Annotated in this window: 205 protein-coding genes and 5 pseudogenes (2 of these 210 only partly in view); 134 read left to right on the top strand and 76 right to left on the bottom strand. The window is 55.7% G+C overall.

Going from position 1 to position 230,686, the window contains the following annotated elements; translation table 11 throughout:
- The 3 genes from xylG to xylA form a co-directional block, all read right to left on the bottom strand.
- Positions 1–176 carry the 5' portion of a D-xylose ABC transporter ATP-binding protein gene (gene xylG, locus HU754_RS14645; RefSeq protein WP_186622303.1) on the bottom strand. The gene continues 1,381 nt to the left of window position 1, outside the view, so the window shows 176 of its 1,557 coding nt (coding positions 1–176); the start codon lies at positions 174–176; its stop codon lies off the left edge, out of view.
- Between the two features lie 164 nt (positions 177–340).
- A complete protein-coding gene (xylF, locus tag HU754_RS14650) occupies positions 341–1,342 on the bottom strand; it encodes a D-xylose ABC transporter substrate-binding protein (protein ID WP_102899781.1) in 1,002 nt (333 codons plus the stop codon).
- A gap of 148 nt (positions 1,343–1,490) precedes the next feature.
- Positions 1,491–2,807 carry a xylose isomerase gene (gene xylA, locus HU754_RS14655; protein WP_186622305.1) on the bottom strand — a complete coding sequence of 439 codons (1,317 nt, stop codon included), beginning with the start codon at positions 2,805–2,807 and terminating at the stop codon, positions 1,491–1,493.
- Positions 2,808–2,982: 175 nt separating this feature from the next.
- On the opposite strand from xylA, the gene HU754_RS14660 reads away from it, so the two are divergent.
- Positions 2,983–4,164, top strand: a complete 1,182-nt coding sequence (locus HU754_RS14660; RefSeq protein ID WP_116256155.1) for a XylR family transcriptional regulator — start codon at positions 2,983–2,985, stop codon at positions 4,162–4,164.
- Between the two features lie 57 nt (positions 4,165–4,221).
- Positions 4,222–4,878, top strand: a complete 657-nt coding sequence (locus tag HU754_RS14665; protein ID WP_186622307.1) for a dTMP kinase — start codon at positions 4,222–4,224, stop codon at positions 4,876–4,878.
- A 236-nt stretch (positions 4,879–5,114) separates the two neighbouring features.
- Here the strand turns inward: HU754_RS14665 and HU754_RS14670 are convergent, their stop codons facing one another.
- The 3 genes from HU754_RS14670 to HU754_RS14680 all read right to left on the bottom strand — a co-directional run bounded on the left by HU754_RS14670 (position 5,115) and on the right by HU754_RS14680 (position 9,175).
- On the bottom strand, positions 5,115–6,437 hold the full coding sequence (locus HU754_RS14670; RefSeq protein ID WP_186622309.1) for a chloride channel protein: 1,323 nt from the start codon (positions 6,435–6,437) through the stop codon (positions 5,115–5,117).
- Between the two features lie 135 nt (positions 6,438–6,572).
- Positions 6,573–8,027, bottom strand: a complete 1,455-nt coding sequence (locus HU754_RS14675) for a TrkH family potassium uptake protein (protein ID WP_186622311.1) — start codon at positions 8,025–8,027, stop codon at positions 6,573–6,575.
- A 221-nt stretch (positions 8,028–8,248) separates the two neighbouring features.
- Positions 8,249–9,175 carry an alpha/beta hydrolase gene (locus HU754_RS14680; RefSeq protein WP_186622313.1) on the bottom strand — a complete coding sequence of 309 codons (927 nt, stop codon included), beginning with the start codon at positions 9,173–9,175 and terminating at the stop codon, positions 8,249–8,251.
- 121 nt (positions 9,176–9,296) lie between these two features.
- Here HU754_RS14680 and HU754_RS14685 point away from each other — a divergent pair, with 121 nt between their 5' ends.
- Together HU754_RS14685 and HU754_RS14690 are read left to right on the top strand one after the other, a co-directional pair.
- A complete protein-coding gene (locus HU754_RS14685) occupies positions 9,297–10,235 on the top strand; it encodes a LysR family transcriptional regulator (protein ID WP_116256157.1) in 939 nt (312 codons plus the stop codon).
- Between the two features lie 43 nt (positions 10,236–10,278).
- Positions 10,279–11,055 carry an SDR family NAD(P)-dependent oxidoreductase gene (locus HU754_RS14690; protein WP_186622457.1) on the top strand — a complete coding sequence of 259 codons (777 nt, stop codon included), beginning with the start codon at positions 10,279–10,281 and terminating at the stop codon, positions 11,053–11,055.
- A 55-nt stretch (positions 11,056–11,110) separates the two neighbouring features.
- Here HU754_RS14690 and HU754_RS14695 read toward each other — a convergent pair whose 3' ends face one another.
- Positions 11,111–12,169, bottom strand: coding sequence for an ArsO family NAD(P)H-dependent flavin-containing monooxygenase (locus HU754_RS14695; RefSeq protein ID WP_186622315.1), 1,059 nt, complete (start codon positions 12,167–12,169; stop codon positions 11,111–11,113).
- Positions 12,170–12,458: 289 nt separating this feature from the next.
- On the opposite strand from HU754_RS14695, the gene HU754_RS14700 reads away from it, so the two are divergent.
- From HU754_RS14700 to HU754_RS14720, 5 genes are all read left to right on the top strand, one after another.
- Positions 12,459–13,013, top strand: coding sequence for a hypothetical protein (locus tag HU754_RS14700; protein ID WP_186622317.1), 555 nt, complete (start codon positions 12,459–12,461; stop codon positions 13,011–13,013).
- Between the two features lie 179 nt (positions 13,014–13,192).
- Positions 13,193–14,839 carry an ATP-dependent nuclease gene (locus HU754_RS14705; protein WP_186622319.1) on the top strand — a complete coding sequence of 549 codons (1,647 nt, stop codon included), beginning with the start codon at positions 13,193–13,195 and terminating at the stop codon, positions 14,837–14,839.
- Positions 14,840–16,217: 1,378 nt separating this feature from the next.
- Entirely contained in the window at positions 16,218–18,440 is a 2,223-nt protein-coding gene (locus tag HU754_RS14710) for an AAA family ATPase (protein ID WP_186622320.1), read from the top strand.
- Positions 18,437–19,270: an HNH endonuclease family protein gene (locus HU754_RS14715; RefSeq protein WP_186622322.1), complete on the top strand. Its 834-nt coding sequence runs from the start codon at positions 18,437–18,439 to the stop codon at positions 19,268–19,270. The genes HU754_RS14710 and HU754_RS14715 overlap by 4 nt, the downstream gene beginning before the upstream one ends.
- 1,536 nt (positions 19,271–20,806) lie before the next feature.
- The gene (locus HU754_RS14720) at positions 20,807–21,739 is read left to right on the top strand and encodes a TIGR03571 family LLM class oxidoreductase (protein WP_186622324.1); all 933 of its coding nucleotides are present in this window, start codon (positions 20,807–20,809) and stop codon (positions 21,737–21,739) included.
- Positions 21,740–21,754: 15 nt separating this feature from the next.
- Here HU754_RS14720 and HU754_RS14725 read toward each other — a convergent pair.
- The 3 genes and pseudogenes from HU754_RS14725 to HU754_RS14735 all read right to left on the bottom strand — a co-directional run.
- Positions 21,755–21,856: pseudogene (locus HU754_RS14725) on the bottom strand (methyl-accepting chemotaxis protein); the annotation flags it as partial.
- 459 nt (positions 21,857–22,315) lie between these two features.
- Positions 22,316–22,979, bottom strand: a pseudogene (locus HU754_RS14730) (DNA-binding protein); the annotation flags it as partial.
- 108 nt (positions 22,980–23,087) lie between these two features.
- Positions 23,088–23,816, bottom strand: coding sequence for an XRE family transcriptional regulator (locus HU754_RS14735; RefSeq protein WP_225919903.1), 729 nt, complete (start codon positions 23,814–23,816; stop codon positions 23,088–23,090).
- A gap of 374 nt (positions 23,817–24,190) precedes the next feature.
- Here HU754_RS14735 and HU754_RS14740 point away from each other — a divergent pair, with 374 nt between their 5' ends.
- The 22 genes from HU754_RS14740 to HU754_RS14845 all read left to right on the top strand — a co-directional run bounded on the left by HU754_RS14740 (position 24,191) and on the right by HU754_RS14845 (position 43,361).
- Positions 24,191–24,445, top strand: coding sequence for a hypothetical protein (locus tag HU754_RS14740; protein ID WP_186622328.1), 255 nt, complete (start codon positions 24,191–24,193; stop codon positions 24,443–24,445).
- A 53-nt stretch (positions 24,446–24,498) separates the two neighbouring features.
- Complete coding sequence (locus HU754_RS14745) at positions 24,499–25,452, top strand: LysR family transcriptional regulator (protein ID WP_367617430.1); 954 nt, start codon at positions 24,499–24,501, stop codon at positions 25,450–25,452.
- Between the two features lie 217 nt (positions 25,453–25,669).
- Positions 25,670–26,365: a hypothetical protein gene (locus HU754_RS14750; protein WP_186622332.1), complete on the top strand. Its 696-nt coding sequence runs from the start codon at positions 25,670–25,672 to the stop codon at positions 26,363–26,365.
- 110 nt (positions 26,366–26,475) lie between these two features.
- The gene (locus tag HU754_RS14755) at positions 26,476–26,691 is read left to right on the top strand and encodes an AlpA family transcriptional regulator (protein ID WP_110718414.1); all 216 of its coding nucleotides are present in this window, start codon (positions 26,476–26,478) and stop codon (positions 26,689–26,691) included.
- A gap of 8 nt (positions 26,692–26,699) precedes the next feature.
- The gene (locus HU754_RS14760; protein WP_186622334.1) at positions 26,700–28,265 is read left to right on the top strand and encodes a ParB family protein; all 1,566 of its coding nucleotides are present in this window, start codon (positions 26,700–26,702) and stop codon (positions 28,263–28,265) included.
- On the top strand, positions 28,262–28,822 hold the full coding sequence (locus tag HU754_RS14765) for a DUF2857 domain-containing protein (RefSeq protein ID WP_110718416.1): 561 nt from the start codon (positions 28,262–28,264) through the stop codon (positions 28,820–28,822). Before HU754_RS14760 ends, HU754_RS14765 begins: the two co-directional genes overlap by 4 nt.
- A gap of 4 nt (positions 28,823–28,826) precedes the next feature.
- On the top strand, positions 28,827–29,972 hold the full coding sequence (locus HU754_RS14770) for an STY4528 family pathogenicity island replication protein (protein ID WP_186622336.1): 1,146 nt from the start codon (positions 28,827–28,829) through the stop codon (positions 29,970–29,972).
- Positions 29,973–30,102: 130 nt separating this feature from the next.
- Complete coding sequence (locus tag HU754_RS14775) at positions 30,103–30,894, top strand: PFL_4669 family integrating conjugative element protein (RefSeq protein ID WP_186622338.1); 792 nt, start codon at positions 30,103–30,105, stop codon at positions 30,892–30,894.
- A complete protein-coding gene (locus HU754_RS14780; RefSeq protein WP_186622340.1) occupies positions 30,894–31,409 on the top strand; it encodes a DUF3158 family protein in 516 nt (171 codons plus the stop codon). Before HU754_RS14775 ends, HU754_RS14780 begins: the two co-directional genes overlap by 1 nt.
- Positions 31,406–31,804 carry a single-stranded DNA-binding protein gene (locus HU754_RS14785; protein WP_186622348.1) on the top strand — a complete coding sequence of 133 codons (399 nt, stop codon included), beginning with the start codon at positions 31,406–31,408 and terminating at the stop codon, positions 31,802–31,804. Before HU754_RS14780 ends, HU754_RS14785 begins: the two co-directional genes overlap by 4 nt.
- Before the next feature lie 270 nt (positions 31,805–32,074).
- Positions 32,075–34,087 carry a DNA topoisomerase III gene (locus tag HU754_RS14790; protein WP_186622350.1) on the top strand — a complete coding sequence of 671 codons (2,013 nt, stop codon included), beginning with the start codon at positions 32,075–32,077 and terminating at the stop codon, positions 34,085–34,087.
- Between the two features lie 458 nt (positions 34,088–34,545).
- Positions 34,546–35,781: a DNA (cytosine-5-)-methyltransferase gene (gene dcm, locus HU754_RS14795; protein WP_186622352.1), complete on the top strand. Its 1,236-nt coding sequence runs from the start codon at positions 34,546–34,548 to the stop codon at positions 35,779–35,781.
- A gap of 228 nt (positions 35,782–36,009) precedes the next feature.
- Positions 36,010–36,417, top strand: a complete 408-nt coding sequence (locus HU754_RS14800; RefSeq protein ID WP_186622354.1) for a hypothetical protein — start codon at positions 36,010–36,012, stop codon at positions 36,415–36,417.
- Positions 36,418–36,522: 105 nt separating this feature from the next.
- Positions 36,523–37,008, top strand: coding sequence for an STY4534 family ICE replication protein (locus tag HU754_RS14805; RefSeq protein WP_186622356.1), 486 nt, complete (start codon positions 36,523–36,525; stop codon positions 37,006–37,008).
- Between the two features lie 130 nt (positions 37,009–37,138).
- On the top strand, positions 37,139–37,441 hold the full coding sequence (locus HU754_RS14810; protein WP_110718424.1) for a hypothetical protein: 303 nt from the start codon (positions 37,139–37,141) through the stop codon (positions 37,439–37,441).
- A gap of 165 nt (positions 37,442–37,606) precedes the next feature.
- Complete coding sequence (gene pilL2 / locus HU754_RS14815; protein WP_186622358.1) at positions 37,607–38,134, top strand: PFGI-1 class ICE element type IV pilus protein PilL2; 528 nt, start codon at positions 37,607–37,609, stop codon at positions 38,132–38,134.
- Positions 38,131–38,769, top strand: a complete 639-nt coding sequence (locus tag HU754_RS14820) for a hypothetical protein (protein ID WP_186622360.1) — start codon at positions 38,131–38,133, stop codon at positions 38,767–38,769. The genes pilL2 and HU754_RS14820 overlap by 4 nt, the downstream gene beginning before the upstream one ends.
- An 8-nt stretch (positions 38,770–38,777) precedes the next feature.
- The gene (locus tag HU754_RS14825) at positions 38,778–39,497 is read left to right on the top strand and encodes a TIGR03759 family integrating conjugative element protein (RefSeq protein ID WP_186622362.1); all 720 of its coding nucleotides are present in this window, start codon (positions 38,778–38,780) and stop codon (positions 39,495–39,497) included.
- A gap of 38 nt (positions 39,498–39,535) precedes the next feature.
- Positions 39,536–40,057 (top strand): transglycosylase SLT domain-containing protein, encoded by a 522-nt coding sequence (locus HU754_RS14830; RefSeq protein ID WP_225919904.1) that lies wholly within the window; start codon positions 39,536–39,538, stop codon positions 40,055–40,057.
- A gap of 17 nt (positions 40,058–40,074) precedes the next feature.
- Entirely contained in the window at positions 40,075–40,482 is a 408-nt protein-coding gene (locus tag HU754_RS14835; RefSeq protein ID WP_437182469.1) for an integrating conjugative element protein, read from the top strand.
- A 2-nt stretch (positions 40,483–40,484) separates the two neighbouring features.
- The gene (traD, locus tag HU754_RS14840) at positions 40,485–42,608 is read left to right on the top strand and encodes a type IV conjugative transfer system coupling protein TraD (protein WP_186622374.1); all 2,124 of its coding nucleotides are present in this window, start codon (positions 40,485–40,487) and stop codon (positions 42,606–42,608) included.
- Between the two features lie 3 nt (positions 42,609–42,611).
- Positions 42,612–43,361 carry a TIGR03747 family integrating conjugative element membrane protein gene (locus tag HU754_RS14845; protein WP_186622376.1) on the top strand — a complete coding sequence of 250 codons (750 nt, stop codon included), beginning with the start codon at positions 42,612–42,614 and terminating at the stop codon, positions 43,359–43,361.
- Between the two features lie 29 nt (positions 43,362–43,390).
- On the opposite strand, the gene HU754_RS14850 is transcribed toward HU754_RS14845, so the two are convergent.
- Positions 43,391–44,149 carry a hypothetical protein gene (locus HU754_RS14850; protein WP_110718432.1) on the bottom strand — a complete coding sequence of 253 codons (759 nt, stop codon included), beginning with the start codon at positions 44,147–44,149 and terminating at the stop codon, positions 43,391–43,393.
- Between the two features lie 161 nt (positions 44,150–44,310).
- On the opposite strand from HU754_RS14850, the gene HU754_RS14855 reads away from it, so the two are divergent.
- The 9 genes and pseudogenes from HU754_RS14855 (at position 44,311) to HU754_RS14895 (ending at position 51,907) form a co-directional block, all read left to right on the top strand.
- The gene (locus HU754_RS14855; RefSeq protein ID WP_186622378.1) at positions 44,311–44,649 is read left to right on the top strand and encodes an integrative conjugative element protein, RAQPRD family; all 339 of its coding nucleotides are present in this window, start codon (positions 44,311–44,313) and stop codon (positions 44,647–44,649) included.
- A pseudogene (locus HU754_RS14860) lies at positions 44,646–44,875 on the top strand (TIGR03758 family integrating conjugative element protein). Before HU754_RS14855 ends, HU754_RS14860 begins: the two are co-directional and overlap by 4 nt.
- A 19-nt stretch (positions 44,876–44,894) precedes the next feature.
- A complete protein-coding gene (locus HU754_RS14865; RefSeq protein WP_110718435.1) occupies positions 44,895–45,254 on the top strand; it encodes a TIGR03745 family integrating conjugative element membrane protein in 360 nt (119 codons plus the stop codon).
- A gap of 12 nt (positions 45,255–45,266) precedes the next feature.
- Positions 45,267–45,665 (top strand): TIGR03750 family conjugal transfer protein, encoded by a 399-nt coding sequence (locus tag HU754_RS14870; protein ID WP_186622380.1) that lies wholly within the window; start codon positions 45,267–45,269, stop codon positions 45,663–45,665.
- Complete coding sequence (locus HU754_RS14875) at positions 45,662–46,345, top strand: PFL_4703 family integrating conjugative element protein (RefSeq protein ID WP_110718437.1); 684 nt, start codon at positions 45,662–45,664, stop codon at positions 46,343–46,345. The genes HU754_RS14870 and HU754_RS14875 overlap by 4 nt, the downstream gene beginning before the upstream one ends.
- On the top strand, positions 46,342–47,229 hold the full coding sequence (locus tag HU754_RS14880) for a TIGR03749 family integrating conjugative element protein (RefSeq protein ID WP_186622381.1): 888 nt from the start codon (positions 46,342–46,344) through the stop codon (positions 47,227–47,229). Before HU754_RS14875 ends, HU754_RS14880 begins: the two co-directional genes overlap by 4 nt.
- Positions 47,219–48,646, top strand: coding sequence for a TIGR03752 family integrating conjugative element protein (locus HU754_RS14885; protein WP_186622383.1), 1,428 nt, complete (start codon positions 47,219–47,221; stop codon positions 48,644–48,646). The genes HU754_RS14880 and HU754_RS14885 overlap by 11 nt, the downstream gene beginning before the upstream one ends.
- Positions 48,624–49,049 (top strand): TIGR03751 family conjugal transfer lipoprotein, encoded by a 426-nt coding sequence (locus HU754_RS14890; protein ID WP_186622385.1) that lies wholly within the window; start codon positions 48,624–48,626, stop codon positions 49,047–49,049. Before HU754_RS14885 ends, HU754_RS14890 begins: the two co-directional genes overlap by 23 nt.
- The gene (locus HU754_RS14895; protein WP_186622387.1) at positions 49,049–51,907 is read left to right on the top strand and encodes a conjugative transfer ATPase; all 2,859 of its coding nucleotides are present in this window, start codon (positions 49,049–49,051) and stop codon (positions 51,905–51,907) included. Before HU754_RS14890 ends, HU754_RS14895 begins: the two co-directional genes overlap by 1 nt.
- A gap of 130 nt (positions 51,908–52,037) precedes the next feature.
- On the opposite strand, the gene HU754_RS14900 is transcribed toward HU754_RS14895, so the two are convergent.
- Positions 52,038–53,105 (bottom strand): hypothetical protein, encoded by a 1,068-nt coding sequence (locus HU754_RS14900; RefSeq protein WP_186622389.1) that lies wholly within the window; start codon positions 53,103–53,105, stop codon positions 52,038–52,040.
- Between the two features lie 172 nt (positions 53,106–53,277).
- Here HU754_RS14900 and HU754_RS14905 point away from each other — a divergent pair, with 172 nt between their 5' ends.
- The 7 genes from HU754_RS14905 (at position 53,278) to HU754_RS14935 (ending at position 60,407) form a co-directional block, all read left to right on the top strand.
- The gene (locus HU754_RS14905; RefSeq protein WP_186622391.1) at positions 53,278–54,705 is read left to right on the top strand and encodes a tyrosinase family protein; all 1,428 of its coding nucleotides are present in this window, start codon (positions 53,278–53,280) and stop codon (positions 54,703–54,705) included.
- A gap of 1 nt (position 54,706) precedes the next feature.
- Positions 54,707–55,171 carry a hypothetical protein gene (locus tag HU754_RS14910; RefSeq protein WP_186622393.1) on the top strand — a complete coding sequence of 155 codons (465 nt, stop codon included), beginning with the start codon at positions 54,707–54,709 and terminating at the stop codon, positions 55,169–55,171.
- A gap of 373 nt (positions 55,172–55,544) precedes the next feature.
- Positions 55,545–56,039 carry a RadC family protein gene (gene radC, locus HU754_RS14915; RefSeq protein ID WP_186622395.1) on the top strand — a complete coding sequence of 165 codons (495 nt, stop codon included), beginning with the start codon at positions 55,545–55,547 and terminating at the stop codon, positions 56,037–56,039.
- Positions 56,040–56,192: 153 nt separating this feature from the next.
- Positions 56,193–57,146 (top strand): TIGR03756 family integrating conjugative element protein, encoded by a 954-nt coding sequence (locus HU754_RS14920; protein WP_186622397.1) that lies wholly within the window; start codon positions 56,193–56,195, stop codon positions 57,144–57,146.
- Positions 57,143–58,555 carry an integrating conjugative element protein gene (locus HU754_RS14925; RefSeq protein ID WP_202894552.1) on the top strand — a complete coding sequence of 471 codons (1,413 nt, stop codon included), beginning with the start codon at positions 57,143–57,145 and terminating at the stop codon, positions 58,553–58,555. The genes HU754_RS14920 and HU754_RS14925 overlap by 4 nt, the downstream gene beginning before the upstream one ends.
- On the top strand, positions 58,552–58,884 hold the full coding sequence (locus HU754_RS14930; protein ID WP_186622398.1) for a hypothetical protein: 333 nt from the start codon (positions 58,552–58,554) through the stop codon (positions 58,882–58,884). Before HU754_RS14925 ends, HU754_RS14930 begins: the two co-directional genes overlap by 4 nt.
- 17 nt (positions 58,885–58,901) lie before the next feature.
- On the top strand, positions 58,902–60,407 hold the full coding sequence (locus tag HU754_RS14935) for a conjugal transfer protein TraG N-terminal domain-containing protein (protein ID WP_186622401.1): 1,506 nt from the start codon (positions 58,902–58,904) through the stop codon (positions 60,405–60,407).
- Between the two features lie 20 nt (positions 60,408–60,427).
- Here the strand turns inward: HU754_RS14935 and HU754_RS14940 are convergent, their stop codons facing one another.
- Entirely contained in the window at positions 60,428–60,790 is a 363-nt protein-coding gene (locus tag HU754_RS14940) for a DUF3742 family protein (protein ID WP_150774180.1), read from the bottom strand.
- A gap of 199 nt (positions 60,791–60,989) precedes the next feature.
- Between HU754_RS14940 and mobH the strand changes: the two genes are divergently transcribed.
- The 13 genes from mobH (at position 60,990) to HU754_RS15005 (ending at position 75,753) form a co-directional block, all read left to right on the top strand.
- Entirely contained in the window at positions 60,990–62,831 is a 1,842-nt protein-coding gene (gene mobH, locus HU754_RS14945; protein WP_186622409.1) for a MobH family relaxase, read from the top strand.
- Between the two features lie 252 nt (positions 62,832–63,083).
- Positions 63,084–63,335 (top strand): hypothetical protein, encoded by a 252-nt coding sequence (locus HU754_RS14950; RefSeq protein ID WP_186622411.1) that lies wholly within the window; start codon positions 63,084–63,086, stop codon positions 63,333–63,335.
- A gap of 227 nt (positions 63,336–63,562) precedes the next feature.
- Positions 63,563–63,760, top strand: a complete 198-nt coding sequence (locus tag HU754_RS14955) for a hypothetical protein (RefSeq protein WP_186622413.1) — start codon at positions 63,563–63,565, stop codon at positions 63,758–63,760.
- An 84-nt stretch (positions 63,761–63,844) separates the two neighbouring features.
- Positions 63,845–65,038 (top strand): DUF262 domain-containing protein, encoded by a 1,194-nt coding sequence (locus tag HU754_RS14960; RefSeq protein ID WP_186622415.1) that lies wholly within the window; start codon positions 63,845–63,847, stop codon positions 65,036–65,038.
- Positions 65,038–66,645, top strand: a complete 1,608-nt coding sequence (locus tag HU754_RS14965; RefSeq protein WP_186622417.1) for an ATP-dependent nuclease — start codon at positions 65,038–65,040, stop codon at positions 66,643–66,645. Before HU754_RS14960 ends, HU754_RS14965 begins: the two co-directional genes overlap by 1 nt.
- A 228-nt stretch (positions 66,646–66,873) precedes the next feature.
- On the top strand, positions 66,874–67,956 hold the full coding sequence (dndB, locus tag HU754_RS14970) for a DNA sulfur modification protein DndB (RefSeq protein WP_186622424.1): 1,083 nt from the start codon (positions 66,874–66,876) through the stop codon (positions 67,954–67,956).
- On the top strand, positions 67,953–69,479 hold the full coding sequence (gene dndC, locus HU754_RS14975) for a DNA phosphorothioation system sulfurtransferase DndC (RefSeq protein WP_186622432.1): 1,527 nt from the start codon (positions 67,953–67,955) through the stop codon (positions 69,477–69,479). Before dndB ends, dndC begins: the two co-directional genes overlap by 4 nt.
- Complete coding sequence (dndD, locus tag HU754_RS14980) at positions 69,476–71,488, top strand: DNA sulfur modification protein DndD (protein ID WP_186622439.1); 2,013 nt, start codon at positions 69,476–69,478, stop codon at positions 71,486–71,488. The genes dndC and dndD overlap by 4 nt, the downstream gene beginning before the upstream one ends.
- A complete protein-coding gene (locus HU754_RS14985; RefSeq protein ID WP_186622447.1) occupies positions 71,485–71,850 on the top strand; it encodes a DndE family protein in 366 nt (121 codons plus the stop codon). Before dndD ends, HU754_RS14985 begins: the two co-directional genes overlap by 4 nt.
- Before the next feature lie 322 nt (positions 71,851–72,172).
- Positions 72,173–73,228: a hypothetical protein gene (locus HU754_RS14990; RefSeq protein ID WP_186623134.1), complete on the top strand. Its 1,056-nt coding sequence runs from the start codon at positions 72,173–72,175 to the stop codon at positions 73,226–73,228.
- A gap of 11 nt (positions 73,229–73,239) precedes the next feature.
- Entirely contained in the window at positions 73,240–73,836 is a 597-nt protein-coding gene (locus tag HU754_RS14995) for a class I SAM-dependent DNA methyltransferase (RefSeq protein WP_186623136.1), read from the top strand.
- Positions 73,837–74,023: 187 nt separating this feature from the next.
- Positions 74,024–74,770, top strand: coding sequence for a hypothetical protein (locus tag HU754_RS15000; protein ID WP_186623138.1), 747 nt, complete (start codon positions 74,024–74,026; stop codon positions 74,768–74,770).
- Between the two features lie 374 nt (positions 74,771–75,144).
- Positions 75,145–75,753 carry a hypothetical protein gene (locus HU754_RS15005; RefSeq protein ID WP_225919905.1) on the top strand — a complete coding sequence of 203 codons (609 nt, stop codon included), beginning with the start codon at positions 75,145–75,147 and terminating at the stop codon, positions 75,751–75,753.
- Between the two features lie 39 nt (positions 75,754–75,792).
- Here HU754_RS15005 and tnpC read toward each other — a convergent pair.
- From tnpC to HU754_RS15080, 15 genes and pseudogenes are all read right to left on the bottom strand, one after another.
- Positions 75,793–77,319, bottom strand: a pseudogene (gene tnpC / locus HU754_RS15010) (IS66 family transposase).
- Between the two features lie 62 nt (positions 77,320–77,381).
- The gene (gene tnpB, locus HU754_RS29445) at positions 77,382–77,717 is read right to left on the bottom strand and encodes an IS66 family insertion sequence element accessory protein TnpB (protein WP_186623140.1); all 336 of its coding nucleotides are present in this window, start codon (positions 77,715–77,717) and stop codon (positions 77,382–77,384) included.
- Positions 77,714–78,031 (bottom strand): IS66-like element accessory protein TnpA, encoded by a 318-nt coding sequence (gene tnpA / locus HU754_RS15020; RefSeq protein WP_186623142.1) that lies wholly within the window; start codon positions 78,029–78,031, stop codon positions 77,714–77,716. The genes tnpB and tnpA overlap by 4 nt, the downstream gene beginning before the upstream one ends.
- 401 nt (positions 78,032–78,432) lie before the next feature.
- Entirely contained in the window at positions 78,433–79,230 is a 798-nt protein-coding gene (locus HU754_RS15025) for a hypothetical protein (protein WP_186623144.1), read from the bottom strand.
- A 211-nt stretch (positions 79,231–79,441) separates the two neighbouring features.
- Complete coding sequence (locus HU754_RS15030; protein WP_186623146.1) at positions 79,442–80,638, bottom strand: DGQHR domain-containing protein; 1,197 nt, start codon at positions 80,636–80,638, stop codon at positions 79,442–79,444.
- Positions 80,635–81,174 carry a hypothetical protein gene (locus HU754_RS15035; RefSeq protein ID WP_186623148.1) on the bottom strand — a complete coding sequence of 180 codons (540 nt, stop codon included), beginning with the start codon at positions 81,172–81,174 and terminating at the stop codon, positions 80,635–80,637. Before HU754_RS15035 ends, HU754_RS15030 begins: the two co-directional genes overlap by 4 nt.
- Entirely contained in the window at positions 81,175–84,531 is a 3,357-nt protein-coding gene (locus tag HU754_RS15040; protein WP_186623150.1) for a DEAD/DEAH box helicase, read from the bottom strand.
- A gap of 4 nt (positions 84,532–84,535) precedes the next feature.
- Positions 84,536–84,979, bottom strand: a complete 444-nt coding sequence (locus HU754_RS15045) for a hypothetical protein (RefSeq protein WP_186623153.1) — start codon at positions 84,977–84,979, stop codon at positions 84,536–84,538.
- Positions 84,976–85,512: a hypothetical protein gene (locus HU754_RS15050; RefSeq protein WP_186623155.1), complete on the bottom strand. Its 537-nt coding sequence runs from the start codon at positions 85,510–85,512 to the stop codon at positions 84,976–84,978. Before HU754_RS15050 ends, HU754_RS15045 begins: the two co-directional genes overlap by 4 nt.
- Positions 85,509–86,579 (bottom strand): hypothetical protein, encoded by a 1,071-nt coding sequence (locus HU754_RS15055; protein ID WP_186623164.1) that lies wholly within the window; start codon positions 86,577–86,579, stop codon positions 85,509–85,511. Before HU754_RS15055 ends, HU754_RS15050 begins: the two co-directional genes overlap by 4 nt.
- Before the next feature lie 230 nt (positions 86,580–86,809).
- On the bottom strand, positions 86,810–87,925 hold the full coding sequence (locus HU754_RS15060) for an HNH endonuclease (RefSeq protein ID WP_186623166.1): 1,116 nt from the start codon (positions 87,923–87,925) through the stop codon (positions 86,810–86,812).
- Between the two features lie 108 nt (positions 87,926–88,033).
- On the bottom strand, positions 88,034–89,206 hold the full coding sequence (locus tag HU754_RS15065) for a PDDEXK-like family protein (RefSeq protein WP_186623168.1): 1,173 nt from the start codon (positions 89,204–89,206) through the stop codon (positions 88,034–88,036).
- Positions 89,207–89,435: 229 nt separating this feature from the next.
- Positions 89,436–90,401, bottom strand: coding sequence for an HNH endonuclease (locus HU754_RS15070; protein ID WP_186623170.1), 966 nt, complete (start codon positions 90,399–90,401; stop codon positions 89,436–89,438).
- A gap of 387 nt (positions 90,402–90,788) precedes the next feature.
- Complete coding sequence (locus HU754_RS15075; protein WP_186623172.1) at positions 90,789–92,144, bottom strand: hypothetical protein; 1,356 nt, start codon at positions 92,142–92,144, stop codon at positions 90,789–90,791.
- A 348-nt stretch (positions 92,145–92,492) separates the two neighbouring features.
- The gene (locus HU754_RS15080; protein ID WP_186623174.1) at positions 92,493–92,858 is read right to left on the bottom strand and encodes a histone-like nucleoid-structuring protein, MvaT/MvaU family; all 366 of its coding nucleotides are present in this window, start codon (positions 92,856–92,858) and stop codon (positions 92,493–92,495) included.
- 395 nt (positions 92,859–93,253) lie between these two features.
- On the opposite strand from HU754_RS15080, the gene HU754_RS15085 reads away from it, so the two are divergent.
- The 3 genes from HU754_RS15085 (at position 93,254) to HU754_RS15095 (ending at position 95,614) form a co-directional block, all read left to right on the top strand.
- Positions 93,254–93,430, top strand: coding sequence for a DUF3606 domain-containing protein (locus tag HU754_RS15085; RefSeq protein ID WP_186623176.1), 177 nt, complete (start codon positions 93,254–93,256; stop codon positions 93,428–93,430).
- 84 nt (positions 93,431–93,514) lie between these two features.
- Entirely contained in the window at positions 93,515–93,730 is a 216-nt protein-coding gene (locus HU754_RS15090; protein WP_186623177.1) for a hypothetical protein, read from the top strand.
- A gap of 312 nt (positions 93,731–94,042) precedes the next feature.
- A complete protein-coding gene (locus tag HU754_RS15095) occupies positions 94,043–95,614 on the top strand; it encodes a hypothetical protein (protein ID WP_186623178.1) in 1,572 nt (523 codons plus the stop codon).
- Between the two features lie 99 nt (positions 95,615–95,713).
- Here HU754_RS15095 and HU754_RS15100 read toward each other — a convergent pair whose 3' ends face one another.
- Positions 95,714–96,574: a DNA/RNA non-specific endonuclease gene (locus HU754_RS15100; protein ID WP_186623179.1), complete on the bottom strand. Its 861-nt coding sequence runs from the start codon at positions 96,572–96,574 to the stop codon at positions 95,714–95,716.
- Positions 96,575–96,652: 78 nt separating this feature from the next.
- Here HU754_RS15100 and HU754_RS15105 point away from each other — a divergent pair, with 78 nt between their 5' ends.
- Complete coding sequence (locus HU754_RS15105; RefSeq protein ID WP_186623180.1) at positions 96,653–98,692, top strand: patatin-like phospholipase family protein; 2,040 nt, start codon at positions 96,653–96,655, stop codon at positions 98,690–98,692.
- Positions 98,693–98,833: 141 nt separating this feature from the next.
- Here HU754_RS15105 and HU754_RS15110 read toward each other — a convergent pair whose 3' ends face one another.
- The 8 genes from HU754_RS15110 to HU754_RS15145 all read right to left on the bottom strand — a co-directional run bounded on the left by HU754_RS15110 (position 98,834) and on the right by HU754_RS15145 (position 113,338).
- Complete coding sequence (locus HU754_RS15110; RefSeq protein ID WP_186623330.1) at positions 98,834–99,088, bottom strand: Imm32 family immunity protein; 255 nt, start codon at positions 99,086–99,088, stop codon at positions 98,834–98,836.
- Positions 99,085–103,638, bottom strand: coding sequence for an RHS repeat-associated core domain-containing protein (locus HU754_RS15115; protein ID WP_186623181.1), 4,554 nt, complete (start codon positions 103,636–103,638; stop codon positions 99,085–99,087). The genes HU754_RS15110 and HU754_RS15115 overlap by 4 nt, the downstream gene beginning before the upstream one ends.
- 118 nt (positions 103,639–103,756) lie before the next feature.
- Entirely contained in the window at positions 103,757–104,020 is a 264-nt protein-coding gene (locus tag HU754_RS15120) for a PAAR domain-containing protein (RefSeq protein ID WP_130902052.1), read from the bottom strand.
- 85 nt (positions 104,021–104,105) lie between these two features.
- Positions 104,106–104,519: an immunity protein Imm33 domain-containing protein gene (locus tag HU754_RS15125; RefSeq protein ID WP_367617431.1), complete on the bottom strand. Its 414-nt coding sequence runs from the start codon at positions 104,517–104,519 to the stop codon at positions 104,106–104,108.
- Between the two features lie 115 nt (positions 104,520–104,634).
- Positions 104,635–105,117, bottom strand: coding sequence for a DUF4265 domain-containing protein (locus tag HU754_RS15130; protein ID WP_110718478.1), 483 nt, complete (start codon positions 105,115–105,117; stop codon positions 104,635–104,637).
- The gene (locus HU754_RS15135) at positions 105,107–109,792 is read right to left on the bottom strand and encodes an RHS repeat-associated core domain-containing protein (RefSeq protein WP_186623182.1); all 4,686 of its coding nucleotides are present in this window, start codon (positions 109,790–109,792) and stop codon (positions 105,107–105,109) included. The genes HU754_RS15130 and HU754_RS15135 overlap by 11 nt, the downstream gene beginning before the upstream one ends.
- Positions 109,789–112,695, bottom strand: coding sequence for a type VI secretion system Vgr family protein (locus tag HU754_RS15140; protein WP_186623183.1), 2,907 nt, complete (start codon positions 112,693–112,695; stop codon positions 109,789–109,791). The genes HU754_RS15135 and HU754_RS15140 overlap by 4 nt, the downstream gene beginning before the upstream one ends.
- 127 nt (positions 112,696–112,822) lie before the next feature.
- The gene (locus HU754_RS15145) at positions 112,823–113,338 is read right to left on the bottom strand and encodes an Hcp family type VI secretion system effector (protein WP_007919523.1); all 516 of its coding nucleotides are present in this window, start codon (positions 113,336–113,338) and stop codon (positions 112,823–112,825) included.
- A gap of 461 nt (positions 113,339–113,799) precedes the next feature.
- On the opposite strand from HU754_RS15145, the gene HU754_RS15150 reads away from it, so the two are divergent.
- Both HU754_RS15150 and umuC read left to right on the top strand, forming a co-directional pair.
- Positions 113,800–114,225, top strand: coding sequence for a LexA family protein (locus HU754_RS15150; protein WP_110718481.1), 426 nt, complete (start codon positions 113,800–113,802; stop codon positions 114,223–114,225).
- Positions 114,218–115,495: a translesion error-prone DNA polymerase V subunit UmuC gene (gene umuC, locus HU754_RS15155; RefSeq protein ID WP_186623187.1), complete on the top strand. Its 1,278-nt coding sequence runs from the start codon at positions 114,218–114,220 to the stop codon at positions 115,493–115,495. Before HU754_RS15150 ends, umuC begins: the two co-directional genes overlap by 8 nt.
- 80 nt (positions 115,496–115,575) lie before the next feature.
- On the opposite strand, the gene HU754_RS15160 is transcribed toward umuC, so the two are convergent.
- Positions 115,576–116,232 (bottom strand): hypothetical protein, encoded by a 657-nt coding sequence (locus HU754_RS15160; protein ID WP_186623188.1) that lies wholly within the window; start codon positions 116,230–116,232, stop codon positions 115,576–115,578.
- A gap of 361 nt (positions 116,233–116,593) precedes the next feature.
- Here HU754_RS15160 and HU754_RS15165 point away from each other — a divergent pair, with 361 nt between their 5' ends.
- Positions 116,594–116,779 (top strand): hypothetical protein, encoded by a 186-nt coding sequence (locus HU754_RS15165; protein WP_225919906.1) that lies wholly within the window; start codon positions 116,594–116,596, stop codon positions 116,777–116,779.
- A 139-nt stretch (positions 116,780–116,918) separates the two neighbouring features.
- Here the strand turns inward: HU754_RS15165 and HU754_RS15170 are convergent, their stop codons facing one another.
- Positions 116,919–117,716, bottom strand: a complete 798-nt coding sequence (locus HU754_RS15170) for a LysR family transcriptional regulator (protein ID WP_225919907.1) — start codon at positions 117,714–117,716, stop codon at positions 116,919–116,921.
- Between HU754_RS15170 and HU754_RS15175 the strand changes: the two genes are divergently transcribed.
- Entirely contained in the window at positions 117,715–118,107 is a 393-nt protein-coding gene (locus tag HU754_RS15175; RefSeq protein ID WP_186623189.1) for a tautomerase family protein, read from the top strand. The genes HU754_RS15170 and HU754_RS15175 overlap by 2 nt on opposite strands.
- A 147-nt stretch (positions 118,108–118,254) precedes the next feature.
- On the opposite strand, the gene HU754_RS15180 is transcribed toward HU754_RS15175, so the two are convergent.
- Together HU754_RS15180 and HU754_RS15185 are read right to left on the bottom strand one after the other, a co-directional pair.
- Complete coding sequence (locus HU754_RS15180) at positions 118,255–119,154, bottom strand: DMT family transporter (protein WP_186623190.1); 900 nt, start codon at positions 119,152–119,154, stop codon at positions 118,255–118,257.
- 128 nt (positions 119,155–119,282) lie between these two features.
- The gene (locus HU754_RS15185; RefSeq protein WP_186623192.1) at positions 119,283–120,362 is read right to left on the bottom strand and encodes an SDR family oxidoreductase; all 1,080 of its coding nucleotides are present in this window, start codon (positions 120,360–120,362) and stop codon (positions 119,283–119,285) included.
- Between the two features lie 74 nt (positions 120,363–120,436).
- Here HU754_RS15185 and HU754_RS15190 point away from each other — a divergent pair, with 74 nt between their 5' ends.
- From HU754_RS15190 to HU754_RS15205, 4 genes and pseudogenes are all read left to right on the top strand, one after another.
- The gene (locus tag HU754_RS15190) at positions 120,437–120,841 is read left to right on the top strand and encodes a MerR family transcriptional regulator (RefSeq protein WP_186623194.1); all 405 of its coding nucleotides are present in this window, start codon (positions 120,437–120,439) and stop codon (positions 120,839–120,841) included.
- Positions 120,825–121,016 (top strand): annotated as a pseudogene (locus tag HU754_RS15195) (alpha/beta hydrolase family protein); the annotation flags it as partial. The gene HU754_RS15190 and the pseudogene HU754_RS15195, both read left to right, overlap by 17 nt.
- Positions 121,017–121,085: 69 nt before the next feature.
- A complete protein-coding gene (locus HU754_RS15200) occupies positions 121,086–122,435 on the top strand; it encodes a metal-dependent hydrolase family protein (protein ID WP_186623196.1) in 1,350 nt (449 codons plus the stop codon).
- 11 nt (positions 122,436–122,446) lie between these two features.
- Positions 122,447–122,893, top strand: a complete 447-nt coding sequence (locus HU754_RS15205) for a GlcG/HbpS family heme-binding protein (RefSeq protein WP_186623198.1) — start codon at positions 122,447–122,449, stop codon at positions 122,891–122,893.
- Here HU754_RS15205 and HU754_RS15210 read toward each other — a convergent pair.
- Entirely contained in the window at positions 122,878–123,813 is a 936-nt protein-coding gene (locus HU754_RS15210) for a LysR family transcriptional regulator (protein WP_186623200.1), read from the bottom strand. The two genes, HU754_RS15205 and HU754_RS15210, sit on opposite strands and share 16 nt — an antisense overlap.
- A 420-nt stretch (positions 123,814–124,233) precedes the next feature.
- Between HU754_RS15210 and HU754_RS15215 the strand changes: the two genes are divergently transcribed.
- Positions 124,234–124,548: a DUF6966 domain-containing protein gene (locus HU754_RS15215; RefSeq protein ID WP_042705006.1), complete on the top strand. Its 315-nt coding sequence runs from the start codon at positions 124,234–124,236 to the stop codon at positions 124,546–124,548.
- A gap of 547 nt (positions 124,549–125,095) precedes the next feature.
- Here HU754_RS15215 and HU754_RS15220 read toward each other — a convergent pair.
- The 5 genes from HU754_RS15220 to HU754_RS15240 all read right to left on the bottom strand — a co-directional run bounded on the left by HU754_RS15220 (position 125,096) and on the right by HU754_RS15240 (position 129,564).
- The gene (locus HU754_RS15220) at positions 125,096–125,611 is read right to left on the bottom strand and encodes a GrpB family protein (protein WP_186623202.1); all 516 of its coding nucleotides are present in this window, start codon (positions 125,609–125,611) and stop codon (positions 125,096–125,098) included.
- A gap of 280 nt (positions 125,612–125,891) precedes the next feature.
- Positions 125,892–126,329, bottom strand: a complete 438-nt coding sequence (locus HU754_RS15225) for a GNAT family N-acetyltransferase (protein WP_202894555.1) — start codon at positions 126,327–126,329, stop codon at positions 125,892–125,894.
- A gap of 305 nt (positions 126,330–126,634) precedes the next feature.
- A complete protein-coding gene (locus tag HU754_RS15230; protein WP_186623203.1) occupies positions 126,635–127,039 on the bottom strand; it encodes an acyl-CoA thioesterase in 405 nt (134 codons plus the stop codon).
- A 116-nt stretch (positions 127,040–127,155) separates the two neighbouring features.
- On the bottom strand, positions 127,156–127,905 hold the full coding sequence (locus HU754_RS15235) for a hydroxypyruvate isomerase family protein (protein WP_186623206.1): 750 nt from the start codon (positions 127,903–127,905) through the stop codon (positions 127,156–127,158).
- Positions 127,906–127,998: 93 nt separating this feature from the next.
- On the bottom strand, positions 127,999–129,564 hold the full coding sequence (locus HU754_RS15240; RefSeq protein ID WP_186623207.1) for a carbohydrate porin: 1,566 nt from the start codon (positions 129,562–129,564) through the stop codon (positions 127,999–128,001).
- Between the two features lie 168 nt (positions 129,565–129,732).
- On the opposite strand from HU754_RS15240, the gene HU754_RS15245 reads away from it, so the two are divergent.
- The 6 genes from HU754_RS15245 (at position 129,733) to HU754_RS15270 (ending at position 136,570) form a co-directional block, all read left to right on the top strand.
- Positions 129,733–131,007 carry an ABC transporter substrate-binding protein gene (locus tag HU754_RS15245; RefSeq protein WP_186623209.1) on the top strand — a complete coding sequence of 425 codons (1,275 nt, stop codon included), beginning with the start codon at positions 129,733–129,735 and terminating at the stop codon, positions 131,005–131,007.
- A 21-nt stretch (positions 131,008–131,028) separates the two neighbouring features.
- Positions 131,029–131,991, top strand: a complete 963-nt coding sequence (locus HU754_RS15250) for a carbohydrate ABC transporter permease (protein ID WP_186623212.1) — start codon at positions 131,029–131,031, stop codon at positions 131,989–131,991.
- Positions 131,988–132,830: a carbohydrate ABC transporter permease gene (locus tag HU754_RS15255; protein ID WP_186623213.1), complete on the top strand. Its 843-nt coding sequence runs from the start codon at positions 131,988–131,990 to the stop codon at positions 132,828–132,830. Before HU754_RS15250 ends, HU754_RS15255 begins: the two co-directional genes overlap by 4 nt.
- Before the next feature lie 27 nt (positions 132,831–132,857).
- Positions 132,858–134,003 carry an ABC transporter ATP-binding protein gene (locus HU754_RS15260; RefSeq protein ID WP_186623214.1) on the top strand — a complete coding sequence of 382 codons (1,146 nt, stop codon included), beginning with the start codon at positions 132,858–132,860 and terminating at the stop codon, positions 134,001–134,003.
- Positions 134,004–134,032: 29 nt separating this feature from the next.
- Complete coding sequence (locus HU754_RS15265) at positions 134,033–135,502, top strand: glycoside hydrolase family 32 protein (RefSeq protein ID WP_437182470.1); 1,470 nt, start codon at positions 134,033–134,035, stop codon at positions 135,500–135,502.
- 75 nt (positions 135,503–135,577) lie between these two features.
- A complete protein-coding gene (locus tag HU754_RS15270) occupies positions 135,578–136,570 on the top strand; it encodes a LacI family DNA-binding transcriptional regulator (protein ID WP_016986705.1) in 993 nt (330 codons plus the stop codon).
- A gap of 47 nt (positions 136,571–136,617) precedes the next feature.
- Here HU754_RS15270 and HU754_RS15275 read toward each other — a convergent pair whose 3' ends face one another.
- The 4 genes from HU754_RS15275 to HU754_RS15290 form a co-directional block, all read right to left on the bottom strand.
- A complete protein-coding gene (locus tag HU754_RS15275) occupies positions 136,618–139,017 on the bottom strand; it encodes a TonB-dependent receptor (protein ID WP_186623216.1) in 2,400 nt (799 codons plus the stop codon).
- A gap of 66 nt (positions 139,018–139,083) precedes the next feature.
- Positions 139,084–140,034: a FecR domain-containing protein gene (locus tag HU754_RS15280; protein WP_186623217.1), complete on the bottom strand. Its 951-nt coding sequence runs from the start codon at positions 140,032–140,034 to the stop codon at positions 139,084–139,086.
- Complete coding sequence (locus tag HU754_RS15285) at positions 140,031–140,540, bottom strand: sigma-70 family RNA polymerase sigma factor (protein ID WP_116256183.1); 510 nt, start codon at positions 140,538–140,540, stop codon at positions 140,031–140,033. The genes HU754_RS15280 and HU754_RS15285 overlap by 4 nt, the downstream gene beginning before the upstream one ends.
- A gap of 90 nt (positions 140,541–140,630) precedes the next feature.
- Positions 140,631–141,530, bottom strand: coding sequence for a helix-turn-helix domain-containing protein (locus tag HU754_RS15290; protein WP_186623218.1), 900 nt, complete (start codon positions 141,528–141,530; stop codon positions 140,631–140,633).
- 162 nt (positions 141,531–141,692) lie between these two features.
- Here HU754_RS15290 and HU754_RS15295 point away from each other — a divergent pair, with 162 nt between their 5' ends.
- The 5 genes from HU754_RS15295 (at position 141,693) to HU754_RS15315 (ending at position 148,178) form a co-directional block, all read left to right on the top strand.
- The gene (locus tag HU754_RS15295; RefSeq protein WP_016984752.1) at positions 141,693–143,051 is read left to right on the top strand and encodes a glutamine synthetase family protein; all 1,359 of its coding nucleotides are present in this window, start codon (positions 141,693–141,695) and stop codon (positions 143,049–143,051) included.
- A gap of 276 nt (positions 143,052–143,327) precedes the next feature.
- Positions 143,328–144,416, top strand: a complete 1,089-nt coding sequence (locus tag HU754_RS15300; protein WP_186623219.1) for a polyamine ABC transporter substrate-binding protein — start codon at positions 143,328–143,330, stop codon at positions 144,414–144,416.
- Positions 144,413–145,714 (top strand): NAD(P)/FAD-dependent oxidoreductase, encoded by a 1,302-nt coding sequence (locus HU754_RS15305; RefSeq protein WP_186623221.1) that lies wholly within the window; start codon positions 144,413–144,415, stop codon positions 145,712–145,714. Before HU754_RS15300 ends, HU754_RS15305 begins: the two co-directional genes overlap by 4 nt.
- A gap of 239 nt (positions 145,715–145,953) precedes the next feature.
- Positions 145,954–147,609 (top strand): PqiB family protein, encoded by a 1,656-nt coding sequence (locus tag HU754_RS15310; protein WP_093432672.1) that lies wholly within the window; start codon positions 145,954–145,956, stop codon positions 147,607–147,609.
- Positions 147,610–147,626: 17 nt separating this feature from the next.
- The gene (locus HU754_RS15315; protein WP_099759120.1) at positions 147,627–148,178 is read left to right on the top strand and encodes a PqiC family protein; all 552 of its coding nucleotides are present in this window, start codon (positions 147,627–147,629) and stop codon (positions 148,176–148,178) included.
- Here the strand turns inward: HU754_RS15315 and HU754_RS15320 are convergent.
- A complete protein-coding gene (locus HU754_RS15320; protein WP_099759119.1) occupies positions 148,136–149,440 on the bottom strand; it encodes a sensor histidine kinase in 1,305 nt (434 codons plus the stop codon). The two genes, HU754_RS15315 and HU754_RS15320, sit on opposite strands and share 43 nt — an antisense overlap.
- A gap of 393 nt (positions 149,441–149,833) precedes the next feature.
- Between HU754_RS15320 and pmrG the strand changes: the two genes are divergently transcribed.
- The 6 genes from pmrG (at position 149,834) to HU754_RS15350 (ending at position 157,604) form a co-directional block, all read left to right on the top strand.
- Positions 149,834–150,433 (top strand): lipopolysaccharide core heptose(II)-phosphate phosphatase PmrG, encoded by a 600-nt coding sequence (gene pmrG / locus HU754_RS15325; protein WP_186623223.1) that lies wholly within the window; start codon positions 149,834–149,836, stop codon positions 150,431–150,433.
- A gap of 63 nt (positions 150,434–150,496) precedes the next feature.
- On the top strand, positions 150,497–152,212 hold the full coding sequence (gene arnT, locus HU754_RS15330; RefSeq protein ID WP_186623225.1) for a lipid IV(A) 4-amino-4-deoxy-L-arabinosyltransferase: 1,716 nt from the start codon (positions 150,497–150,499) through the stop codon (positions 152,210–152,212).
- Positions 152,209–153,726, top strand: coding sequence for an ArnT family glycosyltransferase (locus HU754_RS15335; RefSeq protein ID WP_186623227.1), 1,518 nt, complete (start codon positions 152,209–152,211; stop codon positions 153,724–153,726). Before arnT (HU754_RS15330) ends, HU754_RS15335 begins: the two co-directional genes overlap by 4 nt.
- Positions 153,727–153,936: 210 nt before the next feature.
- On the top strand, positions 153,937–154,950 hold the full coding sequence (locus tag HU754_RS15340; RefSeq protein WP_016983392.1) for an iron ABC transporter substrate-binding protein: 1,014 nt from the start codon (positions 153,937–153,939) through the stop codon (positions 154,948–154,950).
- Positions 154,951–156,549 carry an ABC transporter permease gene (locus HU754_RS15345; protein ID WP_186623229.1) on the top strand — a complete coding sequence of 533 codons (1,599 nt, stop codon included), beginning with the start codon at positions 154,951–154,953 and terminating at the stop codon, positions 156,547–156,549.
- Positions 156,546–157,604 (top strand): ABC transporter ATP-binding protein, encoded by a 1,059-nt coding sequence (locus HU754_RS15350; RefSeq protein WP_093432691.1) that lies wholly within the window; start codon positions 156,546–156,548, stop codon positions 157,602–157,604. Before HU754_RS15345 ends, HU754_RS15350 begins: the two co-directional genes overlap by 4 nt.
- Here the strand turns inward: HU754_RS15350 and HU754_RS15355 are convergent, their stop codons facing one another.
- Positions 157,605–158,495, bottom strand: coding sequence for a site-specific integrase (locus tag HU754_RS15355; RefSeq protein WP_049802099.1), 891 nt, complete (start codon positions 158,493–158,495; stop codon positions 157,605–157,607).
- Between the two features lie 432 nt (positions 158,496–158,927).
- Between HU754_RS15355 and arnB the strand changes: the two genes are divergently transcribed.
- The 14 genes from arnB (at position 158,928) to HU754_RS15425 (ending at position 174,546) form a co-directional block, all read left to right on the top strand.
- Positions 158,928–160,076, top strand: a complete 1,149-nt coding sequence (gene arnB / locus HU754_RS15360) for a UDP-4-amino-4-deoxy-L-arabinose aminotransferase (RefSeq protein WP_186623232.1) — start codon at positions 158,928–158,930, stop codon at positions 160,074–160,076.
- A complete protein-coding gene (gene arnC / locus HU754_RS15365; protein ID WP_186623235.1) occupies positions 160,073–161,098 on the top strand; it encodes an undecaprenyl-phosphate 4-deoxy-4-formamido-L-arabinose transferase in 1,026 nt (341 codons plus the stop codon). The genes arnB and arnC overlap by 4 nt, the downstream gene beginning before the upstream one ends.
- The gene (gene arnA, locus HU754_RS15370) at positions 161,095–163,086 is read left to right on the top strand and encodes a bifunctional UDP-4-amino-4-deoxy-L-arabinose formyltransferase/UDP-glucuronic acid oxidase ArnA (protein ID WP_186623237.1); all 1,992 of its coding nucleotides are present in this window, start codon (positions 161,095–161,097) and stop codon (positions 163,084–163,086) included. Before arnC ends, arnA begins: the two co-directional genes overlap by 4 nt.
- Entirely contained in the window at positions 163,086–163,970 is an 885-nt protein-coding gene (arnD, locus tag HU754_RS15375; protein ID WP_099759110.1) for a 4-deoxy-4-formamido-L-arabinose-phosphoundecaprenol deformylase, read from the top strand. The genes arnA and arnD overlap by 1 nt, the downstream gene beginning before the upstream one ends.
- A complete protein-coding gene (gene arnT / locus HU754_RS15380; protein WP_186623239.1) occupies positions 163,967–165,619 on the top strand; it encodes a lipid IV(A) 4-amino-4-deoxy-L-arabinosyltransferase in 1,653 nt (550 codons plus the stop codon). The genes arnD and arnT (HU754_RS15380) overlap by 4 nt, the downstream gene beginning before the upstream one ends.
- Positions 165,616–165,960, top strand: coding sequence for a 4-amino-4-deoxy-L-arabinose-phosphoundecaprenol flippase subunit ArnE (arnE, locus tag HU754_RS15385; RefSeq protein ID WP_186623241.1), 345 nt, complete (start codon positions 165,616–165,618; stop codon positions 165,958–165,960). Before arnT (HU754_RS15380) ends, arnE begins: the two co-directional genes overlap by 4 nt.
- Positions 165,957–166,361, top strand: a complete 405-nt coding sequence (gene arnF, locus HU754_RS15390) for a 4-amino-4-deoxy-L-arabinose-phosphoundecaprenol flippase subunit ArnF (protein WP_016986767.1) — start codon at positions 165,957–165,959, stop codon at positions 166,359–166,361. Before arnE ends, arnF begins: the two co-directional genes overlap by 4 nt.
- Entirely contained in the window at positions 166,358–167,737 is a 1,380-nt protein-coding gene (locus tag HU754_RS15395; protein ID WP_034153972.1) for a UDP-glucose dehydrogenase family protein, read from the top strand. Before arnF ends, HU754_RS15395 begins: the two co-directional genes overlap by 4 nt.
- Entirely contained in the window at positions 167,710–169,329 is a 1,620-nt protein-coding gene (locus tag HU754_RS15400; protein WP_186623243.1) for an ArnT family glycosyltransferase, read from the top strand. The genes HU754_RS15395 and HU754_RS15400 overlap by 28 nt, the downstream gene beginning before the upstream one ends.
- 36 nt (positions 169,330–169,365) lie before the next feature.
- Positions 169,366–169,884 (top strand): GNAT family N-acetyltransferase, encoded by a 519-nt coding sequence (locus HU754_RS15405; RefSeq protein WP_186623245.1) that lies wholly within the window; start codon positions 169,366–169,368, stop codon positions 169,882–169,884.
- 197 nt (positions 169,885–170,081) lie between these two features.
- The gene (locus HU754_RS15410) at positions 170,082–171,248 is read left to right on the top strand and encodes an MFS transporter (protein WP_186623246.1); all 1,167 of its coding nucleotides are present in this window, start codon (positions 170,082–170,084) and stop codon (positions 171,246–171,248) included.
- A 169-nt stretch (positions 171,249–171,417) separates the two neighbouring features.
- Positions 171,418–172,104 carry an HPP family protein gene (locus HU754_RS15415; RefSeq protein WP_186623247.1) on the top strand — a complete coding sequence of 229 codons (687 nt, stop codon included), beginning with the start codon at positions 171,418–171,420 and terminating at the stop codon, positions 172,102–172,104.
- A 180-nt stretch (positions 172,105–172,284) separates the two neighbouring features.
- Positions 172,285–173,391 carry an enoyl-CoA hydratase/isomerase family protein gene (locus HU754_RS15420; protein ID WP_186623248.1) on the top strand — a complete coding sequence of 369 codons (1,107 nt, stop codon included), beginning with the start codon at positions 172,285–172,287 and terminating at the stop codon, positions 173,389–173,391.
- A 3-nt stretch (positions 173,392–173,394) separates the two neighbouring features.
- The gene (locus HU754_RS15425; RefSeq protein WP_093432721.1) at positions 173,395–174,546 is read left to right on the top strand and encodes an acyl-CoA dehydrogenase family protein; all 1,152 of its coding nucleotides are present in this window, start codon (positions 173,395–173,397) and stop codon (positions 174,544–174,546) included.
- Between the two features lie 320 nt (positions 174,547–174,866).
- On the opposite strand, the gene HU754_RS15430 is transcribed toward HU754_RS15425, so the two are convergent.
- The 6 genes from HU754_RS15430 to HU754_RS15455 form a co-directional block, all read right to left on the bottom strand.
- Positions 174,867–175,640 (bottom strand): enoyl-CoA hydratase, encoded by a 774-nt coding sequence (locus HU754_RS15430; protein WP_093432724.1) that lies wholly within the window; start codon positions 175,638–175,640, stop codon positions 174,867–174,869.
- A gap of 16 nt (positions 175,641–175,656) precedes the next feature.
- On the bottom strand, positions 175,657–176,784 hold the full coding sequence (locus HU754_RS15435) for an acyl-CoA dehydrogenase (RefSeq protein ID WP_186623252.1): 1,128 nt from the start codon (positions 176,782–176,784) through the stop codon (positions 175,657–175,659).
- Between the two features lie 142 nt (positions 176,785–176,926).
- Positions 176,927–178,120 carry an acetyl-CoA C-acyltransferase gene (locus HU754_RS15440; RefSeq protein ID WP_186623254.1) on the bottom strand — a complete coding sequence of 398 codons (1,194 nt, stop codon included), beginning with the start codon at positions 178,118–178,120 and terminating at the stop codon, positions 176,927–176,929.
- A 12-nt stretch (positions 178,121–178,132) separates the two neighbouring features.
- Positions 178,133–178,894, bottom strand: a complete 762-nt coding sequence (locus tag HU754_RS15445; RefSeq protein ID WP_186623257.1) for an SDR family NAD(P)-dependent oxidoreductase — start codon at positions 178,892–178,894, stop codon at positions 178,133–178,135.
- A 16-nt stretch (positions 178,895–178,910) separates the two neighbouring features.
- The gene (locus tag HU754_RS15450; protein ID WP_186623266.1) at positions 178,911–180,575 is read right to left on the bottom strand and encodes an AMP-binding protein; all 1,665 of its coding nucleotides are present in this window, start codon (positions 180,573–180,575) and stop codon (positions 178,911–178,913) included.
- Between the two features lie 226 nt (positions 180,576–180,801).
- Positions 180,802–181,818, bottom strand: a complete 1,017-nt coding sequence (locus tag HU754_RS15455; RefSeq protein WP_186623268.1) for an AraC family transcriptional regulator — start codon at positions 181,816–181,818, stop codon at positions 180,802–180,804.
- 291 nt (positions 181,819–182,109) lie between these two features.
- On the opposite strand from HU754_RS15455, the gene efeU reads away from it, so the two are divergent.
- Genes efeU through efeO (HU754_RS15475) form a run of 4 tightly spaced genes read left to right on the top strand, consistent with a single transcriptional unit; the run spans position 182,110 to position 186,333 of the window.
- Positions 182,110–182,955 carry an iron uptake transporter permease EfeU gene (gene efeU / locus HU754_RS15460; protein WP_186623270.1) on the top strand — a complete coding sequence of 282 codons (846 nt, stop codon included), beginning with the start codon at positions 182,110–182,112 and terminating at the stop codon, positions 182,953–182,955.
- Between the two features lie 8 nt (positions 182,956–182,963).
- A complete protein-coding gene (efeO, locus tag HU754_RS15465) occupies positions 182,964–184,163 on the top strand; it encodes an iron uptake system protein EfeO (protein ID WP_186623272.1) in 1,200 nt (399 codons plus the stop codon).
- 18 nt (positions 184,164–184,181) lie between these two features.
- A complete protein-coding gene (gene efeB, locus HU754_RS15470) occupies positions 184,182–185,480 on the top strand; it encodes an iron uptake transporter deferrochelatase/peroxidase subunit (protein ID WP_186623274.1) in 1,299 nt (432 codons plus the stop codon).
- A 28-nt stretch (positions 185,481–185,508) separates the two neighbouring features.
- Complete coding sequence (gene efeO / locus HU754_RS15475; RefSeq protein WP_186623277.1) at positions 185,509–186,333, top strand: iron uptake system protein EfeO; 825 nt, start codon at positions 185,509–185,511, stop codon at positions 186,331–186,333.
- Between the two features lie 123 nt (positions 186,334–186,456).
- On the opposite strand, the gene pssA is transcribed toward efeO (HU754_RS15475), so the two are convergent.
- Positions 186,457–187,800 (bottom strand): CDP-diacylglycerol--serine O-phosphatidyltransferase, encoded by a 1,344-nt coding sequence (gene pssA, locus HU754_RS15480; RefSeq protein ID WP_186623279.1) that lies wholly within the window; start codon positions 187,798–187,800, stop codon positions 186,457–186,459.
- Positions 187,801–188,016: 216 nt separating this feature from the next.
- Between pssA and HU754_RS15485 the strand changes: the two genes are divergently transcribed.
- Together HU754_RS15485 and HU754_RS15490 are read left to right on the top strand one after the other, a co-directional pair.
- Positions 188,017–188,580, top strand: a complete 564-nt coding sequence (locus tag HU754_RS15485; RefSeq protein WP_007914737.1) for a TetR/AcrR family transcriptional regulator — start codon at positions 188,017–188,019, stop codon at positions 188,578–188,580.
- A gap of 54 nt (positions 188,581–188,634) precedes the next feature.
- Entirely contained in the window at positions 188,635–189,114 is a 480-nt protein-coding gene (locus HU754_RS15490) for a nuclear transport factor 2 family protein (RefSeq protein WP_186615028.1), read from the top strand.
- 134 nt (positions 189,115–189,248) lie between these two features.
- Here the strand turns inward: HU754_RS15490 and HU754_RS15495 are convergent, their stop codons facing one another.
- Positions 189,249–189,473 carry a hypothetical protein gene (locus tag HU754_RS15495; RefSeq protein WP_186623280.1) on the bottom strand — a complete coding sequence of 75 codons (225 nt, stop codon included), beginning with the start codon at positions 189,471–189,473 and terminating at the stop codon, positions 189,249–189,251.
- Positions 189,474–189,721: 248 nt separating this feature from the next.
- Here HU754_RS15495 and HU754_RS15500 point away from each other — a divergent pair, with 248 nt between their 5' ends.
- Positions 189,722–190,501, top strand: coding sequence for a TSUP family transporter (locus HU754_RS15500; RefSeq protein ID WP_093432755.1), 780 nt, complete (start codon positions 189,722–189,724; stop codon positions 190,499–190,501).
- Here the strand turns inward: HU754_RS15500 and nudC are convergent.
- The 4 genes from nudC to HU754_RS15520 all read right to left on the bottom strand — a co-directional run bounded on the left by nudC (position 190,469) and on the right by HU754_RS15520 (position 194,829).
- Entirely contained in the window at positions 190,469–191,299 is an 831-nt protein-coding gene (nudC, locus tag HU754_RS15505) for an NAD(+) diphosphatase (RefSeq protein WP_186623281.1), read from the bottom strand. The genes HU754_RS15500 and nudC overlap by 33 nt on opposite strands.
- 6 nt (positions 191,300–191,305) lie before the next feature.
- Positions 191,306–192,118 (bottom strand): crotonase/enoyl-CoA hydratase family protein, encoded by an 813-nt coding sequence (locus tag HU754_RS15510; protein WP_186623282.1) that lies wholly within the window; start codon positions 192,116–192,118, stop codon positions 191,306–191,308.
- A 205-nt stretch (positions 192,119–192,323) separates the two neighbouring features.
- On the bottom strand, positions 192,324–193,247 hold the full coding sequence (locus HU754_RS15515; protein WP_186623283.1) for a magnesium transporter CorA family protein: 924 nt from the start codon (positions 193,245–193,247) through the stop codon (positions 192,324–192,326).
- Between the two features lie 7 nt (positions 193,248–193,254).
- Positions 193,255–194,829, bottom strand: coding sequence for a RimK family ATP-grasp domain-containing protein (locus HU754_RS15520; RefSeq protein WP_225919908.1), 1,575 nt, complete (start codon positions 194,827–194,829; stop codon positions 193,255–193,257).
- A gap of 92 nt (positions 194,830–194,921) precedes the next feature.
- Here HU754_RS15520 and HU754_RS15525 point away from each other — a divergent pair, with 92 nt between their 5' ends.
- Positions 194,922–196,022 (top strand): peptidase C39 family protein, encoded by a 1,101-nt coding sequence (locus HU754_RS15525; protein WP_186623284.1) that lies wholly within the window; start codon positions 194,922–194,924, stop codon positions 196,020–196,022.
- 105 nt (positions 196,023–196,127) lie between these two features.
- On the opposite strand, the gene HU754_RS15530 is transcribed toward HU754_RS15525, so the two are convergent.
- Both HU754_RS15530 and HU754_RS15535 read right to left on the bottom strand, forming a co-directional pair.
- Positions 196,128–197,282, bottom strand: a complete 1,155-nt coding sequence (locus HU754_RS15530) for a PQQ-dependent sugar dehydrogenase (RefSeq protein ID WP_186623285.1) — start codon at positions 197,280–197,282, stop codon at positions 196,128–196,130.
- Positions 197,283–197,334: 52 nt separating this feature from the next.
- A complete protein-coding gene (locus tag HU754_RS15535) occupies positions 197,335–197,655 on the bottom strand; it encodes a hypothetical protein (protein WP_186623287.1) in 321 nt (106 codons plus the stop codon).
- Between the two features lie 189 nt (positions 197,656–197,844).
- Between HU754_RS15535 and ku the strand changes: the two genes are divergently transcribed.
- The gene (gene ku, locus HU754_RS15540; RefSeq protein WP_116256212.1) at positions 197,845–198,711 is read left to right on the top strand and encodes a non-homologous end joining protein Ku; all 867 of its coding nucleotides are present in this window, start codon (positions 197,845–197,847) and stop codon (positions 198,709–198,711) included.
- 116 nt (positions 198,712–198,827) lie between these two features.
- Here the strand turns inward: ku and lpxO are convergent, their stop codons facing one another.
- The gene (gene lpxO / locus HU754_RS15545) at positions 198,828–199,727 is read right to left on the bottom strand and encodes a lipid A hydroxylase LpxO (protein WP_186623294.1); all 900 of its coding nucleotides are present in this window, start codon (positions 199,725–199,727) and stop codon (positions 198,828–198,830) included.
- A gap of 378 nt (positions 199,728–200,105) precedes the next feature.
- Between lpxO and HU754_RS15550 the strand changes: the two genes are divergently transcribed.
- Together HU754_RS15550 and HU754_RS15555 are read left to right on the top strand one after the other, a co-directional pair.
- Positions 200,106–201,692 carry an ABC-F family ATPase gene (locus HU754_RS15550; protein ID WP_007914779.1) on the top strand — a complete coding sequence of 529 codons (1,587 nt, stop codon included), beginning with the start codon at positions 200,106–200,108 and terminating at the stop codon, positions 201,690–201,692.
- 261 nt (positions 201,693–201,953) lie between these two features.
- Positions 201,954–203,141, top strand: coding sequence for an MFS transporter (locus HU754_RS15555; protein WP_186623295.1), 1,188 nt, complete (start codon positions 201,954–201,956; stop codon positions 203,139–203,141).
- A 123-nt stretch (positions 203,142–203,264) separates the two neighbouring features.
- Here HU754_RS15555 and HU754_RS15560 read toward each other — a convergent pair whose 3' ends face one another.
- Positions 203,265–204,302, bottom strand: coding sequence for an alpha/beta hydrolase family protein (locus HU754_RS15560; protein ID WP_186623296.1), 1,038 nt, complete (start codon positions 204,300–204,302; stop codon positions 203,265–203,267).
- Between the two features lie 236 nt (positions 204,303–204,538).
- Positions 204,539–205,150, bottom strand: coding sequence for an FMN-dependent NADH-azoreductase (locus tag HU754_RS15565; protein ID WP_095048870.1), 612 nt, complete (start codon positions 205,148–205,150; stop codon positions 204,539–204,541).
- A gap of 128 nt (positions 205,151–205,278) precedes the next feature.
- On the opposite strand from HU754_RS15565, the gene HU754_RS15570 reads away from it, so the two are divergent.
- A complete protein-coding gene (locus tag HU754_RS15570; protein WP_093432790.1) occupies positions 205,279–206,187 on the top strand; it encodes a LysR substrate-binding domain-containing protein in 909 nt (302 codons plus the stop codon).
- Entirely contained in the window at positions 206,184–206,543 is a 360-nt protein-coding gene (locus tag HU754_RS15575) for an MmcQ/YjbR family DNA-binding protein (protein WP_186623297.1), read from the top strand. Before HU754_RS15570 ends, HU754_RS15575 begins: the two co-directional genes overlap by 4 nt.
- Positions 206,544–206,660: 117 nt before the next feature.
- On the opposite strand, the gene HU754_RS15580 is transcribed toward HU754_RS15575, so the two are convergent.
- Together HU754_RS15580 and HU754_RS15585 are read right to left on the bottom strand one after the other, a co-directional pair.
- Positions 206,661–207,092, bottom strand: coding sequence for a DUF1294 domain-containing protein (locus HU754_RS15580; protein ID WP_186623301.1), 432 nt, complete (start codon positions 207,090–207,092; stop codon positions 206,661–206,663).
- Positions 207,089–207,919 carry an undecaprenyl-diphosphate phosphatase gene (locus HU754_RS15585; RefSeq protein WP_186623302.1) on the bottom strand — a complete coding sequence of 277 codons (831 nt, stop codon included), beginning with the start codon at positions 207,917–207,919 and terminating at the stop codon, positions 207,089–207,091. The genes HU754_RS15580 and HU754_RS15585 overlap by 4 nt, the downstream gene beginning before the upstream one ends.
- A 305-nt stretch (positions 207,920–208,224) precedes the next feature.
- On the opposite strand from HU754_RS15585, the gene HU754_RS15590 reads away from it, so the two are divergent.
- The 9 genes from HU754_RS15590 (at position 208,225) to fapF (ending at position 216,459) form a co-directional block, all read left to right on the top strand.
- Positions 208,225–209,859, top strand: coding sequence for a methyl-accepting chemotaxis protein (locus HU754_RS15590; RefSeq protein WP_095048866.1), 1,635 nt, complete (start codon positions 208,225–208,227; stop codon positions 209,857–209,859).
- A 167-nt stretch (positions 209,860–210,026) separates the two neighbouring features.
- On the top strand, positions 210,027–210,590 hold the full coding sequence (pnuC, locus tag HU754_RS15595; RefSeq protein WP_099759084.1) for a nicotinamide riboside transporter PnuC: 564 nt from the start codon (positions 210,027–210,029) through the stop codon (positions 210,588–210,590).
- On the top strand, positions 210,587–211,111 hold the full coding sequence (locus HU754_RS15600) for an AAA family ATPase (RefSeq protein ID WP_186623303.1): 525 nt from the start codon (positions 210,587–210,589) through the stop codon (positions 211,109–211,111). The genes pnuC and HU754_RS15600 overlap by 4 nt, the downstream gene beginning before the upstream one ends.
- Before the next feature lie 357 nt (positions 211,112–211,468).
- Positions 211,469–211,918 (top strand): functional amyloid chaperone FapA, encoded by a 450-nt coding sequence (gene fapA / locus HU754_RS15605; protein ID WP_186623304.1) that lies wholly within the window; start codon positions 211,469–211,471, stop codon positions 211,916–211,918.
- A gap of 1 nt (position 211,919) precedes the next feature.
- Positions 211,920–212,495: a fibril amyloid subunit FapB gene (fapB, locus tag HU754_RS15610; RefSeq protein WP_186623305.1), complete on the top strand. Its 576-nt coding sequence runs from the start codon at positions 211,920–211,922 to the stop codon at positions 212,493–212,495.
- 71 nt (positions 212,496–212,566) lie between these two features.
- Positions 212,567–213,571, top strand: coding sequence for an amyloid-like fimbrin subunit FapC (gene fapC / locus HU754_RS15615; RefSeq protein WP_186623306.1), 1,005 nt, complete (start codon positions 212,567–212,569; stop codon positions 213,569–213,571).
- Between the two features lie 63 nt (positions 213,572–213,634).
- The gene (gene fapD / locus HU754_RS15620; RefSeq protein WP_093432815.1) at positions 213,635–214,315 is read left to right on the top strand and encodes a fibril amyloid maturation endopeptidase FapD; all 681 of its coding nucleotides are present in this window, start codon (positions 213,635–213,637) and stop codon (positions 214,313–214,315) included.
- A 44-nt stretch (positions 214,316–214,359) separates the two neighbouring features.
- Positions 214,360–215,106 (top strand): fibril amyloid subunit FapE, encoded by a 747-nt coding sequence (fapE, locus tag HU754_RS15625; RefSeq protein ID WP_093432818.1) that lies wholly within the window; start codon positions 214,360–214,362, stop codon positions 215,104–215,106.
- Between the two features lie 45 nt (positions 215,107–215,151).
- On the top strand, positions 215,152–216,459 hold the full coding sequence (gene fapF, locus HU754_RS15630) for a fibril amyloid transporter FapF (RefSeq protein WP_093432820.1): 1,308 nt from the start codon (positions 215,152–215,154) through the stop codon (positions 216,457–216,459).
- A gap of 99 nt (positions 216,460–216,558) precedes the next feature.
- Here the strand turns inward: fapF and HU754_RS15635 are convergent, their stop codons facing one another.
- Positions 216,559–217,884, bottom strand: a complete 1,326-nt coding sequence (locus tag HU754_RS15635) for a sigma-54 dependent transcriptional regulator (RefSeq protein WP_186623310.1) — start codon at positions 217,882–217,884, stop codon at positions 216,559–216,561.
- Between the two features lie 354 nt (positions 217,885–218,238).
- On the opposite strand from HU754_RS15635, the gene HU754_RS15640 reads away from it, so the two are divergent.
- The 3 genes from HU754_RS15640 to nhaB all read left to right on the top strand — a co-directional run bounded on the left by HU754_RS15640 (position 218,239) and on the right by nhaB (position 221,663).
- On the top strand, positions 218,239–218,505 hold the full coding sequence (locus tag HU754_RS15640) for a hypothetical protein (RefSeq protein ID WP_095048857.1): 267 nt from the start codon (positions 218,239–218,241) through the stop codon (positions 218,503–218,505).
- Positions 218,506–218,785: 280 nt separating this feature from the next.
- Complete coding sequence (locus tag HU754_RS15645) at positions 218,786–220,087, top strand: NHL repeat-containing protein (RefSeq protein ID WP_186623311.1); 1,302 nt, start codon at positions 218,786–218,788, stop codon at positions 220,085–220,087.
- A gap of 73 nt (positions 220,088–220,160) precedes the next feature.
- Entirely contained in the window at positions 220,161–221,663 is a 1,503-nt protein-coding gene (gene nhaB, locus HU754_RS15650) for a sodium/proton antiporter NhaB (protein ID WP_186623314.1), read from the top strand.
- Between the two features lie 124 nt (positions 221,664–221,787).
- Here nhaB and HU754_RS15655 read toward each other — a convergent pair whose 3' ends face one another.
- From HU754_RS15655 to gnd, 3 genes are read right to left on the bottom strand one after another with little or no spacing between them, the layout of a single operon-like run.
- Positions 221,788–222,609, bottom strand: coding sequence for an HAD family hydrolase (locus HU754_RS15655; protein WP_186623316.1), 822 nt, complete (start codon positions 222,607–222,609; stop codon positions 221,788–221,790).
- Positions 222,606–224,129 (bottom strand): glucose-6-phosphate dehydrogenase, encoded by a 1,524-nt coding sequence (gene zwf, locus HU754_RS15660; RefSeq protein ID WP_186623318.1) that lies wholly within the window; start codon positions 224,127–224,129, stop codon positions 222,606–222,608. Before zwf ends, HU754_RS15655 begins: the two co-directional genes overlap by 4 nt.
- Positions 224,126–225,106, bottom strand: a complete 981-nt coding sequence (gene gnd, locus HU754_RS15665) for a phosphogluconate dehydrogenase (NAD(+)-dependent, decarboxylating) (protein WP_186623320.1) — start codon at positions 225,104–225,106, stop codon at positions 224,126–224,128. The genes zwf and gnd overlap by 4 nt, the downstream gene beginning before the upstream one ends.
- A gap of 273 nt (positions 225,107–225,379) precedes the next feature.
- On the opposite strand from gnd, the gene HU754_RS15670 reads away from it, so the two are divergent.
- The 5 genes from HU754_RS15670 to HU754_RS29460 form a co-directional block, all read left to right on the top strand.
- A complete protein-coding gene (locus HU754_RS15670; RefSeq protein WP_007914840.1) occupies positions 225,380–225,562 on the top strand; it encodes a DUF6026 family protein in 183 nt (60 codons plus the stop codon).
- Between the two features lie 209 nt (positions 225,563–225,771).
- Positions 225,772–227,520, top strand: a complete 1,749-nt coding sequence (locus HU754_RS15675) for a phosphoethanolamine transferase CptA (RefSeq protein ID WP_186623322.1) — start codon at positions 225,772–225,774, stop codon at positions 227,518–227,520.
- A gap of 233 nt (positions 227,521–227,753) precedes the next feature.
- Positions 227,754–228,614 carry a hypothetical protein gene (locus HU754_RS29450; RefSeq protein WP_225919909.1) on the top strand — a complete coding sequence of 287 codons (861 nt, stop codon included), beginning with the start codon at positions 227,754–227,756 and terminating at the stop codon, positions 228,612–228,614.
- Between the two features lie 11 nt (positions 228,615–228,625).
- Positions 228,626–228,991, top strand: a complete 366-nt coding sequence (locus HU754_RS29455; protein ID WP_225919910.1) for a hypothetical protein — start codon at positions 228,626–228,628, stop codon at positions 228,989–228,991.
- 122 nt (positions 228,992–229,113) lie between these two features.
- A protein-coding gene (locus tag HU754_RS29460; protein ID WP_225919911.1) for an RCC1 domain-containing protein crosses the window boundary here: on the top strand, positions 229,114–230,686 show its 5' portion. Its footprint extends 620 nt past the window's final position; 1,573 of the gene's 2,193 nt are visible here — the first part of the coding sequence; its start codon is at positions 229,114–229,116; its stop codon lies beyond the right edge, outside the window.

A 230,686-nucleotide genomic window follows, 5' to 3' on the forward strand; every position in this document is an offset into this window, starting at 1 on the left:
GTGCCGTGCGGGTAGACCGCCGAAAGGATCTTCATCAGCGTCGACTTGCCGGCGCCATTCTCGCCGCACAGGCCAACGCACTCGCCGGGCCTGACCTTGATGTCGATGCCGTTCAGCGCTTTGACACCGCCGAAGGTTTTGACGATGCCGTTCATTTGCAGCAGATAGTCGGACATGGAGAGGGCTCGTATATCAAAGACTCACACACCACGAAATCTGTGGGAGCGAGCCTGCTCGCGAAAGCGTCAGTTCAGACAATGCTTCGTTGACTGACACACCGCATTCGCGAGCAGGCTCGCTCCCACAAGGGTTTTCGTATAACCGGGGATTTGTGATGGGGTCACTTCCCGGCAATCTGCGCCTTGGTGTAGAAGCCGTCCTGTTCGAGCAGGTCGATGTTGTCCTTGGTCAGCGGGGTTGGCGTGAGCAGGATGGTGTCGACTTTTTTGCTGCCGTTGTCGTACTGCGAGCTGAAGGCGGGTTTTTCGTTGCGCGCCAGTTGTACCGAGAGCTTGGCGGCTTCGCTGGCGATGAGTTTCAGCGGCTTGTAGACGGTCATGGTTTGCGTGCCGGCGATCACACGTTTGACAGCAGCAAGGTCGGCGTCCTGCCCGGAAATCGGCACCTTGCCGGCCAGTTGCTGCGCCGCCAGTGCCTGAATGGCGCCACCGGCCGTGGCGTCGTTGGAAGCGACGATACCGTCGATTTTGTTGTCGTTGCGGGTCAGGGCGTTTTCAACAATGCTCAGCGCCTCGGTCGGGTTCCATTCCTTCACCCACTGTTGGCCGACGATCTTGATATCGCCCTTGTCGATGGCCGGTTGCAGCACTTTCATCTGGCCTTCGCGGAGGATTTTGGCGTTGTTGTCGGTGGGCGCACCACCGAGCAAAAAGTAATTGCCCTTGGGCGCCGCTTTCAGTACACCGCTGGCCTGCATCTCGCCGACTTTTTCGTTATCGAAGGAAATGTACGCGTCGACATCGGCGTTGAGAATCAGCCGATCATAGGACACGACTTTGATTCCGGCTTTCTTCGCTTCGGCCACCGCGTTGGTCAGCACCGTGGCGTTGAACGGAACGATGACGATGACATCGACACCCCGGGAAATCAGGTTTTCGATCTGGGATATCTGTTTTTGCTCGTTGGCATCGGCCGACTGTACGAAGACCTTGGCGTCCATTTTTTCCGCTGCCGCGACGAAGTAATCACGGTCACGCGACCAGCGTTCCAGGCGCAGGTCATCAATGGAGAAACCGATTTTCGGGTGGGCAGCATCAGCCATCACCGGCAGTGACAGCAGCGCCAGGGCAGTGGCCAATAGCGTGCGTTTTACGTTCTTCATATGGGGCGTCCTTTTATTGTTGTTGGAAAGACACGGCCTGACGATGAGTATCGGGCTGGTAAAACTGTAGAGAATCCGCAGACGCCGCAGGCACAGAATTGTCGTGCAATTGTCACAGCGTCGAAGCGCCGGCAGATTCCCGTAGCAATCAGCGATAGAGGTAGCGGTTGACGATGTTCTCGAGCATTTCCTGGCGGCCGCTGACGGCTTGCGGGTTCAACTCGTTGGTGAACGCGAGCTCGGCCAACGACTCAAGGTTGAAGTCACCCGTCAACACCGCCTGCCCGAACGGCTGCTGCCAACCGGCGTAGCGTTGGTCCTTGAGCCGTTGCAGCGCGTCGTTCTGCACCATGGCCGCTGCGCGCTCTAGCGACAGGGCGAGAACGTCCATGGCGCCGACGTGGCCATGGAACAGATCGATCTGATCGAGGCTCTGGCGGCGCACCTTGGAGTCGAAGTTGAAACCGCCATTCTTGAACCCGCCGGCCTTGAGGATTTCATAGGTGGCCAAGGTCATTTCTTCGACGCTGTTGGGGAATTGGTCGGTGTCCCAGCCGTTTTGCGGATCGCCACGGTTGGCGTCGATGCTGCCGAAAATCCCCAAGGAAACGGCCGTCGCAATTTCGTGATGGAAGCTATGCCCGGCCAGGGTCGCGTGGTTGGCTTCGATGTTGACCTTGATTTCGTGTTCCAGCCCGAACTGCTGAAGAAAGCCGAACACGGTGGCGCTGTCGTAATCGTATTGGTGCTTGGTCGGCTCCTGCGGCTTGGGTTCGATCAGCAGGTCGCCGGTGAAACCGATCTTGTGCTTGTGCTCGACCACCATGCGCATAAAGCGGCCCAGCTGTTCGCGTTCACGCTTCAAGTCCGTGTTGAGCAAGGTTTCATAGCCTTCGCGACCGCCCCATAACACGTAGTTGGCGCCTTTCAGGCGATGGGTCGCGTTCATGGCGCTGAACACCTGGGCAGCGGCGCAGGCGAACACTTCCGGATCGGGGTTGCTCGCGGCGCCGGCAGCGAAACGCGGGTTGCTGAAGCAATTGGCGGTGCCCCACAACAGCTTGATCCCGCTTTGTTCCTGATGTCGCTCGAGGTGATCAACCATCTGTGCGAAATGGTTGCGGTACTCCTTCAGGGACTGGCCTTCCGGGGCGACGTCCGTGTCATGGAAGCAGTAATAGTCGATACCCAGTTTGGAGAAGAATTCGAAGGCCGCGGCTGCTTTGCCGATCGCCAATTCCATGGGATCGCCGGCGTGTTGCCAAGGGCGCTTGAACGTCCCCGCACCGAACACATCGGAACCCGGCCAGACGAACGTGTGCCAGTAACAGGCGGCCATGCGCAGGTGTTCACGCATGGGTTTGCCGAGGATGAGTTTGTCGGCGTCGTAGTGACGAAAGGAGAGGGGGGAATCGCTATCTGGACCTTCGAAGCGAATCGGCTCGACATCAGGGAAATACTGCATGGACCTTGTCCTTGTTGTTCTTGGCGGTGTCTCGATACTAGCAACGGCCCCGGCCCTGCTGATTATGAAAAACATCAACACGGAGTGCGATTTTGCGTATTGAGCTTCTTCGACCAGGCGCCTAGTCTGTGTCAATCGCCTCTGTGACAAGGGGCTCGGGACAAGCATAAAAACAATGAAAACCGTACCGCCTGTTCACCGCATCGCTCTGTTGTTCAACGGCAGCAAGATCTACGACCGTGGCATCATCAGCGGCATCGGCAACTACCTGAGCAGCACTCGGGCCTCCTGGGACCTGTTTCTGGAAGAGGATTTTCTCTGTCGTTTGAAAGGCATCGAGCGCTGGCAGGGTGACGGGATCATCGCCGACTTCGACGATCCGTTGATTGGCGAGGCGTTGGCCGACATTCAGTTGCCGGTGGTGGCAGTAGGGGGCTCGTACGAGGATAAGCGCGCCTATCCGAAAGCGATTCCCTACGTCGCCACCGATAACAACGCACTGATAACGCTGGCCTACACGCACTTGATCGAGGCGGGACTGCAGCGTTTCGCCTGTTTCAGCCTGCCTGAAGCGCAAGCCAATCGCTGGGCGCAAGAGCGCGAAAAAGCCTTCCGCAAATTGATGAAACGCGATGGTCTGCACGGCGAAATCTATCGCGGCATGGGCACCAGCGCACCGCTGTGGGACAGCGCCGTCGAACAACTGATCGCCTGGTTGCAAAGCCTGCCCAAACCCATCGGCATCATCGCCGTCAGCGACGCCCGCGCGCGCCAGTTGCTGCAAGCCTGCCTGACCGCAGGCATTGCCGTGCCGGAGCAAGTGGCGTTGATCGGCATCGACAACGACCCACTGACCCGCAGCCTGACCCGCGTGCCGCTGAGCTCAGTCATCCAGGGCACCGAAACCATGGGCCGTACCGCCGCGCAATTACTCCATCAGATGCTCCATGGCATGCCGTCCACCGGTACACAAATCCTGATTCCTCCCGATGCGGTCAACGTGCAGGTGTCGAGCTTGCATCAGCCTTTGGGCAATCCCTACGTCATGCAGGCGCTGCTGTTCATCCGCCAATACGCTTGCCAAGGCATCAAAACGGCGCAGGTGGCGGCGTATGTCGGTGTGTCGCGCTCATCACTCGAAGCGCATTTCCGCGTCGAACGAGGCTGCAGCGTGCATGACGAGATCCTGCGTTTCAAACTGGCAGCGGCCACCAGCGGATTGAAAAATACTGACTCGGTGATTGCCGACGTTGCGCGCAGTTGCGGGTTTAAATCTGCGCAGTATCTGCACACGGTGTTTCGCCGGGAGTTTGGCTGTACGCCGCGGGAGTATCAGCAAGGGGCAGGGATGCGCTGATGGAATACCGGAAATGAGGTTAGAGTGGGCATCAATGTCTTGATTGTTGCGTGAACAATGAATCGTCCGCTGTTCGTTTCTCTGGATGGGCCCAAAGGTACCGGCAAAACCACACTGTTGGAGGCCGTTACGCAAGTACTGAGGGCGGGCAACCAGAAAGTCATCCGGCTTTGCGAGAAAAAAAGCGATCCGTTCAGGGGTGAAACCATGGCCTTGGTCAACACGCTGGCGAGAAATCCTTGCCGGGATCTGGAGTGGGCTGTGTGTCAGCGCCTTGCGGATAGCCGTCGCTGGATCTCCCAGAACGTTCTGACGAAGCAGCCGCTGGACAGCATCATCTTGATCGATCGCTGGTATCCCTCGGATGCCGCGTTTCGCCAAACCATCCCGTTTGCCGAGATTCTTCAATTGAATATCGAGCGAGACGTGCAGGTGCCAGATCTGCATGTCGGCGTCGTCACCGATCCGGATGTTTCGTGGGCGAGGGCGGCGACACGCTCGCGGGGACTGGGCGGCACCGTGATTCAGAAGTACGCCGCACATGTGGCGTGTACGGAAATGTTCGAGCAAGCGGTCAAGGATCACGGTTGGATGTTGTGCCGTAATGAAGGAACGGTTGAGGAGGCGACGATGCTGGTGGTTTCTCGGATCTATGAGGTGCTTGGGTTGAACGTCGAAGTGGATGCCAGGCTTGGCGCTCAGGGTATCGCGTAGACCTAGAACAGTTTTTTCGCCGTGTCGCTGGCAACCACCACGTGCGATTCACAGGAAGGCCAGAGGCTGTAGTTGATAGCTTGGTCGCAAACTACTCTCGGCATTACGAATAAACTTCTGCGCCGCCCGGTGCTCAATTGACGTAGTCATTGAAGGATTGCACATGATCGCTCGTTGGCGCTGCAACATGAAAAGGATCAACTGACCTCACTGGCTAGCAGAATCACACGGTAGGCTTATTGAGTTGGATTCTTCGGTTTAGTGGCAGCTTCTGCATTCTCGAGAAAGCCTCGCGCCAATTGCTGGTACAACTCAGGGCCCATTCTTGAACTGACAGCCTTGGCAATCAGGGCTACCGCCATGAGACTGATCACCATACTGTGGCTATCAATCATCTCCATCACAATGATTGCGGAGGTGATTGGCGACTGAGTAACGGCCGCCAGAAAACCAACCATGCAGAGTGCAATAGTGGGCTGCGCGGCCAGATGGAATAGCTCTGCGGTATTGGCGCCTACTGCGGCCCCTACAGCGAGCGAGGGAGCGAAAATGCCTCCGGGAATACCAGAGAAGTAGGTCACTACGGTCGCCAGGAAGCGAGTAATGGGAGCGTGCCATGGCAGGACTACATCAGATGCGATGACCTGAGAGGTAATGCCGTATCCACTACCAAACGACATTCCGCCACTCAGCCAACCCAATAGAGCGACGACCAATCCACAAATGCCGGCAAACCATACTGGGTGCAGGCGCCGCCATTGCCAGATGATGAACTGCGGATGCCGCTGTGGCCATAACAACATTCGACTAAATAAACCACCCAATAGCCCGCAACCAATCCCTATGACCAATGCCGGGACGACTATGTCGAGGTTGATGTCCTGAATGCCGAAATGACCGAAATAGTTGTAGTTTCCCTGTAAGGCAATGGCAACCATCCCAGACAGGATGATGGTGCTGAGCAGAACACCGCTGGTACGGGTTTCCAACTTGCGTCCCAGTTCTTCTACCGCGAATGCGATCCCGGCCAAGGGCGTATTGAATGCAGCCGCAATACCCGCAGCACCTCCCGCCAGAATGAGATCCTCGCTGCGCACGATTCGCGCATTGGGCAGGAAGCGGTGAAAGAAGTGCATGATGGATGCGGCAACCTGGACTGAGGGGCCTTCGCGTCCCGCCGAAAAGCCGCCCGTCAGCGCCAGAGTTCCGAGGCTTATTTTGGCGAAAGCAATGCGCAATGAAACCAGTCTGTTAATGGGCTTACCTTGACGCGCAAGTCGTGTTGCTGCAATTACCTGCGGAATTCCGCTGCCTTGGGCGCCGACGAAAAAGCGTGTTGTCAGCCAGACTACGAGCATGCCGATCAGTGGGGTGTAAACAAGAGGAAGCCACGCTCGCTCTGCGGTCTGTTGAGCAAACTGCGCCAGGGCTATGTCCGCGAGCCTTGCAAACGCCACCACCAGCAAGCCGGCTATGGTTGCCGCAATCCATAATGTGACTCTAGTACGCCAGCGCATGGAGGCGAAGCCTCGGCGTAACAGCATTATCGGTTTGATCACCCGAAGGGCTCCCCTTGAAGTCGCCATATTGACCGCAAGACTAACCAAATAAGCAGCTTGTTCCAAACAGCTTTGGCAGCGCCACAAGACAGGCTCTTTTGGCGCTTACAGGTATTCATCTATCCAGTGATAGGACTAATACCTCCAAAAAACCGGTGTAACGAGTACCAGCACGGTAAGTATCTCCAGCCGTCCCAGCAGCATGCCAATGGTCAGCAACCATTTTGCTGCGTCAGGTAATGATGAGAAGTTACCAGCGGGCCCAATGATTGTGCCCAAGCCTGGTCCCACGTTGCACACCGCCGTAGCAGCTCCGCTCAACGCTGTCGTCCAATCCAGTCCGATCAGGGCGAGTCCCAGAGCGATCACTGCAATGGTGATGGTGAAGAAAAATGAGAAGGTCAAAAGCGAACGCAAGATCTCTTCATCAATCGGATGGCCGTTGTATTTTTTCTGAATCACCGCACGAGGATGGATCAACTGCTTCAGGCTACTCACTAATAGAGCACCGGCAACCTGGAAACGGAAAATTTTAAGGCCACCAGCTGTTGAGCCTGAACACCCGCCGACGAAGGTCAGATAGAAAAAAAGCAAGACTGCGAAGCTGCCCCACAAGGTGTAATCACCTACAGCAATTCCGGTGGTCGTGACAACCGAGGTCACATTGACCGCCACGATACGAAACGCATCCCACCATCCGTAGTCGCTGTGGAAACACAGCCATGTCCCCACCGCTAGCCAAATCACAATCAGGAAACCAATAAACCCGCGTACCTGGTGATCCTTGAGCAGCGCACGCCGATTGCCGCGCAATGTCGCGACATAGAGGGTAAACGGCAGGCTACCCAGAATCATGATGACCACCGCGATCCAGTGAATCGCTGGCTGCGTCCAATGCCCAAGCGAGGCGTCAGAAGTAGAGAACCCGCCAGTCGAGATCAACGACATGGCATGGTTGACCGCTTCAAACGGCGTCATGCCGGCGATCCAGAGAGCTGCTGCCCCGGCGCCAGTGAGCCCAAAATAGAGAAAGAGAATGGACTTGGCTGCCACATGAGAGCGAGGTGTTACTTTCTCTGACCAGTCTGAGGACTCTGTCTGGAAAAGACGCATACCGCCCACTCGCAGCAGTGGAAGGATCGCCACAGCCATGCCGATGAAGCCGATACCACCCAACCAGTGCAGCATTGAGCGCCAGATCAACAATCCAGGTGAAGCGGTATCCAAACCACTCAAGACAGTTGAACCCGTGGTTGTAATGCCGGACATCGTTTCAAAAAAAGCGTCGGTGTAACTGATCTGACTGATGAACACCATCGGCAACGCCGCGAAGGTACATACCGCCACCCAACTGCAAGTCGTTAGTAGATACATATCTCTTGGACGAAGCTGGGCGTTGTCTGGACGACCTCGCGCTATCAACAGGAGGCCAGTGATGAAGGTAATCAAGCTCGACCAGAGGAAGGCCGACAGGTCATCGCTGCGCTCATAGGCAACCAGTGTGATCATGGGAATAGCCATGCTCACAGCCAGCGTTATTAGAAAAATACCCAGAATGAAACCGATGAGCCGTAGTGCTGCAAGTGACATGAAAGGAACCTACTGATTTAGCGCCGTGCAGTATTGGACGACGAACCCTTCAGCCCCGTAAATTTTGCGTAAAATTTTTCCCTCAACCCATTAGAAATGGCACCCCATTATGGGGGAGGAACTAGCTTGCTCAGGTTTTTTGAATAGCCTGATGAAGCTTTTATAGAAACAGGGTGAGCAAAACCGCGACTACCACACAGCTATCGCGGTTGTTCTGCGTTTTAACGGTTAGCGTCGGCCAAGCCAGCCTCGATGAAGCGAACGGAACTCTCCATAGCCTGCTGACCTTCTGGCAGCATGGTGGCGTAGAAGTGCCAGGCGTGGAACATCGCCGGCCATACTTCCAGGTTCACGCGAACTCGGTTATCAGCCAGGTGAGTTGCAAGGCGCATTGCATCGCTCAACATCAGCTCGTTCTCGCCGATCTGCACCAAGATTGGTGGAAGACCGGTGACGTCCGCGAACACAGGTGAGGCCAGAGGATGACTGGCCAATGTGTCGCCCAGGAATGCTCTGGCGAGGATGTCCAGGACAGGCTTGGAGTTCAGAGGATCCAGACCTTCACGGTCGCTCATGGAAGCACCGGTGTGTTCAAGGTTCGCCCATGGTGAGATGGAGGAGCCAACCGCAGGTAATGGAAGCCCCTTCGATTTCGCCGCAACCATGACGCTGACAACCATCGCGCCGCCAGCCGACTCGCCAGAGAACGCAATTTTGTAAGCCGGAATTTTCTGCTCAAGCAACCATTCGTAAGCGCGCAATGTGTCGTCAATAGAGGCTGGAAACTTGTGCTCAGGAGCGAGGCGGTAGTCCGGCATGTACACACGAGCACCGAGCATCTTCGCGTAGTTGCCGCCGATGCCGTGGTAGCCGTCTGGACGACCTACAATGTAGGCGCCGCCGTGGATGTACATCACGACCGCGTCGGTTTTGATCTCGTCCGGGGTAACCAGTGTGCCGGGTACGCCACCCATGTCGACTGCTTCGAATTTAACGCCAGCTGGCGCTGGATTTTGCGCGAGCATTTTTGCGTAAGAGTCGCGGATGTCGCTCATTTTTGTGGTGGTATCGATTCCCTTAAGAACGGGTACCAGATCGCTAAGGCTATTGGCCCAGGTTTGGACGGCTGCTTGGACTTTAGTGTTCATAATCACCTCAATTGATCGTTGGGAGTGGATTAGCTAATTGAGATACTATGCTTACTATTGGGGAACAGGGTTCCCCATAACAGGTGCCAAGCCGCCCGAACGTTGAGACCACCGAGGCCGTATGGAACTCCATAACCTGAATGATATTGCCGCGTTTGTGAGCTCGGTAAACGCTGGAAGCTTCACTGCGGCGGCAAAACAGCTTGGCCTTACGCGCTCTGCAGTGGGGAAGTCGATAGTCAGGCTCGAGGCTCGTTTACAGGTACGTTTACTGAATCGCACTACGCGCAGTTTAAGCATGACCGATGACGGCCAGGTTCTGTATGAGCGCTGTGTGGGCGTTCTTCAGGATCTGGACGACGTGGAGGATGCCCTTGCGTTTCGTCGTTCGACACCCAGTGGGCGACTGCGGATGAGTCTGCCGGTTGCGTTGGGCAGACTTCATGTCCTTCAACATATTGAGTGCTGTCTTAAGGATTGGCCCTCCCTGAGCGTGGATATCACCTTTTCTGACAGGCTGGTCGATCTGATCGATGAGGGATTTGATTTGGCCATGCGCATCGGGCCACCGAAGGAAGATTCTCGGTTGTTAACGCGCACTGTGGCCTACCAACAAATGATTACCTGCGCTTCACCCAAATATTTGGATCAGCATGCCGAGCCTAAAACGCCGGAGGATTTATCCGAGCACCAGTGCCTGCATTTCGTGAGTGGTGGGAGATTGCTTCCCTGGAATTTTCGCGTGAATGGTAGCGCTGTGTCCGTTACTCATGGTGGAAGGCTACAGATGGACAGTGCTGAGTCATTACACCAGTCAGCTGTCGCTGGCCTGGGTATCGCGACTCTTCCTTCCTACGTGGTGAACGACGATTTGAGGAGCGGCAAGCTTGTTCAATTGCTCGCTGGGTATGCAGAGGCCGCAGAGCCTATTCGGGTGATCTACCCTAGCAAGCGGCACCTCTCTCCAAAAATTCGACTCTTCATCGATAAGCTCGTGGAGGCTTGGTCACCATGCCCACCATGGGAGCATCACCTAGGGGAAGGCACTCACTCAGGTTGATCAGTGAGCGAGGTGCGTAATTGCAATTACAGAGGCAACGATGATGAATTCAACCTGGACAGATCAAGTGGCACTTGTGAGTGGAGCGGGCAGTGAGCTTGGAATCGGTATGGCCATTGCCCATCGTCTCGGCGCTCAAGGGGCCAAGTTGATCGTCACGGCAAGCAGCGCACGCATCAATGAGCGGGTTGCGGAGTTACGTGCCGCCGGCTTCGAAGCAGTGGGTCGACCGGTCGACTTGACTCAGGAAACTCAGGTGAGTGAATTCGTCGCTTGGGCTGAGGCCGTCTGGGGCCGCATCGATATTCTTGTAAATAATGCCGGTATGGCGATGCAAGGGAGTCCAGAACAGTTCTCCGAGTTCACGAGTACGAGCCTCGAAAGCTGGAATCTTTCCATCGCTAGAAATCTGACAACTGCGTTTCTGTTAACCCAAGGGGTGTTGCCTGGGATGCGAGCGAGAGGCTATGGCCGCATAGTGAACATCAGCTCAACTACCGGCACGCGGGCCAGTAATCCAGGGGAGGCTGCTTACAGTGCTGCAAAGGCGGGAATGGTAGGAATGAACATGAGTCTAGCCCTTGAGGTGGCTCATCAAGGTATCACGGTGAACTCAGTTGCCCCTGGCTGGATAGCTACAGGGTCGAGCACGCCTGATGAAGTCAAAGCTGCATGTTCTACGCCTCTCGGGAGAGCGGGGCGCCCAGACGAAGTGGCCGCAGCCGTTGTATTCCTGGCTTCACCTGAAGCGAGTTACATCACCGGTGAACTGCTCGTGGTGGATGGAGGCAATTGCCTGGTTGAGAACAAAGCGGGTTAAGACATTTTAATTCCTGAGAGGGACCTCAACGTTGCCTGAACTGCGCTGCGCCGACTCACTGCTCCAGCAAAAACCGCTCAATTTCCTCAACGGTACTGCGCGCCGTTCGGGTCACGCCGATCAGTGTCGCGGAAGCGGCACCAGTCCAGTCGCCATAACCCACCAACCACAAACGCGGTTCCTGAATCGAATGCGTACCTTTGACGGCCACGCGCCCGTCGGCGGAACACACGCCCAGTGATTCCAGATAGCCGAGGGCAGGGCGGAAGCCGGTGCACCAGATCACCGCGTCGACCGGCGTTTGCGAGCCATCAGCCCAAGTCACGCCGGTCTCGGTGAAGCGCAGGAACGGCCGAACCGCGTGCAACACGCCGCGCTCCCGTGCCTCAACGACTGGCGGCACCATCACGATATCGCCCAGGCCGCCAACGGGCTGTTCAATGACGATGCCGGCCAGTTGCGCTTTCCAGCGCTCGGTGGCTCGCTCGAAGAGCACGCGTCCATCAACGTCATCGGCAAGAAACTCTGGCGGCTGCGGAGTGACCCAAGTGGCATCGGCCACTTGCGAGACTTCAGCGAGGATCTGCGCACCGGAGTTGCCACCGCCCACCACCAGGACTTTTTTCCCCGCAAACGGCTTGGCGTTAACGTAATGGGCCGAATGCAATTGCTGACCCGTAAAGGTTTCGCTGCCTGGGTAATGCGGCAGGTAGGGATGACGCCAAGTGCCGGTCGCACTGACCACGGTACGGGCCAGCCAATTGCGACCCTGGGCTTTTACGTTGAGGTGATTGCCCCGACGTTCAATAGCGTTGACCCAGTAGGGCCGTTCGACAGGAAATTGGTAGCGTTGCTCATACTGGCGCAGGTAATCGAGTACGTTGTCGCGACTTGGGTAGCCGTCCGTGACGGTAGGCATCATCCAACCGGCGATGGAGCTCCAGGTCGACGGTGAAAACAGTCGCAGGGAATCCCAGCCATGCCGCCAGGCACCACCCGGTGCCGCTTCGGCATCTATAATCACAAAGGAACGCCCGGTACGGCGCAGGAAGTAAGCGACGGCGAGTGCAGACTGGCCACCGCCAATAATCGCAACATCCACTTCGGCAGGCATGGGGAATCCTTGGGTCAGCGAAAGTCAGGTCAAGTTAATCCATTTGAAGTGGACGTTTGTTGATGTTGCTCAATCGGCGGCGTTGTAATGTATATGATTTAACATAATATACATTATGCGAATCGCCATATAGAGGACTGGGGGCTCTGGAGGCCAGTTTTGAAGCCAGCCCGTGGCTGCGGCCACTGCGCAACAGTCCTGCCAAGCATTGCTTGGCGTTGATTCTCTTGCATGCTTGAATGCCGGCCTTTAGCAACGCTGTTGCTTCACTCATCACCGGAGAAACGGAATGTGGCTCTGTACAGACTGGAAAATTGACTGGAATGCAATCAGCGCCGTGGCTACTGCCATAGCCGCAATTATCGCACTGTTCGTTTGGCTATATGACAAACACCAAAGAAGTCGCGAGCGCAATGCCAGCGCTAGACTTCTAGCGCAGATCATGACGACACCTGTCGGAGCTGCACATGTCCAGATTTCTAAATTCAAGAGCGATCTCTTTCCAACTGGCAGTGAGCCCTTGATCGGCAGTTTGCTGCAGGACAAAAATGCGCGAAAGCAGCTGGTCGAAAAGGCATCAGCAATTACGATTGAGCTTCCATCCCAGTTTTTGGACAAAGCTGACTTCTTCAGTGAGGCTGTCAACAGCAGCCTGGCAAATGCATTTTCTGAAGTAAATCGTTTAAAACAGTTTGTCGGCTTATTCGGTGACTTGGCAGATAACGAGCGGCAAGACTTGATTGACCTCCACTTAGCGACGGTTCTCAACCAAATCAAAACGGCTGAGACAGCCGCTGAAGCTGCTTTTCAGGCTCTTTTGGTGGTTGGGCGAACCAGCCGGTAAACTGAACTCCCCTCCTTCGTTATGCATTAAGATTATAACTAAACTAAACATCTATTTAGTTGAGTTATATATTGATTAACCGCACGGGCAATTATTAAGCATCAAGGGATGATCCATTAAGTGGTTGCCCTCCTCCAAACGGCGTTCACGACACCCACACAGCCTGTAGGCCCTCATTCATGAAGCTTCAAAGTATTAGTTATCGCGGTATTCGTGCGCTCAATGCTAGCATCAATCCTTACAAAGCCGATATCCCAAAAGATACCGTTAATTTCGTGATTCCTTTTGCCGAGTTTGAAGTTGGTGATGTGAATGTGTTTATTGGCGAAAACGGTTCTGGAAAATCCTCGGTCATCGATATGATCCGGGCTTCCGCCTTTCCCGAGATACTCGCCACCCTTGTTAGGGAAAATCCTATCGGATATTGCCCGCCCGCCTATTGCCTGAGCTTTAAAAATGGCCATCGTGCCATTTATAGTTTTCCGTTTGCCCCATTCGATTTGAATCTGCCTGTCGATTTTGCTGGCTGTGAGACCTATTTTGTTCGAGGGTCGTTAATTGAGCAAACCGCACAGGATTTGCACAAGTATGATCCCGCCAAGCACAAGAAACTCCCTCCTCCTTTTCTACGCGAGGACCAACTGCACTATCGACACTGTGGGCAAGTTACACCGGTTATCGATACGCATTGCGTAGAAGAGCTCAATCGAGCCCGGGCCGACTTGGCGGGGCTAGCAGACCGAAGCAAAGATTTCAACGATCCCGGACTGCGTTATGTGGATGAAAACTCCTTGATCGACTGTGGTGACGGTACGGTAAAGGTATGCTTGGGTGACGACAGCGATGTCTTCAATCGCATCCCTGTGCAGTGTTTCCCTTCGGGATGGCAATCTTACGCCGCAACGGCCGCTTGGTTGGTTACGCGCCCTAAGGACTCCATCTGCCTGATCGAAGAGCCAGAAGTTCATCTCCACCCCAAACTGCAACGCCTGCTTTTACGTCGTCTGTTGGCCATTGCCGAGCAAAACGTGCTTCAACTATTTATTAGCACGCATTCCGCAGCGCTCATCAATAGCCTTGGCGCCAACGCTGATCGTAAGGTTGGCGTGAAATTATTCCAAACTACAAATGGTTTCGTTGATCCGGCACTTGATTTGGCACCTACGCTCGACGCCTTGGGCTATAAGGCCTCGGACATTCTGCAGAGCAACTGTGTAATTTGGGTTGAAGGTCCTTCCGACCGGATTTACCTTAATTATTGGATCAAAGGGCACAATGTTGACCTGTTCGAAGGTGTCCACTACACGATCATGTTCTACGGCGGGCGGCTTTTCAGCCACGTTTCTGGGGCTGAAGCTTCCGAGGAAACGCTAGATGACGGAGAAGCGGTCGACGACTTCATTTCGCTCAGATGCATAAACCGGCATTCAGCTATTGTGTTTGACAGTGACAAGGCAAGCTCCAACTCGCCTCTTTCGGAGACAAAGCTCCGATTGCAGAAAGAGTTCGGGAGCCAAGCATGGGTTACCCAGGGACGAGAAATAGAAAATTATCTGGACGAAGGGTTACTGTTCAATAGCATCAAAGCGGCCCACAAGCACGCAACGAACATACTTCAGACCGGTCAGTGGGCGAATCTGCTGAAGTATGAGATAGCCCCTGAACCGAATCAGGCCCGCCAGAAACCACGCACTGCCACCAAAGTAAAAGTTGCTCGGGATTACGTTAAAACCAATCCAAAGGTGGATTTTACTCCACTAGACTTACGTAAGCGCATCACCCACCTCTGTGATTTTATTGTACGGTCCAATCATTACGACCTATGAAAAACCGGCATGGGGAGCTGATCCAAAGGGCACTGCAATCAGTGCCCTGCCCTCACCTACCGATTAACAGTCAATACTGTTATTTCTGAGATTCAAGCGGACAGCGCGAGATTTCAGTCATAAGCGATTTGGGCAACTGTTGCCGCGTCAGTCCATGCAACCATGCCCGCTCTCCCCTTTTGAATGGCATCATAATGCTTTATCCGCACCTCAGCGTAAATCGAAGAGGTAGGGATCGCTCTTCCAGTTTTCGCTTACGCAGAGTGCCATTGGATAGCCAATGGCTCTGCTGTTTCGAGAAGCTGAGTGCGTATTTCGGCATGCACTCCGGCTTTGCTCCATTTAACAAGCAAAGGCGCCGTTAATTCGCCAATGCACCAATGCGCTGGCTGTATTCTCGTCCAATCAATATTGCTCCGCCTCTTAACGAAGTAGTGGAGAATGCCATTTCTCGTCTGTCCAACCCACCTTGGGCAAAGATCCTACCTCGGCCGTTGACGGACTCCAGCGCAAAGACAAACTCGGCATCTGCATTCACAGGGAGATTGGCGTTATGCGTTGCGAGAATAATCTGGCGACTGGATTTTGCCTGCCGTAGCAACGGGACTAGGACCTTTTAGATGAAGCTGAGGCCTGGCCACATGCTGATTGGATAACGAAGCACACTGGCGCCGCTACAGCGTTACGCGAGCGCAGCAGAGAAAAGCTCATGGGATTGCTAGAGGAGCTGGTGACGGGGTCTGAACTGCTCTTTGGACAGAGCGCTCAGAGAAATGAGGTGATCCGCGATCTTGATGCTGCCCACTCGGCACGCTTGCAGGTTTCGGGGTTGCAGTGCCCGTTGTTATCGCTACGCAGCACCGGGCGTCGTCCGCCAAAGGATCGTATTGGCCGAGTTGCCTGCTCATCTGGTACAGGGGCGGGGCACCAGCACTGCCGAGTACGGCCATCGGACGAGTATTGCGACCAGAAGCGTTTTTTCCCACGCGCCCCACACCGCAAGTCGATGTGGCATCACGGTCGGCCAATGGTCGGAGGTGAAAACTACGGGAAAGCGGTACAAGCGCCGCTCGCCGTCGTCCCGCGCTTCGCCGTAGGTGTCGAGGATTTGCCGCGCTAGTAAAGGATTGGCAAAGTCCTGGGCGCGTACGGTAACTCACGACAGATAATCCCGCCTGTGAGTTCATGGTGGTGTCTTGCATGACGCTCTAACCGTTCTGCGTGATGCTTGCATCGAATCTGCGCTGGCCCCCCTCAAGCGCTTCTTTTAGTGGCAAAATGACACAATTAACGAGCCACTTTTCTCGCACAACGGCGCGGGCACAACACAAACTCCGCCAAATTTTGTGTTGTGCCCCCAAGATCAAGGAAGAAAAAAATGATCCGATTAAAGCGGGGTCCCGTCCCGGATATCCTAAATTCCGAACGCGCTAACATGCTGCGAAAGGAAGCTGCCGATTTTTTCTCTCAACCGCGAGAACAACGGAGGCAGAAACGCTTTGAGTTTCAGAAGTATGCAGCGCAGTTAAACAGTGACATACGAAAGGCGCTGGCCGAATGTTTCCCTAGCAAGTGCGCCTACTGTGAGACCCCGGTCGAGAAACCTGAAATAGAGTTGTTTCGCCCCCGGCAGAGTGCCAGCAATCTGGACGGTTCTGTAGACGACGACTGCTATTGGTGGCTCGCGCATGACTGGTCGAACTACCTGCTCGCCTGCTCTCCCTGCAACACCTTAAAAGGGGCGCGCTTCCCCGTCGAAGGACTGCGTGCTGGGCCATATCCGACCAGCCTAGGCTTGACTGAAGAAGAAAGGCTGCTGCTCGATCCTTGCGAAGATGAGCCGTCTTCGTTACTGCTTTTTCTAGAGGATGGTCGTGTCACAAGTGACGACTTTCAGGGCTCGGCGACGATCGATGTACTCGGGCTCAATCGGGAGGCGTTGGTGCACGCACGTCGTCGTGATCTAGTAAACCTGAAACGGATTTTATCGGTACAAAAGATAGCCTTCGATTCGCCCTATTTGGTGGATGACCTACTGAGCGCAATGATTACGGATGACAGTCCGTATGCCGCCATGCGCAGACAGTTCGTAGCTACCTGGGCCGCTGAGGAGGCCCCTGCTGGTCCGCAAACGAGCAAGCTACTGCAACAACTGCAGCACCACCGCGGCGCAGTGACTGGGAGTCTTGTTGCAAGTCTGGATGACTTGAAGCTAGCGGCAGAACGTCTCACTAATACAACTGTGGGGATGGAGTCTTTTTCTGTATTGGAAGAGCGAATATCGAATGACTTCTACCGTAAAAGCCGTTTTATCGAACACTTCCAGTTGACCAATATCCGGTCATGCGAAAACGTAAGCCTACAGACCTCACTGGGAGCAGGAGGATCTGGGAAGTGGTTAGTGTTGCTGGGCGAAAATGGCACAGGCAAGAGCACAACCCTTCAAGCCCTTGCTTGCGCACTGGCGGGACAGGATGCCGTTGACGATCTCGATATCAAAGCGTCTGACCTGCTACGCAGCGGCTGCGAAACCGGTACAGTCAGCGTGCAATTGTCTAGCTTCTCCAGACCCATCGTCATGACGCTTAACGCAGCAAATAACAGCATCACTATTGATCCGCCTGAGCCCAAAGTCATGGTCCTGGCATATGGCGCAACTCGGTTATTAACACCGCATAAAAACAAGGCCCTGCCTCGCGCATCCGTTCACATTGCCAACCTCTTCAACCCGCTCGAACGTCTAAGTAACGGTCGCCCTTGGCTTTACGACACGGATGATCAAGAATTCGACCGGATAGCACGTGCATTGTCCGCCCTACTACCTCGTCCGGATGGCGCTCAGTTCTTTCGTTACAATAACGAAATCGTTGTAAAGTCCGCCGGAGTGATCGATACCCTGGAGGCACTTAGCAGCGGCTACCAGGCTGTACTTGCGTTGGCATTAGACATCATGAGCGTGCTGCGACGGGGCTGGCAAGATGCGGCCTCCGCTGAAGGGATAGTGTTGATCGATGAGATTGATGCCCATCTCCATCCGCGGTGGAAGATGCGCATTATTCAGCGCCTGCGTGAGGTCTTCCCTCGCCTGCAATTCATCGCCACAAGCCACGAGCCACTGACACTACGGGGTATAGAACGAGATGAAGTAGCGGTGTTGAAACGGACACTGAGTGGCGCAGTGAAGGTCATAACCGCAGAAACCGACGATCTGCCGTCACCTCGAAATATGACAGTGGGTCAATTGCTGACCTCTGACTTCTTTGGCCTGAACTCGGCCGAAGACCTCGAAATCGATACCCTGTTTGAGGAGTACTATCGACTGCTTGCCTCAAGGGAGCGAACTGTCGCAGATGAATTGCGTCTTGAGGAACTCCGTGAAGAGCTTGAATCAGGCCGCCAGTTAGGTTTGACTGAACGTGAACGCTTGGTTTTCGAAGCAGCCGATGCATACATTGCTGAACGAATGGCCAGGCGGCAGGCGTTACCGGAACAAATAAAGTTGGGAGCCCAACATCGTCTGCAACAGATATGGGCAACCCTGGACGAGCCTGACACGGTCCCCCCCCCACAACTGGGAACTGACAGGAAGTCACCCTTATGATCAGGGTAGAACGGGCGGAATGCCCACCTAGTTTGAATGGTCCTGATTCAAAAGGTAGCCGAGAGCGAGCAGCCGCACTTGTCGCGCAAGCGGCAGGTAGAAAAACAAAGTTCAAAGCGTATAGAGAGTCTGATGTCGTTCTCACTCTACGCGAGATGTTCAATAAGAAATGCGCTTACTGCGAGTTCAACTATGCAGCAGGCTCCCCCGAGGATATTGAGCATTTTCGTCCCAAAGGTGCCGTAGTCATCAACGGCCAACTTACCAAGCCAGGGTATTATTGGTTAGCCGCAGAGTGGAGCAATCTGTTGCCATCCTGCATCGATTGTAATCGCAAACGCTCCAAGGAGTTTGTGGTACCCAATCAAGCGTCCTCGGGAAAAGCCAACCTATTTCCCGTAGTGGACGAAGCACACCGATGGCGTAGCCATACCGCTCCCAACGTGAACGAGCAACCGTTGTTACTCAACCCCTGTGATGACTATCCCGACCAACACCTCGAGTTTCTAAATGACGGTTTGGTACGGGCAGTAGCCGATACCGCTGGAAATCCCAGCCCCAAAGGCGAAACCTCGATAGAGGTCTTCGGTCTGTTACGCCATGACCTTGTCGAACAGCGGGCCGCCAAGCAACTCATGATCAGAGCAGCCATCGAACGCGCCCTTGAGGCCGCCGAGATAGCCGAGGATACGGACGACATCACACGTAGAGAGAAATGGCTAAACCTTTCTGCAAATCTTCTAATGGACGCTCGGGCTCACTTAGACCCGCGACAACCGTATAGGGCAGCAAGCGAGGCGATTTTCCGCGAATATGGCATTCCGCTCTAGCCTAACTTGATCGCTCAAAAAATTGCCCAAACTGAATTGGTAAAGCAATGAGCACAACGATCAGCTACGCCCGGTGAGCGCGGCCTCGTTGCTGGGCCGAGGATGGGATGTAGGCGCATACCACTACGTCGCGTGCCCACGCTCGGCCTTCGCGTTTACAACAAGCACCGGATCAAACCAGCCAACGACGGACGCGGCCTTAACAACAGCGCCGGCACCGCACTGTTGTCACGAATGCCCAGAAGCAGCCCCACTTGCGACTCGTCCGCCCCGCCCCTATACAGCAATCCTGCCACAGTACGCCGAGCATCCCGGCCGCTCAGCGCCGGCGATCCTCTGCCTATGAAAAGGGGGAGTCAATTTCAATCGACATGGCTCGGGATCCACACAACATGGAAATGTTCACGCGGTATGCGCAGCAATACGGTGGGAATAGCGCGTCAGCACGCGTGATGATAACCCTCATTGAGTAGCTCGCTACCTGGGTGTGAGGGCAAACGCTAGCGCCTAGATTAACAGACATTTTCAACGTGCTAACGAGCTTCGCTCTCCCCATACCCACTAGGGGTGAAATGCCCCGCCCAAACGATTTTCTCTCTGATAAAGTCAAATTCACGGATTTCGATTTTGGCTCAACATCCAGCGACCTGAGCTTTGAGGATTTCAAAGAAAATGCGCCATCGAGTAAAAGCTCATATGGAACAAGGCTTATTGGATATCGGCCCGGACAATTCGTTGCTCATTTGTCTCGAATGCCTTGGGGATCCCATGCTCAAGTAGTTTAAGTCGCTGCCAACTTCCGAAGTCACCTGTGCAGCCTGCAGATGCTCAACGCGCAGAGCAGTCCGTCCGCTTCTTATTGCCCGCTTCATTCGCAGGCATCTTCCGACACATTTCAGCATCGATGATGGGCTCTACGATGGCTACGAGATGACCTTGTCCGAAATCGTTGGCAAAGCAATCCGATGCGACTACAAACCCGTCTGTGACGCTATTGCGCTCGAATTCAGTGATCCTGACTCAGATGAGGACGACTTTTACTGGCATGGCATGGGCAAGTGTATTGCCACCAGCACAGCCCATTAGATGACGAGGAGCATGATCGCTGGTGGCTGGTGGCTGGTGGCTGGTGGGTGGTGGGTGGTGGGTGATTGGGAGAGAGTTGCGTACGAGTTAACTTATGAACGACGTTTTTTCAATGAAAGGGCAAGCAAGCTATTCGAGGCCCTTCTCCACGAGGCGCTAACTGCAAAGAATCCCGAGTGTTTGGAAGCGCCAGCGGTTATCAAAATCCTACCCACCGGAACGGAGCTTTATCGAGCGCGACGCCGCTCGATGAGTGGCGTTTTTCTGTCCCGTCACTCTGATCACCAGCGATCGCTGGGGGCTACCAGCATAAGGAAAAACGGCTCTCAATTGTGCTTTTTCTCAAGACTGTTGTGCGCGTTGACGCATTTTTCTCCCGGGTGGAGCCGCAGATACTGACGGTATTCACACAGTGCGTTGCCTTGTTTCACACGAGGCGCAGGAGATTTGATGAACTCACATTTTCAACGATTGCTTGGCCCGGAAAACTTCTCCATCGGCCTGGAACTGCCACTGGACAATGACTGGTCCACAACTGGCCAACGCGTACGTATAGCGGAGAATCGTCCCTTCGGCGTCCCTGACCTCAAGCAACATGCGCAACTGGCGCGATTGGCCGACAGCGGCGGCTTTCGAGCACTCTGGGTGCGTGATGTACCGATGTACGACCCGCATTTCGGAGATGCAGCGCAAGTATTCGAGACTTTCTCCTACCTCGGTTATCTGGCTGGTATCACCAATAACATCATGCTCGGCACCGCGGCGGTCGTGTTGCCGCTTCGACAACCGTGGCTGACCCTTAAGGCTGCCAACAGCATCGACGAACTGAGCGATGGCCGTCTGCTACTGGGAGTGGCCAGTGGCGACCGCCCGATGGAGTATCCGCTGTTCGGCGTCGATTACGACCAGCGAGGAGCACACTTTCGTAGCGCTGTTGAACTGCTCAAGAGCCAGGGCAGCGGACGCTTGCCTGAAGGCGCCCAACTCCTGCCGCAGCGCGAAGAACACGGTCTCCTGCTCGTCGCCGGTCTTGGCCAGCAATCACCTGTGTGGATAGGACAACACATGGACGGCTGGCTCGCTTACCCCGGAACAGAACAGGAACATCGCCGGCGTGTCGGGCTGTGGCGAGAAGTCGGCGGTGACAAGCCTTACATCACGTTCCTGCACCTGCATCTTGAAGCCGATCCTCATTCACCAATGAAACCCGTGCGCTTCGGCGGACGAGGCGGAAGGATGGCGCTCATTGACGAACTGGAAGCACTGCGTGAAGCGGGTGTGCAACATGTCGGCCTGCATCTGCGTCACAACACACGCCCGGTTGCTGAGGTGATTGAAGAAATTGCCGAGTACGTGTTGCCCAGGTTTCACGGCACCGAGTAAACCGAGACCAGGCAGCTCACTCACACGTGCCGCCTCGATGGCGGCATTGAGTGCGAGCAGGTTAGTCTGCTCGGAAACACTCTTGATGAGTCCTACCGCTTTCGAGATGGCCTGACTTTAGCTTACCACCGCACTTATAGAAACCATTGAGTCGTTCAGTTCCCAGATCAGGTTATTGATTCCTGGCATTGCCCGGCCAACCTGCATCCGATACCCAATATGCAAGTCTAAAACGACAACTTTACGGCGCCGCTGTTGGGCGTTTTTGGACGAGGGTACTCCTGTTTATTCTTGGTCAAGCTGCTCTTGAAATCATCATTAGTTAGTTGGAAGTCTAGGGTGATGATGCTTGGGAAACAGTGGCATAAACGGCAGCCTGACTGTCCATAGTGACCGGCGATGTTTGCCGTCGTTATCCGATACGAAACGAACCTTGGGCGGAAGCTCACTGATGAGCATTCAGCAACGGCGGAAGCAGACTCAAGCTTGGCGGGAGCTACGTAGGCTGAGAGCTTGCGGACTAACAAACAATAGAACGGACGTCCACACCACGAAGACAGGCAAGATTGCTCACTACAGCGTACGCGCTACAGTTTTGCCCTCCTCTAGGCCGCGATCAATCTCGCGGTGTGTCCGATCTTCAACCCCGCGCAGACAGCTTTGCTAAGTGGCTCGCTCCTGCTCGTTTTTGAGTCGCAACGCTTGGAGATCCTACTGAAGTATCTGTTTCTGCTGCTAAATCACATAGAGTTCGTGCAATAGGCCGTCACGCTGCTGCAAATCCTCGATTTGCGCCTGCCGTTGTACCAGCAGCAGCTCCATGTCAGCCAAGCGAGATTCGGCCGCCTGACGCCCTGCTTTGGCATCGGTCATCTGTTGGCGAAGCTAAGCCAAATCCTGACGTGCCTAATCCTCGATCTCGGCGACACGCTCGCGCTCTGCGATCAGCACCTTGCGTTGCTCCACCAACGCTCGTTCGGCAACATCCTGCGTCAAGTGAATCGCCTGCTGCCATACCGCGACGAACGCGTGCGACACCTCACCAAGTAATGCCGGCAATCGTGTTTCGCCATTTAGACGTTCGGCCAAACGTGACCATCATTGATCGATCAGCCCACCGACTCGCTCCGGGCTCCCACGCCCCAGCTCCAGCCGGACGAGCTTCACCGTCGGCCGATCACCGCGAGCCAACACCGCGTCTGCGCGACGAAGACATCGTTTCCGGCCCTCCTACTGCCACGGTTCACCTGGGCGTATATTAGGTCTATTAATTGAGTGTTTTCAGATGCAATTTTCGACCACTTCATATGTGGTTTTCCTAAAATACTTTTTATCTTGCCTAGAAATTCTAGAAAACTCGAAATACCCCCTCAATGAGTTGAGCTACAGACAAGCAGCTTCTCAACTCAGAGTTTAGATCCGGATCATCAATCTTATACTCACGAATACTCCGAAATGTCTCTGAATAGCATATCTCCTTACCCAGTAAGGTCCATATAACCTGCGAGCATACAGGGGCACGGCGATCGCACGGCGTAACGCTCATTTTCATTCCATTGAGACGTTCATTTTTTCTCTTGAGATTTGGAATCAAAATGGTCAGATTGATTTCACTCGACGCCATTGATTCATAGTCGACTAAAAACAGCCGATCACCCAGATAGTAAACAACCCCTTCGTATCGATAGTGTGCTATGTCGCCCATGGACGCGTAGCTAGGCGATGATCGCTCCTCCCGGGTATAGACAAAATGGCCCTCGGCTTCGTGAATTTTCACGAGCGTGCAAAGAATACTTCCGGGGTTAGAAACCGAATGGCTGTACTCATGGTAGTAACCCACCATGTTCTGTAATCGTTGCGAAGAACACTCTCTCAAGTGTTCGACAGCTCGTTGGGGCGCAGTAAGTGCCGTCAAGGATATCTTTCGCTGCCTGTCGCTGATCAGTAGCGTGAACTGATCAGCGGGCAGTGCGATTTCGTAGCCATCAACGCCAAAGAAATCACAAATTCGCTTGAGGTTGAACGAGGTAGGAAAGCTGGCTCCGTTCAAGTATTTATTGAACTGTCCACGATGCATTCCCAGTTTTCGACACACTTCTGAAATTGATCGGTAATGACTGCAAAGATGTTTGAGGTTCAGAGAAAAATTATGACGCATTCCATCAGCACTAAGTCGCGATATCGCTGGATGACGCCAAAGTAGCAGCAAGTCGCGACGATTTCGACTAACTCGCGCAATTGAACTGAGTTAGACAATGACCAAATATTACGCCTGAAAAAATGGCATGAGCCACTTTCCACCTGCTCGCGAATGGGTACTACATCCTTCACAGAAAAGTACTACGCAGGAGAGAGCCCCTTCCCCCTTTCCAATCAGGCGTCAACCAGAAGAAATTTGACTGACAAACCACCTGAACGGATTTCAAGTAAACACCTTGGAGCTGCTGAAACATGGATCGTTACCGTCCCTTGAAAACAAACGCTACGACTGCGTCGGTACTTCTGATAGACACCAACGCGCAGACATCCCAATTGTTGGAAAATGCGTTGTTACGTATACGCACTGGAACAGGACTTCTGGAACTCCTCGCTTCAGCGTCCATTCAATGCTCCACCGATAAAGATTTATCCCGCCTGCTACTGTCCGCTTATCTGCCCCTCCAGGATGGATTGGATTTGCTTGAGCATTTTCAATCTCAAACGTAAAAGCCCCCTCACACCGTCGACAAACAAGTCATCAGATACGCCTCTGCGCCGCCGTGTCCCCACATCGGTGCAGTTTGGTAAAGGAACCTCTATTGGAACTTCGACATTTGCGCGGCTTTATAGCCTTAGCGGAAGAGCTTCATTTCGCCCGAGCAGCTGAGCGTCTACACATTGAACAGTCGCCGCTCTCCAGAACCATTAAGGAGCTTGAGTTGGAGTTCGGCGCTCAACTTTTTGACAGAAGCTCGCGTGGTACTCGTCTCACGTGGCCAGGAGAAGTATTAGTCAACGACGTACGGAGGATCTTTCAGGCTGTCGAGCAAGCACGGAGCAATGTTCAGGCAGCGGTCGCTGGCTATCGGGGAACTGTAAGAGTCGCACTCTCTGATGGGGTCCTACCTCAGCGATTGTCAGCGATTCTTGCTCGATGCAGAGAGCAAGAGCCCGACGTGGAGATTCGTCTTTATGAAGTCTCCCTATCTCAACAGCTGAGGGGACTGCGTGAAAACTGCTTTGACGTCGGATTTGCAAGATCCTGCGCAGTTGGTCGTGGGCTGATTGCGACTCCCGTGTGGCGTACACCGTTGACCGTCGCCATGCCTGCCCGTCATCCACTTCTGGCGTTAAAACATGTGCCAATGCTCGAGGTTTTACGTTATCCACTCGTTCTTTTTGATCCCAAAACCCATACCGGGCTGTCCGAGCAGATTGAGCAACTGCTGCGAGATACGCAGGCCATCGTTTCTGTAGTTGAACGGGTATCGAGTCCGGAAGTCATGCTTTCGCTAGTCGCTGCTGGCTACGGGATCGGACTGGCGTGCGAAGCTCAGATGGCGCTTTGTCAGAGCAAGGAAATTATTACTCGGCCGCTAGCAGGAGAACCTCCTTTGTTGACGAGCTACCTACTGCACGGTGAAGCCATTCTGAGTGAACACCTTCAACGCTTCGTTAACAGAGTCACCGAGTGCGACATTGCGAGTGATGGCCTGAAGCGCGGCGCGGCGTGATTATTTACGTCTGATTTCAGACCGGTTGGGTACCAACTGTAAGTATTTCAGGGGCTCGGGGGCACGTGGCTGCACGGCTGCCAGGCTATATCACCCAGACCTAAGATGTCTGAGCTTTTCCACTGTCAATACGAGTATCCGCCATGACGCATTGAGTCTTTCCTGGTTGGGCCGTCGAGGTTTCCATAGACGAGCATTACAAGCCATGGAATGACTCATGAACCCACACTTTCAACGATATAACAGCAAGGTTTATTACAGCCCTCTAGAGGCTGCCATCCGTTGGAGCGGATTGCTTGAGCAAGAGGCAGAAATTCTCAGCAAGACAACATCACGGCTCAGCCTGATTGAGGATCAGGTTCAGGACTGGCCCACGTTGAACCTTAATGTGGAGCGTCTGTTTGATGCGATGAGACATCAGGAACTGCCGTTTGGAAAGTCCGGCATCACTCTCTGTGATTCTACGTTACTGATGAACTCCGAATTGACCATCAGACACATTGATCTTAAGCGGTGGATGGCAGCAGCGTATCCGGCTCATAAACCTTCGTTCTTGTTCGATGAAACAGAACGTCAACTGCCTACCTGCCTCGCTTGCCAGATGTGCCAGAGCCTCTTTAGGCAATGCCAATCCGCTGATTTCATACCCGAGGACAGAAAACAGTCTTCTATCGGTGATAAGCCAGCACGGTTGGCCGGCAGGGCCGAGACCACTTACCTCAACATTATTGGAGCGTTGTTAACGCTGCTGCTAGGCCATTCACCAGGTGGAAATCGTTACTCGGCTTTTAACACGCTCGAGTCGGTCATCCAGGCTTTGATCGCCCACCATAGCGGTCGTCCAGGAATTACCGAACGCACCCTATGGGCAAAATTTGCAGAAGCTAAACGCCAACTGAACGCGGAGCCATGACGGGTTAATTGCAGAAACGGTGACTGCAATTGCAGTGACTCACTGGACCTTAGTCCGTTGAATGCCGGTCAGCGTTGACCAGCGCTACCTAGCCATTAGGAGTACCCATCATGCCCTTGCAAACTGAAGCATCCGCTCAACGCGAGCGGCGCATTTTGCGCCGCTCGGATGTAGAGCAGAAGACTGGATTAAAACGCGCTTTTATTTACAACCTTATGAGCCAGGGAAAATTCCCCAAATCTGTGCGAATAGGTGTTCGTGCGGTTGGCTGGGATGCAACGGAGGTGGATCAGTGGATTGCCGATCGTTTGAAAGATCGTGACTAAGGAGAGTCATGAACGTGACATCGAACCCAGCCCTTCATAGCAACAACTTTAATCACGCCGTCGAAGGGGAGCTAAGAAGCGCTTCCCCTGAAATGGGTGATCCGCTCATCGATACCCCAATGATCGTTACGCTCGACCAACTGAAACCCTATGACCTGAATCCCAGGGTTACACGTAACCCCAAATACGAGGAAATAAAGGCATCGATTCGTCAGCGAGGACTAGATGCACCACCCTCCATCACTCGCCGTCCTGGTGAAGATCACTATCGAATCCGCAACGGCGGCAACACCCGCCTCGCCATCCTGCGCGAACTTTGGTCGGAGACCAAAAAAGACCAGTTCTTCCATTTGGCCTGCATGTTTCGCCCTTGGCCTAAGCGTGGCGAGATAGTCGCGCTCACCGGCCACTTGGCAGAAAACGAATTACGTGGAGGACTCACGTTCATTGAGCGAGCGCTGGGCGTGGAAAAAGCCAGGGAACTGTACGAGTTGGAGTGCGGCGGTCCCCTGTCCCAATCCGAACTTTCAAAGCGACTGACCACAGATGGGTATCCAGTGCATCAGTCACACATCAGTCGAATGCGCGATGCAGTTCAATACCTATTGCCGGCGATCCCCAACCTTCTATATGGCGGGCTTGGACGGCACCAGGTTGAACGACTGGCTGTTATGCGCCGATCGCTTGTAAATATCTGGCAGGAATACACGAAAGGTAAAACCCTTGAGGTCGACTTCCCTTCGCTATTCCATGACGCGTTGGCGACCTTTGATGTTCATCCCTCCGACTTCAGCGCGGTACGAGTGCAAGATGAAATGGTGGGCCAGATGGCTCAGCACCTGGGAGTCGATTACGACTCGTTGTTCCTGTTCTTGGAGACGGGCGAAAAACGTGAAATGGCGTTAAGCGCACCACATCAATACACAGCGCCCTCGCAGGGTTTGAGAGATGCTCCCACTCCCATGGTGAGGCAGGATGTACGGGAAGTTATGACCCCGAGCCTGAGTACTGACTCTCAGGGTAAAAAGTCCCCTGCCCGCGTCGAGACGACTGAACCCGATCGACTTCAATCCATTCAGGCGTTGGTTGCCAAACATGCTGGAGATCAGCCAGCGCTGTCATCAGATGTGCTTCCTTTCACTCAAGGTAGCCTTTTTCCGATTTCAGATATTTGGAACATAGAACCAGGTTTGGACGAGCCGCAGCGGCTGCGGATACACATCAGCCAGTTCGCCCGTGAAATCTGCCAAGACGTTGCGAACGTAGATCTCATCACCGAAGTTGATGAAGGAATCGGATTTCACTGCAGTCTCGAAGACTCGCCCGATCATTTGTCGTCCTCCAGTTTAATTAGTTTGCTGGAAACGCTGACCACAGGCACTGCAAGTGCATCGTCGACGATGGAAATTGGCGCTCTGTTGTTAGGTTCCACTCAATCAACTCAGGATTCGAGTCGTTTGAGTGATGCGAGCCTGGTGAAACTGTTTCGGCTGATTCGATTGGCACGGCGGCTGATTGACCTCAAAGCCGAGGGGCATTCGAACCCGGTGATATCGCAAAAGGAGTCACTGTGACCACACCTCATCCAATCAATCAAGCTGTGATTGCACAAGCGCTGCATGATTTGCGCAATGGACAGCTAAGACGTTGCAAGACGATGGGTTTCGCGGATGAAGATCTAGCGGCGCTAAAAGAGCCGGCGTTACTCAGCGTCCTGCTTAATGCACGCGTGCCTTGGTGCACCGTTCAGATCAACCGAAACGTTTTGCAGCGAATTCTGAACCAGATGGACGATGTCACCATAGAAATTACGAGGGTGGATCGAATGCTGCGCTTGGGGGCAAGCACCGAGATGGTGAGCAAGTTCTACGGGCTGACTCACCAAGAGGTAGCCTTGCGCCGCGACGTTCTGGGTCTTCCCAAGCGCAGAGGCAGACATCCAGTACTCAGTGAGGAGCAAGACACGTTGCTGTGGAAGCGCTGGCACCCACAGCTCAAGTCTCGCAACGTCGATTCAGGTAACGAAGCTGCAATGCTGGAGTTGACACTCGATCTAGCTGAAGAGCTTTGTCTCCCCGCCTCCGTCATCTGGGCCACGCTCAACAGCTGGATCGATCAAGGGTTGGTCTAATGCCGTGAAAACTCCAAGCCCCGTTTCGCTCTCCACGGTACTTGATAACGCCTTGAAACGGCTGGGAGGCCAAGACGCGCACGGAAACGGGGATGCCTTTCTTTTCAGTGGCAACCGTCACGAAACTGTACCGAGATCTTTGTTGCTCGACATTCGTTTGACTCCACTTGAGCGTAATGCTTGGCAGGTCTTTCGTTTGCTGCTCAATGAAGATGGTGTAACGGCCTTCCCGACCTACGAGCAATTACGCAATTACTTGGCTTCAGTGCCTTGCGGTGCTCAGGCATCTCACGAGACTGTGGCCAAAACCCTGACGATGCTGCGCCTCACACGATGGCTAAGTCTTGCTCGCCGGCGCCGAGACGCGCGTACCGGTCGCGTTCTCGGCAACCTGTATGTCCTTCATGATCGGCCGCTGTCTCCCTTTGAGGCCATGCAGATCGACCCGGAATACATGTCTCTTGTTAGCCACACACTCAAACATGCCAACAAAGGCATACAGCGTGTCGGCTTAGCCGTCCTTGAGGAGATTAGCCGGGATCCCAGTGTTCAAACGCAATTGCTGCCTAGCCACTTGCAGGTTTTAACACTTCGTCTGCAGGACCAGTCAACCAATAATCAGCAATCAAAAGCAGTTTCCGAAGAGCCTGTTTTTTCTTCTCTTCGGAAGGCAAAAGCCCAGGCTTCGGAATCCGAATCAGGACTCAAATGCCCAGAAACCCACTCTCTACGGCATCCGAAGTCAGCTCGTACTTTAAATACAAAAGCGTTAAAAACACTACGTACTGACGAGGGGCTTCACGAAGTTTGCGAGCTGAGTTTGCCCACGCGGTTCAACGCTCTGACGCCCAGCCAGCAGGCCGGAGCGAGGGTCGCGTTACTTCAACTGGGACCAGACGTCAGGCAGACCGTGTTGAATGAATGGGCCACGCGCTGCCGAGATAACCATGTGCGTAATCCCGCCGGCTACCTGTTCGGAATTATCCAGAAAGCCTTGCAGGGGCACTTCACCGTTTGGGCCGCCAAGGAGCCAGTCAGTGAGTCTTCACCAAACCCGTCGCGTTCAAAGCCACAGCGTCCGGCTGAACGCGATCCGTCAGTCGCTCATGCGCACCTCGACGAATTGAAAGGAATGTTGCGCTTACGTTGACGTTGTTGGCAGCTATCCCCAGGGGATAACGATCAGGAAATCAGGCTTGCTGCACCTGCGCTTTGTTCGCTGACAGGGTTGTGTGGCGGCTCAAAGCTGCGCACTCATTCTCCAATCATGAGTGCTTCCTATGGCGGCCGAACTTCAATTGAATCTGGGTACATTACGCAGCAGCATGCAGCTAACGCTGCACACCCATCATGCATCGCGTATATGGCATGGTCGGGACGCCTCTGAAGGGCGCGCAACGATCATTGGCCTTAACGGTTTCATTTCTGTCATGAACAAAATGAAGCGCAATGCAGAACTGGACGATCCCTACGCTGATGCATGGATGCTGAAAATCGAAGACAAGTTGTGTGACACCAAACGATGTCTAAGCGAGCTGCGCGATCAGGTTGATCAAGCATTGTCGGAGATACCCAGTGCCATGAGTCTGGGCGAAAATCTTAACGTTCAGCCGGTCATTCTGCCGCTGTTCGTCAATGCTCAGCTCGGGTTCATGGCCGTGTATCTACTGGCGGATTATGACGATCTGGCCCGGCGCTTGATACTTGCACACCACACTGCGTTGATTGACCGGCGGACCCTTGAGCGTTGGCTTAATGATGGTGCTCACGCCCTTCGCAGTCTTTTCAGTCTGGCCCAGCAGTACAAACCCTCTGGATTAAAGCGTCACGACTACGCGTCGAATTCCCCCGCTGCACTTCGAGCCAGAGAGCGATTCGGTGACATCCCGCCAGATGTGCTTGATGGCTCACGTCGCTCTCGTTTCGCCCCAACTCTTGCACATCGCCCCACCCCGCGTGATGACTCACACAGAGACAACAGCATCATTGACGTCCCAATTGATCATGCCGAGTCTGACCCCGGCAACGGTTCGCCCTCCGAGAGCTCACAGGCTGCAGAGGATGAACGCTGATGGGACTTCATTATTTCAAACCGTTGGAGTCTCACGATTTTGAGCAGTTAGAGCATGTCGCCTACCTAAAAGGCCTTTTCCAACCTTTTAAAGGTAAGGGAGGCTTGGATGAGTGGGCCAGCCAATGCCTGACACTGCGTGATGGATTAATTGATCTGGCGCAGACGCGAATTCTGACGCAGGCGCGTCACTACCCTTTCAACCTGTTACCCGCGCAGTTAACCCCGCATATCACGGGTGCCGGGACGACATTCTTGCGTTGGCGCAATCCAGAGCGCACGACGATGGGCGTTGCATTGTGGCAGCGATGTATTGAAAGCGCGGAAACGCCCAACCTGTTGATGGACGATCTGTTAGCGCTCGAGCAGCAACGGATCGTATTGAACATGCAAGTTAGCCTGAGCCATGCACTGGCCAAACATGCATCGGAATGCGCCAGGAAGATGGCACAAGCCGAATTGATCCACCAACGCTGTATTTCGCAACGCATCATTCCCTCGGAGACACCCACATGAGTACTCATTTTTTTGGCGAGGGCAACATCGGTTCGCCGCCAGAATTTCGTAAGTTCAACAATAGAAATGACGAGCCACGGCGCTTACTGCGCCTTAATGTCTATTTTGATAATCCGGTGCCTATTAAAGACGGCTTCGAGGATCGCGGAGGTTTTTGGGCGCCTGTCGAGATATGGCACCGGGATGCCGAACGCTGGAGTGGGCTGTATCAGAAAGGAATGAGGGTGATGGTCGAGGGGCGCTCAGTAAAGGAAGAATGGGCAGATGCTGATGAGAATCAGCGGGTGACTTTCAAGATCGAGGCGCGGCGGGTGGGAATACTGCCCTACCGACTCGAAACCGTAACGTTGAGTGGCAAACAGAGTTCAACCGATCGGGATGACCAAACGCATTAGAGTGATGCCAAGAGCGGCTGGCCCAGAGGTTAGCCGCTCTCTTGCGTCATCTTCCGCCACACTCACAAGTCCACTGGCGTCCATACTGAACCGACCGCCGAACATGACGAATTTGCGGTAGCGATGCCTGCTGAGCGCTAGACGCGCTTAACGCTGAAATCAAACAGCGGACGTTGAATGAGCCACCGTTGAAATCGCTTTTATGCTCGTAAACTAATCACTCCGAGCGTGAACTTCGCATGTCCTTTAACGGCGAATTCAGGTCATGAGATGCGACTCTATCTGTGTGAAAAACCTTCCCAAGGCAAAGACATTGCGCGTGTTCTTGGTGCCAGCCAACGAGGCACAGGCTGCTACAAGGGCGCGAACATCGGGGTGACGTGGTGTATTGGCCATTTAGTTGAAGCTGCCCCACCTGAAGCTTACGACCAACGCTACAAGATCTGGTCGTTAGATCACTTGCCGATCATCCCGGAGAAATGGCGCGTCGAGGTGAAGGCGGAAACGGCCACCCAGTACACAATTGTCAAAGCGTTGTTGGCTGAGTCAACCGAACTGGTGATTGCCACGGATGCCGATCGTGAAGGTGAAATGATCGCCCGCGAAGTGCTTGACCTGTGCAGTTATCGTGGCTCAATCCAGCGTTTGTGGCTATCGGCGCTTAATGAAGCTTCGATTCGCAAAGCGCTTGGTTGCTTACGGCCCGCCAGTGAAACCGAACGACTCTATCACTCTGCCCTCGCTCGCTCTCGGGCTGATTGGTTGATCGGCATGAACATGACTCGTCTGTTCACCGCGCTTGGCCGTCAAAGCGGTCACAGTGGGGTGTTGTCCGTCGGCCGTGTGCAGACACCCACACTGCGCCTCGTCGTAGACCGTGACAGAGAAATCCTGCGCTTTGTGCCAGCACCTTACTGGACGGTCGAAGTCGAACTGTTGTTCCTTGGGCAGATTTTTTCAGCCCTGTGGAGCGTGCCTGAAAACGCGTCTGATCAAGCGGGTCGTTGCAATCGTCAAGCCATTGCTCAGAATGCTCTGCGCGACCTTCAACAGGCTCATCAAGCGCAAGTTGTTAGCGTGGAGACGCAGCGCATCCGCGAAGCACCTCCATTGCCCTTCAACCTGAGCACGCTGCAGGAAGTCTGTTCGAAACAACTGGGTTTCGATGTTCAGCAGACGCTGAATATTGCCCAGTCACTCTACGAAACACACAAAGCTACAACCTATCCTCGTACTAACACAGGCTATCTGCCTGAAAACATGTTGGCTGAAGCACCAACCGTTCTGAACGCACTGGTAACCAGCGATCCTGGCTTGCTGACTTCGGTAAACAACGCTGACCCTCAGCAACGCTCACGCGCCTGGAACGACGATTTCGTCACTTCCCACCACGGCATTATCCCAACATTAGAACCGTTTAGATTGGTAAACCTGAACGAAGCTGAGCGTGCAGTCTATGAACTGATTCGTGGTCATTATCTGGCTCAGTTCCTTCCCCATCATGAATATGACCGGACCTGCGTGAAGCTCACGTGTGCCGGAAGCATGTTGCAAACCAGTGGTAAAAGTATCGCGCTCGTGGGATGGCACAGCGTTTTCAGTACGCATAGATCCACTGTCGAGGATGAGACGTCAACACGCACTCAAGATCTGCCTGCATTGACCATTGAAGACCATTGCGATGTGCGAGAAGTGAAACTCAAATCCCTCAAAACAAAGCCACCCAAGGCCTACACCCAGGGTGAGCTGATCAAGTCCATGAAGGATGTTGCGAAAAGGGTGACTGATCCGCGTTTGAAACAGACGCTCAAGAACACCTCAGGCATCGGTACGGAAGCGACGAGAGCGAACATCATCAGTGGACTGCTGAACCGCGGTTACTTGTACAAGAAAGGTCGGTCGGTACACGCCTCTGAGTCAGCGTTTTCGATTATCGATGCCGTCCCGGCCGCTATCGCTGATCCGGCAACCACCGCGATCTGGGAGCAAGCATTCGACGCGATCGAAAGTGGCCAAATGACCCTTGAATGTTTTATCGCCAAACAATGCAAATGGATTAGCCAGCTAGTCGAACATTATCGGACGACGACGCTGGCCATGCATACTCCGGGAGGCCCCAATTGCCCGCTGTGCGGTGCATCAATGCGGCGACGAACAGGCAAGCACGGTGCTTTCTGGTCCTGTACTCGCTACCCCGAATGCCTGGGTGTATTGCCTGTGGAAGCCAAGATGGCAACTGCCAATCATCATCGAAAGCGCCGTCGCTCGCCCCCTAAAGGTTAATGAGCGGCTCAGCCCAAGCATCTGTCTCCTTCTGCAACAGCAGATGCGCCCGACTCACGAGGACCGGGACGAAGGATCAATGTTTCAACGCTGCGCATCAGTGCGGTTTCAATGATCAAAAAAACCACGTTGAAGGGTCCCCTGATTACCTTTTGGGTCATGACGAGACCCTTCAGGGTGGACGTAATCGGTGCCGGCGCCCGCCGGCCAAATAACGGGTTCCTTTTGTACGCGGATGTGTGCCCCACGATGCCGACCCACGCCACGATGCGGGTCGGGTGTGATGACTGCAACGGTGTCTGGCAATGACACGTGCCAGTTGCTGGCGCAGCCCATGGTGGCTCCTTGGTTCAAGCCGAGAGCTTAGTCTCGGCGCCTCTGTCCCCTCCCCCAATCACGCGCTTCTTTCAGCACTTCAGATGCGGTCGTTTGCGTGTGCCCCAGAGAAGGACACCCCCATGGAACACCCTGTAAATCTCTACCAATACGCCAGTGTCTGTAGCGGCATTGAGGCAGTAAGTGTGGCTTGGCAGACGCTGGGTATGACGCCAGCCTGGTTCTCGGAAATCGAACCATTCCCCTGTGCGGTGCTGGCGCACCATTACCCCCGAGTTACCAATTACGGCGACATGACACTCCTGGCCGATCAAGTGCTTGAAGAGGCTGTACCGTCACCTCCGATTCTCGTTGGCGGGACCCCTTGCCAGGATTTCAGTGTCGCAGGCTTCCGTGCCGGCCTCACAGCACCGCGCGGAGCGCTGAGCCTCAACTTTGTGGAGCTGGCCAATGCCATCGATCACGTCAGAACCCTGCGTAATGAACCCCAAGCCGTCATCGTTTGGGAGAACGTCCCCGGCGTCCTCAGCGACAAAAGAAACGCCTTCGGATGCCTTCTTGCAGCATTGGCTGGCGAAGACAGCGAACTTCATCCCCCAAGGAAGGCATGGTCGCACGCGGGTATTGTGTTTGGTCCCCAAAGAACAATCGCTTGGCGCGTCCTGGATGCCCAATATTTCGGCGTTCCCCAACGACGCCGTCGTGTCTTTCTTGTCGCAAGTGCTAGAACAGGGTTCGATCCCGCCGCGGTACTTTTTGAGTCCGAAAGCCCGCGCCGGGATATTGCGCCGGACCGCACGACGCAAACGCATACTGCCTCTTCTTCTGGAGCAGGCACTCAAGCAGTGAACGGCCAGGTACGCACTCGTGCTTTTACCAACTCCTACGGCATGTCGAGTGGTCAAGGAGGTGCTGAAGCGAACTTGGAGTGCTGCCCTACCCTGACCTGTAATCATGATGTGGCCATTGTCGTCTGCACGGAAACGCAGACTACAGACTCAGCCCCCCACGCAGATGGCCAACCTGAACGCTTGCGGTCTGAGGATGCCTCCCTCAAGGCGCGGATCAGTCACAAAGCCCGCCGATTGCTTCCGCACGAGTGCGAGCAGTTGCAAGGCTTACCCAAGGACTACACGCGTATTCCTCGACGTCATTATGCGAGCCGGAAAATCAGCCGTGCTCGCCCCATTGATCTATGGGAGCAGACAGAAAACGGTTGGATGCTGATGGCCGCTGACGGGCCTCGTTACAACGCTATCGGCAACACGATGGCGGTGCCGTGCTTGGTATGGATCGGCAAGAGATTGCGCCTGGAAATATCAAAATCCGGAGGTGTTTCTGAAGGTATTGATCGCTGACATGAGAGTGTCGGCAAACCATTCTTTGGGCACGCAACGCTGATCTCCGATCAGTGACTGCCCAGGCAGCCAAGGTCTTTAAGGCTGCGTCGTGAAGGGTTCACGCTGACCACGCCCCGTCCGCTCAGCATCGTTTTGCGGACACATGCCTTGAATGGCATGGGTGCCTGTCACTCATCGTGCGTGTTCTTTCGGACAGCACTCAATTAAATCTTCAGGAGTCATCCAATGAAAAGCTCTGCTGCCTCACAACTTGCTCGAAAGCCGTTGCAACGGCCCGTCGATAAACCCTCTTCTGAGGTCTGCAATCCTGCAGTCGCATTCTTTTTCGCTTGGAAAAAAGGCGTTGAACTCGCGGGCTCTCGTTACTTCGGTGATGGCAGCCAAGAGGGATTCCAAAAAGCCAATTGCAGGTGGGATCTTCGTCCCATCATCCGTGTGATCAAAAGCAGTTTTGAAGTTCTGACTGAGCAAGAAAGAGTTTTCCTAGCTGCACTAGTCAGCTTCTTTGACACTGAGGAAGGCAGCGATCTGCTCAAACAGTCCGGAATCAAGGGTTTATCCGATCTTGGGCTTTTAAATATTGAACAGAGAGATGTCATCGCCGGGCTGATCATGCACAACCATGATTGGTAACACCGTAAGCACTCTCAAGATTCATTAATCCACTCACCCACTTGGGGGCCAACGCTCCTTTGGGAGGTCAGCCTCCAACTGCTTTCTCAAGCCTGGAGGCATGTCATGAGCACCGCATTTTCCAACGAAACTTACTTCGACCTTCACATCAACGGCCTTGGGTATCTCAATCGCATCCGCGAAGTGAAGCCCAGGAAAGGCGACGCGTTCCTAGCTTGCGACATCGTCGCGCTCAACGGTCCGACCGACAATCCGGAATACCGCCGATTTGACGTGAGAGTGACCGGCGCGGAGGCGCAATGCCTGGTCCGTCGTTGTGTCAAAGCCGTGGAGTTAGAGCAGAAGGTTTTGGTTGGTTTTCGCCTCGGTGATCCGTGGGTGGACACATTCACCTACACCAAAGGCATCAATGTCGGGCAACCGGGTTTAAGTCTTAAAGCGCGACTGCTTCTTCTGAACTGGATAAAGATCGATGGGGTTTTAGTGCACAAGCGCGAGCCGAATATCAAAGACGAGGAGAAACCCAGTGTTTTAACGCCGCCGGTTGACTTGCAACCTGAGGCTATAGGTGAGTCTCCCGTCATCCACTGACTTTAGATCCGAGATCGGGTTTTGGTTTTTCCCAACGTCGTCGTAAGACGGTCGTTCAATTTTCTTCCCTTATGGGCCATGACGCCCTTAAGGGAAATGTCATGGCCCGATTTTGAATAGGCAGCAGACCATGATTGTTATCCAATTTGATGAGGCATTGACACCTATGTCCGAGCATGGCGCGTTGGTTATCACGCAAGGCGTCGACGCACTCATGAGAGCGCAGCGATTAGAGCCTTTCCAGTTTTTTGGCCGGCACATACAGGGCGATTGGGGTGACATCTGCGATGAAGATCGTGGGTTGAACGAAGAAGCGCTGATGTCGGGCAACCGATTGATGTCGGTGTACAACATCAATGATGAGTTGAAAATCTGGATCATTACGGAGGCTGATCGCAGCGTTACTACCATTCTTCTTCCTGAAGAGTACTGAGGTCTGTGGTCAGGTCGCAGTAAGCACTTCAAACACTATTCGCAACGGCCTCCTAAGAGGCCGTTTCTTTTGATCAAAATACGGAGTTACGGGATACCAGTTAGGTCGCTGCACCTTACCTGCAGGGTTGAGATCTTGTGAGGGTCACCTTCAGGAATCCTTTCCATGCCAGTCATCAATCATTATTTCTTACCCTGCTTGCTGCTGGGAGGTCTTTCACTCGCCGCATGCCATACCCCAGAGATGCGCGTCACCAATCAACCTGTCAAACCCGCGTTGAATTCGACTCCAGCAAGCATCATCCCCGTGCAACGGTACGGACGCTACACGTTGGTCGAGATGCAGCCGGACCTGGCCAAGCAAAACCTCCTGCTGCAAGTCATCGACGTCGACATTCCCGGTGCTTGGAATAGCACTGTCGCAGATGCAATGAAATATGTGCTGATTCGGTCCGGATACAGACTCTGCGCAAGCACGCCAGAGAACGCCGCAATGTTCGCGCTTCCCCTCCCCGCGGCTCACATAAAACTCGGCCCCATCGTCCTACGCGACGCTCTCCAAGTCCTTGCGGGATCTGCATGGTCAATGCAAGTCGATGAGCAACTGAGGCAGATCTGTTTCGTTTCCGCCTCCAATGGTGTCGCTCGCGATATCCCGCTTCAGAAAACCGCAATTCTGGAGATCAGTCGATGATCTACGCCATCCCTGCGGGGTCGTACATACGCGGCCGTCTGACTCGCTGGAGCAGCCCCCTTCTATTCTCCATCACGTTCTGCTCGCTCCTTTCACATCAATTTGCACTTTCCGGGCTAACCCAAAATCAGGTCATGGACTCGAAAGACCTTCAGCACATCGATGAGCGTGTGTTGGTGCTGGAGAAGTCAGCAGTCGTCGCATCGTCAGAACAGTCAGGCGTCAGCTACTCAGACCTCAACGCATTGAACGACAGCTTTAACGAGCGAATCACGGAACTCGCAACGGCGATGACAGCTGTAGCGAGCCAAGCCGACCTACAAGCTCTGGAGCAACAAGTTCAGAAGATAGAAAAAAACCGAGTGCAAGTACTTACCGCACCTGCTTCGACCAAACCCCATAAACCCCGCTCAAAGCCAAGAATAGTGGTCGAGTTTCCCCTCCAGATACTGGGCCAGGAAATTAGAGGTGGTGAGCACTTTTTATCGGTTGGCGCGATTGGCGCAGAGTCTTTGGATCAATGCCAGTTGATACGCGTTGGCGAGACCTATCTGGGCTGGAAGCTGGACGGTGTTGAAGGTCAAAGCGCGGTATTTACTGCCAACGGTGTAATTCACCGTCTGAAAATTCGATAGGAGTGGCCATGTCACGTCTCAGGTTTCTCCCCTCGTTGATGATGCCCATGTGTTTCGTTGTTCATGCACTCGACTCAGCTTCCCACGTCTCTATCGAAACCCGCTCTAAACCTTTGTCTGATGCAGTCATCACTGACCAAAAAAAGAGGTTGGCTGAGCAATGGGGATTGGAAGAGGAAGAATTAGAGCGTTATAGAACGCTCATGCAAGGGCCACTGGGTACTTACTCCCCTAACCTGGATCCTTTGAGCGCTTTAGGGATCGAGGCACGTACAGAAGCTGAACGACACCGCTATGCGTTACTTCAAGTCGACGCTGAGGCAGCCCGTGTCGAAAAGCTGCTCGTATATCAACGGGCCTATGACCAGGCTTGGAAAGAAAGACACCCCAAGCTTGAGCTGGTCTCACTACCGCCCTTGAGCAGCCCCCTCTTGACCAAGCCCACTGAACGGAAGGCCGTGTTTGTTCGTTACGACTGCCCTGAATGCGTGGCCAAGGTTAGGCAGCTACAAGGTTCAGGGGGCATGTTTGACCTCTACATTGTCGACAGTCAGCACGATGACAGGCGCATTCGTCAGTGGGCTCAGAACGCAGGCATCGCACCGGACAAAGTGCGCAGTGGGATCATCACCATCAATCATGACAACGGCCGATGGGGATCAATTGCAGTCCAGGGAGACCTGCCGGCAGTCGTGCACAGGGTAAACGGCACATGGATACGACAGTGAACGTGCATTACAAGCTATTGTGCCTCTGGAGTTGCGTCATGCCTTTGAGCTCAGCCTCGCTGTGTGTTGCGCAAACCCTCACCGTTCCACCGCCGGCCTACAGCATCGCCGCGCGCCGAAGTGGTGTTCCTTCAAACGTACTGTTTGCGGTGGCGCTACAGGAAAGCGGTATGACCTTGCGGGGCAAGCGTCTACCTTGGCCCTGGACACTGAACCTTGCAGGCAACGCTCAATATTTCGCAACCCATGCGGATGCCTGCCGGGCATTGCGAGCTGGCCTCATGCGTTTGCCAGCATTTCGAATAGATGTAGGTCTGACTCAAATCAATCTGGGCCATCAACGACGGTTCTATCAGGATCCGTGCGAGGTGTTATCGCCGAATAAAAATCTGACGATAGCCGCAACCATCTTGCGCGAGCAGTATCGCGTGGACGAAGACTGGCTGATGGCTGCAGGACGTTACCACCGCCCCGCCGGTGGCCGACCTGCAGCTCGCTATCGACGCAGCGTCGCTAGACACCTCAATGATTTGGCTTTGACAGAGGGTGGCCGACCATGAAAATCAGGTGTCGATGGATGCTATTGGCATGGGTTACCTGCTGCAACGTCAGTGTGGCTGACACTGTCATTCCCAGATTTGCGGATGTCCGTTACAGCGAAGAGGAGTTTCTGCCGGTTCGTTCGACGGCTCTTTCTCCTGGTCCGGTGCAACGACGATCACTGAGTGCTTCAGGCTTACCCGCTTTCTTCTTGGTGGGTGATGATCATCTGTCGCGGTCATGGTTAAAGCGGCGCCTTTCAACGCTTGCCAACCTCAACGCGGTCGGTCTGGTTGTTAACGTCGAATCTCATGCGGCGCTGAAGGGGCTGCGCGACATTGCGCCAGGTGTGACGCTCTCCCCTGTCTCGGCTGATGATTTGGCCCAGCGTTTGAATCTCCAACATTATCCCGTCTTGATCACCGCTGATCGTATTGAGCAATAACGATGGCGCAACATCATGCGGTCGAAACACTGCTGCGGCCGGCGGTGGAACTGTACAGCGCGACTGCTTGCAGTTCGGCTGCCGTGTTGTGTCTTGTAGCACCCTGGTCTCTTGCGTTGACTCCCTCCTTCGGCGTGGGCGGTGCATGCTGCTGCGCAACGCTTGCCGCAATCCGTTTGAAGCAGGCCAGTGTGGTCCTGCGTTATCGACGGCAGATGAGGCGACTACCACGCTACGTGATGACCAGCCGGGAGATCCCGGTGAGTCATGAGCGCCTGTTTATCGGGAAGGGGTTTCGTTGGGATCAACGCCATACCCATCGATTAATGCAGACCTATCGTCCAGAGTTCCGACGCTACGTTGAATCCTCAATGCTCTATCAACAGGCGCGACGACTTGAAGCGCGGCTGGAATTTGCACCCTACCCGCTGAACCAGTTGCGGCAGTTCACACGCTGGGATCATTGGTTAAACCCGGCCAGACCGCTGCCCCCCGTTGGCGGTTTACCAAGACTCCACGCTGTTGAGCCGAACGAGGTCGATGTCACTCTCCCATTGGGTGAAAGAGTCGGCCATTCTCTGGTGCTAGGCACTACCCGAGTAGGAAAGACTCGCCTCGCAGAATTGTTTATCACCCAAGATATTCGCCGCGATGAAATCTGCATCGTTTTCGATCCCAAGGGAGACGCGGATCTCCTAAAGCGCATGTACGTCGAGGCCAAGCGTGCGGGGCGTGAGGGTGAGTTTTACGTGTTTCATTTGGGCCAACCCTCAATTTCTGCACGTTATAACGCGATCGGTCGTTTCGGGCGTATTACAGAGGTGGCATCTCGTATCGCAGGACAGCTGTCTGGTGAAGGAAACTCGGCCGCGTTTAGGGAGTTTGCCTGGCGGTTCGTCAATATCATTGCCCGAGCCTTGGTTGAGCTGGGCCAACGTCCTGACTACCTTTTGATCCAGCGTCATGTAATCAATATCGATGCGCTGTTCATTGAGTACGCGGCTTATTTCTTTGCTCAACATGATCGCAAGGCGTGGGATGTCATTGTTCAACTGGAAGCCAAGATCAATGAGAAGAACACACCACGGCACATGATGGGACGAGAAAAACGGGTGGTGGCAATCGAGCAGTATCTGCAACACGCAAGATTGTACGACCCGGTTCTGGATGGATTACGTTCCGCGGTGCGCTACGACAGAACGTACTTCGACAAGATTGTCGCTTCTCTTCTGCCCCTCCTGGAGAAGCTGACCACCGGTGACATCGCGCAGCTTTTGGCGCCTGATTACATGGATCTTGAAGATCCAAGACCCATCTTTGATTGGATGCAAGTGATCCGAAAACGAGCGATCGTTTATGTGGGACTGGATGCACTGTCGGACTCTGAGGTGGCATCCGCGGTGGGCAACTCCATGTTTGCTGATCTGGTGTCTGTAGCAGGCCATATCTATAAATTTGGGGTCGAGGATGGGTTACCAGGTGAGGCGGAAAACCAAAAAATACCCATCAATGTCCATGCTGATGAATTCAATGAGCTGATGGGTGATGAGTTCATACCGATGATAAATAAAGGCGGTGGCGCCGGCATCCAGGTCACGGCTTACACACAGACATTGAGTGACATTGAAGCGCGTATTGGTAATCGGGCGAAGGCTGGCCAGGTTATTGGTAACTTCAACAACCTGTTCATGCTGCGGGTTCGTGAAACGGCCACAGCTGAATTGCTGACGAAGCAACTGCCCAACGTTGATGTGTACGCGACGTCAGTGATGAGTGCTGCAACGGACAGCTCGGATCCTCATGGCAACACCGCTTTCACGTCAAACACCCAAGACCGAATCACAACGACCAGCGTTCCGATGATTGAACCGGCTCATGTGGTGGCATTACCCAAAGGCCAAGCCTTCGCCCTCATCGAGGGAGGTCAACTTTGGAAGGTGCGCATGCCCCTGCCCGCTCCAGACCCTGACGAGGTAATGCCAAAAGATCTGCAAGCCATGGCTGGATACATGCGCAAACGCTACGTGCCGGCGGAAGACTGGTGGTGTGCGGTTTCAGATCAGGATCAGAACGCACCACTACCGCCAGATTTACTTGATGACGAAGACCTCAGAGAGCGTGCTTAATACATGAGCGATCTGGCCTCGACGGCGCAACGTCAGCAGCAAAGACAACAAGGAGTGCTGATCACCCTGCTGACATTACCTTTTCGGTTTGTAGCAGTGCTACTCGGGTCGTTGCTATTGAGCATCCTCATAGAGTGCATCGGAATGTATACCCTCTGGCCTGAGGAAGGCTGGCGTCATTCCCAGCAGATGTTCGAATTTGAGCTGGGACAGCTATCCAATAATTTCAAACGCAGTGCATTGGTTCAGGAACCGGAACGAATGGCAAAGGAGCTGATCCAGACTGTCCATCACGCGATCATTGCGAAGACAGGTTTCGAAGGAGCGGTTCATAACACGTCACGCAAGGTGCACAGTTTCAGAACAGAGGAGGCTCGCAAGGCGCGTGTTTACCTGAGGACCTTCTACACCCATTTAGAAAGCAATCTAATCGCCGCCGCCTATACCGTTCTGGTCTTCATCACTCGATTGGTGGTGCTGTTTCTTTCTCTGCCACTGTTTGTTATTGCGGCCTTTCTTGGCTTGATAGACGGGCTTGTTTCCAGGGATATCAGGCGCTTTGGCGCGGGCAGAGAATCGAGCTACCTCTACCATCGCGCCAAGACCTGTGTGATGCCCTTAGCAACGTTACCGTGGGTCATCTACCTGACCATCCCTCTAAGTGTGGAGGCCTCATTCATACTGGTGCCCAGTGCAGCGTGCCTTGCAATAGCGCTCGGTATCACCGTCAGCAGCTTCAAAAAATATCTTTGAGCCCAGCAATTCAGATCGAGGCTGTTGAATTACTTCGCGCCGTTTCGAGCCCACCAGTAGTAGGCCGCCATTTCCACATCTGCCGGGGTCCAGCTTTTCTTTTGATTGGCAACAGGACAGTGGAAATGATTCTTACGATTCAAAAAATTGGCGATGTCGCTCAGCAAGGGAAGATAAGCGTTTACGTACTCATCCAAATTAGTGAGAAGCCGAGAGTTGGAGTACGTGGCCAAGCGGCTCGTTCTCCGTGACTTATTTGGCCACTCCCGAATAAACGCGGTACCGCGGCCCGTCACTGCCAGTGAGTTAAAAAAATAGGAGGCATGGCGATCGACAGCGGCACCCTCCTTGGGTCTGACAAACCTATAAATCTTGGAAGCGATGACCAAACTGATACCAGGCAATCGGCTCAATGCATTCAGAGCTGCATGACTGCCACCTGGCACTAAACAGAGTTGAATCGCGGCAAGCATCTCCAGTTGCTCTGATGCAGATGCATTCAGAATTCGCCTGTGAGAAGGCTTGTAGTTCCCTGCCCACGATGAAACCTCAGCAATTATCTGTTGTGCAGATGAAGTCGTGAGGCCCTTTAGCAAGCGTTTAACCGTAGCTTCCAGATCCGTAATTTTCTGCTGACTCTTTACCCTCCCGGTATTGAAGGGCCAGTCATAGCTTTCTCGCGCGGTGGTCAGCAACGTCACCAGCGATGGGCTAGGCAATACGGAGCCTGATGCGTAGGTGAGACTGATGCCGGCTGGGAAACTTGGGGCATCATTTGGCATTGCCATTGAGTCGTCCTTTCTCTAAAAACCGAATGCAGGCATTTTGCCATGCTTTGAAAAAGCCTTAAATGCCTATCCGGACTTTCTCAAGTTCCGATTGTTAGCTGCCCCACGTTTTTCCCCCTAGCAATATCGAGCCGTCTGACAGGATCAAACGAGCTCTCCACATGATCAACCGCTTTCGTAAAAACTTCCTTCCGCGCATCGCTCTGCTGTTTATGGCCGCGGAATCGACTGCATCGTCAGCCAATTCATTCGTCGACGAACATACCCTTCTGGCAACGCTGCTACGCGAACTAAACACCATTGACCTTCTGACGACTTCACCTGTTGCAGTGCCCGATCAAGAATCCCGGCGCTTCCATTTCGATTACGTCCGACTACGCGCTGACATTCATCGTGTCAGTTCCGGCATCCAGCAATACCTGGCTCCCAAGCGCGCGACACCTCGCGATGACATTGCGCTGCATGGCGACTACAGCAATGAACCGGTATTGGACCAATGAATGCTGCGCAGAACGCAGCATTTCAAGCAAACGGCGGTCTCTCCCCTTCGGTCACCTCCTCAGTACTGGTCGCCATCGTGTTCGCAACGTTCTTGCTCTGGGCGCCTGGGCGATTCGTACCGCTTATTCGGGTTGGGCTGAACACCGGCTAAATCAAAGACAGTTTTTGGGCGTCGTTATCCGATTCACCGCGATGTACCTGGCTTTGACGCTTTTCCTCCTTTAATCCTCCAAAGGAACTCCCAATGCGTAGGCAATTCCCCTCGTCAAAACGAACAGCAGGAACGCTCGTCCTCTATGCCACAACACTGCCCTTATTTGCTCAAGCCAAGGGCAAGTTACCAACGATGGAGGATCCATCTCGCGGTGCCGGCAATGGCATCATGCAAACGATGCAGAACTACGGCTACGACATCATCATGCTTGTGGCGCTGCTGGTCGTCGCCTCGATGTTTATCGGTGTCTGCTATCACGCTTACACACGCTATTCCGAAATCCATACCGGCCGCTCCACTTGGGGGCAATTTGGTCTCAGTGTTGCCGTGGGCGCAATCATGCTTGTCGTGGGCATCTGGTTGCTGACCAAAGCCACCGGCATTTTGTGAGGGAGACACCCCATGGACTCCCTACAACACACAACATCTGACGGTACCGTCGCTTTTCTTCCCCATCGACTGAACCGGCAGCCAATCGTCGTTCGCGGACTCACCGCAAACGAACTCTGGATATGTACAGCAATGGCTGCGGCATCAGGACTGTTACTGGGCATACCCGGTGCGTGGGCTGTCAGCAGCATTGCGGTGATACCCACCACCATTGTGGTTTCCATTGCATCGGGCTTGTTCATTGGTGGTGGTCTGTTGCGTCGTCAAAAACGCGGCCGACCTGAGACATGGCTTTACAGGCAGCTTCAATGGTGGCTGGCAAACCACTCTCCTCGCTTTGCTGCCCTGATGGGTACGAGTGAACTCATTACACGAACTGGTTTCTGGGCAACTCGACGGGGTGGCGCATGAGCCGATTCAAGAATGAGGTATTGCACCTGCAATCGCATGTGAAGACTTTACGAATGGGGGCTGCAGCCCTGCTTGCTATGGCCATCGGCATGGGCGCTGGCTGGTGGAATGCACCACGAGATCTCACTATCCATGTACCTCCCGACCTGCGCTCTGGCAGTACGCGTCAATGGTGGGAGGTTCCACCCGAATCCGTCTATGCCTTCACTTTCTACATCTTTCAGCAGCTCAATCGTTGGCCCACTGATGGTGAGGAAGATTACACCCGCAACCTCCAATCTCTCACCGCATACATTACTCCACAGTGCCGCGCGTTCTTCGAGAAAGACTATGACCAACGACGTCGCTCGGGAGAACTCCGAAATCGCGTCCGTGGCATCTACGAGATACCTGGCCGAGGCTACGGTGATGACCCACAGGCTCGGGTCAAGGTGGTCTCCGATCGAGATTGGCTGGTCACGCTCGACATTAATGCCGACGAGTATCACGGCGCTGAGCAAATCAAGCGTGCACTGGTCCGCTACCCCATCAAGGTCGTACGTCTAGACGTTGATCCTGAACTCAATCCATTTGGTCTTGCATTGGACTGCTACGACGGCGCACCGCAACGCATCGTCCTGCCTGCTGGCCCTGCCTCAGGCTCTCGAAAATCAGAGCGATCGCTGGGAGATACGCCATGAAGCCTTTGCAGATAGCGGCCTGCCTTGGCCTCACACTGCCTTTCGTCATTACCTCAAGCCAGGCCGTCGAAGTGATGCGCTGGGAGCGACTTCCACTGGCCATCCCCCTGGTTGTTGGCCAAGAACGCGTGGTGTTTATCGACCGCAATGTTCGTGTCGGCGTACCGGGCCACTTAGGTGATCGGCTAAGGATTCAAAGCGCTGCCGGTGCGGTGTATCTGAGGGCTAACGAACCGATTGATCCAGTGCGGCTGCAACTTCAAGACGCAATGACGGGAGAATTGGTTTTGATCGATGTCGTGGCTGAAAACCCCGCGCCCGATCAGGCGCGTCTGGAGGATGTCAGAATCATCGAAGAACCCGTCCGAAGGCAGCGATCAGTACCCGATGCGCTTGAGCAATCCTTACTCAGTAAAGAACATTCGAAATTAACGCCAGTCCCCGTGTTACTCACACGCTACGCCGCTCAAAACCTATACGCACCACTGAGAACCGTCGAGCCTTTGCCAGGCGTGCGCCGAGTCAATCTGGCGGGTGATCTCTCGCTAGACCTGTTGATGCCGAGCTTACCCATCAAAGCCAAGGCTCTGGCAGCGTGGCGCATGGAGGAGTATTGGCTGACGGCCGTCCGATTAAGTAACCAAACCGATGCACTCGTCGAGTTGGACCCACGGTTGCTGTTGGGCGATTTTTCAACCGCGACGTTCCAACATCAACAGCTGGGTCCTAAGGGTACGTCATTGGATACCTCCGTGGTTTACCTAACCACGCGTGGGCAAGGCCTGGCGCAATCAATTCTCCCAACCATCAGTCCTGTCGACGCGGCGCTTAATGTGCCCCCTGCCAATCCCGACTTCACCCGGGAGAGAAACCATGAAGAGTAATGGTTTACTCAAGTGGCTGATGATTCCGATCGTTCTGCTTGTGGTGCTCGTGCTTATAAAACTACTGCCTGCCAAGCCCACTCCTTCTGAAACTGCCAACGGCGAGAGCCGACTCACACCTGACGAAATGAAGGCACTGGGTCTGGAAGGCGACACGCCGAGCGACACGGTGGCCACTTTGGTGGCTCAGGTCAGACTGTTGCGGGCAGAGGTGAAAAACACTCAGGGGGTAAATCAACAGAACTCATCCTCCGAGTCACTGCATCAGTTTGAAGATAAGCTGGAAGCGCGTATTCAGCAGGCATTGGAGCAAGAGCGGCTGCGCGTTCAGGAGGATCGGCAGGCTTCTGACTCAACGACTGAAACCCAAGGCCTTCTGCAGGATATCCAGCACCGCCTCGATAGCCTGAGTCAGAGGGACAACGTTATAGATATCCCGGTGGGGTTCGGTCTAGAACAAGGGGATGGTCAAGGCTTTAGAAATGGTGTGCGATGGATTGAGCCTGAAGACGCCAAACCGAAAGACCCTTCGGCATCTAACGAGCAAGACATGAGCTTTCCAGCTCGTTTTGGCCCAGCACAAAAGACGCTGGAAAATGTGGCCGACACATCTACCTCAAACTCCTCGCGGCCCCTTGAAGGTCACTCGCTCAAACCAACCTATACCATCCCGCCCAACGCCACGTTGATGGGCTCGGTTGCCATGACGGCACTCATAGGCCGAGTCCCTATCGATGGGACTGTGAACGATCCCTACCCATTCAAAGTGCTCATTGGTGCTGACAACCTGATCGCCAATGGGATTGATCTGCCTGAGGTCGCCGGCGCAGTAGTCAGTGGCACTGCCTCAGGTGACTGGACTCTGTCCTGCGTCAGAGGACAGATCCGCTCAATCACCTTCGTGTTCTCAGACGGCACCATCCGTACATTGCCGAGTGACAGTGCCAAAGAATCGCAGGGCAACAGACAGAGCTCATCGGGCAGCGAGGCTTCCCAAGAAGGTTTGGGCTGGATCAGCGACAGTCATGGCATCCCTTGTGTGGCTGGAAAACGGCGTAGTAACGCGCAGCAGTATTTGGGCTCCCAAGCCCTCATCACAGCCGCCGGCGTAGGTGTCGCGTCAATGATCAAGTCAGATGGCAACAGCACGGTTTATGCCGGCAACAATGCAGGCTCAATGGGGACTGTCGGTATATCCGGAAGCGAGGCCATGAACCGAATGCTCGCCAGTGGTGTGCAGGACATTTCGCAGTGGGTCAGCAAACTTTACGGCCAAGCGTTCGCGGCAGTCTACGTCGAGCCCGGAGCTCAAGTGGCCGTGCATATAGAAGCCCCTCTCACCCTCGACTACGACGCTGACGGACGCAAAGTCGATCACACCCTCGGAGGTCGTCATGCTACGACGGATCTGGACTGAATCAATGGCCGCAGTATTGCTTGCGACGGTCATCGTTGGCTGCACGACCAACACAGAGGAACTGCTGACTCACGACGGCCACACGATGATCGACGTGTGGAACCGACAAACCAACGGTTCGCAGAGCGGCCGAGTAGCCCAGCAACTGCTGGATGCTCGACAGGCGTTGAGGCGGCCCTTGATTGAACCGCTTGTTCCTTCGACATCCCAGCCTTACACACGAACAGCGCAAAACGAAATCTACCGTCAATTTCATCGATTGCCCAATCCGGACCTGGTGATGTACGTCTTCCCTCACCGGGCTGGGACAGAAGCTGTGCCGGTGCCTGGTTACAGCACGGTCTTTCCACTGCATCAACGTGTGCAATACGCCATGCCGGGCGAACGACTGGAGGATTACTGATGCCGTGGTTCAAGCAAGGCAATAACGAGAACACAGCGCAAGACTCCCCTGAGCCCAATTCCTGGTACCGATACATCAACAAACTGGCAGAAAACGGTGTGCATTCACTTGGATTGCGGCAGAGCAAACCTGTTACCGAGGCCGACGACTACGCTTTCTACGCCACGACGCCCTCCTTTGTAGACCGATTACCCTGGGTGGAATATTTGCCGCAGCATCGATGTATGCTGCTGGAAGATGGCGTATCAGTTGCTGCGTTTTTCGAAGTGATACCGCTGGGTACTGAAGGCCGTGAAAGCGCTTGGCTGAACCAGGCCAGGGACACGTTGGAAAACGTGCTTCAGGACAGTTTCGACGAGTTGGACAACAACCCTTGGGTCGTACAGCTCTACGCCCAGGATGAGACAAACTGGGATAGCTACATGTCGACGCTGCGGCAGTATCTTCAGCCGCGTGCACAGGACACGGCCTTCAGTGAGTTTTACTTGCGCTTCTTCGCCCATCATCTGAACGCGATCGCCAAACCAGGCGGCCTTTTTGATGACACGGCTCTCACCCGCCTGCCATGGCGTGGTCAGAATCGACGCGTCCGCATGGTTGTTTACCGCCGTGCACCCGATACCCCTTCACTCAAACGAGGTCAGACAGCCGAACAGGCATTGGACGTTGTGTGTGAACGGCTAACGGGAGGGCTAACCAGTACAGGTATTAAAACCCAACGCATGGAGGCCGCCGATATCCACAGTTGGCTACTGCGCTGGTTCAACCCCAATCCTACGATACTCGGCAGCACCGCTGAGGCTCGTGATCGCTTCTATCATCTCAGCGCTTACCCGAAAGAAACCGAAGCGGGCGAAATCGAGTTAGCCAGCGGAACTGACTTCGCTCAACGCCTGTTCTTCAGTCAACCACGCTCCGACACAGAACAAGGCGTCTGGTACTTAGACGGCATGCCTCATCGCGTCATGTTGATGGATCGCCTGCGTAATGTGCCTCACACCGGTCACTTGACTGGCGAGACTCGCAAAGGAGACGCCATCAACACCTACTTCGACCAGATGCCCGAAGACACCCTCATGTGTCTGACGCTGATTGCTACCCCCCAAGACGTGCTGGAAGCGCATCTCAATCACTTGAGCAAAAAGTCGGTGGGGGAAACCTTAGATTCGGAACAAACACGCCATGACGTGAACCAGGCGCGCTCGATCATTGGGAGCTCTCACAAGCTGTATCGCGGCTCCTTGGCCTTCTACCTGCGCGGAAAAGACATACAAGAGCTTGATGCTCGCGGCATGCAATTGGCCAACGTCATGCTCAACGCAGGCTTGCAGCCGGTGCGAGAAAATGACGAAGTTGCACCGCTGAACAGTTACCTGCGTTGGTTGCCGTGTGTTTTTGATCCGGCCAAAGACAAGCGTCAGTGGTACAGCCAACTGATGTTTGCTCAACATGCTGCCAATCTCGCTCCGGTTTGGGGGCGAAGTCAGGGCACTGGCCATCCCGGTATTACGTTCTTCAACCGCGGCGGTGCCCCCCTGTCCTTCGATCCGCTAAACCGGCTGGACCGACAGATGAATGCTCACCTGTTTCTGTTCGGCCCAACCGGATCGGGCAAATCAGCCACCCTGAACAACATCCTCAACCAGATCACAGCTACCTACCGACCTCGTCTGTTCATCGTCGAAGCAGGTAACTCCTTCGGGCTATTCGCACAGTTTGCGAAACGATTGGGGCTGACGGTTCACCACGTGAAGCTATCACCGGGTGCAGGCGTTAGCCTGGCGCCCTTTGCGGATGCGCGTCGCCTTGTCGAAACACCTGATGAGATCGAAACGCTGGATGCTGACCAGCTCGATGACACCGCGACTGCCTTTGAAGGTGACGAGCAGCGCGATGTCTTGGGTGAGCTGGAAATTACCGCACGTTTGATGATCACCGGTGGTGAAGACAAGGAAGAAGCTCGGTTGACCCGAGCTGATCGGAGTCTGATTCGGCAGAGCATTTTAGATGCTGCGCAGCGCTGCGCCCGTCAAGACCGTGCGGTACTGACGCAAGACGTGCGGGACGCATTGCGCGACCGCGGTGTTGATCCTGCCTTGCAAGAGGGACGACGCATTCGAGTTTTGGAAATGGCTGAGGCAATGGATTTGTTTTGCCAAGGTCTGGACGGCGAACTCTTCAATCGCCCCGGAACACCGTGGCCTGAGGCAGATATCACCATTGTCGATTTGGCCACCTTCGCTCGCGAAGGCTACAACGCACAGCTCTCGATCGCTTACCTGTCTCTGCTCAATACCGTGAACAACATCGCAGAGCGCGATCAATTTCTGGGGCGACCGATCATCAATGTCACCGATGAAGGCCACATTATCACCAAGAATCCCCTCCTCGCGCCTTATGTGGTCAAGATCACGAAAATGTGGCGAAAGCTCGGGGCCTGGTTCTGGTTGGCGACGCAAAACCTCGATGACTTGCCCAAGGCTGCAGAGCCAATGTTGAACATGATCGAGTGGTGGATCTGCTTGAGCATGCCACCCGATGAAGTGGAGAAGATCGCCAGGTTTCGAGAGCTGAGCCCCGCGCAGAAAACCTTGATGATGTCCGCACGCAAGGAGGCGGGAAAATACTGCGAAGGTGTCGTGCTGTCGAAATCCATGGAAGCACTATTTCGCGCCGTTCCTCCAAGCCTCTACCTTGCCATGGCAATGACCGAGCCGGAGGAGAAAGCCGCACGATTCAATCTCATGCAGGAGTGTGGTATCAGCGAGCTGGATGCGGCGATCAGGGTGGCGGAAAATATAGATCGTTCACGAGGTATTGAACCGTTGAGCTTTGGTGATTCAATGGAACGAGCTTAAGTTCGAATGGAGTAAACCTTACTCCGGAATCTTAAATCGTCCACCAACGAAAGACAGGTCTTGGACTCAGATGAACGTTCAAACAAGGCAATACCGAGCCAAAGGCTCGGTATTGAGCTCAAACAGTTGACTAAATTTCCGGGCCGAACGTTAGACTAAGTACATTCCCACGCGTATTTGTAACGCCACCACCGACATCCGCAGTGCCTACCGTGTGGGTGAAGTCCCAATGTAGACCAGCCTCAGCCGTATAGACCACTTTGTATGTGATATTCACTGTGAAACGCTTGGGCCTTAGGGGTGTGATAAATTCAGCGTTCATGTCCTCGTACTTCGCCAGGGTCGCATCTAGCACGGTCTGTACATACTTCACAATCTCGTCGGCCGAGCGCTGAATTAAGGCATCATCCTTATTGATCCTGTCCAAGACTTTATAGGTGTCTGCTCCCGATGGTATGTTTGTTGCTGGAATGTTTTTCACTTTTTTATCAATGGCTTCCTGATTACTTTGTGCTTCGTCCCGCAGGCTCCAAGTCTCCAATGATGTGGGATTGGTATATGCAGTTCGCGTAGGGCGCTGTACTAGCTCGAGATTAAGTGTCTGTCCCTGTTGAGATGTGCGACTTCCGCCAACGTTTACGACCACTAATTTTATTTCACCGTTACCCGCATACTCTTTAATGTAGTCAACTTGCAACTCAGCCTTCGTCAATGAGATGCCTGAAATATTGTCGGCGGCCGCACACGTAACGCTCTGCACCTTACTCTTCTTACTGCATATGGAGTTATCCTCGAACTCATCGCACCAAAGTTTGAATGTCACTGAATCTAAAATATTACGGTTTCGTGAGTCCACCAAATTAAGACCGCACAAGGTTTTATCTGACGCTATAATTCGCCTGCAAATATCGTCCCGAACTGCGCTGTTAGCTCGGGCAGCAGACTGGCATAGCGCATAGGAAGCTTCACTGCGCGTTTTGCAGGCATTCTGAGCGGATTGTTTTGCATTGATGCAACTTTTCTTAAAGTGCTCGTCTTCCTTGGCGAATTCATCCCATTGCTTCAAAGCCAAAATCTTGTTCACCGCGGCATTGGTGGTGCTTACCACGGTGCTCAATGGCACGTTACTTTTAAGTGTTTCATTAGAGCAACACCCACTGAGCGTGAGCACAAAAACCACATAAATGAGCTTTTTCATTTTGCCCTCCCCGGACTGGCATTAAAGATGCCTGACGCACTTTGATATAGCAGTGGACCTTAAGGCTTGCAAATTCATTTTTATTTACTACTGTTAGTTCTGATATCAGGGCCCACACCCGGCTGAAGTCGATAGGAACCTCCACTACCTCGCCTTCCGTGATGGGTAAATCATGAACACCAATCGCAGACAGTTTATCCAAGCATCTACCGCCATCCTCGCTATGGGGGTAACAGATGCGACACTACTCTTGACCGGTGTCACCCCAGCAAAAGCTGATACGCCTAGCCCTGTTAAAGCCAGGCGAGACATCAATGGCAATTTCCCTGGCTCTAATGATTTGGTTTTATATACCACCGCGGTTCAACGTATGAAGGCACTGGATCAGACCGACCCTAAAAATCCCTTGAGCTGGAAAAACCAGGCGCGGATACATCAGGATTATTGTCCACACAGTAATTGGTGGTTTTTACCTTGGCATCGAGCTTATCTTTTTTATTTCGAATCGATCTGTCAGGCCATGCTCGGAGATCCTGACTTTCGTTTGCCCTACTGGAATTGGACGCGGGATCGATCGATACCTGCCGCCTTCTGGAATAAAAAAAGCGCTCTTTACCACAGCAGCAGAGATCTAAGTCCAAACGATGAAGTGGACGGAGATGTCACCGGAAACACCGTGATAGAGAAAATACTGAAAAACAATGTCGATGCTTTGCTCTTCAGTGGAGCAACCAGCAGTGACAATCAACGTGAGAGTTCATTCGCTGGAACCCTAGAGTCCACACCGCATAACGGCATACATCAGTTCATCGGTGGCGACATGGGAACGTACCTTTCCCCTCAAGACCCAATTTTCTGGTTGCATCATGCCAATGTCGACAGACTATGGCGTAGCTGGAGTGAGCTTCACGAAAATCGCGCGCTCAGCGACAAATTATGGAAGGACCACAAGTTAAGCCAGTTTTATGACGCTAAAGGAAATGTGGTGAAGCCACTCGCCCAAAGCACATTAGACGCTGCGGCATACAATGCTGAATATGATCAGCTAGAAGTCCTTGCCTCCAATAGTCCACGCCAACCCATGCGTGCATTTGCATTTCCTAGGAAAGCAATGGTCGCGCTCAGTGCACGCGTCAGCAATGTGAGCGATACGTTGAAAGTGGGCTCAATTGATCTGGCACCAGATGGTCAGCTTCGCAACTCAATCTCTAAAGCAACTGCGCCTTTGCTTGCGCTTGAAGAAAAACCGATCGATTCGGTTGTACTCATGAAAGTCGAAGGAATTCAGGTCAAAAACAAAACAACACGGCTACGTATTTTTATCAACTGCGATAACCCCTCCCCCGACACACCGATCGGTAGCCCCTCCTACGTGGCAACCATCAACTTTTTTGGCGGGGATCATGGGCATCATAAAAAGGAGGGGTTTAGCTTCATGTATGACTGCACGGCAACGTTTGCCAATCTGAAGAGGACTGGCCTTTATAACGGTGCTGACGATATAAAGGTTTCTTTCGTGCCTGTTGACACAAAGAAAGGAGTTGAACCTGCCCCCTTGATCGATGTCAAACCAGAACAGATCACCTTCATTGGGTTATGACATGTTTTCGCATTCGATCGCCCGTCTTTATCTGTTGCCTCTGGCGCTTTTTGGATCTGCCGCGGCGGATTGCGGCGAGCCTTCGAAACAGCCAACTACGTTACTCGTACCGAGTGATGGCGTCGAAACCACCATTATCGCAACTCAGCCCGAGCTTAAATGCCAAGACAGTAGCGATTGCAGCACGGTGCTAGTCATTGACGTAAAAAAATTCCCCGAGTCAGTCAAAGGTCTGGTGATTGAGACCTCCTCCGTACAGGAGGGGGTCAATATTTCCGAGAAGCATTTCAAGGATCACGACGGGTCGGGTAGCTTTCTTGTACCGCTGGATAAGGTAGATCTGAAGCGTGGCTACGATTTGAAAATAAAGCCGATTCCTCGATCAAAGGATGACATGGCGGTTCAAACGTTCACCATCGACAAGATCGGGCTTGAAACTCTCCCAGCACACCCCGTTGAGAAGTGAGCTTTTGGGCGCCCACCAAATAAGTCATCCTTGGTGAGAGGCCATGTTTTGCGCAGCGCCCGCAACCCATGAGAATTACGGTGAGAATAGGTTTCTCATAGTTGGCTGAAATAGAACGTATCGCGCCCAATAATATTCCTTGTCAGATCGACTGCTGTACTCAGCAGCCAGCCCAGGTAACCACGATCTCAAAGGTTACGACGCAGTTTTACTGCGCTGATCTATTCGATTCCCCGGCATCCCCAGACAAACAGTCCGCAGTGACTGAAGTCGGGCGCCCACCTGATTTTCCCAGCTCGGGTTCGAGCCTTTTACTAATCCCTTGGGGTCCTTCCCCACAGGGCGGGACGCCAGTTTTCATTGAGGAATTCTGATGCTCTCGATTAATTCTCAACGCCGTGAATCCGTTAACCAAGACTGCCCGCGCTACAGAGAAGACCAGTTGATTCAGGAAGCTATTTCAATTCTTGAGCAGCGAATCTTCAACGCAGATCCTTGCATCGATAATCCCAAGGTCATCAAAGACTACCTGCGACTAAAGCTTACCAATGAGGCAAGGGAAATCTTTTCGTGTGTTTTTCTGAACTCCAAGCATCAGGTCATTGCTTACGAACCGCTTTTTTTCGGCACAATCAATACGGTGTCAGCACACCCTCGAATCATCCTGCAGCGTGCACTCGAGCTCCATAGTGCAGCAGTGATCATTGCCCACAATCATCCTTCGGGAAATTTGGACCCAAGCGAACCTGACCGTTCGCTCACTTCTTTTTTGCGTGATCTCCTTTCAAAAATTGATGTGCGATTACTGGACCACATCATCATTGGTAAAGGTGACCCTTACTCGTTTGCAGAAGCCGGCTTTATTTGAGTTTTTGCCAATATCTCTTTAAGAAGCGCCCTCTCGGGCGCTTTTTTTCGTGATCCAGCCGATCAATACGGAGCACGCCCATATCCGATAGCAAGGGGCAACGTCACCGCGGTACTGGTTCACTGCGCACCTCGTCTCGCGCAGGATCGAAACATGAAACTTCGATATTCAAAGGGCTTGCGATTAATTACTGTCGCAACCGCCATGGTTACACCGCTCGCTGCCTCAGCCATTAATACCGCTGAAATCGTAGCCTCTAGCCTTTCACCTGACTGCATGGCTTACCGAGTTGTGGGTGTGTGCTATTGGCTGTTCTGCACGAATTTTGGTTGCAAGGTCAAGGAGTCCGCCAAGGTCCGGCACTACGTGCCAGACGCAGTTGTTTCGAGCTACGCCAATACAGGTGAAAACCCATGGTCGGAACTGCGAATGTTGAGCTCGAGCAACTCAACGGCTCGCGGTGGTGGTGATGGCAGCGCTGGCGTCGCGTTTGAAAACGATCTCGCCAAATACAAGAACGCTGATGTCATTGGCCATCCCGGCGGTGCAGTCTTCAGTCAATTTGCCGGGCAATCCGGCTACGCCTGCTCGGGCGCTGGGCAATTACTCATGCCCTACTTCCTCAGCACACTCGACAGCCTAGCTTGGCGTCGCAACATCCCAGAGCTCGTCTTTCCAGAAGCCTTGACGCCGGGCATGCGTGAAATCGGCAGCCGATCTAAAGGTAACCTGTGGGGCGCGATCTATCCGCGGGGAGGATTCCTGCACGGCGTTGATGACCACAAGTGTGCCGCGGTGGTCGCGCAACGCGCCGCAGACATCGTCACTCGTCGGGGCCAGATTCATGTTTATCAGCCTCTACTGGCGAAGGCTAAAGCTGGTTACTGGCCAGCAGGTGCAGTGAAGGAAAACGACCCGCAGACCGGAAAATGGCAAGAGCTGACACCCACTCAATCCAAGACCTGCACGACGTTTCCGAATAACGGACCTCACGTGCAATCACCTCGTGGTGATTACGCCTGGGCACTGTGGCGCCCGTACACCTGCTGCAAACGTAAAGGCCAAACCTTCCTGGGCAGCACAGATTTCTCCGGTGGTGGCCAATGATGCATTCGCATAAACCCGCTGCGAAAAAACATAGAGCAATCCTCGCTTATGGACTGCTAAGCGTCCTGCTTGTCTCGCACACCCAACTCCAAGCCGCCCAGACGCAAGTGAATAAAGATGGCATTCATCACAACGGCACCGTCATCGGCGATGACGTGCTCTACAGCATTGGCGGAGGCAGGGCCGTGTCCATGGGCGGCGCTGCCAGCATGGACAGCATCAGCGTTGGTGCCGGCTGGGACACCAACCTGATCTGCGGAGACATGAGCCTCAATACAACGCTGCAGAACCAGCTCAATGGCGCCACTCAAGGCTTCAAATCGATCATGAGCAACGTGATCAAGAACGCAACCAGCGCAGTCGCCTCCCTCCCCGCCCTAATCATCCAGCGCGCCGATCCCGGCCTGTACAACCTGCTTACCAACGGCATCCTGCAAGCACGGCTCGACTTCGATCGCTCCAAATCAACGTGCAAGTCGATTGCTGATCGTATGGCCGACATTGCCGGTGGGCAGATGAGTTGGGGGCAATTGGCGGAAGGCGTGGCGCTCTCGAAAGCTGTTGGGAGCAAAGACGCTGTGGCAGCCATTGAGCAGGCAGAAACACGTCGAGGTAACCATGGCGTTCCGTGGGTGGGCGGTAACGCAGCCGGCGGTTCCGGACAAGCCCCGATTAGGGTTGTGTCAGACGTCACCCGGTCGGGATATAACCTGCTCAATGGTAGAGATGTGAATGACCGTTCCGCTATACCCAAAAATAGCTGCGGCAATCGCCTGAGCTGCCAGACCTGGTCCTCTCCCCAAGAAGCCGAGGCGTGGGCAACAAAGGTCCTGGGTGAACGCGAACACCAAACGTGCGATCGCTGCACCAAGACTCAAACCAAGCCGGGTGTTGGACTCACGCCTCTCATTCAGGAAGAGTTTGATACCAAGTTGCAGGCACTGGCTGCATTGATTAAAGGCACCAAGCCAACCACCACGGAACATCTACTGGCAGCCAGCAGCCAATCCCTGACCGTCACGCGCGGTGTCATTGAGGCACTGCGAGATGAACCCGATCAAGATTTGCTGGCTCAGCGCTTGGCTTCTGAAGTGGCGCTGTCAAGCGTCCTCGAAAAAGCACTGCTGCTGCAACGTACCCTGCTCACGGGACGCAAAGAACCCAACGTGGCATCCAATGAGTTGGCTCAGCAAGCCATCAACACCGAGAGCGACGTCCTGTCTCAGGAAATCAACAACCTCAAAACCGAACTCGAACTGCGCCGCACCCTCGCTGGTAACTCCCCGATGATGCTGATCCAGCGTCAAAACGATCGAGCGGCTGGTTCGCTCGGCGTCTATCAAGGTGACCCGGTACGTAATCGTCTTGACCTCATCCAACAAGCCACACCTGAGGGCCAACCACGATGAAGCAGCCCCCTAAAGCCAGAACCGTGCTGGCGCACCTGCTTTTCTGGGGCGTGCTACTCAGCCTCCTAGCGATCGTTCTCACACTGGCCGCCTTCGAAGGATCAAGCAACATTCAAGAGTGGAATACCTGGAGGCAATCAAATCAGTCAGCCCTACTGATCTGGCGCGTGCCCCTGTACGCCGTCACGGTTTATGGCTGGTACCGCATGCGACTCAGCTTGATCAAAAGGGGCTTCACCCGTCACCAGCATAAGCGCCTTCTGTACGCCGAAGTAGCAGCTATCGCAGCACTGGCGCTGCTTGAACTGCTGAACTTCCGGCCGGACTGACGAACAAGGACGACCCCATGACGCTCTATACAAACGACTACCTTGAGTTCTACTTGACGCTAGTTGGCTGGATCATCAATAACGGCATTTGGGAAATGCTGGTCGCTAGTGGTGTTTTCGCTCTGCCGTTTCTGGCGATCATCATCCAGGAATGGCTCAGAGCTCGTACTGAAGGCGCGGATGAGGGCAACAAGGGCGTGCTGTCGTCACTGCGAATCGAAAACCGAGTCTGGGTTGCAATCATCGTCATCATGTTCGCCGGAATTCCCTTCATTGACGTGGACCTCAACACCATCGAGTTCAACACTACGCGCTCCACTCAGTGCCAGATCAACGTGGCCAACCCACAAGACACTCGCTGGTCCAACACCTTCACAACGCTCAACAACCAAAGCGCAAAGGTGCCAGTGTGGTGGTTTTTCATGCACTCACTGTCCAAAGCGCTCACCGGTGGCGCCACTGCTGCAATACCCTGTGGTACTGATCTGCGACAGATCCGAATGGACATCGATGCGGCAAGAATTGACGACCCTATCCTGGCTCAGGAAGTCGCCGAGTTCAGCCACGACTGCTACGGCCCTGCTCGAGCCAAACTGTTTATGAACCGCCCAACCTTAAACGACACGCTGTTGGACGATATTAACTGGATTGGCTCAAGGTACCTGCTTGACACCGCTGGTTTCTATGACACCTATCATTCCAAGACACCGCGCAGCAGTTGGCCCTATAACCCACGGCGAGATGCTGGTCTGACTCAAGTACCTGGAGGTGGTGGCTACCCCACCTGCAAGCAATGGTGGTCAGAAGCTCACCAAGGATTGCGTGCCCGGGTACTCAAGCAAGTGGACCCAGCCCTACTGTTTCGCATTACCAAATGGACACGCTTCCTCAACATACAGCAAGCGGAAGACGCCGTTGTCCGCTCCGTCGTATCCCCACGTCAGCAAACACTCAACCAAGGTCAAGTCTACACAAGCTACGGCGGCCAGATCGACATGACCGCATCCAACATCACGGCACGCGTAGCCTCAAACCTCGGAATGACAGCAGGCTCAATGGCGTACTTCCCCGCAATGGATGTTGTTCGGCAAGCCCTGCCGATGGTGCTGTCATTCTTAAAAATGGCGCTGACAATCTGCATCCCACTGATCCTGGTCGTCGGCACCTACGACCTCAAATCCCTAGTCACCATCAGCTGCGTGCAGTTCGCCCTATTTTTCGTCGACTTCTGGTTCCAACTCGCCCGCTGGCTAGACAGCACCATCCTCGACACCCTCTACGGGTGGCATTCCCCACACAGCAATTTCAACATCCTCCTCGGAGCAAACAACTCATTCGGGGACATGCTTTTGAATTACGTTATGGGAACACTTTTTATCGTGCTCCCGGGCCTGTGGGTTGCGAGCTTATCGTGGGCTGGCGTTCGTGCAGGTGGCGTCTTACAGGGTCTAAGTGACAGTACTAAACAAGCAGGAGATGCCGGTGCGAAAGGTGGGCATATGGGGATGAAGCTTTTGAAATAAAGCTTCACAGGCAAAGTGCTTCAATCGTCTTCGAAGCGGGGATCATCCGTGTCGTTGTAGTTGATCGGGTCATAGAAAACGCCGCTTCTGTGATCTTCTTTTCCAAAGACCGACGTCTCATCTTGCCCCGTTTCACGCTCTAAAATCCGCCTCACCATAAAACTTAACCCAATGACCAATGCCGCCCCGAATAACAGAGACAAAGCTACAAAAATTAGCCCCAGATAGGCTCCCCATTTAAGGCAAGTCGTAACAGCCTCAGGAACCCCTTGGCCCGTGAGCCACAAAGTAATGCGTTTTTCGAATCCACAGTATTTCCGCCAGTGACTGCCGAGCCACTCTCCAAAACGTGATGATCTCGTAGGCTGGTCGTTCATTGTCATTTCTCTGACTCTCCATCCTTGAAGTTCTTCGGTCCACAAAAGGATCTAGATGCACCCTTACCGACAGGCGGAACGCCTGTCGCTACCTAAAAAGGTAAATGGAAAAAGGGATCAAACCAAGGGAATGGAGCCGAAGGGGAAAGGCCCTACCCAAGAAACAGAAAAGGCCTTCCTACAAACCCTTCTGATAGGATCAATCATGTTTTCACTGTTCCATCGCAAGGCCAGATCTACACCTGGCCGGCCTGCTCCAATGGAGTCAACATCGCCGGCGGGGTTGACCTCACCCCAATCTGCCAAATCGCTCTTGGGCACACCCCGCAGACAAAAACTACTGGAGCAGATTTGGCAGCGCACTGCAGTCTCACGCCCTCAATTTGAAAAGCTCTACCTCGGCCCCATCAACCGATTCGCTGAGCTCGTCCAGTTGCTACCCGCGTCCGAAAGTCATCATCACGCTTACCCTGGTGGAATGCTTGACCATGGCCTGGAAGTCGTCACCTACGCCCTTAAGCTGCGACAAACCCACCTACTCCCCTCCGGTGCCCAACCAGAAGTGCAGATAGCACAAGCCGAGGCCTGGACCGCCGCCCTCGCCTATGCCTCGCTCAGCCATGACTTGGGTAAAATCGCAGTTGATGTGCACGTTGAATACGCAGATGGCAGCATCTGGCATCCATGGCACGGCCCGCTCGAATCGCCTTACCGCCTGAGATATCGAAAAGACCGACAATACCGACTCCATGGCGCAGCATCCGGCTTGCTGATCCCTCGACTACTGAACAGAGAAATTCTCGACTGGCTCTCAAGCTTCCCTGAGCTATGGACCTCTTTGATATTCAGTTGGGCAGGCCAAAGCGAGCACGCTGGTGAACTTGGTACGCTCATCACACAAGCAGACCAAGCTTCTGTAGCTCAGGCACTTGGTGGCGATCCAGCCAAAGCAATGTCAGCCCCCAAACACGCACTGCAACGCAAGCTGCTCGAAGGGCTGCGCTACCTGCTCAATAGCGAGCTAAAGCTCAATCAACCTCAAGCCTCAGACGGCTGGCTTACCCAAGAGGCACTTTGGCTGGTAAGTAAAACCGTCTCAGACAAACTTCGCGCTCACCTGCTCTCCCAAGGCGTTGACGGAATCCCAGAAAGAAATATCGCCGTCTTCAACGTACTGCAGGAACACGGGATAGCCCTACCCGGTGCCGACGGTAAAGCCATCTGGAAAGCAACAGTCACAAGCGAATTAGGCTGGTCCCATAGCTTCACCTTCCTAAAGCTATCGCCGGCATTGATCTGGGAAGCGATTGAGCGCCCAAACGCTTACACAGGCACTGTCATCCCCGATACGCCTGATGTGTCACTCGCAACATCAAGCACACCCAGACCTCCATCAAACTCGATTCCACCCGCCCCGCCATCGAAAGGCGCATCGGGTTTTGGCTCTCCAAATCCGCAGTCATTGATGGAGCTACAGCACACCGCGCCTGACTCGCTCGAAATGCTGATTGATTTATTTGGAGGACCTCCAACCCTACCGGAAGACATTGAGACCTTTCCGTTTGACGACGAATATAGCTCCATTGAGCTTCCGACAACCAAAGCGGAGCCTGCAGAGCTTTCAGGAGAACACTTCATGGAGTGGTTCACACAAGGCGTCTTGTCTCATCGCATCATCATGAATGACACCAAAGCGCTGGTTCACACCGTCGAAGACACGATCTTTCTCGTCACGCCTGGAGTCTTTCATCGCTACGGGCAGGAGCACCCACACCTTGCCCGTATCGCAAAGAAAGAAAACCAATATGACTGGCAATGGATTCAGAAACGTTTTGAAGAAATGAAGCTGCACCGCAAGCAACCAAACGGACTGAACATCTGGACATGCGAGGTAAGCGGCGGGCGCAGAACACGGCGCCTTCACGGCTACTTACTCAAATCCCCCGGTGGAATGATGAATGACTTGGCCCTCAACAATCCCTACCTGAAGCTGGTCGAGCCAGCGCAGAAAAAGGCACCCAGGCCATCATTAGGAAATACTCGGTAACCGGATTGTGGATTGACACCAAACGCCCAGAGAAGCAATTTAGGGCTGTGTCATGCTGACGTGTTCAGCTACATGCCAGCCGCCAGGATCTTCTAGGCGGTGCTGCGAATATTCGCAGGATCCACCCAATGACCGTATCGCTTCCGGAAGCACGGTCAGTCGACCACGTGTCGAAGGAAGTACGATTTTCCCACCCACGACGGGCCTACCCCGTCGTGGGGATAGGCCTTTTTAGTTTTTCTGGAGGCCTTAATGAAAATGGACCTGGCTCTGTATCAGGCACTGATCGCAATCAATGTGCCTGAGCCGAAAGCCGAAGCTGTCATTCAAGCACTGGAGTCGGACATGCTTACTCTTCTCGCTACCAAAAGTGATCTTGCGAATCTTGAATTGCGTCTTATCGCAGAAGTGGCCAAAGCTGATGTGCGGCTTACCATTCGAATGGGTGTCATGCTCTCAGCAACGATTGGAATTCTTGTAGCGGCAATGAAATTCATTCACTAATCCCGCAATCCTGAACAGACAAAAAACCACCCTTCTTTTGAAAGGTGGTTTTTTTTTGGGCACTCCAAAGCATTGTCAAAATTTCTCGGCTCAGCCTAATTTTCACTTCAAGTTTGAGAGTTTTTCTAAGCTGCGTTGCGGTTTTCATAAGCTTCCCACGCCACCTAGGGCAGTGCTTGAGGCGGTCCGACAGCTAGATAATGCGAAATTCGATATGATGAGCTAAAATGCCATCATGGCTTTCACGTGGCAATCAAGGTCAGAGTACAGCTCAATTACCTCTTAGCCTAACAATCAAGAAACTCGGCTCATCGGCCTTTGGCGATGACAAATCAGGACAGGGACGTCATGTTAAAAAAGAAGTGTATTTCTCCCCTTCAGATTTTGCTCAAGCAAAGCTTCAAGCAAGGCAAGCTTATATTTAATATAAGTGACACTTGCCCATCCCTCTCGAATTAACTCCGCCAAGTTAAAGGCAGTACCTTGAATAGCAATCACAAGGAGAACGAATGAACGTTACACCTCGAGATGAAAAAATTAAAAGCGTATTTGACGACATTATTGCCGACAATATTGATTTAAGACCTGACTTCCAGAGGGGCGAGGTATGGGACTCAAATAAAAAGAAATTATTAATCGACTCTATTTTTAGGGGATGGCAAGTCCCTCCAATTCATCTAGTTCGCATTGATGGGCATAAAGCTGAAGTTTTGGATGGTCAACAACGCCTAACTGCCATTCGAGATTTTATGCAAAATAAATTCGCCATAGATGGAGCTATCGAGCCGCTAGATGACGATATCGTTGAATTGGGGGGATTGAAGTACTCATCTTTACCCGAAGACAAAAAGATCGAGTTCCAAAGATATCTTTTGAAAATATACGAGATCACTCACTACAATCACGGCGAACCGGGAGAGCTGTTCCACCGCCTAAATCAGTCGGTAAAGCTCACGTCAGCCGAACAAAGAAATGCATTTTTTGGAAGCATAAGAGATCAGGTTTCTTCGTTGGTTTCATATATGGCAAAAAAGGGAATTGATAAAACGGTTCTAGGGTTCTCTAACTCGCGCATGGCGTATAACGACCTTCTAACAAGGGTTTGTTTTATTCTAGAGAACTCGGGACTCAGAACGCCAATTAGCGACCGCTCCCTAACTGCCAGGTTCAGAAATAAAGACGGATTTTCTCAAGAGATCATCAATGCAGTTAAAGGCGCTATAGATTTTCTAGTGCAAGTGAAAGAAAATCTGATTTCAAGTGAGGACGACATAAATCTAACCAAAGCCTCTTCTTTTAACTGGCTATATGTTTTAGCAAGCGAGTTAATTGATGGCGGGGACTTAGGTGACGAGCGCTTTTTTAAGGGCTTTATTTATCTAGAGCTTGCAAAAAACAAAGTCAAGAATAACTTGCAGATCGACAAGGATCTAGCTAAGTATTTTGGGTTTGATCGTGGAGCATTGCGTGAGCTTCTGCTCCTATACATTGAGCGCTCGTCATCCCGTGTAACCTCTACCAGCTCCATACTAATACGCGACTTAGTAATAAATATCAGCCTAGCCTTGTCCGGTTACAACAACCGATCATTATACACCGCGGAAGATGAGGTTATTGAAAGCATAATCGAGTCAATCAGAAATAGCAGCGATGATATTAAAACATTAATCGAGGATGCAGCAGTGAAATGGAGATCTGAATAATGAGGTTAGCCGCTATTGACGATGCATGGCGCGATGTATTAAAAGTTGATAAGTACCCATGCAGACTCACTGATGTTAGGGTTCGAGGGGTCGCTGGATTTAAAAGCGAAGTCGATTTGAACTTCAAGTCTGCAATAACTGCCATATGCGGAAAAAATGGAGTAGGAAAGACAACTCTTATAAAGTTTCTATACTCTGCATTCATAGATGGAAATGTCAGTGCTGCACACAGCAAATTTGCGGGCACTACATTTGATGCAACCATTTACAAAAATCATAGACTGGTCGCCCCTGAAGCTTCAGCCCTGGGCGGGTTCAGCGCTTATTACCTAGAGCCCTCGAGAGAGTGCACTCGAATTATAGAATACTTGAGGGGTACTGATAATGTGGAGGAGCTTCTTGAGGGCGTGGATGATAATCGCTCATTCAACGAACAGAAATTCAAGTCAATAATTGAGAATGTAGTTGGAAAAAGCTATCAATCAATAATTTTTTATGAAATTGCTGATGCAATGCCGCATGAGTATGGATTTCCATTTCCATACTTCGAAGTTACGCTACCCAATGGATCAAGCTATACAAATTCAGACATGGGAATGGGCGAGCTTGCATGCCTATATGTAACGTGGTTTATTTATCACTATATAGAGCCTCAAAGTTTGCTATTCGTTGAGGAGCCCGAAAACTTTATTTCTGCATATAGCCAGTTACGCTTAATGGATTTAATCGCGGAGCGCTCGTTCTCGCAAAAGCTTTGGGTCATTCTTTCAACTCATTCGGAGCACATCCTCTCTAAAGTTGGAATTGAAAACATCAGAATCCTGTCACAATACTGCTTAGAGAGTCGCTCAGCAATATCCAACCCAAAACATGTAAGAAAATATCTCTCCGCACTAGGATTATCTAGTAATATCTTGGGAATCTATATTGTAGAAGACGAGCTAGCTAGATTCTTTCTTGAATATATTTTGGACAAGTCCGACCCTGACATGCTAACGGACTTCCCTATAATTCAAATGCGTTGCGATTCTAATATCGAGAAAATTGTAAAACATTTTGAACCAACTCCCAACCCCCCATTTGAAATTCTTGCGGTATTAGATGCAGATCAGTCAGCGGAAATAAAGCCCCTATCCGGAAAGCATATTTATGTTACCGCCCTTCCGTCGGCACGAAAATTAACCCCGGAACTTGAGCTATGGTCAGTCTTAGACCTGAATATAGATGAAATTGCGCAATTGTTAGATATTGGAGCAGAACGGTTAAGGGATGCAGTTGAGGACGTTCGTCATGGCGATCATCATGATAGGTATGCGAAAATTTCAAACGCATGCCGGAAAAGTAAACGCGATCTCGTAGATGCCATATTAAGAAAGTGGTATCAACTTCCAGAAAACCAAGCACTCGCAACAAAATTCTATCTCGCAATAAAGCTTAGGAAAGAAAAGCTAGCAGTACAGCGCCTCGTGGAATCTATGGAAATGAAAGTTGTTGCATCTGGCTTCACAGATCACTTGGAGACCTCTCAGTGTACTGTCAATTGCAATCACTCAAGGCCATACATCGAGGCAAAAATTGGCTTTGATGGCTTAGACTTTTTTGCATGACCTTTTCTGACTCGGCACTCCTTAATTCTGAGGAGTGCCGATCTACGTGCCCTACGGCTCGCCACTCATACTTTTTGAAGCCTTTTATACTGCAGCGATCCTTCCTCGCCTAACCGTGTGACGGGTTAGCATTTCGGTGGCGCACGATGCACGACTAAGCAGTTAGTGTTGCGTGTACGTTAAAAATATGCAAAATGACGTACCAACAGAGAAAAAACATGCAATCTCATGAATACCTACGTCCACTCCTTCCCTTGTGTCAGGGGCATCCAAGCTGGTAGGCCGTGCTATATAGCTATGTGCCCCATGCGTCTTGTGCCTAAGATCTTCATTTTCAACGAGGATAATGTGCCAGCTGATTTGCGCGCGCAGCGTACATTAAACCTTGCTAGAGTCCCTGAGATCTCTGCATATTTGCTTGACAATCGCGATGACTACACTCTGTCCGCCATCACCGCTTCTGTTGATGGAGTTGTCCAATTCAATCCAGCTTCTGACACAGGCCTAGAGCAAAGCATCGGTACCCTCACCATCCCGATGGAAGCCCAGATACTCATCAACGACGGTCAGCATCGCCGCGCAGCGATTGAGCAAGCAATTCGTGAAAATCCAGAGCTAGGCTACGATAGTATTCCCGTATTGTTCTTCATTGATGAGGGCCTCAATCGTAGCCAGCAAATGTTCGCTGACCTCAACAAGCATGCCGTAAGGCCGAGCAGCTCCATCAGCACGCTTTACGATCATCGGGACCTGATTTCCGATCTAGCCCGTTATCTGGCCAAAAACGTAGATGTTTTCTCAAGGATGACAGAGCTAGAGAAATCGAGTCTCTCCCCTCGCAGCTCCAAGCTCTTTACCCTCAGCGCCATAAAAAACGCATCCCGAGTCTTATTGAAAAAAGGGAAAGGCGATCTCATCGCACAGAATGAACGGGAGCTCGCAAAATCGTTTTGGGAAGAGGTGTCCTTGCAGATGCCCGACTGGATCAGAGCGAAAAATAAAGAGCTGTCGACGTCCGAATTACGGGACAATTACATTCATGCCCACGGCGTGATGCTCCAAGCAATGGGACTTGTGGGAGCTGAACTGATTATCCGCAAGGAGGCCGAGTGGAAAGCAACCCTTAGCCAACTCCGCCAAATCGATTGGTCAAGGGCCAACCCTGAATGGGAAGGTCGCGCGATGGTCCACGGCCGGATCTCAAAAGCCACAACGAACGTGGCGCTCACCGCTAGTCTTATCAAGAAAAAACTTGGCGTCCCGCTGTCCACGGCCGAACGAGAGTTAGAAAACAGGTTTCCTCAACAATGAGCAATGATCAATTCCTCTACCCATCGCACGATGATTTCGTTCAAGAAGCGATCATTTCTGGGAGACCGCTCGCGGACGCTGTCCGCGAGCTTCAAAGCATATACAAGGCCGATAATCGCCCCTGGGTAGTGGGGTTCAGCGGCGGAAAGGACTCAACAGTCATCCTTTCGCTCACCTACTACGCCTTAAAGATGTTGCCACCTGAGGAGCGTCACAAGCATGTGTACGTAGTCTCTTCCGATACTCGAGTGGAAACACCTGTTGTAGTCGACATGATCCGCCAAGTGCTTGACTCGGTGAACGCTCAAGCAGTTGAAGATCAGATTCCGATGACAGCCCACTCTGTCACTCCCGAAGTGGGCGAGACCTTCTGGGCCAACCTTCTAGGCAAGGGCTACCCCGCTCCAACCAAGGCATTCCGTTGGTGCACAGAGCGGATGAAGATCGACCCAGTGAGCGAGTTCATCAAAGACAAGGTGGCACGTTTCGGTGAGGTCGTGGTGGTACTTGGCTCGAGACGGGAGGAAAGCTCCACGCGCGCCCAGGTAATCACTCGTCATAAGATCGATGGCTCAGCATTGGGTCGGCATACCACGCTGCCGAACGCATATACCTACATGCCAATTGAGCTGTGGCACGCCGATGATGTGTGGGAATACCTCATGAGTGCTGCCAGGCCTTGGGGCGGCTCCAATCGAGTATTGTTTGAGCTTTACAAGGACTCCAACGCTGGCGAGTGTCCACTGGTGATCGACACCAATACCCCATCCTGCGGTAACTCCCGCTTCGGATGCTGGACGTGCACTGTGGTGACTCATGACAAGGCGATCGAAGGTCTCGTAAACAGTGGTGAAGATTGGATGCTGCCGTTGCTCCAGTTCCGCAATCAGTTGCATGCCAGCTCACTTCCTGAGAACAAAACTGAGTACCGCAACTACAAACGCCGTACAGGGAAAGTCACCTTCGCAAGAGGGGCAATCGACGACGACACAAATGCAGCAACCAAGCACGTTCCTGGCCCGTATTGGATGAAATATCGCAAAGAGTGGCTCAAGCTGCTTTTAGAAATTGAAAAAGGCATCCGTGAGACCGATCGTGATATTGAGCTGATTGGCCGGGATGAGCTGCAGGTGATCCGCCAACAATGGCTGAAAGATCCGAATGAGCCAGACTGGATTGATTCGCTCCCAAAAATTTATGCCGAGGTCTATCCCGCGGATACGGTGGAGTGGATCAAGAATGACGCCGGCGCGTTCACTGAGCCTGATGCCGCCATTCTCAATGCACTGGAAGCGGAACATGGCGTGCCCGCTGTATTGATCATGAAGCTAATTGATACAGAGCTGTCGTTCTCCGGTCTATCACGCCGTAAAGGAATTCTCGAGGAATTGCAGAAGATCCTGGAGCAGGATTGGGGTGGACTTGATGAGGCTATGGAGCGGCGCGCCATTCCTAAATCTAACGACACATATAAAACCGCTTTCGAATCCCTGAAAGCTGAAATAGATGGCTTGCTACAATGATTATTGATTCCCTTTCAGTACTAGATTTCCGAGTTTTTAGCGGAGCCCACCACTTTGATCTAGTCCCCAAGATCAAAAGAGGGAAAAACGCTCCTATCGTTTTGTTTGGCGGCCTAAACGGCGGCGGCAAGACGACGATTCTTAGCGCACTGAAACTTGCCTTGTATGGCAAAGGCGTCCTCGGGTCTGGCGCTACGATTACGGACTATCACCAATATCTTCGTGATTGCATTCATAGAGCACACAATAGCATTGCCAAACCTACACGAGCGTCTGTCGATCTAACATTCCGCTATGCGCAATACGGAGTTATTTCGAGCTATCAATTGACTCGAGATTGGTTTGTTGATAATGGTGGTAAGATCAAGGAAGGTCTTATGATTTCAAAGGACGGTCAGCTTCTGATCGAGCTCTCCTATGAACAAGCACAGGCTTTTCTCAACGAGTTGATCCCAATTGGTGTTTCCGAGTTGTTCTTCTTCGATGGCGAAAAAATCGCGAGCCTCGCAGAAGAAACATCCGGAGACGCCTTGCGAGACTCTATCAACAAGCTTCTAGGCTTGGATCTGATCGACAGACTGCATTCGGATCTATCGGTGATTATCAGAGGACGCTCAGTAAAAAAAGCTTCTGAAGATCGTAAGCAGAAGATAGCTACGGCAGAGCGCACATACGAGGATCTAAAACAGCAACTCGCAGAGACACGCGAAAAGCTTGTCCTTATGCGCGTCAGCACCGTAGAGGCTAATAAGAATTTAGCCAATATCGAGGCGAAGATTAATGCGCGCGGTGGTGCTTGGAGCGCTACAAAAGAGCAAGAAACAGCAAGTCTTGACTCATTGATTAGTGAGAAAAAGGCGATAGAACATACTTTGCATGAGATGCTGAGCGGCTTATTGCCCTTTGCTATTACTCGTAAACTCAACGAAAAACTTCTTGCGCAATTGGACTCTGAGCAGCGCACGGAAAAAGCGCAGGTACTTTCTGAGTATCTGGAACGTCAGCAAAGCAATTTTCTGGCTGAGCTTGAATCGACGCTAAAAATTAGCAAGGAGCAGCGCCCTGCCCTTCAAGATATTTTCCTTAGGACATTCGGCTCAGAACTCGGTAGTAGCGATCGAAACCAACCGCCAGTACATGAACTCTCTGATACTCAGAGATCCAGTATTGCTCATCGGCTGATGAACGATGTGAGCTCACTCCAGCAACGCGCATCTGCCCTGGTTATGACGCTTCAGGACACGGATACAGGGATCGAATCTGCGAAAGAAAATATCGGTAGAGCCCCAGAGGAAAAAGTGCTGATGCCCCTATTTAATGAGCAAGGGCAGCTACAAGGGCGGTTGTTCGTTCTGGGAGAACAAACTTCCGTGCTTGCTGAAGAAGCAAAGACAATTCTTAATCAATTGTCGTCCGCAGCGCGTCATTTAGATGACCTCTATACAGAGATTGCCGAGTCGCAAGAAGAAGAGAGACTGTCAGAGCTCGCTCAAAGTGCCAGAGATGTTCTAAAAGAATTTTCTACTCGCGCGCGGATCGAAAAGTTGAAGGAACTTGAATCACAGTTTTACATATCTTTCAATGGTCTCGCTCGTAAAGAAGATCGAAATCTGAGCATTCAAATAAATCCAACTTCCTTCGAGGTTGTCCTTATTGATGATGAGGGTTTAACACTTCGTAAGGATGAGCTGTCAGCGGGTGAAAAACAGATTTTTGCAATTTCTATTCTGGAGGCCTTAGCCCGCACTTCTGGGCGAAGCCTGCCAGTCGTCATTGATACACCGCTTGGCCGACTCGACTCTATTCATCGCAAAAAACTCGTGGAAAATTACTTCCCCAAAACTAGCCATCAAGTGATTATCCTGTCGACAGATACTGAAATTGATTATGCATTCTACGAAGGTTTACAAGGAAGCATTTCTCACTCTTATCACCTGGTATACAATCCAGAAACTCGTTCCACTCAAGCAGAGGAAGGCTATTTCTGGCGGTGGGCACAACACGCATGAACGTATTTCCGCACAAATTTAAAATCTCAGCTTCTTCGACTGCGAAACTGAAGTATCTAAAATCAAAAACGGGCCTTACACCTAACATCTTGAGTCGATACGCCATTGCCCTCGCCCTTGCGGATGACAGTGGCTTAGGCAATGCCAGCGTATCGGACCTAGATGGTCAGGAGTTCAATGCTCCTACTTTGTTTGGAGAGCACCTGGATATCTATGAGGCGCTGCTCCGACAATTTACACATCAAAACAATCTGGATTGGGATCCCGTCAGGCACGTAGCGTCGCTGATTGAAGTGGGCCTGCATAAAATTGGACATGTTCGATCAATAAAGGATGTGGCGCGCCTTATTGCAGATGACTAAAAAAATGCCATTTTAACCAGTTAAAACTAATCCAAACTCGAGTTTTTTGAGTTTGGATTAATAAATCTCTAGCATAATAGTTACGAAACACTCCGCCAGCAGGACGTTGGATCACTTGCTAGGACACATATTAAATTATCCCCTCCCATAGAAATAAGCATCCATCTCCGCCCGCCCGCCCGCCCGCCCGTTTATCATGTATGATAATTCTCTAGTTTCATATAAAGCCGCATCATTACGGAATGCTCGAGCATCTATCTTCAGTAGCCAAATTTTTTTAGTCATGGCTTAATATCTGCTCGTGCAAATTGAGCCGGTCACCATGAAATTTTACTGTCGGATATTCTTTTCTCTCTCGATCATGAGCACCCCATTGCTAGCTGACGAGCTTTCGCCTTCGGTTAATAGCCCTCCTGGTGCCCAGTCAGCAGAATCAAAACCGTTACCTACTGCGATTCAGTTAACTGAATCAAAGCCCTTGAGCACTCAGTTTCAAAACGCTGAGTCACAGCAACCATCTGCATCACCTCAGCCGCTTGAAGCCCCTTCTTCAACTGAAGAATTTAAAGCTAAAGAGATCTCTATCCAACCTCAGCACATCCTTGTGGATAAATTGGATTCGATTTCACGTACAAATGACGAAATAATAAAAAGAATTGAGACGCTAAAACAAACCACATTTGAAAAATTGTATCCGGCAATATTTGGTTTTCTAGGCATTTTGATTGGCGGCGGTATCAATTTTTTTCTTCACAGAAGTCAACTCTCTCATAATCTTAAGGAGCGCAAGGAAAAGTTCTCATTTGAAGTAAAACAAAAAATCTTTGAATATAGAAGCAAACAAAATAACGATTTTTATGGCCCACTATTAGTTCTTTTAGCCCAAAGCAAAGAGCTTAGCTCCCAGTTACATGATCAGCTTCAGAAATTTGACGGCTCTCGCTATAAGTACAGAACAAATATAATGGAGCCCCGACCAAAGAAAGCACTCCATATTTTTACAGCAGGCACTGCCACCCCCTTTAGATTAATAGAAGACCTACCTTACTTAGGCAAACATATAAGAGCTTCACTCCCCCAGGTCTTGGTAATCATTGAGGTAGGTGAGCAGCTCTCTGCGCTAATTGAGCGCTCATCCGGCCTTGCAAACCCCAAAAATTTAGAGTTAAGTGGATGTCTCGGTACTTACTTGGCCCACTTGCGTGCTTTAAAGGATGCTTATGCCCAGGCAAAAAAAACGAGACAATCTGAGCCCACTAGATTGTATACCGCCGTATTCCCTCGCCAAATCTACGATTTAGCAAAGAAGGACTATGACGAGATAAATGCCCAGATCGAAGTATGGGAAAATCAAGCTAATCCTATTGAGAAGGGATAATTTTGAACTCCATGAAAGCAGACCCTCAAACCATAGAGTACTATGACAGCTTCGCAAAACCCTATGATTTAAAAACATTTCAGCTTGAACTTACAGATCAGTGGAATAGCTTCGCAAGCATGTTAAATGTTGGTGCAAAAATTCTTGATGTCGGCTGTGGTACAGGGCGGGATATCAAACATTTTCAGAACCTAGGTTTTTTAGTTGATGGCATTGAGCCTTCAAGGAAAATGGCCGCAATCGCCAGATCCAAAACTAACGCCACCATCTTCAATATGGCGGCTGAAGACATAAACTTCATCGATAGCTACGATGGAATTTGGGCATGCGCTTCTTTAGTGCATATCCAAAAGGCGTTATTCGTTAACACTTTGAAAGCAATTCTCAAGGCTCTAAAATCGGGAGGTTACCTATACATTTCGCTCAAGGAAGGTGAAGGTCAAACTCGACTTAATGACGGAAGGTTGTTTAGTTATTTTACTAAGTCAGATCTTCATGAAATCGTCTCGACCTTGACAAATTCCAGTATCATCAAATCATGGACAACGTCAGATTCAGCAGGTCGCGGGGATATTAGTTGGATAAATATGATCATACAGAAGAGCTAATAGCTCTATTACGTTATTGAATCACGCCACCGAGAGTATTCGTACTCTTGGCGGCTTCTATTGCTGCAGCTAAAATGATGGTATTCTTATTTCGCCATCGGAAAAACATCAACTATGATTCTATAGTTTGCATTTGACAAATCATTAGTTACAACTAAGGCGTTATGAACACAAGGGTGAATTGAGCATGAACACTAAGGAAGTAAAACCGGCAGTGCGATTTTATCTTTTAGGCCAATGGCCAGGTGCAGATATCGAAATCACAAAGGAATTGATAAATATTGTTTTTGATATAGTAGAGGAATTATTTGGCAAAAAACTTTGTAGCCCAGTATCGATTACCAATTACCCAGATGCCACAAACCCTCTTGCCTGTTATGATATGAAGGATGGATGCTATCAAGTGCATCTCTGCGCACAGTCTGGTCTGAGTTGGTGCCAGATCGTTTATCAGCTCGCACATGAATTATGCCATCTCCACAGCAACTACGCTGACTCGAAAGGTCACAAACACAAATGGTTTGAAGAAAGTTTGTGCGAGATGTGCTCGATTGTAGTTTTGATTGAGCTGAGTGAGCAGTGGAATAAAGCGAGTATGTCTAGATACAACTATGCCGCTAGCATAAAAGAATATGTTGAATCTCTTAGCTCGCTGAGCGGTTATATGCCTGAAAGTCGAGATACATTTACTTCGTGGCTCGCTAGCAACATTGAAGAACTTGAAAGGAACTCTGAAAATCGCGAACTTAATGGCGTAGTGGCTAGCTATCTTTTCTATAATAGATTCAGCACCCAGTCAACGGGTTGGGCGTGTGTAGGCATGCTGAATCAATGGAACTGCCATGAGGATTTAAATTTTACAGAGTACAAAGACTCTTGGCGGAGATGCTGTGCTGATTCCGCGGAGGTGAATCAGATCGTAAATTTATTATGATCCGATTGAGATGTGTAATGACCTAAAGGATGTATCCAGCAGTCACCTCTGCGGGAAGATAGTAAGCGTCCGGCCAACGCACCTTGCATTGCTTAACGGAGTAACCATCCAGCGAAAGCATCGATGTGCGCTGAGAAAGGTCTGTGATGCGTGCTGACACGGTCAACTGTGGAGTAGCTGAACTTCTCAGGGTAAGGTACGGGCTTCACGCTCGGGCTATTAAGGATTCCCAAGCATGAGCAAGGATCACCTCACAAGGAATAGTCAGTGTACCCACCCGCGTTTCCCATGACCCAATTACTCCTATTTTCCACAACGTGTATCTAGTCCATGGCAGCATCAGGATCGGCCCTGGAATGCGCATGAACCGAAACATGGTAATTATCAAAAGTGGCGATGAGCTGACCCTCATCACCCCGGTGCGTCTGTGCGACGCCGCGCTTAGTCAGTTGGAAGAGTTAGGTAACGTTCGCCATGTCCTGCGTCTCGGTGATTTTCATGGTCTAGACGACCGGTTTTACGTTGACCGATATCACGCAGAGTTTTGGTGCCAAGCTAGACCTGAGACCTACAAACTGCCTATTGGCAGCCATGTGATCAGCGCCGGAACGACACCTCCGATGCCTGACGCAGAGTTCTTTGTATATGAAGCGGCCAAGTACCCTGAGGCGTGCCTTTTGCTGAGGAACCTGAAACTGCTCATCGCTACGGATAGCGTCCAGTATTGGGCAGAGTGGAGTTACACGACTTTCCTTACTAGATGCGAGCTTCAAGTGATGGGGTTCAAGCTGACGTTACTGATTGGCGGCCCATGGCTGAAACGCGTCACGCCGAAAGGAGGCAGCCTTGTTGCCGACTTCGAGAGGCTTCTGAGGCTAGACTTCGACCATGTTGTAGGTGCTCACGGCCAGCTCCTGCATGACACGGCCAAGCCGATGCTTGAAGCAGCGATTGCTAAGGCTTTGCCAGAAAGCAAACGATAATCCTCTTTCGATAAGCGTTCGTCAGCCGTTCGACGCGACTCACGCCAGCCTCCACCGATGCGGCAGCAAATGCTCGATCTCACTCGCCCGCTGCGTCGGCAGGCGCGTGAGAACGTCCTTCAAATAAGCATACGGATCATGCCCATTCAGTCGCGCAGACTGAATCAAACTCATGATCGCCGCCGACCGTTTTCCGCTGCGTAACGATCCAGCAAACAACCAGTTCGAGCGTCCAAGCGCGCACGGCCGGATCTGATTCTCTACCTGGTTGTTGTCTATGGGTACAGCCCCGTCGTCCAGGTAGCGCGTCAGCGCTACCCAGCGTTTAAGGCTGTAATCCAAGGCCTTGGCCGTTGCCGAGCCGTTGGGCACAAGATCACGTTGAGCCAGAATCCACTCATGCAAAGCTTTGATGATCGGTGCTGCCTTTTCCTGGCGTATCCACCAACGATCCTCATCACTCATGTCTCGCGCCTGGCGTTTAACTTCGTACAAGCCGCCAATCGAGTACAGCGCCTGTTCGGCCAGCTGACTTTTGTTTGCCCCATGCAGATCAAAAAACTTGCGGCGGGCGTGAGCCATGCAGCCAATTTCGGTCATGCCTTTCTCGAAACCGGCCTTGTAGCCAGCGAAGTCGTCGCACACCAGCTTACCGTTCCAGGAACCGAGGAAGTTACGCGCATGCTCACCGGCACGGCTTGGGCTGAAGTCATAAACCACGGCCTTGAGTGCCGAAAACGGTGTGGTGCTGTAGGCCCAAACATACGCTCGGTGGGTTTTCTTTTCTCCTTGCGCAAGCATCTGAACCGGCGTCTCATCGGCGTGGATGACGCCCTCGGCCAGCACTGCTTCGCGCAGAGCATCGACCAAGGGTTGGAGTTGGACACCGGTTTGTCCAACCCACTGCGCCAGCGTCGAGCGGGCGATCATCAGGCCAGCGCGGCCAAAGATTTTCTCCTGCCGATACAGCGGCAAGTGGTCGGCGAACTTCGCCACCATCACATGCGCCAGTAGGCCTGCGGTCGGGATGCCCTTGTCGATTACCTGGGCCGGTACTGGTGCCTGAATCAGTGTTTCGCACTCGCGGCAGATCCACTTTCCACGTATGTGCTGCTCGACTGTGAACACGCCCGGCGTGTAATCGAGCTTCTCGCTGACGTCTTCGCCGACGCGCTGAAGCTGGCAGCCACATGCGCACTGGGTGTTCTCGGGTTCGTGACGGATCACAGTGCGTGGAAACTGCGGCGGCAAAGGCGAGCGCTTGGGTTGCTGGCGCGGTTCGGCCGGCGCCGCCGGCGGGTTGACCGCTTTCAACTCGGCTTCGATGGCCGCGATATCAGTGTCGAGCAGGTCGTCCAGCAAGCTGCCTTGGTCAGGGTTCAGTTGCTCGCTGCGCTTGGTGAATTTATGCCGTTTGAGCACTGCGATTTCGTGAGTGAGCTGTTCGTTTACGGTCTAGATCCGATGGATCTTCTTGCCCATCGTGTCGACCTGCGCCAGCAACTGCGCAGCGAGTGCGCGCAGTTGATCGGGGGGCATTTGATCGAGGTTGGGCGAAGAAGTCATGCCTTGGATTTTACCAAAGCAGATCGCATGCGGCAGCACGCTGAGGCGTTAATAACAGCCTTTTAAAGGATTGTGATTGCACCGCCCGCTCCAACGCGTTGCCAAGGCAGTCCGAGTATCAAAGCCTGAAGTTGCTCGGTATCCAGCTCCATTTCGCAGCCCTGTCGGATGCCTGGCCAGTGGAACTTGCCCTGGTTCAAACGGCGAGCGGCCAGCCAGACGCCAATCCCGTCATGCACCAGCACTTTCATGCGAGTGGCGCGGCGATTGGCAAACAAATAGGCGCAATGCGGCTTCGCCGCACAGAACACCGCGATCACCCTGGCCAGCGCTGTTTCAGTGCCGGCGCGCATATCCATGGGCTCGGTGGCGAGCCAGATGGCGTCGATGCGGATCATTGCGTGAGTCCACGGACAAAAAGGGCACAGCCTTCAGGGTCGGAAGTGGGCCACTTCACTATTATTGATTGTTCGCCAAGGGGCAGCTCGATAGTCGCCGACGCTTCCTCTGGCCGTTTGGGGGCGGCTCTCAAAGGAACAAAAGCCGGTAAAGCCACTGGCGGCTGTTCTCGGTAAAGCGGCAGCCATTTGCGGATCACGTTGGCGTTGATGCCGTGGCTGATGGCGACGCTGGATAGCGTTGCGCCCGGTTGCAGGCATTCCTGAACAACCTGGGCCTTGAAGGGTTTCGGATAAGAGCTTCGTTGGCGCATGGAAATCCTGACGTTAAGGGCTATCGCGTCCGCTTAAAAATACGCGGACACCATCGTCCTTAAAGCTGGAGTTCGGAAGGTGTGTTCCCAGGACGCTTACAGCTTTACAACGGCTTTTTTGATTTCACTAAAAAATGCCAGAGAAAAAACTCTTAGGTTTGATTATTGCACATGCAATGACAGAACTAAAAGCGCCAAGTATATAGAAGCCAACCGGATATGCCCGCCATCTTCAATTCGACTTAATACTAAATTAATCAGTAGTGTAATTTGCGGTTCGCAACAAGATACAAATCAACTTAAGCACCAACATCACTATGGCGAGCCCTCTTAGATCTAACGTCGCTAGAGTTTCTCTTTGATACCCTTATCGAAATTACGCGCATTAGAATAAAGACTTGTTAGTCTAACGCCAAATCCAATTGCATTCTGCCCTTCAGAATGTCCAGCCCTTGACTATATTGGACGTGTGTAAACGCTAGCTGAATATCGAACTCTTCAAAATCCCAGCTCACTGTTGGAATCAAGACTCTATAGTGCACGGCAATTAACATTTGAATTGTATACAAAACCAATCTACTACAAAGCTCTACGATTTCGTTATCAATATGAGCTTCGTCCTCTTGCATAGTAGTTGGCAGCCCCAGTGAACCGTGAACCAATCTATTGCGCAGCTTATAAGCTATAAGTAAACCTTGTCCCGCTAGAGATATATGCTCGCCGAAATTATTGCTTTTAACGAACTCGCCATATTGAGAGCTGGAAAGCATTAGGGCTTTTAGTTTATTCAGGCAGCATATATATGAGGAAAAGCCGACACTCAAAAACGAGTGATACTTTAGAAAATAACAAGCGTTATTGATTTTTCCTGCAGGCTTGGTCAAAAGTTTTCGAGGTATAGCTACATCAATGATGGATTCAACCGCTGACCATATAAAATTAAATCTACATAAAGATGCTACAAGTTTATTTTCCAAGATTTCTTGGTGATGAGAAAATTCATCTGCTGACTCACAATAACCTAACGTAGTATCAAATCGAGCGCGACTATAGTTGACACTCTCGATTCCAGAGGCGACTCCCAACATTGATATCCCCGCCAACCACTCTTCATCGCATCCATACTCCATACCGTAGACGAACAGCTCAACGACAGCCGCACAATGCTCATCGATCAATTTTAATTCAAAGTCAGTCATACCTCACCTCAAAATAATTTTCATTGACCACAAGCCTGGACGAGGACAGAACTCGGCAATCACAGTCAAACGACCTTATAAGGGAACTCTCCTTGCATTTAATGATATAAATCACACAGCTCCGCCTCAAGAAATACAGAATGCAGACAAAAAATGTAATACACACATCATTCAACTCATGTTTGAAAGCGTTTCTTGGCACTCGATACAATTAGTTCTTAATCGCGTAAGTCACTAGCTCCATTATCAGATACCTCCGCGTGTCTGCTTTGATCACCATAATAGTTTTCTTCGACGAATCCCATATCACATCCCTTAAGAAACCCGACTCTAGCCAAAGATCTACCTCATGTGTTTTCTCTATGAATTTGAAGCAGGCATCTTCGAAGCTTAACGACTTGTTTAGCTTTGCGTATTTACACATTGCCTGCAGATAGATTTTAAGACCAGCAGGTCTAAAAAGAAAATGCCCCCCACTCTCTTTATTTCGATGCAAGACTATAACCTGTTCGCGCGAAGCATCGCTTTTAGCCTCATCAAACGCCACCAAACATGGAATAGTTGAAAACATGTAAGAAAAAATACTTTCAACCAGATCAAAATACCTCGCTCTTTCTTCCTCCCCTCCTCTGTAATTATCAATCTCTTTCGGTGACAAGCCACAACCCTCTTTTATTATAACTTTGACCAGGTCATACAAATTCCCTATCGTTGTAAGATTTTTGTTGTCTGCATATCCTATGTTATTTGTCGCTTGATACTTCAGCTTGTCACCTTCGAAAAACTTAGACTCTTCAACTAAGTAACGAGTGGCGCAGGCGCATATATCATCTTCGTCAAGCGAAATTATGGCATCCTTATTTACAGGCTTAGCCCTTTTGTTTAATGTTGTAAATAAACGCCTCGTTCTTTTCAGTCCTGCAGCATTATTAAAATGAGCCAGAAAAATCACTGAAATTTGTTGCCTGCCTATGTCTTCGTCCTTTTCTAACGCATATTGTATGCCTGCCAAACGATGCTGCCCATCTAGTGCGAATATTTTCTCTTCCCGACTTAGACTCAAATAACCCATGCTCTCCAAAGCATAATCTGGCGCCTCAAAATCCTCGATGCCGAGAGTATTACTTGCGATCTTATCAAACTGATGCCATCGAGGTTCACCCTCGTAAACAGCAACAACCAAAGAATTGAAAAAAGCCTCCTCGTCGTTAAGAAGATAATCGCCAATTTCTTTTTTTCTCTCTTTCTTTAACTGACGCTGAATCAGCTGCGATAAATTTTTATTTTTATGAAGATCATCAGCAAATGAAATTAGATCTTTTATATCAGAAAGTCGCATCAAGCATGTATAGGTTACCCAATTACCGATAGCACCTCGAAGACATGGCAAAAGCAGTCGTTGAGTCATAGTATATTTGCTCCTTTTAACAAGCTGGCCAGCTCCGGTGAAAAGTCACCTCGATTATATGGCGGCACCAGTATATCAAGTAATGTCCGTTCAATTTCAGCAGTGCCCATGGAGTCATCTATGATTGCATAGTGATAGACTAAATGACCTTGCCATTGCCGAAGCATTTCATGAATTCTCGGCCTATCGTTTTTCCTCTCCGTAACAATATAGTCATAGTAACGCCGCCATAGTGTGTTTTCAGAACTAATATCACCCGCTTTTCCAACGTACAATATATGGCTATTTGTCGGCAACTTGCTGTCGCTAAGAGCGACTGCAAACGCGTATACGCCTCTAAATCTAGGAACGTTCGATCTCGACTCTGCACTGAACGGTACCGATTTCCAATTTAAATCTGGCAAAGTTTTTCTTCGCTCCAAAAATGGAGGATACATGATGTGCTGACACGAATATTTTGAAAGCGCTGCCTGCAATTGTTGTTCAGGCGTCATTGCCGTTAAGCTTGGGCTAGCCAAATCTAGTAAAGTACCCATTTACACTTCCTTAACTTTCCCAACCTTCATACCATGGACGTATAATCCGACATCCGCATAAGCTACAGGAACATTCCAAGCATGCTGCATTAACCTCGGAAACAAGTTCTCTTCAGCACCTTTCTTTGAACTCCAACGTCGAAGAAAGTCACGATGACCAAAAAACAGAAGGTGAAGCTTCGCTCTAGAACAAGCCACATTGAGCCGTTTCCGGTCGAGGATAAAGTTAAGATTCCCTTCTGTGCGAACAGTGGAATAACAAACGATGTCCGCCTCACTCCCCTGAAACGCATCCACGGTATCAACAGCTATCGACAATTCACCAAGCTTCCCTTCCACCCATCCAATCTTGCGCAAGCTCGCACGCACACATTCTTTCTGCGCTCCATACGGCGTAATGACAGCCACCGAAATAGGCCTCGTTGTACTCTCTGCAAGATTAGCCAAAAACTGAGTTATCTCCTTCGCCTCCTCCCGATTTTCCTTGCTTTGCGAACCTTTCGGCTGAGATTGACGCCCTTTCACGTCAACCCAGTAGATAGATTTTTCAAGTACGTATCGCTCCTCGAAATACGCGTTATCTCGGCCATTGTGAAGCACGCGTTTACCTTCACGCATGTAGAAGAGTTCTGCCACCAAATCTCCGATCGCCGGAGCCATTCGATACTGCAAACTCAACGTCTCGCGGCACTGTGGCGGAAGGCGCTCAAACATCAATTCAAAGAAGCTGGTATCCAAGAAATTTTCACGTAAGAACCCAAGTTCTTCTACGGCTTCATCCTCTCGGAGCAACGGAGCAATGCTTGGTGGAAGCTGGTAGTGATCGCCTACAAGAATCACCTTGTTCGATCGCAAGATGGGAATGAGGATTTCCGGGATGGTGGCTCTGCCCGCCTCATCAATGATTGCTACGTCGAACTGGAGTTGATCTATACCTCCCTTGTTCGTAGCCAAGCCCACACAGGTGGCACCGACCAGGTTGCGGTCGGCCAAGAGCGTAATAAAAAATTCGTCCTGGTTGGCGCGCGACTGTGAGGCTTGCTTGATCGAGGAAAGCCACATGTGGCACAACGCGGCTTCATTATCCGGTAGGCTGACTGCGCCGGCGATTGCGAGATCTTCGAGATCTGTAAGGTATTCACTGAATTGACTGTCGAATCCTAGCGGTTTGATGACGCTACTCATCTTCTCAGGATTACCTATCCGAATAGTGCGAATCGCGTGATCGAAGCCATGGGCATGTTCGGCGAGAAACTTCTCCAGGGCGTTGTCCACCGCAGAGTTTTGTTGCGATACCACGAGAATTCGAAGATCAGAGCGCTGACGGTAAAGCTGATACAAAATCTCAACAATAGCCGTTGTCTTACCAGCGCCAGGTGGCCCCTGAATCAACGCGATATTTCGCTCACTCAGCGCTAACTCCACTACTCGTTTCTGACTCTCATCCAGAGGCCCGGACCACGCTATGTCCCTACTCCGTTCTGCCGGTTCGGCGAGATAATGCTCTGGCGCAAGCAAGATGCTCTTGAGCGCTGGATTAACCAGTTGATCGTTGAAAAAGTCTTCTAACGCTTGCGCCTGACGCTTGAGTGCTGCACTGGGTACAGTGACAACCAAACGCAGCATTGCATTTGGCTCTTCTGGCAACGAGAAAGCGCTCTCGATGCTAATACTGCTCTTAGTGCAGATGTACAAAGGACGCCGGCGGCGATCGCGGGAGACAGCAGGCACAAACTCACAACGGTCTGCATCCCATAGCAAGAGTCGGACACAGTGGTCAGGATTGAGGAAGTTTTTGTCTGACAGTACCTCGCGAAGCTTCTCGGCTAAGCCTTCGAAAGCCTCGTGATCTGACGGAGGGAGACTGTCTCGTTGGAGTACAAGCACATCGTCTTCCTGAACAAGGAGCATGCTTGCTGAAAAATCCAGTGCCGAAACTTCTTCCTGGCTGCGTTGATACGCGATGACCTGCTCCCAGCGCTGGTAGAAACGACTGTGAGCCAAGCGCTCAGGTGAGTCTTTCATATCCATTGCAGTTTGAGAGCAGAAGCGAAGGAACTCTTCTACACCGCTTCGCCAACCAACCTGCGACATCGCCGCAAGCTTCTGATTTAGAAGCGTGAACCGGAATGGGGTATCGAGGCCAATCTGCAGAGTCCCCGTCTGAATAACCTGATGGACTTCGAGCAAGCTAAAATTGGTCGTTGGCGCACACTCCACCCTCACTGAAGCTTTGCCCAGAGAAATCATTCCCGTCGCGCTAGAGTAGCCGAGAAGTGTCCAAGGCTCGTCCTCTTCGAAAAACTGTTGGTCGGTCACACCCTCTAGATACTTCTCATCTACGGTCAAATAAAGCTGCTGATAGGACTGAACACCACGAGCGCGATAGTTGAACTCGCTGACCTCTATATGGGTGCGTCCTTGCTCAAATGGATTACGTAGCAGACACAGATCGTACTGCGTCGGATGCACCAAGATCTTCTGGCCAGAGAGCAGTCGCACGCCAGGATGCTTTAGCTGGCTCACAGGAAGCGTGGCGCGGATCAGACCATCAAACAACGTCCCGATCATCGATTGCTTTTGCTTTCGTTCAACAATGAAAGGTACGGGTTCACCGGTAATGATGTGGTTATAGTAGAGCGCACCTCGGGCGACACAGCCATAGAAGGATCCATTGTCCCACTTGGTAGCAGACTTGATCAGTACGGGTATCTCATCATTAAACGGCAGTGCTAACGCCTTTTGAGACACGTCGTCAGTACCGAACGAAATTCGATGCCCGAAGCGCGGGAGTGGCCTACTAATTTCTTCCATCGCCACCAATACGAGCTTTCCTGGGTAAAGCCATTCCAGAGGAAGAAGCTTGTCTGCCGGGTCAAGCGCTAGCAGCAGCGCGTAATGTTCACCCACAAGCAAGGCGTCGACTTCATTCTCCGCGAATGTCAGATAGCGCTCGTACTCTTTCATGCGTACTACAGCATCTTCGACACGTGCGTACTCTCGACGAAGTGCTGACTTACGGTAGGGGCTGGAGGTCTTATCAGAAATTTCCCGGGCAACCATTTGCTCGAGCTTACTCAGCTCCTCTGGAATGCCAACTATCGCCTCGCGGTTTTCCCGGATCACTCTACGTAAAAGTTGAACGTGCTCAAGAACCATCTCCCGATATTCTTCCCACGCCCTTTGCTCTTGACGTGCCTGAGCGGCAGCAGCCCGGCGTCGAATCTCGTCCGTACGGGCGTGTTCCTGCGCATGTTTTCGCTCTTCTTCCTCAGTCATGCTGTTAGCTAGCCAACTGAAGACTTTAGCAACCGCAAAAATCGCAACGCCAATACCGACAAAGAGTGGAGCTGCCATAAACTTACTCCTGTCCGCCACCTAGCAACATGGCAGCGTCCTCTGCCGTGATTTTTCCAGACTCGAGCTGCTTGAGTACCCGGTCCTCTCTATCTGCCTTAGTCTCGAGCGTGGTCATTGCTATGTCGTACTGCTGATCGGCCTCTCGGCTCTGGTTTGAAAGCTCTTGCATTCTTGCCCAATGATCGCGCTTGTGTTGATCATCCTCGAGCTCGGCTTCTTTCAGCTGCTGCTCCCCAAGCAGAATTTGTCGCTGCCCTTCAATCACGGTCCGTTTGGTAACTTCTTCTTCTTTCTTGTAATCAACAAACGACTTGAATGCATCAATCGATGTGTTGGCCATCTGCATCGCTTGATTCACATTGAATCCACCTCCACCTCCTCCTTTTTTAGGAGCGGATTTGCCAGGAGTGGGTTTGGGGGGCGAAGGTTTGCGAGGAGCTTTCATGCGTTCTCTCCGGTTGGGGTGAGCAGTAATGCCAACGTCGCGTCAATGCACTGATCAAGGCATACCTGTAGGCCGATCAACTGCTGGAAATTACCTAGGTCCTGTCGTTCCTTTTGAAGCAGCACATGCACTCGTTTCAAGGAATCGAGTTGCTGGCGAACTTTCTTGAGGGTCAACGATTTTTGTTGATTGGAGTGCTTCAACATCTGAGCGATCTGTTCTTTACGACCAGAGCGTTCGCGCTGCAGCTGTTGGAGTTGCTTTTCCCCAATGCGCAGGTCTTGTGCGAGCGTTGCCTCAAGTGTTTTGTTGAATTCCCTCAGCTGTGCTGTGACCTCACGAGCCGCGCAGAAACGCAGGTAGCTGGCTGTCGCCTCGAGGACGGCGATTGCAGCGTCAACCCACACGGCCGTGGGATTCAGCTTCCCCAGTCCTCTTGCGCCTTGCGTGAGCAAAATGGTTCCGTAACGGCGAACCTGGGCGTCATCCACCATTTGCTCAGCCATATTGGCGAACACATCAACGACCTTCATTGATCATCCTCAATCGGATACACGCCATCTAAATTCAGGCTTTCTTGAATCATTGCCCAGTTGAAGCCTAGGTGCTGCCAACGCTCCTCTAGGGCATGGTGACGATTGAAAACCGATGAGACGTTTTCCTCAGCCAACGCCAGCTCTTGGAAGAGGTGCTCGATGACTCGGTCTTTGGTCGCTCGCTCGACGACTGGCCACACCCAGGAAGCTTTGGGATCATCAGTAAGCTCAAGCTCTCCTACAGACTCATCATCGTGATCAACAAACGTGGTGAACCTGCAATGGTTAGCGGGGAGCAAACTGCTCAGATGCTCAGGCGCGCCTTCGGGCATATTGAATCGAGTCGAAAGGCAAACGACTGGGCTAGCAAACATGAAATCGTTGGGTCTCGCATGACGCAAAGAGTCAGTTCTGAGTTCAACTTCAATAGCACGGACGTTGTGTGATATTTCCGCTGCCACCCATACGGACAGAGCCCAGTCTGACCTGACAAATTTCTGGTCTCGAAAACATTCGTTGAAACTCTCGAAAGCGACCGGCAGATACTGCTCGGGAACATCCCAGATTCGGTTTTTCTGCCGCTCACAATCCTCCCCCCAGTCACTGCTCGGCCATAAACGTGGCTTACCTTCCCCACGATGCCATGGCCGAATCACAAACTCAGTTTCGTCATTCAGCTCTGACGTCTCCAGCGTGTGTACTCCGCAAAACGAGTGGCGCCTGTAGTCTCCGTCGAGCCACAGGTATTTTGTTTGCGCATGCAGCAACCGCTTAGCCTTGAGAAGAGGCTTGGCGCGAGCTGTCAGATTGAAATTCTCCACCAACCCAAGCCCTTCGAGTCGGCGAATAATAGGATGCAGTTGCTGGGGATTGAGGGCTGTCCGTTCTAAAACCCACTCGATACCCCTGTCAGGCATCACATCGAGCGCTTCCAAAATCAAATGCGAAAAACCACCCAACTGGTCAAGTAGGCGGTGCTTGAGTGTTAGCTCATAAAGCCGAACTGGGACATGCACACGTAGACTGCCTTCAATGGCGCACGTGTATTGGCTATGGATCGTCAATCGTCGTACCTGACTATGCTCATGAGAACAATGACATTTTGACATCATGTTAACGCCGGTTGGCGTTCTTTGCAGCCCCAACTGCGATCAAATTTTCGCTGCCAGTCAGATTAGCTGCAGATCACTGGAGTTCTCGATTACGATTCAGTCGCGTGAAGCGCTTCGCTAAATCGGGCAAATTCGAGACCCCATCTCCGCGTTCAGCCCGTCACGAGCAACGACGTTAATCACTAGGTGATCCAGCTTCTGCTATCTTGAAAGACTTCTTCCTCATGGTATTTCAGGTAAGGCACAAGTTCCTTCGGGACAAAACGTAGCGCCTTCGGCAGGCCTAGAGCCTCCCTGTGTTTTCCATCAAGACGTTTTGAAACGTGCATTTGGCCCAAGCTATCGAATGTGATCAGCCCCTTATCAAACAAAGCGTCTAAATTCGCAGACAATAGAAGGCCGTTGTGGCGGTCAAGGCGTTGTTTGGCAGTAGAGTCGATCCAAGGTTTCACATGTGAAGCACGAAGAACCTCCCTGCACGCCAACCCCGTTACAGAGCAAGCGCCGCCCCAAATCTGCATCAGGTCCTCACGAAACCTACCCTGTCCGCGTCGGGCATTAACTCGAGTAAGCACCTCTGTGATGGGTTCACTTCCCTCGTTGATGTCCTCGGCCGGCAATGGCTCGGAAGGAGCACATTGAATGGCGTCAATCAGGCGATCCCATTTTTCATGTCGCTGGGCTGCAGGTATGGCGTCCAGAATTCGCCCTACCGTCGGAAGATCCAGATCGGTGTAGGTACTGTACATTCCAAGCAACCTCTCCTTTCCCGTGATCATCCTGGGATCCAGAGTAATTGGCTTTTCAAACCACCAGAAATAATCCTCTGGGCAGATCCAGTTTGGAATCCAGTGCAGGTCCCTCTCCCAAGCTTTCAGGAATTTCTTCTGGTTACCAGCGAACCGCTTTCGGACATTTTCAACATTCCAGGCGTCCTCCCAAAGCTCACCCAGCGATAACTCGCGAACAATTTCTTCACGCTGAGCAAGATGATGGTCATCGAACAGACCGACTGCATTCCCTGCGATGCCAACTAACTGTTGAACGCGGTCATGCGACGTCGTCAAAAACACGAATGTCTGCCCCGCGTTTTGGTCAACTGGTGCCGCGCCCAGCCCCTCTGTATGAAACACTCTAAAACGATTCTTTCCACGCGAAAGGACCATTTTTGAAGAGTTATTCCACTCCTCATGGCCGTATCCGTTTGCTTCAGGGAAGCCACTTGTTCCAAGGACCCCGGAAGGCGCAAGGTACTGGTTAGTGTTCCAAAAGATGGGTTTCTGAATGAACAGCGCCATGTTCTTGCTCGTCCTTTGCCAATTGATAAAAGTGGGGCGTTTGATTCGATCTTAAGGTGTTTCGCAACGCATCCGAACCGGAGAAAATGTTTTAGCTTGTTACTGCCTTTAATAGCCACTGATTTTTAGGCTGTTCAACACACCATTTATTTCCACTACGCAGTCATTTACGCGCGTCAGCACCTCATCAATATGAGCGTCTGTCACACGATCTCCCTCTTCCAATACGCACCGCTGCTTCTTGATGAAGAAGCGAGTGGATGCAAAGTACAGGCCTTCCCAATCATGAACGGCATAAGCGGGTTGAGTGAATGAGGGCAGCCGTGATATCAGATGCTCAAGATCATCTGCGCGAAAGAATGGAAACACCCCAAACCAAGTGTGCTTGTAGACCTTTACCCATACGCCTTCAGGCCAACTGCGTAGCCGTATATCCAAATCGTATTTTTGCTTGTCTGGATTAGATGCGAACTTGACTACCATTTCGCTCTTAAACGGTTCAAATAGGCAATCAGTGGCAAGGCGCTCACGCAAGCGAGCAAATAGCTCAGTCAGCTTACGAGTTTTGCAGTATTGATAGTGATCCACCAGATGCGCATAAGCGTCTTCGCTTTCTTGGAACACATTCCAGCAAAGTTCATTCAGCTCAGAGTTTCCTGACATTGTCTTTTCCACATGGGAGGTGAATTGATCTATAAAGTACGACGCCGTTGCTGTGGCATGAATTTGTTGCTGACGAAGGAGCCGGGCTAACTGACCATAGGATTGGTTATAAACCGGTACACTGGATTCTGGATCTTGAGTTGGAGACCCCCTGCCCTTCGGCGTCAGGTAGACAAGAGCCTTATACGCATAGTGTGGGTACAGATCAGATAACGTTTTTTGATAGCGTGCGACTTGGTTTTTTCGATCCGCAGCCCAAATCTTATTTTCAATCGCGATGACAAGACGTAGATCCGGGTAGTCGAGCAAAATATCGATGTGGGCTAACTCCCTGGCAATGTTTGCCCTGGCGCCTCTAGCCCTATCAAGAACCTCCAATGTAAGCGCCTTTCCGCTGCATGGCATATGGGCAAGAGAATACACATAGGCATCTCTAAATAATGAACCCATGCCATGGGTCTCTTCCTCGCATAGTAATGCCGCAAGAATGTTAGAATGAACCAGCTCCTTGGAGCTCACGCCCATCACTTTGAACATATCGAAGGTCTTCGTGTAACGGCCAAGCGAAATAAAAGCGGCACCCGTGTGAAGGGCTGCCAATTGAGCGGAGGCTTCCATACTTAATGTCCTATTGAGCAATCGAAACGGGCGCTGTCCTCAACATTAACGCAAGATCAACACTTTACGCCGTCACTGTGAGGATTATAGTGATCCAAGGTTGCGATCTTCGCAGGATTGCAGCGCACCTTGTCACCTTGATCTTCGGCTCTAGAAGCCATAGTGAGAACATGCTAATACGTCAGAGAATTTCCCGGCCAGAAATAAATTTTTTAGTTTCACTCGAGTATCAGATGCTTAGGCCAGCAAGCTTCTGTATAAATAGAGTCTTCAGTACCTCACGTTCAATACCATAATGGGCTTCTCTATGGTGCTCAGGGCATAAGGCAATGACATTTTCAGGAGTATCTGCGCCCACTTCACTCAGCGACACAACATGATGAGTTTCGAGATAGATATCACCGTTAGTTTTGCGAAAACCAATCCGCCCACAGTACTCACAACACCCCTTAGAGCGCGCCAGTACGCTTTGCCTGACTTTTGCATTTCGCACCCAGACAAATTTGGAAAGCGCCTCGCGATCGGGATGCTCATTTCCAGTAAATTGATCAGCTACACCTACACCGTATGAGTCGATTGTGATCTCCGGAAATGCTTGGGCGTCGGCCAATGATCCTGCTGCGCCCACAACGTCTATTGCCTTAGGCTCGCTGGCTTCGCTTGAAGGTTTAGCGCCACGACGCAGTAGGAATGACCCCGTTTCCATTTCGTACATCACGAGATGCCATGGCTCTGGATCCAACAATCTATAGTCAGCAGATGCACGTTCATCATCTTGCCGAACAGGACTTTTGCTTTTGATCAATGCCACTCGGATCGTACATCCTTTCCAATGAGCTATTTTGATAACTTCATCCATCTGCAGCGCTCTAGAAGCCCAGATTTTCAATCGCTGCCTGAGCGATGGGGTGCGCTGATCATTGGCTCTTTCATCATATGTACTGTACTCAGCCCTTAAATTTCCGATGTATTGGATACCACTGTTCAAAAAATCCAACTCGTCATACCAGAGACAAAGAAGTACACGATCGTTCCCCTCAAACGCCCATCGATAGCAGTATGTTGGATTCTGTGCCGGTGACCTGCTAGAGGAATTGTTATGCCAATCGCCTACGTCTATTCCTGCCTCAGACACAGCATTGTAGACACGCATCTTTGATGTCGGCTTAAGCTGTTCGCGTAGAGTTTCGAGCATGACGTCCCCGTTGAAATGTCAGTCATAGTGGATCGGATTAATGACATGCCGCGAACCGTCGGTTACGGGAAGACATTGACCGAGATCGAAACCTACCTTTGGCAGAGCGACAGTCAGAAGCATGGCACTAAATTTACAACGACGCTTTGGCGCTGTGAATCCTATCTCGTATTGATACCCCATGAGACGTGGTTACTTTCTTCGGGAGATGCCTCATTCATGAGGTAACAACCGCAGTTTCGTCCTAAAAGCGCTCAACAGACACGTCAGGATCAGGTTTGCCATTTCGGCACTACCCTTCCCGGCAGATATTGAACAATTTTTGCGTCTACCGTCACTGAAGTTTCTTTCCCTTACCCGACGATTAGTGTTCTTTCCTAAGAATGTTCATTCCTGTTTTTTGGGGTGACGGTTAGGATCAACAGGGAGATTTTCGACACCTCGATCAAGCAACTCAGCCAGAACCATTTCCCGTGTATTCCCCTGCTGAGCCAGCACGATCAACGAATTCGCTGCTTCTCGCGCCAGCTTGCGCGCCACAACACGTTGTTCCGTCGAAATCACTCGATCATCTGCACGCCCATGGATATAGGTGCATCTCAACTCGTATAACGCCAAGTACTGTTTCGCTGACATGGGCTGCCCCGTTGCGGCGCTAAGCCTTGCAGCAACTCGACGCGTTGCCGATTCCTTGTGTAGATCTGTTTTCAACCGTAACTTATGTTTGTGATCGCTCTCTGCTCCAAACGCTGCCTCAATCAGGATGAGATGCGCCATCACTTCATCAATACCATCGGAAAGAAAGGCGCGCACCATGAAGTGCTCAACCGGGGTTGAGAAGAGGTCTGACCTCTGGGCATCCTTAAAATCAGTCCACTTCGATAGACTTAGAGCTTCGAGTATATCGGCTCCTTCTGCAAAGCTCTGAAGGCGCAGTGGACGCTCACTTTCGTCCCACTCATCATGTCCAATCTGAATGAAATGGGGCTCCCACGAAAGTCTTTCCGGGTTTGGAGGCGGGCTCGGGAAGGAGCACAAATCATCGTCGAGGGTATAAATCCAAGGGAGTCTGAAGCCTCGCCAATCCACCTCTTTCATCTGAGCCCATTCCTCCCACGGGGCTAAAAGAAGGAAAAACAGCGCTTGCTCGACCACCGCGGGGAAACGGCCGCCGTAAGGGGTAATTTCACCTAGATCCTTATCGATGCGAAAGTCCAAAAACGAAAAGCCTCTGCTCTGCGAAGCTTGCCCAATCGACACCTCTTCTTCCACGACCAACCAATGAAATTCCGAAAGGCGTGCCGAATCCAGTTGATCGCTTGGGAAGAAACGGGTCAACCGCGGCTTTTGGAATATTGTCTCCAACTCTACAGAAGTAAAACATCTCACTCGGGCATTTCCGAACTGAAGCTCAGGAATATCATCAGCCAAATCAAGTGGGCAGAGATATCTGCGCTTGATCGTGGTTCGCTCAAACTCGCGTGATAACAGTACTGCCATCTCCTGAAAGTCTGGCAGCGGGTTGTCAGGAGCGAAGGTGTTGCAGCATGGTAGGCCGAGCGACTTCAACGCATGGCCGATAGAGGTTTCCACTAGGAAGTTAGCTTTCCCATTAGGAAGGCGCTGTATTAACAGCGCCTTCAGCGCAAGAAACTCTGAGCTGGACCGAAAATTATTTGGCTTGGGAGGCGGAATTTTCCATAGGGTCTTCAATGCGGCGGCGAGTGAATTCTCATGGTTCATGAAGTTCTGGTGACCTAAATTAACGAACGTTTCAAGGGATAAAACTGGCCTAAAGGCTTTGGTTTCCGCTACGTAATGATATGGACTTACTACGTTCGGCCAACTCTTTGCTCCTGACTATTGGGAAATTGCAGAAACTCCCGTTCTGATATCTACGCCCTGGGATGTGGATACATCGACGATTGCTATCCCGAACTCATAGCGCAGAGGTTAGCACCTCTCCCCCGCTCGTCGTTTTTTGCGCATAACGGCTAGAGTATGGGGTCGGACGTGCTGTTAGGATGCAACTCGTAAGCCCAGAGAGCAGAAAGAAGAGCCCATCAGGGCTCTTTATTGTTCAGCCTCTCATCAGTTGCCGAGCCATGACTCCACTGTGTCAGAGCCATACTGCTCCTTCCAAGCCTTCAGCCCACGATGATTACCGCCTTTTGTTTCGATAGTCTCTCCGTTGTGCGGATTTTTATAGACCTTGACCTGGCGCGCCTTACGACTGCCCTTTTTGGCGGGAGCTGTTGAAGCGCGGCTGCCCGTTTGGGGATCCAAAATGTTGATGACGTCCTTGAGGCTGAAGCCGTACTTGGCCAGCAAATCACGAATCTTCGTTTCGAACTCAATTTCCTTCTTTAGCCCGGCATCCCCCTTCAGTGCCTCCAGTGCCTGCAACTGTTCAGCGAGATGTTTTTCGAGCTGGCGAAATTCTGCGAGTCTGGACATGGAAACCTCGTGGGTGGGTAGAGATCACAACTAAATTGAAATCAAATCTAACAGATTGGTTCCCATCAAACGTAGCTCGATATTCAAATCGCTCTACTTATCTGCCTGAGCCCCACAAGCGTTAAGTTCTTCTACGGTGATCTCTCCAGCCCCCCTTTCTCGTCTAACACTAAACAAATAACCCTAGTAAGCAGGTGCGCGGTAACCGGTTCGCCATCCATAGATCGTCAGCAGTCTCACCAGAGCACTCGCATCAATCCTTCAGCATCTTTATCAGAGCGGGCCACCCGTTGTGGCCGGCCGCTCCTACCGTCCCCATATCGCGACTCCAAATCTCAGTTATGACCTATGCTCAAGCCTTCTGAGAACCCCCAATTACAACCAAGGAGATCGACATGGCTGATGATCTGCACAACCGCGGGCCGCAAGACGGAAAACGAGTGAACACTTCCGAAGAATGGGAGTTGAAGTATTGGTCCAAGGAGTTCGGTGTCACCGTTGACCAGCTCAAGGCCGCAGTTAAAGCAGTTGGCCCGATGGCCGATGATGTACGCAAAAAACTCGGGGAATAACGCTTGAAAGTGCCCTACGTCACGGTAGGGCTTTTTCTCGATGTGAACATGGCCTAACCGCCTTCAATCCGGACGGAGTCAAATATGCCGAATTCAGACTTGATGGCACCGCTCCTCTCCAAGATCCACGAAAACCAACTCGCACTGGAGGCAGCCATCATGGAGTTGTCGAATTGGGTTGAGCAGCAAGGTTCATCAGACACTGCGGAGAATGTCCGAGAAGCCCTCGCAGCGATCGACCGAAATGAAGACTTCATCAAGATGACGTTGGCGCTGATCGATACATCCATCGAACAATGAAGGCTGTGGGAGCCTCCCAATCGCCTTCAGAAAAGTTCGTCGCCAATTTTCCTAGATCATCATCCGAATCCAGTGGATAGCATTCAACTGCCCTACCTACTCATTCGGAGAATCACATGTCCAAAAAAAGCACGCCAGCCGATTCAGTACGCCAGCAGCGTAACGATAGATCTGACGCTCTGAACAACAACCGCGGAACTTCGGGTACAAACCCGACGAATGCCCATGTTCACGGTAACCGTGGCAAGCAGTTGAACCCTAACCAACGCTAGGACCGCGTCCCGGTCTAGAGCGGGTGATTGAGGATTCAATATGAGCTCAAAAGTTTGTTTCGCAAGTCAGGGAGAATTGATCAGGCTCGCTTTCGATGCGTTTGGCGTGCTTCCTCGCAAGGAGGCGGATCGTGATGAATTCGATGAAACAGCCAAAAAAAACATTCAGAAGCAGCTGGAGCGACTTGCCAAAGAGGAAGGTCACCTGGCTTCGAACTTTGGCGAAGCTGTCCGACTGCTCGGCGGCATGCTAATGGGTTACCTACCCAGTACACGGATGGTGCAAGCCATAGGTGATCCGCTGTCTGCCCTGCATTACGGCTACAACCAAATCGTCCGTACTGAGGGCACATTTCTGAGCAAAGCTCAGACCCTTCGATACTTTATCTCGATCAAGGCAGTCCCACTGCTAGTGATCTCGCTGAACCAGAGCCTGCTGCGGCACAAAATCGCGGACTTTCAACTGGAAACGCCCGAGGACGAATTCTGGTATCTACCGTCGATAACCAGCGCCGGCGAGATGACGATGCCTTTGGCTAAAGTCATGCGCTGGGCTTACGCTCGCTGTGGCATTTCGCAGACGCAGTTTCATTATCCTGGAAAGAACGCAGCCTCCGATGATTACGCGCTTCAGCACAACCTTGATAATGCCATCAACTGGATCAGAAACCCCTCGCCTCCGGCCCTTCCAGCACTGATAAAGAACTTCACAAACTCCTTCAAGGCGCTCGCTGAGTGCGGGCGAGAGATTCCTCCTCCCGTTCAAGCGAGCGTTCTGACAAGCCTGGTGTTGGCCAGGGTAACGAGCTACATCGCAGAGCTGATTTCCCAAGCGTACGACGTTAAGTATCTGGAGGATGTTTGCAATCAATTCCGAGACTACTCGCGATGGATAGCGGAGGACGTCAACGAATTCAAAACCGAGATACAACCGGTGATGCAAAGACAAGCGTCGCCTGAGATGGCTTGGGTGACATGGCAACATGCGTGTAGTGATTTCTGGGGCTTTTTCGATGCAAAAGTTGATCACGTAGCAGATACGCTGCAGCAGATTGAAAGCGCAAATGTTGGCACCCCAATCCCGGATGAAATCATCGCTGCACTGACCATCGAATACGGTCGGTTTGCAGTATGCACCCGCATGGACCTCTATGAGCGCACGCTACTATTGAGCCCGCCTGAGGGGTTTTTCGACATGCTAAACCAGGGCTTCACCCTCAAGCATGACCCATGCACTCACTGGTCGACCATCGACGAATACGCTGAGCGCATTAACTCGCTTGGCCTTGAAGACCACCTATGCTGGATGGCACCTTGGCTACGGGCGGTCTACCACTACCGCCAAGGTGAATTCGTAGCAGCCCTAGACCACTATCAGGTCGCGTTTGAGTATGCCAAATACCGTGCCGGCAAGTATCAGTACGACCTGGTAAATCAATTCATCGAAGTGGCCGCCAAGAACGACAGTCGACGCAGATTCAAGAAAGGGATTGAGTGGGCACAGTATCTAGACATCAAGGTTCGATGGCTGCGCAACGACGAGCCAACGGAAGAAAAACTGAACTACGTTTATGGCATGTTGAAAATAGCTCGATACGATCACCAGCTATAAAGAACCCATTGCCGGCCAGCCAGTAATACTGCTGGTTGGCTCGGCCCGGAGCAGTGTGGATCGAAGATCCACACCTATCCTTTATCAGTTCGTGACTCTCTACCTGGCGGAAGTCTGCTGAGAGACTTCACAACCTATTCTTGATGGCAGAAGCCCTCTCTTCACCTTCAAATCCGCCTGTACATCTGAAGGCAATCGGCTCCACAGATTCAATCCGGAACGCCTCTCGACCTCCGTAACGGTGGCCTGGTAATCACAAAAATTGGCCGCGCGTGGAGTACTCTGGTCCATGATGAAGGCGGCGTAGAGACCGGTAGCAGGCGTACGACCAATGAAGATGACCTTCCAGTAACCACTTGGGATTGTGTGTCCCTTCGTGGTGCCAGGCAGCGAACCAATCGCTCGTTCATAAAGCGGGCCGGTAGCCACATAAACCGCATCAACATCTGCGGCTTTGCTGAGATTGCGTTCCTGGTCCTCAAGCCGAGCCCACGCGCCCTGATTGAGATCCGCCTTCTGCGGAGTGATGTTCGTCAGGTAATTGAGCGCCTGCCAATCAGACGTCCCGCCCAAGGACGCCAAGTTCGCCTGATGCCCGCGATCGATCTTCAAAGCAGCGCTGGCCCCGTTATAGTCGCTGGGGGTGAGTGTTTCACTTGAGGGTACGTCTGGATCGGTCTTCCAATTACGAGGTCTCCCACTGGCGGGTGTTGTTTTCGTAATCTTGTAAGCCACCCAGTTCGCGAACTTGGTGGTTCCGTTGTTGTTCAGGGTATAGGCCTGACGATACAAGGTCATCTCGCTACCGCCCGTTGGACACCCCACCAAGCAGTTGTCAGTCGCATCACCCGACGACGGCTTAAGTCGCTCAGATGTAGTGGCAGTATCTAGCATCCGCGGTGCTGTGCAGGCACCTATCAACGGGATGAGGAGCAGTGAGAGCAGTCTTACTTTTAGCATTCCTTGCACTTGGTTGGCCTTTCAAAAGGCGGCAAGTCTAAGGTCGTTCTTACGTACGACAAAGCGTCATTTCCGAATATGTTTTTCAAGAAATGGCCGGGGATTTGTCCCCCACCAATCCATCCTGATCAAGCCAACGTGTATGTGACTACTCGCAGCTATACTTCAACTGCTGCACCACCCGATCGCGGCACTTACCCAGGATCTGAGATCATGACAAGGACTGTGGCCACTTTCGCCGGGCATTTTCTAGTGCTTGGCCTCGTCGGTGTACTTGCTAACTGCAGCTCCATTCCCGAGAAGTGGGACGAAGGTCGAAAGGGACAAGCTCCAGGCGTCAAACCTCTGCGTCCGCTGGCGCAGATCACGGCAAAAACATTAAGTGCTGACTACGCGACCGAACCTCAGTCCGGCGCCCCAATCGCCGTGGGACTTTCCCTCTCTGGAGGTGGAACGCGCGCAGCGATGTTTGCGCATGGCGTTCTCCAGGGATTGAATGACAGCGGTGTTCTCGCCCAACTCGACGCCATGTCCACCGTTTCGGGAGGAAGCTATACCGCGCTCTGGTATTACACCCAACGTTTAGAGGCGCGAAGAGCAGGCACGTCATACAGCGACATGTTCAACGATTGCGTCCCTCTGTGGTGGCAGGAGCCACCCACCGCTGGCGAAGACAGCTTCGAAACTAAGCAGAAAATACGAAAAGCATTGGAGCTCGCAGGCCAGGGCACCGATGGATTCAAGTCCATGGAGCAATGCACGCAGAATAGGCACTTTCGGGAAGGCGATCCATACAGACGCCAGGTTCACCTCTCGCGTTGGCCGGACGTATTCAGATATTCAGAGACTATTCCTACTGGCAATGCTCAAGGCGCCCCGTGGTGGGAAACGATCCGCCTAGCGATCACCAGTGTAGGCGAAGTCTTCTTCTCACCTCTCATCAAAACCGGGGACGTCCCTTCTGCCTACCAGTACGGTATCGAACGAGCTTGGGCGCTAAACCCCAACCCCCGAACCAGCCCTTATCAGGACTTCAGCTACACGAACGATACCGGCAAACCGCAAACATCAGGCTGGCATCTGGACCCCACCAAAGCCACATGGCAGCAACTGAGGGTACTGTACGAGGACAAATCAACAGGCAAGATTCCCCTGTGGATTTTGAATGCCAGTAATGCCCCACGAGGCGCCGGCACTGACCAAAGTCGGATCTTCGAAATCACACCCTTTGGTCAAGGTTCAGAGCTCACCGGATACCTGCGCGGTGGGGTGCCCAGCATTGCTGATCTCGGCACTTCAGTTCGCGCCTCGGCCGCAGCGCTGGATGCACAAGGCGCTGGTGAGAAGTACGCGCAATCCCTCTCCCCGCGCAACTTCATGTTTCCCTTAGCCGAATGGGGCGAGACGGTAAAGAACCCGTTTCAAGATTCGCCGAAACGCTTCCACCTCAGCGATGGTGGTCACTCAGAGAACCTGGGGGTCTACAGCTTGCTGCGTCGGGGAGCACGCGACGTGATCGTGGTAGATGCTGCTGCCGATGTTGAAGGACGCATGGCGGATCTCTGCGCTCTGCGCAGCATGCTGGCGAAAGAAAAAGTCACCTTGAAGTTCTCAAGTGAACTGACGCAACTCGACACAGTGTGCGAGGGTGCGATTGGCAATCCACACTCAAAATTACTGGGGTACAACACATCTGCCTGGTTGAATCCCGTGGTGCCCGGACAAGTCATCTGGCCGCCGGAGAGCGGCCTACCACCGAGCCGCATTTGGCTGATTAAACTGGGTTGGGACCAGCAGGCAGTAAGACGTGCATTCAATGACAAAAAATGCGAAACACTTGAATATCCGGTCAGTTGTATCGTGACTGCTTACTATGGCCACAACACCAATACGATACGGCCGAAGGATCAGTATCTGTTTTTCCCTCAACTGACCACTCCAGGGGCAGGTTTCAGCAGCAGTTCCTATATGTTTTGGGCGTACCGTGAGTTGGGAAGAACCGCGGCATCTGCCTTGAAACTGCAGCCCGATGGCACGCTAGCTTTGCAGCCGCGAATCACACTCAAGCCCCAACGAGCGGATTGTGTTCGTCCAGATTTGCGTCCTGAACCTTGTTGAGGAGGGAAGGCTTCTGGCCTCCCACCTCTGGGATGCAGATTGTAAACGTGTGCCATAACTCGACTTACAATCACCAAATTTTGTATAGAGCAGAAACACTTTTCTTCCACCCTATACTTTATTTAAAAGCCACTCCAAGCATTAAATGATCTTCACGACTTTGCCATTCAACGCTATAAAATCAACGTTATTTTCATAATCGAAATCATCAATAACATCTTGAAGATGCATGTGCTCCAACCCGTTATCTGACATTTCTTCTGATGCCCTGATCAAGAATCTACCTATTTCCATCAAAGTTTCAGGGTCAGCCAAGATAGATACTTCATCCAGTTTTATTTCTTGGTCACTATTCACAGCAGTGCCGTGAACTGTAAATTTGGCAAGCTTTTTCATAGATTGAATCCTTGTTCTCGAAGATAATCTTTTTCTTTCCGCGTAAGCTCCGAAACGCTCCCCCTGGTTCCATGGCTCTGTGATCCGTCCTTGTTGACCACTACTTCAGCACGCCTCGCTTTGCACTGACAATGAGCGTGTACTTGCTGGTTGGTATTTTCCACATGAGGAGGGTCTATGCGGATGCGACCATTTCCGACCTGCTCCCAACGACCAGACTTAGCAAGCCCAAACGGGTCGATCCATCCAGTCGGGTTCGGAGCATATTCGTAGAGATGTATCCCTCCTGCGTAGCCAATGGGATCTTGGCAGATAAAGCGACCTATCGTAGGGTCATAGTAGCGATGTCTGTTGTAGTGCAGCCCCGTCTCATGATCATGGTACTGCCCTTGGAATCGGATAGGGTTAGCAATACCCTGCTGCTTCGCCCATTGCGACCGCTCCTCCCGTATCTCACCCCAAGCCTTGTACTGAGCACTCCACACCACATCACCGTTCTGATCGGTCAACTCCTGAGGCGTGCCCAAGTGATCGCATTGATACCAAGTCAACACATCAATAGGGGGCGACACTGCGGAATGATTCCAGAGCGGATCATCCTCCAGGCTGTAATCCTCGTCGTATTCAGGCAGCCCCAACAGATTAATGGAATGATTCGTCATCGCCTGAGCGACAGGAATGAACGTTCCGGGCTCAAACACGTAGTGAATGGTGCGCCCCGCCTCCCCATCTTGCTGAGCAGCACGACTTTCCCAAGCCAGGTTATCGCCATCCCAACCGTACAGCGTAAAGCCGCAGCCATGGTCCCGCTGCAAACGTGCGTGTTCTGCACTATTCCAGAGTGAGCCGGCTGCCGGCCGCTGCTTGTAGTGGACCTTCGAGTTCTTCAATAGACGCCGCCCAAGGGCGTCGTAGGCAAACTCCACCGAAAGCCTGGCGTCCTCGAAATGCACCAGTCGATCGAACAGATCCCAACGCATCTGGCTGTAAGCACCATCGCGCCAACGCTTGATCTGGTTACCACGCTCATCGTATTCGTAGTGAGTCCCTGCATACTCGCGCAGCAGGTTATCGACCAACTTGCTGCGCGGGGGAGTCAACTCCAAAGGCCGCCGACTCTCTGCCGCCTTCTCATCGAGCAGGTTACCCGCCGGGTCAAAGTCGAAGGTTTCAACACCCAAACGATTCACTGCGCTTAGCAGCCTGTTCACCGGATCATAGCGGTAGGACAACTGGCCACGGCGCGTATCGTTGATTTCGTTTAGCTGGCCTGCGGCGTCATAGGCGTACTCCCGCTTAAGCAAAACCGACTTGTCATCACTACGCCCCAACAGTTGTTCTTGCAGGCGCCCGGCCGGGTCCCACTTCTGCGTCTGCACAAGACGATTGCCTTGATGCCGAGCCACTTCGCGATGCATGTCGTCACGCTCATAGCCCAGCAACTCATGCTCGTTCAGGCGCAACGCCAAGAGATGACCACTGCCGTAGGTCAACCAACTGACCCGATGACCGTCAGGACGAATCGTGGCCACGCGTTGGTTAAGCACGTCGTATTCATGCTGCCACACAGCAACCAGTGGTTTCTCCAAACCAAGGTAATGCTGATGCTCGCGCACCATATTGCCGGCAAGGTCATGGAACCACTGCACTCGGCTATCTGCGTTACTGGCAAGAATCATGTTGCCCCTGCCGTCATAGGCGTAACGCTCCGCTTGAGACTCATCGCCAAGCGAAGCAAGACGCTCCGTTACACGGCCCATCTCGTCGTACGCTACCGTCACAATGCGGTCACCGGTAGCGACCTTTGAAAGGCGTCCAGAAGCGATGTCGTACTGGTAGCGAGTCAGGCGCCCGTCAAAGCCTGTTTCTGTCAACAAGCGTCCTACTGGGTCGTAGAGAAATTGCGCCGAGCGCTCGTTCTGGTTCTCCAGCGCTTGCAAACGTCCCAGCCGATCCCACCGATACCGCAAAGTCTGTTCCGCAGCATCCACTCGTTCTTCAACGAAGCCCGCCGCCGTGTAGCTCCAGGTCGTACAGCGATCCAACCCATCGACATGAGCCAGAAGCCTACCCTCAGCATCGCGCTCAAAACGCTCCTCTGTTTTGTCCGGGTGCCTGATAAGCGCTACCTGCCCAGCCTTGTATTCGTACTCGGTGCTCTGCCCTGCTGCATCCGTTGCACAGATCATCAAGCCGCGATCGTCATATTCCCACGCACTGGTCTTGCCCGAGCAATCCACATATTTGAGTAATTGACCCGCGTCGTTGTATTCGAGGGTCTTCTCATTGCCATTGGCATCCTTGATGGCAATCGGCAAACCTTTTTTGTCATAGACGTATTCAGTCTTGTTGCCGAGCGGATCGACCGTTTCAACGAGGTTGCCAGCATCGTCATAGGCGCGCAGCCAGAGCCCGCCTTCTGCGTCCATGATTTTGATCAATTGGTCATGGTCGTCATAGGCAAAGTGCACCACGCTATTGTCAGCGCGAATATGCTCAAGCCGATTGCCGCGCTCGTCGTAGCTATAGCGATCAGTGGCCCCATCCGGATGCACATGCCGGACTACGTTTTTCGCCTCATCTCGGAACAACCACTCCGACAAGCCATCGGCGTGTCGAATCCGATACGTGTAGCCCAGGCTGTCGTAGTAGTGCCACGTTTCGTTGCCGTGAGCATCCGTGACGTACGTCAGACGAATGTTCTCGTCCCATTCCAAACGGGTGTCGAAACTGCCGTCATCAGCCCATTCGCGCACAGCTTTGGCATCAGCGCCTGTGCCATCCCATTGCAGATTCATGCCGCGCCCAGTCCGGTCGCTGTAGCGAGTAATCAGGTGATACTCATACTGATACGACCAAGCCGCACCGTTCTCATCCTGGGCGAGAACCAGGTCGCTCTGTGCATCGTATTCATAGGCACATAGCTGACGCTGTGGGACGCCATCACAGATCTCCCACAGCCCAATCAACCTGCCATAGCCATCAACCATGGTGCCGATGTGTCGGTGAACCTTGGTGATGTCATGTTCCTGATAGGTGATCAGGTCCGACAAGACCGGCACATCGCCGTGGCGATGCTCATGATGCAACATGATTCCGGCGCCATTGCGTAACTCGACACTGACCAGCATGTAACTGCGCCCATGACGGCTGTAGGTTTCCTTGCGCTCGAAACCACGGCATAGGAGTAACCGACCCTCGCTAACGTGCAGCAGGGTAATGTTCTCTATCGCGTCGTAATGGAATTGGCCGATCTTGGGTAGCGGATAGGTATGACTTCGACCGTCTGCATCGTGGAACACCAGGCCTTCGTCCTGCTCATCGATGCGCGTCGTAAGCGATGTGATCCAGCGCGCTCCCAAGATGCCCGAATCATAGGCGCCAAGGTCTGAGCAGTACGTGCGTGTCCAATCAATGGGAAATGCGCCGGGCAGGCTGAAATCCGAGTGATCAAACGTCTCTGTACCCATGGCAAAGTTGATGCGCTTACAGGTCGCAGGACACACTTCGTTTTTCTCGTCATTAGGGCGCGACTTCGGCTTTGATTCACCACGGCTGACTTCAACCTTGCCGTCGCTAGCAACACGTCGGGACTGACTGGTCATGCCTGGCTTGACGTTGCCGCCCTGCCCGTGCGCATTGCGCATACGCCACGCTGCAACGGCGCTGGCCAGCACTACCAACAGCGCGCCAATCGAGCTTTGAACGGCCGGGTCACTCAGCTTGTTCAACTGCGTGCGCAACTCAGGTCCCATTGCGCGCAGCGACTTCGTATGAACAAGAACTTTCTTCTTCGCTTGCTCTGGCAGGAGATGCTCGGCCGCACTGTTGGCAACACCTTTGCCGGCCGCTGTGTAAACGTTCGCCGCGGCGCCAAAAATGTTGCTGATTGCGCTCATCGGATCATGGAGCAACTGGCTGCTGGCAGCGCTTGCCATCTGCTGTGCGGCTTTCAAATTACCTTTGGCGTCGAGTTGTCCGTTTACAACTCTCTCTAAGCCGACGGCAATTTCGTTGAGGATTTTCGCGCCTAGTTCTCCTGCATCATTGAGCAACTCTTTGAGTTTGGCTTGTGCCTGCTTAACGAAATCATCGATCACGCCCACGATGTCAGCGTTCAGATGACCAACCACCACGTTGATCAACGCATCACCCAAGACCAGCTTTCCGACCTTGGCGACTTCCTGTCGAACAAGGAACAGCGTCGGTCGCAAGCTCATGCGCGCGGCGGCCATGTTCGGCGGCATGGGCAAAACACCGATCAGGTTGATCCCCAAGCTGACCCAATTGAGAGGGTCTTGTCTCGGACTGTTGGAAAGCGTTACGACATCATTCAGCGCATCGACCAATGCCATGATGTTGCCGACAACAGGTAGAGCCCCTGCCACCGTTTTAATGCGCTCCAAGGTGACAAGATCACCACTGATCTCTCGCAACCAGGCATCGAATTGAGCCGCACTGCGCCCGACGTCTTCGACCATGATCAAATTCAGGGGAACAACGGCGACTTGGGGTTCACGTTTGGTTGCGACAGCGGTATTGGTCGTCATGGGAGCGTCTTCAGCGAGCAGGCTTGGAAATTCGGAATGTCACGAGGCCTATCGCCTTTGAGGAGCCGACAGAAAGTCGCCTCTCGTTAGCAATTGAGCCCGGGTCTAGTTAGATGGATCAGCTGATCACTGCGCCCTTCGGACCGCTCGCAATGAGCGCAGCTCCGCAAGCGGTTTTCATGCCGTCCAGAGCGATGGGCGTGCCATCAACGGTGTAGGTGCTGCTGCCTTCAGCAATAGGGAAAACCCCCTTGCAAAGTGGACAGCTCACCTTGTGACCGACACCTGCAATGGGCTTGCCGTTGAGGTCGGTTCGAGAGAATGCTTCGAGCACTTTGCCACCGTGAGTGGTGGAGTCGCCCAAGCGGATTACATCTTTCATGGTGTCACTCCTTTGACTAAATCTTGGTTACATGTCGGCCGTCGAACAATGAAATCAGGTTGGCCATCGCTGAACCTCTTAACACTTACTCGGCTTTCCAAACATCTTCATACCCTGAGTCATCGATGATGAATTTGGCCCCGACCGGTAGGCATAAATAATTCAACACTTGGGGCAACGTTTCGATGACATGGCTGATGTGAACCGGTTTATAGAAGTCGTCTGCTTCCAAGTATTCACCGCAATGTATGAACCAGCTGACATTGGATCCCTCGGGTATCTGCACTCGAGTGCCGTAGATCGGTGATTGACCTACTGACTCTGTGGCCAAGGCCACGATCGGTTCAGGCATCTGCGCAGGCATACCGAACTTATCGCAGACCTCTTTCTGAGAGGCGCTGGGAAAAATCGCATCAACCTTCGGCATTTTGACCCACGATTTCTCACTCATGACTTGAATATCCGAGATAGCACACCATGCCCAACGCTGATCGACCATGCACCTACCGACTTCACACATTGGTTCGCGAGTTCATGGTCGATCGAGTACCGTTGACTGAAAGCTCACCTTCCCAAGCGTTGATCACAGCCGACCAAAACTCCCCTCAAACCAGTCAGCTCTGCAGCCACCAATTCAGAAGCGTTTCATCATCTTCGTCATCAATATTTTTATAGATATTGGCGTAATACCATTCGAGTCCTGTTTTCTTGCGAAACCGATCAAAAAACTCATTGATGTTGTCCATGCCGTTGCTTGAAGGCACAGCCAACGAGAGATTGCCTTCGAAAACGCCATCAAGCGTTCCACCCAACTCACGGCCAACATCAGTTTCGAGTTGTGCAATGACCTCCTCGGGAATGTAGTCAGCGTAGATATGAATACAAAAATTCCCTCCGCGCTTCAGGACTTCGGCGTGGGTGTTTTTGTTCTTGATCGAGATGACGTCACCTCGAGCCAAATTCAACGCAAGACCAGGTGAAGACAGCAGCTCATAAGTATCCGACCCCATCGCAATAGCAGGGAGTTCCTCGAATACAGGGCTATCGTCATTTGACACAAACACCTGAATCAGAACAGGCAATTCTTTATCGTCCATATGGCGCTCCACAACTTCCACGTTCGACACACGACATGCCTTCTTTCACATAACCGCTATTTCCCGCACTCAGGTTACACGATGCGCCCTCAAGATCTACGTTGACATCAGCCAGGTTGCCGCCATTTGAGGTGGCCACATTTTTATGCCCCAAGTGCATGTCATCAGGATTATTAGAGGTATGCCCACACCGCCAGCACTTGTAAACGCCCACCGGCTTACTTTTATCGATGAGTTTTTTGCGACATGCCGCCTGCCCTTTTCGACTGCCTCCGCCGACTTTACTCGCAGCAATATCTTGAGGCGAGGCTCCAGCGCCGTCTTTCAGCGCGCGCTTAGATGGCGGTTTCTTCACCAATCCTAAAGGGTCTACCCATTGGGTTGGGTTGGGCGCGTATTGATGAAGGTTTATGCCCCCCATCAGACCTATCGGGTCCTTTGAAATGAAGCGACCTACCTGGGGGTCGTAGTACCTGTATCGGTTGTAGTGCAAGCCTGTTTCGTGATCGTGGTACTGACCTTGGAAACGAATTGGATTGCTCAGCCCCTGCTGTACTGCTGAGGCTGATGTATGTTCTTTAACCTGGCCCCAAGCCTTGTACTGGGCGCTCCAGGCGACCTGACCATCCTGATCGGTTAGCTCTAACGGTGTGCCTAAATGGTCACACTGATACCAGGCCAAGACATCAACCGGCTGTGCTTTAGGGACGTGACTCCAAAGCGGATCATCTTCGAGACTCTCGCCACCGACATATTCAGGCTGATTTAACAGATCAATCGAGGCGTGCCTGATCGCTTGAGCCACCGGAACAAACGTGCCGGGTTCATAAACGTAATGGACTGTGCGCCCAGTCCCCCCATCGCCTGGCGCAGGACTGCTTTCCCAAGAGAGATTATCTCCGTCCCACCCGTACAAAGTCAGGCCACAGCCAAGCAAACGCTGAACACGCCCCTGCTCATTTTTATTCCAGTGGGAACCTGCTTCAGGACGATTTGTATAATGGGCGGTTGAATGCTTATACAGCCGGCGACCCAAGGCGTCGTAGGCATATTTGACCGAGAGACGATCATCCTCGAAATGAACCAACCTATCGAACAGGTCCCATTGCAATCGACTGCGTTTACCATTGTGCCAACGCAGCGTCTGATTGCCACGATCGTCGTACTCGTAATGGGTGCCGACATATTCACGTAGAAGATTGTCTACCAACCGGCTACGTATTGGGGCCTGATCAAGAGGCCGGCGTACTTCTGTCACCTTTTCATCGAGCAGGTTACTGGCAGGATCGAAAGCGAATTTTTCAACCCCGAGCCGGCTTGCTGCACTGATCAGCCGTCCTACCGGATCGTAACGATAGGTCAGCGGTCCGCGACGCGTGTCGTTTAGCTCGGTCAACTGGCCGACCGCATCGTATTTGTATTCGCGCTTCAGCAAAGTGGAGTTGTCATCACTTCGGCTTAGCAATTGCTCCTGCAGGCGACCTACCGGGTCCCACTTTTGAGTCTGGCGCAGCCGATTGCCTTGATGACGAACGACCTCACGATGTAAATCATCTCGTTCATAACCGACCAATTCGTGATCATCCAGTTTTAACGCAAGCAAATGCCCACTGCCGTACGTCAACCAGCTCACCCGGTGACCATCCGGGCGGGTCGTAGCGACACACTGGTTGAGGGGGTCGTACTCATGCCTCCAGATTGCTACGAGCGGTGCATCCAGACTCTGATAATGCTGATGCTCTTTGATCAGATTACCGGCCAAATCATAGAACCACAGCAATCGGCTTTGGTCATTCGTGGCCAAAACCATGTTGCCGTTACCGTCATACGCAAAGGATTCACTCTGAGACATATTGCCCAAGCTCGCATGGCGTTCGACAAGCCGTCCCATGGGGTCAAACGACATCGAAATGACGCGCTCACCGCTGATGGCTCTCGCCAAACGTCCGCTTTCAGAATCGTACTGATAGCGCGTAACAACGCCATCGAATCCTTTTTCCTCAAGCAACCTTCCGACGGGATCATAGTGAAATTGGGTGCGCTGCTCGTTTTCGTTTTCCAGCGCGATAAGATGGCCTAGACGATCCCAACGGTAACGAAGCGTTTGCTCGCAGGCGTCTACGCGCTCTGCAACCAACCCGGCAGCGTTATAGCTCCATGTCGTGCAGCGATCCAGACCGTCAATATGAGCAAGCAGACGCCCTTCGGCATCACGCTCGAATCGCTCCTCGGTTTTATCTGGATGCGTAATCAAGGCGATATGTCCAGCCTTGTACTCATACTCGGTGCTTTGTCCTGCTGCATCGGTAAAACACATCATCTGACCGCGATCGTTGTATTCCCATTCGCTGGTCTTGCCAGAGCAATCGGTATATTTCAGAAGCTGACCAGCATCGTTGTACTCAAGCGCTTTCTCGTTGCCGATTGCATCCTTGATAGCGATCAACTGACCTGCTTTGTCGTAGGCATACTCCGTCTTGTTTCCAAGAGGATCGCCCGACTCCACCAAATTGCCGGCATCATCGTAAGCTCGCTGCCACTGCCCGCCTTCTGCATCACTAACCTTGATCAGTTGATTAAGATCATCGTAGGCGTAGTGAGCGACACTGCCGTCGGGACTGATGTGTTCGAGCAAATTACCGCGCTCGTCATAGCTGTATCGATCGGAGGTACCGTCTGTATGAACGTGACGAATGATGTTTTTCGCGTCATCGCGAAAGAACCACTCTGAACGTTCATCGGCATACCGAATCCGGTAGGTGTAACCCTTGATGTCGTAGTAATGCCAAGTCTCATTGCCATGGGCATCAGTGACGTATGTCAGACGGATGTTTTCGTCCCATTCCAGGCGAGTATCGAAGCTGCCGTCATCCGCCCACTCGCGCACAGCCTTGGCGTGCGACGTGTGGCCATCCCACTCCAGATTCAAACCTCGGCCGGTGCGATCGGTATATCGAGTCAATAAGTGATGCTGATACTGATAACTCCAGGCAGCACCGTTTTCATCCTGTGCCTGGATCAGATCGCCGTGGATGTTGTATTGGTAATTACACAATTGCCGTACGGGCGCGCCGTCACGGATCTCCCAAAGACCGGCCAACCGTCCTTGATCATCAAGCAGGGTTCCAACGTGCAAGTGGACCTGCGTGATATCCCCTTGATAGGTGATCAGGTCAGACAATACCAAGGCATCCCCGTGCCGATGCTCGTAGTGCAGCATCAGCCCCGCACCACTGCGCATTTTGACATCCGTCAGCCAGAAGGAACGACCACGACGGACATAGGTTTCTTTGCGCTCAAAACCGAAGCAAACGAGCAGTTGATCCTCACCGGATCGAACCAGCGTGAGATTTTCAACGGCGTCATAGTGAAAGAGGCCTACCTTGGGCAAAGGGAAATCGATGCCACGACCGTCGGCTCCAAAAAAAACCAGCCCATCGCCCTTGCAGTCGAATCGGGTGGTGAACTCTGTCACCCACCGAGCGCCCAGTTCGCCCTTGTCAAAAGCATCGAACCGGGAGCTGTAGGTACGTACCCATTCAATAGGAAATGGACCTGGCAGGCTGAAATCGGTATGGCTTAGCGACTCGGAGCCCAACGCAAAGCTAATACTGTTGCAAGTACCCGCGCATGCACCATTTTTCTGGCCATTGGCGTTGGCATTCGCAGGAGCCTGACGGCTGCTGGCTTCGAGCCGCCCTTCACCTGCTTTGTTCTGCGCCTTACTGGTGGCGTTGGGTTTAACGCTAGCGCTCTGTCCATGCCCACGACGCTTGCGCCACGTCACCACAGCACCACTGAGCATTTGCAACAACCAACCGATGGAGTGGCGCGTTCCCGGGTCACCCAACTTACTCAGTTGGGTTTTGATCTCCGGCCCCATGGCTCTCAATGTGCCGGTGTGCGTCATCACCAGTTTTTTAGCCTGGTCCGGCAGAAGATTCCTCGCCGCGCTGTTGGCAACTCCTTTACCTACGGCTTTGTAGGCACTGAATGCAGCCCCAAAGATATTGCTGATCGCCGCCTTGGGGTCGCTGAGGAGCTGATTGCCCGCCGCCGTGATCTTCTGTCCCGCCGCGCGCGCATCGCCTTTTGAATCGAGCTTGCCATTTACAACGGCCTCGAGACCCTTTGCGATTTCGGTGACTGCACTCTCGCCGAGTTTTCCAGCATCGGCGAGAATGCCTGAGAGCTTGCCTTGAGCCTGTTTCACGAAGTCATCGATCGTGCCGACAATGGTGGCGTTCAAGTGCCCGACCAGCACTTCGATCATTGAATCGCCCAACAGCATCTTGGCGCTATTACGCAATTCCTGACGTACCAAAAACAAGGTCGGACGCAAACTCATTCGAGCAGCAGCCATGGTAGGAGGGGCTGGCAAAACACCGATCAGGTTGATCCCCAGGCTGACCCAATCAAGCAACTCCCGCTGCTTGCTTTTGGTAAGCGTGACGATGTCGCCAAGCGCGTCGACTAGCGCCATGATGTTGCCTACAACCGGCAATGATCCGGCGACCCCTTTGATTCGATCGAGCGTGACCACATCACCGCTGATGGATCGCAACCAGGCATCAAAGCGAGCAGCACCACGACCTACGTCCTGCACGTCCAGCGTGTTGAGCGGAACGACGGCTACCTGCGGCTCGCGCTTCTTGGCAACGGCAGCTTCAGTCATGACAGCACCTCTCCATTCAACAGGCCAGGTGCTTTGAGCGAAGGTTTCGGCAAGGATGGGGCCGGCAGGCTTGGCAGCTTGCCCGCCTTGCTTGCTGCACCAAGGATGCTCGATGCACTAGGCATTGCCGCACTCGCCAGTTTTGGCAGGCCAGCCACTCCGCCCTGTACAGCACCTTTGACCTGTTGCGCCGTTTGCATTGCACCTTGTGCCGTCTGAACAGCACTCATCCCTGTCTGAGCCATATCCTTGCCCTTCTCCAGCACATCCCAACTCTTGCTCGGCAACACTTGAGCAACCATTGCTTGCACTTGGCTTGGAGCTTCGTCCGCACCCGGCGGATTCAACGGCCACTCCGGCTTGCCGATGTAACTGCCATCGCTCCAGGTGTCCGCCGGATCCTTGCCAAACAGCACGCGCGCAGGCCCGGGTGCGGCGCCGGCGACACTGGCGAAACCCTTGCCGTCTAGCTTGCCTTTGATGCTTTTGCCCAGCGCATCGATGACTTCGTAATCGCCCTCTTTGATGCCCTGACGCCCGGCGTACTGGTTGAACAATTCCAGATTGCCCTTGCCCGGTTTCGGCGGTTCCGGGAATACCCCGGCCAAAGATTTCGCCCCGGTGTAGGCGAAGTTCGCCGCGTGCGCGGTGTATGGGCCGCTGGTGGCGTGGGTGATGCCGCCGGCGTTGTAGGTGGTGGCGCTGCCACCACCCTGAATCACCAGTTCGGTTTTTGCGGTGATGGTGATGCGGTCGGCGTTGGCGGTGATATTGAGTTTGGCCAGCAGGTTGATGCTGTCCTTCAGGGCGCGCACGTCGATATCACCGGAGGCCGCGACCAGACGCCAGCCCATACTCTGCACGAACAGGCGCATGCCGCGACTGGCACTGGCCAGCAGGCGTTTGCCGATCGACAGGCTGGTGTGGCCGGTGCTGCTCAGCGCCAAATGTTCGCCGGTGGCGATGTGGCTGGAGCGCGGCGTGGTCAGGGCGATGCCGGCCGGGCTGGCGAGGACCAGATGCGGCTCGGTGAACTCGGGGAATTCGTTGGCGGTGAGGTTCGCTGGACCGCTGCCGAGTACGCCTTGATGCTGAGCGTGCAGCGCTTTGGCGACGTCGTCCTGATCGCCGGCCTCTTGGGCCTGCAACTCTTTGGCTTGAACGGCGAATCCATCTTGCTGATCGCTCGCAGTGGCGAGGCGTTCAGCGGTTTCCGGCAGATCCTTATGGTGTTTGGATTCGTTCGGCCGCGGCTCGGTGGTGATGAGCAGACCGGCACCGGCACGCACGGCACCGTGGCGGTCGGTTCTTAGCTCAAAACCTTCACCGCGCGGCTGACCACCGCTCGGGCGCGGATGGGTCAGATAGCCGAGGTTGATCGCACTCGCGCCATGATCACTGCGCAGCGCAATGCTGATCTCGCTGGTGGTGTCGTCGATGCGCAGTTCGTTGGCGCGGCTGCCCTTGTATTCCTTGCTCTTGACCGTCGCCAGCGTCTTGAAATCCGGCAGTTTGTACGGCGGCAGATTGGCGCCGTGGTACAGGCAACCGGTGATCAGCGGCTGATCGGGATCGCCCTCAAGGAAGGTGATCAACACCTCCATGCCGACCCGAGGAATGTTGATCGAACCAAAGGTTTCCGCGGCCCAGCTCGACGCCACGCGCATCCAGCAACTGGTCATGTCGTCGTGCTTGCCTTCGCGGTCCCAGAAGAACTGCACCTTCACCCGGCCGTACTGGTCGCAGTAGATCTCTTCACCTTCAGGGCCGCAGACCACCGCGCTCTGGGTGCCGAGGACTTTCGGTTTCGGGTGGTCGAGCGGCGGACGGTACGGCACATCCCACGGGATCGCGCTGAAGCGGTTGCGATAGCCCTGGTGGAAATCGTCCTTGTTGTCGGTGGTGTCGCTGGTCACCGACTCTTCGAGCACCTGCGGTTGTTTGCCCTCGTGGAAGATTTCGGTGAGCAGCCACAAGTCATTCCAGGTCGGATTGGCGTGGTCGGTCAGGGCGAGGAAATGCCCGCTGACCAGAATCGGCTGATCGCTGTTGCCCTCGGCCAGACGGTAGTCACTGCGATGACGTTCCAGTGCGCGATTGGCCAGGTGTTTGCCGCGCTCGCGGTCAACGAAACGGCCGGGGTAATCGTAGTCTTCGAGGTCCGGTTGCGCGCTGCTTTTGGCGTCGCTTTCCAGCTCGATCTTCGGTTTGACGAAGTCGTAATCGCGGCGCGTGGTGCGGCTGGTGCGGGTGGCCAGACGCAGGCCGAAACGCTTGACCACCGGTTTGTCGGCGACCAGCCCGGAATCCTGCTGATAGGCCACTGGCGCGAGTTTCGGGAACACCGTCTGGTCATCGCCGAAGGTCAGCTTGTGGCCGCTGGACGTGTGCTGGAAGTGGTAGTGAATGCCCTCCTCCTCGCACAGGCGCTGGATGAAATCCAGGTCCGATTCGTCGTACTGCACGCAGTAAATGCGCTCGGGATAAATCGCGCTGAGCTGGAAGTGGTAATCGCTGGCAAGGATGCCGTGTTCTTCCAGCACCTGGCTGATGATCTGCTGCACGGTCATCTGCTGGAAGATGCGCTGATTGACCCGATGCGCGAGGTACGCCAGTTGCGGGCGCAGCGAGATTTTGTAGCGGGTCAGGCGTTTGCCCGCCTCGCCCTGGGCGATGCTGTAGACCAGCCCGTGAATCCCGCTGCCGCTCGGCGACAGCTGAAGAAACGCCAGTTTGTGCAGCACGCTTTCGAGGTTGATCGAGGCCTTTTCACTGACCAGTTCCAGCTCGAATTCGAACGGCGTGTTGAGGGCCTCACGACCGGTGAACGACAGCACCTGGAAATCGCTGTCGATGCCATCGACGGTCAGATTGAAATGAGGCTGGTTGGCCGGTGAGAACATTCCCTTGTCCCTCGCGCAGTGCTGCGACGCGCAATAGCCCGCTAAAGGGCAATTGTCGAAAATTCTTTAGAAGTGAGTCCGCCCCGACCGGCCATGCCGGCTGGGGCGGTACAACCATCAGCCGTAATTAAACGACTGGAGCACGCCAGTCATCGGAACCCGAAGTACCGGATACTTCGTGGGTCCAGGTGATTTTACGGTAGGTGAACTGCACTTCTTCCAGGTGGGTGAAGTGCGAGTTGCCTGGATCCTGGCAGTTGTGCATTTTGTTGTTGATGGCGACGATGATCGCGTCTTCCAGTTTGGTGGTGTAGTAGTGCTCTTGGGTGCCTTGAGCAGAAGTACGGAACCACTGGATAACGATTTCGCTCATGCGCTCGCCGGAGGTCAGAGCAGCTTGCAGCAGTGGCGAAGCCTTGTCGTAGACCTTGGTGATCACAACTGGCTTGTGAACGCGCTGACCGGTTGGCTGACCGGATTGTGGGTCACGCGGGATGATCACGTCGTGGCTGAAAGCCTGAACCATAACCTGGTCTTCGTGGCCTTCCTGGTAGGTGTTGCCTACGGAGTCAGCGGTGAAAGCGCCTGCAGTGATCAGGCCTTGTTTTTCGCCGGTAACCGACATGTACGCTGGTGTTGCCATGGGGATGCTCTCCTTGCTCAAAATGACGTACCCGGCGGGCACCATTGCCCACCAGAGTGGCTATGAGCCATCAAAATACGTGCCAACTTCAATTTAAGCCTTATAAAACAAGGCTTTCAGTGAATCGACCTCGATCTTTTAGCCATCGAGCTAAGGAAAATTTGAAAGAAGTGCGCAACTTCTTGCGCAGTGGTGTGCAAGAAGTTGCGCACTCGGCTGTAGCCCTTTAAATACATGGGTTTCAAAGGATTTAACAGTCGAAAATCGAGCAGGCACTGCGCAACTTCTTGCGCACTCCAAAAAATGGAAGATTTCAAAACCCAATCACCCAAGTGTTGGCGATAATGCGGATCCCCGCTCACCATCGCTCTTCCGGCTGTCAGATTTTTCCTGGTTCAAATTGACCAAAATGCCTCAAACCCGTTAACTGTATATTCGTACAGTATCGGAAGTCGTGCGTCATGAGCTTTTCAGTCCTAGGCCCCATCGCCGTGGGCGGTCGAAAACTGCCCCTTTGTCTCTCGAGTGTTCCTGCGGGATTTCCTTCGCCCGCAGCAGATCACATCGAAGCCCACATCTCGTTGGACGAGGTCCTGAACATCCGCGCACCGCATGTTTATCTTGTCTCTATTTCTGGAGACAGCATGCAGGGTGCAGGTATTTTTGAGGGCGACCTCGCGATTGTGGATCGCTCTATTGAACCTGTTCACGGGAATATCGTGGTTGCCCTGTTGAACAACGATCCCGTGTGCAAACGACTGTGTCTGCGCGGCAAGGAAATCATCTTGCTGTCTGAAAACCCGAAATTCCCCCCACGCTACGTCCTTGAAAGCGATGAGTTGACCATTTGGGGAGTCATTACCGGCAGCGTACGCAGCCATGTCTAACACCCCGCCTGTATTTGCCCTCATCGACTGCAACAGCTTTTACGCTAGCTGTGAGCGTGTATTCCGTCCGGATTTGGCGAAAGTACCGATCGTGGTTTTGTCCAACAACGATGGTTGCGTGATCGCTCGATCGGCCGACGCTAAGCCTTTTGTGAAAATGGGTGAGCCGTACTTTCAAATCAAAGCGAAGCTTAGTCAGCACGGTATTGTCCCCTTCTCGTCCAACTATGCGCTCTATGGCGATATGAGCGAACGGGTCATGACCGTTATTGAGTCTTTGGTGCCCGCTGTGGAGGTTTACAGCATTGATGAAGCGTTCGCAGACCTCACCGGCATTACGAATCTTGATGGACTCGGCCGTCAGATCCGTAGCCAAGTTCTGCGCTCAACCGGTATTCCCGTTGGCGTCGGTATCGCCCACACGAAAACCCTGTCCAAGCTGGCTAATCACACGGCCAAACGATTGCAGGCACAAACGGGTGGCGTCGTGAACATTTGTGATTCCACCAAGCGGGATTGGGTACTGCGCAATACCGATGTATCGGAAGTATGGGGTGTCGGTCGACGAATGAAGCTTCACCTGGATGCGATGGGCATCAAAACCGCCATGGATCTCGCCAAAGCCGATCCTTGGACGTTGCGCAAAAACTTCAGCGTAGTGATTGAGAAAACTGCCCGTGAATTGGCGGGTACACCCTGCTTGGAACTCGATGAACCGGATCCACCTAAACAGGAGATTTGCTGCAGTCGAATGTTCGGACAACGACTGAAAGAGCTTCCACCGATTAAGGAAGCCGTCGCCACCTACACGCAAAGAGCTGCAGAAAAACTGAGGGTTCAGCAGTCACTGTGCAAAAAAATTCGAGTCAGCATTCGCACAGGCATGTTCAATCCAGAGGAGGCCAAATACGCAAATGGGGTTGTGGTGGATTTGCCCTACCCCACAGACGATGTGAGATTGTTGACGAAAGCGGCTGTTGACGCACTTGATCATCTGTTCCGCCCTGGCTTCAACTACAGCAAGGCTGAGGTCCTCTTGCTCAACCTCTGTCAGCCGGGTGAGTACACCGATGACCTTTTCGCTGTATCTCAACATGCGGACGCTACCAAGGTCATGAACGTCCTTGATCAGATCAATCAACGCTGGGGCAGAGGAACACTTCGAACGGCAAGCGTTCCAGCCAATCCGGCCTGGGCAATGCGTAGGGAAATGATGAGTCAGAGCTACACAACCCGACTCGATCAGTTATGGAGAGTCTCTTGTCACTAGAGTAAAGGCATGTATGGCTTTGCATCTACGAATTCGTCTCTTGTGCATTTGAGCTTTTAATTCAAACAGCAAAAAATAACCTACTCATGGATTGGCGAGCCGATGGTCAGTGCAGCCAACGTCCGGCACACCGGGTTCCAGATTGTTAAACATCGGCCATGTTGATGCAGTGACCCTCGGCAAAAAAAACCTGTCCATGTCGTACTGAACCCGAATGCGGTGTCATTCGACGCAGGAAGCTCAAATGCGTCGGTCCAGTTCAATACAACAATACCGCTCTGATCTCTGATTCCCAGTCCATCTAACCAATCTGAGAATAGCGACTGAATTTCAGCCCTCTCGATCCTTTGCTTCCCCAAGTACAGAGAGTTACAAAAATCTTCGTAGAGCGACGGCCTTGCATCGGACAGGGACTCAGTCTGCTGGAAACTAAAAATCGCATCCGAACTCAGGGCATGACCAGACGCGCGCACAACATTCCAAAGCATGGTGGGTTCTGAGTAATTTGCTGGTGGTAAAGCTTCGAAGACCTTTCTGTGCCACTTACGCTGATCATCTATGATCCGGTCATAGAGTTCAGAAAGGATCCGTCGATGCAATGTCTCATCCACTGAGACATGGCTAGCGACGTCCATGACCAAAAACTCAACCGAACAGCCTAAATCATCCAGCCGCGTGCGTAGCGCTTCATACCCCTTCGAATCTTTGATCCCTGAAGTGCTCAAGTGATCCTTCAATCCCATCTCCTACCCTACGAGTCCCAGTCCGAATGCTTTGCTGTCGTGAATCCAACAAATGCGACAGCTACGCTAGCAAAGACATGGCCGAAAAAAAGTAGGAAGAGTCAGCGAATTGGGTAGGAGTGCACGTAACTTCGTATTGGCCAGCCCAAGCGACGCAGTGTTGGGAGCACAATGACAGAATCTTCGTCATCAACAGCCACTTGGTTCCGTTTCTCGGCGACAAGCTCATAATCCATGTCGGGATTAAGAATACTTTTAGGAGTTCTGCGGGGCAGCAGAAAGCCGATACGACTAATCGGCTTATCTGAGTGGCATGCTCGGCAATCTACCTGAATGAATTTGATGGAGTCGACAAATGATCGAGCGACCTCATCATAAGTTGCGCAAGGCGTTTGGTGATTTACTCCAGGGAGCCGTCTGCAAATTCGCCGCTAACGTATTAGACCCCATATCGGTGATATTTGAAGTTGCCATCCAGAGAGGTTCCTTCGCCTCGCTTCAAGTATTAGGGGTACCCGATATCGCGCTACTGACGCTGTGAGGTCAGCGTGAGTGTGGACATGAGAACTCCCCTGCTTGATTTTTGCTTGGCGGTAAGGGAAGCAATCGGCCAAAAGCAGCCTCTTCACTGTGCCCCCATTGCGTCCAAAACCGGCGTTTTCACTTCAGGGATTTGTTACTCATCCCCCAAATTTGCTGGCAAGCATTTCCCGGAAAGCACCGACCAAATCAGACTCGCCAGTACGCGCAGGCAACAGGCTGAATTCAACGTCGGGCAAAACCGGTAACGGGAAGGCTGGCCGGCATATCTCTGCGCCCACCGGCACAGCCGAGGCATTCAGGCAAGCGACGCCCAGCCCCGCCATCAGTGCTGATTGAAGCCCTGCTACTCCGGACGCGGAATGAGCAATCACATAAGGCACCTTATGTGCGTCCAGTGTCTCTCGGGTAAAACGTTGGAGACTGCACCCCTGCGGTAGCACCAATAGCGGCAACGCGCCATCTTCTTCGGTCCTCGGCTCAGACCCCATGGCTGATACCCAATGCAATGCTTCCCGACGTACCGGGATGCCCTCGGGAAGGCTGCGGCCATCAAGTATGCGCATTGAAAGGCCGATATCGAAGTCACCTGCATCTGCACCGCTTTCTATCTGCATACTCTTTCGCACCGACACATGCAGTCGAAGGCGTGGATATCTCAGGCGCAGTTGCTTCAACAACTCCGCAATCGAAACGGGCAAGAAGTAGTCGGTGATCGCCAATCTCAATTCGCCGGCAAACGTCACTCCGCGTACGTCTTCAAGAGCGCGATCACTCATGGCCAACAGTTCTCGTGCATGCACCATCAATCGCTCCCCCGCGGGCGTAGGCCGGACACCTTTTTTGCCCCGCTCCAACAGCGTTACACCGGCGAATGCTTCCAGCTTGCGCAATTGTTCGCTCAACGCATTCATTGCCCCGAAAAAGGAGTTCAACATGCCCGGTATTACACTCAAGATTTCTGGCGATCCGAACCTTGAACTGGTCCGTAACATCGTCCCCAAACTCACCGCCTTGACCTGTGAAGTGCTGGAAAAGCGACCGGAACAGACACTGGTAATGGTGCAGTTCCTGCCTCATGAACTTTGGTTCATCAATAACCTTTCACTGGCCGAACAAGGACGCAACTCGTTCCGTCTGGAGGTCACCATCACGGATGAAAGCAATACCAAGGCCCAGAAAGCGCGCTATCAACATGAGGCTTTCGAGTTGCTGGCCAAAGAAATAGGAAATGTACACCCGCACTCAAACATACATGTGATCGACTGCCGCGCCAGCGCCTACGGCTATGGCGGTTTGAGCCAGGAGTACAAGCTCCACCACCCTTGAGAGTCCGCCCGCCACGTTGGTGTTGTTAGACTTCACATAGGTATCGAACCAGCGTGGCGACTTCAGTGGGATGACCGCTATGGATCGGAAGCGGTCGTCATGAGCGTCGGCTCTTATTGGGCCGCACGTATAAGGATCCGAAATAACTCACTCGGTCGAAGGGACGGAAGCTTTGCTGCCCAAGCGTATGAGTTCATTGGAGAAACACAGGCCGACTATGATCAGCACCGCTCCCGCATAGAGGCTTTCGCGCGGTATTTCATTGAGCGCCACAAACGCCAGCAGCGCGGCGAACAGTGGCTCGGTCAATTCCAGCGCCTGCACTTGGGATGGCTTGAGGTACTCGATGGCCTTGGTCGTGCAGAAGAAGCCCAGGATTGTCGGCAGCGTGGCCAACGCCAGCAGCGCGGCGATCGCCATCGGCGACAACTTGCCTATTACAAAACCATCGGCGGCAGCCGGCATCAGCAAGTACAGGCTGCCAAAGAACAGCAATTGCCGGGTGAAGTGCAGTCCCCCCGACACCCCCATACGCTTCATGGCCACCGAAAAGGCGCCATAGCCGGAACCGGCCACGGCGGCAAGCGCAGCACCTTGCAATGTAAAGCCCTGCTGCAAGTCGCCGCCGAAGATCACCGAGATTCCGGCGATAGCCAGTGTCGCGCCAACAGTAGCGTTCGCGGTGATCGCATCCTTTAGAAAAATGCGCCCCAGAATGATCGAGGAAATTGACGCGCTGGCCATCAGCACCACCACCACACCTGCCGCAGCGTAGTGTCGATAGGCGGACGTTTCGAAATGAAACAGCACAAAGATGCCAAGAAACGCGCAGACAGCTGCCTGCGTCCATCTGGTCGACGCCGCCGGGCGCTTGAGGAAAAACAACAGGATCGAGAGAAGCACGCAACCCAGTAAGGTCTTGATGACAGCAACACTGGTAGAGGTGAAACCATTACTCATGAGTATTTTGCTGAGTACACCGATCGTTGCGTTCAGTGCCGCAGCGGAGAGTGCAAATATGACGCCTTTCCTGAAAGTCGATTGCATGGATGACGATCCCTGTCGCTGAATGGTCGTTCGATTGAAAGCCGCCCTGTATCGACGGCGCAAAGTTTGAGCACACGAGCAGCCGACTAATCCCGATAGAGTGCTATTCGCCTTCGTGTCGCCAAAGGTCAGAGGGCCTGGCCCTTGGCTATGCAGTGCGAGTTGACGAACATGGCAGTGTGCTGCAGAGACTGACGTATATCCGGTTTGGCTATTCCGTGCCTGTTGGCAAATTGCTCAACCGCCGCCGTATTAAAACGAGTGGTCTGGATAAAATCCAGGGCTTCGGGTTTTGAATTCAAGAACCTCGCTACGGGAGGAATACTCAGTAGCAGCTTCAGTAATCGAAGTGAAATGTGATGCTTGGGAGACTTTAATCCCAAAGGTCGTGCAACCTGTTTCAGGAGTTCTCGCAGGTTTGGCGTCTGGTCATCAAGCGCCAGCAGTTCCTGACCCACCATGGCAGGATCAAACGCACAAACTGCCACCAGTTCAGCCAGGTAATCCACGGTGACCAGTGGCAGCCAGTGCCTGGCGGTGCCGGGCACCGCAGCCAACTTGCCCTGCACAAGGTTGCGTATCAGCTCCACCAGCGGCTGACCGTCAAGGATATGCCCTGTGCGGCTGTGGCCACAGACCGTCGCAGGATGGACAACAGTAAATTCCCCGCCCCTGGCTGCCATGACCTCCAGGGTCGCAAAATGCGCCTCCAGCTTGCTTCCTTCGTAACCACCGACACGCCGGTAGACGGCAGGCCAATTCGTCCGTTGCGGATAACGAGCGTCAATTCCGATGCGTTGTAGGTGTTCATGATTTTTCAGCATGTAGCCGCCGATCATCACTAAACGGCTTTTTTGCTCAGCCGCCAACAGCGCCACGCGCTTTGCCCCTTCGACGTTCACCGCACGAGAGTGCTCCACTGAAAGCCCCCATGCGAAGTGCGCGCCCAAGTGAAACATGACGCTGGCGCGCCTCAGCACTTCTCGGTCAGCAACGCTCAGCCCGAGGTTGTTTTGTTCCAGATCGCCAGCGACGGCGAATACCCGGGTTGCGCACCCGCCCAAATTATCGACTTGCTCGCGCAAGGCCGCCAGTCGCTCCGGGCGACGCATCAACACCCGAATGGTGTGACCTTTCGCACTCAGGTTCGCCACTAAATGTTGACCGATGAAACCAGTCCCGCCTGTGACAAAGCACTCCACGCTCATTTCCATGTTCCTTGTTGAAGGTGAGAAATCAAGCGTAAAGTATCGACCCCACTCTACAGTCAAGCGGTGTTTCCATGAAAATCGGCGAACTCGAAGCGCGCAGCGGCGCCAGCCGCCATACGTTGCGTTACTACGAGCAAATCGGCCTGATCTCACCGCTGCGGCAAACCAACAACTATCGCGTTTACAACGAGCAAACTCTGCAGGATCTGGACTTTATCCAGCGCGCGCAAAGCATGGGGTTTTCTCTGGGGGAAATAGGCGAGATTCTGGATGCGCAGCGCAACAAGCTGATCGATTGTGCTGAAGGTGCGGAGCTGATTGAAAAGAAGATGGCAGACATCAAACAGAAAATCGCCAACCTCCAAAGCATTTATCGCTATCTGGATGAAGAGCGTGCAACCCTGGAAGCCAGTGCCGCCAAGCAACTTGAGCTTCAGCGACTGAGCAACTCTGCCAATCGCACGATTCGACAGTGAACACTGGGCCAGTCGCGTGGTGGATTGGCTGGAAACCCGAAGCGACGTTGATGCCAAACGTATCGGGCTCGAAGGTGTCTCGTTGGGCGGCTATTACTGCCCGCGAGCGGTTGCATTCGAACCACGCTTCGCCTGCGGCGTGGTATGGGGCGCCAACCACGACTGGCGTGATGTGCATCTGCTGGTCGTCCCCTCGCCTGCTCTCTAGCCTCTCTTTGCAGAACAATCACAGAGCGAAGACGCCATGACTGCCCTGCACCTGAAATGCCAGACACTGTTCGACGGCGCTGGAATGGAGACCCGCCAACAACAGACATTGATCGTCGAAAACGGCCTGCTCAGTTACGTCGGGCCTACCGCGTTGGCACCCGCTCCCAAGCCAGGCGATACGCAGGTGGATGCAGGGGATAATTTCGTCATGCCGGGGCTGGTGGATGTGCACACGCATCTGGCCTTCGGTAACGCGCAGAGCGAAGAGGACATTGATCTGTGGACCAGCGACGAATTTCGCGCGCTGCGCGGGATGTTCTTCGCGCAACACGTGCTGGCCGCCGGCATCACCAGCATGGTCTGCCCCGGCGACAGCGGCCAGCTCAGCATCGCCGTGCGCAATGCGGTGACCGCTGGTTTGTTCGAAGGGCCGAGGATCGCAGCCAGCAGCCGCGTCATCACCAACCGCCAGAGTCTGAATGACTGGTTCCCGAGTCGGGTCGGCGCTCCGGAGTACTTCACCGCGCAGTTGGTCACCAGCCGTAGCGACGCCCTCGCGGAGATCCGCAAGCAGGCCAAGGATGGCGTTGACCTGATCAAGATCGCCATGGACGGCACGCACCGCCGCCCCAACGGCGAAATCATTGCGGCCTTCACTGCCGACGAAACCTTCGAAATGGTTGAGGAAGCGCATCGTCTGGGCTGCAAGGTCGCCACCCATGCCTACGGTCGCGAAGCCGTGATGTACGCGGCGCGCGCGGGCGTTGATCTGGTCTTTCATGCCTTTTACATGGACGACGCGTGCATCGAAGCGCTGCTTGAGGCCGGCAGCATCCTTGCCCCGACCATGACGTTCCCGCAGAACACCGTGGATTTCTGCCAGCCCCATGATCCGGCGATCAGCACCGGCTATGCCGGTTATTGTGCTCGCACACTGGACGTCGGCTCGGCGGTACTCAAACGCGCCAAAGCGGCGGGTGTTCCGTTCGCCTGCGGCAGTGACAGCGGTTTTGCGGTGACGCCCTATGGCGAATGGCATGCACGCGAATTGGAGCTGCTGGTGACCCGGCTTGGATTCACCCCGGCCGAAGCGCTGTACGCCGCGACCGCTGTTGGTGCGCGCTGCATGCCGCGCGGTGAAACCCTCGGCTCGCTGCAAGTGGGCAAGCAGGCCGACTTCCTCGTGCTCGATGGTTCACCGCTGAACGACATTCGCATCCTTCAGGATCGTTCGCGCCTGAAGGCCGTTTACAAGGCCGGCCAACCGGTACGCATGGATCGCAGCCCATACAACCCCAAGCAAGTGTCCGATTTCAACTCGCTGAAATGGACCGATCTTTACACCCGCGACCGCGTGGCCCAACTGGGCAAGTGGGCCGTATGAGGACAGAGGCCATGCAACGACTTGATCTACTGACTGCGACGAACATGGCCAGCGATGCCATCCGCATCGCTCGGGAAACCGGGATCAAACCGCTTGGCGTTGCCGTACTGGATGCCGCCGCCCATCCCTTGGCGGTTCTGCGCGACGAACACGCCACTTTCCTGCGCACGCAAATCGCCACCGGCAAGGCGCGTGGCTGCCTGGGCATGGGTTTTGGCGGACGTGAGCTGGCGCGGCGCGCGCAGGCCATGCCAGCGTTTTTCGATGCGATCAACAGTTTGACTGGCGGCGAGGTGATTCCGGTGGCGGGTGGTGTGTTGATCCGGAATGCCGAGGGCATGGTGCTCGGGGCCATCGGCATCAGCGGCGATACCTCGGACAACGACGAACGCTGCGCATTGCTGGCCATCGCCAAGGCCGGATTGGTCGCCGACAACGGCGATCAGACAGAGGGCTGATCGAGCAACGCGGCCTGTTCCAGAAGCAGGCCGCGAAACCACTGCATGACCGGGTCATGTTCTTGATAGGGATGCCATTGCAAGACTTGAACGGCCTCTGGGAAAGCCAGCGGCGCCGGGTGGACGCGCAACGGATAACGCTCAGCGAAGCGTTGCGCCTGCCGTTGAAACACCGTGGCAATGCGCGCGGTACCGACAATGAATTGCGGCATCAGCACAAAGCTTTCCACGGTTACCGCCACTTGCCGCTCTATTCCGAGTTCATGCAGGTGCATGGCGTCCATCGCCAGGTTGTGCCCGTCGGCAAACTCGCGCACCACATGCGCCGCAGCGCAATAGTCGGCCATGCTCAGTTGCTCGGCAAACTGTGGCTGTTGCGCGCAGACGATACAACAGAGCTGGTCAGTCATGAGCGGCACATGGGGATAGGCCGGATTCAGCCGTCGTTGCGGCACGATCACGCAATCACTGCGCCGATAATCCAGCGCTTCGCTGACGACATCACCGTCGCGCGGGACAGGCATGTCGCGCAGGCTCAAGCGAATACCCGGAGCGATACGCGCCAAAACACGGCTGACAGCCGGAAGCAGCACGTCGGCGACGTAATCGGAGGCTACGAGGGTGATGTGCCGGTCACAGTTCGCCGGATCAAAACTTAGTGGCGCGTCGACGACTTCCCGTGTCAGCGCCAACGCTGCACGCACTTTTGGCAGCAACTCCAGGCCCAGCGCCGTGGGTTCCAGGCGGCGCCCCACTTGCAACAGTAACGGGTCGTTGAAATGTTCACGCAAGCGGCCCAATGCCGAGCTGGCAGCTGACTGCCCCAGGCACAAACGCTCGGCCGCTCTGCTGACGCTGCATTCGCTCAACAAGGCGTCGAGCGCAACCAACAGATTAAGGTCGAGGCGTCGATATCGCATGTGGGTTCCGCTGAAGGTGATGGTGACGTTTTTGCCACTGTTTACGGGCAGGATCAAAAACGAATCATGACCTTAGCGAGCTGTGTATCAATGCGCCAATCGCGTGTTTGGTTGGGAGGTATCGTTTACGGAGATACCAAGCGCCACTGCGCGTAATTAGTTACTCATGGGAAGCCACTAATAGAAGGGCCAACGCGCACCATTGAGGATCTGGCAGGTAAGCAAAAGCGCTGCGATCACTTTTGATCGAGAGTAACTTATAGGTTGCTCGAAAATTGGTGCTCGTGGACGGCAATCGGCGAAAAGCGGCCCTTGGACAACCTGATTGCGAAACAGTAGCTTATGTAGCGAGACTGACGAAAAATACTCGGCGGTGGGGTTCCTTCCCATACCGTGATTCACCTTGGACGATGTCAAGAAATGGGACCTAAAACCGAAGAGCTGATCTGCGTTCTTGATCAGCTTGCAGCAATGCTTGAGAGCGATGGAGATACTCACTGGAGCCTGTGGATGCGTAAGGCAAGAGCACGCTTGATGGATTCTGATTACTCCGGAATTGAGTACCTACAGTCAGCCTATGGTGGAATGGGCTCATTCAATGATCTCATTCTTGGTCAAAGTGATGAGAATGGCGTCCTTTGCTGGAAGCCGGGTCATGTTGAGCTAAACGAAAGATTCGATGAATTGCGCAATGAAGCCGCGAAGCTTGTCGAGCTCATAAAGCGAACTACATAAAGGGGCGCAGTTATCAAACTACGGTATTCAAAGGGGTTAGGCTTGCCACCGACGCATCTCACTTTGATCAGCTCCGTCGACTCCGTTTCCGGCAGCCTGGTGTTTGCCTACACAGAAGTCGGGGATTACAGAGTGCATTACACATCACGTGCCGAGTTGTTGAGCATGCTCAACAGCCTTTTGCATCAGCGCGTGCCCATTGCTGTCGGAGGCATGCTCCCGGGACCTGCCGACGAAGTCGACATGTTAATAGCGAACGAAGTACTTGAAGGCCCCTACATAGAACTGTCCTGGTCCGGCCCCCAGCAATGGACTCTGCGCGAAATCGACTCCACCACTGCTGAATGGCAACCAGTACCTGACACTCGAAGTATGGCCAATATGTCATTCGATCCGAAGTCCCTGAAATGCTCTGGCTGAACTGGCTAAGAAATTAATACAAGTTCACGCGGTTCTTCGTATCTAGCACCAATCACCTACGGTCGCGACCAGCAGCAATCGGCCAAAAGCGGACACTTGATTCCGGGGTCGCTCAGCGACCCATCGGTCATTCAGGAATGGATATACCGGCATGAAGTAGCGCCGCGATAATAAACGGAGACTTTTTCTCCAGATACTCAGCCATCCCACCAATATTGCTCGACTCCAACTGAAACTTCAGCGCTTCATACTGCTGGCGGATCGAGGCATCGCGCCTAAGCAAATCTCTGAACCCAAGCATCTGGGTGATCGTAAGGTGGCCACGGGTACAAGCGTGGAGCTTGTGCGTGCGAATCCCATCCACATTACGCCGATAGAAATGATGCCCTTCCGATAGATCACTTCCTCGTACATATCCCAAACCCATCAACACCTCGTCCCGCGCCGAGGCATTGCGATGATCGAGAACCTCGATGAGCACATCGATCTCGGGCTTCGCTGCGAGCCCTGGAACAGAGGTGCTTCCAACGTGGTGTATGGCAATCAGTTCATTGCCAAAGGCCGAAGCGATGAGTGGTGTGTCTGCCAGAAAGCGGGCGGGCCAAGTGGGATTGTAGGGAGTGATCTTGCTGGTCAATGCCATATCCGTTCCTTGGCGACTAATATCTAAAGCACCGAATTTTCCGTCAAAAAATACGCATCCGCCAGCGACTGATAACGAAACCTCGGCATTACGGCGATTTAGCAGATCGAATTAGAATCTGGCCGAGGTGGGTAGCTGTCCTGTCCAGCGTCTGCTTCTGGCCGATTGCTGCCTTTCGTGAGAGGCTGAAATCGACTCAATGCAGACGCTGACCAGAATTTGGCTAAGGGGCGGGCTTTAGCCCGGCCCAGTGAGCAAAGCCACCAGTTAGAATCAGTTGCTATGCATGTTTTACTAGCCGTTTCTTTAAATGATACAGGTTAGTTCCGATTGGGCGATCCTCAAGAACACCATAAATCTCATACCCATGCCGCTCATAGAACTGTTTCGCATCAACGGTTTTTAAGAATGCAACTACTGCCCCATTGTCGGCACCAATCGCTTCTGCTTTCTCCAAAAGCATAGATCCTACTTTTTTACCGCGATGAGATTCCTTTACCCAAAAGGTGTCAATCTCTAAGCCATCCCAGTAACAATTACAACTTATTGCACCGATGTAGTCGCCCACTTCATCGTGTGCAACCACCATAAATATTTTATCTTCTGATTCTGGTGGTAGATTTGGATATTGAATTCGAAGATATTCTGAAAACCTATTATTCAGAACTCCTTTATCCTTTTCTGTTGGAGAACCCAATACATCAATCCTGATTTCCACTTTATTGCTCCTTAAATTCAATCTTTAAGTGCCGAACCGCTTTTTGCATACATTCCATGTTCATGCGTAATCCCTTGAGCAATCAAAAATCGCGTCTGTAAACGCGACATCAAGAAGGGGGGAAGCGAAATAATACTTTGCACATTACTGACGTATTAGCTGCGTGTCGATGGTCCGCTTTTGGCCGATTACTGCCAGTCACCAACGCTGCAATTGCCCCATAACTGCCGGTGAGGAACGGTAGATTTTGGCCACAACCGGACACTCGACAGCCCCCGATCGTTTGTTGAGATCCGTCTGATCGTCTATGAAAGAAGCGCTCGCAACGGAGCTGGAATGGGAACGACTTCTTTACTTTCCGGTGAGACACATACGTGTGTGACATTCGCGGTAAATGCCAGCACGCCTTCGCCTATAAACCCCTCCACCAAAAAAGTAAAAGAGTGCTCGCCCAACCTCGCCACGCCAACTTTAATAGTCATTTCGTCATCCCAGGTCACCGGAGCCAGCAACTCGATCGACATCGCACGCACCGGCGGCAATATATTAAAACTCATCACCGCTCTAAGCCCCGGCCCCCCTACCCATCTGTCGAGTGCTACACCAATGGCCTCTACAGCAAAATATGAGAATCGCGGGGTGTAAACCACCCCTGCCGGATCACAATCTCCGAACAAAATAGTTCGACTTACAAAAACCGCATCAGGCATAAATCCCCCTACTCGCCAGCGTCAGTCCGATATCGATGAGTTCTTCTCGCTCGGCCATCAAGGGCTTCTGCCTTTGATGGCGGCGATTTTGCCCATATCAGCGACTCGCCTGGAACCTAAGCACTCAGCTGCTTGATCCAGTCAAGACTCGCAACGGTAGATCCAGAAGGACGGTATTCACATCCGATCCATCCCGCGTAGCCGCGCTGCTCCAGCGCCGCGAACAACGCTGCAAAGTCGATATTCCCCGTTCCCGGCTCGTGACGACCCGGGCAATCGGCAATTTGCACATGCACGGTTCTGTCATAAAACCGCGCCAGCACATCGGCTGCGTCTCCGGTCAAAAGCTGGGCATGGTAAAGATCAAGAATCAGCCCGACACTCGGGAAGGTCTCCAGTACCTGTTGCGCCTTGCTGAAGTCGGACATGTAATAGCCCGGCATCGCCTGCGCACTGATCACTTCAATAAGCGGCCGCAGCCCCTGGTCTTCCAGGTACTTGACCGCATATTCCAGGTTGCCCGCGTAGGTTCGCTCAGCGTCATTCTGCGTAGTAACGCCCGACATGATGTGGACATCCGCACACGCCAAGGTCTTTGCGTAGCGGGCGGCCTGGAGCAACCCGTCACGAAACTCCTCTCCCCTGCCCTGTAACGCGGCGATGCCTTTGGTCACGCCGGCCGGGGCGGCGAACTGAATCAACGGCAAACTGTATTGGGCTAGATGGTCGGCAAGCAGACTGGCGTCGAATTCATACGGTGACGGGAACTCAACTGCCCGGAAACCGGCGGCTGCGGCGGCTTCGATGCGCTGCAGAAAAGGCAATTCATTGAATTGGAAACCGAGATGAGCATTGAACTTGAGCATTGGGTAATCATCCATCCTGGGAAGAAACGACATCATTAGCCTGGAGCATCCTTTGCCGCTCCAGCACTGCACTATCGCAAGTGCGTTCAACGATTAAAACCAGGTTTCCATCTGGATACCGTATTGCCACACCCCTCCCGCCTGGAAGTCGGACATGCCAAAGGAGTCGTTAGTACTGAACCGGTCCAGATCCGAAGACCAGTTCATGTAGCTGGCGAACACTCGCAACTCCGGACGCGTGAGTAGATCGCCGACGTCGAGTTTGAATGTCGGGGCGACCGTGAACTTCCAGAAGTTACCATCGACCGCATTACGTTGTAGATAGCCCTTGGGGTCGAGGTTCATGGTTTGCCAGCTCATTTCGTAGGCCATTTCGAAGTTGCTGTTGATTTTGTTGGCCAATCGCACGTTGAGGGTCAGCCAGCGGTAGTCGTCACCTTTAACGTATCTATCCTTGCTCTGTTCGGCCAGCAAGCTGGGCCCGATGCGCCAGTCAGAGGTCAGCGGCGTCTCACCGTAAAGCGCCAGACGCAGCGCGCGGGCGTCGTCGATCAGTTCACCGTCCGAGCCAACGTTCTTGACCTCTGCCCCCAGGCCTTGTCCATAGAGCAGCGCCGTTTTGAAGAACCCTTCTCTGCCGAAAAAGGTTTTTTGGTGATTGGCCAGCATGCTGTGCAAACCGCTATCCGCAGGCGTCAAACCGGCCTTGTTGGTGTGGGTGCCGAAATCGTTTTTCTTGGCGCCGATGGCGTTGTACATCCACTGCCACTGGCCATCCTCGAAGAACTGGTTGGAGGTCAGGATGTAGCTTTCCACATCGGCATTGATACCGCCCTGACTGAAATCCCCGTAGCTACGCCCAATCAACGAGTAATTCGAGCGCCAATGCTTGTTGATCTGCACATCGTAAATTCCACCGCCGGTGCCGGCCAGGTAAACGACGTCGGAGTCCAGCCAGTGGATATCGAAATTATCTCTATCGAACCGCTTGCCCGCCCACAGCGTAGCGTTCTCGAAGACTGAATTGCCTTTGAATGCAGCGACATGGTCGAGCGTGGCGAACACCTGGCGTACGTTGAGTTTGCTTTCGTCGGCCGTCCAGTCATTGGAGCTTTCCACACCGTCGGCGATGGAGACGGTGAATTTGGAACGGGTACCGTTTTGCGCATAGACCTCTTTCGACAGGTCGATACGCATGTAGGTGTCGTCCTCGTTACCGAGTCGCCCGACTGCCCCGCCCACCGAACCGGCCGGCGTTGTATAAGGGCCGCCACGCCCGCCACCCAGCCCCTCGTCGACCAGCAACCCGGAGCGCGCATAGCCGTTGAAGCTGAACCCATCGGTGAGGTTCGCGGTACTGCCCTCCTTCTCCAGGCTTTGCTGACGGGCTTCGAGTTTTGCCAGTCGGGTGTCCAGAGCAGGTGCCGAAATGGCTGTTGCGTTAGAGGCGACGGGTTGCAAGGGCGGCGCCGCGCGTTTGACCTGCTGCAATTCCCGGGCAAGTGCCTGGGTCTGCTGTTCGGCCGTGGCTGCACGCTTTTCCGCTGCGCTGGCACGCGCTTCAAGTGCGGCCATGCGCTCTTCCAGTGTCGCGGCCTGAGCGGTCGCTGCGGATGTGCCGAGCACACCTGCCAGTAGCCAGTTTGTTGCTTTGTACATATGAAATCCCTGTTTTGTTTTTATTGTTGGTTGACGCAAACGGCCGTTTTTTACGTGCGTTGCGAGTTGTCGCAATCGACGAAAAAAAGGATGCCTCATCGCAAATACGCTGCTACATTTGGCGATGTTAACGTTAACTTTTCTAAAAACAAAAATAAAGGACGCTCGATGAAACACCTGAAATCGCTCCTGCCCGTTGCATTGATCACCCTGTCTGCCGCACTGCCATCCGTGTCGAACGCAACCGATCTGACGATCTCTTGCGGTGCCGTGGGTGCGGAGTTGCAACTGTGCAAAGAGGCCGTCGAGACATGGTCGAAACAGACCGGCAACAACGTCGAGGTGGTCTCCACGCCTAACTCGGCAACCGAGAGGTTGTCGTTCTACCAGCAGATCCTCAGTGCGCAGTCCACCGACATCGACATTATTCAAATCGACATGGTGTGGCCGGGGATGCTGGCCAAACATCTGCTGGATCTGCGGGAGGTGCTTCCCGCGAACGCGACCCAAGACTACTTCCAGGCCCAGGTCGATAACGCCACGGTCAACGGCCGCCTGGTGACGATGCCGTGGTTCACCGACTCGGGGCTGCTGTATTACCGCAAGGACTTGCTTGAGAAATACAACAAACAGGTTCCTCAAACGTGGGAGGAAATGACCGCTACCGCCAGGGATGTGCAACAGGCTGAACGCAACGCCGGGAACGCCAATGCCTGGGGTTACATCTTTCAGGGACGTGCCTACGAGGGGCTGACGTGCAATGCGCTGGAGTGGATCAGCAGCCAACCGCAAGGCGGCCTGATCAATCAACGCGGCGACATCGTGGTCAACAGTCAGGCCTCGAGAGCGGCGTTAACGCTGGCGAAAAGTTGGGTCGGCGACATCTCCCCGCGTGGCGTGCTCAATTACACCGAGGAAGAAGGACGTGGCGTATTCCAGTCCGGCAATGCGCTATTCATGCGTAACTGGCCTTATGTCTGGGCCCTGGTGCAAAGCCAGGACAGTGCCGTAAAGGACAAGGTCGGCGTCGCTCCCCTGCCCCGCGGCGGCGAGACCGGCGAGCATGCCTCCACCCTCGGTGGCTGGGGCCTGGCGGTATCGCGTTACAGCGCTCATCCCAAACTTGCCGCAGAACTGGTGAGCTACCTGACGAGTGCCCAAGAGCAAAAACATCGCGCCCTGACAGGCGGCTATAACCCGGTGATCGAGTCGCTGTATCAAGATCCCGAGTTGCTCGCGGCCATGCCTTATTACGCTCAGCTGCACAGCATTCTCAACGCTGGGGTCATGCGCCCCGCCGCCATCACCGCCGATCGTTATCCACGGGTTTCCAATGCCTTCTTCGATCGGGTGCATGGCGTGCTGGCGGGCGAGTTGCCCGTGGATCAGGCACTGGCCGAACTGGAAAGTGAACTCACGCGTATCAAACGCCGGAACTGGTAAGCCACAAGGAAGGAAATCACCATGTCTGTCTCTACGACCCATGCCCCCTTTGACGAGCTTCTGCTCACGAGGGAAACGCCTGTACAACGGCGCCGGGTGCGCGCTGCCTGGCTGTTCCTGACGCCAATGCTGGTCTGCCTGGCCCTGGTGGCTGCGTGGCCGCTGCTGCGCACATTCTGGTTCAGCCTGACCGACGCCAGCCTGGCAGACACCGGTGGCGCAACCTTCATAGGCTTGAGCAATTATCTGTTGTTCAGCGATTCCGGCTGGTCGGGCATCCTCGTCGATCCGCAGTGGTGGAATGCGGTGCGCAACACGTTGTATTTCACGGTGGTCTCGGTGGGACTGGAGGTCGTGCTGGGGTTGTTGGTGGCGTTGCTGCTGAACATCAAGTTCACCGGCCGTTCTCTGGTGCGGGCGTTGATTCTGATTCCGTGGGCGATTCCGACGATTGTCTCGGCGAAGATCTGGTCATGGATGCTCAACGACCAGTTCGGCATCATCAATCATCTGATGCTCAGCCTCGGCCTGATTGATGCTCCCCTGGCCTGGACGGCAGATGCCGACCTGTCGATGTGGGCGGTGATCATCGTTGATGTCTGGAAGACCGTGCCCTTCGTCACGCTGCTGATGCTGGCGGCCTTGCAGATGTTGCCGAGCGATTGCTACGAAGCGGCCAGGGTCGATGGCATTCATCCGGTGAAGGTGTTCTGGCGTGTCACCCTGCCACTGTTGATGCCTGCACTGCTGGTGGCGGCGATCTTCCGCATCCTCGATTCCCTGCGGGTATTCGACGTCATCTATGTGCTGACCTCGAATTCGTCGAGCACCATGAGCATGTCAGTGTATGCCCGCCAGCACCTGGTGGAGTTTCAGGACGTCGGTTACGGCAGCGCGGCGTCGACGCTGTTGTTTCTCGTGGTCGCGGTGATCGCCATGCTTTATCTCTACCTCGGACGCCGTCAACTGGAGGTCCGCGCATGAGCTCGCGCCTACTGAAAAAAGCGCTGTTGCGCCTCGGATTCTGGTGCCTGATCGGGGTGTTGTTGCTGTATGCGGTTTTCCCGTTCTACTACGCCATCGTGACATCGCTGAAGCCCTCCAGCGCCTTGTTCGAGGTGAGCTACTGGATCGAAAATCCTGACTTCTCCAATTACGCGGCGGTCCTCCACCAGGCCTCATTCCTGCGAGCAATCGGTAATTCGCTGGTGGTTGCGCTGTGCGTGGTGACACTGGCGCTGTTCCTCAGCCTGACCGCTGCCTATGCCTTGGGCCGGGTCAAATTCCGTGGGCGTGGCACGGTGTTGATGATGGTCCTTGGCGTGTCGATGTTTCCCCAGGTCGCGGTGCTGTCGGGACTGTTCGAAGTGATCCGCGCCCTGGGCCTGTACAACACGTCGTGGGCGTTGATCCTCAGCTACACGATTTTCACCCTGCCCTTCACCGTCTGGGTACTGACCACCTTTATGGGCCAACTGCCCCATGAACTGGAGGAAGCGGCAATCATGGATGGTGCTTCGCCCTGGGTGACGCTGACCCGCGTGCTGTTGCCGCTGCTCTGGCCCGCCCTGGTCACCACGGGCTTGCTGGCCTTCATCGCCGCGTGGAACGAGTTCCTGTTTGCCCTGACGTTCACCCTCACCGACAGCCAACGCACGGTGCCGGTGGCCATCGCCTTGATTTCCGGCGGCAGCCCCCATGAGTTGCCTTGGGGCTTGTTGATGGCCGCCTCGGTGCTGGTCACCGTCCCACTGGTGATTCTGGTGCTGATCTTCCAGCGCCGAATCGTTTCCGGCCTCACTGCCGGCGCGTTAAAGGGTTGATGCCCAATAAAGACAAGGAACCGCATCGTGATGAAATTGAAACTGGACAACGTCAACAAACAATTGGGCGGCGCGCGGATTCTTCGCGACATCAACCTGGAGATCGCTGCGGGTGAATTCGTGGTGTTCGTCGGTCCTTCGGGCTGCGGAAAGTCGACGCTGCTGCGGCTGATCGCCGGACTGGATTCGATCTGCGCCGGCGACCTGCTGATCGACGGGCGCCGGGTCAACGACCTCGAACCGCGCGAACGTGGCGTCGGCATGGTGTTTCAGTCCTATGCGCTGTACCCGCACATGAGCGTCTACGACAACATCAGTTTTGGCCTCAAACTGGCCAAGACTGAAAAGAGCAGCCTGCGCGAGCGGGTGCTGAAAACTGCACAAATCCTGCAATTGGACAAACTGCTGCAACGCAAGCCAAAAGAGCTGTCTGGAGGGCAGCGTCAGCGTGTAGCCATGGGCAGAGCCATGGCGCGGGAACCGGACATTTTGTTGTTCGATGAGCCGCTGTCCAACCTGGATGCATCCTTGCGGGTGCAGATGCGCAACGAAATTGCGCGGCTGCATGCGCGACTGCGCTCAACCATGATCTACGTCACCCACGATCAGGTCGAAGCGATGACCCTGGCCGACAAAATTGTTGTGCTCAATGGCGGTCACGTCGAGCAGGTCGGCTCACCGCGCGAACTCTACGAGCGCCCGGCCAGCCGCTTTGTCGCCGGTTTTCTCGGTTCGCCGAGAATGAATTTCCTGCCGACCCGCCTGCGTGCGCCGGGCGAAACCAGCCTGGTTGATACTCCGGTTTTGGGGATGACCACCCTGCCCTTCGACAGCTCGAACCTGGCGGCAGATGCCTCGCTGAGCCTGGGCGTTCGCCCGGAACACCTGTCACTCAAAGCGGCGCCGGGAAGCGCTGGCATCGTCGTGACCGGGGTCGAATACCTGGGCAGTGAAACCTATGTGCACCTGGATACCGGGCAGGACGAGCCATTGATCTGTCGTTGTGAAGTCAACGCCGGATGGCAGGCAGGCGATCGGGTTGAACTGCAACTGGACATCGACAAGATCCACCTGTTCGATGCCGACGGCACGGCATTGAAGCGCCACCCGCACGCAATTGAATCCGTATCGGATGACCTCTCTCTACGCTCAATCCGAGCACACGCCCTATGACCTTGTCTTTGAATACCCCGAGCGACCCCATGTCTTCGACCCTTGACCTTGCGCAGCGCGCACTGGCTGACAGCCAGTCCCGCGTCATTGAGGATTATCGACCCGGTTATCATATTGCCCCGCCGGCAGGCTGGATGAACGACCCGAACGGGGTCGTGTACTTCCGTGGCGAGTATCACGTTTTCTATCAGCATCATCCCTTCGACGCGAAATGGGGGCCGATGTATTGGGGCCACGCCAAGAGTGCCGATCTGGTGCACTGGCAGCACCTGCCCATTGCGCTGGCACCCGGCGATGAGTGCGACCGCGACGGCTGTTTTTCCGGTAGCGCGGTGGTCTGTGGCGATACTCTGGCCCTGATCTATACCGGGCACACCTGGCTGGGCGAAGTGGGTGACGAGCGCTTGATCCGTCAAGTGCAGTGCCTGGCAACCAGTACCGATGGCATCCGCTTCGTCAAACACGGCGCAGTGATCGACAGCGCGCCGCAAGACGCCATCATGCATTTCCGCGACCCCAAGGTCTGGCAGGAAGATGGCTATTGGTACCTGATTGCCGGCGCACGTCTGGGCGACAGACCGCTACTGCCGCTGTACCGCTCCACGGATCTGCACGTCTGGGAATTCCTCGACTATGTGTCCGAAGGCAGCGAGGGCGATGGCTATATGTGGGAATGCCCGGACCTGTTTCGCCTGAATGGACGCGATGTGCTGCTGTACTCACCACAAGGCATGCAAGCCGACGGTTATGACCGGCTCAACAAATACCAGACCGGTTATCGAGTGGGCGAGCTCGATAACCAGTGGCAGTTCACGGGCGGGCCTTTTATCGAGCTGGATAACGGCCACGATTTCTATGCAGCGCAAACGCTGTTGGCCGCCGATGGTCGGCGCCTCGTATGGGCATGGCTGGACATGTGGGAAAGCCCGATGCCGAGCCAGGCCCATCACTGGTGCGGGATGCTCGGATTGCCCCGCGAACTTGAACTGCGCGCCGATCGCCTTCGCGTGTATCCGGCACGCGAGCTCAGCGCGCTGCGAATGGCGCCATTGCCGGGTACGCCGTGGTGGGAAGCGTCGGGAGCCCGCTGGGTGCCGGAGGTAAACGGCGACATGCTGGAAATCCATGTGCATCTGGATCTGCTCGGCTGCACTGACGGCCACTTGGGAGTCGCCCTCCGTTGCAGCGACGATGGCCGCGAAGAAACCCTTCTCTACTATGATCCGTCACTGCAGCGCTTGGTGCTTGATCGCAGCCGCTCGGGTGCGCAAGTCACCGGCCAGCGCAGCGTGGCGATAGACCCGACACAAGAGCGCTTGGAACTGCGCGTGTTTCTTGATCGCTCATCCATCGAGGTATTCGACGAAAACGGCCGCTTCAGCCTCAGCAGTCGCCTCTATCCGCGTTCCGACAGTCTGGGCGTGAAGCTGGTGGCCAGCGGGAGTGGCGGGCGCGTCTCGATTGCCAAGGCATGGCCTCTGGGTTCGGGATGGTCATGAGCGGCGTCATTCGGGTCGCGAGAAGCCCGGGCCCTGTGTCATGATTCTGCGTCAACCTGACCGGCCGCACTTCGCATGACTTCAGTGAAAGACGTTGCACAGCTGGCCGGCGTGTCCCTGATGACGGTGTCTCGAGCGCTCAATAGTCCGGAAAAACTGAGCCCCGAAACCCTTCTACGGGTGCGTCGAGCCATTGATGAACTGCAATTCGTACCCAGCCTGTCAGCGCGCAAGATGCGCGGTGACAACCTCCAGTCGCGAACCATCGGTGTGTTCGCGCTGGACACTGCGACCACGCCCTTCGCGGTCGAGCTGCTGCTGTCCATTGAGCAGACCGCGCAACAGGCCGGCTGGAATGTCTTTATCCTCAACCTGCTAAGCAACCCGCCCACCGACCAGAACATCGATCTGATGCTGTCGCACCGTCCGGATGGCTTGATCTTCAGCGCCATGGGGTTTCGCCAGGTCAGCATTCCCGAGCGCTTGAAGAGCAAACCTCTGGTGCTCGCCAATTGTCTGGCAGATGACAGCAGCCTCGTCAGCTATGTACCCGACGACGAAATGGGCCAGTATCGCGCCGTACACCACGCGTTGAGCCTCGGCTACAAGCGTCCTTTGTGTATCAATCTGCCGAAACAGAGTCTGGCATGGGGGCTGCGACAAAAAGGCCTGCAGCGTGCCTGTCAGGCATTCGGACTGGCGCCGGACACGCTCCTGCAATACGACCTTTCCGATCATGATGCCTATGGTGAAACAGCCGCTATCCTCGACCGGCATGTCATTGATGGTCGCCCCCAATTCGATATTTTGATCTGTGGCAACGACCGCATTGCCTTTTGTGCCTATCAGTTGTTGTTGGGGCGTGGCCTGAAAATTCCCGACGATGTCGCCGTCCTCGGCTACGACAACATGATCGGCATTGCCGAGTTATTCATCCCTCCGTTGACCACCGTGCAACTGCCGTACTACGACATTGGGCGCCAGGCTGCACGGCATCTGATCGAGACCCTGGAGCTTTCGGGAACCCAGCGAGTTGACTGTCCATTGGTGGTCAGGACATCACTGTAAAAGTGGGTCAGCTCGCTGATATCACGCTTTTGATTTTCCGAGTGGAATCAGAAATCCACCGTCGCTGAAAGCAGATAAGTTCTCGGTGTCGACAACGTCAACCCCGGTTCACTGTCATCCGAAGCGCCTGCTGAACTCCAGTAGCGTTTATCCAGCACGTTCTCGACATTGGCGCGCAGGCTGATGGTTTTTTCATCGACTTTGAAGGCGTACCGCGTACCCACGTCGAAGCGCTCCCAGAAGTCGATTTCCTTGTTGTTCGACTGATCCAGATACTGCGAGCTGGAATAAATGCCGCGCCCGCTCAACGTCAGGCCCTGCACCGTCGGCACGTCCCACTCGGCGCCGAGATTGACGTTGTATTTCGGCGTGGCCGGCGCGCGATTGCCGTCGAACGTGCCGTTGGTGGTGTGGGTCAGCTCGCTGTCGATGTACATCACGCCGCCGAGCAACCGAAGGCCTTTGAGCGGTTCGCCAAACATGCTCAGCTCCACGCCGTTGTTCTGTCGTTTGCCGTTCGGGCCGAAGACCCGGGTCGTGGCGTTGGTTTCATAGGCGGGTTGCTTGATCCTGAATACTGCTGCCGTTAAAGCATACGAACCGGCGTCGTACTTGGCACCGATCTCGACCTGACGGCTGATAAACGGCGGGAAGATTTCGTCTTCGTTCACTGACGTTGACGGCGCGATCTTGCCCTGGCTCAGGCCTTCCATGTAGTTGGCGTAGAGCGACAGCTTGTCAGTCGCCTTGAACAGAATGCCGCCCGAGGGCGAAACCTTTTCCTCGTCGTAAGCCGTGTCGCCTTTGACGTCATCGCTCCAGTCATCGACTTTCACTCGTTGCCAGCGGGCGCCGAGGGTCAGCAGCAATCGATCATCGAAAAAGCCCAAGGTGTCGGATAACGCCACGCCGCTGAAGCGGTTTTCCGTGTAGACCTTGGCGTCATAGCGCGTCGGCGTGCCGGGTTTCGCGGTTTGCACCGGGTCGTACAGGTTGCTGCGACCGGCCGCGTAACGCGCGCCGCCGTTCTCGAAATCCATATAAAAGTAGCTGGCCGCCAGATTGACTTCATGGCTCACCGGCCCGGTATGGAACCAGTTGCGCACGCCGGCCGTTGCGGTACGGACATTCTCGTCGCGGGTGAAATCACGCGGTTGAACGCTGAAATCACCGGCATCGTTGGTCACGGAAACCGCATGCCGAAGGAAGTCATGATTGCTTTTGCGAGCACCGACACCGCCGTAGACCATCACCGAATCACTGACATCAAACTCAGCGTTGAGCGTGCCGAAGGTGTCCTCGGTTTTCGCCTGAGTCCACGGTTGCGCGTAGTTGCGATGCACCTTGTTCGCGCTCGGAACCTTGGCATTGGCCGCGACCTGCACGCGCTCCTGCGGCGCGTCGGTATCGCGTTCGGTGTGGCCGATATCGGTCGAAAGTCGCAAGCGCTCACCGCGAAAATCCAGGCCGAGCACGGCCATGTCGCGGTCAACACTTTGATGATCCCACTCGGTATCACCGGACTGCTTGACGCCGTTGAAACGCAAGCCGAACTGATTGTCCTCACCGAACCGCCTGCCGACATCCACCGCGCCGCCAACCTGATTGTTCGACGCATAGTTGGCCGTCAGCGAGGTGATCGGTTCGTCGGTGGCACGCTTGGGCACCACGTTGATGCCCCCGCCCACGCTACCCCGTGGCGAGATGCCGTTGATGAGTTGGCTCGGGCCTTTGAGAATGTCGACGCGATCGGCCATTTCCATGTCGATCGTGTAAGTCGGCAAAACACCGTAGAGGCCGTTATAGGCCACGTCGCTGTTGAACAGACTGAAACCACGGATGGTGAATTGCTCGTAACGGCCACCGGCCGGGTTGGTCGCGCGCACCGACGGGTCGCTGGCGATCAGATCGCCCAGCGTACGGGCCTGTTGGTTTTTCACCGTCTCGCTGGTGTAGGTGGTCATGCTGAACGGGGTTTCCATGAAGTCTTTCGACCCCAGCAAACCCTGTGAACCGCGACGCGCGACCTGGCCGCCGGCAAACACATCGGCATCGCTGGAACCGGTGGCACCGAGAATCGACGTCGGCGCCAGTTGCAGGCTGCTGCCCTCGGCGGCTGGAATCAGTGTGTAGGCCTGCTCGCCCAGCGGTTGCAGTTGCAGACCGGAACCCAGCAACAAGCGAGCAAACCCCTCCTCCACAGCGAATTCGCCGGACAAACCGTTGCTGTTGCGGCCACTCACCAGTGCCGGATCGACCGACAGATTGACCCCGGCCAAACCGGCAAATCTTGTCAACGCTGCACTCAGGCTGCCAGCCGGCACCTGATAGCTGCGCCGGGCGTCTTCGGCCCAACTGGACTGGATCAACACGGGGCTGGCACTCAGGCTCAGCAAAAGGCTCAACTGCAACAACGGACGCAAACGACTTGGAAATACTGCGGGCATTGGAAGACGCTCTCGATTTGTTCACTTGCCTGGAATGACCAGCGAGGCGAAAAAAAGGGACAGGCTTCAGACGAAATTTTTTCGCGGCGTCAGCGTTACCCAGAAACGCGTGCGCGAATGCACCTCCAACGGCAGGCTCGCCGCCAGCAGGGCCAGCACTTTATCGGTGTCGTCGAGGCGGAAACTGCCGGTGACACGCAGACGTTCAAGTGCCGACTCCCAGCGCAGAAGCCCCGAGCGATAACGGCTCAACTCGCGAAGAAAGTCCCCCAGCGGCTGGTTTTGCGCCATCAACACACCGTCACGCCAGCCCGGCATTTTTGCGTCGAACAGCGCGACCGGCCCGGCGCCGGAAGCGTGCAGATTGACCTGTTGCCCGGCGCTCAACCAAAGTGCCGGCCCGCGCAACGGCTGCAATTGCACCGAGCCGCTGACCACCGACACGTTGCAGTCACGCTCGTTGAGGCGCACGCAGATTTCGCTGCGGCTGACAACGATCCGACCGTACGGCGCGTTGACCGTCAACGCCTTGCTACCCGCAACGTTGAGCGCCATTTCGCCACGCACCAACGTCAATTGACGGCTGGCCAGATCGACGTTCACCGCACTGGCGGTGTTCAGTTGCAAGGTGCTGCCGTCGGCCAGCCGTGTTCGCGTGTGCTCTCCGGTGGAAGTCTGCAAATCCGCGCGCCAGACGTCGAGCGGCAACTGGCGACTGATCAGCCACGCCGCAGGCACCAAAGCCGCCAGCCCCAGCGCCCTTTTCAATGCTGCCCGCCGCGCCAGATCCGGGCGATCGAGTGTGGCCATGGCCAATTCTGCTGGCAGACTGGAAAAGCGCTGACGCAACGATTGAAGCTTCTGCCAGGCGTTTTCATGGCGGTTATCGCTGTCGCGCCAGTGCTTCAGTCGCACGTGATCGGCTTCACTGGCCTCGCCGGATTCGAGCAATGCCAACCACTGTGCGGCGGCACGGGCGACTTCACGCGCTTCGTTGCCGGGCGCGACACGCATCATAGATCCAACATCAAACAATGCTCGTAAGCCTGCGCCATATAACGTTTTATTGTGCGTTCTGAGACCTGCAAGCGCTCGGCGATTTCGCGGTAACCCAGACCTTCAAGCTGACTCCACAAAAACGCCCGGCGCACAGCTCGGGGCAAACCATCGAGCAGTTCATCCAGCGCTTGCAGGGTTTCCAGCAGCAGCCAACGTTGTTCGGGCGACGGCACGCACTCCTCCGGCAACTGCGCCAAGGCTTCGAGGTAGGCTTTTTCCAGACTGCGGCGGGTGTAGAAATTGCTCAGCAGGCGTTTGCCCACGGTCAGCAAATACGCGCGCGGTTCACGCACGTCGGCAATCGGCTGAGCGCTGCACAGCACGCGCAAGAACGTGTCCTGGCTCAGGTCCGCCGCATCCCAGGCATTGCCCATGCGCCGGCGCAGCCAGGTTTCCAGCCAGCCTCGGTGATCGCGATACAGTTCGTGCAGGTGCTGCGGCGATGGCGTCGCTGCTTCAGTCATCTCAAGAGTCCTGCGCGAAGTCAGTTTCAAATGAGAGTGATTCTATTTAACTTCAGCGCCGAGACAAAGCCTTTTTAACCGCGACAGCTTTCATGAGCGCTTCAAGGTCTCGCTCGGCAACTCCTTGAACAATGCCCGGTAACTGCTGGAAAACCTTCCCAAATGCCAGAACGACCAGTGCATCGCCACCTCGGCCACGGTGGTCTCCGTTGGCCGGCGCTTGAGCAATTCGCGGTGTGCACTGTTCAACCGGCGCAGGCGCAGCCAGTGACTCGGGGTCATCCCGGTGTAGGCCTTGAATGCCTGCTGCAATTGGCGCAACGGCACGCCTGCCACGTGTGACAGCTCAAGCAGATTGACGGTGTCTTCCGGCGAATCCGCCGCCCATTCCCCCACCCGTTTCATGATCATCCGCTCTTCGCTACGCCGCTGTAATCCGCCGCGATCGAGGCTGGTGTGAGCGTTGTCGAGGATGAACAGGCAGTCTTCAAGTAGCTGCTGCGTCAATGACTCTTTATCAAGCAGATCAATAGCTTGCGACAACTTCGTGAGAGTTGAGCTTAACCAGCGACTGAATAAAGCGTTCTGTCCGCAATTGAGTTGCGTCATGAACAACCCTTCGAGTTTCGCCACATTCAGACCGTGCTGACGGACAAACTCCGGACCGAACACCACGGCGATTTCCTGGTAGTTCTCCGGGGTGATCCAGATGTTGCGGCTCTCTTCATTGAGCAGATACAGCGCGTTGTCACTGCGATCGAAACAGAACGCCAAAGCACCCGATGGCGCGCTGAAATTCTGCTCGACGCGGGTGTTCATCTGCTCTTCGTAGACCTCGACACCCTGCAGATCCAGATAGCGGATCTGCCCGGCGAAATGGCCCGGCGACATCTGTTGGTAATGCTGGACCCAGCCCGGTGTGGCGCGGACTTGCTCGGCCACATCGGCGGTGTTGAACGCTTGAACCTGGAGCGAATTGCACGTTGTCATGGGGTGACCTTGCGCACTCTTTTGGTGCGCTTTGGTGCTGCTTAAAGTGGATAGATGGAACGGCAAGGCTCGCCCAAGATAGTCGTCAACGCGCCACAGGGGAAGGGGCGGAAGATGAAACCCGCCCTCCCCGGCGACTATAAAACCAATAACGAGGTCTTTATGAATGCCCCTTTCGATCAGCTGTTCACGTGGCTGAAAGATCACAAGATTACCGAAGTCGAATGTGTGGTCAGCGACCTGACCGGCATTGCCCGCGGCAAGATCGCACCGACCAACAAGTTCCTGCATGAGCGAGGCATGCGCCTGCCGGAAAGTGTGCTGCTGCAAACGGTAACCGGGGATTTTGTCGACGACGACATCTACTACGACCTGCTCGATCCTGCCGATATCGACATGGTCTGCAAGCCAGTGGCTGACGCGGTCTACGTGATTCCATGGGCGATCGAGCCGACCGCCATCGTCATCCACGACACCTTCGACAAGTTCGGCAACCCGATCGAACTGTCGCCGCGCAACGTGTTGAAGAAAGTCTTGCAGCTGTACACCGACAAAGGCTGGAAGCCGATTGTGGCGCCGGAAATGGAGTTCTACCTGACCCAACGCTGCGAAGACCCGGACTTGCCACTGAAGGCACCGCTCGGCCGCTCGGGCCGTGCTGAAAGCGGTCGTCAGTCGTTCTCCATCGACGCCGCCAACGAATTCGATCCGTTATTCGAAGACGTCTACGACTGGTGCGAACTGCAAGGCCTGGACCTCGACACGCTGATCCACGAAGACGGCCCGGCGCAGATGGAAATCAACTTCCGTCACGGCGACGCCCTCGATCTGGCGGACCAGATCACTGTGTTCAAGCGCACCATGCGTGAGGCAGCGCTCAAGCACAACGTTGCGGCGACCTTCATGGCCAAGCCGATCGGCGACGAGCCGGGCAGCGCCATGCACATTCACCAGAGCGTGGTAGACATTGCCACGGGCAAACCGATCTTTGCTAACGCTGACGGGCAGATGAGCGAACTGTTTCTGCACTACATCGGCGGTTTGCAGAAATACATCCCGAAAGTGCTGCCGATGTTCGCGCCGAACGTCAACTCGTTCCGCCGCTTCCTGCCGGACACCTCAGCACCGGTCAACGTCGAATGGGGCGAAGAAAACCGCACCGTCGGCCTGCGTGTGCCAACCTCCAGCCCGGAAGCCATGCGCGTAGAAAACCGTCTGCCGGGCGCCGATGCCAACCCGTACCTGGCAATCGCCGCGAGCCTGCTCTGCGGTTACATCGGCATGGTTGAAGGCATCGAACCGAGCGCTGCGGTCCATGGCCGTGCTTACGAGCGCCGCAACCTGCGCCTGCCGATCACCATCGAGGAAGCGCTGACGCAAATGGAAGAGTGCGAAGCCGTTGCGCAATACCTCGGCGACAAGTTTGTCCGTGGCTATGTCGCGGTAAAGCGTGCCGAGCATGAAAACTTCAAGCGCGTGATCAGCTCGTGGGAGCGTGAGTTCCTGATGTTGAGCGTTTAACTCACTTCACAAATCCCCTGTGGGAGCGAGCCTGCTCGCGAAGGCGTCAGCACAGTCACCATTGATGTTGCCTGACCCACCGCTTTCGCGAGCAGGCTCGCTCCCACAAGGGGAATAGCGAACCACCTGAGAAATCCAACAATCGATCGTTCCCACGCTCTGCGTGGGAATGCAGCCCGGGACGCTCCGCGTCCCATCCAAAGCCGAACGCGGAGCGTCCGTTGAGGCATTCCCACGCAGAGCGTGGGAACGATCATTATAAGAAGAGGTGTCGAAATGCGTCTGTTGAAATCCGTACTCCCGGTTGCCCTGAGCGTGCTGTTTAGCGCTGTAGCTCACGCCCAGCCGACGGTCAGCGTCTACAACTGGACCGATTACATCGGCGAAACCACCCTCGCCGACTTCCAGAGCAAATCCGGGATCAAGGTGATCTACGACGTTTTCGACTCCAACGAAACCCTCGAAGGCAAACTGCTCGCCGGTCGCACCGGCTATGACGTAGTAGTGCCGTCCAACCACTTCCTCGCGCGTCAGGTGAAGGCCGGCGCATTCCTCAAGCTCGACCGTGCGCAACTGCCGAACTTCAAGAACCTCGACCCGAAACTGCTCGAGCTGTTGGAGAAAAACGACCCGGGCAACCAGCATTCGGTGCCGTACCTGTGGGGCACCAATGGCATCGGCTACAACGTCGACAAGGTCAAGCAAGTGCTGGGCATCGACCACATCGATTCCTGGGCCGTGCTGTTCGAACCCGAGAACCTGAAAAAACTCACCCAGTGCGGCGTGTCGATGATGGACTCCGCCGACGAAGTCTTCCCGGCGATGCTCAATTACATGGGCCTGGACCCGCGCAGCGAAAACCCGGAAGACTATAAAAAGGCTGAAGCGAAACTGCTCAGTATCCGTCCGTACATCACCTATTTCCATTCCTCGAAATACGTGTCGGATCTGGCCAACGGCGATATCTGCGTGGCCTTCGGTTACTCCGGCGACGTGTTCCAGGCCGCCAACCGCGCCAAGGAAGCCAAGAACGGCGTGAACATCGCTTACGCCATTCCGAAGGAAGGCGCCAACCTCTGGTTTGATCTGTTAGCCATCCCCGCCGATGCGAGCAACACCAAAGAAGCCCACGCCTTCATCAATTACCTGCTCGATCCGCAAGTGATCGCCAAAGTCAGCGCTTCGGTGGGTTACGCCAACCCGAACCCGGCCGCCAAGCAGTTCATGGATCCGGAACTGGTCAACAACCCAGAGGTTTACCCACCTCAAGCCGTGCTCGATAAACTCTACATTTCTACCACCCCGCCCCAGGCGATCATGCGTCTGATGACCCGCTCCTGGAGCAAAGTGAAGTCGAACAAATGAATCAGTACACCCAGGAACACGCTCGCTCCTATTACGCTGCTTCGGCGCGGGCGACCACACCTTATCCGGTATTGGACGCTGACCTGACCGCCGATGTCTGCGTGATCGGCGGCGGGTTCACCGGGGTCAACACCGCCATTGAGCTGGCTCAGCGCGGATTGTCGGTGGTGTTGATCGAAGCCCGGCGTGTCGGTTGGGGCGCCAGCGGGCGCAACGGCGGTCAGTTGATTCGCGGGATCGGTCATGAAGTTGAAGGCTTCGCCAAATATGTCGGCCAGGAAGGCGTGCGTTATTTGCAGCGCGCCGGCATCGATTCGGTGGAACTGGTGCGTCAGCGCATCGGCGACAACGGCATCGAATGTGATCTGCGCTGGGGCTTCTGCGATCTGGCCAATACCCCGGCGCAGTTCGCTGCCTTCAAGGATGAGCTGGTCGACCTCGCCGAACTCGGTTATGCCCACCAAACCCGTCTGATCGGCCCGGAGCAGATCCGCCAGCAAGTGGTGAATTCCGACATCTATGCCGGCGGACTGGTCGACATGGGTTCCGGGCACCTGCACCCGCTGGATCTGGTGCAGGGCGAAGCGCGACTGGCGGCGTCACTCGGCGTGCGAATTTTCGAGCAGAGTGAAGTGCTGGAAATCATCCACGGTCCGACCGTTCAGGTGCGTTGCGCCAAGGGCTCAGTGCGCGCCGGCAGTCTGGTGCTCGGCTGCAACGCGCATCTGGACGACCTCGAACAACAACTCAGTGGCAAAGTCCTGCCCGCCGGCAGTTACATCATCGCCACTGAGCCATTGTCCGAAGAACGCGCCGCGCAACTGATTCCGCACAATCTGGCGGTGTGCGACCAGAAAGTCGGCCTCGATTACTACCGGATCTCGGCGGACCGGCGCCTGCTGTTCGGCGGTGCCTGCCACTATTCCGGGCGCGATCCGGCGGACATCGCCGCTTACATGCGCCCGAAGATGCTCAAGGTCTTCCCGCAACTGGCGGACGTGCGCATCGATTACCAGTGGGGTGGGAAGATTGGCATCACCGCCAACCGCTTTCCGCAGGTCGGCCGGCTCAAACAGCACCCGAACGTGTTCTACGCGCAGGGTTATTCCGGCCATGGCCTGAACGTCACGCACTGGTGCGCGAAACTGCTCGGCGAGGCGATTCATGCCGGTCACAGCCAAGGCATGGACGTGTTCAGCGGCGTGCCGCACATGACCTTCCCCGGAGGCCCGGCCTTGCGTTCGCCACTGCTGGCACTGGGGATGTTCTGGTATCGCCTGCGGGAAATGCTCGGCTGACAGCACAAACCGCGCTGACACGATCTGAGCGTTCCCACGCTCTGCGTGGGAACGCAGCCCGTGACGCTCCGCGTCACTGGACGCAGAGCGTCCCTTGAGGCATTCCCACGCAGAGCGTGGGAACGATCATTAAGCGCAGGTGAGCTATACACATTTGCTCTATCGCCAAGCACTTCTATATTGATGAGGTGCTTTGGCGTTCCTGACGCTCAGTGCCCAATCAATCGAGGAGGACATGGATGAAGTCGTCAGCCACCGACGAGCCGCGAGCACCAGGCCAAGCCCCAGTCAAAACCCGCCGTTTCAGCATTTCACTCGTCTGGATCGTGCCGATTGTGGCGGTGCTCGTGGGCATCTCGCTGGTGGTGCACAACGTGATGCAGGAAGGGCCGACGATCATCGTCAACTTCAAGACCGGCAGCGGCCTGACGGCCAACAAGACCGAGGTCAAATACCGCAACGTGGTCATCGGTCAGGTGACAGACGTCGAGTTGAGTAACGACCAGAAAAGTGTCGACGCCACCATCAAACTGTCCAAACAGGCGGAAACCTTCACGCGCGAAGACTCACAGTTCTGGGTGGTTCGCCCGCGCATTGGCGCCGGTGGCGTTTCGGGTATCGACACCCTACTTTCCGGTGACTACATCGGTGCCGACATCGGTCAGGCCGACAACCGCGCCAAACACTTCAAAGGCCTGGAAAATCCGCCGCCGATCACCTACGGCGAACCGGGCAAGCGCTTCATGCTGCATGCGCCGGACCTCGGTTCGCTGGACATCGGTTCTCCGGTTTATTACCGCAAGATTCCAGTCGGCCAGGTCGTCACCTACGCCCTCAACCCCGAAGGCAAAGGGGTGGACATCGAGGTGTTCATTCACGCGCCGAACGATGCGTTCGTCACCGAAAACACCCGCTTCTGGAATGCCAGCGGCATCGACATCAATGTCGGTGCCAACGGCTTTGCCGTGAAGACCGAATCGCTGTCGACGATGCTGGTGGGCGGTATTGCGTTCCGTGCTCCGGATTACAGTCCCAACGATGTGGCCGCCGCTGACGACAAGGATTTCGAACTGTTCGCCGACCAGCAGAGTGCCCTCGCCCCGCCGAACGGCAAGGCGCAATACATGGTGCTGCGATTCGACCAGTCGCTGCGCGGACTCAAGGTCGATGCGCCGGTCGAGTTCCTCGGTATGGAAATCGGCCGGGTCGTGGGCATCAACCTGGATTTCGATGCAAAAAAACGCACCTTCCCGCTTAATGTCGGCATCGTCATTTACCCGCAGCGTCTCGGTCAGGCCTACAAAAAGATGCTCACCGAATTCAAGCACGACCCTAACGACGAAGCCGCCGGCATCCGCCTGCTGGGCACCTTCGTCGATAATGGCCTGCGTGCCCAGGCCCGCAGTGGCAACCTGCTGACCGGCCAGTTGTACGTGGCACTGGACTTCTTTCCGAAAGCGGAGAAAGTCGCGTTCGATCCAAGCGCTCGTCCGGTCGTTCTACCGACCGTTCCGGGCAGCCTCGAACAGTTGCAGGAAAAACTCGAAGCGATGGTCGACAAGCTCAATAAACTACCGGTTGAACGGATTGCCGGTAACCTCGACAGCAATCTGGTCGAGCTGCGCAAAGGCCTGAGCCAGTTCAACGCCAAGACCCTGCCGGGCGTGCAGAGCACCCTCGCCGACGTCAGCAAGACCTTGCAGTCCGCCAGTTCGACCCTGGCCGAAGATTCGCCACAACGCGAGAAACTCACGGAAACCCTCGACGAACTCGGGCGGATGTCGCGCTCGCTGCGTGAGCTGTCGGATTACCTGGGCCGACATCCGGAATCGCTGATTCGCGGTCGTCCCGATAACGCCGCGCCGCTGGATCTGAAAGGGCCACCACGCAATTGAGCACAGGAGCTACCGCAATGGCTTTACCGCTGAAGATCACCGTGCTCGCTGCCGTGTTGCTGTTGGGCGCCTGCCGCAGCGACCCGATCAGCTTTCACACGCTGACCCCGGTGCAACTGAGTAACAAGGGCGGCGGCGCGCAGATTCCGATCGAAGCCCTCAGCGTTCCGCCACAGGTCGACCGCGCGCAAATCGTTATCCGCCAAGGCAACAGCGGCCTGGCGATTCTGGAAACCGATTGGTGGGGCGCGACACTTGCCGATGAGCTGCGCGGCGCACTGAGCGATCAATTGAGCAATACCGGCAGCCAGGGCGCTACCTCGGTACGCATCGAAGTGCAGCGCTTCGATTCGATCCCGGGGCAGTACGCCTTGATCGACGCCAAATGGCGTCTGCGTCCATCAGGGGCGACCGACAGTGGCCTGCTGACCTGCCGCTCGACCTTGCAAACACCTTCAGGCCCGAGCATCGATGAGCTGGTGACGGCCCAGCAGAACAACGTCAAACGCCTGGCTGCGGCGATCAGTCAGGCTGCCGGCAATCCGCGCGGCTGCCCGCCCGCGTCCTGAATCAGCGTCACAGTAAAGCGACAGCCATTCGGCTCACGGGTGGTGAGTTTCACCTGCCATTGTTGCTGGCTGCAGATCCGCTGCACCAGTGAAAGCCCCAAGCCGAGCCCTTCGCCGCGCTGTTCGTCACCGCGCACGAAGGGCTGGAACATCGCATGGCGCTGTTCTTCCGGGATACCGATGCCGCTGTCTTCGACCACGAAGCTGTTTTCCTGCAAGGTCAGTCGCACAAAACCGTGGTCGGTGTAATGCCAGGCGTTGCGCAACAGGTTGCCCATCACTGATTGCAGAAAGGTCAGGTTGAAGCGTCCGGCGCCGGCGTGCTGCGGATCGTAGACAAACTCCAGGCCTTTTTCGCGGATCAAGCGGCCCCACACCTCTGTCTGCGCATCGGCAATTTCCTTCAGTGTGCAGGTGGACTGCACGCGGACTTCTTCGGGTTTGCGCGCCAGCATCAGAAAGGTTTCGACCAATTGGCGCATCTCGTGGCTGGCCCGGGCAATCCGGCTGACTTGCGCCGTCGAGCGGGCATCAAGCGACGGATTCGCCAGCAGCAACTCACAGGACGTGCTCAGCACCATCAACGGCGTGCGCAGTTCATGGCTGACATCGCTGGTGAACAGTTTTTCCCGGCTCAAGGTGGCGCGCAGACGTCCCAACGTCTGATCGAACGACAGCGCCAGCTCGCCGACCTCATCAGCGGCGTAATCGGGATGCAACGGCGGCGCCACCTCGATGAGCTGATCGCGGTGGCGCACCTGGCGAGCCAGACGAATCACCGGCGCCATGACCCGTCGCGCCAGCAAGCGGCCCAGAATAATCGCCAGAATCACGCTGAGGATGAACCCGACAATCACCACAATAAACAGCAGATGCTCACGTTGTTCGAGGCTTTCCTGATCCCGCAGCAACACGTATTTGCGCCCGCCAACGGCTTCGACCATGGCGTAGAAAGCGTCACCGTGAAAAGTGATTTCCTGAAAGCCCAAGGGTAGCGCCGCCAGTTGCCGGGTCAGTGCCAACGGCCCCTGGCCGCCCTCGAAAAAAAACAATTCGCCCTTTTCCGGGGCGTGGCTCCAGTGACTGATGTCATCCATTGCCAATAAACGGCGTAGACCTCCGCTTAGCGTGGTGGTGGTCAACTTGCGCTCGACCACGTGCACGGTGGCGACGATCCCCAACGCAAACACACCGGCCACAAGAGCACTCATCAGGGCGAACACGATCACGATCCGTTTTGTCAGGCTTTGCTTGAGATCCATGCGTTCGAACGACTCCTGAGTGTTTATCCGGCTAGCCCGGCGCTATGCCGTTGCGCGACAGCCTGAGCTTCACCGCAACGATGGAGACTTGTTAAGGCCCCTCAACAAACAAAAACAACAATTGAGTTTGTTTATCAAATAGGCACTTTAGTTTGCCCGCAGTAACTTCTGGCAATTTTTTCACATGTTCTTCACCGCGCCCCGACGATATTGAACGTAGTGTTCAGCCAGCATTCAAGTAAACAGTCGTAAAGTTGCTCGCTGCCCAAGCCTTGCGTTGCACTGAATGAACTATCCGGCGTTTAAAGAGGCAACATTGTGGCGCAATTATTTCAGTTGAAACATTTATTTCGGTACCGGCGTACGCCGCGCTTTCGGCTATGGATTGCACTGGTGTGCGTCGTGCTTGTGGCCATTCTGGTCAGCGGGTTTGTCTGGTGGCCACGCTCACCGACCGACCTCGATCATGCCGGGCGCAGCACCACCGCTCAATGGGTAAAAGCCTGGCGGGCCGGTGAAGTCGTTGCGCTGGTGCGACACACCGAACGCTGCGATCGTTCGAGCAATACCTGCCTGGGCCCGGCGGACGGCATCACCGAAGTGGGCAGCCGCGCGGCGCAAGCGGTCGGTCAAGGCTTCGTCAGACTGGGCATGCAGCAGGCCGTGGTGTTGAGCAGCCCGCTGACCCGCACGGCGCAAACCGCGCATTACATGTTCGGCCACGACGCCAGCGCCGAAGACTGGCTGGCCACCTGCGGCCCGACACTTCGCGATGACATCGTCGCGCGCAAAGTGGCGCAGCAGAATCTTGTACTGGTCACGCACAGCGGCTGTATCAGTGATTTTGAAAAACAGACCGGTTTTCCTCACGCGATTGCCGCCGAGTATGGAAGTACCTTACTTGTACGAATTGATGACCGGAAACAACTTACAGTGCTGGGCATTATCAATACACCGTTCTGGCAGATATTAGACGTTACACATAAACAATGAAAAAACCGCCACGGCTTCTAGTGTTTTAAGCCAGATACTATTTATTCGCCCCAAGGCTCAGTCATGACGTCCGATACCCCTCCGTTGCGCCACGCTGCCCGTCATTTGATGCAACCTCCCTCGCTGATCGAACGCTGGGCGATCCCTGGGTTGATCCTGGCGTTTGTGCTGTTTTATCTGTTGCCGCTGATGAGCCACGGTTTGTGGATTCCCGACGAAACCCGTTACGGCCAGATCAGCCAGGAAATGCTGCTGAGCGGCAACTGGGTCGCGCCGCATTTCATGGGCATTCGCTATTTCGAGAAACCGATTGCCGGGTACTGGATGATCGCCATCGGCCAGGCGATTTTCGGCGACAACCTGTTCGGTGTGCGCATTGCTTCGGCGTTGAGTACGGGCGTCAGCGTCTGGCTCGCCTATCTGTTGGCACGCAGGCTCTGGAACAACCCGCGGATCAGCGCGGCATGTGCCTTGCTGTACATGAGTTTTGGCCTGATCGCCGGTCAGGCAGGCTACGCCAACCTTGATCCGCAGTTCACCTTGTGGGTCAACCTCAGTCTGGTGGCGGTGTGGTTTGCCATCGACAGCACCACCTCCAAGGCCCGTCTCGGCAGTTGGGCATTGCTCGGCGCGGCTTGCGGCATGGGCCTGATGACCAAAGGCTTTCTCGCCCTGCTGCTGCCGGTGCTGATCGCCCTGCCCTACATGATCTGGCAACGCCGTTTCAGCGAACTGCTGCGCTACGGCCCGGTGGCGATACTGGTGGCCGCATTGGTCAGCGTGCCGTGGGCACTGGCGGTACACGTGCGCGAGCCGGACTTCTGGCGGTTTTTCTTCTGGCATGAACACATCCGCCGTTTCGCCGCTGGCGATGATGCCCAGCATGCACGGCCGTGGTGGTTCTATCTGCCGTTGCTGTTTGCTTCGACGTTGCCATGGGCGCTGTTGTTGCCGTCGACGCTGATTCGTACCTGGCGTGAAAAACGCGCGGCAAAAACCGCGTTTCTGGCGCTGTGGTTTGTGCTGCCGCTGATCTTTTTCAGTCTGAGCAGCGGCAAGCTGCCGACCTACATCATGCCGTGCCTGTTTCCTCTGGCCCTGCTGATGGGCTACACGGTGATCAACTGGCTGGAGCAGCGCAACACGCAGGTTCTGCGCCTGAACGGCGTGATCAATACCGTAATGGGCAGCGTTGCCCTGATTGCGCTGATCTACCTGCAAGCGAGCAAGGAACTCTACGAAAACACCGAGATGTTCAGCCTGTCGCTGGTGTATATCGTGCTGATCGGCTGGATCATCGCCAATGCCCTGCAAGTCATGCGGCCGCTGACGATGTGGGCCATGCCGGCGCTCGGCATCGGTCTGCTGATCGCCTTGCTGCCCGCCGCGATGCCGGCGCAAATCGTCGACAGCAAGATGCCCGACCAGTTTATTGCCGAGCATCAACAGGCCTTGAGCGAAGCGTCCTCGCTGTTGAGTAATGACCTTGGCGCCGCGTCGGCCTTGGCCTGGCGTCTGAAGCGGCCGCAAGTGGATCTGTTCAATACCGTCGGTGAACTGAAATACGGCCTCGACGATCCGGCCATGGCTGCCCGCAAGGTCGGTCTGGATGATGTCGGCCAATGGATGACCGAAGCGCGCAAAAAAGGCTCGGTGGCGGTGGTGATGCGCGTCAACAGCACCCAGGAAGCGCAGGAAATCGAGCTGTTGCCGGCTGACGGCAAGCATTACCAGCGCGGCAATCTGCAGATCTACATTTTCGCCAAGCGCCAGCCATGACCGCAACGGCCAAAGAACGCAGGGCGTTATGGATTCTTCTCGCAGCGACTGCGCTGATGTTGCTGCTTGGGCTGGGCAGCCGCGAACTCTGGGGCGCGGAAACCCGCTGGGCCAATATCGCGTTGCAGATGCTGCAAAGCGGTGATTACTTCGACCCGTATCTCAAGGGCGATCCGTACTACGACAAGCCATTGCTGTCGTACTGGCTGATCACCGCGACGTCCTGGCTGACCGGAGGCCTGGGGCCGTGGTCATTGCGCTTGTCGTCAGTCATTTCGGCGTGGATCAGCGTATGGCTGGTGTACCTCTTGGGCGAGCAATTGTTTCGCAAAGGCACCGGGCTGATTGCCGGATGGATGTTGGCGACCACATTCTATTTCGTCTTCTGGGCGCGGGTCGCGACGGCCGACATCCTCACAGTCTGCGGTGTTCTCGCGGCGGTGTGGTGGTATTGGCGTGGGCCGGATGACACCCGGCTCTGGCGCTATGGGGTGTTTTTTTGCCTGTTGGCGCTGACATCACTGTTCAAGGGCCTGATCGGTTTCATCCTGCCGGGGCTGCTGCTGTTGCCGCATCTGCTGCAAGACGGACGCTGGAAACGCCATCTCAACCGGCGCCTGTGCGCCGCGCTGCTGATCGCCGGGGCGTTCTATGGATTGCCGTTCCTGCTCTCGCATGTCTACGGATCCCCCGACTATCGGCAAAGCGGTCTGGAACTGGTGTTGCGCGAAAACGTCGTGCGGTTTTTCCAGCCGTTCGACAACATCGGCCCGATCTACACCTATTTGTTGTACTTGCCGGTCTACACCCTGCCGTGGGCGCCGTGCTGGATCATCGCCCTGTGGGTGGCGCTGCGAAACTGGCGAAACATTGAGCCGGACACCCGTTGGCTGATCCAAGGTCTCGGCCTGTTGCTGCTGTTTTTCACCGCCAGCGGCAGCCGACGCAGCTATTACGTGTTGCCTCTGGTGCCGTTCGCGCAACTGCTCGGTGCGTGGTGGATTACCCGCCGGATGGCCGCGCGCAACCTTCAAGGGCGTGGCTTGCACGTCGGCTTTGCGATCGCCACGGCGGTCATGGTCGGCGTGCTCGGTGTGTTGTATCCGTGGACCAACAGCGGAGGCGGCGTGATCCGCTTCGGTGAAACGGTACGCGAACAGGCCAGCCAGCAGGCACCGTTGAGTCAGTGGCGTATGGTCATGATCGAGGTCGACAACAAAGTCCCGATGTACCTGCAAACCGGCGGTGCGCCCTTCTACTACGTGCCGGAAACTGCGGACTTTCCGCGTACCGGCAACAGCGCGGCGTTATTAGCCTGGCTGGAGCGCAGCAGCGGTCAGCACTGGGACGCGCAACACACCATCATTGTTGCCCAATACCGCAGTGGTGATCCGCTGCCACTCGACTACCTGAGCGCCGATCACCGGGCCATCAGCACCACGCCAACCCGCGGCGAACAGGTGTTCCATGGCCGCACCGACCAGAGCGTCGCCTACATCCCCAATCCCTCCTGAATAGCTGACGCGGAATGACGCACGGCAACCGTGCGTCACCGAGTCGCTGCTAATCTGAATGGCAATGACATGTATTAACGGTTTGTTTGACGTTTTTTTCTCATTTGCCTCTCTACATTGCCTGCGGCTGAATATCTGCAAATCATTCGCATTGAAGTCTGCCCGCGAATGCCTGCCCATAACGTCTAAAAAATCAGGAGCGTTACCGTTATGAATCCAAAGGTCCCGTCCTTTCTGAAACGCGCATTGCTGGTCAGCGCCCTGCTCAGTGCCGGTCAGGCGTTTGCCGCTGACAGCGTTGGCCTGCTGGTCTACAACGCCCAGCATGAAAGCCTGACCAAAGCCTGGGTGGCCGGTTTTACTGAAGAGACCGGGATTCCGGTGACGATTCGCAATGGCGATGACACCGAAATGGGCAACCAGATCGTGCAGGAAGGCGCGGCCTCGCCGGCAGACGTGTTCCTCACCGAAAACTCACCGGCGATGGTATTGGTCGACAACGCCAAACTGCTCGCCCCGATTGCACCCGCCACGCAGCAACAAGTGGACGCGGCGTACCGCCCGGCTCATGGCCAATGGATCGGCATCGCCGCGCGTTCGACGGTGTTCGTCTACAACCCGGCGAAACTCGCGGAAAAAGACCTGCCGAAATCCCTGCTCGACCTGGCTAAACCGGAGTGGAAAGGCCGCTGGGCTGCTTCACCCGCTGGTGCGGACTTCCAGGCCATCGTCGCGGCCGTGCTGGAACAGAAAGGCGAAACGGCTACCCTCGACTGGCTCAAAGGCATGAAAACCAACGCCAGCGTGTACCGCGGCAACAGCGCCGTGCTCAAAGCGGTGAACGCCGGGCAGATCGACAGCGGCGTGATCTACCACTATTACAGCTTCGTCGATCAGTCCAAGACCGGCGAAAACAGCCAGAACACCAAGCTCTACTACTTCAAGCATCAGGATCCGGGCGCGTTTGTCAGCACTTCCGGCGCGGGCGTACTGGCCTCCAGCAAACATCAGGAAGAGGCGCAGAAGTTCGTCAAATACATCACCGGCAAAGAAGGCCAGGAGATTCTCCACAGCGGCACCTCGTTTGAGTACGCGGTCGGCAAAGACGCGCCGTCCAACCCGAAACTGACGCCGTTGAAGGATCTCGACGCGCCTACAGTCGACGCGTCGAAACTCGACAGCAAGAAAGCCGTCGAGCTGATGACCCAGGCGGGAATCCTGTAAGTGCTCCCCGAAACCCTACCCGCGCAGGTTGCAGTGACCGCCTCCGCGAGCCTTAGACTTAAACCCCGCGCCCTCACCGGTCGCGGGGGCTCGTGGGTGGTTGCGCTGGCGATCGGTGTTTCATTACTGTCGCTGCTGCCGATCGCGTTTGTCCTCGGCGTGTCGTGGGCCACCGGTTGGGCAACCATCGAAGCCTTGGTGTTTCGTCCACGGGTGGCGGAACTGCTGATCAACACCGTGTTGCTGGTGTTGATCACCTTGCCGCTGTGCATTCTGCTCGGCACCGCACTGGCATGGCTGACCGAACGCACCGATCTGCCCGGTCGACGCCTATGGTCATTGCTGGCCGTGGCGCCACTGGCGATACCGGCCTTCGTGCATAGCTATGCGTGGGTCAGCCTGATTCCATCGATTCACGGTTTATCGGCCGGCGTGCTGGTGTCGGTGATCGCCTATTTTCCGTTTCTCTACTTGCCGATTGCCGCAACCTTGCGCCGACTTGATCCGGCGATCGAAGACGTCGCCGAATCCCTCGGCCTCAAGCCTTGGGCGGTGTTTTTCCGAGTGGTGTTGCCGCAGTTGCGCCTGGCGATCTGTGGCGGTGCGTTGCTGGTCGGGCTGCATTTGCTGGCCGAATATGGCCTGTACGCGATGATTCGTTTCGACACGTTCACCACGGCGATTTTCGATCAGTTCAAATCGACCTTCAACGGCCCGGCAGCGAACATGCTGGCGGGCGTTCTGGCGTTGTGCTGCCTGGCGATGCTCACCATTGAATCCGCCGCCCGGGGCAAGGCGCGCTATGCGCGCGTGGGTTCCGGCAGTGCCCGCGAACAACGCACGGTTCGGCTCGGTCGTGGCAGCGTGATCCTCGGGCTCGGTCTGCAAGTGCTGACCTGCCTGCTCGCCCTTGGCGTACCGCTGCTGACATTGAGTCGCTGGTTGATCGCCGGTGGCTGGGACGTGTGGGGCGGCGACGAACTGTTGCCTGCGCTGCTGCAAACCCTGTCGTTTGGCGTCGCCGGTGCGCTGTTGACCAGTCTGGCGGCGATTCCGATTGCCTGGCTGTCGATCCGCGCGCCGGGCAAATTGCAGCGTCTGCTCGAAGGCTGCAATTACATCACCAGTTCCCTGCCGGGGATTGTCGTGGCGCTGGCACTGGTCACCGTGACCATCCATTTCGCCCGGCCGATCTACCAGACCACCATCACCGTGCTGCTCGCCTATCTGCTGATGTTCCTGCCACGCGCACTGGTCAGCCTGCGTGCCGGTTTTGCCCAGGCGCCAGTAGAACTGGAGAACATTGCGCAAAGCCTCGGCCGATCGCCCCTGCGCGCCTTGTGGCTGATCACCTTGCGCCTCGCGGCACCGGGCGCTGCCGCCGGAGCCGCGCTGGTGTTTCTGGCCATCACCAATGAACTGACCGCGACCTTGCTGCTCGCCCCCAACGGCACCCGTACGCTGGCCACCGGCTTCTGGGCGATGACCAGCGAAATCGATTACGCCGCCGCCGCGCCTTACGCACTGTTGATGGTGCTGCTTTCGCTGCCGCTGACGGCCCTCCTCTATCACCAATCCAGGCGCACCGCTGGCCGATGAACGCACTCGAACTGATCTCCCTGAACAAGTCCTTTGGCGCGCAGAAAGCGCTGGATGACATCTGCCTGTCAGTACCGACCGGCAGCCGCACGGTGATTGTCGGCCCGTCCGGCTCCGGCAAAACCACGCTGTTGCGGATAATTGCCGGGTTTGAATTCCCCGACGCCGGCAGCCTGACCCTCAACGGTCAGGTGCTGGTCGACAGCACCCATGCGGTGCCCGCCTACCAACGGCAGATCGGCTATGTTCCGCAGGACGGCGCGTTGTTTCCGCACATGACCGTCGCCGCCAATATCGGGTTCGGCCTGGCACTGACCGGCGCGGCCAGACACGAGCGGATCAAGGAGCTGATGGACAGCGTCGCGCTGGACGCCAACATGGCCGAGCGTTGGCCCCATGAACTGTCTGGCGGCCAGCAGCAACGAGTGTCCCTCGCCCGGGCCCTCGCGCAGCAGCCACGGCTGATGCTGCTGGATGAACCGTTCTCCGCCCTCGACACCGGCCTGCGCAGCGCCATGCGCAAAATGGTCGCGCGCTTGCTTGAGGACGCCGGCGTCACCACGATTCTGGTGACCCACGATCAGGGCGAAGCGCTGTCCTTTGCCGATCAGTTGGCAGTGATGCGCGGCGGGCGGCTGGTGCAGTCCGGGCATCCGATGGACCTTTACCGCTTTCCCCGCGACGAGCAGACCGCACATTTTCTCGGCGAAGCCGTAGTGATGCCGGCACGGATCGAATCCGGTCTGGCCCACTGCGATCTCGGTCAGGTGCCGGTGAACAGCAACGGTTTCATTGGCGACGCGCAGATCATGCTCAGGCCCGAGCAGTTGCAGTTGTCCGGCGCCGTAGTCGGCACACAAGGCTGCCCCGCCGTGGTCACTGAGCGCGATTTTGCCGGCAACACCTGCACCCTCACCGTCGAACTGCGCTCGCCGATCACTCAGGATCCCGGGCGGTCGCTGCTGGTGCGCAGCTCCGGCATGCACGCGCCGCCTGCTGGCAGCGACGTGCAGTTATCGGTGCTCGGTGCGGCGCATCTGTTCGCCGCGTCCTGATTACAGATCGAAGCGATCCACCGCACGCCGCCGCTCGTTGTCATCACGCACATCGTAGTTGGCGGTGGTCTGGATGTTGCTGTGGTGCGCGAGTTTCTGCGCGATCGACAGATCATGTTCCTCGATGACCCGCGTGATAAACGAGCGACGGAAGTCGTGCGGCATGATCTTCACCCCGACCTGCGTGCCACGCTGACGGGCAATGTAGTAAATCGCGTGTTTGGTGATGCGCTCGCGGGTGATGTGGCTGCCGCGACGGATGCGGTTGAACAGAAAGGCATCGTCGCGCTCGCCTTCCTTGAGCTGCGAGCGCCGCAGTTCCAGCCACGCATCAAGTTTGGCGAATGCCCAGGCCGGCGCGTACTTGATCAGTTGTTTGTTGCCTTTGCCGGTGACGGTCAGGCTGCGCTCAGTGAAGTCGACCTGATTCAAGTCCAGGTCCACCGACTCCGATTTGCGCATGCCGGTGCCGTACAACAACGCAATCACCGCTGCGTCGCGCAGCCCTTGCGGACGCGGATCGGCGGCGCAGACTTCCATCAATTCGTGGATCAAGGTGCGCTTCAAGTTGCGCCCCTGGGACAAGCGCGTGCCGGCAATGGCTTTGACCGAACGCATTTTCAACAAATGATCCTGAGAGATCAGGCTCATGCGCCAGGCTTCATTCATCACACCGCGCACGGCATTCACATAAAGCGAAGAAGTGTTTGGCGCATAGTTGTCTTCGCGCAAAGCGGCGACCAGCGCAACAACATCTTCAGGTTGTAATGCGTGCCAGGGAATATCCTCGACATTCATGTCTTCAAAGCCGAGGCGGTCGGCCGCATCCTGCAAAACATAGCGCATGGTCAGCTGGCTGGAGGGGGCCAGGCGCGCCAGATACAGGGTCATCGGATTGGTTTGGCGGGTTTGCAGCGGTACAACGGACAAGTCAGTCAAACGTAAAGGCCTTGAGTAAAAACAATTCAACACACCAACTAATAACTGCAACATTCCCAGTGTAAGGGGAACACTTCTGTAGGACTTTTCTACTAAAAATGACGATAAGCGGCAGAAGTCTGAACAGTGGCTGTATGGGGTTCAGATAAACGATTCGCCGACCGGTTTTTCATGTTCCTTTCACAAAAACGGGCATAACCTTAATTCCAACAGATCCCGTGTCGGCGCCGTTCAAACTGCCGCGCGAAGCCACAAAAGTCAACCGAACCCCGACGGTAAGTCACTCAGCAACTTATTGATGCAAAGATGTTTTTTGCGTCTACGCTGAGATTGGATCCTACCCGGTGAATTGGTTTTCTTCTGATTGTTTGTGATGAGGTGTTCATGAGTCAGGCGTTTCTCCCCTTCTCTCGCCCGAGTATCGGCGATGAAGAAATTGCAGCCGTTGAGCAAGTATTGCGTTCTGGCTGGATCACCACCGGACCGAAAAATCAGGCACTCGAAGAACAATTCGCGCAATACGTTGGCTGTCGTCACGCGGTGGCACTTTCGTCCGCCACCGGCGGCATGCACATTACCTTGCTGGCGCTGGGCATTGGCCCGGGTGACGAAGTCATCACCCCGTCGCAGACCTGGGTCTCGACCGCCAACATGATTTCCCTGCTCGGCGCCACGCCGGTGTTCGTCGACGTTGATCGCGACACCTTGATGACCGATGCCGCGCGCATCGAAGCTGCCATCACCCCACGCACCAAAGCAATCGTTCCGGTGCATTACGCCGGCGCCGCATTTGATCTTGATCCGCTGTATGCGCTGGCCGACAAACACGGCATCGCGGTCATCGAAGACGCCGCCCACGCTGCCGGCACCCGTTACAAGGGCCGCCACGTCGGCTCGCAAGGCACGGCGATTTTCTCCTTCCACGCGATCAAGAACATGACCTGTGCCGAAGGCGCGATGTTCGTCACCGACAACGAAGCCCTGGCCAGCCGTGTGCGCATGCTCAAGTTTCATGGTCTGGGTGTCGACGCCTACGATCGCCTGACCGGTGGCCGCAAGCCGCAGGCGCAAGTGATGGAGCCGGGTTTCAAATACAACCTCGCCGACATCAATGCGGCGATTGCCCTGGTGCAACTGGAGCGTCTCGACGCGATCAACGCGCGCCGCACTGAACTGGCCGCCGCCTACCGGCAAAAACTCGAAGGCCTGCCGGTGCAACCACTGGCTTTGCCCGCCTACGCACAAACCCACGCCTGGCACCTGTTCATCCTGCGCATCGACAGCGAGCGCTGCGGCATGGACCGCGAAGCCTTCATGAAAGGCTTGCAGGACCAGGGCATCGGTACCGGTATCCATTTCATCGCCACCCACCTGCACACCTGGTATCGCCAGCGTGACCCCGATCTGTACTTGCCCAACACCGAATGGAACTCGGCGCGGCTGTGCTCGATTCCGTTGTTCCCCGACATGAGCGATCAAGACCTTGATCGCGTGGTCGGTGCCATCGCCACTCTTATGGACAAACGCCCGTGAAACCTTATCCGATCCGCTGTGTGTCGATCGTTATCCCGGTCTACAACGAACAGGACAGCCTGCCGGAACTGCTGCGCCGTACTGAAGCCGCCTGCCAGATGCTGCGTCACGACTTTGAAATCGTCCTCGTCGACGACGGCAGCCGTGACGAGTCCGCCAACCTTCTGGAAGAGGCCGCGACCCGTGAAGACAGCCCGTTCGTGGCGGTCATCCTCAACCGTAACTACGGCCAGCACGCAGCAATCATGGCCGGTTTCGAACAATGCAAAGGCGATGTCGTGATCACCCTCGACGCCGACCTGCAGAACCCGCCGGAAGAAATCCCGCGGCTGGTCGCCGAAGCGGAAAAGGGTTACGACGTGGTCGGCACCGTGCGAGGCAACCGCCAGGATTCGGCCCTGCGCCGCTATCCGTCGAAGCTGATCAACCTCGCCGTGCAACGCTCCACCGGCGTCGCCATGAGCGACTACGGCTGCATGCTCCGCGCTTACCGCCGGACGATCATCGACGCAATGCTCGCCTGCCGTGAACGCAGCACCTTCATCCCGATTCTGGCCAACAGCTTCGCCCGCCACACCACCGAAATCGTCGTGGCCCACGCCGAACGTGAGCACGGCGATTCGAAGTACAGCCCGATGCGCCTGATCAACCTGATGTTCGACCTGGTCACCTGCATGACCACCACGCCGTTGCGCCTGCTGAGCATCGTCGGTTTCACCATGGCCGGTCTGGGTTTGCTGTTTGCTTTCGTGCTGATTGTCCTGCGTCTGGCGCTCGGCGCCGGTTGGGGCGGTGATGGTCTGTTTGTGCTGTTCGCCGTGCTGTTCGTGTTCACCGGTGGCCAGTTCATCGGCATGGGTCTGCTCGGCGAATATCTGGGGCGCATGTACAGCGACGTGCGCGCCCGCCCGCGTTTCTTCATTGAAAAAGTCTTGCGCAGCCACGCCGCCGAACCGGCGCCTGCGGTCACCGTTGATGGTCTCTCTTCCTCTACTTCTACTACCGGTCAGGTTCACTCATGAGTGCAAAAACTGTTGTCTTCGCTTACCACGATATTGGCTGTGCCGGCATTCAAGGCCTGCTCGACAGCGGCTACGACATCGCGGCGGTGTTCACTCACGCCGATGACCCGAAAGAGAACGCGTTCTACGGATCGGTTGCGCAACTGTGCGCCAACAAAGGCATCCCGGTGCACGCGCCGGAAGACGTCAACCACCCGTTGTGGATCGAGCGGATTGCCAAGCTCGCCCCTGAGTACATTTTCTCGTTCTACTACCGCAACCTGCTGAGCGAGTCGTTGCTTGCCGTGGCCAAAAAAGGTGCGTTCAACCTGCACGGTTCGCTGCTGCCAAGCTACCGTGGCCGCGCCCCAGCCAACTGGGTACTGGTCAACGGCGAAACCGAAACCGGCGTCACTTTGCACCGCATGGTCAAGCGTGCCGATGCCGGCGCCATCGTTGCTCAGCAACGTGTCGCCATCGAACGCAGCGACACCGCATTGAGCCTGCACGGTAAATTGCGCGCTGCGGCCAGCGATCTGTTGCGTGACACCCTGCCCGCGATGCTGCAAGGCAAGATCAGCGAAACCCCGCAGGACGAATCGAAAGCCAGCGTATTCGGGCGTCGCACCGCTGCGGACGGCAAACTGGTCTGGGCGAAACCGGCCGAGCAACTGTTCAACCTGGTGCGGGCGGTGACCCAACCGTATCCGGGCGCGTTCTGCGCGGTCGGCGAACACAAACTCATCGTCTGGAGCGCCGAAGTCGTCAAAGGCAACGACGGTCAGGCGCCGGGCCGGGTGATCAGTGTCGATCCGCTGCGCATTGCCTGCGGCGAAGACTCGCTGGTGATCCTCTCCGGCCAGCGCAACGACAACGGCCTGTTCCTCAGTGGCCCACAACTGGCCAACGAACTCGGCCTGGTCGACGGCTCGCTGTTGCGCGGTGCCGAATCCGGCCGTGCGCCACGTCGCACGCGCGTGCTGATCCTCGGCGTCAACGGTTTTATCGGCAATCACTTATCCGAGCGCCTGCTGCGCGATGACCGCTATGAAGTCTATGGTCTGGATATCGGTTCCGACGCCATCGACCGTCTGCGCAGCCATCCGCACTTCCACTACGTCGAAGGCGACATCAGCATTCACTCCGAGTGGATCGAGTACCACATCAAGAAGTGCGACGTGGTCCTGCCGCTGGTGGCCATCGCCACGCCGATCGAATACACCCGCAACCCGCTGCGTGTGTTCGAACTCGACTTCGAAGAAAACCTGAAACTGGTGCGCTACTGCGTCAAGTACAACAAGCGCGTGATCTTCCCGTCGACCTCGGAAGTCTATGGCATGTGCCAGGACAAACACTTCGATGAAGACACTTCCAACCTGGTGGTCGGCCCGATCAACAAGCAGCGCTGGATCTACTCCGTGTCCAAGCAACTGCTGGACCGGGTGATCTGGGCCTACGGCGCCAAGGGCTTGAATTTCACCCTGTTCCGCCCGTTCAACTGGATGGGCCCGCGCCTTGACCGTCTGGATTCGGCCCGCATCGGCAGCTCCCGCGCCATCACCCAGTTGATCCTCAACCTGGTCGAAGGCACACCGATTCGCCTGTTCGACGGTGGCGAGCAAAAACGCTGCTTCACCGACATCGCCGATGGCGTCGAGGCACTGGCGCGGATCATCGATAACGACAACGACGTCTGCAACGGCCAGATCATCAACATCGGCAACCCGGACAACGAAGCCAGCATCCGTCAGTTAGGCGAAGAGCTACTGCGTCAGTTCGAAGCGCACCCGCTGCGTGACAACTTCCCGCCGTTCGCCGGTTTCCGCGACGTGGAAAGCAAGGCGTTCTACGGTGCCGGTTACCAGGACGTCGAGCACCGTAAACCCAGCATTGCCAACGCCAAGCGTCTGCTCGACTGGACACCGACCGTGGAAATGCGCGAGACCATCGGCAATACGCTCGATTTCTTCTTGCGCGAGGCCATGCTCGAAATCGCGGACAAGAAGTAATGCAGGCAGGACTTCGTATCGACGTCGACACCTACCGCGGCACCCGTGAAGGTGTGCCGCGGCTGCTGGAAATGCTCGACGAGGCGCAGATCAAGGCAACGTTCTTCTTCAGTGTCGGCCCGGACAACATGGGCCGGCATCTGTGGCGACTGATCCGCCCGCAGTTTCTCTGGAAAATGCTCCGCTCCAATGCTGCCGGCCTGTACGGCTGGGACATTCTGCTCGCCGGCACCGCGTGGCCGGGCAAGCCGATCGGCCGCGATCTCGGGCACCTGATGCGTCAGGCCCGCGACGCTGGTCATGAAGTGGGCCTGCATGCGTGGGATCACCACGGCTGGCAGGCCAATGCCGGGCGCTGGAGCAATGCGCAACTGATCGAGCAGATCCGTCAGGGCGTCGACACTTTGAGCGACATTCTTGGCGAGAAAGTCGAGTGCTCGGCCGCCGCCGGTTGGCGTGCGGACGAACGCGTGATCGAAGCCAAGCAAGCCTTCGGCTTTCGCTACAACAGCGATTGCCGTGGGCAACATCTGTTTCGCCCTTTGCTGGCCGACGGTACGCCGGGCACCCCGCAGATTCCGGTGGACCTGCCGACCTTCGACGAAGTCGTCGGCCCCATCGTCGCGGCGCGGGATTTCAACGGTTTCATCCTTGATCACTTTCGCCCGCAACAACTCAACGTCTACACCATTCACGCCGAAGTAGAAGGGATTCTGATGGCTGAGGATTTTCGTCAATTGTTGGCCGATGCGCGCCAACGCAACATCGACTTCAAACCACTGGGCGACTTGCTGCCCGAGTTCTTCAACACCTTGCCCGTGGGTCGCGTGCAACGCGGCGCCCTCGACGGCCGTGAAGGCTGGCTGGGAGTGCAGGGCGCATGATTAAACGCTGGACGCTGCCACTGCTGTTGTTGGGTATTTGCTTGCTGGCCTATCTGCTGCCGCTAGGCACGCACGGTTTGTGGATTCCTGATGAGACCCGTTACGCACAGATCAGCCAGGACATGCTGCTCAGTGGCAACTGGGTGTCGCCGCACTTCATGAGCCTGCGTTATTTCGAGAAGCCGATTGCCGGTTACTGGATGATCGCGCTGGGTCAGGAGTTGTTCGGGCAGAACCTGTTCGGCGTGCGCTTTGCGTCGGCGCTAAGCACCGGGTTGAGCGTGCTGTTGTGCTATCTGCTCGCCCGGCGTTTGTGGAACGAGCCGCGCAAAAGCTTCGTCTGCGCCCTGCTCTACATGAGTTTCACTATCGTCGCCGGTCAGGCTGGTTACGCCAACCTCGATCCGCAGTTCACCTTTTGGGTCAACCTGAGTCTGGTGGCGCTGTGGTTTGCCGTCGACAGCCACACCAACGGCAAGCGCATGGCGGCCTGGGCTGTATTGGGCCTGGCCTGTGGCATGGGTTTCATGACCAAAGGCTTTCTCGCCTGGCTGCTGCCGGTGCTGATCGCCCTGCCGTGGATGCTCTGGCAAAAACGCTGGCGTGAACTGCTGATGTTCGGCCCGGTGGCGATTGCCGTGGCGATCCTCGTCAGCCTGCCGTGGGTGCTCGCGGTGCATGCGCAGGAGCCGGACTACTGGCGGTTCTTCTTCTGGCACGAACACATCCGCCGCTTTGCCGGTGACGATGCGCAACACGATGCGCCATGGTGGTTCTACCTGCCACTGCTGGTGGCGTTCAGTCTGCCGTGGGTGGGGCTGCTGCCGACCGCGCTCAAACAAGCCTGGCAAAGCCGTGCTCAGCCGAAAGTGGTCTTTGTGCTGCTCTGGCTGGCGATGCCGCTGGGGTTTTTCAGCCTGGCCAACGGCAAACTGCCGACCTACATCCTGCCGTGCCTGCTGCCAGTAGCGTTGTTGCTGGGCAATGCGCTCGCCGACCGTTTGCGCCTGGAGCAAGGACGCGCGCTGAGCATCAATGGCCTGCTCAATCTGGCGCTGGGCATCGTGTTGCTGATCGCGCTGGTTTATCTGCAACTGACCAAACCGGTTTACGACCACGAACTGCACAGCATGGTGCTGGTGTTTATCGCGCTGATCGGCTGGATCATCGCCAACTTGCTGCAAGCCTTTCTGCCGCTGCAATGCTGGGCAGCACCGGCGCTAGGCAGCCTGTTGCTGATTGCGGTGTTGCCGGCGGCGCTGCCGAAATCGGTGGTCGCCAACAAGATGCCGGATCAGTTCATCAAGCATCACGTCTCGGAACTGGCGCAGACCACCCACTTGCTGAGTAACGATCTGGGGGCTGCTTCGGCGCTGGCCTGGCGCCTGAAAACGCCGCAAGTGGCGTTGTACAACACGATAGGCGAACTGAAATATGGCCTTGCCTATCCTGACGGCATTCAACAGCGGGTTGATACCAAAGACGTGCAACAGTGGATGCGTGAGGCGCGCCGCAGCGGTTCGGTCGGCGTGGTGATGCGCGTCAAGGGGCAGGACGAACTGGACGAAATCGACAAGTTGCCCAAGGACGGCCTCCGTTACGAACAGGGCAACCTGGTGATCATGATCCTGCCCAAGGAGGCGTCATGAGCCTGTTGCTGCTGTTGGCCGCGTGCCTGCTGACCTGCCTCGGGCAGGTGGCGCAGAAGTACGCCGTGGAGAGCTGGCGCGGCGTCGAGTCGGGCTGGGCCGAAAAGCTGCATACGCCGTGGTTGTGGTTGGCCCTGCTCGCCCTCGGCTCAGGTCTGTTGGTCTGGTTGCTGGTGTTGCAGCGTCTGGAAGTCGGCATCGCCTACCCGATGCTCAGCCTCAACTTCGTGCTGATCACCCTGATTGCGCGCTTCGTCTTCCGTGAACCCATCGACCGCCAGCATTGGCTTGGCGTGGCATTGGTGATCGGTGGCGTGGTTTTGCTGGGGCAACAGTCATGAATCAACGTCGCGGCATCACGTTCGCGCTGGGCAGCGTGTTCCTCGTCAGCGCTGCGCAACTGGGCATGCGCTGGAGCATGACCCGCCTGCCCGTGCCGGAACAATGGCTGCACATCGACAGCCTCGATTGGCGGGCGCTGGCCGTGGTCATTGCGGCGGTTTTTGCCTACGCCCTGTCAATGCTTTGCTGGCTCGCCGCCCTGCGCGATCTGCCGCTGGGCCGGGCTTACTCGCTGCTGAGCATCAGCTATGCGCTGGTGTATCTGCTGGCGGCCAGTCTGCCGCTGTTCAACGAATCCTTCAGTTTCACTAAATCACTCGGCGTGGCGCTGGTCATGCTCGGGGTCATCACCATCAACACTCGTCCGGCTCGTGCGCCCGAATTCAGGAGTGCTCCATGAAAATCACAGTATTTGGCAGCGGTTACGTCGGTCTGGTGCAAGCGGCTGTGTTGGCCGAGGTCGGCCATGATGTCGTGTGCATGGACGTCGACCAGAAGAAGGTCGACCTGTTGCGCCAGGGTCATGTCAGCATTTTTGAACCGGGGCTGGCCAGCCTCGTTCGTGAGGGTCTGGATTCGAAACGCCTGCAATTCACCACTGATGAGCAACTTGCCGTGCAGCACGGTCGAGTCGCGTTTATTGCCGTCGGTACGCCGTCGCGTGAGGATGGCTCGGCGGATCTGCGCTACGTGCTGTCGGTGGGTGACGCGATTGCCCGCCATCGTGAGCAGCCGCTGATTCTGGTGGAAAAATCCACGGTACCGGTGGGCACCGGCGACACCTTGCGCAAGCACATCGAAAAAGCCTTGATCAAAACCGGCCGCCTGCTGCAGTTCGATATCGTCTCCAACCCGGAATTCCTCAAGGAAGGCTCGGCCGTTGCTGACTGTCGCCGTCCGGACCGTATCGTCATCGGCTGCGAAGGCGATGAAGTGCGCGACGTGATGCGCGATCTGTACTCGCCATTCAACCGCAACCACGACCGCATCATGTTCATGGACCTGCGCAGCGCCGAGCTGACCAAGTACGCCGCCAACTGCATGCTGGCGACCAAGATCAGCTTCATCAACCAGATCGCCGAACTCGCCGAACACCTGGGCGCCGACATCGAATCGGTGCGCCAGGGCATCGGTGCCGACACGCGCATCGGTTACCACTTCATCTATCCGGGCTGCGGTTATGGCGGCTCGTGCTTCCCCAAAGACATGCGCGCGTTGATCCACAGCGCCGAAGAAGCGCACTGCTCCAGCGATTTGCTGCAAGCGGTCGAGGCGATCAACCAACGGCAGAAACACAAGTTGTTCGAGCGCATCAACGCGTTCTACAAGGGTGACCTGCGCGGCAAGACTTTCGCCCTGTGGGGCCTGGCGTTCAAACCCAACACCGATGACATGCGCGATGCGCCAAGCCGTGTCCTGCTCGAAGAACTGTGGGCCGCCGGTGCCAGCGTGCGCGCCTTCGACCCGGAAGCCATGCAGGAAACCCAGAACCTTTATCCGGACGAGTCGAAGCTGATGCTAATGGGCACGCCAGAATCGGTACTGCCCGGCGCCGACGCATTGATCATCTGCACCGAATGGCAGCAGTTCAAGGCGCCGGATTTCGATCTGATCAAACAGCGCCTCAACAGTCCGGTGATCTTCGACGGCCGTAACCTCTACGACGCCGAGCGTCTGGCACGTAACGGTTTCCATTACTTCCCGATGGGCCGTGGCGAATCGCGTAAGTTGCCGATCCCGCTGCAACAATGGCCACACGCGTCCGACGTCGCTTGATCAGCTTATCGCCTGAGATTCGCCGGCAGTCCCTGATCGCAGGGCTGCTGGCGTTTTTAGTGTTCATGGCCGGGGTCTACGGGCAGGCCCCGATCGGTTTCGATTCGCGGTTCGTGTTATTCGCGCAAGAAATGCTGCGGCATGGGCCGACGGTGTTTCCGACCACCTATGGTCAGCCGTATGCGGATTATTCAGCGGTTTCGACGCTGTTCATCTGGCTGCTGTCGCTGCCGTTCGGCGCGGTGAACGCGTTTACGGCGTGGGCGCCAAGTGCCGTCGCCGGTGCGCTGATCGTGACGCTGATGTATCGACTGCTGGCGCCGTACTCGCGGCGTTGGGCGTTGATCAGTATTGCGTTGCTGATGCTCACCAGCGGTTTCGTCACTGAAGTGCGCGCGGTGTCGCAGGACTTGATGCTCGCGGCAGTGGCCTTCGCGGTGTTCTATCTGGGTTATGCCCATGAGCATTTTGCCGGCAGGCGTCACTGGCCGCTGATCTTCGCGTTGTTGCTGCTCGGCTTCGGCATTCGCGGGCCGATTGGTCTGGTGGTGCCGACCGGCATGCTGTGCAGCTATTACCTGCTCAACCGTGAGTGGTCGCGACTGCTGGTGTTCGGCGTACTGGCTTCGCTGCTGCTCGCAGCCTGCGTCGGCCTGCTGTTGTGGCTGGCGAAACTCAGCGGTGGCCCGGTCTTCTTGCAGGACGTGATCCGCATGCAGTTCATGGGGCGCATGGACGGCAGCGAAGGCGTCAGCGGTTCGCTGTATTACTTCACCAGTTCGTTCGGCAACTACGCGCTGGCCTATCCGCTGGCATTGCTGGTACTGGTGGCGGCCTGGCTGAGCAAGCCGCAGCAACGTGGCCCGGCGCTGCGTCTGGTGCAGTACTGCGCGGCGGCGGGACTGATTGTGATGGTCGGCCTGTCGATTCCCCAGGCGAAAAAGGCCCGGTATCTGCTGCCGATGCTGCCGATGGCGGCGATCATTGCAGCGTATCCGTTTCAGGTTGCGCATGGGCGGGTGTTCCGCTATTTGCGCGGCTTGATCATGGGCTTGTGGCTGGTCACGCCGGGCTTGCTGCTGGTGGTTTTGCTGGTCGCTCAACGGCGCTTTCCCGAGCAATTGAGTGACGTGTCCTGGGTGTTGATCGCGCTGGGCCTGCTGCAACTCTTGGCGTTGTCGCGATTGTTGCTCCCACGTTGGCGTGTCGAGGTATTGGCGTTGTCTGCGGTGTTGGCGTTGTGGACGGTGTACGCGGCGGTATTCGAGCCGGTGGAGCGGCGTTTGTACGACACCCAGGCATTCAGTCACGCGGTGTTCGCCCAGGTTCAACAAAACCCGGCGCCACTGGTGCTGCACGGTATGGGCAAGGATGCGAAGGCGATCAAGTTCATGGTCAATCTCTCGCAGGATCTGCAACCGCAGTTCAGCGACTCGATCCAGCAACTGGAGGCGCTCAAAGGCCCGGCGTGGCTGATGATGGATCGCAGTGATCTGCCGTCTCTCAAGGGCACGCCGCTGGAAAGCGCGCAGCCGGTGTTGAGCGGGCGTTTCGATAAAAACGACTATGTATTGCTGTGGCTGAAACCGTAACCTGTCGACCTCTTGATCGGTAGGATTCGCCTCAACATGACCTTCGACGTACGCCGCGCCAGCCCTGCTGACGCGGTTGCCCTCCCCGCGATCGAGCGTTCGGCCGCGCAATTGTTTCGTCTTGAACCGCCGTTGGCGTGGCTGGCTAATGCCGAGGTGCCCGATGCTGGCCAACATCTGCAGGCCATCGAACAGGCGTACGTGTGGGTTGCTGAAAATAGCGATGGGCAACTGACTGGATTTGTTCGTGCTGTAGACATTGATCAGCACATGCACATTGAGGAGCTATCTGTCAGTCAGGCTTTTCAAGGACAAGGCATGGGTCGCGCACTGGTTGCGGCAGTCATTGAACAAGCGCGCGTGGTGCAGTTGAACTCAGTGACGCTGACCACCTTCCGCGATCTGCCGTGGAATGCACCGTTTTATCAACGGATGGGATTTGTCGAGTTGGCGCATGCACACACCGACCGCCATTTGCGCGATGCGCTGCAAGCCGAAGTCCTCTTCGGCTTTCCCGCAGAGCGCCGCTGCGCGATGCGCCTGCCCCTGATTTGAAAGCAATGAAGGTCCTTGTGGGAGCGAGCCTGCTCGCGAAGGCGGAGTGTCAGTCAACATTGATGTATCTGACCCGACGCATTCGCGAGCAGGCTCGCTCCCACAGGGATGGTGTTATGGCAGCTTGACCTGTGGTGACTGGCCGGTAAGGATGGCGTACGCCCGCCAGGCATTTGAAATAAGGACATTGACCCTTCGTGGCTACCTACTCGCGCCTCATCCGCCGGTTGATGATCAGTTCGCTGACCGTCGTCATCAGCCGCGCGCTGATCAGCCCGCTACTGACGCTGTTCCTCAGCAACAAGCTCGACCTCAACCCGCAAGACGTCGGCCTGCTGCTGGGGATCGCGGTGTTCAGCGCCACGTTGTTGTCGCTCTATGGCGGCTACATCATTGATCGGCTGGACAAGCGCCAGTTGCTGATCCTGACCATGCTTTCCAGCGGTATCGGTCTGATCCTGCTGACCTTCGCGCAGAATCTGTACCTGGTCACCCTGGTGCTGATCATCAGCGAAACCGCGTCGGCGCTGTTCCTGATCTGCTCCAAAGCCATCCTCAGTGAAAACCTGCCAGTGGGCCAGCGAGTCAAGGCGTTTTCCCTGAACTACACGCTGACCAACATCGGTTACGCCGTCGGCCCGATGATCGGCGTGGTGATTGCCGGCGTTCAGCCGTCAGCGCCGTTTATCGTCGCGGGCGCGATTGCCATCGGGAGCATCTTTCTCCTGCTCGGTGACACGCGTGAAGTGAATCCGGTCTCGGCAATCGCTGCGCCACCCAGCTTTCTGAAAACCCTGATCATCCTGAAGAACGACCGCACGATGATCCTGTTTACCTTGGGCTGCCTGCTCAGCACGCTGGTGCACGGGCGTTTCACCCTGTACCTGTCGCAATACCTGCTGGTCACCCACACCCAACAACAGACGCTGGATACCATGGCCGCCCTCCTTGCCTGCAACGCGATCACAGTGATTGTGTTGCAGTACCAGATCGGCCGATTACTCACCCGCGAGCATCTGCGCCACTGGATTGCCGGCGGCACCGCGTTGTTCATCGTCGGGCTGATCGGCTTCAGTCTGGCTGACAGCCTGGTCGGCTGGTGCGTGGCGATGTTCATCTTCACCTTGGGCGAGATGATCATTTACCCGGCCGACTTTCTGTTTGTCGACACCCTCGCCCCGGAAGAATTGCGCGGTAGCTATTACGGCGCGCAGAACCTGGCCGCGCTTGGTGGTGCGTTCAGTCCGGTCATGTGCGGGTTTCTGCTGATGCACACGCCGGCACCGAGCATGTTCTATGCCTTGAGCGCACTGGCGGCTGTGGGCGGCTATTTGTGTTTCGTCAGTGGCCGTCGCGCCGCTTAAATTCAAAATTAATGCACTAAATCTGCATTAATATGAATTTGTCAGCATCGAGTTTGCCCGGCACACTGTGCGCGTTCCTCCCCCAATGTTGGAACACTTCGAGGGCTTTCCGGATATGCCGGACAAGTCCTTTTTTTTGCCTCGAATTTGCTACAAGGATCGGATTCACATGCTCGCTCGCTGGTTGCCCGCCGCCATCAACACCCGTCCCACCGAATGGAGCCGCGCCGCCATCGGCATGGCGTTGGGCACGTTGTTCAGTGTGTGGTTGTGCGCGCAGGTATTCGGCCATGAGGTCGCCTATCACCTGATCGGCCCGCTGGGCGCATCGGCGGTGTTGCTGTTCGCCGTGTCCTCCGGCGCCCTCGCCCAGCCGTGGTCGATTGTCGGCGGCTATTTATGTGCTGGCGTGGTCGCGTTGCTGGTGGCGCATGTGCTTGGCCGAACCCTTGGCAGCGCCTGTCTGGCGGCGGGTGTGGCGCTGATCCTGATGTGCTGGCTGCGTTGCCTGCATCCGCCCGCTGGCGCGTTGGCCCTGACGCTGGTGCTGGCGGATCCGGCGACCATCGCCATGGACTGGAAAGCCATGGAACCGGTGATGCTCGGCGCGGCGTGCATGCTGCTCAGCGCGCTTGCCTATAACAACCTGACACGGATCCGTTACCCGAAACGCCCGGCAGAACCGGCGGCGGTGCTTGGGCCGGTCGACAGTCAGGCGATCACCGCCGAAGACCTGAAACTTGCCTTGGCCGAGATGGAAGCGTTTATCGACGTCACCCCCGAAGACCTCGAGCAGCTGATCCACGCCAGCGAACTGCACGCCAAACGGCGCAGCATTACCGAAACATTCCGCTGACCCCGGGTAGGCGCTGCCGCAGGCTGCTCCTACACAGGAACGCGGCGATTCGGGTGATGTAAAAACGCAAACTCCCCCTGCGAATATCCCGGTTGTACAGGGCAAATTTGCACTGTTACGATCGGCTAACGCTCGCGCGCGAGCTTCTCGAATAAAGACAATAAAAGCAGGGAGTTACTGATGACAGCTCAGGCTTCATCCCCGCGGACCTCGTCCATGGATGCCACGCAAAACGAAGTGCTGGCCGAGGTTCGCAATCATATCGGTCACCTGACCCTCAACCGCCCCGCCGGTCTCAATGCCATTACCCTCGATATGGTGCGCTTGCTGCAACGGCAGCTCGACGCCTGGGCGACTGACACCGATGTTCACGCCGTGGTCCTGCGCGGTGCCGGTGAAAAAGCCTTCTGTGCCGGTGGCGACATTCGGTCCCTGTACGACAGTTTCAAAAGCGGCGACACGCTGCACGAAGATTTCTTCGTCGAGGAATACGCCCTCGACCTGACGATTCATCACTACCGCAAACCGGTATTGGCGCTGATGGACGGTTTCGTCCTCGGCGGCGGCATGGGCCTGGTGCAAGGCGCCGATCTGCGTGTGGTCACCGAGAAGAGCCGTCTGGCCATGCCAGAAGTGGCCATCGGTTATTTCCCCGATGTCGGTGGCAGTTATTTCCTGCCGCGCATTCCGGGTGAGCTGGGCATCTATCTGGGGGTCAGCGGCGTGCAGATCCGTGCCGCCGACGCGCTGTATTGCGGCTTGGCCGACTGGTATCTGGACAGCAGCAAACTGGCGCTGCTCGACGAAAGACTCGATCAGATGGAATGGCAGGACACACCGCTCAAGGCCCTGCAAAACCTGCTGGCCAAACACGCCGTGCAAACCTTGCCCGATGCGCCACTTGAGGCTTTGCGCCCGGCCATCGACCATTTCTTCGCCCTGCCGGACGTACCAAGCATGGTCGAGCAGTTACGCGCAGTGACGGTTGCCAACAGCCACGAATGGGCGACCACAACGGCAAACCTGCTGGAAACCCGCTCGCCGTTGGCCATGGCGGTGACCCTGGAGATGCTGCGTCGCGGCCGCCACTTGAGCCTGGAACAGTGCTTCGCGCTGGAGCTGCATCTGGATCGCCAGTGGTTCGCCCGTGGCGACCTGATCGAAGGCGTCCGCGCCCTGCTGATCGATAAAGACAAGACACCTCGCTGGAACCCGCCGACCCTCGCTGCGCTGAACGCAGAGCATGTCGCGAGTTTCTTCCACGGGTTTGCTGAGAGCGGGAGCTGAGCCATGCACGATCTCGAACTGACTGAAGAACAAGTGATGATCCGCGACATGGCCCGGGACTTTGCCCGTGGCGAAATCGCGCCGCACGCGCAGGCCTGGGAAAAGGCTGGCTGGATCGATGACGCGCTCGTCGCGAAGATGGGTGAACTCGGTTTGCTCGGCATGGTGGTACCCGAGGAATGGGGCGGCACCTACGTCGATTACGTCGCCTATGCCTTGGCCGTGGAAGAGATCTCTGCCGGTGACGGCGCAACCGGCGCCTTCATGAGTATCCATAACTCGGTGGGCTGCGGTCCGGTGCTCAATTACGGCAGCGAAGCGCAAAAACAGACCTGGCTGGCAGATCTGGCCAGTGGGCAAACCATCGGCTGCTTCTGCCTGACCGAACCGCAGGCCGGTTCCGAGGCGCACAACCTGCGCACCCGCGCCGAGTTGCGTGACGGCCAGTGGGTGATCAACGGCGCCAAGCAATTTGTCAGTAACGGCAAACGGGCGAAACTGGCAATCGTCTTTGCCGTGACCGATCCGGATCTGGGCAAGAAAGGTATTTCGGCGTTTCTGGTGCCGACCGATACAGCGGGGTTTATCGTTGATCGCACCGAGCACAAAATGGGCATTCGCGCCTCCGACACCTGCGCGGTGACGTTGAACAACTGCAGCATTCCCGAGGCCAATCTGCTCGGTGAACGCGGTAAAGGTCTGGCGATCGCCCTGTCCAACCTTGAAGGTGGTCGCATCGGCATCGCTGCGCAAGCATTGGGCATCGCCCGTGCTGCGTTTGAAGCGGCGCTGGTGTATTCGCGCGATCGCATCCAGTTCGGCAAACCGATCAACGAGCACCAGAGCATCGCCAATCTGTTGGCCGACATGCACATGCAAATCAACGCGGCACGCCTGATGATCCTGCATGCGGCGCGACTGCGCACGGCGGGCAAACCGTGTTTGTCGCAGGCGTCACAGGCCAAACTGTTTGCGTCGGAAATGGCCGAGAAGGTCTGTTCGTCAGCGATTCAGATTCATGGCGGGTATGGGTATCTGGAGGATTATCCGGTCGAGAAGTATTACCGCGATGCGCGGATTACCCAGATCTATGAAGGGTCGAGCGAGATTCAGCGGATGGTGATTGCGCGGGAGCTGAAGAACTATCAGTTGTAACGGTGTTGGCCCCTTTCCCTCACCCCAGCCCTCCCGAAACGTCGGACCGCCCAGAGGGAGAGGGAGCCGACCGAGGTGTCTGGCGCTATGCATCGACCTGAAAGACCGAGTCGATTATGGATTCAATAAAGCACTTCCAGGTCGGCGTAAATCTGAAATATCCCCCAATCAGTCCCCTCTCCCTCCGGGAGAGGGTTAGGGTGAGGGGCGCGAGCAGGCTCGCTCCCACAGAGATCTCCAGCGAACACAGATTTTGTGAACGCCGATAACCTCATGTGGGAGCGAGCCTGCTCGCGAAGGCGTCAGCTCAGGCACCGCGTTTATTTGCCCTTGAACTCAGCCTCACGCTTGGCAATAAACGCCGCCATCCCTTCCTTCTGATCCTGCGTCGCGAACGCCGCATGGAACACCCGGCGCTCAAAGCGCACGCCCTCAGTCAGATTGACCTCAAAGGCTCGGTTGACGCTTTCCTTGACCATCATCGCAATCGGCAACGACTTGCTGGCAATCACCGCCGCAACCTTCAACGCTTCATCCAACAACTCATCGCTCGGCACAATCCGCGCAACGATGCCGCAACGCTCGGCCTCCACCGCATCGATCATGCGTCCGCTCAGGCACATTTCCATGGCTTTCGCCTTGCCGACGGCGCGGGTCAGACGCTGGGTGCCGCCCATGCCCGGCAGCACACCGAGGTTGATTTCCGGCTGACCGAATCTGGCGTTGTCACCGGCCAGAATGAAGTCGCACATCAACGCCAGTTCACAACCACCGCCAAGGGCAAAGCCGTTGACGGCGGCAATGATCGGCTTACGCCGGTTGGCCACGCGATCGCTGTCGCTGAACAGATCGTCCATGTAAATCTGCGGGTAAGTCAGCTCGGCCATTTCCTTGATGTCGGCACCGGCGGCAAAGGCCTTTTTCGAACCGGTGAGAACGATGCAGCCAATGTTCGCATCCGCTTCCAGTGCGTCCAGGGCCTGGTTCACTTCGCTGACCAGTTGCGCGTTCAGCGCATTCAGCGCCTGCGGACGGTTGAGGGTGATGAGGCCAACGCGGCCATGGGTTTCCAGCAGAATGGTTTCGTACGTCATGAATCAAAATTCCTTCTTAAAGATTGCGCGAAATGACCATGCGCTGAATATCGCTGGTGCCTTCGTAGATCTGGCAGACACGCACGTCGCGGTAGATGCGCTCCAGCGGGAAGTCGTTGAGGTAACCGTAACCGCCAAGTGTTTGCAACGCCATTGAGCAGACCTTTTCGGCCATCTCCGAGGCGAATAGTTTGGCCATCGACGCCTCGACCAGTGCCGGTTGCCCACTGTCACGCAGGGCCGCCGCGTAATGCACCATCTGCCGGGCGACGGCGATCTGCGTGGCCATGTCGGCGAGGCGGAAAGCTACGGCCTGATGTTCGATGATCGGCTTGCCGAAGGTGTCGCGTTCACGGGCGTAATCACGCGCCGCTTCAAACGCCGCGCGGGCCATGCCCACCGACTGCGAAGCGATGCCGACGCGACCGCCTTCAAGGTTGGCCAGAGCAATCTTGTAGCCCTCGCCCTCTTCACCCAGGCGGTTGGCCACCGGCACTTTCACATCTTCAAAGAGGATCTGGCAGGTGTCGGAGGCGTGTTGGCCGAGCTTGTCTTCGACGCGAGCGACTTTATAGCCCGGTGAATCGGTCGGCACGATAAACGCGCTGATGCCGCGTTTGCCGGCGCTCGGATCGGTCACTGCAAAGACGATGACGATCCCGGCGTTTTGCCCGGAGGTGATGAACTGTTTGCAACCGTTCAGCACGTAGTGATCGCCTTCCAGCCGTGCGCGGGTTTTCAGGCTGCTGGCATCGGAACCGGCCTGCGGTTCGGTTAATGCAAAAGCGCCGAGCATGGAGCCGCTGGCCAACGGTTTGAGGAAGCGTTCACGCTGATCGTCATTGCCGAACTTGAGGATCGGCACGCAGCCGACCGAGTTGTGCACGCTCATGATCGTCGAACAGGCGCCGTCGCCGGCGGCGATTTCTTCCAGAGCCATGGCGTACGCCAGGTAACCGGTGTCGCAACCGCCCCACTGCTCCGGCACGAGCATGCCGAAGAAGCCCAGTTCGGCCATTTCAGCGATGGCTTCCTTGGGGAAACGGTGCTCGCGATCCCACTCGGCGGCGAACGGCTTCAAGCGTTCCTCGGCAAATTGCCGGGCCATATCACGGATCTGGGTTTGGTCTTCGTTGGGAATCATGGTGAATCCTTAAATGTAAGTCGCACCGCTTTCCCTGTAGGAGTGAGCCTGCTCGCGATAGCGGTGGGTCATATAAATCAGTGGTGACTGACACGACGTCATCGCGAGCAGGCTCACTCCTACAAGGGGATTGGTGTTGGGCTCAGTAGAGGCATTCCACGGCCATGGCCGTGGCTTCGCCGCCGCCGATGCAGATCGCCGCAATACCGCGCTTCTGCTTTCTCTGGCGTAGCGCCGAGAGCAACGTCACCAGAATCCGCGCACCCGAAGCACCGATCGGATGACCCAGCGCACAGGCGCCACCATGCACATTCAACTTGTCATGGGGGATTTCCAGGTGCGTCATCGCCGCCATGCCAACCACGGCAAACGCTTCGTTGACTTCGAACAGATCGACATCACCCAGCGACCAACCGGTTTTCTTGATCAGCTTCTTGATCGCCCCAATCGGCGCCACCGGGAACAGCCCCGGGGTATCGGCGAACGCAGCGTGGCCATGGATCACCGCCAGCGGTTTCAGCCCGAGTTTCTGTGCCTGCGACTGACGCATCAGCACCAGAGCCGCCGCGCCGTCAGAGATCGAGCTGGAGTTCGCCGCCGTCACCGTGCCGCCCTCGCGAAACGCCGGTTTCAGCGAGGCCACTTTGTCGAGTTTGGCTTTCGGCGGCTGCTCGTCGTGGCTGATCAGCACCTGCTCTTTGCCGACGGTCACGGTCAGCGGAACGATTTCATCCTTGAAGCTGCCGTCCTTGATCGCCTGCTGCGCGCGGGTGGTCGAGGCGATAGCAAAGGCGTCCTGCGCTTCGCGGCTGAAGTGGTTGGTCTCGGCGCAGTCTTCGGCGAAGGTGCCCATCAAGCGGCCCTTGTCGTAGGCGTCTTCGAGGCCGTCGAGGAACATCGAGTCGAGCACGCGGCCGTGGCCCATGCGATAACCGGCGCGAGCACGATCCAGCAGATACGGCGAGTTGGACATGCTTTCCATGCCACCGGCGATCACCACATCGGCGCTGCCAGCTATAAGCATGTCATGGGCGAGAATGGTGGTTTCCATGCCCGAACCGCACATCTTGTTGACCGTGGTGCAGCGGGTCGATTTATCCAGCCCGGCGCCCAATGCAGCCTGACGCGCAGGCGCCTGGCCGAGGCCCGCAGGCAGCACGCAACCGAATAGCACTTCATCGACCGCGTCGCTGGCAACACCGGCACGTTCAACCGCAGCCTTGATCGCAGCAGCACCGAGTTGCGGCGCGGTGAGGCTTTTCAGTTCGCCCTGAAAGCCGCCCATTGGCGTGCGCACGGCGCTGACGATGACAATCGGATCGTTGGAAATAGTCATGACAAATCCTCCTTACTTGGCGGCCATGCGCAAGGCACCGTCGAGACGGATCACCTCGCCGTTGAGCATGCTGTTTTCGATGATGTGCCGAACCAGCGCGGCGTACTCGGCAGGCTTGCCCAGACGCGGCGGGAACGGTACGCCGGCGGCCAGCGAATCGCGGACTTCCGGGGTCATGCCGGCCATCATCGGCGTTTCGAAAATGCCCGGGGCGATGGTCATCACGCGGATGCCGAAGCGCGCCAGCTCACGGGCGGCCGGCAGGGTCAGGCTGGCGATCGCGCCTTTCGAAGCGGAATACGCCGCTTGGCCGATCTGGCCGTCGAACGCTGCGACCGAGGCGGTGTTGATGATCACGCCGCGTTCGCCGTAGGCATTGGCCTCGGCTTCGGCGATGGCCGCAGCGGCCAGGCGCAACATATTGAAGCTGCCGATCAGGTTGACGTTGATCACTTGGGCGAAACTGCTCAGTGCATGTGGGCCGTTCTTGCCGAGGATCTTCTCGCCACGGACGATACCGGCGCAGTTGACCAGACCGTTGAGGCTGCCAAAGGCTTTGACGGTAGCCTGCACGGCAGCTTCAGCGGCGGCTTCGTTGCTGATATCGGCAACGACGCTTTGCGCGCCCAAACGCTGCGCCTGTGCGGCGACAGCTTCGGCATTCATGTCCACCAGCATCACTTTGGCGCCGGTACTGATCAGCAATTCAGCGGTGGCGGCACCCAGGCCGGACGCGCCGCCGGTGACGATAAAAACCTTGTTTTCGATCTGCATGACTGGACTTCCTGATTCAAGCTGAAACGTTATGCGCCGCGGCCTCTCGAGCCTTGGCGATTTCCTGGTTGCGCAAGATAAAGCGCTGCAATTTGCCACTTGGGGTCTTGGGCAATTCGCTGACAAATTCGATTTCACGCGGGTATGAGTGCGCGGCCAGACGTTTGCGTACGTGTTGGCGCAATTCTTCGGCCAGCTCCGGGGCGGCGCGGTATTGCGCACTCAGCACGACGAAGGCTTTGACCAGTTCGGTGCGCTCCGGGTCCGGCTTGCCGACGACGGCCGCTTCGACCACCGCCGGGTGCTCAATCAGCGCACTTTCGACATCGAACGGGCCTACGCGGTAGCCCGATGTGGTGATTACGTCATCGCTGCGGCCGACAAAACTGATGCTGCCGTCCGGGTTCCATTCCACGGTGTCACCGCTCAGGTAGTAATCGCCGACGAAAGCCTTGGTCGGCGCGCCTTCGTAACCGCCGAACCAGCACATCGGCGATTGCGGACGGTCGATGGCGAGAATGCCCGGCTGGCCGACACCAAGTTCGTTGTACTGATCGTCGAGCACCACGATGCGATGACCCGGTGAGGCGAAACCGGCGGCACCAACGTGCACCGCGTGATCAAGGCCGTGGTGATTGCACAGGACCATGCCCAGTTCGGTCTGGCCGTAATGGTCGTGGATGACCACGCCGAGGTTGTCGGCGAACCAGCGGATGACTTCCGGGTTCAGCGGCTCACCGGCGCTGCTGACGATGCGCAACTTGCCCTTGATCGACTTGGCGAATTCATCGCCACCGGCGATCAGCAAGCGATAGGCGGTGGGCGAACCGGTGAGGTTGGTGATGCCGTACTTGTTGATCACCCGGCAAGTGCTTTCGAGGGTGAACGGCCCATCGTAGAAAGTGATCGGATGGCCCATCGACAATGGCCCGGTGACGCCGAAATAGATGCCGTAGGCCCAACCCGGATCGGCGACGTTCCAGAAGGCGTCTTCGGGACGCAGGTCTACCGCATCGCGGGTGTAACTCTGGAACGCGACGATGGCTTTGAGCGGTACCGACAGCGCTTTCGAAGGGCCGGTGGTGCCGGAGGTGAACATCAGCAGGAACGGGTCTTCGCCGGTCAACAGGACCGGTTCGCAGACATTGGAGTAATTGGCCAGCTCGGCCCAGAAGCTGAAGTCGCCACGGACGATGCCCTGGCCTTTGGCGCCGCCAACGGTCACGAGGGTCGGGCAGTCAGCGACTTCGGCGAGTTTCGGCCGGTTGACCGCATCGGTGACCACGACTTTGGCGCCGGAGCTGTTCAGGCGATGTTCGAGGGCCTTGGGGCCGAAGGCGGTGAACAGCGGTTGATACACGGCGCCGATGCGCCAGGTGGCGAGCACGGTGATGAGCAATTCGATGTTGCGCGGCAGCAGGCCGGCGACCTTGTCGCCCTTCTGCACACCTTGGGCGAGGAGGAAGTTGGCGAAACGCGCGGTTTTGTCCTGCAGGTCGCTGAAGGTGTACGTCGCACTGGCGCCGTCGCGGCCTTCCCAGAACAGCGCAATGCGCCCGGGCAAGGCATGACGGTCGCAACATTCGACGCAGGCGTTGAGCGCCGCAAGCGTACCGCTGAGCGCGGCATCCACGGTGTGCTGATAGTTGAACTGTTCAGTGGCAGACAAGTAATCGCGCATTGCCAGAATCCCTCTGTTTTTTATTAGGCTGGGAAGCGTAAACAACAGGGGGATAGTCGCGCTGTGCGGGGGCTGGGGCAATGGTCAAAGCCATCAATGTGGCTGACTGGTTTGGCCAAGGTTTTAGTTTTGTGGCGCTTGGAATGGCGCTATCGCGAGCAGGCTCGCTCCCACAATTTGAAATGCATTCCCCTGTGGGAGTGAGCCTGCTCGCGAAGAGGCCGGGTCAGACAACCTCATTCAGGATCAGTTGGCGATAGTGGCCCGGATTCGACCCCGACCATTTGCGAAACGCCTTGTAGAACGAACTCGCATCGGCAAATCCCAAGCGGCTGGCAATCTCGACAAAACTGATCGAAGGCTCCGCCAGCCAGATAATCGCCAGTTCTTTGCGCACGCTGTCCTTGAGCCCTTGGTAGGTCTGCCCTTCTTCCGCCAAGCGCCGGCGCAACGTCGAAGCCGACATGCACAACTGTTGGGCCAGGGCCTCGGTTTCCGGCCACTGCTCGGCCGGCAACTCCCGCAGATCGTGCTTGATCCGACTAGCAAGGCTTTCCGGGTCGCGATACTTGACCAGAATGTTGGCCGGGGCGTGGGCGAGAAAGCGTTTCAGTTCTTCGGCGGTGCGCTTGATCGGTAGATCGAGGCAATCGGCAGAGAAGATCATCCGCGTGCGTGGACGCTCGAAACGCAGGTTTTCCGAGAACATCACTCGATAGTCATCGGTGAACGCCGGCGCCGCACAGCGCAGTTCGATCGCCAGAATCGGAATCCGCCGCCCCGCCAGCCAGCAGGCCACACCGTGGACGATCATCCAGTAGGTGAAATAGGTGAAGGCGCGACGCGGTTCGTGGTCATCCTCCAGCAGGACGATCTCCGCCAGACTTTGCTGATGCACCAATTGCGCTGGCATGCGCTCCAGCATCAGCGACAGAAAGCTCAGCCCCGTGTTCAAACCCGCTGCCAGCGTCGGTTGCGCCATCGCGCTGCGACAGAGGAATTCGAGGCTGCCAGACTTGAGCTTGCGCGGGTCCATGCCAAAGAACTCGTCATCGCCACGGCGTGCCAGAAGCCGCCAGAGTTTCGCGTATTGCGACGCCGGCACCCGGCCTTGTTCGGTTTGCAGCAACGCCGGAGCAATCCCGACCTTGTTCAAGACTTCTTCGGTGGCTGCCCCCGGGGCGCAACTTTGCAGCAGCGCTTCACGCACCAGTTGCACGGCGATGGTGTCTTTTTCCGACATGGAGCGCGGTAAACCTTGTTGTTTTTGAGTGGTGGGCATCTTACCGCAGGACATGAATTCAACACGAATCCCCTGTAGGAGTGAGCCCGCTCGCGATAGCGTCGTGTCAGTCAACATTGATTTTTCTGAGCCACCGCTTTCGCGAGCAGGCTCACTCCTACAGGGATCTGTGTGAGGCGAAAATTTAGGTTGTTCAGCTTGTGTTCAGGTTTATGCCAATCATTGTCATGTGAGAATGCTTGTCATTATGTTACAACTTGTAACCTCTTCGAATGACTTGTTGGACACCGAATGCTCGTTCCCTTCCTGATCATGCTGCGCGAAGGCATTGAAGCCGCGCTGATCGTTGGCATTATCGCCAGCTACCTGCAACAGACTGGCCGTGGTCAATGGATGCCTGCCGTGTGGATCGGCGTATTTCTCGCCGCCGCCCTCGCCCTGCTGGTCGGCGGTGGTCTGGAGCTGGTCAGCGCTGAGTTCCCGCAAAAGCAGCAGGAGCTGTTCGAAGGCGTGGTCGGGCTGGTGGCCGTAGGCATTCTCAGCTCCATGGTGTTCTGGATGCGCAAGGTCGCGCGCTCGATCAAGCATTCGCTACAAGCCTCGCTGGATCACGCGCTGACCTCTTCGAAACATCAGGTGATCGCACTGATCGCCATGGTGTTCTTCGCGGTCGCTCGCGAAGGCCTGGAAACGGTGTTCTTCCTGCTCGCGGTATTCCAGCAAAGTGAAGGCCCCGGCGCGCCGATCGGTGCCCTGCTCGGGCTGATTTTGGCGATCATCGTCGGTTTCCTGATCTACAGCGGCAGCATGCGCCTCAATCTTTCGGCGTTCTTCAAGTGGACCGGCCTGTTCATTCTGGTGGTGGCCGCCGGGATTCTCGCCAACTCGGTGCAGGCGTTGCATGAAGCCGGGTTGTGGAATCACCTGCAAACCGTGCTGTTCGACTTCAGCGCGACGCTGCCGATGGATGGCCCGTTGGGCTCGGTGCTCGCCGGCATGTTCGGTTATCAGGATGCGCCGACTGTCAGCACCCTCGGTGCGTATCTGCTTTATCTGCTGGTGGCGCTGGTGATGTTCTTTTACCCGGCTCCCGCGCCGAAGCCCTCCGCACAATCGTCTTTCGTTTCCAGCCAATAAGGGCATTCATGTCAAAGCCTAATACTCCTCAGGCCTCCCCTCCTCGCGCCTTGCGTTGGGCGGTGGCCGGCTCGGTGGTGGTGATGATCGCCGCCGGTGGTCTGTTCTATTACGCCTCGAAAATGGCTGCGGCCAAGCGTCAGCACAACCACGATGAAGTGGTGGTGAACATTCATCCGGGCAATTGCGAACCCAACGCGCTGACGGTGCCGGCCGGTCGCGCCAGTTTCCGCATCGTCAACCGCTCCGACCGCGCCGTGGAATGGGAAATCCTCGACGGCGTGCTCGTTGTCGAGGAGCGGGAAAACATTGCGCCGGGCCTGAGCCAAGTGATCAACGCCAACCTGCAGCCGGGCGATTACGCGATCACCTGCGGCCTGCTGAGCAACCCGCGCGGCACCCTGCACGTGACGCCGACTGCCGCTTCTGATGCTGCGGCCAAAGCCAAGCCGTCGATGGTCGCCTTCGTTGGGCCATTGTCGGAATTTCGCGTGTACCTGGCCAGCCAGAGCAACGCATTGATCAAAGCCGTGACCGCGCTCGATCAAGCGATTGAAAGCGGCGACTTGAGTCAGGCTCAAGCGCTGTACTTACCGGCGCGCGCGGCTTATCAACGTCTGGCCCCTGCCGCGCAACGCCTGGCGGAACTGGACAACAGCATCAACGCCCGCGCCGACTACTTCGAAAAGCGCGAACAGGATCCGGCCTTCGTCGGTTTCCACCGCATCGAATACGCACTGTTCCAGCAACGCAATCTCGACCAACTGACGCCCGTTGCCCAGCGCCTGCTCAGCGATGTCACCACGCTCAAACAGCAATTGCTCGCTCAAAGCCTGCCACCGGAGCAACTGGTCAGCATCATCGTGCGCAACCTCAACACCTTGGCCGACGTCCGTGCTGCCAGCGGTGAAGAAGAACGCTACAGCCACAGCGACCTCAACGGTTTCGCTGCCAACGTGCAAACCGCGCACAAAGTCGTCGATCTGCTGCGGCCGATGCTGAGCAAATCAGCCGCTGACCTGCTGCCGAAAATCGATAAGGCACTGGCGGATTTCGACAGCGAACTCGACACCTACAAGATCAAGGACGGCTACGCCAGTTACGACGCCATCAGCGGCGAACAACGCAAGCAGATTGCCGACAAGGCCCAGGCTCTGGCCGACGCTCTGGATGGCATTGATCCCGCCCTCGGCCTCTCCGGCCTGTAAGCAGAAGACGATTTGACGATGAAAGATATCGAACCACTCAACCTGCAACGTCGCCGTGTCCTGATGGGCATGGGCGCCGCCGGTGTCGCCCTCGCCGGCTCGGCCCTGAGCTGTCCGGCCATGGCCGCCGCGCCGGCACAAGTCACCGAAGCACCGAGCAGTGACAAGACCGAAGACCGTCACGATTTCCACGGCATCCACCAGACCGGCATCGTCACCCCGCGGCCGGCGTCGGGCATGCTCGTATCGTTCGACGTGTTGGCCAGTGATCGTGAAGATCTGGAGCGGCTGTTCCGCACCCTCAACGAGCGCATCGCGTTCCTGATGAAGGGCGGCCCGGTGGCGCAGATTGATCCGAAACTGCCGCCGCCGGACTCCGGCATCCTCGGCCCGAATGTAACCCCGGACAACCTGACCATCACCGTTTCGGTCGGCGAGTCGCTGTTCGACGAGCGCTTCGGTCTGGCCGACGCCAAGCCCAAACGCCTGATGCGCATGGTCGGGTTTCCCAACGATGCGCTGGACGCCGATTGCTGCCACGGTGACCTGAGCCTGCAGTTCTGCTCGAACACCGCCGACACCAACATTCACGCCCTGCGCGATATCGTCAAAAACCTTCCCGACCTGCTGCTGGTGCGCTGGAAGCAGGAAGGCAGCGTACCGCCGCAAGCCCCGGCAAAAGCCGGTGTGCCGGCGCAATCGGCGCGTAACTTCCTGGGGTTCCGCGATGGCTCGGCCAACCCCGATTCCAACGACGCTAAAGCCATGGATCGCCTGGTCTGGGTGCAACCGGGCAGTGACGAACCGGCCTGGGCCGCTCACGGCAGCTATCAAGCGGTGCGGATCATCCGCAACTTTGTCGAGCGCTGGGACCGTACGCCATTGCAGGAACAGGAAAGCATCATCGGCCGGGTCAAAACCACCGGCGCGCCGATGGGTGCGCAGCATGAGACTGAAGTCCCGGATTACAGCAAAGACCCGGCCGGCAAGCTGACTAAGCTCGACGCGCACATTCGCCTGGCCAACCCGCGCACCGCCGCGAGCCAGGCCAATCTGATCCTGCGCCGGCCGTTCAACTATTCGAATGGCGTGAACAAGAACGGCCAGCTCGACATGGGCCTGCTGTTCATCTGCTACCAGGCCGATCTGGAAAAAGGCTTTATCACCGTGCAGACCCGCCTCAACGGCGAGCCGCTGGAGGAATACCTCAAACCGGTCGGCGGCGGCTATTTCTTTACCCTACCGGGTGTCACGGGCGACAAGGACTTTATCGGTCGCTCGCTGCTCAACGCCACACAACCGAAAACAGCCGCATAAAACAATCTCGACACTGGAGCCGCCCCCGATGAAAAAGACCCCACTCGCGTTACTGCTGACCCTTGGTTTGCTCAACACCCCGCTGTCGGCATTCGCTGCCACCGCACCGCTGGATCTGGTGGGGCCGGTTTCGGACTACAAGATTTACGTCACCGAGCAATTGGATGAGCTGGGCAGCCACACCCAACAATTCACCGATGCGGTGAAGAAAGGTGATTTGGCCACCGCGCAAAAGCTCTACGCGCCAACCCGCGTTTACTACGAGTCGATCGAGCCGATTGCCGAGCTGTTCAGTGACCTCGATGCCTCCATCGACTCCCGTGTCGACGACCACGAGAAAGGCGTAAAGGCTGACGACTTCACCGGCTTCCACCGCATCGAATACTCGCTGTTCTCGGAAAAAAGCACTCAGGGCCTTAACGAGTTGGCGGACAAGCTCAACAGCGACGTAAAAGATCTGCAGACCCGCGTCGCCGGCCTGACTTTCCCGCCGGAGAAAGTGGTCGGCGGTGCCGCCGCGCTGCTGGAAGAAGTCGCCGCGACCAAGATCTCCGGCGAAGAAGATCGCTACAGCCACACCGACCTGTATGACTTCCAGGGCAACATCGACGGCGCGAAGAAAATCGTTGATCTGTTCCGTCCGCAGATCGAGCAGCAGGACAAGGCTTTTGTCGCGAAGGTCGACAAGAACTTTGCCACCGTCGACAAGATTCTGGCCAAGTACAAAACCAAGGACGGTGGTTTCGAGACGTATGACAAGGTGAAGGATAACGACCGTAAAGCGCTGGTTGGGCCGGTGAATACACTGGCGGAAGATCTGTCCACGTTGCGTGGCAAGTTGGGGCTGAACTAAGTTTTTTAGCGTCTGTTAAGGCCCTATCGCGAGCAGGCTCACTCCTACAAGGGGAACGCGTTCCAAATGTAGGAGTGAGCCTGCTCGCGATAGCGGTTGTATGACCGCTACAAATTTAAAGCCTTACAAAATCCGGTAGAGCAACCGCTCAATCCGCACCCGACTCACGCGCTTGAGAAATTTGGCCACCCCGGCCGGGTATTCGGGCAGCGTCTCCAGGCTCTGAAAGCTGTCAATCCGCGTGGTATGGCGGAAAATCTCTTCCAGTTCCTTCGCCCGTGGCTCCAGCCATTCGCCCTTTGGATCATCGATCAACAAGGCGTTTTCCAGATCCAGGCGAAACGCTCGTGGATTAAGGTTGTTGCCGGTCAGCAACGTATAGCGCTGATCAATCCACATGCCCTTGAGGTGATAGGTGTTGTCGCCGTCACGCCACAGGTGCAGGTTCAACTGACCGCTGTCGATGTTGCGCTGATGGCGCTTGGCAAAGCGGCGCAGGCTGATTTCGTACAGATACGGCAATGCCGCGATCACCTTGAACGGCTCGCTCGGCGGGATATAAAAGTCGTTGGCGGTCTTGTCGCCGACCACGATATCGATCTTCACGCCACGGGCCAGCGCTCGGTTGATCTCGCGAATCACACCCAACGGCAGGTTGAAGTACGGGGTGCAGATGGTCAGCTGTTTTTGCGCGCTGGCGATCAATTCGAGAATCGCCCGGTTCAACGGGTTGTTCTTGCCGACGCCGAGCAACGGGCTGACCGACAGGCCGTCTCTGGCGACGCTGCCATTGGCGGTGTCGTACGTCGCGTACTTGAGACGGCTGCGCAGATCGCCGATGTCGTTGCGCAGGCTGCGTGTGGTCGGCAGGTTCGGCAGATCGAGGCGATGCACGGCTTTGGATTCGATCAGGCCATGTTTGACCAGGTGATGCATCGAGTCGGCCAGCTCAGCGCTGTGCAGCACGTGATAACGGTCGAAACGGTACTTGTCGAACTTGTGCAGATAAACGTTGTTCAGGCTCGCACCGCTGTAGACCACGCAGTCGTCGATCACAAAACCCTTCAAATGCAGCACGCCGAACAACTCGCGGGTCTGCACCGGCACGCCGTACACCGGCACTTCGCTCTGGTGCGTGCGGGTCATTTCCTGATACCACGCCGAATTGCCCGGCTGCTTGCCGGCGCCGATCAGCCCGCGCTGGGCGCGCAACCAATCGACGACCACGGCGATCTCCAGCTCGGGGCGCTTGAGCTTGGCGGCGTGCAAGGCATCGAGGATTTCCTGACCGGCTTCGTCTTGCTGCAGATACAGCGCAACGATGTAGATGCGCTGGGTCGCCGTGGCGATTTTCTCCAGCAGGCAACGACGAAACTCGGCGGCGCCGGACAGAATGGTCACGGCCTCGGCGGTCAGCGGAAAGCTGCGCAATTTGGGCAGCAAGGAACGTTTGAAAAGCAACGGCATAGGGCTCGCAATGGGTCGAATCCGAAGAACCCGAGAGCTTACACCATCACATCCTTCGGGTCTTGTTAGTGTCTGTAATGGCCTCTTCGCGAGCAGGCTCGCTCCCACCTTTGAAACGCATTCCACTGTGGGAGCGCGCCTGCTCGCGAAGACGATTTCACAGTCGACAAAAATACCCGCTTGACCAAGGAGAACAATCGTTCTACTGTTCGCCACATGAACGAAATCACTAGCAATGACACACGCGACATCATTCTGGATGTCACCGAAAAGTTGATCTACAAAAGTGGCATCGCTGCCACCAGCATGGATCTTCTGGTGAAAACCGCCGGCGTCTCCAGAAAAAGCATCTACCGTTACTTTGCCGACAAGGACGCGCTGACCGTCGCCGCCCTGCAACGTCGCGACGTGCGCTGGATGCACTGGTACAGAAGCGCTGTCGATCAAGCCGAAACCCCGGCCGATCGCCTGCTTAACCTGTTTACCGTGCTCAAGAGCTGGTTCGCCTCCGAAGGCTTTCGCGGCTGCGCGTTCATCAACACCAGCGGCGAAACCGGTGACCCGCAGGACCCGGTGCGGCTGGTGGCGAAAGAACACAAACAGAAGCTGCTCGACTACGTGTGCGAGCTGTGTACCGAACATGGCGCCGAGGATCCGCAACTGCTGGCCAAACAGCTGCTGATCCTGATTGACGGTGCCATTACCGTAGCGCTTGTGATGGGTGATCACAGTGCCGCCGATAATGCGCAATGCATGGCGCGAAAGTTATTGGACCTGTAACGCCTTAATAAGCCGGACTTGTTGTTCAATTATTAATTAGATCGGGAGACTGATATGTCTACTGCAGCCCAGGTACGTCCGCCATTGCCACCCTTCAACCGTGAATCGGCCATCGAGAAAGTTCGCCTGGCCGAGGATGGCTGGAACTCCCGCGACCCGGAACGGGTATCGCTGGCTTACACCCTCGACACCAAATGGCGCAACCGCGCCGAATTCGCCAACAACCGTGAAGAAGCCAAGGCCTTCCTGACCCGTAAATGGGCGAAAGAACTGGATTATCGTTTGATCAAGGAACTGTGGGCTTACTCGGATACCCGTATCGCCGTGCGTTACGCCTATGAATGGCACGATGATTCGGGCAACTGGTTCCGCTCCTACGGCAACGAAAACTGGGAGTTCGACGAGCAAGGCCTGATGTTCCAGCGTTACGCGTGCATCAACGACATGCCGATCAAGGAAAGCGAACGCAAGTTCCACTGGCCGCTGGGCCGCCGCCCGGATGATCATCCGGGGCTGACCGAACTCGGCCTGTAAATTCACATAAATCCCCTGTGGGAGTTAGCCTGCTAGCGATAGCGCACCGTCATTCAACGAATGTGTTGAATATCCGATCGGCATCGCCAGCAGGCCTGTCCCTATCAGTTCTCCTGACCGGTTACCGTGTCGAGTTACCCCCTGCCCTCGAGGTCCTGATCCGAATAATATTTCTCCCAATCAAAATCTGGATCCTCCCGATAATCGTAGGTAACAGTTGCCGAGTGCTTTTTGGGGTGCATCTGAACGTTCGTAATCAAAAGGATTTTTCCAGCCTCGGTTCGGTTTTTGATGGTTTTGTCCCGAGCGTCTTGTTCGGTTTCGGCAGTTCCGTGCAGGTCAACAATGAATTCCATCATCCATTCTCCTTTAATTGCCTTTTTCCTCGCGCGACAGCGAGAAGGATCAATGCTCGCTTTCCATACAAAATCTGGCACCTGTTAAACCTGACAGGTTTTTATATTGATTCGAACTAGCCACCGCTGCTAAACAGGCATTTCAATGAAGCGATCCGGGCAAAGCCATAGCTCGCCGCAACAGTTGGATACAGGTAACATGACCGCCCTCCCCGCAGCCAAATCTGCGCCCTGCCGAATAAGCCGATTCCATGCCTTTCGAACTCAGCGTTGACCTCACCACCCTCGCCATTCTGGCCTTTGTCGCTTTCATTGCCGGTTTCATCGATGCCATCGCCGGCGGTGGCGGCCTGCTGACCACGCCCGCACTGCTGACCGCTGGCCTGCCGCCGCATCTGGTGCTCGGCACCAACAAACTCAGCTCGACGTTCGGCTCGGCCACTGCCAGTTTCACCTTCTACAAACGCAAGCTGTTCCACCCGCGTCAGTGGACCCACGCCATCGTCGGCACACTGGTCGGCGCCCTGGCCGGCGCCATCGTCGCGCATTACCTGCCGGCGGAATGGCTGAACAAGATGCTCCCGGTGATTGTGTTTGCCTGCGGCCTGTATCTATTGTTCGGCGGCACGCCAAAAGCGCCGCTGGACAGCGACGCACCGATCAAAAAGAAATGGCAATCGAGCCAAGGCTTCAGCCTCGGTTTCTATGACGGCGTGGCCGGCCCCGGCACGGGCGCGTTCTGGACAGTGAGCAGCCTGCTGCTCTACCCGATCGATCTGGTCAAGGCCAGCGGCGTGGCGCGCAGCATGAACTTCGTCAGCAACATTGCGGCGCTGTCGGTGTTCGTGTTTTCCGGGCAGGTGGACTGGATCATCGGCCTGAGCATGGGCCTGTCGGTGATGGTCGGCGCGTTCTTTGGCGCGCGAACCGCGATCAGCGGCGGCGCCAAATTCATTCGCCCGGTGTTCATCACCGTGGTGCTGGGTTTGACCGTACGTTTAGCCTGGCAGCACTGGTTCAGCGTGGCCTAAGCGTCGCGCCACGTAGACGTCGATCAGGTAACGGGCAATCGACTTTGACGCCGGCAACGGCGGCAGGTCGTGCACGTTGAACCACTGGGCGTCTTCGATCTCGTCTTCCTGACAGACAATCTCGCCACCGGCGTACTCGGCATGGAAGCCGAGCATCATCGAATGCGGGAACGGCCAGCACTGACTGCCCATGTACTGAATGTTCTGCACCTCGATCTGCACTTCTTCGCGCACTTCACGAATCAGGCAATCCTCGGCCGACTCGCCAGGTTCAGCGAATCCGGCCAGCGTGCTGTAGACCCCGGTGACGAATCGCGGTGAGCGCGCCAACAGAATCTCGTCGCCACGGGTAATCAGTACGATCATGCTCGGTGAAATCCGCGGGTAACTGCGCAGATCGCACGGCTGGCAATACATCGCCCGCTCGCGCGGTACCTGCGTCATCGCCTGGCCGCAATTACCGCAGAAACGATGCTCGCGCGCCCAGGTACCGATCTGTGCGGCGTAACCGAGGACTTTGTAGATCGTGTGCTCGCCATCGAGCATGAACGCCCGCAGGCCTTTCCAGTTACAACCCGGCACTTCGCTGGCGTTGTGCAGTTCCAGCAAGTACACCGGCTCACCGTCGAGATGGCCAATGCCGTGCTCGGCGAGGACCGACAAGTCCTGACGCTTGAGCCATTCCCGGGGGAACAGTGCGCCGTTGTCATCGAACAGAAAGCCTTCCGGGCTGCGCGCCACGGCCCAGCCGCCGGGTTGATCGGTGTCCAGTACTGCAGTGGTCCAGCGAGATGTCATGGTTTCTCAGTCCAGAAATTCGGGTTTCTGTTTGCTCATATGGGCGGCCATGGCCACGCGCAAGTCGGTGGATTGCAACATGGCGGCGTTCCAGGTGGCAACGTATTCGAGACCGTCGTCGATACGATGGTCGCGCATGTAGCTGATCATTTCCTTGGTACCGGTAACCGCGATCGGCGACTTCGCAGCGATCTCGCGAGCGATGTCCAACACGCCTTCGAGCAGCGCGTCCTTGTCGCTGTAGACGCGGTTGACCAGGCCAATGCTGCGCGCCTCGTCAGCGCCGAAAGTGCGACCGGTGTAAGCCAGTTCACGCAGCATGCCGTCACCGATGATCCGTGGCAACCGTTGCAAAGTGCCAACATCGGCGGCCATGCCGATATCGATTTCCTTGATCGAGAATTGGGCGTCTTCAGCGGCGTAACGCATGTCGCAGGCCGCGATCAGGTCAATCGCACCACCGAGGCAATACCCCTGAATGGCGGCAAGCACCGGTTTGCGGCAGTTGTCGACGGCGTTGAACGAGGCTTGCAGGGTGAGGATCTTGCGGCGCAGCAGGCGCGCGTTGCGGCCAACGTCCTTGCCCAGTTCATTGGCGACGCCGGCGAGCATCATCAGATCAATGCCGGAGGAAAAGTGTTTACCGTTGCCACTGAGGACCACCACGCGCACTTCGTCGGTGTCGTCGATCCACTGGAAGATCTCGACGATCTCGCTCCAGAACGCCGCGTTCATCGCGTTGATCTTTTCCGGGCGATTGATCTGCACATGGGCGATGTTGTCGGCCAGTTCGACACTGAAGGCGGAGTATTGAGTCATGGCAGTGATCCTTTACCGGGCAGAAAATGAGGCCCGAACTATAACAAGGCATCACAGTGGCGGTTCGGCCAAATGCGGGACTGTCCTGAGTTTTACTTTGCCTGTGCCGGCTTCTTCGCGAGCAGGCTCGCTCCCACCCTGTTGAAATGCATTCCCACTGTGGGAGCGAGCCTGCTCGCGAAGACGTCCGATCAGTCACTACAAATCATCTGGCCAAACGCCGCAACCCAAACAACATCCCCCCCGCCCCCAGCAACATCGCCGCCAGAAACAGCGGATAGGAAATCCACCACGGCGTCCCCGCCGTCATCATGCTGAATTCCGACATGCCGCCAATACTCGCAATCAGGTTCAACGGCAGAAACACCACGTTGATCAAGGTCAGCTTGCGCAGCAGGTTGTTCATGCTGTTGTTCATCAGATTGCCGCGCGCGTCGATCAGCCCGGAAAACACCGTCGAGTAGATTTCCGCCTGCTTGTAGCACTGGTTGTTCTCGATGATCAGGTCGTCAATCAGGCCAAGCGCTTCACTGGCGAAATGCTGCTTCTCGGCATGGTTGCGCAGGCGCGTGAGGACCGCGCCGTTGCTGTGCAACGCGTTGATGTAATAGATCAGGCTTTCGCTGAGGTTGAACATCTGCACCAGATGCTGGTTTTGCATCGAGGCGTTGAATTTCTGCTGCAGTTCGCGGGCGACCAGTTTGATCACCTTCAAGTGCCCGAGGTAGTGATGGATGTTGTTGAACAGCAAGTCGAGCAACACATCCAGCGGCGTGTTCAACGGCTGGCGGGTGCCGAGGCCGTGCAGCGGCGTGTCGTCGGTGGCGATCACCAGCAGTTGCCCGGGCGCAAACAGCAATCCGCAGGACGACACTTCAAACGCCAGACTGCCACCGCCGGAATAGTTTTCCGGGCGTTTCCAGATCAGGAACAAATGGTCGGGATGGAACTCGATGCGCGACACCTCGTCCGGGTCCAGCGCTGACGCCAGTGCATGCTCATCGACCTTGAAATGACTGTGCAGCAAGTCGCGTTCGGCAGCATCGGGGTTGCTGAACAGCATCACCTCGGCATCCAGTCGCTCGACCCGCTGCAGGGCGCCGTGGCTCAGTGCAAAGCTGTTGATCATCGGCGCCTCACCACGCCTGACCGCGACGCTTCAGCTCCAGGCGGCGCACGAACTCCTCCAGCACCAGTGCGTACAGATCGTCGTGCAAATAGGCGTCTTCGATGCCGGCGTCGAGGTTGGGGTTGTCGTTGACTTCGATCACCACCACCTTGTCGCCGGCCTGTTTCAGATCGACGCCGTAGAGACCGTCGCCGATGAGGTTAGCGGTCTTCACCGCGAGTTCCACTACCGCCCGCGGCGCCTCGTGGATCGCCATGGTCCGGCATTCGCCGTTGACGTCCTGACCCTTGGCTTTGTGATTGTAGATTTGCCAGTGGCCCTTGGACATAAAGTACTGGCAGGCGAAGATCGGTTTGCGGTTGAGCACACCAATGCGCCAGTCGTATTCGGTGTAGAAAAACTCCTGCGCCAGCAGCAACACCGAGTGTTCGAACAGTTCGGCGGTCGCCTCAAGCAACGCCTGCTGGCTTTCGACCTTGATCACACCACGGGAAAAACAGCCGTCAGGGATCTTCAATACCAGCGGAAAGCCAAGGCGCTCCCCCACACGCTCGAAGTCTTCGGGTCGCTCCTTGTAGAGGATTTCGGTGGCGGGCATGCCCAGTTGATGGCTATTGAGCAAATCAGTCAGGTAGACCTTGTTGGTGCAGCGCAGAATCGATGTCGGGTCATCCATCACCACCAATCCTTCACTTTCGGCCTTCTTGGCGAAGCGATAAGTGTGGTTGTCAACGCTGGTGGTCTCGCGGATCAGCAAGCCGTCGTACTCGGCCAGACGCGCGTAATCCTTGCGTTCAATCAGTTCGACGTCGATGCCCATGCCTTTGCCGACCCGGACGAAATTCGCCAGTGCCTTGGCGTTGGATGGCGGCAACGCCTCCTGCGGATCGTGCAATATCGCCAGGTCATAGCGCGCCACTTGCGGCGAGCGCGGCACCCGCCAGACTTTACGGCTGAACCCGTCCAGCGCGTTGGCGAACTGATCTTCCTGATCATCGCGCAACTTGTGCAGAGCGCCGGACTTTATACCTTCGATGTGCCAACCATTAGTTCGACGGAACTCAACTAACAATATCGGGCAGGGAAACACTTCAAACAATTGCCGCGCCAGATCCTGTAATGGTTCGATATGTGTCCGACCGAAATACAGGGTCAGGGTAAATCCTTCGGTATCACTGTAGAGATGATGACTGAGGGCTTTCTCGAGCGTTTTATCGAGGTCATCCAGCGCCAGGCCATACAGTGATTTTTTCGTCAGTTCGCTGATGGTGCGCACGGAGGGAATCACCTTGTGCCCCCGCGCTTCGGCCAGCAGTGAACAGTAGTAGCCATGACCGAGATACTTGTAGCTGCGGCACAGATTGATCACCTGCACACGCTTGCCCCGCTCGCTGTCACAGCTGTGCTCGAGGTATTCCTGCGCCGTCAGGATGTCTTCACTGGGGAAGTATGAAGCCCAGTCTTCCTTGCGCTCGACAATAATCAACACTTGGCTGGATGCCCTAATCGCCGAACTTAAATAAGTTGCCGCCGGCAAACTTTGCTCGGATACTTCGCGCCAATGACCCTGTACCGCTGACATAGAGATTGATCCGTTGGAGAACAAGACCTTTTCTATTAAGCACGAAGTTTTTTGAAAGTCTCGTTTCGTTACGCAACTTTTACGGTGGTCATATGAAGGCTGTTTTTCGTTTGGCGGTAGTTGAAGACTTGCCGGCGCTGCTGGCACTGGAAATGCAATGTTTCACCACAGACCGGCTCACCAGTCGCAGCTTTCAGTGGATGATCACCCGTGCTCACGGGCAGTTGCTGGTGGCGGAGTGCGACGGTCAATTGTTGGGTTATGCGTTGGTGTTGTTTCATCGCGGCACTTCGCTCGCGCGGCTGTATTCCATTGCACTGGCCGTTGAAGCGCGAGGAACCGGTCTGAGCAAGCAACTGCTGCAACGCATCGAAGCGATGGCGCTGGAGCATGATTGTGCCTATCTGCGGCTGGAGGTGCGCATCGACAACCCTGCGGCCATTGCCCTGTATGAACGCAATGGCTACCGGCGCTTTGCACTGATTCACGATTACTACGAAGACCACGCCGACGCGCTGCGCCTGGAGAAACGCATTCTCCAGCACCGCGACTCGCGCAGCATCAAGGTGCCTTACTACCCGCAAACCACCGATTTCACCTGTGGCCCGGCGTGCCTGTTGATGGCCATGGGCGCATTGCAGTCGGAGCGTTTGCTGGAGCGTCGGGAAGAGTTGCAAGTCTGGCGGGAAGCGACGACGGTGTTCATGACCTCCGGCCATGGCGGTTGCAGCCCGCAGGGATTGGCGTTGGCGGCGTGGCGTCGGGGGTTTCGCGTGCGTATGGCGCTGAGCATGAGCGGGCCGTTATTCCTCGATGGAGTGCGGGATGCGCATAAAAAAGACGTCATGCGCCTTGTACACGAAGAGTTCACGGCGCAATTGCAGGAGACCGATGTCGAGTGTGTGATCGGTGCGTCGCTGGATCTGCCGCGTTTGCTGGATGCCGGAGGGCAGCCACTGGTGTTGATCAGCAGCTATCGACTGACCCGCTCGAAGTCGCCGCATTGGGTGATCGTCACCGATTGCGACGAGGATTTCGTTTACCTGCATGACCCGGATGTCGATCACAGCCAGCATCGACAACCCATGGATTGCCAGCATGTGCCGGTGAGTCATGGCGAGTTCGAAAAGATGTGCCGGTTTGGCCGGGGTAAATTGCGTGCGGCGGTGGTGTTGTATTCCCGCGAAACGTAAGCCTCCACATGTAGGAGCTGCCGAAGGCTGCGATCTTTTGATTTTGTTGTGAAGATCAAGATCAAAAAATCGCAGCCTGCGGCAGCCCCTACAGGGGCCTACCCGTCAAGGTGTCGGCTTCAGGCCAACTTTGTATAGCGAGCCGTTCTCTTCATCCGTCAGCACATACAAATAACCATCCGGCCCTTGCCGCACATCACGAATCCGCTGCTTGAGTTCGCCGAGCAAACGCTCCTCATGCACGACCTTGTCGCCATCGAACTGCAAGCGGATCAGTTCTTGACTCACCAGTGCCCCGATAAACGCATTGTGTTGCCACGGTTTAAAGCGATCGGCATCGTAAAACGTCATGCCGGTAACGCCCGGCGATTTCTCCCACACATGATGCGGCGCGACGGTGCCTTCGGCCGTTTTGCCCTGGGCTTCCGGAATCGGCTGCATCGAGTAATTGATGCCGTGAGTCGCCAGTGGCCAGCCATAGTTCTTGCCGCGTTCGATGATGTTCACTTCGTCGCCACCGCGCGGGCCGTGCTCGTTCTCCCATACCGTGCCAGTCCATGGATTGAGCGCCGCGCCCTGCGGATTGCGCACGCCGTAGGCCCAGATTTCCGGGCGAACGCCGGACTGGCCGACAAAGGGGTTGTCGTCCGGCACCTTGCCGTCGGGGTAGATGCGCACGACCTTGCCTTGCAGCTTGTCGAGATCCTGCGCAGTCGGCCGGTCGTTGTTCTCGCCCAAGGTAATGAACAGATAACCGTCGCGATCAAACACCAGCCGCGAGCCAAAGTGATTGCCGACCGAAAGCTTCGGCTCCTGGCGAAAGATCACTTTGAAATCCTTCAACGTCTTCAGGTCATCCGCAAGCCGCCCGCGCCCTACGGCGGTGCCAGCCTTGTCGCCGGCTCCGCCGCCTTCGGCATAGGACAGATAGACCAGACGATCCTGTTTGAAGTCCGGCGACAGCGCGACATCCAGTAACCCGCCCTGCCCCTTGGCCCAGACCTGCGGTACACCGGAGATCGGCGCCGACAGCGTGCCGTCTGCCGCCACCACGCGCAGATTGCCGGGACGCTCAGTGACCAGCATGCCTTGGCGATCCGGCAGAAACGCCAGCGCCCATGGATGCTCAAGGTCTGCGGTGATGGTCGTGACTTCGAGGGTGCCCTGTTCGCTTTGCAGCTCTTTGGGCGCGGCGGCAAAGGCCGGAGCACTGATCAGCGCACCAGCACACAGTGTGGCTAGAAGGGTTTTACGCAACATGCACGATTCCTTTTGTTCGTTTCAAGGGCCGACAGAACTTCAGTCCTGCCGCTCAACGATTGCTGTCTCCGCCGCGCGAAGGTGGGTTGGGAATGAACGTGGGGGGTGTGCTCGGCACCGAACGGATCGGCTGGCCGTTGCCAATGCCCCGGTTCTCGACCGTAGGCTGGCGCGGCGTTGGTACGGTGTTCGGCCCCCGAATGAGGGGAGCGCTGGGCTGAGTGCCCTGCATGCTGTTCGGATTGGCCCGGCGGATCGGGCTGTTGTAGGGGTTATTGCTGTTACCAGTGGGGCTTTGCGCCAACAGCACGTCGGCATGAACCAGCCCGCCACTGAGGGCAAGGACGACGATGCCAAGCAGAATTCGGTTCATGACGCTGCCTCTCGATAGGCGTGGGATAGAGCCTTCGAGTCCACGCTACGCCGAGGGTTCGGATTTGTTAACCCGTCAGGCTTAAACAACATGTAACACGGCTTGACCAAGTGGCTGGCAACCCGCGCATCCCGGGGAAACTTTCAGTCGTGGCCGCTGGTCATCCGATCATCACTCGGAGAACTCACCATGGCTCGGGCAATCTGGAAAGGCGCAATCAGTTTCGGACTGGTGCACATCCCTGTCGCACTGGTCTCGGCGACCTCGTCGCAGGGCGTGGATTTCGATTGGCTCGACAGCCGCAGCATGGACCCCGTTGGCTATAAACGGGTAAACAAGGTCACCGGCAAAGAAGTTACCAAGGAACACATTGTCAAAGGTGTGGCCTACGAAAAAGGCCGATATGTGGTGCTCAGCGAAGAAGAGATCCGCTCGGCACACCCTGTTTCAACGCAGACCATCGACATATTCTCGTTTGTCGACGCCGATCAGATTCCCCTGCAAAACATCGACACGCCCTACTACCTGGCGCCGGACAAACGCGGTGGCAAGGTCTACGCGTTACTGCGTGAAACCCTGAGCAAAACCAACAAGGTCGCCCTCGCCCGCGTGGTCTTGCATACGCGCCAATACCTCGCAGCGTTAATGCCGCTGGAATCGGCGCTGGTGTTGGTGAAGTTGCGCTGGCCGCAGGAGGTACGTGGTCTCGATGAGCTCGAACTGGGCAGCGAAGTGACCAAGCCGCAGTTGGCCAAGGGTGAACTGGACATGGCCAAACGGCTGGTGCAGGACATGAGCGCCGACTGGAAGCCCGAAGACTACAAGGATGAATTTGAAGACAAGATCATGGCCCTGGTCGAGAAAAAGGCCCATGAAGGCAAGATCGAGGATGTTGAGTCGGTGGGTGGTGAGGAAGAGCGTAAAACCGCTGATGTGATCGACTTGACCGAGCTGCTCAAACGCAGTCTGGGCGGGAAAGCGGTGGCGAAGCCGAAAGCGAAAGCAGAGAAAACGGCGAAATCTGCGCCGGCGAAGAAGACCAAGAAGGCTTCCTGATAGTGATTGGTTGCCCTTGAGACCGTCATCACGAGCAGGCTCACTCCTACAGGGAACGCATTTCAAATGTAGGAGTGAGCCTGCTCGCGATGGCGTCAGCAGCGTTTGTCTTGAATTCAGATCAGAATGAATACCGCGAGCAAACCACCGAAGATCGCCCACTTTTCCATGTAGTAACGCTTGCGATTGCGCTTTTTCAGCTCTTTGCCACGCAGACGAATCTTGTAGATTCGGGTAAACAAGCGGTTGATCCCGCCCGTGCGGTCGCTGGCATCATTCGGTGCGCCTGCCGCCGACATCACCGTGCGGCTGAACCAGGCGTTGAACGCGGCGGCCCAGCGGTATTTCATCGGCCGTTCAATATCGCAGAACAGGATGATGCGGTTCTTGTCGGTGGTGTTTTCGGCGTAATGAATAAACGTCTCGTCGAACATCACCGCTTCACCATCGCGCCAATGGTAGTTCTCACCGTCGACGTTGATGTAGCAGCCGGCATCGTTCGGCGTGTCCAGGCCCAGGTGATAGCGATAGGAACCGGCATACGGGTCGCGGTGACGCACCAGTTTCGAACCCGGGGGCAACTCGGCAAACATCGCGGCCTTGATCGAGCCAATGCTCTGCACCAGTTCGGTGGTGCGCGGGCACAGCTTCATGGCCGACGGATGGCTCTCGCCGTACCACTTCAGATAAAACCGCTTCCAGCCGCTTTTGAAGAACGAGTTGAAACCGACATCGTCGTACTGATTGGAGCGCTTGATCTCGCCGGCACGCAGCAGGTTTTGCCCCTCTTCACGGATTTCTTCCCAGTGCGCCTGCAACGGGCTCAAGTCAGGAAATTCGCTCGGGTCCAGGTACGGCTTGTTCGGTTTTTTCGAAAACAGATAAAGGAAGCAGTTGATCGGCGCAAGAAACGTCGAATGGTCGCTCAGTTGTCGACCGAGTTTGTGTCGCACACGCCCACGCAGATGAACGTATGCAATGGAAATGACATAAATAACAGCAATGATGAGTTTCACGGAAATCGTCACACGTCAGAAGTGAACAAACTGCGCGCCTGGCGGCCTGAGGCCCAGCGTCTTATGCAGAGGTCTGAATACACATGGCTCGTCCTTGGCCCGCGCCGTAACCGGACGCTCGGTGAAAGGTGGCATTTTAGCCACAGTTTGTAACTGAGGGTGAGCCTTCATCTGTGAAAAACTGTCCCGCGCAGGTGCCAATCGGCGATGTTGGCGTGATCGCCCTATCGTTTAAAGAGCCAGACCAGTACAATCGCCGCCAAACTTTACGCGCCCCCCTTGGTTGATGACGGGACTTCCCCGCTTCAGCGCACTTTGACTCGGGCCAAGCGCTCCAGCCGCACCCTCGCTACTCAGAATGCTTCGCAGGAAAAACTCTTGATCTCTACAGCTAACATCACGATGCAGTTCGGCGCCAAGCCGCTCTTCGAAAACGTTTCGGTCAAATTCGGCGCGGGCAACCGCTACGGTCTGATCGGCGCCAACGGTTGCGGCAAGTCGACCTTCATGAAAATCCTCGGCGGCGACCTCGACCCGTCCGGCGGTCAGGTCATGCTCGAGCCGAACGTGCGTCTGGGTAAATTGCGCCAGGACCAGTTCGCCTACGAAGAATTCACCGTGATCGACACCGTGATCATGGGCCACGAAGAGCTGTGGAAGGTCAAGGCCGAGCGCGACCGCATCTACTCGCTGCCGGAAATGAGCGAAGAAGACGGCATGGCCGTGGCCGAGCTGGAAACCGAATTCGCCGAGATGGACGGCTACACTGCCGAATCCCGCGCCGGTGAACTGTTGCTGGGCCTGGGCATCGGCATCGAGCAGCACTTCGGCCCGATGAGCGAAGTTTCGCCAGGCTGGAAACTGCGCGTATTGCTGGCGCAGGCGCTGTTCTCCGATCCGGAAGTGCTGTTGCTCGACGAACCGACCAACCACCTGGACATCAACACCATTCGCTGGCTGGAAAACGTGCTGACCCAGCGTAACAGCCTGATGATCATCATCTCCCACGACCGTCACTTCCTGAACAGCGTGTGCACGCACATGGCTGACCTGGATTACGGCGAGCTGCGTCTGTTCCCGGGCAACTACGACGAGTACATGACCGTGGCGACCCAGTCCCGCGAGCAACTGCTGTCGGACAACGCCAAGAAGAAAGCGCAGATTTCCGAGCTGCAATCGTTCGTCAGCCGCTTCTCGGCCAACGCCTCGAAAGCCAAGCAGGCCACGTCCCGCGCCAAGGCGATCGACAAGATCCAGCTGGCCGAGGTCAAGCCTTCGAGTCGCGTGAGCCCGTTCATTCGCTTCGATCAGAACAAAAAGCTGCACCGCCAGGCGGTCATCGTCGAAAAAATGGCCAAAGGCTTCGACGGCAAACCACTGTTCAAAGACTTCAGCTTCCAGGTTGAAGCCGGCGAGCGCGTGGCGATCATCGGCCCGAACGGTATCGGCAAAACCACCCTGCTGCGCACTCTGGTCAACGAACTGACCCCGGACGCCGGCAGCATCAAGTGGACCGACGCCGCCGAACTGGGCTACTACGCCCAGGATCACGCGCACGACTTCGAAGACGACGTCACCCTGTTCGACTGGATGGGTCAGTGGACCCAGGGCGAACAGATGATTCGCGGCACTTTGGGGCGCATGCTGTTCTCCAACGACGAAATCCTCAAGTCGGTCAAAGTGATTTCCGGTGGTGAGCAAGGTCGCATGCTGTTCGGCAAGCTGATCCTGCAAAAGCCGAACGTGCTGATCATGGACGAACCGACCAACCACTTGGACATGGAATCGATCGAGGCGCTGAACCTGGCGCTGGAAAACTACCCGGGCACGCTGATCTTCGTCAGCCACGACCGTGAGTTCGTATCGTCCCTGGCCACACGCATCATCGAGCTGAGCCCGGATGGCGTGACTGACTTCAGCGGCACTTACGATGACTACCTGCGTAGTCAGGGTGTGGTGTTCTAAAACGCTGCTGCAACCTGAAAAGCCCTGTCCATGTGACGGGGCTTTTTGCATTTCAGGGTGAGGAATTTGCTGGTGCGGCGACCTTCGCGAGCAAGCTCGCTCCCACATTTGAAATACATTCCCCTGTGGGAGCGAGCTTGCTCGCGAAGACGCCAGTAGCTGCGACATCAATCTTTTGGGAAAGTAGTTAGCCTGCTTTCTTTTATCTGACACCCAAGCCATGATGCGAACTCTCCCACCGCCGCCCGCGAACGAGTCCTCATGTCTGCGCAGCAACTGCCACCGCAAAGCTCCATGGCGATCACCCTGCAGATCGTTTCCATCGTGTTCTACACCTTTATTGCGTTCCTCTGCATCGGCCTGCCGATCGCGGTGTTGCCGGGTTATGTGCATGAGCAACTGGGTTTCAGCGCGGTCATCGCCGGGCTGGTGATTGGCTCGCAATACCTGGCCACCCTGCTCAGCCGGCCAATGGCCGGGCGCATGTCGGACACGGTCGGCACGAAACGGGCGATCATTTATGGCTTGTGGGGAATTGTCCTCAGTGGCTTGCTGACGCTGCTCTCCACCCTGCTGCAGACTTGGCCGCTGACAAGCCTGATCATTCTGATCATCGGCCGCTTGCTGCTCGGCATCGCGCAGGGCTTGATCGGTGTCGGTACGATCAGTTGGTGCATGGGCCAGGTCGGCGTTGAACACACGGCAAAATCGATTGGCTGGAACGGCATCGCTTCCTATGGCGCGATTGCGATTGGTGCGCCGCTGGGCGTGGTGATGGTCGCCGATTACGGCTTCACCAGCCTCGGCATCGCGCTAGCCGTGCTGGCGGCCGGTGCGCTGGTGCTGATTCGCAATAAGCCTTCGGTGCCGGTGATCCGTGGCGAACGCCTGCCGTTCTGGGCGGTGTTCGGGCGGATCGCCCCGTATGGCGCCAGTCTGACCCTGGCCTCGATCGGCTACGGCACGCTGACGACGTTCATCACCCTCTATTACCTCAACCGTGGCTGGACCGGCGCGGCGTACTGCCTGACGGTGTTTGGCGTGTGCTTCATCCTGTCACGGCTGATGTTTATCTCGGCGATCAGTCGGTTTGGCGGGTTCAGGTCCGCTATCGCCTGCATGACCATCGAAACCTTGGGCTTGGTGATGTTGTGGCTGGCGCCGTCGACCGCATTCGCCTTGATCGGTGCCGGACTGGCAGGGTTTGGTTTGTCGCTGGTGTACCCGGCGCTGGGTGTCGAGGCGATCAAGCAGGTGCCCAGTTCCAGCCGAGGATCCGGGTTGGGGGCTTATGCAGTGTTCTTCGATCTGGCGCTGGCGATTGCCGGGCCGTTGATGGGCGCGGTGGCGTTGAACCTGGGGTATTCGTGGATTTTCTTCAGCGCGGCGCTGTTGTCGGTGATCGGATTGGGGCTGACCTTGCTGCTGCAGCGCCGGGCGATTTCCTGAAGTTCGCCGCGATCCCCTGTAGGAGTGAGCCTGCTCGCGATAGCGGTGTGTCAGTCACCTAATATGTTGAATGGTATGACGCTTTCGCGAGCAGGCTCGCTCCCACAAGGGTTCTGCACCTGACTATTGATCCGCGGTCTGCATGCCGGCCCGGGTCGGTTTACCCAAGGTGTGCGAGAAGAACCGTCCAGCCTCAGAGATCAGGTTGCGGTGAATGTCTTCGCGATCCACCCCATCAGCATCGGTGCACAGCGCCGGCATCGCGCGAATCTGTTCTTCGTTGCACGGCGCCATAAACACGAAGTGCCCTGCCCCGGCGAGTAATTTGAAGTCCGGTGCCGTCGGCAGTTTGCGCGCCAGCGCGGCGGCGTTCTTGTCGAAGGCCACCAGTTTGTCACCATCACCGCTGTAGAGCAGCACCGGCACATGCACGTCAGCCAAGGTGTGACGACCGAACTTGAGGCTCAGCGGCGCCATCAGCAGCAGCGCATGAACGCGCGGATCGGCCACCGGTTGCAGATCATCCCGATCAACGATCAACTCACCCTGGGTGTTACAGGCATCACGATCGTCCGGGCGCTCTTGGCAATACCGACGCAGGCGATCGAGATCCGGTTGCGCCCCAGACAGGATCAACGCGGTCTCGCCGCCAGCGGAATAACCGATCACCCCTACCTGATCCGCATTGACGTACGGCGCAAGCATGCGATCGCCCAAGGTTGCGGTGATGGCTTCGGAAATCTGGATCGGTCGCCCGTAGAGATTGCTCAGAGTGCCGAGTCGGCTGTGGTCTTTGGAATTGTCGCCGGGGTGAATCACCGCCACCACGACAAAGCCTTTGCGCGCCAGCGAAGTCGCCAGGTCGTGCAGTGCCATCGGCGTGCCGGTGTTGCCGTGGGACAGCATCAGCATCGGAAAGCGGCCGATGGCGACTTTGGTGTCTTCCCCGGCTTCGACCGAATAGCCCTCGAGCAGGCTCAGGTGTTCACGATCGCTGGAGGGATAAAAGGCGATGGCGCGCATCGGTTGCAGGTCCAGCGGATCGAGGAAGGTCATCTCGTGATAACCGACGCTCCAGACCGGGTGTCGCCCAGGCGCGGCATGCACTGTGTTAAGGCTGCCGAGCAGGCAAATCAGTAACGTTGCACAAAGACGCATCATGGGATGCCCCACCCTGTTGTTACTCAATCGAAAGTTCCGTTGCGTTGCGGGCCTGAAACCCCGGGGATTCGGTGTTCCGGTACGACAATGCACTCAGACGCTGATTGTGTGACTGCATAACCCGGGCCAGATTATGTAACAGCCAGAAACAAAAAACTCCGCATTCGCCCCTTGCGGAACCAGAATACAGAGTTTTTTGGGGGTTACCTGAACATCAGCTGTTCTTTACGCAAGCCTTACGCGGCGGCGAACAGTTGCTCGCTGATCTTCGCTTGTGCAGCGGTCATCGCGTTGTTACGCACTTCGTCGCCATACGCCAGGCCTTCGGCGCGGACGATTTCGATGTCGGTGATGCCGAGGAAGCCAAGTACCAGCTTCAGATATTCTTCGTGAGCGATGCCGCTGGCCTGACCGGCATGAATGCCGCCGGAAGTGGAAACGATCACCACTTTCTTGCCGCCGCACAGGCCTTCAGGGCCGGCTTCGGTGTAACGGAAGGTTTGACCGGCGACGGCAACGCGGTCGATCCACGCCTTGAGTTGGGTCGGTACGGTGAAGTTGTACATCGGAGCCGCGATCACAACGGCGTCCGCAGCGATGAACTCGGCCAGGGTCGAAGCGCTCAGTTCGGCTTCGTGCTGTTGTGCGGCGTTACGCAGCTCAGCGGTGGTGCCAGCGGCGACCAGGGTGGTCGACGAGAAGTGGCTGATGGCGTCGGCGGCCAGGTCGCGGTAGGTCACCACGGCGCTTGGCTCGGCAACTTGCCAGGCTTTGACGACTTCGCTGCTCAACTGACGGGAAGCCGAGTTGTCGCCCAGAATGCTCGAATCGATATGCAGCAGTTTCATGTGGAATCTCCTGGAAGGAATCGCCGGTGGCGACGGAATGGAGACAATCCTACGCAAGAAACCAATGGATGATTAGCCGCCTGAAATGCGATAGTTTGTCCCACTGATAGAACAGTCGGATATCCCTGATGCAAGACCTCAACGATCTCTACTATTTCGCCAAAGTCGTCGAAGCCGGCGGTTTTGCTGCGGCCGGGCGATTGCTCGGGATTCCCAAATCACGGCTGTCGCGGCGCATTGCCGAACTTGAAGAACGCCTTGGCGCGCGCTTGCTGCAACGCACCACCCGGCAACTCAATCTCACTGCAGTTGGCGAACGTTACTTGCGCCACTGTCAGGCGATGCTCCTCGAAGCAGAAATGGCCGATGAAGCGGTGGCGAGCATGTCCAGCGAGCCGCGCGGGCGACTGCGCGTGTCCTGCCCTACGGGTCTGGCCCGGGAAATGTTGCCGTGGGTGATCAGCGATTTCCTTGGCAAATTCCCCCAGGTGCAACTGGAAGTCGTACTGCTCAATCGCCGGGTCGATCTGGTCGGTGAGGGCTTTGATGTCGCGTTGCGCGTGCGTGAGCACGGTGACGAAGATCCGCTGCTGGTGACCCGACGCCTGCGTCAGGCGCAGATGGTCGTGGTGGCCAGCCCGGCGTTTTTACAGGGCAAGACGATCAACCATCCGCAAGACCTGAAGCATCTGCCCGTACTGGGTGCGCTGGAGGCCGATCGTATGGTGCATGTGCGCCTGCTCGATCAGCAGGGCCACAGTTTCGAACTGAACATGGAGGCTCGCCTGGGCATCGATGATTTTGTCGTACGCAAGGCCTGCGTCCTCGCCGGTCAGGGGTTTACCCTGTTGCCGATGATGTATTGCGAGGCGGAGCTGGAAAACGGCACGCTGGTGCAGATGTTGCCGGAGTGGTCACTGCCCGGCGGCTGGCTGCAAGCGGTGTATCCGCATCGACGCGGGGTGATGCCGGCGGTGCGCGCGTGGATCGATCATCTGGTCGAGTCGTTCAATGCCTGTGGGGAGCGGTTGTTATGAGCAAGGGAAAGATGAACGAAGCCGACGTTGCGGCGTTCTGCCTGGCATTGCCGGGCGCTCGGGAAGATTACAAATGGGGCGGCGTGCGAGTGTTTTCGATTGCCGGCAACAAGATGTTTGCCTTGCAGGGGCTGCGTGGGGATTCACTGGCGTTCAAGGTCGACAAGGATTTGTTTCTTGGCCATTGCGACCGCCCGGGGATTCACCCGGCGCCGTATCTGGCGCGGGCGCAGTGGATCATCATGCATCCGCCCTACCCGCTGGCTGCTGAGGAGTTACGCGGGTTGTTGCAGCGCTCGCATCAACTGGTGGTGAGCAAGTTGCCGAAAAAGACCCAAATCGGATTATTGCTGTAAACCCGATCCCTGTAGGAGTGAGCCTGCTCGCGATAGCGGAGTGTCAGTTGGAATTTCTTTGGCTGACACTCCGCTATCGCGAGCAGGCTCACTCCTACATAGGGAATTGCGGTGTATTCAGAACAGCGCCAGCAGGTTCGAGCCAAGAAACAACTGATCGATCCAGAACACCTGATGCAACACGACAATCACCCAGAACAGAATCTGAAACGAGACCTTACGCGTCTTGTGCCGGAACACCTGCTGGGCGATTAATGCACCCGGCCAACCGCCCGCCAGTTCCACGGCATGAAGGATGTTCTCGGGTGTGCGCCAGGCATCGGCGCGCGCCTTGCGCTTGTCTGCCCAGTACATGAAGAACGCCAACACACTCACAACACCGTAAGCCGTCAGCGGCACCAACGAAATCCCGCGCAACCACATCGACACCGAGCCGAACAGCGGCAACGCGCAGACGATCAGCAGAACCAGCAGTTTCAGCTTCAGATGCTGGATGTTGTTGCCGCCCGAAGGTCGCCCTTCGGGCCGGCGTGCGCGGGAATCACTCATGGCTTGGCCGCCGCCCAATCGATCCAGCCAAACTGCCACGTCGCCAGAATGACCAGACCAAAAACGATCCGATACCAGGCAAATGCCGCATAACTATGGCTGGCAATGAACTTGAGCAAGCCGCGCACGGCGATCATGGCGAAGATGAACGCGGTGACAAAGCCGATGGCAAACACCGGGAAGTCCGCCGGCACAAACAGATGGCGGTACTTATAGCCCGAGTAGACCGCCGCACCGACCATGGTCGGCATCGCGAGGAAGAAGGAAAACTCGGTGGCAGTCTTGCGCGACAGGCCGAACAACAACCCGCCAATGATCGTCGAGCCGGAACGCGAAGTGCCGGGAATCATCGCCAGACACTGAGCGAAACCAACCTTCAAGGCATCTTTCCAAGTGATCTCGTCGACTGTTTCGGCGTGCACTGCATGCTGACGCTTTTCCGCCCACAACATGATGATGCCACCCACCACCAACGCGGTCGCAACGGTAATCGGATTGAACAGGTATTCGTGGATCAGGTCGGCAAAGATCACGCCCAGCACCACGGCGGGCAGAAACGCGATCAGCAGGTTAGCGGTGAAACGACGGGCACTGGGCTGCGTCGGCAAACCGATGACCACATCGAAAATCTTGCGGCGAAACTCCCAGACCACCGCGAGGATCGCGCCGAGCTGGATGATGATATTGAACGCCATGGCCCGTTCGCCGCCGAAATCGAGCAAGTCGGCAACAATGATCTGGTGTCCGGTACTGGAAATGGGCAAAAACTCCGTCAGCCCTTCTACAACTCCTAGTATCAGTGCCTGCAAGGCCGTCCAAAGATCCATCAATCCCCCAAAGAGCGATGCGCGCCGGCATGCCCCGATAGTATTTTTCTAGCGTTCACTGCGATCAGCGTAGCTGTTTATGGCTGTACCGATTCCGCACGCACAGGATCCACACGAAACGGTCAAAATTCCGTGAAATATCAATTTGGATTCAGGTTTTCACGCGCGGGGCCGAAATCCTAACAGACAAGCCTTATTAGCGCTGCCGCGTTATACGACTTGGGTCGCGTATGCCCGCTCACGAAATCGTGGTTGGATGCTGGCGGTCGTTTATTACAAGAAAAAGAATCCGGAGTGACAGCGTTATGAACAGCTTGCGCAGTGTGTCGATCAGCCGACGCTTGTGGCTCATCTTGATTGTGGCGGTGGTCATGTTGCTGACCTTGGGCGTGTTGATGCTCAAGCAGATCCACGACGATCTCTACCACGCCAAGGCCCAGAAAACCCAGCACGTAGTACAGACCGCCAGCGGCCTGCTCACCTACTACCACGACCTCGAAACCGCCGGCACCCTGAGCAAAGAGGCGGCACAGAAACAGGCGCTGACGGCGATTCGTGGCCTGCGCTACGACCAGAGCGATTATTTCTGGATCAACGACCTCACGCCCGTGATGGTCATGCACCCGACCAACCCGAAACTCGAAGGCCAGAACCTCTCGGCGATCCGCGATCCGGACGGTTTTGCGGTGTTCAACGAAATGGTCGCCATCGCCAGGTCCAAAGGCGCCGGCATGGTCGACTACCGTTGGCCGAAACCCGGCGCCAGTGAGCCGGTGGCCAAGACCTCCTACGTCAAACTGTTCGAGCCGTGGGGCTGGGTGCTCGGCTCCGGGGTTTACGTCGACGACGTGCAGGCGGAATTCCAGGGCCAAGTGATCAAGGCTACGGTCATCGGCCTGGTGATCGCCGTGATCATGGCGCTGTTGGTGATCCTCATCGCGCGCAGCATCGTCCGCCCATTGCAGGAAACCGTGAACGCCATGGCCAACATTGCCAGCGGTGAAAGCGACCTGACCCGCAGCCTCGATACCCATGGCAAAGATGAAGTCACTGAACTGGCGCATCACTTCAACGCCTTCACCGCCAAGCTGCGCCGGGTGATCGGTGATTTGCAGGTGTCGGCCAGCGCCTTGGGCCAGTCGTCCAGCGAACTGGGCAACGACGCCTCGCAAGCGCAGCAACGCAGCCAGCAGCAATCGCAGCAGATGGAACTGGTGGCCACGGCGATCAACGAAGTGACCTATGGCGTGCAGGACGTGGCAAAGAACGCCGAGCACGCCGCCGCCGAAATGCGCGATGCCGAAGCGCAGGCGCAACAGGGCCAGATCAATATCGACGGCAGCTTGCAGCAGATAGACAAGCTGTCCGGCACCATTGATCAAGCGGTGGAAGTGATTCGCACCTTGGCTGCCGAAAGCACGCAGATCGGCAGCGTATTAGAGGTGATCCGTTCGATTGCCGAACAGACCAACCTGCTCGCGCTTAATGCCGCGATTGAAGCGGCGCGGGCCGGGGAGCAAGGTCGCGGGTTTGCCGTGGTGGCGGATGAAGTACGCTTGTTGGCGCAACGTACGCAGAAGTCGACGGCGGAAATCCAGTCGATGATCGAGCGTCTGCAGAACCATTCCGAAGCCGCTGTGAAAGTGATCGGCGACAGCAGCAAGGCGTCGCAACTGACCATCGAACAAGCCGGGTTGGCCGGTGCGAGTCTGAATGCGATTGGCCAGGCACTGCGTAATCTCAATGGCCTGAACGCTTCGATTGCCAGCGCCACGTTGCAGCAGGCGCATGTGGTCGAGGACATTAATCAGAACGTCACTCAGGCGGCCGGCCTCTCGCATAGCACGGCGATCGCTGCCGAACAGTCGAGTGCGGCCAGCCTGAAGCTTGGCCAGTTGAGCGAACAACTCAACGCCCTCCTGCGCCAGTTCCGCGTCTGACCCAAAACCTGTGGGAGCGAGCTTGCTCGCGAAAGCGTCAGGTCAGTCAAAGAAGATTTCGACTGCACAGGCCCCTTCGCGAGCAAGCTCGCTCCCACAGGGTTCTTCAGTGTCTGGGCGAATGCAGTACAATCCGCCCCCTCCTCAATTTCCCCCAAGGAACCCCCATGTCCGGGCTTGAACTGTTTGCCGCCGCCCTCGGGGTGATCGCCGTGTGGCTGACGGTCAAACAGAATCCGTGGTGCTGGCCGATCGGTCTGGTCATGGTGTTGCTCTATAGCTGGATCTTCTTTGAAGTGAAGCTGTATTCGGACATGTTGCTGCAAGTGATCTACGCCGCGCTGCAAGTCTATGGCTGGTGGCAATGGACCCGCGCCGGGACGATGCATGACGGTCGTGAGGTCACGCGCCTCGATCAACGCTCGGTCCTGATCGGCTTGGGCGTTGGCGCGGTCGGCAGCCTGTTGCTCGGTGCGGCCATGGCTCACTGGACCGACGCCGCGCAACCGTGGCTCGATGCCGCGCTGACCGGTTTCAGCCTGGTCGCGCAACTGTGGATGGCGCAGAAACGCCTGCAATGCTGGGCACTGTGGTTTGTGCTGGATGTGATCTTTGTCGGCTTGTTCATCTATAAGGGGCTGTACCTGACCGCTGCGCTGTACGGGCTGTTCACTCTGCTGGCGATCCAGGGCTTTCGCGAATGGCGTGCTGACCCGGCGTTGCGCACATGAAGGTTGTGGTCCTGACCGGCCCCGAATCCACCGGCAAGAGCTGGCTGGCGGCGGGCCTGCAACAACGCTTTGGCGGCTTGCGGGTGGATGAATACGTGCGTCGGTTTATCGAACTCAATCCCCGCGACACTTGTCTGGCTGATATCCCGGAAATCGCCCGGGGCCAATTGCAATGGGAAGATCAGGCACGGGCGCAACAGCCTGCACTGCTGATCCTCGACACGCACTTGCTGAGCAATATGCTCTGGAGCCAGACGCTGTTCGGTGACTGCCCGGCCTGGCTGGAATCCGAATTGTTGGCACGGCATTACGACCTGCACCTTTTACTCTCGCCAGAGCAGATCGACTGGACCGATGACGGTCAGCGCTGCCAGCCGGATCTGGACGAGCGTCTGGCGTTTTACCAGGCCACGCAGAACTGGCTGGAAAACCACCATCAACGCTTTCAGGTCATCGAGGGCAATTGGGCCGAGCGCCAGTCGCAGGCGTTTGCCGCCGTCGAGCAACTGCTGGCTGAGTGACCCGGTCAAAGGGTTCCTTTCCCACGCGATTTCCCCTGTTTTGGGGACAAAGTGTCCAATCCTGAAACACTCACCCGCGTGCAAAGTGCCCGTTTCAGCACTGTTCACAGCTTTGTCATGCCGGTTGTTACGCGGTTGAAACACCTTGGCGCAAACCCTTGTGCCAGAGCTTTATTCAGCCAATAGACAGGTCAACGCCACCCTGCGTGTATCAGCCATGAAACAGGCGGTGTATCAGGCCTGCGCATCTATTCCCCAAGCAATTGAAATTTAAAGATATTTCAAAAGCGGCACAGCTTTCGCTCTCTCCTTCACAACGCTGACTAGGGCCAGCCCACTGAAGAAGGAATTGCAGCCGTGGGGAACATCCAAAAAAGTTTGACCTGCCTTCTGCTGATCGGATCAGCAGCCAGCACATTGATCAGCTTCAACGTGCAGGCAGAGGGTAACGGCGTGATTGTACTCAATCGCGATGTTCAACCCATTCCCATCGGTCGCAGCGGCGGCAAAGACCCCTACCCGACCACAGTCAATGCCAACGCTTCCGGCCGCATCAATCAGGCGATGAACAGCACCGAACTCAACGACGGTGACTTCGCCAGCGTGGCCAGTGGTTCGTCGATTCGCGGCGGTATGTCGACCGCTACCGGTAGCCTGCCGGGGACCAATGTACTGACCAATCCCAACGGTCTGCCCGGCATGAGTGTCGGTCATGGCGGCGGCGGTGGCAGCTCCATCTCCAACACCGTCAACCGCGCAATGGGCGCCGGCCTGGCTCCGCTGACCCGCATGGCTGGAGGCCAATAAGATGAATCGCACCCTGCTCCTGCTCGCCCTCTTCGGTTGCGCCAGCGCCATGGCCGCCGACCCCAGCTCAGTGAACAACGCGAACATTCAGGACACCGGCATCCAGTACCGCGGCAACTACAACATCAACCAGGCCGCCGGCGACCAGATGCAACAGACCAACACCAAGGCCATTGCCATCGGCACCTCGGCCAGCGCCACCACAATCGTCCGCCAGCACATCGACACACCCGGTAACCCGTCGACGAATGCCAGCGCGACCATTGGCGGCAACTCTTTCAGTAATGGCAACGGGATCCTCGGTGTGAACCAGGGCGCCGGTGCCAACAACCAGATGGCCAACGTCACGCGCGTCAGCATCAGTGCTGCCCCGCAGAGCGTTGACGACAGTGCCCTTTCGCAACAGAACGTGGCGCTTTTACCGAGCTCAGGAGCAACTGGTACCTCACCCGGCAGTCGCCAGGTCACGACAAGTGATCAGGCCTTCACCGGCAGCCGCGGGGTAATCCAGGTGAACCAGAGTGCCGGGGTGGGGAACCGTATGGCTAACACCCTGAGCATCCGGGTCGCTGACTGACCCAAACAACAAAAGCAGTGCAATTAGAAAGTACCAACACTTAACCAACTAATTAAGCACGGAGAAACACCATGAAAACTACAATGGCTCTCAAACCACTGGTTTTCGCACTTGCAGCAGTAATGGCAATGGCGGCGCAGGCAGGCGGCAACGATCATGGTAACAACGGCGGTCATGGTCATCAGCCTCCTCCACCAAAAGGTCCAACCCTCGAAGAACTGCTGCAAATCGGCGCAGGTGCCGGTGCTGCAGTACTCGACGTGCAAAATAGCTCTGGCAACGTTGTTGGCAACCAAGGCACAAAAAATAGTGCTGGTGTTGAAAACTCGGCCAACGGCTCCAACGGCAATCTGGGGATGAACAACGCCGCTGGTGACGGTAACCAACAAGACAACGCTGCGGCTCTGGCCACTGCAGATGAAAGCTTCATCTTCGGATCGGCTGTCGCTGCTTCCAGCGCCACTCAGATGAATACCGGCAACTCTGTTGCAAACTACTCCACGACCAACTCTGCCGGCATGAGCAACGTGGGTAACGCTGGTTCCGGCAACATTGGCGTGAACAACGCCGCTGGCAACTTCAACCAACAGAAAAACAATCTGGCAATCGCCGTATCCGGTGGCCGTGTGGCCCAGGCTGCTGCAGCTGCCAACCAAAGCTCTACCGGTCTTAACGTAGGCAACTACGGTACTCAGACCTACAAAACCAATACCCTCACTGGCACTGTTGCTGCCGTCGGCGTGTTCGGCGCCGTGGGTGAAGCTACCATCAAAGATGACGATCACGGTCACAGCGGTGGCGGTTATGGCAACAACGACAAAGGGCATGGCGGCAGTGGCGGTAGCAAAGATCAGAAAGCTACCTTCGAAGCCGTGGGTGTCTTCGGTCTGGCTGGCGTAACCACTCAACAAGTGATGACTCCAGACGGCTGGAAAAACCCTGTGACCAACAATGCTTCCGTCAGCAACGTTGGCAACAACTTCTCCGGCAACGCTGGCTTCAACAACGCCGCAGGTGTTGGCAACCAACAAAGCAACTCGCTGTCCATCGCTGCAGGTTGCAAAGCCTGCATGTAATCGCGATCGAAACGAAAGCCCCGGAAACGGGGCTTTTCCTCAGTCCGCAAAGGCGTATCGATCATGCGTAAGACTGCCCTTTTCGCTCTGCTTTGCCTGTCCGGCCTGACCCAGGCTGCCCAGATGCCAGTCGCTGCCCTCCCAGGCGGCGTACTCGTCTACAAGAACGTGCAAAGCATTCGTGAGCGCAAGTTTTCCGACATTGTCGAACAGAAAACCGATTTCAGCTGCGGCGCTGCTGCACTGGCTACGGTGTTACGCCAGGCCTATTGGCTCGACGTCGATGAGGAGCACATCATCAAAGGCATGCTGGTCAACGCTGACCAGGACCTTGTTCGCACTCAAGGGTTTTCCATGCTGGACATGAAGCGCTACATAGAAAGCATCGGCATGCGCGCCAGGGGTTACAAGATTCCGCCGGAAAAACTCGATGCTGTAACCATCCCGGTGGTGGTACTGATGGAAATTCGCGGCTACAAGCATTTCGTGGTTCTGCAGCGTTCGGACAAGGATTGGGTTTACATCGGAGACCCGGTTTTAGGCCACAAGCGCTACAAACATGATGACTTTGTCAAAGGTTGGAACGGCATTGTCTTCGCCATCGTCGGCCCCGGTTATGACAAAACCAATGCATTGCGCAGCCCGCCGACACCGCTGACGGCGAAGAACAAGCTGGATAACTTCAACCCTGTCAGAGATGCTGAATTGATGGACTTCGGGTTCATACAGAGCGACTTCTTTTAATCGCCGATTATAAAGAATGGGGCTGGATGTCCCGGGAGCAGCAAATGAAAACCTCATACTGGCTGGCCGCCGCCTGCCTGGCAGCGAGTGCGTCAGGCTATGCCAATGCAGGATTCAAACCTATAGAAATACAAGACAAGGAGTTGTCCGAACTACGTGGTCGTTATGTCATGCCGGGGCGGATTATCAGCTTCGGCATTGTCATGAGCAGTACCTGGCGCAACGCCAGTGGCGATTTGATCGGGGCTTCGACCTCGATGCAACTTCAGGCTGCAACGGTAAAACCTGAATTCTATGTTCAAACCATCAAGGAACACGGCAACGGCAGCACCCTTTCTACGGGTACCGGCACAATCACCGGTGGCGCCGGCCTCGACAGCAGCCAGGGCGTAACACAGAGCGTACGCGCTGCGGGTGACAGCAATACCGCCTATAACAACGTTGCCATCAACGTTAAAGAAGCCAGTCAGGCGCCAGCACTGGTGCCCACCCAAGGGCAGGCGCTGATGGCCGGGCAAACCATCGGCGGCAGCAATGCCGCAGGCAGCGTGGCGGTTTCGGCCAACGGTGGCGGCGTACAAATGGCCATTCAGGCCTCCGGCAATCAAGGTACGGCCCTGCAACAGGTCGCTCAAGGCGGCTTGCTGCAGAACACCCGTTTGCTCGGCAGTGCCAACGTGGTCAATAACATGACTCAACTCAACGTCGTCCTGAACAATAACGGCATGAGTGCCGGCGCACTGGATTGCAACCTGACTCAGCTCAGGGCACTACGCAATATTGGATATTGAACTACGCTGAGTCTCGATCATTGGGCTTAAAGGGACGGCTTATTCATGTATCGATCAGTATCACTGCGTGCCGCTGTTTGCTTGAGCACCCTTCTACCTGCAGCGATGCTGCAAGCGGCACCGGACGCCGACGTAGAAGTCCTGAAACAAGAGCTTCTGGAGCTGAAACAACGTTACGAAGTACAACAAAAGGCCCTGGCGGTACTCGAACAACGGGTTCGCCAGGTCGAAGATCAACCGGCGGCGCCACCACCCAAAAGGTTGGCCAAGTCGCCGTCGGATATGAAAGGCAATCCAAAAGTGGCCACCGGTACCGGGGCCGCAGCAGCGTCGGGGGGCGCAGCCGGAGGCAGTGGGGCTTCTTACGGGCAATCGCTGGCAGATGATTCGCAACCGGCACAGAGTGTGTCCAACCTGTATGACGAGGCCAGTGGCTTCTTCGGCGGTGGCAAATTCAGCTTCGAAACCGGTATCACCTACTCGCGCTATGACACCCGCCAGTTGATCCTCAACGGCTTTCTGGCCCTCGACTCGATCTTTCTCGGCAACATCAACCTCGACCGGATCAAGGCCGACACCTGGACCCTTGACCTCACAGGCCGCTACAACTTCGACAATCGCTGGCAGTTCGACCTGAACGTGCCGGTGGTCTACCGCGATTCGACTTATCAATCCGGCGGCGGTAACGGCGGAGCGTCCAACGTCACGACCGAGCAGGACGTGACACGCGATCCAACCATTGGCGACGTCAACTTCGGCATCGCCTACAAGTTCCTCGATGAGTCAGCCAACACGCCGGATGCGGTGGTCACCTTGCGCGTCAAGGCGCCAACCGGCAAGGATCCGTTCGGGATCAAGCTGCGCCAGACCGACGCCAACTCCAACCTGTTCGTGCCTGACACCCTGCCCACCGGCAACGGCGTCTGGTCGGTCACGCCGGGGATCTCGCTGGTCAAAACGTTCGACCCGGCGGTGCTGTTCGGCAGCTTGTCCTACACCCACAACCTGGAGGAGTCGTTTGACGACATCAGCTCGACGGTCAACCAGAAAAACCCGGGCAAGGTCAAGATCGGCGACAGCTTCCAGATCGGCGCCGGTATTGCGTTTGCGCTGAACGAGAAGATGAGTATGTCGTTCTCGATGTCTGACCTGGTGCAGCGTAAAAGCAAGCTGAAGCAGGATGGCGGCGATTGGCAATCGGTGGTATCCAGTGACGCCAACGCCGGTTATTTCAACGTCGGCATGACCATTGCGGCCACCGACAACCTGACCATTGTTCCGAACTTGTCGATCGGTTTGACCGACGATGCACCGGACTTTTCCTTCAGCCTGAAATTCCCTTACTACTTCTAGGAAAAAGCAAAAGATCGCAGCCTGCGGCAGCTCCTACAGGGATTACACAAATCCAATGTAGGAGCTGCCGCAGGCTGCGATCTTTTGATCTTCAGGTATCTAGCGAATCTGGTGTTTATGCAGCAGGCGGTAGAACGTCGGCCGTGACACCCCGAGCACTTTGGCCGCCACACTGAGATTATCGCTGTGCCGGTTCAACACATCACACAACGCCTGGCGTTCGGCGCGGGTCTTGTAATCTTCCAGCGTGCCCATCGGTGTGGCGATCGAGTGCTGACTGATCAAGCCCAGATCCCGTGCCTCGATCTGCCGCCCTTCAGCCAACACCAAACCTCGTCGCACACGGTTGGCCAGTTCACGGACGTTACCCGGCCAGTCATGTTTGCCCATGGCAATCAGCGCGTCTTCGCTGAAGCTACGCGGGCGGCGACCGGTTTCATGGCTGTAGAAGTGGGAAAAGTGGTTGGCCAGCATCGAGAGATCACCATGGCGTTCACGCAACGGCGCGGTGACCACTTGCAGCACGTTGAGCCGGTAATACAGGTCTTCGCGAAAACGTTTCTTCTCGATGGCCGCCTCAAGGTCGACGTGAGTCGCCGCCAGCACACGCACATCCACCGGGATCGGCTGGCTGCCGCCGACGCGTTCGATGTGTTTTTCCTGCAAGAACCGCAGCAGATTGGCCTGCAGTTCCAGCGGCAGATCACCGATTTCATCGAGAAACAGCGTGCCGCCATTGGCTGCCTCAATGCGCCCGACCTTGCGCTGATGCGCACCGGTAAACGCGCCTTTCTCGTGGCCGAACAACTCGGACTGAATCAAATGTTCGGGAATCGCCCCGCAATTGATCGCCACAAACGGTTTGCTGTGACGTTGGGATTGCCGATGCAGCGTGCGCGCGACCAGTTCTTTGCCGGTACCGCTTTCGCCGCGGATCAGCACCGGCGATTCGGTCGGTGCCAGTTTGCTGAGTAACTTGCGCAATTCGCGGATCGGCCTGCTGTCACCCAGCAGTTCATGTTCGGGCTGATCGACGTGAATCGTGCCCTGTCCGCGCAAGCGCGCCATGCCGAATGCCCGGCCAAGGGTGACCTGCACCCGCGACACGTCGAACGGCAAGGTGTGGAAATCGAAAAACCATTCACAGACGAAGTCACCGACGTTCTGTAAACGCAGGACTTCCTGATTGAGCACGGCGATCCATTCAGTGCCGCTGCGACTGATCAGCTCCTTGACCGCCTCGGGGCGTTCGAGATGAAACGGTTGTAATCGCAACAAGCCGACATCACAACTGCGGTCGGCGGCATTTTCCAGGGTGCAACTGTCAACATCCCAACCTACGGCGCGTAATCCGGGCAATAAGCGGTGGCAGTCGTCGCACGGATCGACTACCAATAAACGTCGTAACGCTGGCGCTTCGCTCATGACTGTTCCTTGGCGCCAAATTATTAGAAATGATTGTAAAAACAGTCATTTGGCAGACCCGACTGTAACATTAGCAAGATTTTGACAGCGCCTTGTATCGATTGCTTATAGGTGTACAAGCAAACGCGTTATAAGAAACCAGGTTGTTAGTTAGCTATCGACTAAATTGCTGTTTCAACCTTTCAGTGAGCTTTCAAAACCTGCCAACAAAGCAACACCCTGAAAGAAAGTTGAAATTTCTTTGTTTCATGTGTGACCTGCCTACCGGTTCGGTGCATCAGTACAAGTACCAGCCGAACGGTAAGCCCAACCGACGGCACATCATTTGATTGGGCACGACAGAGAGAAAACCCCATGACCGCCCCGCTCCGTATCAACGAAGCTCTTTTGATTGCCAACCACGCGTTCAAACCGTTCCAGTGCGTGGCCTGGGCGCCACAAGACGGCAATGGCGAGCTCAGCCTGACCGTGATCGACCGGACCAACTCGCACATCGGTCGCAAACAGATCCCGAGCAGCGCCTACTCCGATCCGGCGCAACTCGAGCAACTGTTGGAGCAGGCTCGCGCTGAACTCAGCGAAGAAGGTTACAGCCTGCAATCCTGGTCGATGCCACACTAACAGCCGGGCGATGCGGATGACGCTCAGGTCATCCGCCCTACTCTGTTAGTTCCAATCTTTTTAACTCTCCGTACTTTTGCACAACTATTTGCAACTTGTTCAGGCGTAACTGCTTGGCCGGCTTGCTATTGGTTCAAAAAGACACTGTTCTGGCACAGTGCGACCCTCCACCTGTTAGTTCTTACAGTTGTACTTCTCCCGGTTCAGGGATTGAATGTTTCGCTCATGCAGTTACCCGCCCGGTTCCCGGTACCAGGTCAACTCGCAAGGAGATGCGTGCATGTCCACTCTGAACACTTTCGCGCTGCCGGTGGTATCGACTTCTTTATTGAGCCGAGCCGGTCAACTCGACAGAACATTTGCCGCTAACGGCGTTGCTCAAGTGTATTTCGCTGGCAGTGTGTCCAGCCTGACCGAGGACATCGCCCTCGATGTGCAGGGACGGGTGCTGGTCGCAGCAAAGGTCGGCCTCGCCACCGGTAGCCGATTCGGCCTGGCACGGATGCTTGCCGATGGCTCGGCCGATCTGACCTTTGGCGATCAAGGCAGCGTGATCGAAACCTTTGCCCCGGGCTTTGAAGCAACGGCCGGTAAAGTCCGGGTACTCCCCGACGGACGCATCCTGCTCGCCGGCCTGCATTATGAAAACGCTCATCGCACCTTGCCGGCTCTGGCCATGTTTGACGCACAGGGCAAGCCGGATCTGCGCTTCGGTGACAACGGTCGCCAGGTGGTGCGCCTGCCCGGAGACTTGTCCATGGGCAGCCGTGATGCCTGGCTACCGCCGGGCGTCCCGGGTGCTGAAGCCTGCGACTTTGTAGTCCAGGACGACGGCCATATTCTGCTGATCGCCAATCACCATTTCGAACTCGCCGACCATGCCGGCATGCTGATTCGCCTCAAGCCCGACGGCAGCCTCGATGAAACCTTCAACGGCCGCGGCTTCGTGATGATTCGCCACTTACTGCTCAACACCTGGCTCAGCAGCCTGCTGTTGCAAAAGGATGGGCGAATTGTAGTGGCCGGCTCCATCGACTTTCCGCAGGAAGGTTTGTTGGCGCGCTACCTGCCCGACGGTCGCCTCGACGAACGTTTTGCCGTGGACGGCTTCATGGCGTTCAAGGCTCACGGGCAAAGCGCCCAGGTCAGTCAGGTCCTGGAATCGGCCGATGCACTGCATTGTTTCGGCAGCAGCCGCGACCCGATTCGGTGCATGGCGTACAGCCTGCACACCAACGGTCGACCGAACCTGCACCATCACGGCGTGCAACCACAGTTGCTGGAAATCGGCCCGAGCGGCTGCCAATGGAGTGCCGCCCAGCGCATGGCGGACGGCCGCATCATCGCGGTCGGTGCAACCATTGGCGGATTCGAAGCGGATTTTATTGTTGCCCGTTACCAGAGGGACGGCGGCCTGGATCACAGCTTCGGTGACGGCAAAGGCTGGCTGCGCACGCGTCTGGGGCGCAGTCTCGACACCGCCAACTCGCTGGCCGTGCAAGCGGACAATGCCATCCTCGTCGGCGGTTATTCATTGGATGGCAACTACCGGGCCATGGTGGCGCGTTACCTGAACCATTGAAAAACACGCACTGTACTTGATCTTCCGCAACGCATCCGGCAACTTGCGCGCTTCTAAAGACAAGGAGCAGCCGATGTCCGGTTCAATGGCCCAGGCGTTCGCGCAAAATTTTCTCGGGCACTCGCCACGTTGGTACAAGGCGACCATCGTCGGTTTCCTCATCCTCAACGCCGTCGTGCTGTTCAGCGTCGGACCGGTCGCGGCCGGCTGGTTGCTGGTGATCGAATTCATCTTCACCCTGGCGATGGCGCTCAAGTGCTATCCGCTGATGCCCGGCGGTTTGTTGTTGATCGAAGCACTGCTGCTGAAGATGACCACCCCCCAAGCGCTTTACGATGAGCTGGTGCACAACTTCCCGGTGATCCTGCTGCTGATGTTCATGGTGGCCGGTATCTACTTCATGAAAGATCTGTTGCTGTTTCTGTTCTCGCGCCTGCTATTGGGCGTGCGTTCAAAAGCGATACTGGCCTTGCTGTTCTGCTTTCTTTCCGCGTTCCTGTCGGCATTTCTCGATGCCTTGACGGTGACTGCGGTAATCATCAGTGCGGCGGTCGGGTTCTATTCCGTTTATCACCGTGTCGCGTCGGGCAACGATCCGCGCCAGGACAGTGAGTTTGCTGACGACCGGAACCTGCCGAAACTTCACCATGCCGATCTGGAACAATTCCGTGCGTTCCTGCGCAGTCTATTGATGCACGGCGCGGTCGGTACGGCGCTGGGCGGTGTCTGCACACTGGTGGGCGAACCACAAAACCTGTTGATCGGCCACGAAATGGGTTGGCACTTCGCCGAGTTCTTCCTGAAAGTCGCGCCGGTGTCGATACCGGTGCTGGCAGCGGGTCTGGTCACCTGCGTGTTGCTGGAGAAGCTGCGCTGGTTCGGCTACGGCACACTGCTGCCGGACAATGTTCGCGCCGTGCTGGCCAACTACGCCGCCGAAGACAATGCCGAGCGCACAGCGCGCCAACGCGCAGCCCTACTGGTGCAAGGCGCGGCGGCACTGGTCCTGATCGGCTGCCTGGCCTTTCACATCGCCGAAGTCGGTTTGATCGGGTTGATGGTGATTGTGTTGATCACCGCGTTTACCGGCATCACCGACGAACATCGTCTGGGCAGCGCATTCAAGGACGCCATGCCGTTCACGGCGTTGCTGGTGGTGTTTTTTGCGGTGGTTGCGGTGATTCACGATCAACAGCTGTTTGCGCCGTTGATCGAGTGGGTGCTGGCCCTGCCGGTCGAGCAACAACCGGGCATGCTGTTTATTGCCAACGGCCTGCTGTCGGCGATTAGTGACAACGTGTTTGTTGCCACGATCTACATCACCGAAGTGAAACAGGCGTTCCTCGCCGGCCACATGAGCCGCGAACATTTCGAGACACTGGCGATCGCGATCAACACCGGCACCAACCTGCCAAGCGTGGCGACACCGAATGGCCAAGCCGCATTCCTGTTCCTGTTGACCTCGGCGATTGCACCGCTGGTGCGCCTGTCGTACGGGCGGATGGTGTGGATGGCGTTGCCGTACACCTTTGTGATGGGATTGCTGGGTTGGTACGCGGTGAGCTATTGGCTCTGATCAACACCGCGTAAAAACTGTAGGAGTGAGCCTGCTCGCGATAGCGGTGTGTCAGCCCAGGAAATGGTGACTGATACATTGCTATCGCGAGCAGGCTCACTCCTACATTTGGTCTTGCGTGCTTTCAGCGAGGGAGGATGTATTTCTCGATCGCTTGCGCCACGCCGTCTTCAGTGTTCGGCCCAGTGACCACGTCGGCTTGGCGCTTTACGGCGTCCTCCGCCTGGGCCATGGCTATCGAAAAGCCTGCACAATGGAACATCGCCGGGTCGTTGCCGCCATCGCCGATGGCCGCTGTCTGCTCCAACGGAATACCGAGATGTTCGGCCAGCGTCGCCAGCGCGGTGCCTTTGTTGGCTTCCAGCGCCGTGACGTCGAGATACACCGGTTGCGAACGCGACACTTGCGCCATGCCATTGACCTTGGGCAACAGGCGCGCCTCCAGTTCGATCAACAGCTCAGTGTTGTTACTGGTCGCGACGATCTTGTCGATGCGCTCAAGATACGGCTCGAAACTCTCCACCACCACCGGCGGATAACCGAGGCCATGCTGCTCGCGCGGCACCATTGGCCCGTGCGGATCCTTGAGCAGCCAGTCGCCGCCGCTGAACACCCAGATTTCCACATCCGGTTGATCGGCGAACGTTGCCAGCGCGATCAACGCGGTGCTGGCCGGCAAGTAATGCGCGACCAGCAAACTGCCATCCGGGTTAACGATGGTGCCACCGTTGAACGCCGCCGTCGGCAGATCAACACCCAAGGCTTCGATCTGCTGCAACATGGCTTTCGGCGGTCGACCGGTGGCGAGGCTGAACAGCACGCCCGCCTCACGCAGCGAACGCACTGCTTCGATGGTGCGCTGGCTCAGCGTGTGGTCGGGCAGCAGCAGCGTGCCGTCCATGTCACTGAGCAGAAAACGGACAGGTTGTTGCGGAAAGTCACTCATCCGAGGCCATGCCAGACGCGGCCATCGCGAGTCAGCAGGTCTTCAGCAGCCTGCGGGCCGTCCTCACCAGCGGCATAAGTCTGCACGCTCGCATCCTGCTGCCAGGCGTCGAGGAACGGCTGCACGGCACGCCAGCCGTTTTCAATGTTGTCGGCGCGCTGGAATAACGTCTGATCGCCGGTCAGGCAGTCATAGATCAGGGTTTCGTATCCGGTCGACGGCTGCATCTCGAAAAAGTCTTTGTAGGCAAAACCCAGCTCGATGTTGGCCATGTTCAACGCCGGCCCCGGCCGTTTGGCCAGCAGGTCGAACCACATGCCTTCGTTGGGCTGGATCTGGATGCGCAGGTAAGTCGGCTGTAATTCGTCGACTTCGGTATCACGGAACTGCGCGTACGGCGCCGGTTTGAAGCAGATGACGATCTCGGTGTCGCGCACGCTCATGCGCTTGCCGGTGCGCAGGTAGAACGGCACGCCGACCCAGCGCCAGTTGTCGATCATCACCTTCAGCGCCACGTAGGTTTCGGTGTTGCTGTCAGGCGAGACGTTGGGCTCCTGGCGATAACCGCTCAGCGGCTTGCCGTCGACCTCACCGGTGCTGTACTGACCGCGCACCGAGTTGGCCCGCGCCTCTTCAGTGGTCCACGGACGAATTGCCCCCACAACCTTGGCCTTCTCGCCGCGCACCGCATCGGCGCCAAACGCGGCCGGCGGTTCCATGGCGACCATGGCCAGCAACTGGAACAGGTGATTGGGCACCATGTCACGCAGGGCGCCGGTGTGTTCGTAAAAACTGCCACGGGTTTCGACGCCGACGGTTTCAGCGGCGGTGATCTGTACGTGGTCGATGTAGTGATTGTTCCAGAAGGCTTCGAAGAGGCTGTTGGAGAACCGGCTGACCAGAATGTTCTGCACGGTTTCCTTGCCCAGATAATGGTCGATCCGATAGATCTGCTTCTCGGACATCACCTTGAGCAAACAGGCATTCAACGCTTCGGCGGTTTGCAGATCGGAGCCGAACGGCTTCTCGATCACCACCCTTCTGAACGCTTCGGGAGTTTCCTCCAGTAATTTGGCAGCGCCCAGTCGGCGCACCACTTCACTGAAGAAACGCGGCGCGGTGGCCAGGTAGAACACCGCATTGCCGGTGCCGCTGTCGGCGATTTTCGCCGCCAGCGCGGAATAAGTGCTGTCGTCCAGGAAGTCGCCCTGGACGTAGCTGATACCTTTGGCGAGCTTGGCCCACAAGGCCGGATCAAGCATCTGATCGCCCTTGCCGACCTTCGCCGCCACTTCGGTGCGGATGAAATCTTCGAGCTTCTGCGCGAAGGCTTCATCGGTAATGGCGTTGTGGTCAACGCCGACGATCCGCAGATTGTCGTCAAGCAAGCCGTCGCGACTGAGGTTGTACAGCGCCGGCATCAGCAAGCGCTTGACCAGGTCGCCGTGGGCACCGAACAAAAACAGCGTGGTCGGTGGTGCGGGTTCTGCCTTGGATTTTCTGCGGATCGTATGGGTCATTTCTTCGGTGTCTCCACGTGGCCGCCGAAGCCGAAGCGCTGGGCCGAAAGAATCTTGTCGCCAAAGGTGCCCTGACCGCGCGAGCGGTAGCGCGAGAACAGCGAGTTCGACAGCACCGGTACCGGTACCGCTTGTTCCATGGCCGCTTCGATGGTCCATTGACCTTCACCGCTGTCGGCAACCGAACCGGAGAAGCCGTCGAGCTTCGGATCGCTGGCCAGTGCATCGGCGGTCAGATCGAGCAACCACGACGACACCACGCTGCCACGGCGCCACACTTCAGCGATGTCGGCCACGTTGAGGTCGAAACGCTGATCTTCCGGCAGGCGCTCACTGGACTTGGTCTTGAGGATGTCGAAGCCCTCGGCGAACGCGGCCATCATGCCGTACTCGATACCGTTGTGAATCATCTTCACGAAGTGCCCGGCACCGGCGGGACCGGCGTGGATGTAGCCGTGTTCGGCGCGGTGGTCGTCGGACTTGCGATCCTTGGTGCGCGGGATATCACCCATGCCCGGCGCCAGAGCAGCGAACAGCGGGTCGAGGCGCTGCACGGTTTCGGCGTCACCGCCGATCATCATGCAATAGCCACGCTCCAGGCCCCAGACGCCGCCGGAGGTACCGACGTCGATGTAGTGCAGGCCTTTCTCGGCCAGAGTTTTGGCCCGGCGGATGTCATCCTTATAGTTGGTGTTGCCGCCGTCGATGATGGTATCGCCGGCTTCGAGCAAAGTGCTCAGGGTGTTGATGGTGTCTTCGGTCGGCGCGCCGGCCGGCAACATGACCCAGACCGCACGCGGTTTGGCCAGGCCGGTAACCATTGCCGGCAAGTCGGCGACGCCGGTGGAGCCCTCGGCGACCAGGTTCTCGATGAAAGCGGTATTGCGGTCGTAAACAACGGTGGTGTGACCGTTGAGCATCAGACGTCGCGCAATATTGCCGCCCATGCGGCCCAGTCCAATAATCCCGAGTTGCATGTGCTGATGCTCCTTACTACAAATAAATGTGTGTCATTGGTTATAGCCCAACGCGACTGATGGAGGTTAGTCCAGAGCGTTGCGATGAAGTTTCCGGGCATTGTGCCCGATCCAGACTGATAACGCCCCGAATCCTGCCGAAGACACACCGACCATGAAAAATAAAAAAGTTCCATTCACAGGCAAAAGAAATCAAAATCGGCGCCGATAGTAAGTCAGTACCCCAAAGCGGGGACGACCTACAGTTGATGCACGCCATTTGCGAGGTGAGCAATGGGCACAGTACACACAGCAATGCCGCCACAAACCCTGTACGTGACAATCCGTCGAGATGAATTGCGCCAGTTGAAAGACGAACGCGACCAGTTGAAACAGGAGCTGGCGCAGCTGCGCCTGTTGACCCAAGGTGTGCAGCCGCAACCTTTGCCGGTCGTTCAGCGTCACCCCCACGCCTGATCCCCGCCTGTTTCGGGAACGGCCGCCGCTGTTCCCGACATGATCCATCGCTGCCCGCCTCTCTATAGAGCAAAGCGGCAACTCACAAACTTTTCACATTCTCTTCGTAATACTCCGCCCCATTCTGGCCGTACCTGCGCGTACGGCCTCCGTTCGTCGGCTTCATGGATGTTCCGGCGGTGGTTGTAACGAGTGAGCTGGAGCGCCGAATGGCATTGTTCAAACGCAGCAAAACGACTGCGACAGGTTTCGACTGGGCCGGTTTTATCTGGCTGTTTGTATTCTTCTGGTACTTCTCGGGTATCACCCAACTGCTGATCCAGCTGACCGGCACCTCCGGCTTCAGCGGATTCCGTCAGGCGTTCTTCATGAGCGCGCTGTGGCTGGCGCCCATGCTGCTCTTCCCCAAACGCACCAAACTGCTCGCTGCGGTGATCGGCGTGGTGTTGTGGGCCTGCTCGATGGCCAGTCTTGGCTATTTCTTCATTTATCAGCAGGAATTCTCGCAAAGCGTCATCTTCATCATGTTCGAGTCGAACATCTCTGAAGCCGGCGAGTACATGACCCAGTACTTTGCCTGGTGGATGGTGGTGGCGTTCCTTGCACATACCGCGTTCGCGTATTTCCTGTGGACCCGCCTGCGCCCGGTGTACATGCCCCGTGGCCGTGCGCTGGTAGCGGCGACGGCGATCGTGATCGCGGTGGTCGGCTATCCACTGGTCAAGCAAACCCTGCGCATGGGCACCTTCGCCCAAGGCTTCGAGAAATTCGAAACCCGTATCGAACCAGCGGTGCCATGGCAGATGGCCGTGGCCTATCACCGTTATCTGGATACCCTTGCCGACATGCAGGGCATGTTGCATAACGTGAGCAAGATCCCGCCGCTGAAAAACCTCAAGGATGCCTCGGCCGACCAGCCGAAGACCCTGGTGCTGGTGATCGGTGAATCGACCAACCGTCAGCGCATGAGCCTTTATGGCTATCAGCGCAACACCACGCCGGAACTGGACAAGCTCAAGGATCAACTGGCGATCTTCGATAACGTCGTCACCCCGCGTCCGTATACCATCGAAGCGTTGCAGCAAGTGCTGACCTTCGCTGACGAAGAGCATCCGGATCTGTACCTGTCGACGCCGTCGCTGGTCAGCATGATGAAACAGGCCGGCTACAAGACCTTCTGGATCACCAACCAGCAGACCATGACCAAGCGCAACACCATGCTCACGACCTTCTCCGAACAGGCCGACGAGCAGGTGTACCTGAACAACAACCGCAATCAGAACGCCGCGCAGTACGATGGTGATGTGATCGAGCCGTTCAACAAGGCGTTGGCTGACGCCGCGCCACGCAAGCTGATCGTTGTGCATTTGCTCGGCACGCACATGAGCTATCAGTACCGCTATCCGCCGACGTTCGACAAGTTCCAGGACCGCACCGGCGTACCAGCCGGCGTGCGTGACGACCAGGTCCCGACCTACAACAGCTACGACAATGCCGTGCTGTACAACGACTTCGTGGTGTCGAGCCTGATCAAGGATTACGCCAAATCCGATCCGAACGGCTTCCTGCTGTACCTCTCGGACCACGGTGAAGACGTGTTCGACTCAGTGGGCCACAAGACTCTGGGCCGCAACGAAAACAAACCGACCGCGCCGATGTACACCATCCCGTTCATGGCCTGGGCGTCGCCGAAGTGGAAGGCCAATCACGACTGGAACTTCGCCGCCGACCTCGATCGCCCGTATAGCAGCTCGCATCTGATCCACACCTGGGCTGACCTGGCCGGTTTGAGCTTCGATGAACTCGACCACAGCAAGAGCCTGGTCAGCGACAGCTTCAAGGCTCGCCCCCTGCTGATCGGCGACCCGTACCAGACCGAGCAGCGTGCGCTGATCGACTTCAGTTTGATGAAGCCGAAGAAACCCGACGCCACGCCGGCGGGTGTCGCGCAGAAGTAAAGCCGCTGTGGATCTACCGAAGCGCTTTGCCTGATCCATTGAAAAGCTCTGTATCGAAAGATTCAGAGCTTTTTTCATGCTTTCAGAAACCCGGATCGATCGATGAACGATCCGTTCTGCAAACGCCTACCGCACGTCGGATTTCAGCCCCTACCTGTCAGATCTGACAGGTGCGCAATCCCGCCAATGCGCTTTCAATCACTCCGTTACCTCACCGAACGGAGCACGCCCCCATGTCCAACCCAACACCGGATGCCCTGAAGTCCCTCTACTTCCCTGCCCTGAACCCGCTCGACCCAGCGGAAGACTACGATGGCGGTATTCCCATTCGTGGCGTGGAAAACGGCTTGCAAGGCACCGTGCCTGCCTGGCTTTCCATGAGCATCGGCGACCGGGTCGATGTGTTTTGGAACAACGCTACGCAGGAAGTGTGGAGCAAGACCATTCAACACGAGTCCGAACTCAATCGGGATGTGATCTTCACCCTGGCCAAGGATTTTGTGCTCGACGGTGATGCCACCAACGTGTACTACAAGATTTCCGGCAAAAACTATCCCGGCGAAGAGTCCAAGCCGCGCTTGAAACTGCTGGTCAAACTGACCCGCCCCGGCGGATACGACGACATCCCCGGCGATGACGGGCACTCTGACCTCAACTTTTCCCTCGACCGCCACGAAGTCGATCAGGACTTTCCGCAAAACGGCGTGGTGACGATGCGCATCGTTCCCTACCGCAACCTGACCCGCTACGACCACATCCACGCCCGCTGGGGCAGCCAGCAAGTGATGCATCTGGTCACCCCGGAACAAGCGGCGGATCCGCTGAAAAATCCGATCGACATCACTTTCGATTACGACCTGATCAAGGCCGCCGGCGATGGCTCAGCGGTGGCGGTGGCGTTTCAGGTGGTCGACCGCTGCGGCAACTACCCGGATGAGCGCGCACCATGGTCGGCCCAGCAGCGGGTGCTGGTGGACATGAACGGTGACCGATTGGACGCACCGCTGGTGCTGGTCAAAGGCCAGCCGACCGATCGGGTGGACCTCGACACACTGGGTGACGACGACGTCATCGTTCGCGTGTACACACCCTAAAAGACTTTGCCGTGAACGACGAAGCGCTCCTCACCTGGACCGGCACCCCCGCCCAAGGCCCGCAAATCATCGTCGGCCCGTTATCGAAAACGGTGGAATTCGTGCCCTTTCAGCTCGACTTCATCATCCCCAACGAAGCCGTACGCGCCATCGCCAAGGGCAGCGCATCGGTGGGCTTTGTCCGGCGCCGCGAAGGTGAATCCGACCGCCCCTCGAAAAACGCCAGCGTCAGCGTCGTAGGCGATATCAGCCAGCTGCCCGCGCCTAGCGTCATCGAGGCCCCGGACGGGACGTTGCCAGTTGGCACTTTGTGGGCGACGACGAGTGTTCCGTGGTACTTCGGTCGCAACGGCAGTGATCTGCTGAACGTGATCTGAAAGCGCAGGCGCCCGGCGGCGACACTGTTTACTACGAAGACCCGCGTCCGGTCGGCAACGTAGCGGAAGGCGAGCCCGTTCTGCGCAACGTAAGCAAAACCGAAATTCAGCGTTTCGATGGTTTGAGCGTCAAGGTCTACTACGTCGTCACCAACAGCGAAACCACCCTGCTGAGCGTGCGCGAATCGCTGTCGTTCATCATGCAGGTCGGCGTGGCGAAGCCAACCTTTGATCGCCCGGAAGTCGTAGAAGCAGACGACAACAACGTGCTGGATCCGGACAACGTGCCGCCCTCCGGCGCAACCTTGGTCTTGACCCACACCGATACCCAGGACAAAGACCGGTTTTACTTCAACTGGAAAGGCTCGGCCAGCGGCGGCAGCTTCAGTGACCATATCGACCTGATCCCCGCCACTGCTGGCAAGCCGGTGCGGATGACCGTGCAGAAACAGTACGTCACAGCCAACCGCGACGGAACGGTGGTGGCGGATTACAGGATTGAGCGGGGGGGAGAAACGTTGGGGTATTCGCGGGAGTTGAAACTGCGGATCGGGGTGGTGGAGTTTAAACTCCCCGTCGCCACATTCAGCGAGGCGACTGGCGCACAAAAGGATCAACTGAACCCCGACGATATCTACCCTAACGGCGCCACGGTAGTCATCGCCGCCACTGCGCTGTTGAAGGAAGATGATGAAATTACCGTCACCGTGGAAGGCAAAACAACCACTACCCACTCGCACAAAGTTTTATGGGCCGAAGCGGGCAAAGAACTGACTTCGATCAAAATTCCGCATGCGCGGATCGAAGCGGAGGACGGTGGGGAGATTGCGCTGAGTTACAAGGTTGACCGTAAGGCAGGGGGCACTGACGGGCCGTCGGATCCGACGGTTTATGATGTGCGTAAAGTAGTTGTGAAAGACAAACTGAAAGTCTTGGGTGCTCGCCTAAACCACAACAGGTACGAAGCATTTGGCACCACACGGATCTTGAGCGCCTTTTCCGATACCGATCAACCTATAGAGGCCGAGTGGAAATACTCCTCGGATATTGACTGGAAAACCGCTAGTACCTGGAGCGACGATTCTCCGAACGAGCCTTTGCATGTCCGCACCGCTGATGCTCAGTTAACCCTCAATCCGGTCAATATCACAGCCAATGGAAGCGCCATCTTGGCTCAGCGAGATGAAGGAGATCTGGTGGGCTGGGGCAAAGCAGAATCAGGTGCCAATATTCCTCCGCATATTGCTCTCCTGAAGGACATCGTTGGAGTCAGCACTACTAACGCAGACTTTGCCATCCGTCGTGCCGATGGCGAAGTATTGGCATGGGGTGGAGGTGGGGGTGGTGACATGGGTAACACCAACCCGTTTGGTTTCACTGAGGTTATCGGTAACCTTGCTGCATTTGCCGGGCTAAAGGGCACCGGAGCTATCACCACTTGGGGTAGCGAAGATTTTGGAGGGACGCTTCCTGCACCGATCAGTGCGCTGACCGATATCGTTAGAGTGTTCTCTAATACTTGGAACTTCGCTGCGCTGCGGGCCAACGGAAAGGTGGTGGCTTGGGGGAGAACTCAACCAGGAGGCGGCATGCCTCCCGAAATCGGCGATCTGACTGACATCACCACGCTGCTCGGTAACAATGTGGACTTCGCAGGCCTCCGAAACCACGGTCAACTCGTCAGTTGGAGTATCG

The organism is Pseudomonas zeae (assembly GCF_014268485.2).
GTDB classification, from domain to species: Bacteria; Pseudomonadota; Gammaproteobacteria; order Pseudomonadales; family Pseudomonadaceae; genus Aquipseudomonas; species Aquipseudomonas neuropathica.

Coding starts and splice junctions, on each gene's coding strand:
- xylF (WP_102899781.1), bottom strand. CDS start 1,342: ATGAAGAACGTAAAACGCACGCTATTGGCCACTGCCCTGGCGCTGCTG.
- xylA (WP_186622305.1), bottom strand. CDS start 2,807: ATGCAGTATTTCCCTGATGTCGAGCCGATTCGCTTCGAAGGTCCAGAT.
- HU754_RS14660 (WP_116256155.1), top strand. CDS start 2,983: ATGAAAACCGTACCGCCTGTTCACCGCATCGCTCTGTTGTTCAACGGC.
- HU754_RS14665 (WP_186622307.1), top strand. CDS start 4,222: ATGAATCGTCCGCTGTTCGTTTCTCTGGATGGGCCCAAAGGTACCGGC.
- HU754_RS14675 (WP_186622311.1), bottom strand. CDS start 8,027: ATGTCACTTGCAGCACTACGGCTCATCGGTTTCATTCTGGGTATTTTT.
- HU754_RS14680 (WP_186622313.1), bottom strand. CDS start 9,175: ATGAACACTAAAGTCCAAGCAGCCGTCCAAACCTGGGCCAATAGCCTT.
- HU754_RS14685 (WP_116256157.1), top strand. CDS start 9,297: ATGGAACTCCATAACCTGAATGATATTGCCGCGTTTGTGAGCTCGGTA.
- HU754_RS14690 (WP_186622457.1), top strand. CDS start 10,279: ATGAATTCAACCTGGACAGATCAAGTGGCACTTGTGAGTGGAGCGGGC.
- HU754_RS14695 (WP_186622315.1), bottom strand. CDS start 12,169: ATGCCTGCCGAAGTGGATGTTGCGATTATTGGCGGTGGCCAGTCTGCA.
- HU754_RS14700 (WP_186622317.1), top strand. CDS start 12,459: ATGTGGCTCTGTACAGACTGGAAAATTGACTGGAATGCAATCAGCGCC.
- HU754_RS14705 (WP_186622319.1), top strand. CDS start 13,193: ATGAAGCTTCAAAGTATTAGTTATCGCGGTATTCGTGCGCTCAATGCT.
- HU754_RS14710 (WP_186622320.1), top strand. CDS start 16,218: ATGATCCGATTAAAGCGGGGTCCCGTCCCGGATATCCTAAATTCCGAA.
- HU754_RS14715 (WP_186622322.1), top strand. CDS start 18,437: ATGATCAGGGTAGAACGGGCGGAATGCCCACCTAGTTTGAATGGTCCT.
- HU754_RS14720 (WP_186622324.1), top strand. CDS start 20,807: ATGAACTCACATTTTCAACGATTGCTTGGCCCGGAAAACTTCTCCATC.
- HU754_RS14735 (WP_225919903.1), bottom strand. CDS start 23,816: ATGCATCGTGGACAGTTCAATAAATACTTGAACGGAGCCAGCTTTCCT.
- HU754_RS14740 (WP_186622328.1), top strand. CDS start 24,191: ATGGATCGTTACCGTCCCTTGAAAACAAACGCTACGACTGCGTCGGTA.
- HU754_RS14750 (WP_186622332.1), top strand. CDS start 25,670: ATGAACCCACACTTTCAACGATATAACAGCAAGGTTTATTACAGCCCT.
- HU754_RS14755 (WP_110718414.1), top strand. CDS start 26,476: ATGCCCTTGCAAACTGAAGCATCCGCTCAACGCGAGCGGCGCATTTTG.
- HU754_RS14760 (WP_186622334.1), top strand. CDS start 26,700: ATGAACGTGACATCGAACCCAGCCCTTCATAGCAACAACTTTAATCAC.
- HU754_RS14775 (WP_186622338.1), top strand. CDS start 30,103: ATGGCGGCCGAACTTCAATTGAATCTGGGTACATTACGCAGCAGCATG.
- HU754_RS14780 (WP_186622340.1), top strand. CDS start 30,894: ATGGGACTTCATTATTTCAAACCGTTGGAGTCTCACGATTTTGAGCAG.
- HU754_RS14785 (WP_186622348.1), top strand. CDS start 31,406: ATGAGTACTCATTTTTTTGGCGAGGGCAACATCGGTTCGCCGCCAGAA.
- HU754_RS14790 (WP_186622350.1), top strand. CDS start 32,075: ATGCGACTCTATCTGTGTGAAAAACCTTCCCAAGGCAAAGACATTGCG.
- dcm (WP_186622352.1), top strand. CDS start 34,546: ATGGAACACCCTGTAAATCTCTACCAATACGCCAGTGTCTGTAGCGGC.
- HU754_RS14800 (WP_186622354.1), top strand. CDS start 36,010: ATGAAAAGCTCTGCTGCCTCACAACTTGCTCGAAAGCCGTTGCAACGG.
- HU754_RS14805 (WP_186622356.1), top strand. CDS start 36,523: ATGAGCACCGCATTTTCCAACGAAACTTACTTCGACCTTCACATCAAC.
- HU754_RS14810 (WP_110718424.1), top strand. CDS start 37,139: ATGATTGTTATCCAATTTGATGAGGCATTGACACCTATGTCCGAGCAT.
- pilL2 (WP_186622358.1), top strand. CDS start 37,607: ATGCCAGTCATCAATCATTATTTCTTACCCTGCTTGCTGCTGGGAGGT.
- HU754_RS14820 (WP_186622360.1), top strand. CDS start 38,131: ATGATCTACGCCATCCCTGCGGGGTCGTACATACGCGGCCGTCTGACT.
- HU754_RS14825 (WP_186622362.1), top strand. CDS start 38,778: ATGTCACGTCTCAGGTTTCTCCCCTCGTTGATGATGCCCATGTGTTTC.
- HU754_RS14830 (WP_225919904.1), top strand. CDS start 39,536: ATGCCTTTGAGCTCAGCCTCGCTGTGTGTTGCGCAAACCCTCACCGTT.
- HU754_RS14835 (WP_437182469.1), top strand. CDS start 40,075: ATGCTATTGGCATGGGTTACCTGCTGCAACGTCAGTGTGGCTGACACT.
- traD (WP_186622374.1), top strand. CDS start 40,485: ATGGCGCAACATCATGCGGTCGAAACACTGCTGCGGCCGGCGGTGGAA.
- HU754_RS14845 (WP_186622376.1), top strand. CDS start 42,612: ATGAGCGATCTGGCCTCGACGGCGCAACGTCAGCAGCAAAGACAACAA.
- HU754_RS14850 (WP_110718432.1), bottom strand. CDS start 44,149: ATGGCAATGCCAAATGATGCCCCAAGTTTCCCAGCCGGCATCAGTCTC.
- HU754_RS14855 (WP_186622378.1), top strand. CDS start 44,311: ATGATCAACCGCTTTCGTAAAAACTTCCTTCCGCGCATCGCTCTGCTG.
- HU754_RS14865 (WP_110718435.1), top strand. CDS start 44,895: ATGCGTAGGCAATTCCCCTCGTCAAAACGAACAGCAGGAACGCTCGTC.
- HU754_RS14870 (WP_186622380.1), top strand. CDS start 45,267: ATGGACTCCCTACAACACACAACATCTGACGGTACCGTCGCTTTTCTT.
- HU754_RS14875 (WP_110718437.1), top strand. CDS start 45,662: ATGAGCCGATTCAAGAATGAGGTATTGCACCTGCAATCGCATGTGAAG.
- HU754_RS14880 (WP_186622381.1), top strand. CDS start 46,342: ATGAAGCCTTTGCAGATAGCGGCCTGCCTTGGCCTCACACTGCCTTTC.
- HU754_RS14885 (WP_186622383.1), top strand. CDS start 47,219: ATGAAGAGTAATGGTTTACTCAAGTGGCTGATGATTCCGATCGTTCTG.
- HU754_RS14890 (WP_186622385.1), top strand. CDS start 48,624: ATGCTACGACGGATCTGGACTGAATCAATGGCCGCAGTATTGCTTGCG.
- HU754_RS14895 (WP_186622387.1), top strand. CDS start 49,049: ATGCCGTGGTTCAAGCAAGGCAATAACGAGAACACAGCGCAAGACTCC.
- HU754_RS14900 (WP_186622389.1), bottom strand. CDS start 53,105: ATGAAAAAGCTCATTTATGTGGTTTTTGTGCTCACGCTCAGTGGGTGT.
- HU754_RS14905 (WP_186622391.1), top strand. CDS start 53,278: ATGAACACCAATCGCAGACAGTTTATCCAAGCATCTACCGCCATCCTC.
- HU754_RS14910 (WP_186622393.1), top strand. CDS start 54,707: ATGTTTTCGCATTCGATCGCCCGTCTTTATCTGTTGCCTCTGGCGCTT.
- radC (WP_186622395.1), top strand. CDS start 55,545: ATGCTCTCGATTAATTCTCAACGCCGTGAATCCGTTAACCAAGACTGC.
- HU754_RS14920 (WP_186622397.1), top strand. CDS start 56,193: ATGAAACTTCGATATTCAAAGGGCTTGCGATTAATTACTGTCGCAACC.
- HU754_RS14925 (WP_202894552.1), top strand. CDS start 57,143: ATGATGCATTCGCATAAACCCGCTGCGAAAAAACATAGAGCAATCCTC.
- HU754_RS14930 (WP_186622398.1), top strand. CDS start 58,552: ATGAAGCAGCCCCCTAAAGCCAGAACCGTGCTGGCGCACCTGCTTTTC.
- HU754_RS14935 (WP_186622401.1), top strand. CDS start 58,902: ATGACGCTCTATACAAACGACTACCTTGAGTTCTACTTGACGCTAGTT.
- HU754_RS14940 (WP_150774180.1), bottom strand. CDS start 60,790: ATGACAATGAACGACCAGCCTACGAGATCATCACGTTTTGGAGAGTGG.
- mobH (WP_186622409.1), top strand. CDS start 60,990: ATGTTTTCACTGTTCCATCGCAAGGCCAGATCTACACCTGGCCGGCCT.
- HU754_RS14950 (WP_186622411.1), top strand. CDS start 63,084: ATGAAAATGGACCTGGCTCTGTATCAGGCACTGATCGCAATCAATGTG.
- HU754_RS14955 (WP_186622413.1), top strand. CDS start 63,563: ATGCCATCATGGCTTTCACGTGGCAATCAAGGTCAGAGTACAGCTCAA.
- HU754_RS14960 (WP_186622415.1), top strand. CDS start 63,845: ATGAACGTTACACCTCGAGATGAAAAAATTAAAAGCGTATTTGACGAC.
- HU754_RS14965 (WP_186622417.1), top strand. CDS start 65,038: ATGAGGTTAGCCGCTATTGACGATGCATGGCGCGATGTATTAAAAGTT.
- dndB (WP_186622424.1), top strand. CDS start 66,874: ATGAATACCTACGTCCACTCCTTCCCTTGTGTCAGGGGCATCCAAGCT.
- dndC (WP_186622432.1), top strand. CDS start 67,953: ATGAGCAATGATCAATTCCTCTACCCATCGCACGATGATTTCGTTCAA.
- dndD (WP_186622439.1), top strand. CDS start 69,476: ATGATTATTGATTCCCTTTCAGTACTAGATTTCCGAGTTTTTAGCGGA.
- HU754_RS14985 (WP_186622447.1), top strand. CDS start 71,485: ATGAACGTATTTCCGCACAAATTTAAAATCTCAGCTTCTTCGACTGCG.
- HU754_RS14990 (WP_186623134.1), top strand. CDS start 72,173: ATGAAATTTTACTGTCGGATATTCTTTTCTCTCTCGATCATGAGCACC.
- HU754_RS14995 (WP_186623136.1), top strand. CDS start 73,240: ATGAAAGCAGACCCTCAAACCATAGAGTACTATGACAGCTTCGCAAAA.
- HU754_RS15000 (WP_186623138.1), top strand. CDS start 74,024: ATGAACACTAAGGAAGTAAAACCGGCAGTGCGATTTTATCTTTTAGGC.
- HU754_RS15005 (WP_225919905.1), top strand. CDS start 75,145: ATGGTAATTATCAAAAGTGGCGATGAGCTGACCCTCATCACCCCGGTG.
- tnpB (WP_186623140.1), bottom strand. CDS start 77,717: ATGATCCGCATCGACGCCATCTGGCTCGCCACCGAGCCCATGGATATG.
- tnpA (WP_186623142.1), bottom strand. CDS start 78,031: ATGCGCCAACGAAGCTCTTATCCGAAACCCTTCAAGGCCCAGGTTGTT.
- HU754_RS15025 (WP_186623144.1), bottom strand. CDS start 79,230: ATGACTGACTTTGAATTAAAATTGATCGATGAGCATTGTGCGGCTGTC.
- HU754_RS15030 (WP_186623146.1), bottom strand. CDS start 80,638: ATGACTCAACGACTGCTTTTGCCATGTCTTCGAGGTGCTATCGGTAAT.
- HU754_RS15035 (WP_186623148.1), bottom strand. CDS start 81,174: ATGGGTACTTTACTAGATTTGGCTAGCCCAAGCTTAACGGCAATGACG.
- HU754_RS15040 (WP_186623150.1), bottom strand. CDS start 84,531: ATGGCAGCTCCACTCTTTGTCGGTATTGGCGTTGCGATTTTTGCGGTT.
- HU754_RS15045 (WP_186623153.1), bottom strand. CDS start 84,979: ATGAAAGCTCCTCGCAAACCTTCGCCCCCCAAACCCACTCCTGGCAAA.
- HU754_RS15050 (WP_186623155.1), bottom strand. CDS start 85,512: ATGAAGGTCGTTGATGTGTTCGCCAATATGGCTGAGCAAATGGTGGAT.
- HU754_RS15060 (WP_186623166.1), bottom strand. CDS start 87,925: ATGGCGCTGTTCATTCAGAAACCCATCTTTTGGAACACTAACCAGTAC.
- HU754_RS15065 (WP_186623168.1), bottom strand. CDS start 89,206: ATGGAAGCCTCCGCTCAATTGGCAGCCCTTCACACGGGTGCCGCTTTT.
- HU754_RS15070 (WP_186623170.1), bottom strand. CDS start 90,401: ATGCTCGAAACTCTACGCGAACAGCTTAAGCCGACATCAAAGATGCGT.
- HU754_RS15075 (WP_186623172.1), bottom strand. CDS start 92,144: ATGAACCATGAGAATTCACTCGCCGCCGCATTGAAGACCCTATGGAAA.
- HU754_RS15080 (WP_186623174.1), bottom strand. CDS start 92,858: ATGTCCAGACTCGCAGAATTTCGCCAGCTCGAAAAACATCTCGCTGAA.
- HU754_RS15085 (WP_186623176.1), top strand. CDS start 93,254: ATGGCTGATGATCTGCACAACCGCGGGCCGCAAGACGGAAAACGAGTG.
- HU754_RS15090 (WP_186623177.1), top strand. CDS start 93,515: ATGCCGAATTCAGACTTGATGGCACCGCTCCTCTCCAAGATCCACGAA.
- HU754_RS15095 (WP_186623178.1), top strand. CDS start 94,043: ATGAGCTCAAAAGTTTGTTTCGCAAGTCAGGGAGAATTGATCAGGCTC.
- HU754_RS15100 (WP_186623179.1), bottom strand. CDS start 96,574: ATGCTAAAAGTAAGACTGCTCTCACTGCTCCTCATCCCGTTGATAGGT.
- HU754_RS15105 (WP_186623180.1), top strand. CDS start 96,653: ATGTTTTTCAAGAAATGGCCGGGGATTTGTCCCCCACCAATCCATCCT.
- HU754_RS15110 (WP_186623330.1), bottom strand. CDS start 99,088: ATGAAAAAGCTTGCCAAATTTACAGTTCACGGCACTGCTGTGAATAGT.
- HU754_RS15115 (WP_186623181.1), bottom strand. CDS start 103,638: ATGACGACCAATACCGCTGTCGCAACCAAACGTGAACCCCAAGTCGCC.
- HU754_RS15120 (WP_130902052.1), bottom strand. CDS start 104,020: ATGAAAGATGTAATCCGCTTGGGCGACTCCACCACTCACGGTGGCAAA.
- HU754_RS15125 (WP_367617431.1), bottom strand. CDS start 104,519: ATGGTCGATCAGCGTTGGGCATGGTGTGCTATCTCGGATATTCAAGTC.
- HU754_RS15130 (WP_110718478.1), bottom strand. CDS start 105,117: ATGGACGATAAAGAATTGCCTGTTCTGATTCAGGTGTTTGTGTCAAAT.
- HU754_RS15135 (WP_186623182.1), bottom strand. CDS start 109,792: ATGACTGAAGCTGCCGTTGCCAAGAAGCGCGAGCCGCAGGTAGCCGTC.
- HU754_RS15140 (WP_186623183.1), bottom strand. CDS start 112,695: ATGTTCTCACCGGCCAACCAGCCTCATTTCAATCTGACCGTCGATGGC.
- HU754_RS15145 (WP_007919523.1), bottom strand. CDS start 113,338: ATGGCAACACCAGCGTACATGTCGGTTACCGGCGAAAAACAAGGCCTG.
- HU754_RS15150 (WP_110718481.1), top strand. CDS start 113,800: ATGAGCTTTTCAGTCCTAGGCCCCATCGCCGTGGGCGGTCGAAAACTG.
- umuC (WP_186623187.1), top strand. CDS start 114,218: ATGTCTAACACCCCGCCTGTATTTGCCCTCATCGACTGCAACAGCTTT.
- HU754_RS15165 (WP_225919906.1), top strand. CDS start 116,594: ATGATCGAGCGACCTCATCATAAGTTGCGCAAGGCGTTTGGTGATTTA.
- HU754_RS15175 (WP_186623189.1), top strand. CDS start 117,715: ATGCCCGGTATTACACTCAAGATTTCTGGCGATCCGAACCTTGAACTG.
- HU754_RS15170 (WP_225919907.1), bottom strand. CDS start 117,716: ATGTTGAACTCCTTTTTCGGGGCAATGAATGCGTTGAGCGAACAATTG.
- HU754_RS15180 (WP_186623190.1), bottom strand. CDS start 119,154: ATGCAATCGACTTTCAGGAAAGGCGTCATATTTGCACTCTCCGCTGCG.
- HU754_RS15185 (WP_186623192.1), bottom strand. CDS start 120,362: ATGAGCGTGGAGTGCTTTGTCACAGGCGGGACTGGTTTCATCGGTCAA.
- HU754_RS15190 (WP_186623194.1), top strand. CDS start 120,437: ATGAAAATCGGCGAACTCGAAGCGCGCAGCGGCGCCAGCCGCCATACG.
- HU754_RS15200 (WP_186623196.1), top strand. CDS start 121,086: ATGACTGCCCTGCACCTGAAATGCCAGACACTGTTCGACGGCGCTGGA.
- HU754_RS15205 (WP_186623198.1), top strand. CDS start 122,447: ATGCAACGACTTGATCTACTGACTGCGACGAACATGGCCAGCGATGCC.
- HU754_RS15210 (WP_186623200.1), bottom strand. CDS start 123,813: ATGCGATATCGACGCCTCGACCTTAATCTGTTGGTTGCGCTCGACGCC.
- HU754_RS15215 (WP_042705006.1), top strand. CDS start 124,234: ATGGGACCTAAAACCGAAGAGCTGATCTGCGTTCTTGATCAGCTTGCA.
- HU754_RS15220 (WP_186623202.1), bottom strand. CDS start 125,611: ATGGCATTGACCAGCAAGATCACTCCCTACAATCCCACTTGGCCCGCC.
- HU754_RS15230 (WP_186623203.1), bottom strand. CDS start 127,039: ATGCCTGATGCGGTTTTTGTAAGTCGAACTATTTTGTTCGGAGATTGT.
- HU754_RS15235 (WP_186623206.1), bottom strand. CDS start 127,905: ATGCTCAAGTTCAATGCTCATCTCGGTTTCCAATTCAATGAATTGCCT.
- HU754_RS15240 (WP_186623207.1), bottom strand. CDS start 129,564: ATGTACAAAGCAACAAACTGGCTACTGGCAGGTGTGCTCGGCACATCC.
- HU754_RS15245 (WP_186623209.1), top strand. CDS start 129,733: ATGAAACACCTGAAATCGCTCCTGCCCGTTGCATTGATCACCCTGTCT.
- HU754_RS15250 (WP_186623212.1), top strand. CDS start 131,029: ATGTCTGTCTCTACGACCCATGCCCCCTTTGACGAGCTTCTGCTCACG.
- HU754_RS15255 (WP_186623213.1), top strand. CDS start 131,988: ATGAGCTCGCGCCTACTGAAAAAAGCGCTGTTGCGCCTCGGATTCTGG.
- HU754_RS15265 (WP_437182470.1), top strand. CDS start 134,033: ATGTCTTCGACCCTTGACCTTGCGCAGCGCGCACTGGCTGACAGCCAG.
- HU754_RS15270 (WP_016986705.1), top strand. CDS start 135,578: ATGACTTCAGTGAAAGACGTTGCACAGCTGGCCGGCGTGTCCCTGATG.
- HU754_RS15275 (WP_186623216.1), bottom strand. CDS start 139,017: ATGCCCGCAGTATTTCCAAGTCGTTTGCGTCCGTTGTTGCAGTTGAGC.
- HU754_RS15280 (WP_186623217.1), bottom strand. CDS start 140,034: ATGATGCGTGTCGCGCCCGGCAACGAAGCGCGTGAAGTCGCCCGTGCC.
- HU754_RS15285 (WP_116256183.1), bottom strand. CDS start 140,540: ATGACTGAAGCAGCGACGCCATCGCCGCAGCACCTGCACGAACTGTAT.
- HU754_RS15290 (WP_186623218.1), bottom strand. CDS start 141,530: ATGACAACGTGCAATTCGCTCCAGGTTCAAGCGTTCAACACCGCCGAT.
- HU754_RS15295 (WP_016984752.1), top strand. CDS start 141,693: ATGAATGCCCCTTTCGATCAGCTGTTCACGTGGCTGAAAGATCACAAG.
- HU754_RS15300 (WP_186623219.1), top strand. CDS start 143,328: ATGCGTCTGTTGAAATCCGTACTCCCGGTTGCCCTGAGCGTGCTGTTT.
- HU754_RS15305 (WP_186623221.1), top strand. CDS start 144,413: ATGAATCAGTACACCCAGGAACACGCTCGCTCCTATTACGCTGCTTCG.
- HU754_RS15310 (WP_093432672.1), top strand. CDS start 145,954: ATGAAGTCGTCAGCCACCGACGAGCCGCGAGCACCAGGCCAAGCCCCA.
- HU754_RS15315 (WP_099759120.1), top strand. CDS start 147,627: ATGGCTTTACCGCTGAAGATCACCGTGCTCGCTGCCGTGTTGCTGTTG.
- HU754_RS15320 (WP_099759119.1), bottom strand. CDS start 149,440: ATGGATCTCAAGCAAAGCCTGACAAAACGGATCGTGATCGTGTTCGCC.
- arnT (WP_186623225.1), top strand. CDS start 150,497: ATGACGTCCGATACCCCTCCGTTGCGCCACGCTGCCCGTCATTTGATG.
- HU754_RS15335 (WP_186623227.1), top strand. CDS start 152,209: ATGACCGCAACGGCCAAAGAACGCAGGGCGTTATGGATTCTTCTCGCA.
- HU754_RS15340 (WP_016983392.1), top strand. CDS start 153,937: ATGAATCCAAAGGTCCCGTCCTTTCTGAAACGCGCATTGCTGGTCAGC.
- HU754_RS15350 (WP_093432691.1), top strand. CDS start 156,546: ATGAACGCACTCGAACTGATCTCCCTGAACAAGTCCTTTGGCGCGCAG.
- HU754_RS15355 (WP_049802099.1), bottom strand. CDS start 158,495: ATGACCCTGTATCTGGCGCGCCTGGCCCCCTCCAGCCAGCTGACCATG.
- arnB (WP_186623232.1), top strand. CDS start 158,928: ATGAGTCAGGCGTTTCTCCCCTTCTCTCGCCCGAGTATCGGCGATGAA.
- arnA (WP_186623237.1), top strand. CDS start 161,095: ATGAGTGCAAAAACTGTTGTCTTCGCTTACCACGATATTGGCTGTGCC.
- arnD (WP_099759110.1), top strand. CDS start 163,086: ATGCAGGCAGGACTTCGTATCGACGTCGACACCTACCGCGGCACCCGT.
- arnT (WP_186623239.1), top strand. CDS start 163,967: ATGATTAAACGCTGGACGCTGCCACTGCTGTTGTTGGGTATTTGCTTG.
- arnE (WP_186623241.1), top strand. CDS start 165,616: ATGAGCCTGTTGCTGCTGTTGGCCGCGTGCCTGCTGACCTGCCTCGGG.
- arnF (WP_016986767.1), top strand. CDS start 165,957: ATGAATCAACGTCGCGGCATCACGTTCGCGCTGGGCAGCGTGTTCCTC.
- HU754_RS15395 (WP_034153972.1), top strand. CDS start 166,358: ATGAAAATCACAGTATTTGGCAGCGGTTACGTCGGTCTGGTGCAAGCG.
- HU754_RS15400 (WP_186623243.1), top strand. CDS start 167,710: ATGGCCACACGCGTCCGACGTCGCTTGATCAGCTTATCGCCTGAGATT.
- HU754_RS15405 (WP_186623245.1), top strand. CDS start 169,366: ATGACCTTCGACGTACGCCGCGCCAGCCCTGCTGACGCGGTTGCCCTC.
- HU754_RS15415 (WP_186623247.1), top strand. CDS start 171,418: ATGCTCGCTCGCTGGTTGCCCGCCGCCATCAACACCCGTCCCACCGAA.
- HU754_RS15420 (WP_186623248.1), top strand. CDS start 172,285: ATGACAGCTCAGGCTTCATCCCCGCGGACCTCGTCCATGGATGCCACG.
- HU754_RS15425 (WP_093432721.1), top strand. CDS start 173,395: ATGCACGATCTCGAACTGACTGAAGAACAAGTGATGATCCGCGACATG.
- HU754_RS15430 (WP_093432724.1), bottom strand. CDS start 175,640: ATGACGTACGAAACCATTCTGCTGGAAACCCATGGCCGCGTTGGCCTC.
- HU754_RS15435 (WP_186623252.1), bottom strand. CDS start 176,784: ATGATTCCCAACGAAGACCAAACCCAGATCCGTGATATGGCCCGGCAA.
- HU754_RS15440 (WP_186623254.1), bottom strand. CDS start 178,120: ATGACTATTTCCAACGATCCGATTGTCATCGTCAGCGCCGTGCGCACG.
- HU754_RS15445 (WP_186623257.1), bottom strand. CDS start 178,894: ATGCAGATCGAAAACAAGGTTTTTATCGTCACCGGCGGCGCGTCCGGC.
- HU754_RS15450 (WP_186623266.1), bottom strand. CDS start 180,575: ATGCGCGATTACTTGTCTGCCACTGAACAGTTCAACTATCAGCACACC.
- HU754_RS15455 (WP_186623268.1), bottom strand. CDS start 181,818: ATGTCGGAAAAAGACACCATCGCCGTGCAACTGGTGCGTGAAGCGCTG.
- efeU (WP_186623270.1), top strand. CDS start 182,110: ATGCTCGTTCCCTTCCTGATCATGCTGCGCGAAGGCATTGAAGCCGCG.
- efeO (WP_186623272.1), top strand. CDS start 182,964: ATGTCAAAGCCTAATACTCCTCAGGCCTCCCCTCCTCGCGCCTTGCGT.
- efeB (WP_186623274.1), top strand. CDS start 184,182: ATGAAAGATATCGAACCACTCAACCTGCAACGTCGCCGTGTCCTGATG.
- efeO (WP_186623277.1), top strand. CDS start 185,509: ATGAAAAAGACCCCACTCGCGTTACTGCTGACCCTTGGTTTGCTCAAC.
- pssA (WP_186623279.1), bottom strand. CDS start 187,800: ATGCCGTTGCTTTTCAAACGTTCCTTGCTGCCCAAATTGCGCAGCTTT.
- HU754_RS15485 (WP_007914737.1), top strand. CDS start 188,017: ATGAACGAAATCACTAGCAATGACACACGCGACATCATTCTGGATGTC.
- HU754_RS15490 (WP_186615028.1), top strand. CDS start 188,635: ATGTCTACTGCAGCCCAGGTACGTCCGCCATTGCCACCCTTCAACCGT.
- HU754_RS15495 (WP_186623280.1), bottom strand. CDS start 189,473: ATGATGGAATTCATTGTTGACCTGCACGGAACTGCCGAAACCGAACAA.
- HU754_RS15500 (WP_093432755.1), top strand. CDS start 189,722: ATGCCTTTCGAACTCAGCGTTGACCTCACCACCCTCGCCATTCTGGCC.
- nudC (WP_186623281.1), bottom strand. CDS start 191,299: ATGACATCTCGCTGGACCACTGCAGTACTGGACACCGATCAACCCGGC.
- HU754_RS15510 (WP_186623282.1), bottom strand. CDS start 192,118: ATGACTCAATACTCCGCCTTCAGTGTCGAACTGGCCGACAACATCGCC.
- HU754_RS15515 (WP_186623283.1), bottom strand. CDS start 193,247: ATGATCAACAGCTTTGCACTGAGCCACGGCGCCCTGCAGCGGGTCGAG.
- HU754_RS15520 (WP_225919908.1), bottom strand. CDS start 194,829: ATGTCAGCGGTACAGGGTCATTGGCGCGAAGTATCCGAGCAAAGTTTG.
- HU754_RS15525 (WP_186623284.1), top strand. CDS start 194,922: ATGAAGGCTGTTTTTCGTTTGGCGGTAGTTGAAGACTTGCCGGCGCTG.
- HU754_RS15530 (WP_186623285.1), bottom strand. CDS start 197,282: ATGTTGCGTAAAACCCTTCTAGCCACACTGTGTGCTGGTGCGCTGATC.
- HU754_RS15535 (WP_186623287.1), bottom strand. CDS start 197,655: ATGAACCGAATTCTGCTTGGCATCGTCGTCCTTGCCCTCAGTGGCGGG.
- ku (WP_116256212.1), top strand. CDS start 197,845: ATGGCTCGGGCAATCTGGAAAGGCGCAATCAGTTTCGGACTGGTGCAC.
- HU754_RS15555 (WP_186623295.1), top strand. CDS start 201,954: ATGTCTGCGCAGCAACTGCCACCGCAAAGCTCCATGGCGATCACCCTG.
- HU754_RS15560 (WP_186623296.1), bottom strand. CDS start 204,302: ATGATGCGTCTTTGTGCAACGTTACTGATTTGCCTGCTCGGCAGCCTT.
- HU754_RS15565 (WP_095048870.1), bottom strand. CDS start 205,150: ATGAAACTGCTGCATATCGATTCGAGCATTCTGGGCGACAACTCGGCT.
- HU754_RS15570 (WP_093432790.1), top strand. CDS start 205,279: ATGCAAGACCTCAACGATCTCTACTATTTCGCCAAAGTCGTCGAAGCC.
- HU754_RS15575 (WP_186623297.1), top strand. CDS start 206,184: ATGAGCAAGGGAAAGATGAACGAAGCCGACGTTGCGGCGTTCTGCCTG.
- HU754_RS15580 (WP_186623301.1), bottom strand. CDS start 207,092: ATGAGTGATTCCCGCGCACGCCGGCCCGAAGGGCGACCTTCGGGCGGC.
- HU754_RS15585 (WP_186623302.1), bottom strand. CDS start 207,919: ATGGATCTTTGGACGGCCTTGCAGGCACTGATACTAGGAGTTGTAGAA.
- HU754_RS15590 (WP_095048866.1), top strand. CDS start 208,225: ATGAACAGCTTGCGCAGTGTGTCGATCAGCCGACGCTTGTGGCTCATC.
- pnuC (WP_099759084.1), top strand. CDS start 210,027: ATGTCCGGGCTTGAACTGTTTGCCGCCGCCCTCGGGGTGATCGCCGTG.
- HU754_RS15600 (WP_186623303.1), top strand. CDS start 210,587: ATGAAGGTTGTGGTCCTGACCGGCCCCGAATCCACCGGCAAGAGCTGG.
- fapB (WP_186623305.1), top strand. CDS start 211,920: ATGAATCGCACCCTGCTCCTGCTCGCCCTCTTCGGTTGCGCCAGCGCC.
- fapC (WP_186623306.1), top strand. CDS start 212,567: ATGAAAACTACAATGGCTCTCAAACCACTGGTTTTCGCACTTGCAGCA.
- fapD (WP_093432815.1), top strand. CDS start 213,635: ATGCGTAAGACTGCCCTTTTCGCTCTGCTTTGCCTGTCCGGCCTGACC.
- fapE (WP_093432818.1), top strand. CDS start 214,360: ATGAAAACCTCATACTGGCTGGCCGCCGCCTGCCTGGCAGCGAGTGCG.
- fapF (WP_093432820.1), top strand. CDS start 215,152: ATGTATCGATCAGTATCACTGCGTGCCGCTGTTTGCTTGAGCACCCTT.
- HU754_RS15635 (WP_186623310.1), bottom strand. CDS start 217,884: ATGAGCGAAGCGCCAGCGTTACGACGTTTATTGGTAGTCGATCCGTGC.
- HU754_RS15640 (WP_095048857.1), top strand. CDS start 218,239: ATGACCGCCCCGCTCCGTATCAACGAAGCTCTTTTGATTGCCAACCAC.
- HU754_RS15645 (WP_186623311.1), top strand. CDS start 218,786: ATGTCCACTCTGAACACTTTCGCGCTGCCGGTGGTATCGACTTCTTTA.
- nhaB (WP_186623314.1), top strand. CDS start 220,161: ATGTCCGGTTCAATGGCCCAGGCGTTCGCGCAAAATTTTCTCGGGCAC.
- HU754_RS15655 (WP_186623316.1), bottom strand. CDS start 222,609: ATGAGTGACTTTCCGCAACAACCTGTCCGTTTTCTGCTCAGTGACATG.
- zwf (WP_186623318.1), bottom strand. CDS start 224,129: ATGACCCATACGATCCGCAGAAAATCCAAGGCAGAACCCGCACCACCG.
- gnd (WP_186623320.1), bottom strand. CDS start 225,106: ATGCAACTCGGGATTATTGGACTGGGCCGCATGGGCGGCAATATTGCG.
- HU754_RS15670 (WP_007914840.1), top strand. CDS start 225,380: ATGGGCACAGTACACACAGCAATGCCGCCACAAACCCTGTACGTGACA.
- HU754_RS15675 (WP_186623322.1), top strand. CDS start 225,772: ATGGCATTGTTCAAACGCAGCAAAACGACTGCGACAGGTTTCGACTGG.
- HU754_RS29450 (WP_225919909.1), top strand. CDS start 227,754: ATGTCCAACCCAACACCGGATGCCCTGAAGTCCCTCTACTTCCCTGCC.